General features: G+C 51.0%; 203 protein-coding genes and 1 other annotated feature (2 of these 204 cut by a window edge). Of the genes, 122 read left to right on the top strand and 81 right to left on the bottom strand.

Translation table 11 applies throughout. From position 1 onward, the window contains the following. The 3 genes from AC3ISQ_RS09065 to AC3ISQ_RS09075 all read left to right on the top strand — a co-directional run. Window positions 1–1,430: the 3' portion of an efflux transporter outer membrane subunit gene (locus tag AC3ISQ_RS09065; protein WP_489352479.1), read on the top strand. Its footprint begins 121 nt before the window's first position; only the last 1,430 of its 1,551 coding nucleotides appear in the window; the start codon falls outside the window, past its left edge; it ends in the stop codon at window positions 1,428–1,430. A gap of 137 nt (window positions 1,431–1,567) precedes the next feature. Beyond that, complete coding sequence (locus tag AC3ISQ_RS09070; protein ID WP_489352481.1) at window positions 1,568–2,914, top strand: DUF1254 domain-containing protein; 1,347 nt, start codon at window positions 1,568–1,570, stop codon at window positions 2,912–2,914. Window positions 2,915–2,929: 15 nt separating this feature from the next. Beyond that, on the top strand, window positions 2,930–4,435 hold the full coding sequence (locus tag AC3ISQ_RS09075; RefSeq protein WP_489352483.1) for a DUF1254 domain-containing protein: 1,506 nt from the start codon (window positions 2,930–2,932) through the stop codon (window positions 4,433–4,435). Between the two features lie 78 nt (window positions 4,436–4,513). Here AC3ISQ_RS09075 and fliR read toward each other — a convergent pair whose 3' ends face one another. The 13 genes from fliR to fliF form a co-directional block, all read right to left on the bottom strand. Further along, on the bottom strand, window positions 4,514–5,296 hold the full coding sequence (gene fliR / locus AC3ISQ_RS09080; protein WP_489352484.1) for a flagellar biosynthetic protein FliR: 783 nt from the start codon (window positions 5,294–5,296) through the stop codon (window positions 4,514–4,516). Between the two features lie 2 nt (window positions 5,297–5,298). Next, window positions 5,299–5,568 carry a flagellar biosynthesis protein FliQ gene (gene fliQ / locus AC3ISQ_RS09085; RefSeq protein ID WP_489352486.1) on the bottom strand — a complete coding sequence of 90 codons (270 nt, stop codon included), beginning with the start codon at window positions 5,566–5,568 and terminating at the stop codon, window positions 5,299–5,301. 679 nt (window positions 5,569–6,247) lie between these two features. After that, window positions 6,248–7,009: a flagellar type III secretion system pore protein FliP gene (fliP, locus tag AC3ISQ_RS09090; RefSeq protein ID WP_489352488.1), complete on the bottom strand. Its 762-nt coding sequence runs from the start codon at window positions 7,007–7,009 to the stop codon at window positions 6,248–6,250. Next, complete coding sequence (fliO, locus tag AC3ISQ_RS09095) at window positions 7,006–7,449, bottom strand: flagellar biosynthetic protein FliO (protein WP_489352490.1); 444 nt, start codon at window positions 7,447–7,449, stop codon at window positions 7,006–7,008. The genes fliP and fliO overlap by 4 nt, the downstream gene beginning before the upstream one ends. Beyond that, window positions 7,449–7,862 carry a flagellar motor switch protein FliN gene (fliN, locus tag AC3ISQ_RS09100; RefSeq protein ID WP_489352491.1) on the bottom strand — a complete coding sequence of 138 codons (414 nt, stop codon included), beginning with the start codon at window positions 7,860–7,862 and terminating at the stop codon, window positions 7,449–7,451. Before fliN ends, fliO begins: the two co-directional genes overlap by 1 nt. Next, a complete protein-coding gene (gene fliM, locus AC3ISQ_RS09105) occupies window positions 7,855–8,859 on the bottom strand; it encodes a flagellar motor switch protein FliM (RefSeq protein ID WP_489352493.1) in 1,005 nt (334 codons plus the stop codon). Before fliM ends, fliN begins: the two co-directional genes overlap by 8 nt. A gap of 5 nt (window positions 8,860–8,864) precedes the next feature. Then, window positions 8,865–9,335, bottom strand: a complete 471-nt coding sequence (gene fliL, locus AC3ISQ_RS09110) for a flagellar basal body-associated protein FliL (protein WP_489352495.1) — start codon at window positions 9,333–9,335, stop codon at window positions 8,865–8,867. Between the two features lie 134 nt (window positions 9,336–9,469). Further along, window positions 9,470–10,690, bottom strand: a complete 1,221-nt coding sequence (locus AC3ISQ_RS09115; RefSeq protein WP_489352497.1) for a flagellar hook-length control protein FliK — start codon at window positions 10,688–10,690, stop codon at window positions 9,470–9,472. After that, window positions 10,687–11,133 carry a flagellar export protein FliJ gene (gene fliJ, locus AC3ISQ_RS09120; RefSeq protein WP_489352499.1) on the bottom strand — a complete coding sequence of 149 codons (447 nt, stop codon included), beginning with the start codon at window positions 11,131–11,133 and terminating at the stop codon, window positions 10,687–10,689. The genes AC3ISQ_RS09115 and fliJ overlap by 4 nt, the downstream gene beginning before the upstream one ends. A gap of 23 nt (window positions 11,134–11,156) precedes the next feature. After that, the gene (gene fliI, locus AC3ISQ_RS09125; protein ID WP_489352501.1) at window positions 11,157–12,518 is read right to left on the bottom strand and encodes a flagellar protein export ATPase FliI; all 1,362 of its coding nucleotides are present in this window, start codon (window positions 12,516–12,518) and stop codon (window positions 11,157–11,159) included. Then, entirely contained in the window at window positions 12,518–13,216 is a 699-nt protein-coding gene (fliH, locus tag AC3ISQ_RS09130) for a flagellar assembly protein FliH (RefSeq protein WP_489352503.1), read from the bottom strand. The genes fliI and fliH overlap by 1 nt, the downstream gene beginning before the upstream one ends. Continuing rightward, window positions 13,209–14,201: a flagellar motor switch protein FliG gene (gene fliG / locus AC3ISQ_RS09135; protein WP_489352505.1), complete on the bottom strand. Its 993-nt coding sequence runs from the start codon at window positions 14,199–14,201 to the stop codon at window positions 13,209–13,211. Before fliG ends, fliH begins: the two co-directional genes overlap by 8 nt. Continuing rightward, window positions 14,198–15,898: a flagellar basal-body MS-ring/collar protein FliF gene (fliF, locus tag AC3ISQ_RS09140; RefSeq protein WP_489352506.1), complete on the bottom strand. Its 1,701-nt coding sequence runs from the start codon at window positions 15,896–15,898 to the stop codon at window positions 14,198–14,200. Before fliF ends, fliG begins: the two co-directional genes overlap by 4 nt. A gap of 248 nt (window positions 15,899–16,146) precedes the next feature. On the opposite strand from fliF, the gene fliE reads away from it, so the two are divergent. Continuing rightward, entirely contained in the window at window positions 16,147–16,461 is a 315-nt protein-coding gene (gene fliE, locus AC3ISQ_RS09145; RefSeq protein WP_489352508.1) for a flagellar hook-basal body complex protein FliE, read from the top strand. 221 nt (window positions 16,462–16,682) lie between these two features. On the opposite strand, the gene AC3ISQ_RS09150 is transcribed toward fliE, so the two are convergent. The 6 genes from AC3ISQ_RS09150 to AC3ISQ_RS09175 all read right to left on the bottom strand — a co-directional run bounded on the left by AC3ISQ_RS09150 (window position 16,683) and on the right by AC3ISQ_RS09175 (window position 19,348). Beyond that, the gene (locus tag AC3ISQ_RS09150) at window positions 16,683–16,943 is read right to left on the bottom strand and encodes a helix-turn-helix domain-containing protein (RefSeq protein WP_489352510.1); all 261 of its coding nucleotides are present in this window, start codon (window positions 16,941–16,943) and stop codon (window positions 16,683–16,685) included. A gap of 48 nt (window positions 16,944–16,991) precedes the next feature. Next, entirely contained in the window at window positions 16,992–17,282 is a 291-nt protein-coding gene (locus AC3ISQ_RS09155) for an addiction module antidote protein (RefSeq protein WP_489352512.1), read from the bottom strand. A 9-nt stretch (window positions 17,283–17,291) separates the two neighbouring features. Further along, window positions 17,292–17,582 carry a type II toxin-antitoxin system RelE/ParE family toxin gene (locus AC3ISQ_RS09160; protein ID WP_489352514.1) on the bottom strand — a complete coding sequence of 97 codons (291 nt, stop codon included), beginning with the start codon at window positions 17,580–17,582 and terminating at the stop codon, window positions 17,292–17,294. Between the two features lie 281 nt (window positions 17,583–17,863). Continuing rightward, window positions 17,864–18,793, bottom strand: a complete 930-nt coding sequence (locus AC3ISQ_RS09165; RefSeq protein WP_489352516.1) for an acyltransferase family protein — start codon at window positions 18,791–18,793, stop codon at window positions 17,864–17,866. Window positions 18,794–18,874: 81 nt separating this feature from the next. Then, window positions 18,875–19,135 (bottom strand): XRE family transcriptional regulator, encoded by a 261-nt coding sequence (locus tag AC3ISQ_RS09170; protein ID WP_489352518.1) that lies wholly within the window; start codon window positions 19,133–19,135, stop codon window positions 18,875–18,877. A 36-nt stretch (window positions 19,136–19,171) separates the two neighbouring features. After that, on the bottom strand, window positions 19,172–19,348 hold the full coding sequence (locus AC3ISQ_RS09175; protein WP_489352519.1) for a hypothetical protein: 177 nt from the start codon (window positions 19,346–19,348) through the stop codon (window positions 19,172–19,174). A 393-nt stretch (window positions 19,349–19,741) separates the two neighbouring features. On the opposite strand from AC3ISQ_RS09175, the gene cueP reads away from it, so the two are divergent. Continuing rightward, window positions 19,742–20,281, top strand: coding sequence for a copper-binding periplasmic metallochaperone CueP (cueP, locus tag AC3ISQ_RS09180; protein ID WP_489352521.1), 540 nt, complete (start codon window positions 19,742–19,744; stop codon window positions 20,279–20,281). A gap of 83 nt (window positions 20,282–20,364) precedes the next feature. Here the strand turns inward: cueP and AC3ISQ_RS09185 are convergent, their stop codons facing one another. The 4 genes from AC3ISQ_RS09185 to fliD form a co-directional block, all read right to left on the bottom strand. Next, complete coding sequence (locus tag AC3ISQ_RS09185; protein ID WP_489352523.1) at window positions 20,365–21,246, bottom strand: helix-turn-helix transcriptional regulator; 882 nt, start codon at window positions 21,244–21,246, stop codon at window positions 20,365–20,367. Between the two features lie 239 nt (window positions 21,247–21,485). Next, entirely contained in the window at window positions 21,486–21,854 is a 369-nt protein-coding gene (gene fliT, locus AC3ISQ_RS09190; RefSeq protein ID WP_489352525.1) for a flagella biosynthesis regulatory protein FliT, read from the bottom strand. Then, window positions 21,854–22,264: a flagellar export chaperone FliS gene (gene fliS / locus AC3ISQ_RS09195; RefSeq protein ID WP_489352527.1), complete on the bottom strand. Its 411-nt coding sequence runs from the start codon at window positions 22,262–22,264 to the stop codon at window positions 21,854–21,856. The genes fliT and fliS overlap by 1 nt, the downstream gene beginning before the upstream one ends. Before the next feature lie 66 nt (window positions 22,265–22,330). Next, the gene (fliD, locus tag AC3ISQ_RS09200; protein ID WP_489352529.1) at window positions 22,331–23,746 is read right to left on the bottom strand and encodes a flagellar filament capping protein FliD; all 1,416 of its coding nucleotides are present in this window, start codon (window positions 23,744–23,746) and stop codon (window positions 22,331–22,333) included. A gap of 261 nt (window positions 23,747–24,007) precedes the next feature. Between fliD and AC3ISQ_RS09205 the strand changes: the two genes are divergently transcribed. The 7 genes from AC3ISQ_RS09205 to tcyN all read left to right on the top strand — a co-directional run bounded on the left by AC3ISQ_RS09205 (window position 24,008) and on the right by tcyN (window position 30,135). Further along, on the top strand, window positions 24,008–25,249 hold the full coding sequence (locus AC3ISQ_RS09205; RefSeq protein ID WP_489352531.1) for a FliC/FljB family flagellin: 1,242 nt from the start codon (window positions 24,008–24,010) through the stop codon (window positions 25,247–25,249). Between the two features lie 169 nt (window positions 25,250–25,418). Continuing rightward, a complete protein-coding gene (locus AC3ISQ_RS09210; RefSeq protein WP_489352533.1) occupies window positions 25,419–26,141 on the top strand; it encodes an RNA polymerase sigma factor FliA in 723 nt (240 codons plus the stop codon). A 43-nt stretch (window positions 26,142–26,184) separates the two neighbouring features. Further along, window positions 26,185–26,694: a flagella biosynthesis regulatory protein FliZ gene (fliZ, locus tag AC3ISQ_RS09215; protein ID WP_489352535.1), complete on the top strand. Its 510-nt coding sequence runs from the start codon at window positions 26,185–26,187 to the stop codon at window positions 26,692–26,694. 119 nt (window positions 26,695–26,813) lie between these two features. Next, entirely contained in the window at window positions 26,814–27,800 is a 987-nt protein-coding gene (locus tag AC3ISQ_RS09220; RefSeq protein ID WP_489352537.1) for a D-cysteine desulfhydrase, read from the top strand. A gap of 116 nt (window positions 27,801–27,916) precedes the next feature. Further along, window positions 27,917–28,717, top strand: coding sequence for a cystine ABC transporter substrate-binding protein (tcyJ, locus tag AC3ISQ_RS09225; protein WP_489352538.1), 801 nt, complete (start codon window positions 27,917–27,919; stop codon window positions 28,715–28,717). Further along, complete coding sequence (tcyL, locus tag AC3ISQ_RS09230; RefSeq protein ID WP_489352540.1) at window positions 28,717–29,379, top strand: cystine ABC transporter permease; 663 nt, start codon at window positions 28,717–28,719, stop codon at window positions 29,377–29,379. The genes tcyJ and tcyL overlap by 1 nt, the downstream gene beginning before the upstream one ends. A gap of 3 nt (window positions 29,380–29,382) precedes the next feature. Beyond that, on the top strand, window positions 29,383–30,135 hold the full coding sequence (gene tcyN / locus AC3ISQ_RS09235; RefSeq protein ID WP_489352541.1) for an L-cystine ABC transporter ATP-binding protein TcyN: 753 nt from the start codon (window positions 29,383–29,385) through the stop codon (window positions 30,133–30,135). Here the strand turns inward: tcyN and AC3ISQ_RS09240 are convergent, their stop codons facing one another. The 3 genes from AC3ISQ_RS09240 to putA all read right to left on the bottom strand — a co-directional run bounded on the left by AC3ISQ_RS09240 (window position 30,136) and on the right by putA (window position 34,878). Next, a complete protein-coding gene (locus AC3ISQ_RS09240; RefSeq protein ID WP_489352543.1) occupies window positions 30,136–30,546 on the bottom strand; it encodes a type II toxin-antitoxin system HicB family antitoxin in 411 nt (136 codons plus the stop codon). A gap of 11 nt (window positions 30,547–30,557) precedes the next feature. Beyond that, on the bottom strand, window positions 30,558–30,752 hold the full coding sequence (locus AC3ISQ_RS09245) for a type II toxin-antitoxin system HicA family toxin (RefSeq protein ID WP_489353200.1): 195 nt from the start codon (window positions 30,750–30,752) through the stop codon (window positions 30,558–30,560). A 157-nt stretch (window positions 30,753–30,909) separates the two neighbouring features. Then, window positions 30,910–34,878: a trifunctional transcriptional regulator/proline dehydrogenase/L-glutamate gamma-semialdehyde dehydrogenase gene (putA, locus tag AC3ISQ_RS09250; protein WP_489352545.1), complete on the bottom strand. Its 3,969-nt coding sequence runs from the start codon at window positions 34,876–34,878 to the stop codon at window positions 30,910–30,912. A gap of 465 nt (window positions 34,879–35,343) precedes the next feature. Between putA and putP the strand changes: the two genes are divergently transcribed. The 4 genes from putP (at window position 35,344) to AC3ISQ_RS09270 (ending at window position 39,548) form a co-directional block, all read left to right on the top strand. Further along, window positions 35,344–36,828, top strand: a complete 1,485-nt coding sequence (gene putP / locus AC3ISQ_RS09255; protein ID WP_489352546.1) for a sodium/proline symporter PutP — start codon at window positions 35,344–35,346, stop codon at window positions 36,826–36,828. Window positions 36,829–37,083: 255 nt separating this feature from the next. Further along, the gene (locus AC3ISQ_RS09260) at window positions 37,084–38,286 is read left to right on the top strand and encodes an IS256 family transposase (protein WP_489347145.1); all 1,203 of its coding nucleotides are present in this window, start codon (window positions 37,084–37,086) and stop codon (window positions 38,284–38,286) included. Between the two features lie 279 nt (window positions 38,287–38,565). Further along, window positions 38,566–38,949, top strand: a complete 384-nt coding sequence (locus AC3ISQ_RS09265; protein ID WP_489352548.1) for a hypothetical protein — start codon at window positions 38,566–38,568, stop codon at window positions 38,947–38,949. A gap of 116 nt (window positions 38,950–39,065) precedes the next feature. After that, complete coding sequence (locus AC3ISQ_RS09270; RefSeq protein ID WP_489352550.1) at window positions 39,066–39,548, top strand: NUDIX hydrolase; 483 nt, start codon at window positions 39,066–39,068, stop codon at window positions 39,546–39,548. Between the two features lie 156 nt (window positions 39,549–39,704). Here AC3ISQ_RS09270 and AC3ISQ_RS09275 read toward each other — a convergent pair whose 3' ends face one another. Then, a complete protein-coding gene (locus tag AC3ISQ_RS09275) occupies window positions 39,705–40,724 on the bottom strand; it encodes a LacI family DNA-binding transcriptional regulator (RefSeq protein WP_489352552.1) in 1,020 nt (339 codons plus the stop codon). A gap of 228 nt (window positions 40,725–40,952) precedes the next feature. On the opposite strand from AC3ISQ_RS09275, the gene AC3ISQ_RS09280 reads away from it, so the two are divergent. The 26 genes from AC3ISQ_RS09280 to phoH all read left to right on the top strand — a co-directional run bounded on the left by AC3ISQ_RS09280 (window position 40,953) and on the right by phoH (window position 65,310). Beyond that, window positions 40,953–41,396, top strand: coding sequence for a PTS sugar transporter subunit IIA (locus AC3ISQ_RS09280; RefSeq protein ID WP_489352554.1), 444 nt, complete (start codon window positions 40,953–40,955; stop codon window positions 41,394–41,396). A gap of 82 nt (window positions 41,397–41,478) precedes the next feature. Further along, the gene (locus AC3ISQ_RS09285; RefSeq protein ID WP_489352556.1) at window positions 41,479–41,754 is read left to right on the top strand and encodes a PTS sugar transporter subunit IIB; all 276 of its coding nucleotides are present in this window, start codon (window positions 41,479–41,481) and stop codon (window positions 41,752–41,754) included. 145 nt (window positions 41,755–41,899) lie between these two features. Beyond that, window positions 41,900–43,309, top strand: a complete 1,410-nt coding sequence (locus AC3ISQ_RS09290) for a PTS ascorbate transporter subunit IIC (protein WP_489352558.1) — start codon at window positions 41,900–41,902, stop codon at window positions 43,307–43,309. Continuing rightward, window positions 43,306–44,139 carry a transketolase gene (locus AC3ISQ_RS09295; RefSeq protein WP_489352559.1) on the top strand — a complete coding sequence of 278 codons (834 nt, stop codon included), beginning with the start codon at window positions 43,306–43,308 and terminating at the stop codon, window positions 44,137–44,139. The genes AC3ISQ_RS09290 and AC3ISQ_RS09295 overlap by 4 nt, the downstream gene beginning before the upstream one ends. After that, the gene (locus AC3ISQ_RS09300; protein WP_489352561.1) at window positions 44,132–45,094 is read left to right on the top strand and encodes a transketolase family protein; all 963 of its coding nucleotides are present in this window, start codon (window positions 44,132–44,134) and stop codon (window positions 45,092–45,094) included. The genes AC3ISQ_RS09295 and AC3ISQ_RS09300 overlap by 8 nt, the downstream gene beginning before the upstream one ends. 602 nt (window positions 45,095–45,696) lie before the next feature. Then, window positions 45,697–46,245: a tyrosine-type DNA invertase gene (locus AC3ISQ_RS09305; protein WP_489352563.1), complete on the top strand. Its 549-nt coding sequence runs from the start codon at window positions 45,697–45,699 to the stop codon at window positions 46,243–46,245. Window positions 46,246–46,739: 494 nt separating this feature from the next. Beyond that, window positions 46,740–47,270, top strand: a complete 531-nt coding sequence (locus tag AC3ISQ_RS09310) for a fimbrial protein (protein ID WP_489352565.1) — start codon at window positions 46,740–46,742, stop codon at window positions 47,268–47,270. A gap of 95 nt (window positions 47,271–47,365) precedes the next feature. Continuing rightward, window positions 47,366–48,043, top strand: a complete 678-nt coding sequence (locus AC3ISQ_RS09315) for a fimbrial biogenesis chaperone (protein WP_489352567.1) — start codon at window positions 47,366–47,368, stop codon at window positions 48,041–48,043. A 115-nt stretch (window positions 48,044–48,158) separates the two neighbouring features. Continuing rightward, on the top strand, window positions 48,159–50,747 hold the full coding sequence (locus AC3ISQ_RS09320; RefSeq protein ID WP_489352568.1) for a fimbria/pilus outer membrane usher protein: 2,589 nt from the start codon (window positions 48,159–48,161) through the stop codon (window positions 50,745–50,747). Window positions 50,748–50,758: 11 nt separating this feature from the next. Continuing rightward, window positions 50,759–51,700, top strand: coding sequence for a fimbrial protein (locus AC3ISQ_RS09325; protein ID WP_489352570.1), 942 nt, complete (start codon window positions 50,759–50,761; stop codon window positions 51,698–51,700). Window positions 51,701–51,824: 124 nt separating this feature from the next. Beyond that, entirely contained in the window at window positions 51,825–52,340 is a 516-nt protein-coding gene (locus tag AC3ISQ_RS09330; protein WP_489352572.1) for a fimbrial protein, read from the top strand. Between the two features lie 120 nt (window positions 52,341–52,460). Next, window positions 52,461–52,994 carry a fimbrial protein gene (locus AC3ISQ_RS09335; RefSeq protein ID WP_489352574.1) on the top strand — a complete coding sequence of 178 codons (534 nt, stop codon included), beginning with the start codon at window positions 52,461–52,463 and terminating at the stop codon, window positions 52,992–52,994. Between the two features lie 113 nt (window positions 52,995–53,107). Continuing rightward, entirely contained in the window at window positions 53,108–53,629 is a 522-nt protein-coding gene (locus AC3ISQ_RS09340) for a fimbrial protein (RefSeq protein WP_489352576.1), read from the top strand. Window positions 53,630–53,917: 288 nt separating this feature from the next. Continuing rightward, on the top strand, window positions 53,918–54,394 hold the full coding sequence (locus AC3ISQ_RS09345; protein WP_489352578.1) for a fimbrial protein: 477 nt from the start codon (window positions 53,918–53,920) through the stop codon (window positions 54,392–54,394). 124 nt (window positions 54,395–54,518) lie between these two features. Next, entirely contained in the window at window positions 54,519–55,037 is a 519-nt protein-coding gene (locus tag AC3ISQ_RS09350) for a fimbrial protein (protein ID WP_489352580.1), read from the top strand. A 39-nt stretch (window positions 55,038–55,076) separates the two neighbouring features. Next, complete coding sequence (locus tag AC3ISQ_RS09355) at window positions 55,077–55,589, top strand: fimbrial protein (protein WP_489352582.1); 513 nt, start codon at window positions 55,077–55,079, stop codon at window positions 55,587–55,589. Between the two features lie 33 nt (window positions 55,590–55,622). Further along, window positions 55,623–55,772: a hypothetical protein gene (locus AC3ISQ_RS09360; protein WP_489350588.1), complete on the top strand. Its 150-nt coding sequence runs from the start codon at window positions 55,623–55,625 to the stop codon at window positions 55,770–55,772. 394 nt (window positions 55,773–56,166) lie between these two features. Then, complete coding sequence (locus AC3ISQ_RS09365; RefSeq protein WP_489352584.1) at window positions 56,167–56,862, top strand: LuxR C-terminal-related transcriptional regulator; 696 nt, start codon at window positions 56,167–56,169, stop codon at window positions 56,860–56,862. Window positions 56,863–56,872: 10 nt separating this feature from the next. Continuing rightward, window positions 56,873–57,544 (top strand): LuxR C-terminal-related transcriptional regulator, encoded by a 672-nt coding sequence (locus AC3ISQ_RS09370; RefSeq protein WP_489352585.1) that lies wholly within the window; start codon window positions 56,873–56,875, stop codon window positions 57,542–57,544. Continuing rightward, window positions 57,541–58,257, top strand: coding sequence for a helix-turn-helix transcriptional regulator (locus AC3ISQ_RS09375; protein WP_489352587.1), 717 nt, complete (start codon window positions 57,541–57,543; stop codon window positions 58,255–58,257). Before AC3ISQ_RS09370 ends, AC3ISQ_RS09375 begins: the two co-directional genes overlap by 4 nt. 80 nt (window positions 58,258–58,337) lie before the next feature. Next, window positions 58,338–58,781, top strand: a complete 444-nt coding sequence (locus tag AC3ISQ_RS09380) for a hypothetical protein (protein ID WP_489352589.1) — start codon at window positions 58,338–58,340, stop codon at window positions 58,779–58,781. Then, window positions 58,778–60,046, top strand: a complete 1,269-nt coding sequence (locus tag AC3ISQ_RS09385) for an FKBP-type peptidyl-prolyl cis-trans isomerase N-terminal domain-containing protein (RefSeq protein ID WP_489352591.1) — start codon at window positions 58,778–58,780, stop codon at window positions 60,044–60,046. The genes AC3ISQ_RS09380 and AC3ISQ_RS09385 overlap by 4 nt, the downstream gene beginning before the upstream one ends. A gap of 617 nt (window positions 60,047–60,663) precedes the next feature. Further along, the gene (gene efeU / locus AC3ISQ_RS09390; protein ID WP_489352593.1) at window positions 60,664–61,515 is read left to right on the top strand and encodes an iron uptake transporter permease EfeU; all 852 of its coding nucleotides are present in this window, start codon (window positions 60,664–60,666) and stop codon (window positions 61,513–61,515) included. A gap of 22 nt (window positions 61,516–61,537) precedes the next feature. After that, window positions 61,538–62,662: an iron uptake system protein EfeO gene (gene efeO, locus AC3ISQ_RS09395; RefSeq protein ID WP_489352595.1), complete on the top strand. Its 1,125-nt coding sequence runs from the start codon at window positions 61,538–61,540 to the stop codon at window positions 62,660–62,662. A gap of 10 nt (window positions 62,663–62,672) precedes the next feature. Then, entirely contained in the window at window positions 62,673–63,953 is a 1,281-nt protein-coding gene (gene efeB / locus AC3ISQ_RS09400) for an iron uptake transporter deferrochelatase/peroxidase subunit (protein ID WP_489352596.1), read from the top strand. A 568-nt stretch (window positions 63,954–64,521) separates the two neighbouring features. Beyond that, window positions 64,522–65,310 carry a phosphate starvation-inducible protein PhoH gene (phoH, locus tag AC3ISQ_RS09405; protein WP_489352598.1) on the top strand — a complete coding sequence of 263 codons (789 nt, stop codon included), beginning with the start codon at window positions 64,522–64,524 and terminating at the stop codon, window positions 65,308–65,310. Window positions 65,311–65,438: 128 nt separating this feature from the next. On the opposite strand, the gene chaA is transcribed toward phoH, so the two are convergent. Continuing rightward, complete coding sequence (gene chaA, locus AC3ISQ_RS09410) at window positions 65,439–66,518, bottom strand: sodium-potassium/proton antiporter ChaA (protein ID WP_489352600.1); 1,080 nt, start codon at window positions 66,516–66,518, stop codon at window positions 65,439–65,441. 494 nt (window positions 66,519–67,012) lie between these two features. After that, on the bottom strand, window positions 67,013–67,831 hold the full coding sequence (locus tag AC3ISQ_RS09415; RefSeq protein ID WP_489352602.1) for a siderophore-interacting protein: 819 nt from the start codon (window positions 67,829–67,831) through the stop codon (window positions 67,013–67,015). A 257-nt stretch (window positions 67,832–68,088) separates the two neighbouring features. Between AC3ISQ_RS09415 and AC3ISQ_RS09420 the strand changes: the two genes are divergently transcribed. Further along, complete coding sequence (locus tag AC3ISQ_RS09420) at window positions 68,089–68,772, top strand: gamma-glutamylcyclotransferase (RefSeq protein WP_489352604.1); 684 nt, start codon at window positions 68,089–68,091, stop codon at window positions 68,770–68,772. Between the two features lie 128 nt (window positions 68,773–68,900). After that, window positions 68,901–69,854: an HTH-type transcriptional regulator Cbl gene (gene cbl / locus AC3ISQ_RS09425; RefSeq protein ID WP_489352606.1), complete on the top strand. Its 954-nt coding sequence runs from the start codon at window positions 68,901–68,903 to the stop codon at window positions 69,852–69,854. Between the two features lie 54 nt (window positions 69,855–69,908). On the opposite strand, the gene AC3ISQ_RS09430 is transcribed toward cbl, so the two are convergent. Both AC3ISQ_RS09430 and AC3ISQ_RS09435 read right to left on the bottom strand, forming a co-directional pair. Continuing rightward, window positions 69,909–70,094 carry a hypothetical protein gene (locus AC3ISQ_RS09430; protein ID WP_489352608.1) on the bottom strand — a complete coding sequence of 62 codons (186 nt, stop codon included), beginning with the start codon at window positions 70,092–70,094 and terminating at the stop codon, window positions 69,909–69,911. 81 nt (window positions 70,095–70,175) lie between these two features. Continuing rightward, window positions 70,176–70,760, bottom strand: a complete 585-nt coding sequence (locus tag AC3ISQ_RS09435) for a hypothetical protein (protein ID WP_489352610.1) — start codon at window positions 70,758–70,760, stop codon at window positions 70,176–70,178. A 227-nt stretch (window positions 70,761–70,987) separates the two neighbouring features. On the opposite strand from AC3ISQ_RS09435, the gene AC3ISQ_RS09440 reads away from it, so the two are divergent. The 9 genes from AC3ISQ_RS09440 to AC3ISQ_RS09480 all read left to right on the top strand — a co-directional run bounded on the left by AC3ISQ_RS09440 (window position 70,988) and on the right by AC3ISQ_RS09480 (window position 86,226). Further along, on the top strand, window positions 70,988–72,247 hold the full coding sequence (locus AC3ISQ_RS09440; RefSeq protein WP_489352612.1) for a nitrate- and nitrite sensing domain-containing protein: 1,260 nt from the start codon (window positions 70,988–70,990) through the stop codon (window positions 72,245–72,247). Window positions 72,248–72,520: 273 nt separating this feature from the next. After that, on the top strand, window positions 72,521–73,789 hold the full coding sequence (locus AC3ISQ_RS09445; RefSeq protein ID WP_489352613.1) for a CmpA/NrtA family ABC transporter substrate-binding protein: 1,269 nt from the start codon (window positions 72,521–72,523) through the stop codon (window positions 73,787–73,789). Next, complete coding sequence (ntrB, locus tag AC3ISQ_RS09450) at window positions 73,789–74,685, top strand: nitrate ABC transporter permease (protein WP_489352615.1); 897 nt, start codon at window positions 73,789–73,791, stop codon at window positions 74,683–74,685. Before AC3ISQ_RS09445 ends, ntrB begins: the two co-directional genes overlap by 1 nt. A gap of 9 nt (window positions 74,686–74,694) precedes the next feature. After that, entirely contained in the window at window positions 74,695–75,483 is a 789-nt protein-coding gene (locus AC3ISQ_RS09455) for an ABC transporter ATP-binding protein (RefSeq protein WP_489352617.1), read from the top strand. Then, the gene (gene nirB, locus AC3ISQ_RS09460; protein ID WP_489352619.1) at window positions 75,483–79,601 is read left to right on the top strand and encodes a nitrite reductase large subunit NirB; all 4,119 of its coding nucleotides are present in this window, start codon (window positions 75,483–75,485) and stop codon (window positions 79,599–79,601) included. Before AC3ISQ_RS09455 ends, nirB begins: the two co-directional genes overlap by 1 nt. Continuing rightward, a complete protein-coding gene (locus AC3ISQ_RS09465; protein ID WP_489353201.1) occupies window positions 79,598–82,261 on the top strand; it encodes a nitrate reductase in 2,664 nt (887 codons plus the stop codon). Before nirB ends, AC3ISQ_RS09465 begins: the two co-directional genes overlap by 4 nt. Window positions 82,262–82,294: 33 nt before the next feature. Further along, window positions 82,295–84,475 (top strand): DUF4401 domain-containing protein, encoded by a 2,181-nt coding sequence (locus AC3ISQ_RS09470; protein WP_489352620.1) that lies wholly within the window; start codon window positions 82,295–82,297, stop codon window positions 84,473–84,475. Beyond that, window positions 84,465–84,998 carry a GDYXXLXY domain-containing protein gene (locus AC3ISQ_RS09475; RefSeq protein ID WP_489352622.1) on the top strand — a complete coding sequence of 178 codons (534 nt, stop codon included), beginning with the start codon at window positions 84,465–84,467 and terminating at the stop codon, window positions 84,996–84,998. Before AC3ISQ_RS09470 ends, AC3ISQ_RS09475 begins: the two co-directional genes overlap by 11 nt. A 271-nt stretch (window positions 84,999–85,269) precedes the next feature. Continuing rightward, on the top strand, window positions 85,270–86,226 hold the full coding sequence (locus AC3ISQ_RS09480; RefSeq protein ID WP_489352623.1) for an inverse autotransporter beta domain-containing protein: 957 nt from the start codon (window positions 85,270–85,272) through the stop codon (window positions 86,224–86,226). Between the two features lie 5 nt (window positions 86,227–86,231). Here the strand turns inward: AC3ISQ_RS09480 and narL are convergent, their stop codons facing one another. Next, the gene (gene narL / locus AC3ISQ_RS09485; protein ID WP_489352625.1) at window positions 86,232–86,882 is read right to left on the bottom strand and encodes a two-component system response regulator NarL; all 651 of its coding nucleotides are present in this window, start codon (window positions 86,880–86,882) and stop codon (window positions 86,232–86,234) included. 41 nt (window positions 86,883–86,923) lie between these two features. Next, the gene (gene narX, locus AC3ISQ_RS09490; RefSeq protein WP_489352627.1) at window positions 86,924–88,708 is read right to left on the bottom strand and encodes a nitrate/nitrite two-component system sensor histidine kinase NarX; all 1,785 of its coding nucleotides are present in this window, start codon (window positions 88,706–88,708) and stop codon (window positions 86,924–86,926) included. Window positions 88,709–89,032: 324 nt separating this feature from the next. On the opposite strand from narX, the gene AC3ISQ_RS09495 reads away from it, so the two are divergent. After that, window positions 89,033–90,430, top strand: a complete 1,398-nt coding sequence (locus AC3ISQ_RS09495; protein ID WP_489352628.1) for a NarK family nitrate/nitrite MFS transporter — start codon at window positions 89,033–89,035, stop codon at window positions 90,428–90,430. A gap of 67 nt (window positions 90,431–90,497) precedes the next feature. Here the strand turns inward: AC3ISQ_RS09495 and purB are convergent, their stop codons facing one another. Then, window positions 90,498–91,868 (bottom strand): adenylosuccinate lyase, encoded by a 1,371-nt coding sequence (purB, locus tag AC3ISQ_RS09500; RefSeq protein WP_489352630.1) that lies wholly within the window; start codon window positions 91,866–91,868, stop codon window positions 90,498–90,500. A 21-nt stretch (window positions 91,869–91,889) separates the two neighbouring features. Continuing rightward, entirely contained in the window at window positions 91,890–92,516 is a 627-nt protein-coding gene (gene hflD / locus AC3ISQ_RS09505; RefSeq protein WP_489352631.1) for a high frequency lysogenization protein HflD, read from the bottom strand. Window positions 92,517–92,781: 265 nt separating this feature from the next. Between hflD and kup the strand changes: the two genes are divergently transcribed. Continuing rightward, window positions 92,782–94,650 (top strand): low affinity potassium transporter Kup, encoded by a 1,869-nt coding sequence (gene kup / locus AC3ISQ_RS09510; protein ID WP_489352633.1) that lies wholly within the window; start codon window positions 92,782–92,784, stop codon window positions 94,648–94,650. 60 nt (window positions 94,651–94,710) lie between these two features. Here kup and AC3ISQ_RS09515 read toward each other — a convergent pair whose 3' ends face one another. The 7 genes from AC3ISQ_RS09515 to AC3ISQ_RS09545 all read right to left on the bottom strand — a co-directional run bounded on the left by AC3ISQ_RS09515 (window position 94,711) and on the right by AC3ISQ_RS09545 (window position 115,153). After that, entirely contained in the window at window positions 94,711–95,406 is a 696-nt protein-coding gene (locus AC3ISQ_RS09515; RefSeq protein WP_489352635.1) for a response regulator, read from the bottom strand. Window positions 95,407–95,464: 58 nt separating this feature from the next. Then, a complete protein-coding gene (locus tag AC3ISQ_RS09520) occupies window positions 95,465–97,294 on the bottom strand; it encodes a TolC family protein (RefSeq protein ID WP_489352636.1) in 1,830 nt (609 codons plus the stop codon). A gap of 3 nt (window positions 97,295–97,297) precedes the next feature. Then, window positions 97,298–98,527, bottom strand: coding sequence for an HlyD family type I secretion periplasmic adaptor subunit (locus tag AC3ISQ_RS09525; RefSeq protein WP_489352638.1), 1,230 nt, complete (start codon window positions 98,525–98,527; stop codon window positions 97,298–97,300). 10 nt (window positions 98,528–98,537) lie between these two features. Continuing rightward, window positions 98,538–100,820, bottom strand: a complete 2,283-nt coding sequence (locus AC3ISQ_RS09530) for a type I secretion system permease/ATPase (protein WP_489352640.1) — start codon at window positions 100,818–100,820, stop codon at window positions 98,538–98,540. A gap of 104 nt (window positions 100,821–100,924) precedes the next feature. Next, window positions 100,925–101,806 (bottom strand): hypothetical protein, encoded by an 882-nt coding sequence (locus tag AC3ISQ_RS09535; protein ID WP_489352642.1) that lies wholly within the window; start codon window positions 101,804–101,806, stop codon window positions 100,925–100,927. 101 nt (window positions 101,807–101,907) lie between these two features. Then, entirely contained in the window at window positions 101,908–102,795 is an 888-nt protein-coding gene (locus AC3ISQ_RS09540) for an OmpA family protein (RefSeq protein ID WP_489352644.1), read from the bottom strand. A gap of 115 nt (window positions 102,796–102,910) precedes the next feature. Then, window positions 102,911–115,153 (bottom strand): Ig-like domain-containing protein, encoded by a 12,243-nt coding sequence (locus tag AC3ISQ_RS09545; RefSeq protein ID WP_489352645.1) that lies wholly within the window; start codon window positions 115,151–115,153, stop codon window positions 102,911–102,913. Between the two features lie 331 nt (window positions 115,154–115,484). Here AC3ISQ_RS09545 and AC3ISQ_RS09550 point away from each other — a divergent pair, with 331 nt between their 5' ends. From AC3ISQ_RS09550 to AC3ISQ_RS09560, 3 genes are all read left to right on the top strand, one after another. Further along, a complete protein-coding gene (locus AC3ISQ_RS09550; protein WP_489352647.1) occupies window positions 115,485–118,724 on the top strand; it encodes an ATP-binding protein in 3,240 nt (1,079 codons plus the stop codon). Between the two features lie 230 nt (window positions 118,725–118,954). Further along, window positions 118,955–122,461, top strand: a complete 3,507-nt coding sequence (locus AC3ISQ_RS09555) for an ATP-binding protein (RefSeq protein WP_489352649.1) — start codon at window positions 118,955–118,957, stop codon at window positions 122,459–122,461. A gap of 118 nt (window positions 122,462–122,579) precedes the next feature. After that, window positions 122,580–123,206 carry a LuxR C-terminal-related transcriptional regulator gene (locus tag AC3ISQ_RS09560; RefSeq protein ID WP_489352651.1) on the top strand — a complete coding sequence of 209 codons (627 nt, stop codon included), beginning with the start codon at window positions 122,580–122,582 and terminating at the stop codon, window positions 123,204–123,206. Between the two features lie 114 nt (window positions 123,207–123,320). On the opposite strand, the gene mnmA is transcribed toward AC3ISQ_RS09560, so the two are convergent. Then, window positions 123,321–124,436, bottom strand: coding sequence for a tRNA 2-thiouridine(34) synthase MnmA (gene mnmA, locus AC3ISQ_RS09565; RefSeq protein ID WP_489352653.1), 1,116 nt, complete (start codon window positions 124,434–124,436; stop codon window positions 123,321–123,323). 257 nt (window positions 124,437–124,693) lie between these two features. Here mnmA and AC3ISQ_RS09570 point away from each other — a divergent pair, with 257 nt between their 5' ends. Beyond that, entirely contained in the window at window positions 124,694–125,965 is a 1,272-nt protein-coding gene (locus AC3ISQ_RS09570; protein WP_489352655.1) for a nucleoside deaminase, read from the top strand. Window positions 125,966–126,011: 46 nt separating this feature from the next. Here AC3ISQ_RS09570 and AC3ISQ_RS09575 read toward each other — a convergent pair whose 3' ends face one another. The 3 genes from AC3ISQ_RS09575 to rluE are packed head-to-tail and all read right to left on the bottom strand — an operon-like array spanning window position 126,012 to window position 127,447. Next, a complete protein-coding gene (locus AC3ISQ_RS09575) occupies window positions 126,012–126,458 on the bottom strand; it encodes an NUDIX hydrolase (protein ID WP_489352657.1) in 447 nt (148 codons plus the stop codon). 9 nt (window positions 126,459–126,467) lie between these two features. Further along, window positions 126,468–126,800, bottom strand: a complete 333-nt coding sequence (locus tag AC3ISQ_RS09580) for a lysozyme inhibitor LprI family protein (RefSeq protein ID WP_489352659.1) — start codon at window positions 126,798–126,800, stop codon at window positions 126,468–126,470. A 20-nt stretch (window positions 126,801–126,820) separates the two neighbouring features. Continuing rightward, window positions 126,821–127,447, bottom strand: a complete 627-nt coding sequence (gene rluE / locus AC3ISQ_RS09585) for a 23S rRNA pseudouridine(2457) synthase RluE (RefSeq protein WP_489352660.1) — start codon at window positions 127,445–127,447, stop codon at window positions 126,821–126,823. Window positions 127,448–127,578: 131 nt separating this feature from the next. Here rluE and icd point away from each other — a divergent pair, with 131 nt between their 5' ends. Beyond that, window positions 127,579–128,832 (top strand): NADP-dependent isocitrate dehydrogenase, encoded by a 1,254-nt coding sequence (icd, locus tag AC3ISQ_RS09590; RefSeq protein ID WP_489352662.1) that lies wholly within the window; start codon window positions 127,579–127,581, stop codon window positions 128,830–128,832. An 862-nt stretch (window positions 128,833–129,694) separates the two neighbouring features. Here icd and AC3ISQ_RS09595 read toward each other — a convergent pair. The 3 genes from AC3ISQ_RS09595 to AC3ISQ_RS09605 are packed head-to-tail and all read right to left on the bottom strand — an operon-like array spanning window position 129,695 to window position 132,418. Continuing rightward, the gene (locus AC3ISQ_RS09595; protein WP_489352664.1) at window positions 129,695–131,146 is read right to left on the bottom strand and encodes a glucosyltransferase domain-containing protein; all 1,452 of its coding nucleotides are present in this window, start codon (window positions 131,144–131,146) and stop codon (window positions 129,695–129,697) included. 1 nt (window position 131,147) lies between these two features. Then, the gene (locus tag AC3ISQ_RS09600) at window positions 131,148–132,059 is read right to left on the bottom strand and encodes a glycosyltransferase family 2 protein (RefSeq protein ID WP_489352666.1); all 912 of its coding nucleotides are present in this window, start codon (window positions 132,057–132,059) and stop codon (window positions 131,148–131,150) included. 2 nt (window positions 132,060–132,061) lie between these two features. Next, window positions 132,062–132,418 (bottom strand): GtrA family protein, encoded by a 357-nt coding sequence (locus tag AC3ISQ_RS09605; RefSeq protein ID WP_489352668.1) that lies wholly within the window; start codon window positions 132,416–132,418, stop codon window positions 132,062–132,064. A 326-nt stretch (window positions 132,419–132,744) separates the two neighbouring features. Here AC3ISQ_RS09605 and AC3ISQ_RS09610 point away from each other — a divergent pair, with 326 nt between their 5' ends. After that, window positions 132,745–134,061, top strand: coding sequence for an MFS family transporter (locus tag AC3ISQ_RS09610; protein WP_489352669.1), 1,317 nt, complete (start codon window positions 132,745–132,747; stop codon window positions 134,059–134,061). Between the two features lie 130 nt (window positions 134,062–134,191). Here AC3ISQ_RS09610 and AC3ISQ_RS09615 read toward each other — a convergent pair whose 3' ends face one another. Continuing rightward, window positions 134,192–134,404 (bottom strand): YccJ family protein, encoded by a 213-nt coding sequence (locus AC3ISQ_RS09615; protein ID WP_489353203.1) that lies wholly within the window; start codon window positions 134,402–134,404, stop codon window positions 134,192–134,194. 144 nt (window positions 134,405–134,548) lie between these two features. Here AC3ISQ_RS09615 and AC3ISQ_RS09620 point away from each other — a divergent pair, with 144 nt between their 5' ends. Next, window positions 134,549–134,788, top strand: a complete 240-nt coding sequence (locus AC3ISQ_RS09620) for a DUF2766 family protein (RefSeq protein WP_489352671.1) — start codon at window positions 134,549–134,551, stop codon at window positions 134,786–134,788. A gap of 44 nt (window positions 134,789–134,832) precedes the next feature. Here the strand turns inward: AC3ISQ_RS09620 and AC3ISQ_RS09625 are convergent, their stop codons facing one another. Continuing rightward, window positions 134,833–135,066 (bottom strand): YobH family protein, encoded by a 234-nt coding sequence (locus AC3ISQ_RS09625; RefSeq protein WP_489353205.1) that lies wholly within the window; start codon window positions 135,064–135,066, stop codon window positions 134,833–134,835. Window positions 135,067–135,268: 202 nt separating this feature from the next. Here AC3ISQ_RS09625 and mgrB point away from each other — a divergent pair, with 202 nt between their 5' ends. From mgrB to AC3ISQ_RS09655, 6 genes are all read left to right on the top strand, one after another. Then, entirely contained in the window at window positions 135,269–135,385 is a 117-nt protein-coding gene (mgrB, locus tag AC3ISQ_RS09630) for a PhoP/PhoQ regulatory lipoprotein MgrB (protein WP_489353207.1), read from the top strand. 61 nt (window positions 135,386–135,446) lie between these two features. Beyond that, a complete protein-coding gene (locus tag AC3ISQ_RS09635; protein ID WP_489352673.1) occupies window positions 135,447–135,710 on the top strand; it encodes a YebO family protein in 264 nt (87 codons plus the stop codon). Between the two features lie 165 nt (window positions 135,711–135,875). Further along, the gene (locus tag AC3ISQ_RS09640; RefSeq protein WP_489352675.1) at window positions 135,876–136,190 is read left to right on the top strand and encodes a phage protein NinX family protein; all 315 of its coding nucleotides are present in this window, start codon (window positions 135,876–135,878) and stop codon (window positions 136,188–136,190) included. 66 nt (window positions 136,191–136,256) lie between these two features. Further along, on the top strand, window positions 136,257–136,469 hold the full coding sequence (locus AC3ISQ_RS09645; protein WP_489352677.1) for a DUF4060 family protein: 213 nt from the start codon (window positions 136,257–136,259) through the stop codon (window positions 136,467–136,469). After that, window positions 136,450–136,569 carry a DUF4060 family protein gene (locus tag AC3ISQ_RS09650; protein ID WP_489352678.1) on the top strand — a complete coding sequence of 40 codons (120 nt, stop codon included), beginning with the start codon at window positions 136,450–136,452 and terminating at the stop codon, window positions 136,567–136,569. Before AC3ISQ_RS09645 ends, AC3ISQ_RS09650 begins: the two co-directional genes overlap by 20 nt. A 173-nt stretch (window positions 136,570–136,742) precedes the next feature. After that, window positions 136,743–138,122, top strand: coding sequence for an amino acid permease (locus AC3ISQ_RS09655; RefSeq protein ID WP_489352680.1), 1,380 nt, complete (start codon window positions 136,743–136,745; stop codon window positions 138,120–138,122). Window positions 138,123–138,160: 38 nt separating this feature from the next. Here AC3ISQ_RS09655 and AC3ISQ_RS09660 read toward each other — a convergent pair whose 3' ends face one another. Beyond that, entirely contained in the window at window positions 138,161–138,451 is a 291-nt protein-coding gene (locus AC3ISQ_RS09660; protein ID WP_489352681.1) for a hypothetical protein, read from the bottom strand. 210 nt (window positions 138,452–138,661) lie between these two features. Between AC3ISQ_RS09660 and AC3ISQ_RS09665 the strand changes: the two genes are divergently transcribed. From AC3ISQ_RS09665 to cspE, 3 genes are all read left to right on the top strand, one after another. Then, entirely contained in the window at window positions 138,662–139,660 is a 999-nt protein-coding gene (locus AC3ISQ_RS09665; RefSeq protein WP_489352683.1) for an MBL fold metallo-hydrolase, read from the top strand. 791 nt (window positions 139,661–140,451) lie between these two features. Further along, window positions 140,452–140,568 carry a DUF2627 domain-containing protein gene (locus AC3ISQ_RS09670; RefSeq protein WP_002211058.1) on the top strand — a complete coding sequence of 39 codons (117 nt, stop codon included), beginning with the start codon at window positions 140,452–140,454 and terminating at the stop codon, window positions 140,566–140,568. A gap of 41 nt (window positions 140,569–140,609) precedes the next feature. Next, window positions 140,610–140,819, top strand: coding sequence for a transcription antiterminator/RNA stability regulator CspE (cspE, locus tag AC3ISQ_RS09675; RefSeq protein ID WP_140472021.1), 210 nt, complete (start codon window positions 140,610–140,612; stop codon window positions 140,817–140,819). A 56-nt stretch (window positions 140,820–140,875) separates the two neighbouring features. Here the strand turns inward: cspE and AC3ISQ_RS09680 are convergent, their stop codons facing one another. Further along, a complete protein-coding gene (locus AC3ISQ_RS09680; RefSeq protein WP_489352685.1) occupies window positions 140,876–141,589 on the bottom strand; it encodes a purine nucleoside phosphorylase YfiH/LACC1 family protein in 714 nt (237 codons plus the stop codon). A 105-nt stretch (window positions 141,590–141,694) separates the two neighbouring features. On the opposite strand from AC3ISQ_RS09680, the gene rlmA reads away from it, so the two are divergent. From rlmA to AC3ISQ_RS09755, 15 genes are all read left to right on the top strand, one after another. Then, a complete protein-coding gene (gene rlmA / locus AC3ISQ_RS09685; RefSeq protein WP_489352687.1) occupies window positions 141,695–142,513 on the top strand; it encodes a 23S rRNA (guanine(745)-N(1))-methyltransferase in 819 nt (272 codons plus the stop codon). Between the two features lie 267 nt (window positions 142,514–142,780). Then, window positions 142,781–146,542 (top strand): nitrate reductase subunit alpha, encoded by a 3,762-nt coding sequence (locus AC3ISQ_RS09690; RefSeq protein WP_489352689.1) that lies wholly within the window; start codon window positions 142,781–142,783, stop codon window positions 146,540–146,542. Then, on the top strand, window positions 146,539–148,077 hold the full coding sequence (narH, locus tag AC3ISQ_RS09695) for a nitrate reductase subunit beta (protein WP_489352690.1): 1,539 nt from the start codon (window positions 146,539–146,541) through the stop codon (window positions 148,075–148,077). Before AC3ISQ_RS09690 ends, narH begins: the two co-directional genes overlap by 4 nt. After that, complete coding sequence (gene narJ, locus AC3ISQ_RS09700) at window positions 148,074–148,805, top strand: nitrate reductase molybdenum cofactor assembly chaperone (RefSeq protein WP_489352692.1); 732 nt, start codon at window positions 148,074–148,076, stop codon at window positions 148,803–148,805. Before narH ends, narJ begins: the two co-directional genes overlap by 4 nt. A 2-nt stretch (window positions 148,806–148,807) precedes the next feature. Further along, window positions 148,808–149,485, top strand: a complete 678-nt coding sequence (gene narI, locus AC3ISQ_RS09705; protein ID WP_489352694.1) for a respiratory nitrate reductase subunit gamma — start codon at window positions 148,808–148,810, stop codon at window positions 149,483–149,485. Window positions 149,486–149,551: 66 nt separating this feature from the next. Next, complete coding sequence (locus AC3ISQ_RS09710; RefSeq protein ID WP_489352696.1) at window positions 149,552–149,812, top strand: hypothetical protein; 261 nt, start codon at window positions 149,552–149,554, stop codon at window positions 149,810–149,812. A gap of 162 nt (window positions 149,813–149,974) precedes the next feature. Further along, a complete protein-coding gene (locus AC3ISQ_RS09715; protein ID WP_489352698.1) occupies window positions 149,975–151,072 on the top strand; it encodes an AAA family ATPase in 1,098 nt (365 codons plus the stop codon). A 249-nt stretch (window positions 151,073–151,321) separates the two neighbouring features. Beyond that, window positions 151,322–152,329: a 3-oxoacyl-[acyl-carrier-protein] synthase III C-terminal domain-containing protein gene (locus AC3ISQ_RS09720; protein WP_489352700.1), complete on the top strand. Its 1,008-nt coding sequence runs from the start codon at window positions 151,322–151,324 to the stop codon at window positions 152,327–152,329. Further along, window positions 152,326–153,342: an NAD-dependent epimerase/dehydratase family protein gene (locus AC3ISQ_RS09725; protein ID WP_489352702.1), complete on the top strand. Its 1,017-nt coding sequence runs from the start codon at window positions 152,326–152,328 to the stop codon at window positions 153,340–153,342. Before AC3ISQ_RS09720 ends, AC3ISQ_RS09725 begins: the two co-directional genes overlap by 4 nt. Next, complete coding sequence (locus AC3ISQ_RS09730) at window positions 153,335–154,141, top strand: MBL fold metallo-hydrolase (RefSeq protein ID WP_489352704.1); 807 nt, start codon at window positions 153,335–153,337, stop codon at window positions 154,139–154,141. Before AC3ISQ_RS09725 ends, AC3ISQ_RS09730 begins: the two co-directional genes overlap by 8 nt. Beyond that, window positions 154,138–155,460 carry a F390 synthetase-related protein gene (locus AC3ISQ_RS09735; protein WP_489352706.1) on the top strand — a complete coding sequence of 441 codons (1,323 nt, stop codon included), beginning with the start codon at window positions 154,138–154,140 and terminating at the stop codon, window positions 155,458–155,460. The genes AC3ISQ_RS09730 and AC3ISQ_RS09735 overlap by 4 nt, the downstream gene beginning before the upstream one ends. After that, on the top strand, window positions 155,457–156,074 hold the full coding sequence (locus tag AC3ISQ_RS09740) for a phosphatase PAP2 family protein (RefSeq protein WP_489352708.1): 618 nt from the start codon (window positions 155,457–155,459) through the stop codon (window positions 156,072–156,074). The genes AC3ISQ_RS09735 and AC3ISQ_RS09740 overlap by 4 nt, the downstream gene beginning before the upstream one ends. Then, the gene (locus AC3ISQ_RS09745) at window positions 156,071–157,183 is read left to right on the top strand and encodes a sterol desaturase family protein (protein ID WP_489352710.1); all 1,113 of its coding nucleotides are present in this window, start codon (window positions 156,071–156,073) and stop codon (window positions 157,181–157,183) included. The genes AC3ISQ_RS09740 and AC3ISQ_RS09745 overlap by 4 nt, the downstream gene beginning before the upstream one ends. Continuing rightward, a complete protein-coding gene (locus tag AC3ISQ_RS09750; protein ID WP_489352712.1) occupies window positions 157,176–158,270 on the top strand; it encodes a fatty acid desaturase family protein in 1,095 nt (364 codons plus the stop codon). Before AC3ISQ_RS09745 ends, AC3ISQ_RS09750 begins: the two co-directional genes overlap by 8 nt. Beyond that, a complete protein-coding gene (locus tag AC3ISQ_RS09755) occupies window positions 158,267–159,361 on the top strand; it encodes a fatty acid desaturase family protein (protein WP_489352714.1) in 1,095 nt (364 codons plus the stop codon). Before AC3ISQ_RS09750 ends, AC3ISQ_RS09755 begins: the two co-directional genes overlap by 4 nt. Before the next feature lie 7 nt (window positions 159,362–159,368). Here AC3ISQ_RS09755 and AC3ISQ_RS09760 read toward each other — a convergent pair whose 3' ends face one another. The 3 genes from AC3ISQ_RS09760 to AC3ISQ_RS09770 all read right to left on the bottom strand — a co-directional run bounded on the left by AC3ISQ_RS09760 (window position 159,369) and on the right by AC3ISQ_RS09770 (window position 162,061). After that, on the bottom strand, window positions 159,369–159,512 hold the full coding sequence (locus AC3ISQ_RS09760) for a DUF2474 domain-containing protein (RefSeq protein ID WP_489352716.1): 144 nt from the start codon (window positions 159,510–159,512) through the stop codon (window positions 159,369–159,371). A gap of 138 nt (window positions 159,513–159,650) precedes the next feature. Next, complete coding sequence (gene cydB, locus AC3ISQ_RS09765; protein WP_489352718.1) at window positions 159,651–160,658, bottom strand: cytochrome d ubiquinol oxidase subunit II; 1,008 nt, start codon at window positions 160,656–160,658, stop codon at window positions 159,651–159,653. 2 nt (window positions 160,659–160,660) lie between these two features. Beyond that, entirely contained in the window at window positions 160,661–162,061 is a 1,401-nt protein-coding gene (locus tag AC3ISQ_RS09770) for a cytochrome ubiquinol oxidase subunit I (RefSeq protein ID WP_489352720.1), read from the bottom strand. A gap of 125 nt (window positions 162,062–162,186) precedes the next feature. On the opposite strand from AC3ISQ_RS09770, the gene AC3ISQ_RS09775 reads away from it, so the two are divergent. From AC3ISQ_RS09775 to AC3ISQ_RS09790, 4 genes are all read left to right on the top strand, one after another. After that, window positions 162,187–163,602 (top strand): aminotransferase-like domain-containing protein, encoded by a 1,416-nt coding sequence (locus tag AC3ISQ_RS09775; RefSeq protein ID WP_489352722.1) that lies wholly within the window; start codon window positions 162,187–162,189, stop codon window positions 163,600–163,602. 238 nt (window positions 163,603–163,840) lie between these two features. Next, on the top strand, window positions 163,841–165,184 hold the full coding sequence (locus AC3ISQ_RS09780) for a 2-hydroxycarboxylate transporter family protein (RefSeq protein ID WP_489352724.1): 1,344 nt from the start codon (window positions 163,841–163,843) through the stop codon (window positions 165,182–165,184). Between the two features lie 226 nt (window positions 165,185–165,410). Next, window positions 165,411–165,677, top strand: a complete 267-nt coding sequence (locus tag AC3ISQ_RS09785; protein WP_489352726.1) for a type II toxin-antitoxin system TacA family antitoxin — start codon at window positions 165,411–165,413, stop codon at window positions 165,675–165,677. A gap of 3 nt (window positions 165,678–165,680) precedes the next feature. Next, window positions 165,681–166,196: a GNAT family N-acetyltransferase gene (locus tag AC3ISQ_RS09790; RefSeq protein WP_489352728.1), complete on the top strand. Its 516-nt coding sequence runs from the start codon at window positions 165,681–165,683 to the stop codon at window positions 166,194–166,196. Window positions 166,197–166,753: 557 nt separating this feature from the next. On the opposite strand, the gene AC3ISQ_RS09795 is transcribed toward AC3ISQ_RS09790, so the two are convergent. Next, window positions 166,754–166,963: a hypothetical protein gene (locus AC3ISQ_RS09795; protein WP_489353209.1), complete on the bottom strand. Its 210-nt coding sequence runs from the start codon at window positions 166,961–166,963 to the stop codon at window positions 166,754–166,756. Between the two features lie 168 nt (window positions 166,964–167,131). Between AC3ISQ_RS09795 and AC3ISQ_RS09800 the strand changes: the two genes are divergently transcribed. Both AC3ISQ_RS09800 and AC3ISQ_RS09805 read left to right on the top strand, forming a co-directional pair. Then, on the top strand, window positions 167,132–167,299 hold the full coding sequence (locus AC3ISQ_RS09800) for a hypothetical protein (RefSeq protein WP_489353454.1): 168 nt from the start codon (window positions 167,132–167,134) through the stop codon (window positions 167,297–167,299). Between the two features lie 44 nt (window positions 167,300–167,343). Then, window positions 167,344–167,736, top strand: a complete 393-nt coding sequence (locus tag AC3ISQ_RS09805; protein WP_489353211.1) for an ASCH domain-containing protein — start codon at window positions 167,344–167,346, stop codon at window positions 167,734–167,736. Window positions 167,737–167,791: 55 nt separating this feature from the next. On the opposite strand, the gene AC3ISQ_RS09810 is transcribed toward AC3ISQ_RS09805, so the two are convergent. The 4 genes from AC3ISQ_RS09810 to yebS form a co-directional block, all read right to left on the bottom strand. Continuing rightward, window positions 167,792–168,016 carry a DUF1480 family protein gene (locus AC3ISQ_RS09810; RefSeq protein WP_489352730.1) on the bottom strand — a complete coding sequence of 75 codons (225 nt, stop codon included), beginning with the start codon at window positions 168,014–168,016 and terminating at the stop codon, window positions 167,792–167,794. A gap of 95 nt (window positions 168,017–168,111) precedes the next feature. Beyond that, entirely contained in the window at window positions 168,112–169,491 is a 1,380-nt protein-coding gene (rsmF, locus tag AC3ISQ_RS09815; RefSeq protein ID WP_489352732.1) for a 16S rRNA (cytosine(1407)-C(5))-methyltransferase RsmF, read from the bottom strand. A 223-nt stretch (window positions 169,492–169,714) separates the two neighbouring features. Continuing rightward, complete coding sequence (locus AC3ISQ_RS09820) at window positions 169,715–172,345, bottom strand: PqiB family protein (protein WP_489352734.1); 2,631 nt, start codon at window positions 172,343–172,345, stop codon at window positions 169,715–169,717. Then, on the bottom strand, window positions 172,314–173,561 hold the full coding sequence (yebS, locus tag AC3ISQ_RS09825; protein WP_489353213.1) for a membrane integrity lipid transport subunit YebS: 1,248 nt from the start codon (window positions 173,559–173,561) through the stop codon (window positions 172,314–172,316). Before yebS ends, AC3ISQ_RS09820 begins: the two co-directional genes overlap by 32 nt. Before the next feature lie 250 nt (window positions 173,562–173,811). Between yebS and AC3ISQ_RS09830 the strand changes: the two genes are divergently transcribed. From AC3ISQ_RS09830 to htpX, 4 genes are all read left to right on the top strand, one after another. Continuing rightward, a complete protein-coding gene (locus AC3ISQ_RS09830; RefSeq protein WP_489352736.1) occupies window positions 173,812–174,309 on the top strand; it encodes a GAF domain-containing protein in 498 nt (165 codons plus the stop codon). A gap of 95 nt (window positions 174,310–174,404) precedes the next feature. Next, on the top strand, window positions 174,405–175,124 hold the full coding sequence (gene proQ, locus AC3ISQ_RS09835) for an RNA chaperone ProQ (RefSeq protein WP_489352738.1): 720 nt from the start codon (window positions 174,405–174,407) through the stop codon (window positions 175,122–175,124). A gap of 19 nt (window positions 175,125–175,143) precedes the next feature. Further along, on the top strand, window positions 175,144–177,180 hold the full coding sequence (gene prc / locus AC3ISQ_RS09840) for a carboxy terminal-processing peptidase (protein ID WP_489352740.1): 2,037 nt from the start codon (window positions 175,144–175,146) through the stop codon (window positions 177,178–177,180). Window positions 177,181–177,419: 239 nt separating this feature from the next. Further along, entirely contained in the window at window positions 177,420–178,298 is an 879-nt protein-coding gene (htpX, locus tag AC3ISQ_RS09845) for a protease HtpX (protein WP_489352742.1), read from the top strand. A 64-nt stretch (window positions 178,299–178,362) separates the two neighbouring features. Here the strand turns inward: htpX and AC3ISQ_RS09850 are convergent, their stop codons facing one another. Then, window positions 178,363–179,760: an MFS transporter gene (locus AC3ISQ_RS09850; protein ID WP_489352744.1), complete on the bottom strand. Its 1,398-nt coding sequence runs from the start codon at window positions 179,758–179,760 to the stop codon at window positions 178,363–178,365. A gap of 195 nt (window positions 179,761–179,955) precedes the next feature. On the opposite strand from AC3ISQ_RS09850, the gene kdgR reads away from it, so the two are divergent. Beyond that, window positions 179,956–180,747: a DNA-binding transcriptional regulator KdgR gene (gene kdgR / locus AC3ISQ_RS09855; protein ID WP_489352746.1), complete on the top strand. Its 792-nt coding sequence runs from the start codon at window positions 179,956–179,958 to the stop codon at window positions 180,745–180,747. A 65-nt stretch (window positions 180,748–180,812) separates the two neighbouring features. Here the strand turns inward: kdgR and AC3ISQ_RS09860 are convergent, their stop codons facing one another. From AC3ISQ_RS09860 to hxpB, 3 genes are all read right to left on the bottom strand, one after another. Next, the gene (locus tag AC3ISQ_RS09860) at window positions 180,813–182,204 is read right to left on the bottom strand and encodes an L-cystine transporter (protein WP_489352748.1); all 1,392 of its coding nucleotides are present in this window, start codon (window positions 182,202–182,204) and stop codon (window positions 180,813–180,815) included. 217 nt (window positions 182,205–182,421) lie between these two features. Then, window positions 182,422–182,970: a metal-dependent hydrolase gene (locus AC3ISQ_RS09865; RefSeq protein WP_489352750.1), complete on the bottom strand. Its 549-nt coding sequence runs from the start codon at window positions 182,968–182,970 to the stop codon at window positions 182,422–182,424. A gap of 287 nt (window positions 182,971–183,257) precedes the next feature. Further along, the gene (gene hxpB, locus AC3ISQ_RS09870; protein WP_489352751.1) at window positions 183,258–183,923 is read right to left on the bottom strand and encodes a hexitol phosphatase HxpB; all 666 of its coding nucleotides are present in this window, start codon (window positions 183,921–183,923) and stop codon (window positions 183,258–183,260) included. Between the two features lie 174 nt (window positions 183,924–184,097). Between hxpB and AC3ISQ_RS09875 the strand changes: the two genes are divergently transcribed. Further along, window positions 184,098–184,658, top strand: a complete 561-nt coding sequence (locus AC3ISQ_RS09875) for a YniB family protein (protein ID WP_489352753.1) — start codon at window positions 184,098–184,100, stop codon at window positions 184,656–184,658. A 42-nt stretch (window positions 184,659–184,700) separates the two neighbouring features. Here the strand turns inward: AC3ISQ_RS09875 and AC3ISQ_RS09880 are convergent, their stop codons facing one another. From AC3ISQ_RS09880 to AC3ISQ_RS09900, 5 genes are all read right to left on the bottom strand, one after another. Beyond that, window positions 184,701–185,567 (bottom strand): fructosamine kinase family protein, encoded by an 867-nt coding sequence (locus AC3ISQ_RS09880; protein ID WP_489352755.1) that lies wholly within the window; start codon window positions 185,565–185,567, stop codon window positions 184,701–184,703. Between the two features lie 127 nt (window positions 185,568–185,694). Beyond that, the gene (locus tag AC3ISQ_RS09885) at window positions 185,695–186,555 is read right to left on the bottom strand and encodes a metal ABC transporter permease (RefSeq protein ID WP_489352757.1); all 861 of its coding nucleotides are present in this window, start codon (window positions 186,553–186,555) and stop codon (window positions 185,695–185,697) included. Beyond that, a complete protein-coding gene (gene yfeC, locus AC3ISQ_RS09890) occupies window positions 186,555–187,418 on the bottom strand; it encodes an iron/manganese ABC transporter permease subunit YfeC (RefSeq protein WP_489352759.1) in 864 nt (287 codons plus the stop codon). The genes AC3ISQ_RS09885 and yfeC overlap by 1 nt, the downstream gene beginning before the upstream one ends. Next, window positions 187,418–188,305 carry a manganese/iron ABC transporter ATP-binding protein gene (locus tag AC3ISQ_RS09895; RefSeq protein WP_489352761.1) on the bottom strand — a complete coding sequence of 296 codons (888 nt, stop codon included), beginning with the start codon at window positions 188,303–188,305 and terminating at the stop codon, window positions 187,418–187,420. The genes yfeC and AC3ISQ_RS09895 overlap by 1 nt, the downstream gene beginning before the upstream one ends. Next, complete coding sequence (locus AC3ISQ_RS09900; protein WP_489352763.1) at window positions 188,302–189,234, bottom strand: metal ABC transporter substrate-binding protein; 933 nt, start codon at window positions 189,232–189,234, stop codon at window positions 188,302–188,304. Before AC3ISQ_RS09900 ends, AC3ISQ_RS09895 begins: the two co-directional genes overlap by 4 nt. 342 nt (window positions 189,235–189,576) lie before the next feature. Here AC3ISQ_RS09900 and AC3ISQ_RS09905 point away from each other — a divergent pair, with 342 nt between their 5' ends. From AC3ISQ_RS09905 to AC3ISQ_RS10010, 22 genes are all read left to right on the top strand, one after another. Further along, entirely contained in the window at window positions 189,577–190,239 is a 663-nt protein-coding gene (locus AC3ISQ_RS09905; protein WP_489352765.1) for a transglycosylase SLT domain-containing protein, read from the top strand. Window positions 190,240–190,523: 284 nt separating this feature from the next. Further along, window positions 190,524–192,452 (top strand): threonine--tRNA ligase, encoded by a 1,929-nt coding sequence (gene thrS / locus AC3ISQ_RS09910; RefSeq protein WP_489352767.1) that lies wholly within the window; start codon window positions 190,524–190,526, stop codon window positions 192,450–192,452. Between the two features lie 3 nt (window positions 192,453–192,455). After that, the gene (gene infC / locus AC3ISQ_RS09915) at window positions 192,456–193,007 is read left to right on the top strand and encodes a translation initiation factor IF-3 (protein ID WP_489353215.1); all 552 of its coding nucleotides are present in this window, start codon (window positions 192,456–192,458) and stop codon (window positions 193,005–193,007) included. A 98-nt stretch (window positions 193,008–193,105) separates the two neighbouring features. After that, window positions 193,106–193,303, top strand: coding sequence for a 50S ribosomal protein L35 (gene rpmI, locus AC3ISQ_RS09920; RefSeq protein ID WP_004931418.1), 198 nt, complete (start codon window positions 193,106–193,108; stop codon window positions 193,301–193,303). 44 nt (window positions 193,304–193,347) lie between these two features. Continuing rightward, window positions 193,348–193,704 (top strand): 50S ribosomal protein L20, encoded by a 357-nt coding sequence (gene rplT / locus AC3ISQ_RS09925; protein ID WP_004931417.1) that lies wholly within the window; start codon window positions 193,348–193,350, stop codon window positions 193,702–193,704. A 112-nt stretch (window positions 193,705–193,816) separates the two neighbouring features. Beyond that, window positions 193,817–193,941, top strand: a sequence feature (Phe leader region). Beyond that, window positions 193,822–193,866, top strand: coding sequence for a pheST operon leader peptide PheM (gene pheM / locus AC3ISQ_RS09930; RefSeq protein ID WP_106120997.1), 45 nt, complete (start codon window positions 193,822–193,824; stop codon window positions 193,864–193,866). (Overlaps the previous feature by 45 nt.) Window positions 193,942–194,003: 62 nt before the next feature. After that, entirely contained in the window at window positions 194,004–194,987 is a 984-nt protein-coding gene (gene pheS, locus AC3ISQ_RS09935) for a phenylalanine--tRNA ligase subunit alpha (protein ID WP_489352770.1), read from the top strand. A gap of 14 nt (window positions 194,988–195,001) precedes the next feature. Next, a complete protein-coding gene (gene pheT / locus AC3ISQ_RS09940; RefSeq protein ID WP_489352772.1) occupies window positions 195,002–197,389 on the top strand; it encodes a phenylalanine--tRNA ligase subunit beta in 2,388 nt (795 codons plus the stop codon). Between the two features lie 4 nt (window positions 197,390–197,393). Continuing rightward, window positions 197,394–197,690, top strand: a complete 297-nt coding sequence (gene ihfA / locus AC3ISQ_RS09945) for an integration host factor subunit alpha (protein ID WP_489352774.1) — start codon at window positions 197,394–197,396, stop codon at window positions 197,688–197,690. A gap of 173 nt (window positions 197,691–197,863) precedes the next feature. Then, window positions 197,864–198,871 (top strand): vitamin B12 ABC transporter permease BtuC, encoded by a 1,008-nt coding sequence (btuC, locus tag AC3ISQ_RS09950; protein WP_489352776.1) that lies wholly within the window; start codon window positions 197,864–197,866, stop codon window positions 198,869–198,871. 31 nt (window positions 198,872–198,902) lie between these two features. Continuing rightward, window positions 198,903–199,451 (top strand): glutathione peroxidase, encoded by a 549-nt coding sequence (locus AC3ISQ_RS09955; RefSeq protein WP_489352778.1) that lies wholly within the window; start codon window positions 198,903–198,905, stop codon window positions 199,449–199,451. Between the two features lie 5 nt (window positions 199,452–199,456). Beyond that, on the top strand, window positions 199,457–200,212 hold the full coding sequence (gene btuD / locus AC3ISQ_RS09960; protein ID WP_489352779.1) for a vitamin B12 ABC transporter ATP-binding protein BtuD: 756 nt from the start codon (window positions 199,457–199,459) through the stop codon (window positions 200,210–200,212). Between the two features lie 373 nt (window positions 200,213–200,585). Beyond that, window positions 200,586–201,740, top strand: coding sequence for a UDP-4-amino-4-deoxy-L-arabinose aminotransferase (gene arnB / locus AC3ISQ_RS09965; protein WP_489352781.1), 1,155 nt, complete (start codon window positions 200,586–200,588; stop codon window positions 201,738–201,740). Next, window positions 201,727–202,707, top strand: a complete 981-nt coding sequence (gene arnC / locus AC3ISQ_RS09970) for an undecaprenyl-phosphate 4-deoxy-4-formamido-L-arabinose transferase (protein ID WP_489352783.1) — start codon at window positions 201,727–201,729, stop codon at window positions 202,705–202,707. The genes arnB and arnC overlap by 14 nt, the downstream gene beginning before the upstream one ends. Next, window positions 202,707–204,689, top strand: coding sequence for a bifunctional UDP-4-amino-4-deoxy-L-arabinose formyltransferase/UDP-glucuronic acid oxidase ArnA (gene arnA / locus AC3ISQ_RS09975; protein ID WP_489353217.1), 1,983 nt, complete (start codon window positions 202,707–202,709; stop codon window positions 204,687–204,689). Before arnC ends, arnA begins: the two co-directional genes overlap by 1 nt. Continuing rightward, window positions 204,686–205,591: a 4-deoxy-4-formamido-L-arabinose-phosphoundecaprenol deformylase gene (arnD, locus tag AC3ISQ_RS09980; protein ID WP_489352785.1), complete on the top strand. Its 906-nt coding sequence runs from the start codon at window positions 204,686–204,688 to the stop codon at window positions 205,589–205,591. The genes arnA and arnD overlap by 4 nt, the downstream gene beginning before the upstream one ends. Further along, complete coding sequence (gene arnT, locus AC3ISQ_RS09985; protein WP_489352787.1) at window positions 205,588–207,255, top strand: lipid IV(A) 4-amino-4-deoxy-L-arabinosyltransferase; 1,668 nt, start codon at window positions 205,588–205,590, stop codon at window positions 207,253–207,255. Before arnD ends, arnT begins: the two co-directional genes overlap by 4 nt. Next, window positions 207,252–207,596, top strand: coding sequence for a 4-amino-4-deoxy-L-arabinose-phosphoundecaprenol flippase subunit ArnE (gene arnE, locus AC3ISQ_RS09990; RefSeq protein ID WP_489352789.1), 345 nt, complete (start codon window positions 207,252–207,254; stop codon window positions 207,594–207,596). Before arnT ends, arnE begins: the two co-directional genes overlap by 4 nt. Next, a complete protein-coding gene (gene arnF, locus AC3ISQ_RS09995) occupies window positions 207,593–207,967 on the top strand; it encodes a 4-amino-4-deoxy-L-arabinose-phosphoundecaprenol flippase subunit ArnF (protein ID WP_489352790.1) in 375 nt (124 codons plus the stop codon). The genes arnE and arnF overlap by 4 nt, the downstream gene beginning before the upstream one ends. A gap of 88 nt (window positions 207,968–208,055) precedes the next feature. Beyond that, window positions 208,056–208,514 (top strand): NlpC/P60 family protein, encoded by a 459-nt coding sequence (locus tag AC3ISQ_RS10000; RefSeq protein ID WP_489352792.1) that lies wholly within the window; start codon window positions 208,056–208,058, stop codon window positions 208,512–208,514. A 478-nt stretch (window positions 208,515–208,992) separates the two neighbouring features. Beyond that, complete coding sequence (locus AC3ISQ_RS10005; protein WP_489352794.1) at window positions 208,993–209,730, top strand: EAL domain-containing protein; 738 nt, start codon at window positions 208,993–208,995, stop codon at window positions 209,728–209,730. Window positions 209,731–209,866: 136 nt separating this feature from the next. Then, on the top strand, window positions 209,867–211,309 hold the full coding sequence (locus AC3ISQ_RS10010; protein ID WP_489352796.1) for a protein adenylyltransferase SelO: 1,443 nt from the start codon (window positions 209,867–209,869) through the stop codon (window positions 211,307–211,309). A 52-nt stretch (window positions 211,310–211,361) separates the two neighbouring features. On the opposite strand, the gene AC3ISQ_RS10015 is transcribed toward AC3ISQ_RS10010, so the two are convergent. The 10 genes from AC3ISQ_RS10015 to AC3ISQ_RS10060 form a co-directional block, all read right to left on the bottom strand. Continuing rightward, window positions 211,362–211,757, bottom strand: a complete 396-nt coding sequence (locus tag AC3ISQ_RS10015; protein ID WP_489352797.1) for a Spy/CpxP family protein refolding chaperone — start codon at window positions 211,755–211,757, stop codon at window positions 211,362–211,364. A gap of 114 nt (window positions 211,758–211,871) precedes the next feature. Continuing rightward, window positions 211,872–212,657 (bottom strand): heme ABC transporter ATP-binding protein, encoded by a 786-nt coding sequence (locus AC3ISQ_RS10020; protein WP_489352799.1) that lies wholly within the window; start codon window positions 212,655–212,657, stop codon window positions 211,872–211,874. Next, on the bottom strand, window positions 212,650–213,654 hold the full coding sequence (locus tag AC3ISQ_RS10025) for a FecCD family ABC transporter permease (protein WP_489352801.1): 1,005 nt from the start codon (window positions 213,652–213,654) through the stop codon (window positions 212,650–212,652). The genes AC3ISQ_RS10020 and AC3ISQ_RS10025 overlap by 8 nt, the downstream gene beginning before the upstream one ends. Further along, window positions 213,654–214,484 carry a heme/hemin ABC transporter substrate-binding protein gene (locus AC3ISQ_RS10030; RefSeq protein ID WP_489352803.1) on the bottom strand — a complete coding sequence of 277 codons (831 nt, stop codon included), beginning with the start codon at window positions 214,482–214,484 and terminating at the stop codon, window positions 213,654–213,656. The genes AC3ISQ_RS10025 and AC3ISQ_RS10030 overlap by 1 nt, the downstream gene beginning before the upstream one ends. Further along, the gene (locus AC3ISQ_RS10035; RefSeq protein WP_489352804.1) at window positions 214,481–215,515 is read right to left on the bottom strand and encodes a hemin-degrading factor; all 1,035 of its coding nucleotides are present in this window, start codon (window positions 215,513–215,515) and stop codon (window positions 214,481–214,483) included. The genes AC3ISQ_RS10030 and AC3ISQ_RS10035 overlap by 4 nt, the downstream gene beginning before the upstream one ends. 34 nt (window positions 215,516–215,549) lie before the next feature. After that, complete coding sequence (locus AC3ISQ_RS10040; RefSeq protein WP_489352806.1) at window positions 215,550–217,607, bottom strand: TonB-dependent hemoglobin/transferrin/lactoferrin family receptor; 2,058 nt, start codon at window positions 217,605–217,607, stop codon at window positions 215,550–215,552. A gap of 93 nt (window positions 217,608–217,700) precedes the next feature. Beyond that, the gene (gene hemP / locus AC3ISQ_RS10045) at window positions 217,701–217,886 is read right to left on the bottom strand and encodes a hemin uptake protein HemP (protein WP_489353219.1); all 186 of its coding nucleotides are present in this window, start codon (window positions 217,884–217,886) and stop codon (window positions 217,701–217,703) included. Between the two features lie 115 nt (window positions 217,887–218,001). Further along, window positions 218,002–218,487 (bottom strand): glutathione peroxidase, encoded by a 486-nt coding sequence (locus AC3ISQ_RS10050; protein ID WP_489352807.1) that lies wholly within the window; start codon window positions 218,485–218,487, stop codon window positions 218,002–218,004. A gap of 221 nt (window positions 218,488–218,708) precedes the next feature. Next, window positions 218,709–219,083: a tail fiber domain-containing protein gene (locus tag AC3ISQ_RS10055; RefSeq protein ID WP_489352809.1), complete on the bottom strand. Its 375-nt coding sequence runs from the start codon at window positions 219,081–219,083 to the stop codon at window positions 218,709–218,711. Between the two features lie 266 nt (window positions 219,084–219,349). Next, on the bottom strand, window positions 219,350–220,396 hold the full coding sequence (locus tag AC3ISQ_RS10060; RefSeq protein ID WP_489352811.1) for a 3-deoxy-7-phosphoheptulonate synthase: 1,047 nt from the start codon (window positions 220,394–220,396) through the stop codon (window positions 219,350–219,352). Between the two features lie 357 nt (window positions 220,397–220,753). On the opposite strand from AC3ISQ_RS10060, the gene AC3ISQ_RS10065 reads away from it, so the two are divergent. Next, complete coding sequence (locus AC3ISQ_RS10065; RefSeq protein ID WP_489352813.1) at window positions 220,754–228,475, top strand: Ig-like domain-containing protein; 7,722 nt, start codon at window positions 220,754–220,756, stop codon at window positions 228,473–228,475. Between the two features lie 87 nt (window positions 228,476–228,562). On the opposite strand, the gene ppsR is transcribed toward AC3ISQ_RS10065, so the two are convergent. Continuing rightward, the gene (gene ppsR, locus AC3ISQ_RS10070; RefSeq protein WP_489352815.1) at window positions 228,563–229,384 is read right to left on the bottom strand and encodes a posphoenolpyruvate synthetase regulatory kinase/phosphorylase PpsR; all 822 of its coding nucleotides are present in this window, start codon (window positions 229,382–229,384) and stop codon (window positions 228,563–228,565) included. 471 nt (window positions 229,385–229,855) lie between these two features. On the opposite strand from ppsR, the gene ppsA reads away from it, so the two are divergent. Next, window positions 229,856–230,686, top strand: partial view of a phosphoenolpyruvate synthase gene (gene ppsA / locus AC3ISQ_RS10075; RefSeq protein WP_489352816.1) — the 5' portion only. It continues 1,548 nt past the right edge of the window; the window shows 831 of its 2,379 coding nt (coding positions 1–831); the start codon lies at window positions 229,856–229,858; the stop codon falls past the right edge of the window.

The raw sequence follows: 230,686 nt of genomic DNA on the forward strand, positions 1-230,686 counted from the left end.
CAACACCGGTGGTGGCCGGTGACGCTCTTCGGCTGGCAGATGATATCAAACTGGCGCAAGACGGCTGGCCGCAAGCGCGCTGGTGGACTCGTTATGGCGACCCGCAACTGAATACCTTTGTCGACATGGCGTTGCGCGATTCACCAAGTATGGCAGTGGCGAATGCCAGTGTAGCCTTGGCGAAAAAACAGACCGCTTTACAGGCCGACAGCTACGGTCCGGTATTGGAGGCCTCGGCATCTTTGGATCGGCAACATGTGTCGTCGAGTGGTTTCTTGACGCCATTTGCCGCGGATTATCCTAAGTTGGGGTTGACCGGTCCTTGGTACACCGAAATAACCTTGGGGGTATCGGGAAGTTATGATTTTGATATCTGGGGTAAGAACCGGGCGTCTGTGGCCGCGGCGCTGGGTGCGCAGAATGCTAAGTTGGCTGAGGCGGCGCAGGCGGAACTGATGATCGCCGCCACCGTCACCCAGACTTATTACCAGGTCCAAACCTTATATGCGATGCGGGATTTGTTGCAGACCTCTCAGGGCATAGAGGCAGAAATGGTGCGAGCCCACCGAGCCCGCCATGCACGCGGGATGGAAGCGGAAACAGACGCGGAGCTGGCTCAGGCACACAAGGTTATCCTCGATAAACAATTGGCCGCTACCGAGAGCGAAATTCGGCAGTGGCAAGAAACATTCCGTGCTCTGCTGGGACAAACCTACACTCAACCTATGTTTGTGGCATCCGTGCCATTGCCAAAGGCAGTTGGACAACTGCCGACCAGCCTAGGGTATTCGTTGCTGGCTCGCCGCCCGGATCTACAAGCATTACGTTGGTCAGTGCAGTCCTCGCTTGATCAGATAGAAGTGGCTAAAGCTGCATTTTATCCTAGCTTTAATCTGAGTGTCTTTTTCGGTCTGGACGCTCTGCATCCGGAGGATGTGCTGAAAGCCGCCAGTCGGCAATACAACATCATCCCTGGCCTGACATTACCGATATTTGATAGCGGACAACTCAATGCCAATCTGCAAATGCGCCGAGCTGTAAGCAATCTGACCATTGCCAGCTATAACGCCGCTATTTTTGATGCGGTGCGCGACGTAGGGCGCGCGGGTATTGCGTTGCAAGGATTGAAGCAACAGGTGACTTTACAACAAGGACAATTGAAGGCGTTGCAATTTGCAGCGCACAGCGCTCAAGCCCATTACCAGCGCGGATTGGTCGATAAGGTCTTCGCGATGGAAGCTCGTTTACCTCTGTTGGTTGAGCAGGGGCAATTGCTGATGCTTAGCAGTCAGCAAATTAACGCAGATATTGCACTGACGGTCGCGTTGGGCGGCGGGTATGAACAGCCGCTTGACCAGCCCGGTCTACAGGTAGATGAAGACGCAAGTGCTTCATTGCACTTGGAAACAGCAAAGAAAGTATCCCCTTGACTGTAAAGTAATAACGATAAGGAGTGTCTATGTATTGGAATAAACGTTCGGTTTTTTTTGCATTCTTACTACCTCTGTCCCCTTTGAGTTTGGCCATGCAGGAAACCCCGGTGGTCACGGATTTTGGGACTTTTACGATGAACGGAGAACTGCCGCGGCGCAGTGATATCGCTACCTTACAAAAGCATTTAGATACCCAGCAGGCGACGCAGGCTTACCTGTGGGCGCTGCCGTTGGTTTCTTTTGCACAATGGCAGGCGGAACAATACGGGGCATTGGGCGTTCCTAATGGCGACATGGTGCTGTATGACAGCTATCGCGACAAGCTGGGCATCCTGACACCCAATGGTACGACTCCCTATGTGATAGGGTTCGTTGATTTATCCAAAACGGGGCCGATGGTGATGGACATGCCCGCTGGCGCTACGGCAGGTGGGGTGAATGATGCCTGGCAGCGGGAGATTGCAGTGATGGGGGAAGCCAGCGCAGACAAAGGGAATGGCGGTAAGTACTTGCTGATCCCACCGGGTGGCAAGGTGCCTGACGTTCAGGGCTACCATATCATTCAGTCGACGACCATGAATGTCATGGTGGGCTTCCGTGCACTGGATGCTGATCCTACCAAAGCGGCAGCATTGATGGATGCCTTTAAACTGTATCCTTATAACGCGGGTGTTTCCGCCGCCGGGAAACTCATCCGTTTGAAAGGGGAAAAACCGTGGTACGGCGGCCAGCCTGCCGGTCTTGCTTACTGGCAGCGTCTGCATGCCATCATTCAGACTGAGCCAGTTGAAGAGCGCGACCGCTTGTTTATGGCGATGCTGCGTCAGGTCGGCATTGAAAAGGGTAAGCCTTTCCACCCGACTGCCGAACAGGTGGCTATCTTGACCATGGCGGCGTCAACGGGAGAGCTGTTAGCCAAAACCAATGCCTTTGCCAAGCGATTTGAAAATAGTCGCGTCTGGCCAGACAAAATGTGGGATGACGTACTGGTATTAAACGATCCGTCCCAACGTACTGCAAATTATGACGAACTGAATGAACGAGCTTCCTGGTTCTATGAAGCGGTCACTATTTCTAAAAGCATGATGGTTCGCTCTCCAGGAATTGGTCAGGCGTACCTCGGGGCCTATACTGATGGTAAAGGCGAGTGGCTCGATGGGGGCAAGCCGTATCGCCTGCGCGTCAGTGCCAAGGTGCCAGCCAAGGACTTTTGGTCAGTCACGGCCTATGACGTCAAAAACCGCAGCTTTGTGATTAACTCGCAGCAAAGTGCCGATCGGTCATCACGCATGAACCTGAAAAAGAATGCTGATGGAACTATTGACATCTATTTTGGCCCAGAGAAACCTAAAGGAGCTGACACTAACTGGATAGAAACGGTGCCCGGACGGCAATGGTTTGCCTATTTCCGTCTTTATGGGCCAACAGAAGCTTATTTCAATAAAAGCTGGAAACTCGACGATATCGAGCAAGTGCAATAGCACAAGGAGAAAGACATGAAACACAACAAAAAGCTAGGTATTACCCTGTTAGCGCTCGCTTTGAGCAGCGCGTTACCGACAGTGATGGCAGCACAAAAGCATCAAATGACTACACCTATTCCTGAGGAAATCCAAACCCCGGATAAGGTCTCCTCGCGGATGGGGGAACTCACGTTTTTTGACGGTATTCCGACCAAAGAAACGTCCCGTAAATTGTACGACAACCTGGACTTTATGCGTGGCGTGGAAGTCTTCCTGAATGGCGTCCCTGGCGCGTCGATGGTGGCGATCCGCACCGGGTTACGTGAAGTAGGGGCAGAGAATGGGACGGTGGGGATCTTTGAAACCTTGATGGATTCCTCTTCGTTGTTCTTAACCGCGAATACGGAAACCGTGTATTTCTGGAGCTGGTTGGACTTGAAGAACGGCCCGATGGTGGTAGAAACCCCACCGAATATTTTGGGCGTGGTGGACGATTTCTGGTTCCGTTATGTGACGGATTTGGGTAATGCTGGGCCAGACAAAGGGAAGGGGGGTAAATACCTATTTGTACCACCGGGTTATAAAGGTGAGCTGCCAGAGGGCTATATCGTGGTGCGCTCAGAGACTTATGGCAACCTGCTGTTTGGTCGGGGCTTTATGGAGAATGGTGACCCGAAACCGAGCGTCGACAGCATCAAGAAAAAACTGCGTATTTATCCGCTTGAGCAGCGCAATGCACCAGCGGAAACGAAATTTGTCAATCTATCCGGTCGTAAAATGAATACCGTGCATGCCAATACGATCAAGTTCTACCAAGAGCTGGATCAAATTGTGCAGGAAGAGCCTGCAGGGGTTTACGGGCCAGACATGACCGGCCTGATGGCCGCTATTGGCATGAAAAAAGGCACACCTTTCAACCCAGATGCCCGGATGAAGAAAATCCTGACGGAAGCGGTGGCAGTGGGTAATGCCACTGCTCGTGCGATTGACTTTGATAATCGCGATCCGCAGGCGGTGATTTATCCGGGGCGTCACTGGACCACGCCTTTCATTGGCGGCAGTTACCAGTGGTTGGACAATGGCGCGCGTAACTTTGATGCTCGTACCATGTTCTTCTATGCTGCAACTGTTGATACGCCAGCGATGGCGGTTGAGATGGTCGGTGTCGGTTCACAATATGCCGCCAGCAACTTCGATACACAGGGCAAACCATTTGACGGCTCTGCCACTTATAAGCTGACGGTACCCGCGAAGGTACCGGTGAAGGATTTTTGGTCGGTGGTGCTGTACGATCCGCAAACCCGCTCGATGTTACAAACCGATACGCCATTCCCGAGCTTAAGTAGTGCCAAGGGGTTGAAAGCGAATCCTGACGGTTCCGTCGATATCTATTTCGCGCCGAGCAAACCTGCACAAGCGGAAAACTGGGTACAGACCTTACCTGGGAAAAGCTGGTTTACCATCTTTAGACTGTATGGACCGTTGAAGCCATGGTTCGATAAAACGTGGCAGTTACCGGATATTGAGCGAGTAAAGTGAGAGGTTGTCGTTCGTAAAGGTGAGAACGGTGGGGGCATTTAGTGCCCCCACTTCTATTTAAAATATTAATTGAGATCGTTAACCCCCCATCCCTCCCACCACCGTCGCTAACTGATCGAAAAATATGCCAAACAGATGCTCACAGAACGGGGCTAATAGCGGCATCATCATGCCGAGTGTCATAATGCCAATCGTCATGGTGATCGGGAAACCGATAACAAATACCGAAAGCTGTGGTGTCATACGGTTTAGTAGACCGAGTGCCATGTTCAGCGTCAGTAATAGGCAAATCAGCGGTAATGCCAGCATCAACCCATTGATAAAAATCAACGAACCGGCTTGGGTCAATGCTAGGAAACCATTGCCATTCAGTGGCTGGCTTTGTATCGGTAGGGTATGGAAACTGTCGGCTAAGAGGGAAATTAGCCACAGATGGCCGTCAAAACTGAGGAACAGTAAGATTGCCAGTAGGTTAAGTAAACGCGCTAACACCGGCATATTGGGGCCGCCGGAAGGATCAAAGAAGGTGGCGAATGAAAGCCCCATCTGCATGCCGATCACTTCGCCCGCCAAACGAATCGCGGCAAAAGCAAACTGCATGGTCAGGCCGAGAGCCACGCCGATCAGGATTTGCTGAATCGCCAGCCAAAGCCCGGTCACGGAGAAAATCGGAATATTATTGGTAGGCAAAGTAGGGGCTATCAAAATCACAATCAAACCGCCGAGGCCGATTTTTACTTTTTTGCTGATCTGCTTTTCGCTAAGTACCGGCGCGGTACTGATCAACGCCAGTACCCGCAGCAGTGGCCAAAAGTATTGGCTAAGCCAGACGGTAAGCTGAGCGCTATCGAAACTGAGCATAATCAGCCGATCAAATTAGGCAAGTTACTGAATAACATGCGCATGTAATCCAACAGCAAATTCAGCATCCACGGCCCAGCAATGATAATAGTGGCGAATACCGCCAAGATTTTCGGGATAAACGACAACGTCATCTCGTTAATCTGCGTCGCGGCCTGCAACAAGCTCACCACCAAACCACTGATCAGCGCGGCTAACAACAATGGCGCAGCTAGCGCCAACGCCACTTTCATCGCCTCAGTCCCCAACGCCATAACCGATTCAGGAGTCATAGAAATACCTTCTTAATTAACGTGATTAACACTATGTTTCCGTTTCTGCCCGTTCGGTGTAATTAGAATTGCCGCAAACGTACGCAGTTATATGCAGCAATAATGGACGGCAATTGAAGGGGCTTAAAGGCGAAGCCCCTTCACCCGCGCCTGCGCTTACCATCGCCAGCCCGCTGCGCGGGTGCCCTCACGGCGTTGCAGTTGCCGGACGGGTCGGCTCAATGAACGTCCCTGTTCACATCGCCTCGTCGGGTCATCCATGACCCGACGCCCCTGACAACTGCGCCTTGTTCGGCTGCCTATGATGCGCTCTCAACGTCAACACCTGAATCTTCATTCACCGGGCAACTTCACTATTTAAACCGCTATAAATTGGGTGAAGTGAGCACTGGTGTTAACGCCATTGAAGGCGCCGAACGGAGAAACGGAGCATAGGCAAAACCGCCATGGATGGCGGTTTTAGGCGAAACAGACAGGGACGTCTGTTGCAGCCGGCCGTTATGCGCAGTGCCGAAGTTCGGGCAGTTGCGCCAGCAACCGCCTGATGTGGCAAGGGCCGGGGTGTCGGGGGCTGGCTCTTGAGCCCCCGACTCGGTCGCGGTCATCCGTGTTATATGGAACAACTTAGGTTTAGCGACCGAAACAAAAGCCCACCGTTCATAGCGCATTAGCCATTCACCTAAGAATAAAAACTCTGCGCCAACGATCCCAACAACAACTGCCACCCATCCACCAACACAAACAACATCAACTTAAACGGCAATGAAATCGTCGCTGGCGGCACCATCATCATCCCGAGCGCCATCAGCACGCTGGCGACTACCAAATCGATAATCAGAAACGGAATAAAAATAGTGAAACCAATTTGAAACGCGGTTTTCAGCTCACTGGTCACATAAGCGGGCAACAAAATACGCATCGGCACCGCTTCCGGCCCGGCTAGGGGCGGCTGATTGGCTAACTTGGCGTACAGCGCCAGATCGGTTTCTCGCGTCTGGCGCAGCATAAATTCACGCAGCGGTTGCGCGCCTTTGTCGAAAGCCACTTCCATGCTGATTTTGTCTTGGCTAAAGGGCAGATAGGCGTCTTGATACACCTTGTCGAACACCGGCGACATGATGAAAAAAGTTAGAAATAGCGCCAGCCCTAACATCACCTGATTTGGTGGTGCGGATGGGGTGCCCAAGGCGTTACGCAGCAGGCCAAGCACGATGATGATGCGGGTAAAACTGGTCATCATCAGCAACATCGCCGGCAAGAAACTGAGCGAAGTCAGTAACACCAGCGTTTGCACCGGCAACGACCAGCTTTGGCCGCCGTTAGCCAATGGTTTGCTGATTAGCCCCGGTAATTGAGCCAAAGCCGCCGGGCTAGTGAGTAGCAGGGCGGTGGCAAACAGCGACAGCAGAAGATCCGTTCGCTTTAAATTCACTGGGATCATGCCGGTTTTCCTGGGCGTTTCAACATCTTCTGCACTAAGTGGTTCTGCATTAACTGACGAAAATCCGCCGGTTGGGGATTCTCTGTGGTTTCGGCTTCTGTAGGCGGGGCACTCAAGGTGTGCAACGGAGTCACTTGTTGTGCGGTGACACCTAGCACCAGCCAGGTGTTATCCACTTCAACAATCACCACCCGCTCGCGTTGACCGACCTGACAGCTAGCACGCACGTTGAGCAGTTTGCTATTGCGCATCTGCGCAGCGAAACCCAGTTTGCGAAACAACCAACCCGCCAGCAGGATCAGCAGCAACACGCCACCGAGCGCGGTGCTGACCTGCGTCAGTACCGAACCGGTCGGTAGAACCGGTGCCGGTTGCTGTTGAATTGCCTGAGACTGAATTGCCTGAGTCTGTGCGGTTTGAGTCTGCGCTGCGTCAGTCATCAGCGGCTCAGGCGGCGCATACGTTCGGATGGGGTAATGATGTCGGTAATGCGTACACCGAATTTATCGGCCACCACCACCACTTCCCCTTGGGCAATCAGATAACCGTTGATCATAATGTCCAATGGTTCACCCGCCAACCCATCTAGCGCCACCACCGAACCTTGCGACAGGCGTAGCAGCTCTTTGATGGTCATCTTGGTACGGCCCAGCTCCACGGTCAGTTTGACTGGGATATCCAAAATCATATCAATATCTTGCAGGCCACCGAGCGCATCTTGCGGTTCCAGCGATTTGAATACGCCTTCAGTCGCTGCGCCTTTCTCCGATGTTTGCTGCTGGTTAAACGCATCAGCCCACAGGTCGTCTACGGATTCCTTTCCTTCACCAGACGGTTGCTTAGGATCACTCATTGGGCTGTTCCTCACTCAGGGCATTCAAAATAGGGTTAATCAAGTGTTCAACACGTAGGGCATATTGCCCGTTCAAAGTACCATATTGGCTGGTTAGTACCGGTACGCCATCCACATGAGCGATGATGCGATCCGGTTTATCTATCGGTAATACATCGCCCGGTTGAAGCTTCAGAATCTTCGACAGGCGCATGGGAATATCGACAAAATTGGCGGTAAGCGTAAGCTCGGAATGCTGTACTTGCTTCACCAAGGTTTCACGCCATTGGCTGTCTTCCTGCCGCGAGTTTTCCAGCGGTGGATTGGTCAGCAATTCGCGCAATGGTTCAATCATGGCGAAGGGAATGCAGATATTGAATTCACCGGTTAACGCACCGATTTCCACTTGGAAAGGAGTGGTGACCACAATGTCGTTCGGTGAGGTGGTGATATTGGTGAATTTCACCTGCATCTCGGCGCGCACATATTCCACGTCAATCTTGTAGATGGCGCTCCAAGCGTCGCCGTAGGCGTCCAGCGCTAACCGCAACATGCGTCTGATCACCCGTTGTTCGGTCGGGGTAAATTCACGGCCTTCCACTTTGGTGGGGAAGCGGCCATCGCCACCGAACAGGTTATCCACGGCGATAAATACCAAACTCGGTGCAAACACGAACAGCGCAGTACCGCGTAACGGGTTCAAATGCACCAAGTTCAGGTTGGTTGGCACTGGCAGGTTACGAGCAAACTCGTGATAGGGCTGGATTTTGATCGGTCCGACGGTGATGTCCGGGCTACGACGCAGCAGGTTGAATAACCCCATGCGGAATTGCCGGGCAAAACGTTCGTTGATGATCTCCAGCGCGTGCAGGCGTTCACGTACCACGCGGCGCTGAGTATTGGGATCGTAAGGCTTCACCTCATTCTCATTGCCGACGGCTGCGGTAGGTTCATCCCCCGAGCTGTCACCATTGAGTAAGGCGTCGATCTCTGCCTGTGAAAGAATGCTGTCACCCATAGTGGTTACCGCAATATGAAGGCGGTGAACAGCACATCGCTGACCACTTGCTTCGGTTGACCTTTAACCAGCGGCGGGCTGAGCACATCTTTGATCTGTGCTATCAGTTGCTGCTTCCCTTGCTCGCTACTCAGTTGGCTGGCTTCCTGACGAGAAAGCAGCATCAGCAAACGGCTGCGCACTTCCGGCAAGTAATCATTCAAGCGGCGACGCGTGACTTCATCCGGCAGACGCAACGTTACACCGATATACAACACGCGATCGGGACTGTTATCCGGCGTCACCAGATTGACGGTAAAAGTCTCCAACGGCATAAACACCGGTGCGGCAGGCTGGAATGCAGCCGGTTTATCCTGTTGTTTCAGTAGCCACCAACTGTAGCCCGCGGAACCACAAGCGGCGACAGCAATCAATAACAGTAGGATCACCAATACAGGGCGTTTTTTTGGTACGGTTGGAAGGATGTTCTGAGACATTGATCAATCAAATTCCCATTTTGGCGTATGAAAAAACCATACACAGAAGCGATAGTCCATTATCCCGCCCATTCCGGCTCTCAATGGCGTGAATAGGCGGGGAAAAGCGTGCCAGCTTTGGCGTTTGCCGTTGCTTAGGCGAAAATATCGACGCCATTGACTGATCGCGCCATTGCTTGCAAAGCAGCTGGAGCACTGACAACTTCGCCTCGAGCCTCTCCGCCACCGTGTTGCTCACGATAAGAGGATTGCCCACCGTGGCCGTTCGAAGCCTGTTGTTGCGCTTGTTGTGACATGGATTCACTACCGACGCTGCTTTGGCCGAGGTTAATACCACTTTCCGCCAGTTGATGACGCAGTTGAGGCATCGCCGCTTCTACTGCCGCGCGTACTTGGCTGTGTGCCGAAGCGATATGCAACTGCGCCTGGCTATCATCTAACTTCAGGGTTATCTGCAACGCGCCTAACTCCTGCGGATGCAAACGCAATTCGGCGCTCTGTTGCCCGTTGCGATGGAACATCAGCACTTGTTGGCTCAACGCCTGTTGCCATTCCGGGCTGCCGAGTTGGGCATTTAGCATCGGGGTACTCGGTGCGCTGACCATTGCACTGGTGGGTGTTTGGCTGATGACCGGACTGGAAACGGGAGCTACCGCGGCGGTGTTAATCGTTGTTTGCTGATGTGGTGTGACGTTAGTTTCTGACGCCAGTTTCAATGGCGTGGTGTCAGCCGCCGCTGGCGATACCGTCGCATCGGCTTCAGCGTTCAGTTTTTCTTTGATTGTGGATTGCCCCACGGAGGGTTCAACGGTGTGTTGCTGCGGCTTGCCCGGTGCGTCTTTCCCTTCGGTCAGCGTACTCAACAAACTGCTGGCGGAGGTGAGGGTGGTAGGTTGCTCTGGCTCATCGGTAGTGAGTGCGTTGCCGTTAGCGATGGGTTGTGGCGCTGGCATCACGGTGGGCAGCATGGCAAACAACGCCTGCAGTGTTGCGGCATCGAGCGAGTCCTGCGGTGCCGTTTGAGTTTCGGTATCGTGCAGTTTATCGACCATCGGTTGCAGTTTTTGCTGTAACTCTGGGCTTAGTTGGGTCGTTGCCAGCAGCCCATCGCTCCCTTGAAACGCGGCGAGTAGTTCATTGAGTTGGTTACGGCTCAACGTTGATGTTTGTTTCTCGTCGGCACTGAGTTCGGTGAGCTGCTGTTTCTCACTGTTTTTCCCTGTTGGGGCAAAACGGGCGCCGAGCAGCTGTGCAAAGGCAGAAGAGAGTGGTGAGTCATCCGGCGATGCAGCGGCATCGGTGAGCGAACTGGCATCACCAGTCGGAATCATACCGGGCAAAATATTCAGATTCATGGGTTGATATTCCTTTGTGCGCTGCGCTGGGCGAATTCATCCATCAGCTTTTGATCGCGCTTATTTTCCAGCAACAGCTCAGCGGTTTGCGCTCGGCTGTTGAGGGTTTCGAAAGCGTTGAGTCGTTGTTGCTTGTCTTGCCATTGAACGATGGCTTGATCGACCTTTTGACTCCACTGCAACAACTGCTGACGGTGTTGATTGATTGCCTGTTCCAGCGTGCCGATAAACTGTTGATAGTTCTGCCAATGAGAAGAACCCATGCCACCGCTCAGGGTTTGGTTCAGCTTTTGCCGATACTCATCCTGATAGTTCAACAGCATCGAGAGTTGCTGTTCGGCGGCCTGTTGCGCTTGGCGAACTTGCCCAAGCTGTTTGGTGGCTTGTTCAACGGCATCCTGCGCCAGATTGCGCAGGGTTATCAGGGGTGATTTCGCTTTCATCGCATTGAGCCTCGGTGGTGGCGTTAAACAATCAACTGCTGTAGTTGCAAGCAGGCGTCGTTATAGTCACTGCGTTCAAAAATACCCTGTTGCAGATAGGCCTCCATGTTTGGATAAAGCGTCATGGCTTTATCCAGCAACGGATCGCTACCTGCGGCGTAAGCGCCGACGCTAATCAAATCGCGGTTGCGCTGATAACTTGCCAACATTTGTTTGAAATTCCGTACTCGGCGATAGTGTTCATCGTCGATCAAGGCGGTCATGGCACGGCTGATTGAGGCTTCGATATCGATCGCCGGATAGTGACCGGCTTCCGCCAAACGGCGCGATAGCACCACGTGGCCGTCGAGAATGGCGCGTGCGGAATCGGCGATCGGATCTTGTTGGTCATCCCCTTCGGTCAGCACGGTATAAAACGCGGTGATTGAACCGCCGCCGCTGATGCCGTTACCGGCGCGTTCAACCAGCGCGGGCAGTTTGGCGAAGACCGAAGGTGGATAGCCTTTGGTGGCTGGCGGTTCGCCGATCGCCAAGGCGATTTCACGCTGCGCCATCGCGTAGCGGGTGAGGGAGTCCATAATCAGCAAGACGTGCTGACCGCGATCGCGGAAATCTTCGGCAATGCGGGTGGCGTAAGCGGCACCTTGCATACGCAGCAACGGCGAGACATCGGCGGGTGCGGCGATCACCACCGAACGGGCTCGGCCCTCGGTACCGAGAATGTTCTCGATAAAGTCTTTCACTTCGCGGCCACGTTCACCGATCAGCCCAACCACAATCACATCGGCTTGGGTATAGCGCGCCATCATACCGAGCAGCACACTTTTACCGACACCAGAGCCGGCGAACAGCCCCATACGTTGCCCGCGCCCGACGGTCAATAAACCGTTGATGGTGCGCACGCCGACGTCCAAAACCTGTTCGATTGGGGTGCGTTGTAACGGGTTAAACGGCGCGGTGATCAGTGGTGCGCGGTAGCCGGTTTCTGGGGCGGGTAACTCGTCGAGCGGTTTGGCGCTGCCGTCTAATACGCGGCCTAACAAGGCCGGGCCAAGCGGTAATTGTTTGCTGGCGCTTTGGCCTTCTGGCGACACGCGTGCATAAACGCGTGCGCCGGGGACGATGCCTTCGACTTCTTCGAGCGGCATCAGGAACAACTTCTGCCCGTTGAAACCGACGACTTCACTTTCGACTTCTTGCACTTCACCCAAATCATGACGTTCGATCAGACAGGTCGCACCGATCGGCAGTTGTAAACCGGTCGCTTCTAGCACCAACCCGGTAGCACGAGTTAAGCGTCCGTAACGACGCACGGCTGGCGAACGGGCGATGCGTTGTTCCAGCGTATCGAGTGAGTTGAGCCAACGCCCAAGTCGAACGGTCATTACAGTTCTCCCGGTGCGGCCAAGCGGCACAGCTCATGCCAACGGGTGGCTAAACTGGCGTCAAGATCGCCTTCTTCAGCGCTGACTTTGCAACCACCGGGGTGTAACTGCCCATCGGCCAATAAACGCCAACCGTGCAGGCTGAGTGTGACGCCAAGCTGTTGCTCGACACGCTCGTAATCATCGGGGTGAACACGCAATTGCGGCTTGCCGCTGAACATCGGTTCTTGCTGAATAAGCTGTTGGATCTGGGCGAGCAGGGCGGTGCCGTCACAAACCGGCGGTTGGCCGAGCACCTGCTTCGCCGCCGTCAGCGCTAATTGCATCAGGCGCGAGGCAATCACGCTGTCGAGTGCGTCCAACGTGTGCTGGAACTCGGCGACCATCTGTTGCCAATGGGCGGTCAGCGGCTGTTGTTGTTGTAAACCTTCCTGAATGCCTTGCTGACGGCCTTCTTCCAGCCCAGATTGGAAACCCGCGTCATAACCTTTTTGCTGACCGTCGGCAAACCCCTGCTGCTGACCTTGCTGCTGAGCCTGCAAGTGCAGCATTTCCAGCTTCTGTTCTTCATCGGCTGAATCGTCCAGCGGTGGCAATTCCATGTCCATTAACGGCAAGGGTTCCTCAACGATTTTTGGCGCAGCCAAGTCATTGAGTTCCCAAGGTTGCCAGGGCAGGGCATTCATGTGATTAGACATAGGTGTCCTCGCCGCCGCCAATAATCATTTCGCCACTTTCTGCCAAACGACGAACGATGAGCAGGATGCCTTTTTGTTCGTTTTCCACTTGCGACATACGCACTGGGCCACGGTTGGCCAGATCGTCGCGCAGGATGTCGGCGGCACGTTGCGACATGTTCTTGAGGAACTTCTCGCGCAGTGGCTGCTCGGCCCCTTTCAATGCGATCAACAGCGACTCGCCTTCCACCTCTTGCAACAGGCGCTGGATGCTGCGGTCGTCCACATCCACCAGATTTTCGAACAGGAACATCTCGTCGATAATTTTCTGTGCCAACTCGCCGTCGTATTCGCGCATCGCATCGATAACCGCTTCTTCCTGTTGAGTTTTCATCAGGTTGATAATCTCGGCTGCGGTACGTACCCCGCCCATTTTGCTGCGTTTGAGGTTTTGGCCATCGAGCAGGTTGTTCAGCACTTCGGTCAATTCCGCCAAGGCGGTCGGTTGTACCCCGCCGAAGGTGGCGATACGCAGCATCACGTCGTTGCGCAAGCGTTCGTCGAACAGCGCCAGAATGTCGGCGGCCTGTCCACGTTTCAGATGCACCAAAATGGTGGCGATAATCTGCGGGTGTTCGTCGCGGATCAGATCAGCGGCGGTTTGCGGCTCCATAAAGTTGAGCGTTTCCATGCCGGTGGTGGTCTCGCGCGATTCGAGAATATCTTCCAGCAGGCTCGCCGCGCGTTCTTCACCCAACGCTTTGACCAATACCGAACGCAGGTAATCGCTGGCATTGACGCTCAACGCAGCATACTGTTCGGCATCGTCTTCGAATTCAGTCAGGATTTCGCCCAACTGTTTGTGAGAAACCTGACGCATACTGGCCATGGTGCCGCTCAGTTGCTGTACCTCGCGAGAGGAGAGGTGCTTAAACACTTCTGCCGCGCGATCTTCACCTAGCGTCATCAGCAAAATGGCGCTCTTTTCAGTCCCTGTCAGACTCATATTTCGTTACTCATCCATTGGCGGATTACCAGAGCGATCACGCGAGGATCTTTATCTGCCATATCGCGAATACGCTGGCTCTGGACTTCTGCACTGACGCGTTGTTGTGATTTCTTACGCTGCGCCAGTTCTTCATGACTCGGTTTGTGCACATCAACCGGACGTGCGGCAGATGCGGTCGCTATGTTTTGCGCGGCCTGTTGAGCAATAACACGGCTTTGCCATTGCGGACGTACCAGTTTGCGCCACAGCAGCCAAGCGACCAGCAAGATCAACAGATAACGACCGGCATTCATCAACTGTTCGATAAAGCTTTGCGATTGCCAGAACGGTAATTGCCCACCGGTTTGCTCAACGTCGGTGAAGGTCGAGTTCACCACGTTCAGGCTGTCGCCCCGCGCTTTATCGAAGCCCATCGCTTCACGCACCAGTGATTCCACTTGAGCTAATTGTTCTTTGCTCATCGGCACCGGTTTGCCGCTTTTGTCGGTGGTGAGGGTGTTGATGACTACCGCAACGGATAACCGCTGCACGCCACCCGCTTTCTGTTGGGTATGGCGAATGGTGCGGTCGACTTCGTAGTTGGTGGTTTCGTCACGACGGGAGTTCTGTGATGCCGTGCCTTTATTGCTGGTTGCTGCCGCGTTGTTCTGCGGTGTAGCGGGGGTAGTGGCATTAGAGGCTGCCGCGGGTTTTGGCGTTTCGATCGGCGCGACCGGCGGTTGGCTTGGCTGATTAGAGAGAGCCCCAGGGACGCCGCCGACCTGTTGTCCGCCGAATTGATCGCTTTGGCTCGATTGTTTAGAGCGGATGGCGGCTTTATCCGCTGAAGTGTTGGGTTGATATTCTTCGTCGGTTTGCTCGCGGGTGGAATAATCAATCTGTGCCGTGACTTGAGCGCGCACGTTGGCGCTGCCGACGATCGGTGCCAGTATCGCTTCAATACGGCGTTGGTAGCGGTTTTCTACTTCGTTGGCATACTTCAATTGTGTGGCGTTCAGATCTCGTCCGGTACCGTCGGATTGAGTCAACAAACGTCCGACCTGATCGACGACGGTCACGTTACCCGGTGGTAAACCGGCCACGCTGCTCGATACCATATAAACGATGGCGTTAACTTGGCCGTCGTCCAATGCACGACCGGGTTGCAACGTCAGCGTCACTGAAGCCGAAGGGGACTTTTGTTCACGCACAAACAGCGAAGGTTTTGGCAATGCCAAATGAACACGGGCGTTCATGACCGGGCCAAGGGATTCAATGGTGCGCGACAGTTCACCTTCCAAAGCGCGTTGGTAGTTGATCTGCTCGCTGAATTGACTGATGCCGAATTTTTCCTGATCCAGCAATTCAAAACCGACCGCACCGCCTTTCGGCAACCCTTGTTGTGCCAAGCGCAGACGGGTTTCATGCACTTTATCTGCCGGAATCATCAGCGCGGAGCCATTTTCGGCAAAGCGGTAGGGGATGTTCATTTGCGTCAATTGGGTGACGATGGCGCCGCCATCACGATCGTTAATATTGCTATACAACACGCGGTAATCTGGGCTTTTTGCCCATAACAACAGCGCAACCACGATGGCGATCGCCGCAGAAGCGGCAATCAGCAAAGGAATTTTGGGGTTGGCACGCAGGCGGTTCCACATGGCCTGAAGGCCATTCTCACTGCTTCCGCCAGCGGTGATTGAGGCGCTACTCATAGCCACCCCTTGTCGAACTGGCGGGTCTTGTGCGGTGATTCGTTGCGTAATGACAAAACGGACTCCCTTTCAAAATAACGGCACTCCCATTTCTGGGCAGGCCATTATTTGCCGGTAAAGTTTTTTTGATTGCCCGATAAGCTTGGTTTTTTGCAGCTAATTAACGGCTTTAGCGCGAAAATCCTATGATAGGGTGTGCAGCATCGGAAAAGTGTCCGGTGGCAAACCGCACAATATTGAGGTCAGTAATGGCAATTCAGGGGATTGAAGGTGTTCTGCAACAGCTTCAGGCAACGGCAGTTCAAGCGGGAAATATAACCAATAATACGCCAGCTCAAGGGGCTAGCTTCGCCAGTGAACTAAAAGCCGCTATCAATAAAATTAGCGATACCCAACAAACTGCTCGCGCTCAAGCGCAGGATTTTGCTTTAGGCGCACCGGGTATTAGCCTGAATGATGTGATGGTGGATCTGCAAAAATCATCGGTTTCATTGCAATTAGGCGTGCAAATCCGAAATAAACTGGTGGCCGCGTATCAAGACGTGATGAATATGCCGGTGTAGGTTGATAACCTATTGTATAAATAAAGATAATTGGTTCAGATTGCTTTTTATTGGGGTATGGATGGGGCAAACGATGATAATTTTTGATTCAGAATGGCTCTTTGAGCATCAGGGTTGTCGGCTATCCATTATCCCGTAAACTTGATAAACCATCTGGGCGTTGGCATGCCCCATTTATGCTGCCATTCCCCTCAAGTAATGTATTGATATTATTTTACCCATCAAATCCCAGCTCCGATCTCACGCATTTTATCGATCACTTTCTGCAACTCATCATCGGAAAGCGCTAGTTGGGCGGCTATGAAGAATAGAATATGCGGAGACATTGCGCGAGGCTCTGCGCCGCCCGTATATTTGCGCCACTGGCTGTTACTTGCGACACCCGCAAGTTTTGCCATTTGAGTACCCGTATAACCCAGCTTTTCTTTCAGAGCTAACAGGTCGTCAACGTGCGGGGCCTCATAATTTTCTATTAATCGCATTGTTTACCCATTAAAAAGCCCTTTCACGGGGATTCTTGTCAGATTGCTTTAAGCGGCAGTGGTGTGCAGGCGCAACCCTAAGGCGTTTACTACCTTGAGAATAGTGCCAAAACTAGGATTGCCTTCGCCTGACAGTGCTTTATATAGGCTTTCACGTCCGATGCCCGTATCTTTGGAAAGTTGCGTCATCCCACGGGCACGAGCTATGTTACCTAATGCTTTGGCAATGAAAGTCGCATCATCACCAGCCTCTGCCATGCAGGCTTCTAGGTAAGCAACAATATCGTCATCGGTTTTAAGGTGTTCGGTGCTATCCCATTTACGCAATTTTAGAGTCATGTCGATCCCCTACAGTTGTCGCGCGAGTTCAAGCGCGATTTTGATATCTTTTGATTGGGTGGATTTATCACCACCGGCCAGTAAAATCACAATCTCCATACCTTGCTGCGTGAAATAAACTCGGTAACCGGGTCCATAGTGAATGCGCATTTCTGAAATACCTTCACCTACGGGCTCACAGTCGCCGAAGTTGCCACTTTCTGTCCGGTCAATGCGAGCCTGAATGCGTTTCTGCGCTTGCTTGTCACGCAACTTGGTAAACCAGTTATCGAATTCTTCGGTGGTATAGATGTTTTTCATAGGGTTATTGTATAAAATAGGATACACCCTTGGCAAGGGAAATCCCTTGAAAGCCTCCCACGTGGTAGCAGGGGACTTTGTTTTCACGCGACATGACCAACCAGCCACGCTGACGCAAGAGTTATAATGCCCTATCTACGGTGGTCAACGTTATTGTTCAATAAATGCTACTTGGCCGGAAACCCCAGTTTTGAAGGCTTAAAGGAGTGTAAAGAACTCACCCTGGAATTTAATTCAGGGTGAGTTTCTTGTTCTATTTTGGAAAAAAACCAATGCAAACCCTATGCTTTAACACCTTTCATTTTTATTGCATTTGAGTATCCTAGTACTTTTGCTGCGGCCTTTTTTAAAACTACGGCCAATGAGAATGTCACTAAGAAGAACATGGCACAATCTACAATCCAGACATCGGAGAAGTGGTATCTTAAATTAACACCCTCTATCAAGTAGACTTCATAAGATATTGTACCTATGAACGTTAAATATACCGATTGGAAATTGTATGCTGATATAAGGAATACAGCACCAAGGCCAAATGCGATGCAACTTAATGAGAATTTGTAATCTGCATAGGAAGCCCATTGTGATTTCTGAATAAAGAAACAGGCAGTAATGAGGAATGCACCAGATAATTTCCTTGCTCCTTTGGGTATTTCAATTAAAGAAAGTAAAATACCCAATGGAAAACTAAAGGCATGTAGTGTGGTTTGAAATCTTAAGTTCTCATGCCCAACGAATGGATTGAGATAAATGAATGTGCTGGCTAATGCAAAGAGAACAATGCAGATAACTTTCGGTGATTTAATCATCCTTGCAGCCAAGTAAAATAAAACATACCAAATCGCAATGAAATATATATACCACATGGTGCCATCAATATTCATGTCGAGATTGGTAAATGTGAAAGTTTTAATTAAATCTAAAAAGCTATTATTTTTTGTGCCATTGATTAAAAACGTGACTGTAGTCATTATATAAAATGGGACTAATACAGTCAGGAATCTTTTCTTGAAGAAGTTATGAAGGCCATTCACTTCTAATGATTTCATTAGTCCATAACCCGATAAGATTAGAAAGATAGTGACTCCAAAGGAAGCTGTCCATCTCAGCTCATTCGGGAGCGGTGTTTTATTTACTGTTATAAGATGACCTATCATCACTATGATGATTGCTAATGCTTTAAGCTGTAATGTATTATCTCTACTAATCATGTAGTAATCCCGAAATTAAAGTAGAATGCAGCGGAGAAGCTAAACCACGCAGGATCTGAATAGATTCTATCTTTTCTTTCATCAAACCCCAGCTCCGATCTCACGCATCTTATCGATCACTTTCTGTAACTCATCGTCGGATAGCGCTAGTTGTGCAGCCATGAAGAATAGAATGTGTGGAGACATTGCGCGAGGCTCTGCGCCACCTGTGTATTTTCTCCACTGGCTGTTACCTGCAACACCTGCTAGATCGGCCATTTGATTGCCGGTGTATTCAAGTTGTTCTTTAAGTCGCACCAAATCGTCAGTGGATGGTGGGGTGTAGTCGTTGATTAGTCGCATAGACACCTTACTAAAAAGCCCCTTGTGGGGCTTCTGTTATATGAATCTGATGATGATTGCTGTTACCGTGGCTATAGCACCGATCAAGCCAGCTGCGACAGCGACGGGATGCCGCATTGTTTCCCTGTTAATCTTCGCTGTATCAGCCATTAGCTTGGCGATTTCAGCGTGAATCTTTTCAAACTCTGCTGTGGTCATGTCGTTAATGCTCATTATTCATCCCTTTGGGGTTGTCGGGCTGCGGCTTTCCGCTACCTCATGTGATAAATTATAGCCCCCTTGGTGCTACCCATCAATAGACGGATTGTAAACTTTTGCTTATGAGCATGTGTGGGGCAAAAAATTTGCACAAACGGTCGTTACCAGTCTTGCTAGCTTGCGCTAACACTTTGCTTTAGGGCGCGTTATTGCCTACTGTTACGCGTTCTTTAAAACGACTTTGTTACGTGATGAATATGCCGGTGTAAATGGTTAAATTATTTGATAAATAATGGAATTACCCTCACGCCAAACATGTAAAGAATCGTATATCTTTTTGACCCTCCCCTTACCGGAAGGTTTAGAGTCACGGAAGACCTCACACTCTCTTTTGGAAAGGAATCATTGATGAAACGTAATATGATCTTTGCGTTACTGGCACTGAGTATTAGCGGCACGGCACTCGCGCAATCAGATGCAGATTTTCTCGCAGCACATGGTCTAACGGGCAAAACTACCGAGCAAATGGTGGACGCTATCGACGGTTCCACCCAAGCACGCCCGCTACCTTATAATGCAGGCATTACCAGCACTGAATTGAAATTATCTGACGGAACGCAGCAGTTCAGCTATCCGCTTGGCGATAAGTTTTATCTCTCTTTCTCCCCTTATCTGACACAAACCCATCCTTGTTTTAACCACAGCCTTTCTGGTTGCCGGGGCGAACTTGCGAATACGCCTTTTGATGTGAAGGTGACGGACAAAAACGGCAAGGTGGTGATGCAGAAAAGTATGACCAGTTACGCTAACGGTTTTGTCGGTGTCTGGTTGCCGCGTAATATCGAGGGCACCATTGAAGTCAGTTATCAGGGGAAGACGGCCAGCGCACCGATTGCGACGTATGAAAGTAGCCAGACTTGTTTGACTACGCTGCAATTGAAAAGCTAACGCTGTAAAACTTAACATCGGTAGTCCCCAGCACGATAAACCGCCATCTGTTGTGGCCACACATGTGGCCTGGCGTAATGACGTTATTCATTATTAGCCGGAACTGAATACTCGGTATTGTGTGAAGAGTCGGGGGGTGAAACCCCCGATTCCTTCACCCGCTGATGTCCGCGTATTGCCGTTGGTGCGAAACCGAAGCGTTTACGAAAACGTTCAGCAAAACGGGAGGAGCTCTCATAGCCGGTGTGTTGAGCAATTGCCGATATTGGCCAGTCGGTAGATTGTAATAGCACCAATGCGCTGCTCATGCGAACGTCAATCATCAGATTACGCAAGGCGCTATTCTCTGCTGAAAGTTTACGGCGTAATACCACCTCGCTCATCCCCAAACTTTCGGCCACTTTAGCGGCGCTCCAAATACTGTATGGATCGGTCGCCAGACAACGGCGCACTCGCTGCGTCAGATCTTTAACCTCGTTATGCACCAACTTGATGCCAAATTGGGTCAGCCAAAGTAGGATCTCCAGCATTTTGTGGCGAACGATAACCGGTGGAAAACTGTTATTGAGCGTTAATGCCAAATGAGTGGTTTCGAAACTGTGTAATAAAGCGACAGGTAAGTGGTGTAATGCCGAGATACCATCGAATGCCGTCGGTTGTGGCGCGTCTTTTCCTAACGTTGGGGAGGCCAGTAATTGAGGATCGCACACCAGCAGTTGGCTACTAAAAACTCCTTCACTAGAAAGTCTATTCACAATATCAACGGTTTGCCCACCATTGATGATTAAAAGTTCACCTGCATTGGCCACCACTTCATGTTGTTGCCAACGTATGCTTTTGCTCCCTTGCTGTATCAGATACAGATGAGGTTGTTCAAAATAGACTGAAGGAAATAATAATTCAGTGTGCTGTATGATGTGTGCTGAGAAACCAATCCCAGGACAAAGATTAATTGTGCGTTCCATTGATATTCATTTCGCCGCTATTTTTTGTGAATATCTTTACGCTTTGAAGCCAATTGGGGCAACATTTTTCCATAGGTTGTGGAGCACAACGTTGTTTTTTAACGATCAAGCATCAATTTCCTGCTGAACAGAAAACGTCCGTGTTGGCGTGATTATTCTCCATTAAGAAGGGAGTAAAGCCCGAAAGTTGCATTTTCATTAATGACTCACAAGCTGAATAATTCGAATGCTAACCAGATTTACCTGATCTGCGGCTCGCCTAATAACAGAGCGCGATCGTGGAATTGGCCGTAGGTACTATTAACTGCACTTTGGCGCGTTGACTGGCCAATCAAATCCTTCAGCTCATCCATACGTAATTGAAGAAGACGCTTCAATTCACGCTCATTGTTGAGGATCTGTTGGAGTTTATTGCGTAACAGCTCTTGCAAAGCGATGGAGGTATTCTCGGTTATCGCATAATTGGCGGTTTTTTCTACCGCCGTTACATAGGCTAATTCCAAGCTGACCAGCTCTTCCCATTTCCCTGCCTGTGCTAACGCGAGCATTTGGTTACTCAGGTTATAAATTTGCTGGTAAGTGGATAACAGTTGCTGTTGGCGTTCCATTAAATGGCGTCCTGAGTGGGTTGATAGTGAGGTCCAATCTGGCGCCAAGCATCAGCAATATTGTCGAGTAACTTAATGACTTCTTCGATTGCTGATTCGTCGTTATGCAGATTGGCCTGCATCAATCGTCGTTTCATATAGTCATAGAGTGCGGCGAGATGATCGGCGATTTCACCACCCTGAGTATGATCCAAGCCGTTTTTCAAGCCATTATCAATAATGTTGATGGCCTTAGAGATAGCAAGCCCTTTACCGGCGGTATCGCCTTGGTTCATCAGGATACGTGCACGCGCCAAGGCACTTAAGGCACCGTCAAACAGCATGACGATCAACTGATGCGGGCTTGCACTCATGACGCCACTTTCCAAACTGACTTGGGCGTAAGCTTGAGTGCCACTGCGGTTATACATATTATTCTACCTGGTTAGCGGAGCCTGCAACTTATTTTGGGTAAACAAGATGCAGGCTCCAAAAGGTTATTTGGCGGCAAATTGCTGCGCCAAGTAATTACTGGTGCCATTCAGTTTTGACATCATGGTGTCTAGCTGAACGAACTGTTGTTTGTAACGTTCAATGGTTTCCTGAATGCTTTCTGTTACTCGGGTGATTTGAGTATTCAAACGATCAAGGTTGGTATTAATGCTTTTGGTCGAGTTTTCGATTACACCGCCGGCTTTAATATAGTTTTGGATTTCGTTATGAATGCTGGTCGCCATACCCGTATCTTTGCCATCACCGGCAAAGAACTTCGCCACCTGTTCGGGTTTTTCATCAAACGCTTTTTTCAGTTTGTCGCTGTCGATTTCTAATTTTCCGGTCTTGGTATTGGTGGTAATGCCCAAGTTACCCAAACCTTTCAAATCGGGGTTATCCTGCGAGGTACTCAATGCATTTTTAATCGAGGTTTGAATACCTCGCAGGGTATTATCACCGAGCAGGGCACCGTTTTTCGCTGATTGTTGTTCGCCACTTTTGACTGGCGTGTATTTGGTCAGCGAGTTAAAGGTATCCAGCAGCGAGTTATAAGTATCAACCCACTCTTTGATTTTATCGGTAGCGCCGCTGTTGTCGGTGCTAATCACTAAGTTTTGTGGTTCACCGGTTTTGGTTTTGCTTTTTAGAGAGATGGTGACGCCTTGCAAAGCATCGCTAATCGAGTTGGTGCTGCGTTTGATGGCGGTGCCGTTAACGATGACTTCGGCATCTTTCGCCGCCACCGTTTCCTTCATTTTATTGCTTGGATCGTTCGTCGGCTTACTGGAATCGTAATTCAAGATATCGCCTAACGCGGCATCATTATTAACCTGAATAGAAACCTTATTATTTTCACCGGTGGTGGTGGAACTGATCGCCAATTTATATTCGTTATCGCCCACACGCATGATGCTGGCGTTGACACCCGCTTTAGCCCCGTTGATCGCATCGCGCATTTCGACCAGAGAGGTTTGATCGTCGCTCAGAGGAATATTAACCGTCTTCGGCGGATTGCCTTGGGTAATGTTGATTGAGCGATCGCTAGCGCCCGCAGTGCCCAGCTTGGTGGTTTGGTCGTTAATAGTGCCGTTAGTGAGCAATGTTTGGGATTGAGCCAACTGTTTCACTTCAACCACATAGTTACCAGGAACCGCTTTGGCGTTAGTGGTGATGCCGAAAGCATCGTGCTTGCTGGCAACTGTGCTGTTAAAGAAATCCGGCTTAGCCAGCTCTTTGCTCAGGTTGTCGAATTTTTCCAGTGCGCCTTTCAACGTGCCATAGGCAGTAATTTTTGCGTTATAACTGCTTTGCTGCGTGGTGTAGGGAGTCAGACGTTGCTGCTCCGCTTTGGTCAATTTATCTAGCAGACCATTGAGATCAAGACCTGAGCCGATACCCAGTGAACTAATTGATGCCATCAGTGAATCCCCATTTTATTTGCTTTACGCGTTATCGGCTTGTTGGTGGAAAAGTTTATGGCAAAAAGAAAAAAGTGATTCGGAAGTAGAAGAAGAAAAAACGGCGTTATTTGTGCCATTGCTTTGAGAAGAAAAAAATAAAAAATTTTTCTAAAGGTTGGGAAGGGTGCGCCGATACCTGTGGAGACGGTGATTGAAGCCGTGGGCAAATAAGCCCGAACCCTTTTAATTGTGAATGCAGATTCGTAAGGAAAGCATACTATGGCACAAGTCATTAATACCAACAGCCTGTCACTGATGGCACAAAACAACCTGAACAAATCTCAGGCTTCTTTGGGTACTGCAATTGAGCGTCTGTCTTCTGGTCTGCGTATTAACAGCGCGAAGGACGATGCTGCGGGTCAGGCAATCTCCAACCGTTTCACTGCCAACATCAAAGGTCTGACTCAGGCTTCTCGTAACGCCAACGACGGTATCTCTCTGGCGCAGACCACCGAAGGTGCTCTGAACGAAGTGAACGACAACTTGCAAAACATCCGTCGTCTGACCGTTCAGTCTACAAACGGCTCTAACTCTAGCAGCGACCTGCAATCCATCCAGGACGAAATTACTCAACGTCTGGCTGAGATCAACCGTATCTCTGAACAGACTGATTTCAACGGCGTGAAAGTCCTGAGCGGCGACCAGAAACTGACTATCCAAGTGGGCGCTAACGATGGCGAAACCATCGATATCGATCTGAAAAACATCAATGCCCAAACACTGGGTCTGGATAAATTCAGCGTGGCAAATCCGTTCGATACCACTAAAGTTGGCGCTGATGTCACTACCATTACTACCGGTAAAGATCTGACTATCGATGCTAACGGTAAGCAAGCTAACGGTGCGGCACCGGCTAAATTTATCAAAGATGATGCGACTGGCGATATCTATGCGGTAGGTACCGATGGTAAGAGCTATAAAGCTGACATCAGTAAAACCGATGGTAAAGTCGCCACCATCGCTGCGGCTGAAACTGATACTACAGCAATGACCACCAAAGATGTGACATCGGTTAAACAAGAAATTACTGCTACTGGTGATACCACTGGTTTGAAATCTTACGATGGTGGTAAGTCTTACGTTATTCAAGAAGGTACTGGCGCTGCAGCTAAATACTTTAAAGCTGACGTAAATAGTACTACTGGTGTTGTGACTAAAGGTACCGAACAGTCTACCGCGCCTAAAACTGCTGACCCACTGGCCGTGCTGGACAAAGCGCTGGCTCAAGTTGATGGTCTGCGTTCTTCTCTGGGTGCGGTACAGAACCGTTTCGATTCTGTTATCAACAACCTGAACAGCACGGTTAACAACCTGTCTGCTTCTCAGTCTCGTATCCAAGATGCTGACTACGCGACCGAAGTGTCTAACATGAGCCGTGCAAACATCCTGCAACAAGCGGGTACTTCTGTACTGGCACAGGCTAACCAGTCTACTCAGAACGTTCTGACTCTGCTGCGTTAATCGACCCCCTCGATTTACCCGTCACCCAACCCTGCTTCGGCAGGGTTTTTTTACGCCGCAAAACACATAAGGCAAATAGAGGCCGTTTTGTAGGGCTGTTCTGCCGATTGGCATTGACCCCCCCCAAGGATAATAACGCTGACTCTCTTAGCCGTAGGTTTTAGACATAGTGAGCGATCTGTATACCGCCGAAGGCGTGATGGATAAAAATTCTCTCTGGCAACGCTACGTTCCGTTAGTGCGCCACGAAGCATTACGCCTGCAAGTCAGGCTACCGGCTAGCGTGGAATTGGACGATTTGTTGCAAGCCGGGGGAATAGGGCTGCTGAACGCCGTTGAGCGTTACGACGCCTTACAGGGAACCGCCTTTACCACCTATGCGGTGCAGCGCATACGCGGGGCGATGCTCGACGAATTGCGTAGTCGCGACTGGGTGCCACGCAGCGTGCGGCGTCATGCCCGTGAGGTCGCGCAGGCGATGCAACGGCTGGAACAGCAGTACGGTCGTCCGGCGAGCGAAGTGGAAGTGGCGCAAGCGATGGATATTTCGCTGAATGAGTATCGTCAAATTTTGTTGGATACCAATAACAGCCAGCTTTTTTCTTACGACGAATGGCGCGAAGAGCACGGCGAAAGCGCTGAACCGATGCTGGAAGGGCACGAAGAGGCCAACCCGTTGCATCACCTGCTAGAAGGCAACCTGCGCCAGCGCGTCATCGATGCCATTGAGGCGTTACCTGAACGCGAAAAAATGGTGCTGACGTTGTATTACCAGGAAGAGTTGAACCTGAAAGAGATAGGTGCAGTGTTGGACGTGGGGGAATCACGCGTCAGTCAACTACATAGCCAGGCAATCAAGCGTTTGCGCGCCCGTTTGGCCAACGAATCTTAGACCGAGTCTTAGCGCTTCCTCTTTACTCGAATTGGACCTTTTTATGGCAAGCATAGCGTTGAAAAAACGGCCACTTAGCCGTTATCTAAAAGATTATAAACTTTGTCAAACCCACTGCGGACAGTGTGGCAAGCAGTTGGATCGTATGGCGTTGGTCTTTCGCGGCAAGATCATCAATAAAGAAGCCATCGCCAAAATGGATCAGCCGATCGACGATCAGGTTTGGCACAATGTTCAGACTGAGTTGGCCGCTCTTTGCCGTTTTTGCAGCGAGATTTCGTGCAATAGTCAGCCGAGTTATTTCGACATTATGGCGTTCAAACAGTATCTGTTCGAACAAACCGAAATGAACCACAGCAGCATCCGTGAATATGTGGTGCGCTTGCGCCGCTTGGACGAAATGCTGGCAGCACAAAATTACTCTACTGAAAAATTTGCCAACGATATCAGTCACCAGCGTATTATCGATGATCTGCCTTCTGCGGCACATAATAACTATCGCATCGCGTTGCGTAAGTACGATCAATATCTCGCTTGGCAGCGAAGCTATTAGATTATTGCTCCCCGGCTTATCAGCCGGGGCACGTCTCCCAGCACGAATAAAGAGTGCTTATTCGGTTCACATCTGATAAATCTGTTTGTTAGATTTTTGATACCGATTTGGGAGACGTTGTGAATCTGCAACAACAATTGGCGCAATTCCCGCGTTTGGATTTAGTGGGTAACGCCACACCGCTCGAAAAACTGTCCCGCCTTTCTGATTACCTAGGCCGTGAAATTTACATCAAACGTGACGATGTCACGCCAATGGCAATGGGCGGTAACAAACTGAGAAAGCTGGAGTTTTTAGTCGCCGATGCGTTACATCAAGGCGCTGATACGCTGGTCACCGCCGGTGCCATCCAATCCAACCATGTTCGCCAAACGGCGGCGGTAGCAGCCAAACTTGGCCTGCACTGCGTGGCATTGTTGGAAAATCCGATCGATACTCAAGCTGAAAATTACCTGACTAATGGCAACCGTCTGTTGTTGGATTTATTCAATGTCGAAGTGGTGATGTGCGATGCGTTGTATGATCCACAAGCGCAACTGGCTTCTCTATCAACCCGTTTGGAGGCGCAAGGTTTCCGCCCTTATGTGGTGCCAGTGGGTGGGTCGAATGAGTTGGGTGCATTGGGTTACGTACAATGTGCGTTAGAAATCGCCGAACAAAGCCGTGATGTGGCGTTTAGCTCGATCGTCGTCGCCTCCGGTAGCGCTGGCACGCATGCGGGATTAGCGGTGGGCTTGCAGCAATTATTGCCAGATGCTGAATTGATCGGCGTGACCGTCTCACGCAAAGTGATCGACCAACTACCGAAAGTAGAACAAATCCAAAAAGCCTTGGCCTGCTCGTTAGAGATTGATGCGCTGGCACCCATCACGCTGTGGGATGACTATTTTGCTCCGCAATATGGTATGCCGAATGAAGAAGGTATGGCGGCGGTGAAACTGTTGGCGCAGCAAGAGGGCATCTTGTTAGATCCGGTTTACACCGGTAAAGCGATGGCGGGTTTGATCGACGGCATAACCCAGCAACGTTTCCGCGATGACGGCCCAATCTTGTTTATTCATACTGGCGGGGCTCCGGCGCTGTTTGCCTATCACCCTTCAGTGTGAATCTCTCTCGTTATTCCATTTTGAACTATATTTATTAGGTTATATTCCTTCAAGAACACAACGGTACTGTTAAAGTGCTGAAATCAAAAAAGATAAACATAACTCACGGGGTATATATGGTCTTTTCAAACGTTCGTCGTCAGCTGCTGTTAGGCGTTATGGCGGTGGCTCTCACCACGGGTCTGAATGTAAAAACCTACGCGGCAGATAATCTGCTTGAACAAGTTAAACATCATGGCGAGCTAAAAGTAGGCTTGGAAGGAACCTATCCACCGTTCAGTTTCCAAGATGCCGATGGCAAATTGGCAGGTTTTGAAGTCGATTTCGCTGATGCGCTGGCAAAACGTCTGGGTGTAAAAGCCGATTTGAAACCGACCAAATGGGACGGCATGTTGGCTTCGCTGGATTCTAAACGTATCGACGTGGTGATTAACCAAGTCACTATTTCCGCCGAGCGTCAGAAGAAATACGATTTCTCCAGGCCGTATACCGTTTCTGGTATTCAAGCGCTGGTGAAGAAGGGTAACGAAGCTTCTGTTACCAAGCCTGATGATTTGAAAGGTAAAAAAGTCGGTGTGGGTTTGGGGACGAACTACGAACAATGGTTGCGTGAAAACGTACAGGGCGTGGACGTGCGGACTTACGACGATGACCCAACTAAATATCAGGATCTGCGCGTAGGCCGTATTGACGTGATTCTGGTTGACCGTTTGGCAGCACTGGATCTGGTGAAGAAGACCGGTGATACCTTAGCGGTTGCTGGCCCAGCGTTCTCTCGTCAAGAGTCTGGTGTTGCAGTGCGTAAAAACAACCCAGAGCTGTTGGCTGCGATCAATACCGCGATTGCAGAGATGGAAAAAGACGGCACCTTAAGCAAAATTTCTGAGAAGTGGTTTGGCGCGGACGTAACTAAATAATGCATGAGAGTATTCAACTGGCGCTGGATTCAGCGCCATTTTTATTGAAGGGCGCAATACTGACGCTCCAGTTGAGTCTGGGCGGTATGGCGTTGGGGTTAATGTTAGGCTTCCTGTTGGCGCTGATGCGCCTTTCGCATTTCTGGCCGATAGCTTGGCTGTCGCGGATTTACGTCTCGCTGTTCCGTGGTACCCCGTTGATCGCCCAACTGTTTATGATCTACTACGGTCTACCTCAGTTTGGCATTGAGTTTGATCCGTTCCCCGCAGCACTGATAGGTCTTTCGCTCAATACCGCGGCCTATACCTCGGAAACCCTGCGGGCGGCGATCTCCTCCATCGACAAAGGGCAGTGGGAAGCGGCGGCCAGTATTGGTATGACGCCGTGGCAAACTATGCGTCGGGTGATTTTACCGCAGGCGGCACGTACCGCATTGCCACCGCTCGGTAACAGCTTTATCGGGCTGGTGAAAGATACTTCGCTAGCGGCGACCATTCAGGTGCCAGAGCTGTTCCGTCAGGCGCAGTTGATCACTTCGCGTACTTTGGAAGTGTTCACCATGTATTTGGCGGCTTCGTTGATTTATTGGATCATGGCGACTTTGCTTTCTGCCTTGCAAAACCGTCTGGAATCCCACGTCAACCGGCAGGATAAGGAATAACGCATGAGTACCATCGAAGTCAGACAACTGACCAAACAGTTTAAAGGCCAGACGGTGCTACATGGGATCGACCTTGACGTTAATCCCGGTGAAGTGGTGGCCATTATCGGCCCCAGCGGTTCCGGTAAAACCACCTTGCTGCGTAGTATCAATCTGTTGGAAGTGCCCGACTCTGGCACTATCCGCGTGGGCGATATTCTGATCGACGGCACGCAGCCGATAGGGCGACAGAAAAAACAAGTACGGGCACTGCGCCAGCAGGTCGGTTTTGTCTTCCAGAATTTCAATCTGTTTCCGCATCGTTCGGTGCTGGAAAACATCATTGAAGGGCCAGTGATTGTTAAAGGCGAAGCCAAAGCCAGTGCGGAACAACGTGCTCGTGCCTTGTTGGCAAAAGTAGGGTTGAGCGGCAAAGAACAGGCTTATCCGAAACGGCTTTCTGGTGGGCAGCAACAGCGGGTGGCGATCGCCCGTGCGTTAGCGATGCAGCCAGAAGTGCTGTTATTTGACGAACCGACTTCGGCACTGGATCCCGAACTGGTGGGCGAGGTGCTCAACACCATCCGTTCACTGGCGCAAGAGAAACGTACCATGGTGATCGTGACCCACGAAATGAGCTTCGCTCGTGACGTCGCAGACCGCGCCATCTTTATGGATCATGGGCGTATTGTCGAACAAGGACCCGCCAAAGCGTTGTTCGCGAATCCGCAACATCAGCGTACTCGCCAATTCCTCGATAAATTCCTGAATCAATAATCAGGCTTTCAATAACTCATTACGCGCCGCAGCGGCTAAAAATGCACTGCGGCTGCTGTAACCTGGGTGGCGCTGTACCAGAGAATCAATACGATTGATCAAACGATGCGGCAGAGTGACATTGATTCGCTCAGCTCGACCATCGAATTTATCCATATTGATATCAACCAGTAACCACTGCCCACCGCTGAACTCATCATCTTTTCTGGCTAAATGGTAGGAAACCGCACAGGCTGGCGGAATGGATTGGTTACTTTCAGTCAGCAATTCAAAATGGGCATCCAAGGCGCTTCGAGCATCTTCAAACGCTTCATCAATGGTATCACCAGCAAAATAGCAGCCAGGAATATCGGGGAAGAAACCACTGGCGCTGTCATCGGCATCGGAATGAACATAAGCGGGATAGAACATGACATCTCCTGTTAATGTAACAGACTGAGCAATCCAGCATCTTTCATGATTTGCCGGAGTGTTCCCTGTTTTAAATCCTTTTTGGGATGTGGCACGTTAATCACCCGCGAAATACAAGGGTGCTTAAATTGGTGATGACTACCTCTTACACGAACCAAAACCCAACCATCGTTTTCTAGTAACTTGATCAGTTCTGAACTCTTCACTTGACTACCGCTCTTAATATACACACCATACACACTTAATGGCAACAGGTTTAATACGCTACAGTGCAAATTTCCTTCAGCCAATAAAAAACCCTGAGCATTGTCAGGGTTTGCGTAGTGTTTCGCAGAAAGTATGTAATTGCTTGTAATTCAGCGATTAACCGATGGTCATCAAGCTAGCGTTCCCCCCCGCTGCGGCGGTGTTGACGCTTAGTGAACGTTCAATCAACAAACGCTCCAGCAATATATTGGTTTCGCCGTGAGCGAAGCCTTGTACTGAGACGATCGCGCCGCTGCGCCCCGCAATTTGTTCACATAGCGTGCGCAATTGATCGGCATCGCCGTGGTAGATGGCGGCGTCGAACAAGACTTTATCCTGCTGCCAATCTTTGCTGAAGGCGATGCGCGCTTGCACTGCGGGTGGTAAACGGCGGTACAGTGTGCGTTGCTGCTCGGCTTCAGGCCACAATACTTGGCTACCCACCGCCAGCACCGCCGCTAATTGCACCAATGCGTCGTTCTCGTTATCCGCCAAGCAGAGCACACGTTCACGCGGCAATAGCGCATAAGTATTGCGCTCGCCAGTTGGCCCTGGTAACGGACGCAGCGTGCCACCTTGTCCTAATTCGGCATAACGCTGTGCCACTGCAACCAGATCGCGTTGATTTTCGGCAATCGCCCATTGTTCCAACGCCTGATATGGCGCTAACAAAGTTGGCCGTAACGTGGCTTCCAACGGGCGTTCATCGTCCTGACGGCACAGAGTACGCTGTACTGCATCGTCTGGGCGGTTAGCCAACAGACGGTACAGATACAGCGGACCACCGGCTTTCGGCCCAGTCCCTGACAAACCTTCGCCACCAAACGGTTGCACACCGACTACAGCGCCGACCATATTGCGGTTAACGTACATATTGCCGACGTTCGCGCGTTCGGTAACGCGGGCGATAGTTTCATCGATACGGGTATGGATACCCAGAGTCAGACCGTAACCTGCGGCATTGATTTGATCGACCAATTTGTCCAATTCGGAACGTTGGAAGCGCACCACATGTAGCACCGGGCCAAAGATTTCTTTTTGCAATTCGTCGAAGCTTTCCAGTTCGATCAGGGTTGGTTTAACGAAGGTGCCGCGTGACCACTCTTTCTCATCCTGTGCGTTGCCTTTCGTTGCCTGATAGACCTTGCGCCCTTTGGCACGCATCGCCTGAATATGCCGTTCGATACCATTCTTGGCTTCGGCGTCGATCACCGGGCCGATGTCGGTAGACAGGCGCTCTGGGTTACCCATGCGACATTCTGCCATCGCACCGCGTAGCATTTGCAGCGTGTGCTCAGCAACATCTTCTTGAATGCACAGGATACGCAGGGCGGAACAACGCTGGCCTGCACTGTCGAAGGCCGAGGCGACCACGTCTGTCACTACCTGCTCGGTCAGTGCAGAAGAGTCTACGATCATTGCGTTCAAACCACCCGTTTCGGCGATCAGCGGCGTTGGGCGACCTTGTGGATCTAAACGTCCGGCGATGTTGCGTTGCAAAATACCTGCGACGTCGGTGGAGCCAGTGAACATCACGCCACGCACGCGGGCATCGTTAACTAACAATGAACCGACGCTTTCCCCTTTGCCCGGCAGTAACTGCAATACGCCAGCCGGAATACCGGCTTCGAGCAGGATGCGCACGGCTTGTGCGGCGATCAACGGCGTTTGTTCGGCGGGTTTAGCTAATACGCTGTTACCTGCAGCCAGAGCAGCGGCGACCTGACCGGTGAAGATTGCCAATGGGAAGTTCCACGGGCTGATACAAACCACTGGGCCAAGTGGACGATGGCTGTCGTTAGCGAAGTCATCACGAACCTGACCGGCGTAGTAATGCAGAAAATCGACTGCTTCACGAACTTCGGCAATGGCGTTGTTGAAGGTTTTACCGGCCTCACGCACCAGAATACCGAGCAGGCTTTGCAACTGGTTTTCCATCAGTTCGGCGGCGCGCTCCAGAATGGCGGCACGTTCAGACGGTGGAGTCGCGAACCAGATTGATCCCGCGGCAGCGGCGGCATCGAGCGCGCGGCTGACTTCACCCGCGGTGGCTTCACGCACGTAACCGACGGTATCACCCGGTTCGGCAGGGTTGATAACCGGTTGTGCTACGCCTTGATCTAGTTCTGCGTCGATCATCGGCTCGGCACGCCATTGCTGAGTGGCACTGGTGAGCAGGGCGCTAGACAGCGAAGCCAAACGCTGTTCGTTGGATAAATCCAGACCGCTGGAGTTAACGCGTTTCTCGCCATACAGCTCGCGTGGCAGTGGGATGCGCGGATGTGGCAAGCCGATTTGACCTTCACTCGCGGCCATCGCTTCGACGGCGCTGACCGGATCGGCCACTAACTCATCAAGCGGCAAGGTCGCATCGGCAATACGGTTAACGAATGAAGTGTTGGCACCGTTTTCCAACAGGCGGCGTACCAGATAAGCCAGCAGTGTTTCGTGCGTACCGACTGGCGCATAAATACGGCAAGGGCGGTTCAGTTTGCCATCGGCAACTTTACCCACCACTTGCTCATACAGCGGCTCACCCATACCGTGCAGGCATTGGAATTCATATTGCCCCGGATAATAGTTGTTACCCGCCAGATGGTAGATAGCGCTCAGAGTATGGGCGTTGTGAGTGGCAAACTGTGGGTAAATCAGGTTTGGCACCGCCAGCAATTTGCGGGCGCAGGCGAGGTAAGAAACGTCGGTATACACTTTGCGGGTGTAGACCGGGAAGCCCTCCAGACCATCCATCTGAGCGCGTTTGATTTCGCTATCCCAGTACGCACCTTTCACCAAGCGGATCATCAAGCGACGACGGCTGCGCTGTGCCATATCGATCACCGCATCAATGGCGAACGGGCAACGCTTTTGATAGGCCTGAATTACGAAGCCGATACCGTTCCAACCCGCCAACTGCGGTTCGAAACAAAGTTTTTCCAGCAGATCGAGAGAGATTTCCAGACGATCGGCTTCTTCGGCATCGATATTAATCCCGATGTCATACTGACGTGCTTGCAAGGTCAGCGCTAACAGACGTGGATAGAGTTCATCCATCACACGTTCGTATTGCGCACGGCTGTAGCGTGGGTGCAGGGCGGAGAGCTTGATCGAAATCCCCGGCCCTTCATAAATGCCGCGACCATTGGACGCTTTACCGATGGCGTGGATCGCTTGCTGATAAGAAACTAAATAGCGCTGAGCATCGGCTTCGGTTAGTGCCGCTTCACCCAGCATGTCGTAGGAGTAGCGGAAACCTTTGTCTTCCAGTTTACGGGCGTTCGCCAGCGCTTCGGCAATGGTTTCCCCGGTGACAAATTGTTCGCCCATCAGGCGCATCGCCATGTCCACACCTTTGCGGATCAATGGCTCGCCACCTTTACCGATAATGCGGTTCAACGAGCGGGAGAGATTGGCTTCGTTATGGGTGGAAACCAGTTTGCCGGTGAACAGTAAGCCCCAAGTGGCGGCGTTAACGAATAATGACGGGCTGCGGCCTAGATGAGAGTGCCAATTGCCGTTGCTGATTTTGTCGCGGATTAACGCATCGCGAGTCGGTTTATCAGGAATACGCAGCAAGGCTTCCGCCAAACACATCAGCGCTACGCCTTCCTGAGAGGAAAGGGAGAACTCTTGCAGCAACCCTTGCACGATGCCAGCACGGCCATTGGCGCTTTTTTGGTTACGTAGTTTTTCGGCAATGCCGTAAGCGAGCTTATGGGTGGCTTGTGCAAGATCGGTCGGTAATCGCGCCTGTTCGAGCAACATCGGCACCACTTCGGTCTCTGGGCGGCGATAGGCAGCGGTAATGGCCGCGCGGATCACGGACTGCGGCAAGATTTGCTCAGCAAATTCCAGAAACGGTTGATGGGACTCTTCGACGACTTGCGGCATAATGTCGTCCGCTTCGGGCTGGCTGGCGGTTAGTGTTGGAATTTCAGGCAGTTCCGCGCCATTTTCCAAGCGTTCGAGATAATTGAAAATGGCTTGTTTGATCAGCCAATGTGGGGTGCGATCGATACGCTGCGCCGCACTTTTGATTCGGTTGCGTGTCGCTTCGTCGAGTTTCACGCCCATTGTGGTAGTGCCCATGCCTATCCAACTCCTGTGTGTTTTAACCTGCCCAAAGGTGCGGGCGGATAGTGTGATGCCTGATGATTGCCGACAATATCTAGCATGTTGCAACTTTGTGCAACCTTGTTAAATCGGGCTAGTTCACAAACTGTGAGTTCAAGCATTTTTTAACATGGGACGGTTCGTTTGCTAGCCGGTGTTAATGCGGGGTAATAGCAATATCCTTGTGGTTACCGGGGGTAAGCGTGAGGTGCAACCTGATTTTGACTGTGTTGGTGCAACCCTGAGAGCGCTTTAATGTGACGCAGGGTAAACTTTGTGTAACTTTGTTGTTAAATTTCTTGTTGGTTAAGGAGTGAGTCAACTAGGATGACCTCGATTTAACAATACCAAGTAGAAACTATTTTTGACCGTTAGCCATCGCCACGTTCCGGCGTAAAGACATCGCATACAGTACAAATAATAAAGAAAGTGGAGAATTGAATGACAATGAGCACACCCATGCTGGTGACCTTCCTAGTGTACATTTTTGGGATGGTGTTAATCGGCTTACTCGCCTACCGGGCGACCAATAACTTTGATGATTACATCCTCGGCGGCCGCAGTTTAGGCAGCGTAGTGACTGCGCTGTCTGCCGGTGCATCGGATATGAGTGGCTGGTTGTTGATGGGCCTGCCGGGGGCGATTTTCCTTTCTGGTATCTCAGAAAGCTGGATCGCCATTGGCTTGACCATTGGCGCTTACCTGAACTGGAAGCTGGTGGCGGGGCGGCTACGTGTCCATACCGAAGCCAACAATAACGCCTTGACGCTGCCAGACTATTTCACCAGTCGTTTTGAAGACAACAGCAAACTGCTGCGTGTGATTTCCGCCATCGTGATTCTGGTGTTCTTCACCATCTACTGTGCTTCCGGCATTGTAGCGGGTGCGCGTTTGTTCGAAAGTACCTTCGGCATGAGTTATGAAACCGCGCTGTGGGCCGGTGCTGCCGCGACTATCCTGTATACCTTTATCGGCGGGTTCTTGGCGGTAAGCTGGACGGATACCGTGCAAGCTAGCCTGATGATTTTCGCGCTGCTCCTGACGCCGGTCATCGTCATATTGGCCGTCGGCGGTATCGATACTTCAATGATGGTGATTGAAGCTAAAAACCCGGCCAATATCGATATGCTGAAAGGCCTAAACTTTGTCGCCATCTTGTCGCTGATGGGCTGGGGCTTGGGTTACTTTGGTCAGCCACACATTCTGGCGCGTTTCATGGCAGCGGATTCTCACCGTACCATCCGTAGCGCGCGTCGCATCAGTATGACGTGGATGATCCTGTGCTTAGCCGGCACCATCGCGGTGGGCTTCTTCGGTATTGCCTACTTCGCCAATAACCCGGATCAAGCCGGCAACGTATCGCAAAACGGTGAGCGCGTGTTTATTGAATTGGCGATGTTGCTGTTCAACCCGTGGATTGCAGGCATCTTGCTGTCGGCGATTCTGGCGGCGGTAATGAGTACCTTGAGTTGCCAATTGTTAGTGTGTTCCAGCGCGATTACTGAAGACTTGTATAAAGCCTTCCTGCGTAAAGGTGCCAGCCAGCGTGAGTTAGTGTGGGTAGGGCGCTTGATGGTGTTGGTGGTCGCGCTAATTGCCATTGCACTGGCGGCGAACCCGGAAAACCGCGTACTGGGCTTGGTGAGCTACGCTTGGGCAGGTTTCGGTGCGGCATTTGGCCCAGTGGTGTTGATCTCGGTGATGTGGTCACGCATGACGCGTAACGGTGCATTGGCTGGTATGTTGGTCGGCGCGGTCACAGTTATCGTTTGGAAACAGTACGCCTGGCTGGATCTGTACGAGATCATCCCTGGCTTCTTGTTTGGCAGTATCGCCATTGTGGTAGTGAGCTTGATGGGGCGTAAACCTTCAACCACCATGACCGAGCGTTTCGATCAGGCTGAAGCGGAATATAAAACCGTTTAAGTTGTTATTGTGCGTTTTAAAGACAAAAAACTGATTTGTCATAATGATGTTCAGTTAACTTGAGTCTTTTAGCGGTTTTTGCCAATTCGGTGTCATTGGAATTGCCGCAAACGTACGCAGTGATATGCAGCAATAATGAACGGCAATTGAAGGGGCAAAAAGGCGTTGCCCCTTCTGTTGTGGATCATAGAACATCAAGGGAGTGTTAGAAATTCTGTGTCATTCCAGTAAAATACCGACAAAAAGGAATGACACATGTCCCAACCCTTCGATTTCGATAAAGCCCTGAAAGCACTTCAGGATGGTCAGGCACTGACAGGTAAAGATGGCATCTTAACGCCATTAATCAAACAGTTAACCGAAGCTGCTCTGGCCGCTGAACTCGACTCTCATCTGGCTCAAGATATTGCCGTTAACCGTAAAAATGGTTCGTCTAAAAAGACACTAAAAACACCCACTGGTGCCTTTGAACTCGCCACGCCCCGCGATCGTAACGGTACTTTTGAGCCTCAACTCGTGAAGAAGCACCAGACCACGCTTTCCGATGAGATTGAGCGCAAGATCATCCGCATGTTTGCACTGGGCATGAGTTACAAGGATATCAGCCAGGAAATTGAAGACCTGTATGCTTTCAGTGTTTCCAGCGCCACGATCAGCGCCGTCACCGATAAAGTGATTCCTGAGTTGCAACAATGGCAACAACGCCCGCTGGAGACGGTTTATCCCTTCGTCTGGCTGGATGCGATTCACTATAAGATCCGCGAAGACGGGCGTTATCAAAGCAAAGCCGTGTACACTGTTCTTGCGCTGAATCTGGAAGGCAAAAAAGAGATCCTGGGTCTGTATCTGTCTGAAAACGAAGGGGCTAACTTCTGGCTGTCAGTACTGACCGATCTACAAAACCGTGGCCTGAACGACATTCTGATTGCCTGTGTGGATGGTCTGACGGGGTTCCCGGAAGCGATAAACAGTATTTACCCGGATACCGAAGTCCAGCTCTGTGTTATCCATCAGATCCGCAACTCGATTAAATATGTCGCCTCCAAGCACCATAAGGCGTTTATGGCCGATTTGAAGCCCGTTTATCGTGCCGTATCGAAAGAAGCAGCAGAAACGGCGCTGGATGAACTGGAGGCTAAGTGGGGCCAGCAATACCCGATGGTCATCCAGTCATGGCGGAGAAAATGGGAGAATTTGTCACATTACTTCCGGTATCCGGCGACGATCCGTAAAGTCATTTACACCACGAATGCCATTGAATCAGTGCACCGCCAGTTCAGAAAGCTGACGAAAACTAAAGGCGCATTCCCTAACGAAAACAGTCTGTTGAAGCTGCTTTATCTGGGGTTAATGAATGCGCAGGAAAAATGGACAATGCCGATCCAGAGCTGGAATTTGACATTGTCCCAGTTGGCGATTTATTTTGAAGGTCGCCTCGATAAAGTGATTACGTTGTAATGATCTTTTAACGTGACACAGAATTCTGAACGCTCTCAACATCAATGCCAAATTGCGCTTCGTTCCAGGATTTTTTTGTTTTATTGATGGGGTAAGCGCAGTATTTCTAAGCTATTCGCCTGTGTTATTTTGGCGTCAGGATTATTTCAGGTAAAACTCTTGTAACTGTCTATACCCTCAATGAGTAACAACTCCTCAGCTAAAAATGTTTGATGGTATAACTTACCATTACTGTACCAAGCACATTGCACTTGGCTGGCTATTGCCATAGTAACGATCATGGTTACCAAGTTTTTTCGCAGTCTCACGCGTGCTCCGGGGGGATACATTAAGAGTCTCCTGCGACGACTTTTTGTTTGCTTTCTTTTCTTAATGCCGATTGGTGGTGGGGTTGCTCTACCGACCCTGCTTTCGGCATTTATACATTCAGCTCCAAAACACAAAACCGCTACAGCTTCTGCAGCTATCAATGCCATGCGGCAGTTTGGTGGTGCAGTTGGTGTAGCACTATTGGGCTTACTTGTATCAGGTTTGAATTTTTCAGTTGATGTTGGCACTACCTTAGGATTTTCCATTGCAGCTCTTGTTATGTTGGTAGCTGCCTTCTTTGTTTATACCCGCTTCTATGAAGCCAAAGATGAAAGGATTTCAAATGAGCATTAATACCATTCTTATTGTTGATGGAACATCTACAGCAGCGAGCTAGATCCCAGTACATCCTGGAATTAAAGAATAGGATATTGAACAAATCACCAACATTCTGAATGAGATTTAATCCTATGCTTCGTGAGGGTGTTAAGCATTTCACCGCTTCGGCGATTATCCTAGATGAACATGATCGTATTCTGATGCATTTTCATAAGAAACTGCAGATGTGGCTCTATCCCGGAGGTCATATCGAGGAGAATGAGGAGCCACAGGAGGCACTGTTACGCGAGGTGTTCGAGGAAGTCGGCGTTACGCCGACTATTATATCGTGCCAGATTCAAGGACATAAGTCTTTGGACCTAGATCCTGCCAGCGTAGCTGAACTTCCAGTACCTCTCACCCTACTTTGCGAGAAAATCCCGGAAAAAACGGGTGGATGGCACTGGCACCTGGATATGATCTATCTCTGCATGCTGCCGGCTGATCTTATTAAAGTTGAGGATGAATTTAAGTGGCTGACGGTCTCTGAAATCGAAGCGTTACCGACACCGCGTGAATTCCCGTCACTGATAAGAAGGGCTATTTCGGTGAAGAAATCCTATTCAAATATTTAGCAGGCACCCTATGTCGTTTTTTTACCGCATGTTGCCATCAGTCCAGTAAGTATGGACTTGTTAGCGCCTGCGATACCCTAGGCAAAAATCACTAAAAGACGCAGGCTTAACTGAACGGCACTCCTGATTCATCAGGTTTTTTTATCAGCGCCATGGCTAACAACTCTCCCGCAAACATAGCGATGAAGCCATCGTCGGGTCTTTATCCCATACCTCGCCGTTAATTCTTGCCAACAATGCGCGGCCCGCCTCAATACCAATCTTCCGGTGCGGCACGGCGATGGTGGTGAGCGGCGGTTGGCAAACGCGGCTGACATCACTATCACCAAAGCCAACGATCGCCAGATCGTCCGGCACTTTGATCCGCCGACGTTGACATTCGTACAGCGCACCACAGGCTAATTCATCCGAGACGCAAACTAACGCATCCAACTCTGGCCAAGCGAGTAAAAACTCCGGTAATTGAGCCGCACCGGTAGAGAACGAGGGCGGTGCTGCGGCATTAATCACCCGATTCGGGGACATATGGTGGCGTAGCATCGCTTTATACCAGCCTTGCAGATGCTGCTGGAAGATCCATTGCTCCTGATTGGCGCACAGCAAACCGATATTCTGATAACCACGTTTGATCAGCATCTCCGTCAGCTCAAGCATCGCTGCCACGTTATCAATACCAATGTTGATATCCAGTGGATCGGCGCGCATGGCACCTATCTCAAGTACCGGAATATTGGCGTTTTCCAGCCAGCCACGCACGGTATCACTGTGCTCCACGCTCAACAAAATCGCCGCCGCCAGATTGGAAGCAAGTAGCGTTTCTAATAACCGTTCTTCCTGCTCCAAGCGGTGCTGCGACTCGGCTAATACAATCTGGTATCCCGCCGGTTGTAGTACTTGTTGCAACCCGGCGAACATCTCGCTACAGCCGGACTCCATCAGGCTCGGCACCACCATCGCAATGGTATAAGACGAAGCCGAAGCCAAGGCGCTGGCGGCTAAATTAGGCATGTAACCCAGCTCGGAAACTGCCGCTTCAATCTTTTCGCGTAGCTTATCGGAAACCTGTTCTGGGGTGCGGAGTGCACGCGACACCGTCATTGAACCGACGCCCGCGAGTTGAGCCACATCGGCCAGCGTTACCTTACCGGTACTACGCCGTTTTCGAGTTATGGACATGGTTATTCCTGATTTGAATCCGCTGAAATACAGGGGAAATATCGCCCAAGTATACCCTTGAATTTGCCATGCTTAATGAAAATTAACGCAAGGGTGTTAATTTGATAGCGCTATCACAAAACCGAGTGATAACTATTGGTAGCGCTATCTTTGTGATCTTTATCACAGTTAAAGTCAGCTCGGTTGAATAAAGTTTGCCCATCTTGAACCTGTTAATGGGAGGTGAACGTGCTGAATACTTGGTTAAACCAAGGCACCATTATGATGAAACAGCAGGTCACGGACTGGCCACAAGCGCTGGAGATCTGTGCGCAGCCGCTGTTGGCGCAAGGGATTATTACGCCGCAATACCTGACGGCCATCATGCAACAGCATCAAAAATTGGGCCCGTATTATGTGTTGGCTCCGGGGTTGGCGATGCCACATGCGCGGCCAGAAGAGGGCGCGAAAGGATTGGGGTTATCGCTGCTCAAATTAACCGAAGGAGTGAGTTTCCAATCGCAGGATAATGATCCGGTGGATGTGATCATTATGTTGGCGGCACCGGATAGCCACAGCCATATTGAAATGATCTCAACGTTGGCAAAATTGTTCTCTAGCGATGAAGATATGTCATTATTACATCAAGCTCAAACCGTGGAGGAAATACAAAACATCATTAACCGTTTCTGATTTTTTATCTCACCATCTGACAGATTAACATTGCATTAAATAATGCGATGCACCCGTACTCTACATAAAAAAGGTAATAACAATGAAAATAATGGCAATTTGCGGCTCTGGGTTAGGCAGTAGTTTTATGGTCGAAATGAATATTAAAAAGGTTCTCAAGAAGTTAAATATTGATGCCGAAGTGGAGCACTCGGATTTGTCTTCTGCCACACCCGGCGCCGCCGATTTGTTTGTGATGGCGAAAGACATCGCGGCCAGCGCCAGCGTGCCAGAGAGCCAACTGCTGGTGATCAACAATATTATCGACATCAACGAACTGGAAAGTAAGCTGAGTGCTTATTTCGCCATCAACCATTAAATAGTTATACCCTAAATAATTCGAGTTGCATCGAGGCGGCAACGCAGCGAGTCCCTAAGAGCTTACGTCAGATCGTTCCTGGGGTGAGCGAGGAAAGCCAACAAAGAGGCAGCTTGAAGTATGACGGGTATAAAGTGAGGCGGATATGTTTATTCTAGGAACGCTGAATTTTATTGTTGATATTCTAAAGGTGCCCGCCATTCTGGTTGGCTTAATCGCTTTAATTGGTTTGGTAGCACAAAAGAAGTCTTTCTCGGATGTGGTAAAAGGTTCGATTAAAACCGTATTAGGTTTTATTGTTTTAGGCGGTGGGGCGACAGTATTAGTCAGTTCGCTTAATCCATTGGGCGGTATGTTTGAACACGCTTTTAATATTCAAGGTATCATCCCGAATAATGAAGCGATAGTGTCTATCGCGTTGGAAAAATACGGCGCCACTACAGCACTAATTATGGCTTTCGGTATGGTGGCAAACATCATTGTTGCCCGTTTCACCCGCCTGAAATACATCTTCCTGACCGGGCACCACACCTTCTACATGGCGTGCATGATCAGCGTGATTTTGACCGTCGGTGGGTTCGAAGGTGTCGCGCTAGTGTTCACTGGTTCGTTGACTCTGGGGCTGATCATGGCGTTCTTCCCGGCGATTGCGCAGCGTTATATGCGGCGCATCACCGGTACGGATGATATTGCTTTTGGTCACTTCGGCACCTTGGGTTACGTGCTGTCTGGTTGGATTGGCAGTCAATGTGGTAAAGGCTCTCGTTCCACCGAAGAGATGAACCTGCCGAAAAACTTGAGCTTCCTGCGTGACAGTTCTATTTCCATCTCACTCACGATGATCATCATCTACATGATCCTCGCGGTCTGTGCTGGGCGGGAATATGTCGAAGGGCAGTTGAGTGCGGGGCAAAACTTCCTCGTTTACTCAATTATTCAGGCCATTACCTTTGCCGCAGGGGTGTTCATCATCCTGCAAGGGGTTCGTTTGATTCTGGCGGAGATCGTGCCGGCATTTACCGGTTTTTCTGAAAAACTGGTGCCGAATGCACGCCCAGCGCTGGATTGCCCAGTGGTTTATCCGTATGCGCCTAACGCGGTGTTGATCGGCTTCTTGTTTAGTTTCCTCGGTGGCTTGGTGGGTTTGTTCCTACTGGGGCAGATGAAACTGGTGCTGATCTTGCCTGGTGTGGTGCCGCACTTCTTTACCGGGGCGACCGCAGGTGTATTTGGTAACGCGACCGGCGGGCGACGCGGCGCGATGCTGGGGGCATTTGCCAACGGTTTACTGATTACCTTCTTGCCAGTGTTGCTGCTGCCAGTACTGGGCGCGCTGGGCTTTGCCAACACCACCTTCTCAGATGCCGATTTTGGCGTCGTGGGCATCGTGCTCGGCAATCTAGCTCGCTTTATGTCTCCGATGGCGATTATGGCATTAGTGACAGCGCTGTTCGCTCTGCTGGTGGGCTTCAACTATTTGGGGAAAGGAAAGGGCCGTTTGTTAAAAGAAAAGAATGCCGCGCAAACTGAAGAGAATACGGGGGCTAAACAATGAATCATCTGGCAGACGTTACGCGCTTTGCACGTGATATCCGGGTTGAAACTTTAAAGTCACTCACCCAATTAGGGTTTGGTCATTACGGCGGCAGCATGTCGGTGGTGGAAACGTTAGCCGTATTGTACGGCGATGTGATGCGTATCGATCCCGGCGATCCGGATTGGTCAGAACGCGATTATTTTGTTCTTTCTAAAGGTCATGCTGGCCCAGCACTGTATAGCACCTTAGCGCTGAAAGGTTATTTCCCTGTCGATCAACTGGCGACGTTAAATGAAAACGGCACGCGATTGCCCAGTCATCCGGATCGGCTAAAAACACGCGGTGTGGATGCCACCACCGGCTCGTTAGGGCAAGGCGTTTCTATTGCTGCGGGTATGGCGCTGTCGCACAAGTTAGCACAGCGGCGTAATCGTGTGTTCTGCATTGTCGGCGATGGCGAGTTGAACGAAGGGCAATGTTGGGAAGCCTTCCAGTTTATTGCTCATCACCGGTTAAACAATCTGGTGGTGTTTGTTGATTGGAATAAACAGCAACTGGACGGCGAACTGGATGACATTATCAATCCCTTCAATCTGGAGGAGAAATTCCGAGCCTTTGGTTTCGATGTGGCCACGGTAAAAGGGGATGACATTGCTGGATTATTGGCGGCGGTGAAGCCGCAGCGCAATGGGGAACAACGCCCGCTGTTGGTACTCCTCGACAGTATTAAAGGCCAAGGTGTGCCTTATCTGGAACAACTGAGCAATTCCCACCATTTACGGCTGACCGAACCGGCGAAACAGGCGCTGGAGCAAGCCATTGCACAATTGGAGGCGATAGATGATTAAGGTCACTCAACCCGGCAGTCAGGACAGCATTGAAATGCGCAAGATTTATGCCGGATTTGTCGCGCAACAGATCAATCAAGGGAGTGAGATTATCGCTCTGGAAGCGGACTTAATGAGCTCAATGGCGATGGATAGCGTGCAGCGTGATTACCCGCAGCACGTGATCAACTGCGGCATTATGGAAGCTAACGTGATTGGCGTTTCCGCTGGATTATCCCTCACAGGCCGCAAACCTTTTGTGCATACCTTTACTGCCTTTGCCAGCCGTCGTTGCTTTGATCAACTGTTTATGTCGTTGGATTATCAACGCAATAACGTCAAGGTGATCGCCTCTGATGCCGGCGTGACGGCCTGTCATAACGGTGGAACCCATATGTCGTTTGAAGATATGGGCATTGTGCGTGGCTTGGCGAACTCCGTGGTGTTGGAAGTCACCGATGCGGTGATGTTCCAAGATATCTTGCAACAGTTGATGAAGCTGGAAGGCTTTTACTGGGTGCGAACTATTCGTAAACAAGCCGCGAAAATCTACCAAGAAGGATCAACCTTCACCATCGGCAAAGGCAATGTGTTGCGCGATGGTGACGATATCACGCTGATCGCCAATGGCATTATGGTGGCCGAAGCTTTAAAAGCGGCACAGACGTTGGCAGAACAGGGAGTGAGCGCCGCAGTGATCGATATGTTTACCTTGAAACCTATTGATCGAATGTTGGTAAAAAATTATGCCGAGAAGACCGGGCGTATTGTGACCTGTGAAAACCACAGTATCCACAATGGGTTGGGTTCAGCGGTAGCGGAAGTGCTGGTAGAAAGTTGCCCAGTGCCGATGCGTCGGGTGGGTGTGAAAGAACGCTATGGTCAGGTGGGCACGCAGGATTACTTACAGAAGGAATACGGCTTGACAGCGGAGGCGATTGTCACGGCAGCGAGGGAGCTCTTGCCAGTGCAGTAGGAACGGTTAGCGTGACAATGCCAAATTTCAGTTAAATTCCGGTATTGTCACGCAAAAAAACTGCGCTACATTAAATAATGTTACGACGTCGACTCAGATAGTTCTGTAATTAAATAGGGAATGGCCGGTTTTTTAATTCAGCCAAACCTAAAGATGGCATTGTTGACATTTTATTTATTTTGTTTTGTTATTTTAGGTTGTATTGCAAAAATGTTAATGATTTGGTTATTGATAATGAGACACACTTTAACTGGGATGGTTCTTATTTTGTGCGTGCTTTATGTTAACAAGTGGCGACAGGGCTGCCACGTCCCGTTGGTAACGGGGAAATAATACCTCGTCTATTATTTAACTTTATTGTCGGTTTTCCTCATGATTTGCCTGATATAACGATTGATTAATACTGGCTTATGAATCGTTGGCCTCCATGCTGCTCATTTCCCTATAAAATCCATGGCTGATAGATTGTTTTTATCCGCTATACTCCGTGGCGGGTAATCAATTGTCACATTCAGACTCTCCCGGATTATCCATCCCTTTATTGTAGGCGTAGAAAAGGAACATAACCCTGCACATTGTTGTTATTCAAACTGTGAGGCACTATGAGAAACCGTAAACACTTGACCCCCTCTGAAGTCGAACGCCTGCTGGAAGCGACGCGTTACGGCAAACACCCTGAACGTGATTACTGCTTGATTTGGATGTGTTTTATCCATGGCTGCCGGGTGAGTGAAATCAACCGTTGGCGTTTATCCGACCTCGACCTCGAGGGCGGCAATATTTATGTTCATCGCCTGAAAAATGGCTTCTCAACGATTCACCCAGTCTATCGAAAAGAAATAAAGGCGCTACGCGCTTGGCTAAAGGTTCGCCGTCGTTACAAGGGGGCAGAGAGTGATTGGTTATTCCTGTCAGAGAAGGGCAATCATTTATCCCGTCAGCGTATTTACTGGATATTGCGTCATTACAGTGACAAGGCGGAATTGGAAGTGAATGCCCACCCGCATATGCTCAGACACGGCTGTGGATTTGCCTTGGCAGACAGGGGAATTGACACCCGATTGATACAGGATTTTATGGGGCACCGTAATATTCAGAACACCGTTCTTTATACGGCCAGTAATGCCGGGCGGTTTAAAGAAGTATGGTGATTAGAATGTAACGTTTTATTATCAAGGAGACAGTCTGAACCAAACTGGAGCCTACTCTAAGGATTTCCTGTTTTGGTGTCAACATTTTCACTGTGGATATTTGTTTTTTGAAATTTGTTTATTTTTATCAATGCCTTGTATTGTTAAAACTGTTCTATTCTCGTTAACTTTTCCTACTCCTCGCTTTGTTATCTTCCGCTGCTTTGAGCTCTGCATAATAACCTTGTCAAAAATAATGGTTTTATTGGCCTGTTTTATCGGCCTTCCTCTGTATTTGTTGGTGTTTATTGCTAATTTAACTAAATTTAACAGCATAAAAAACCAAGGAGTCAGTTTGGTTCAGAATGACTCGTCGGGAAGTCATGGCTTGTTTGCCCGATGGCTTATTTAACGGGAGAGGTTCCCGCAAGAACTGAATAAAAATGGACTGACATAAGGCTATGTCAAATATCACTGTTATGCACTCGAGTGCATTCATTATAAAGGAAAGTAGTATGAAAAAGAACCTGATTGCTGTGGCTGTATTGGCTTCCTCTGCGTTTGGTGTGTCTGCGTTTGCGGCTGATGGCCAAGTGAACTTCAACGGTGAAATCATCGATGCGGCTTGTACTGTGGTCAACACCCCAGCTAACCCACTGACTGTGCAACTGGGTAAAGTGGCCAAGAGCTCCTTCACTCAGGCGGGTGATAAGTCATCTGCTACCAAGTTCACCCTGGCACTGCAGAACTGCCCAGACACTGTCAGCAGCGCTCGCGTGAAGTTTGATGGTGTGTCAGTCAGCGGTGACAACAGTGTATTGGCGTTGACCCAAGATGCAGGCGTGGCGACCGGTGTTGGTATCCAATTGTCTGACGATGCTAACACTGTGCTGCCACTGTTTACTGAGTCTAAATCCTACGCACTGCAATCTGGTGCCGGTGTGACTAACAACTTGGACTTCGTAGCACGTTATATCGCCACTTCAGCCAACGTAACAGCAGGCCCGGCGAACTCAACCGCCAGCTTCACTGTTAACTACAACTAAGGTTCTGCCTGCCTAGCGTTTTGGGGCAGGTTTGAAAACAGGGGCCGGCGGCAGCATTGCCGGCCTTTCTTCTCTCTAATTATCGGGAATACGTAATGAAAGTTATTTCTACTGCTCTGTTGGCGACCTTGTTGGTGAGTGCCAGTGCCGCTCAGGCCGGGGTGATTGTGGGCGGTACGCGCCTGATTTATGACGGCGGTAAAAAGGAGTCTTCACTGAGCGTCAGTAACCCGGACAAGGTGCCGTACCTTATCCAGACTTGGGTAGAGACCACCACCGGTGGCGCTGAGAAAGCCCCCTTTATGGTGACGCCGCCGCTGTTCCGTTTGGACGGTGGGCAGGAGAACGTGCTGCGCGTGGTGCGGGCGGGTGGCAATTTGCCGTCGGATAAAGAGTCCCTGTACTGGATGAACATCAAGTCCATCCCGTCGGCGGCGAAAGACGAGAACAAGAACACCCTGCAGATTGCGGTGAAGACGCGTATCAAACTGATTTACCGTCCGCAGGGGTTGAAAGGCGTACCGGAAGAGCAGACCGAGAAGCTGAGCTGGGCACGCAGCGGTAATAATCTGCAAGTCACTAACCCAACGGCATTTTACATGAACTTCCAAGAAGTGAAGGTTGCAGGGAAAGATATCCCAGATGTGACCTATGTGGCGCCGGGCAGCACCGCGAGCTTTGCCCTGCCAGCGGGTGTGAGTGGCGGCAGCCTCAGTTGGAAGCTGATTAGTGATTACGGCGGCGTCGGTGCCGAGCACACCAAAGCCCTGTAATGAGCGCATCTGGATATCGACAGATTACAAAAAACATAAAGCAGTGAGCATCCCACAGGTAGTGGGGTTAGGGACACGGGGTTGTTAGTTGCCCTGCAGGTAACGGAGTAAATGGATGAATCACCACACAAGTCCGGGCAGGGCTAAACCTGTCCCGCGCGTCAGTCGGTTGGCATATCTCATCGCCGCACAATTGGCGCTGTTAAGCGGTCTGTCGTTTGAGGCGCAGGCACGCGACTTTTTCAACCCAGCGTTGCTGGAAATCGACAACCCGCATCAGGGCAGTACTGACCTGACGGTGTTTGAAGATGGCGCTTCACAGGCACCAGGCACTTACCGGGTCGATGTCTACATCAACAACGAACAGCAGGACACCCGCGACGTGGTGTTCAGCCTGCAAAAGGGTGCAGACGGCAAAGAGAGTTTGCAGCCGTGCCTGACGGTAGCGCAGTTGAATGAGATGGGCGTTAAGACCGACCTGTTCCCGGCGCTGGGTGATGCCAAGGCGCAGTGCGCCACCCTCAGTGCCATTCCGCAGGCCAGTGCCGAGTTCCGCTTCAGTGCCCAGCAGTTGCTGCTGAGTATTCCGCAGGCGGCAATGTCCCAACAGGCTCGCGGCTATGTGCCAGAAAGCCAGTGGGATAACGGTATCCCGGCGTTACTGCTCAACTACAACCTGAGTGGCGCCAACACCTCGGCACGCAACAGCAACAGCAGTGACAGCGACAGCCAGTACGCCAACCTGCGCCCGGGCATCAACATCGGGCCATGGCGACTGCGCAACTACACCACCTGGAACCGTGACAGCAACGGTCAGGACAAGTGGGACACCGTTTACACTTACGCGGCACGGGACATTGTGTCGCTGAAAAGCCAGTTGGTATTGGGTGACAGCAGTTCGCCGAGCGACGTGTTCGACAGCGTGCCGTTCCGCGGAGCACAGTTAGCGTCTGACGACGACATGATACCGGACAGCCTGAAAGGCTACGCGCCGGTGGTGCGTGGGATTGCCCGTACCAACGCGCAGGTGATTATTCGCCAGAACGGCTATGTGATTTACCAAAGCTATGTGTCGCCGGGGGCGTTTGAGATTAACGACATGTTCCCGACCGGGGGCAGTGGCGACTTGTACGTAACGATAAAAGAAGCCGACGGCAGCGAACAGCAGTTGGTGGTGCCGTTTGCCTCCTTGCCGGTGTTGCAACGGGAAGGCCGCTTGAAATATGCGGTCACCAGCGGGCAATACCGTTCGTACGACGGCAGTGTCGACAAGACGCCATTCACGCAAGGCACGGCGATTTACGGTCTTCCGCGCGGCTTTACTGCCTACGGTGGCGGCCAGTTTGCCAGCAAGTATCAGTCACTGGCGCTGGGTGTGGGTAAAAACCTGGGTGACTTCGGCGCGATATCCACCGACGTGACGCAGGCCTGGTCAACGATGGATGAGCGGCAAAAAGAGAACGGTCAGTCATGGCGTATCCGTTACAGCAAGAACATCGTGCAGACCGGTACCAACTTTGCCATTGCCGGTTACCGTTACTCGACCGACGGTTATTACAGCCTGCAGGAAGTACTGGACACCTACCGTGACCAGAATTACCAGCCACTGAACGAGCGTCGCCGTAACCGCAGCGAGCTGACCCTGAGTCAGAACCTGTGGAAAGATGCGGGTTCACTGTCGCTGAGCTGGATAAGTGAAGATTACTGGAACAGTGACCGCACCATGCGTTCTATCGGCGCCGGTTATAACAACAGTTGGAATGGCATCAGCTATGGGCTGAACTACAGCTACAACGAGAATGCGACCGCCAGCAGCAGTAACGGCGGCGGCAGTGGCAAGGTCTACAACCGTGACCAGGTGTTTGCGTTTAACCTCAGCGTACCGCTCAACCGGTTCCTGGGTAACACCTACGCGACGTATAACCTGAACACCAGCAAACAAGGCGGCACCACCAACACCGTCGGCCTGAACGGCACGGCGCTGGCAGACAACAACCTGAGCTGGAGTGCACAAGAAGGCTACAGCAGTGGCAGCACCGGAACCGGTAACAGCGGCAACCTGAATGCGGATTACAAAGGCACTTACGCCGAAGTGAACGCCGGTTATGCCTATGACCAGAACAGCCAGCGGGTGAACTACGGCCTGCAGGGCGGGATAGTGGCGCATGAAAACGGTATTACCTTCGGTCAACCGTTGGGTGAAACCATTGCCTTGGTGAAAGCGCCGGGCGCTGCAGGTGTCGGTGTCAGCAACCAGACCGGGGTGAAGACCGACTGGCGCGGCTACGCCATCGTGCCGTACAGCACGCCGTACCGCCGGAACTTGGTGCAACTGAATACTGAAACCTTGCCGGATGATGTGGATTTAGTGCAGACCACGCAAAAAGTGGTACCGACAAGGGGCGCGGTGGTGCGCGCCAACTTCCAGGCTAACGTGGGCCAGCGGGTGCTGATGACCTTGCTGCGCCAAGGCGGCGCGCCAATCCCGTTCGGTGCCACGGTGAGTGACCCGGCCCAAACCACGGCGCAGGGCTTTATTGTCGGCGACAACGGTCAGGTGTATTTAACCGGCTTGGCAGACAGCGGCTTGCTGAAGGTGAAATGGGGCAATGCGGCAGACCAACAGTGTCAGGTGAATTACACCCTGGCGAAACAGACAACAGAGAATGCTGGCGTTCAGGTAATGAATGGGCAGTGTCGGTAGGGGTGATAGATATGAGCAAATTTAGCCTAAGAGGGATAGTAGTAAATCTTCCTTTATTATTAATAGCGCTATTGTTGAGTATGGGGGCGAATGCTGGATGTTATACAAATCAAGAGGGGACATCCCAATTAGTTAATACTATTCAACAACCTGCATTCATAGTGCAAAGAGATGCACCTGTAGGTTCAGTTATAGGTACTGTCGCCGTGCCAATGACGGGGAAAGGGGCGTTATATTGTCAAACAGGTTCTTATTATAGTGAAATGAAATTATTCACCACTCAATCTAGTATTGCAGGTTATTATAATACCAATGTGGCTGGGGTAGGTTTAAAAATAAATGGTTTCACATACCCAGCAAGACAAGTCACAGAAGAGAGAACTCTGGTTTTAAATGATACCACCCAAAGAACACTCACTTTAGTCAAAACTGGAGCAATAACGTCAGGTGTTATAAATTCAGGTGTTTTGGCAATAATCTATGGTGATGGGGACAATCTTGCTGCAGTAACATATATCCTTACGGGGTCAACAGTTACTCAAGCTGCTTGCTCCATTAATACACCTGTCATCCAAGTCCCATTGGATGATGTTTATGGCAGTGATTTAACATCCGTCGGCACTGTGCTTAAACCCAAAACCTTTAATCTGGGATTAAATTGTGATGCTGGGGCACGTATTAACGTTAAAATGACTGGCGCTCAAAATACCGATACCAGCACGGCCGGAGTATTGCAGTTAACCAATGCCGGTTCTGCCGGTGTGGCAACCGGGGTTGGCGTACAGATTTTGTATAATAACGAGCCCTTGGCACTGAATAATAATATCGTGCTGAAAACTTCAGACGGTGGGCAAGAAACTTTCCCGTTTGTGGCACAATATTATCAGACCAAAAACCCGGTCACTACGGGTGCAGCTAATGCCACTATGACATTGAATTTGACTTATCAGTAAATAATTGGGCTGTTTATTATAACAACCAAGTAGTCAATAAAGTTTGCGCAATGGCGCTCAATACACTCAAGGAAATGGGAGGGGATTCCCTGCCTGAGTCATCATTAAACACAAGGAGTTATTTATGAAGAAGTATACACAACAATCTTTATTAGCCGCATTGGTGTTGGCCGCGGGTATTCATCAGGCAGTTGCTGACCCGGTACAGGTCAATATTACTGGCAAAGTGGTTGCTTCCCCTTGCACCGTGGATACTGCTGGCTCTCAGTTAAATGTGGATCTGGGAAATATTCAGGCTACCGATTTGGCTACGGTAGGGGCAACGTCTGCATTAATACCTTTCCAACTTAAGTTGAAGAGTTGCCCGGTAAGCACCACTCAGGCCATCGTGACCTTTGGCGGCGAAGAAGACACTGCCGCTCCGGGGCGTTATAAAAGCTCGGGGTCGGCAAATAACGTGGCGGTGGAATTGGTTCAGGCAAGTATAGGAATGCAAAAAGGGCCGGGAACCCAGATTGGCCAGCCTGTTCAGGCCGACGGAACGGTGACCTATAACCTGCAAACGCGTGCGTATGCAAAAGGGGTGGCCACCCCTGGCACTATCACTGCCGTGGTTCAGGCAACCTTTACCTACCAGTAATGGGTAATCAGGCTTGACCGCAAAGACGGTAAATAGCGACGGTTCTATCGCGTTGAATTAACTCAAGGACGCAGGGGGAGCCTCTGCCCGAGTACATTAATAAATATCAAGGAGTTATTTATGAAAAAACAACAATCTTTATTCGCAGTACTGGTTTTGGCAGCGGGTATTCATCAGGCGATGGCTGATGCACCAACGCAAATTAATATTACCGGCAATGTGATTGCGTCACCGTGCACAGTCGATACCGCCAACTCAAATTTGAACGTTGATTTAGGCATTATTCCGGCAGCTGACATGGCTTCGGCAGGTTCATATGGAGGTATTCAGCAAAACTTTAGCGTAGTGCTAAAAGACTGCCCAAGCAGTACGACTAAAGTTACCGCCACCTTCTCTGGCCAGCAGTATGCTGCTGATAGTAACCTCTTTAAAAACACCGGCACAGCGACCAATCTCGGGGTAAAAATTAAACCGGATGCCGCTGTTTGGACTGACATTACTGTAAACCCGAACCAAAGTACTTGGAGGAAGGATGTGTCTTCCTCTACACACGCGGTTTCCTTCTCATTTAATACTCGTCCTTATACTACAACCGGTGGCGTAACGCCTGGCACCATCATCAGTACCATGCAGATGGCCTTTACCTACCAGTAAAGGGTTGTGACTGTAAAGGTTGTGAAGAAATATTACGCAATCGCGTTGAATTAACTCAAGGACGCAGGGGGAGCCTCTGCCCGAGTACATTAATAAATATCAAGGAGTTATTTATGAAAAAACAACAATCTTTATTCGCAGTACTGGTTTTGGCAGCGGGTATTCATCAGGCGATGGCTGATGCACCAACGCAAATTAATATTACCGGCACTGTGATTGCGTCGCCGTGTACGGTGGATACCGCCAACTCAAATTTGAACGTTAATTTAGGCAATATTCAGGCCACCGATTTGGCTACCTCTGGGGCAACCAGTGGTTATGTTGACTTCTTTCTAACTTTGAAAGATTGTCCAGCGTCCACACGTTATGCTACGGCTTCATTTGCAGGTACGACTGGCACAGGGGGAACTGATTACAGAAATACGGGTACGGCCACTAACCTGAATGTCCAGCTTAAAGAAAGCAAAAGCCAGCAAGATGGCGTTATGCTACCTCCGGGGGCAAGCCTGACGAGAAATATTGCCGCTGATCATACGGCTTCTTTTAAAATTGGTGCACGGGCTATTGCTACGGGAAATAATGTAATGCCGGGGACAATTATCGCTATATCTCAGGTGACTTTCACCTATCAGTAAACCTTGCCATTACTAGCGGGGATTATTATGAAGTACAGCGTAATCCGTACTCCAGGAGTATGGTGGTGCCGGTCATTTGAAATAAATTCTTGCAAAGTAAGTGGTGGGTGAATAAAGGATTCGCACAGGTTGTTTTTAATAAGTAATTTGCGCGATAAATAACATGTGATGTTATTGTTTTTAAATTACTCAAAGGTATAAGTAGGGCTTTTGTACCTAAGTAGGTTGTTAAATATAAGGGAATATGATGAGAAAAAAACTCAACTTTCATTACTGGCCTTAGTTGTATTGGCCACCGGTATTCATCAGGCGATAGCCGATGCACCAACGCAGATCAATATTACCGGCAATGTGATTGCGTCGCCGTGTACGGTGGATACCGCCAACTCAAATTTGAACGTTGATTTAGGCAATATTCAGGCCACCGCCTTGGCTACGGCAGGGGCAACGTCTGCGTTGATACCTTTCCAACTTAAGTTGAAGAGTTGCCCGGCAACCACCACTCAGGCCATCGTGACCTTTGGCGGCGAAGAAGACACTGCCGCTCCGGGGCGTTATAAAAGCTCGGGATCGGCAAACAACGTGGCAGTGGAAATGGTACAACCCGGTACCTCGAATCTGAAAGGACCAGGAACTCAGTGGGCTCTGCCTGTTCAACCAGACAACACGGTGACCTATAACCTGCAAGCGCGTGCGTATGCAAAAGGGGTTGCCACTCCGGGTACCATCAGTACCGTGGTTCAGGCAACCTTTACCTACCAGTAATGGGTAATCAGGTCAGATTTGACCCAAAAGACGGTAAATAGCGACGGTTCTATCGCGGTGAATTAACTCAAGGACGCAGAGATGGTCTCTGCCCGAGTACATCATTAAACACAAGGAGTTATTTATGAAAAAACAAGCACAACAGTCTTTATTCGCAGTACTGGTTTTGGCAGCGGGTATTCATCAGGCAATGGCCGATACACCAACGCAGATCAATATTACCGGCACTGTGATTGCGTCACCGTGCACAGTGGATACCACGGGTTCTAATATAAATGTTGATTTGGGAAATATTCAGGCTACCGACTTGGCTACGGTAGGGGCAATGTCTGCGATGATACCTTTCCAGCTTAAGTTGAAGGATTGCCCGGCAACCACCACTACGGCCATCGCGGCCTTTGGTGGCCAAGAAGACACTGCTGCTCCAGGGCGTTATAAAAGCTCGGGGTCGGCAAATAACGTGGCGGTGGAACTGATTCAGGCCAGCACCGGCTACCTGAAGGGACCGGGAACCGGGATTAGCCAGGCTGTTCAGGCAGACAGAACGGTGACTTATAATTTGCGGGCACGTGCGTATGCAAAAGCGGCTGTAACACCGGGTACTATTTCTGCCGTGTCACAAGTTACTTTCACCTACCAATAATCGAACATCTGTTTGTCACCGGCCTCAGAGGGAGTTGCCATGCAATACCGAACAGTCAGTTTTATGTTGGCATTCACCGGTCTACTCGGCGTTGCTGCCCATGCCACGGACGTCAACCTGAGCGGCACCGTGATTGCCAGTGCCTGTAACGTGGATACTGGCTCGGTGAGTCAGGACGTTAATCTGGGGCGGGTGCAGAAAAAAGACCTGCAAACCGTTGGCAGTGGCGGGGACTGGCAGCCGTTCCAGGTCAAACTGGTCAGCTGCCCGGCCGCTACCCGTGCGGCGACGGCACATTTTAGCGGCACGCCATTCAGTGGTGACCCCACGTTGTACAGCAACACCGGCGATGCGCAAGGGGTGGCGGTGCAGATGACGCAAGCCGCTGATAAAACCCAGGTACAGGGCGACGGCAGCAGCATGACGGTAACTATCGATGCCCAGCGCAACGCCACTTATGCGTTGGCTGGGCGGGTGATACGCCCGGCGACCGATACCGTGGTACCGGGCACCGTGAGCAGCGTGGTGCAGATGAACTTCACTTATCAGTAAGTAACACCTAGCCCAGGGAAGGGCAGAGAAAAAATGGATCAGTTAGCGTTTTGGTTAATGGGCGTAGTGGGGCAACACACCAGTTTGGAGCAATTACTGGCCGGGTTGGTGGTGATGTTCTGGCTGTTCGGCGTATTACCGGTGGGATTGGCCTTGTGGCTGCTGGACTCGTTGTATGAATAGCCGAGCCACGCCACGCCCTGGATTATTACTGTTACATGCCGGTCTTTCGCTGTGGTTATTTATGGCCGTAATTACCGGGCTAACAGGTTTATTATCTTTTTATTGTTAATCCTGTGTTTGATTAATGAGGTCGGCACTTTTGTTTTCAGTGCCGATTTATTTAAAAGCAATCATTTTTATTAATAACAGGAAGAAGATTAACGGAAGGCAATATGCTGCTATTAATTGTTGTATTAGGCGCAGTCAGCGCCTTCTCATTTTATAAACATTACCGGCGTGTGAAATTGAATGCTTTATATTCACGCGCGATGACATCGAATAAACGTCGGGCGACTTTTTAATTCGTACTCCCTACCGGGACGGGTTGTCGGCGTCATTTTTAAAGAGACTCATTATGATGACATTAATGCCTTCCTCTGCGCCAGTACACCGCGCCGCACCTGAGGTGCGCCAACTTGGCTCAGTATTGATTATGGAAAGTTGCCCGATGACCCTGGCGGGAATTTGCCAGCTATTAAACGCGCCGCGTTTTGCTATTACGCAGTGCCTGACCACCGCGGCAGTGAAAGCCGTGCCGCTGATGATGAGCCAGCACCAACCTGATTTGGTGATACTGGAGCTTAATGGCGACGGAGAATCGGTCCTTGATGGCCTGAATACCTTATGCCAGTGCCTCAACCTGTGGCAGCAGACACCGCTGATAGTGTGTACGTCGCTGACCGACAGCCGGCTGTTGCAACAACTGGTGATGATGGGCGTGCGCGGGATTTACCTCAAGCAAGACCCGCTGTCGGAGTTGACCGACACCGTGCTGCAGGTGACGGCAGGGCTGCGCAGCCACAGCACACAGGCCAGTGCGTTGATGGGCCTTGGCGGCGGATGGCCGGATTTGCTGACACCGCGGGAAATCGAGGTGTTGAAATACCTGTCTATTGGCAAAAGTGTCACCACCACCGCCCATCTGCTGTGCCGGGACGTGCGCACTGTCAGTACCCATAAACGCAATGCCATGAACAAGCTTGGCTTTGACAGTGATTATGCGCTCCACCGTTGGTGGGTCGGATTACCTCACGGCGACACGGTGCAATAAGGAGAGCCCCATGAAAATGTCTATCCACGCGGCCCCGGTGGTGGTGTATGCCCCGACACCCCTGACGTGCCTTGGAATGGTGCAGTTTATCCGTGAGTTACCGACGGGTGGCCACTGCGTCTTGCCGACCACCTCGCTGAGCCAGTTGCAACAGCAACTGCATAACGCGAGCGCCCGTGCGGTGGTGGCTGAGCTGAGTGGCACACACGAGGAACGGGTCGAGACAGTCACGCAGTTGCTGACACTGAGCACCTGTTACCCGGCGCTTAACCTGGTGGTGTACACCGCCAGTCGTGATGTGAACCTGCTGACGCCACTGCGCGCAAGGGCACACTGCAGCCTGATTGCTCGGCAAGGGTCACTGGCACAACTGCAGCTGGATATGGCGCAGGCACTGGCGGGTCAGCCGGTGTGCAGTACTGACATCGCGCAGTGTTTTAGCGCGGCAGACAATGCCACCGGCACCCCACTGACCCCCACTGAATTTGACGTGTTGCAGTCTTTGTATGACGGGCTGAGCCTGACGGACATTGCCACCTCGTGCCAGCGCAGCGTGAAAACCATCAGCGCGCATAAACGCAATATCATGCGCAAACTGGGGGCGCACAGTGATGCCGAACTGTTCCAAACGCCGCTGAGCCGGGTGGTGCAGGCGGACCAACGCACCCGCGTATCATCATGAGGCGTCTCAACACTACGCGCTATGCCGAGCACCAAGCAGAACACCGCGCCCGGGTGGCGGTGGTGTCCTCGTGCCAAATGGTGCAACGGGCGTTGCAGGCGTTGTGCCACAGCGGCTCTGCCCACGTTGTCTGGCAGTGTGGTCAGTATGACACCGAGCAGGTCGAGCGTTTGCTGGCCTGCCCGACTGACATGATTATCTTGTCGCTGCATGTGTATCAGAACGATGTGCAGCAGGGTATGCGGTTGATTCAACACCTGCGAGCCACTTATCCGCAACTGCGTTTGATGGTGGTGCTGGATGTGCCCATCCCGTTTTTGGTGTCGTGCCTGCAGCAGTGCGGGGTGGATAACATCGTGACATTGGCCTTGCCGCTGGCGGATTGGACCGTGCAGTTGCAGCGCGCGGGGGCGATGACGCAGAGAGATAACCCGGTGGGGATTCAACGTGAGCCCCTGTCCCCGGCCGAATCCCGTGTAATGGGTTACTTGGTACAAGGGCATTCGATGCAGGAGATTGCGGGGTTAACGATGCGCAGCGTGAAAACCGTGACCGCACAAAAGAGCCGTGCCATGCACAAAATGGGCATAGCGCACTGTGCCCAACTGGTGGCGGTGCAATCGGTGCTGATGGACAGCCTGCGCACGACCTCCGCTTGGTCGCCGACTGTGTCGGTTATGGCACCGGACAGGAGAGAGGCTCGATTTTATTAATTTGCTCTGATTTCATTGATAATTCACTGCTCTGCAAGGGGCAAGGATACACACGCTGTCGTGTTTTACAGGAGTTAACCGTGAAGCGAATTTTCCTTTTATCGTCCCGTCCTGCCGTGCTGGGAGTGTCGTTGCTGCTGTTGGGTTGCCAGAGCGAAACCCCACCAACCGAGAAGCCGCTAGACCGCGCCACCCCCGCCAGCCTATCGACCCCGAAAGCTGAGAGTATTCCGCTGCCACCCCCGGCGCCACCGGCCCATCCGGGGCGTGAAAAAATCGGTCAATGCCAGAGCGAACTGGCTTCGCTCAAGCTGCTCAATAATAAACAGTATGCCCTGCGCAAAGCCCAGTTCAACAGCTTGGTGTCGAGTGCCGGGGTGTACACCGCGGTGCGTGAAGACGTGAACATCCAAACCAAATACACGCTAGATGCGTTGTACAAATACAAAACCAATCTGGTGTGTGCCGACATCGAGCGTGATGTGCTGCAGGCATTGGTGCGGCGTGGAGAGAGTGTGAAATGAAACATCGGTTAGTCTGTGGTGCCTTGTTGGCGCTGACCTGCGGCGGCGTACAGGCCGAGGAGGCCTCTCAGGCACAAACACTGGATTCGCTGGAAAGCATTACCCGGCAAACGGATGAGGCGCCGGCTTTGCTGTATTTAACGCCGTCACAAGTGGCGTCGGCGGCGGAAGAGATGGCCAAACCGGCGCCGCGCCGGGCGAAACCCAGCCGGGCAGGGAGTCAGGCCGACAGCGGCAGCCTGCGTGAACTCAAGGCGCAGCAGGCAGTGATTAACCAACTGCTGGCCAAAGCCAATCAACAGACGGCGGAACTGGCTCAACTGCGCCAGCAGCTATCACAAACTGAGCAAAGCAGTGAACAACTGACGGCCTTGCAAGCCACACTCAAGCAGGTGCAGCAGGACGGTGAAAGCCTGAAACAGCAACTGGCAAGCCAAACCGATGCGCTGAAAGCCACACAAAGTGAGAAAACCGCACTGCAACAAACGCTGACCGCCAACCAAGATGAACGCACGGCGTTGCAGCAAACATTGACGGCTAACCAGACCGAACGCACGGCCTTGCAAACCCAACTGGCGGCATTGAAAACCGAACTGGAAAAAGCTCAACAAGAGAAAAAACCGACCGTCACCGTGCCACAAACTGGCGATGGCGCACGTGATTACGCGATTGGTACTGAGCTGGGGGCAGAAATACTGGCGTTGCTGGATGAGCGTAGCCGTGATGGCATCACCGTCGACAAAACCCTAGCACTGGCGGGAGTGGAAGACAGTTTTAGCGGCAAATACCGCCTGACGGCAGACAAAGTGACGCAGGCACTGAAAGCCCTGACCACCGCGCAGCAAACCCAAGAGCAGGCGCTGAAAACCCAGACCGAACTCAAGGGCAGCAAATACCTGGAATCCTTCAAGAAACAGCCGCGGGCGAAAAAGGCCGCGCTCGGTTATTACTACCGGGTGGATTATCAGGGCAAAGGGGCGATAGCGGATAATGATACCGTCGCCATCGTGGTGAAAGAGAGCCTGACGGACGGCACGGTGATTAAGGATATGGAACTGGCCGACACTTCAATATCGCAACCGCTGAATGCCTATCCCCCGTTGTTCAAAACCGCGCTGAGTCAGATACAAAACCACGGCAGCGTGACCTTGGTGGTACCACCAGCGCTGGCGTATGGCGACAAGGGGCTGCCGCCGTCGATCCCGCCGGGCTCGACCATGGTGTATACCGTGCGGGTGCTGGATGTGATCCCGGCAGTGAAATAATTCTCTCCCCAGCCACTGGCTGTAATGCTAGTCAGTTAGCCTATTTTTGCTGATGCCGTGTAAGTTTCGGTCGCTAGACATTCGTTATTCCCTATGACGCGGACAACCGCGACCGAGTTGGGGGGCCAAGAGCTGCCCCCCCAACACCCCGAGCCCTTGCCATATCAGGCGAAATCCCTGCGCTATGGCACTGCGCATCACGGCTGGCTGTGCAACAGACGTCCCTGTCTGTTTCGCCTAAATCCGCCTTCCCTGGCGGATTTGCCTATGCTCCGTTTCTCCGCTCAGCGCCTTCAATGGCGTTAACACCAGTGCTCTACTCACTAATACCGAATTGGCAAAAACCGCTAAAAAACTCAAGATTAACTGAACGGCATTAAGCCCCGTGGCTGGGGATCATCCCACCCCAAGATCTTTCCCTAGGTGTTCAGTTTCCTACCATTAAACTTTTCCACTGAAATATTTGATTAGAAAAAATCACTGTTCCCCCTACTTGCAATTCTTTTTATTGTAATGATAATCACTATCGTTCTGGTTTACTTTTCTTTACATTCGGTTAGGCGTTGATTTTGTCACGTAGCGACTGAGCGATGGCGGTCTTTTCAGGGGTATCACCTATGTTTGTTCCCTTCCTTATCATGTTTCGTGAGGGGCTGGAGGCGGCGTTAATCGTCAGCCTGATTGCCAGTTATCTAAAAAGAACGCAGCGCGGTCAATGGCTGGGCGCAGTGTGGGCGGGCATTATCATCGCCGTCGTGTTGTGCTTGGCGCTGGGCATCTTCATTAACGAAACCACTGGCGAATTCCCGCAAAAACAACAGGAACTGTTTGAGGGGATGGTGGCGGTGGTGGCGGTATTGATTTTGACCTACATGGTGTTCTGGATGCGTAAGGTGGCTAGATCCGTCAAAACGCATTTGGAAGGGGCGATTGATAAGGCGCTCAACACAGATCAAGGTCAGGGCCAAGGCTGGGCGTTGGTGGCGATGGTGTTCTTTGCCGTCGCGCGCGAAGGGTTAGAGTCGGTGTTCTTCCTGTTGGCGGCTTTCCAGCAAGATGTTGGCATCGCTGCGCCGATCGGGGCACTCCTCGGTTTAGCCTGCGCCATCGTGCTCGGCATGATGATCTACTGGGGCGGTGTGAAACTGCATCTGGCGAAGTTCTTCAAGTGGACCAGCCTGTTTATTCTGTTCGTGGCGGCAGGGCTGGCGGCGGGTGCCATTCGCGCCTTCCATGAGGCCGGCTTGTGGAACCATTTCCAAGACATTGCCTTTGATTTTAGCAATCACCTTTCTACCCACTCGCTGTTTGGCACCTTGCTAGAAGGCATGTTCGGCTATCAAGAAGCGCCAACGGTCAGTGAAGTGGCGGTTTATTTCCTGTACCTGATCCCAGCGTTAATTTTCTTCTTCCTGCCACAGCGGATGGACGCGGTGGCCGTTTCGACAACACATAAAACACCTCGTTAATCATTTATAAAGGGAACCTTGTATGTCTCCATTATTTCGCCGTAAGGCATTGTTGTTGGCGGTGCCTGCGCTGGCACTGAGCTTCAACGCATTGGCGGCTGATGTGCCGCAAGTCAAAGTGACGGTTAACGATAAGCAGTGTGAACCGATGCAATTGACCGTCCCAGCCGGTAAAACCCAATTTGTGGTGCGCAATAGCAGCCAGAAAAACCTGGAATGGGAAATCCTGAAAGGGGTGATGGTGGTCGAAGAGCGTGAAAATATCGCGCCGGGTTTCACGCAAAAAATGACCGCTAATCTAGAGCCGGGCGAATACGACATGACCTGCGGTTTGCTCAGTAACCCGAAAGGCAAATTGACAGTAACAGCCGCCGCTGGCGCGGTGACCGACGGCAAGCCTAACGCGTTGGATCTGGTTGGGCCGATTGCCGAATACAAGGTTTACGTGACTAAAGAAGTCGATGGATTGGTCAAGCAAACCAAATTGTTCACCGATGCGGTGAAAGCGGGCAACGTAGAAGCCGCGCGCAAACTGTATGCCCCGACGCGTCAGCATTACGAGCGCATCGAGCCTATCGCAGAATTGTTCTCTGATTTGGATGGCAGCATTGACGCCCGTGAAGATGATTACGAGCAAAAATCCGCCGATCCGAATTTCACCGGTTTCCACCGTTTGGAGAAAGCGTTGTTCGCCGACAACAGCACCAAGGGTATGGATAAGTATGCTGAGGGTCTTTATACCGACACCGTTGAACTGCAAAAACGTATCGGTGAGCTGACCTTCCCGCCGAGCAAGGTGGTGGGCGGTGCCGCGGCGCTGATCGAAGAAGTGGCAGCCAGCAAAATTAGCGGTGAAGAAGATCGCTACAGCCGTACTGATTTGTGGGATTTCCAGGCTAACGTCGATGGCTCGCAGAAAATCGTCAACCTGTTGCGTCCGTTGTTGGTGAAAGCCAATAAACCGCTGTTGGACAAGATTGACGCTAACTTTAAAACCGTCGACAGCGTACTGGCGAAGTACAAAACGGCAGACGGTTATGAGTCTTACGAGAAGCTGACCACCGCTGACCGCAACGCAATGAAAGGACCGATCACCACGCTGGCAGAAGATTTATCGCAACTGCGCGGTGTGTTAGGGCTGGATTGAGGCACCGACGATGAGTGATAAGTATCAACCTGATTTACCATCGCGTCGTCGTTTGCTGTTGGGGATGGGCATGATGAGTGGTGCGCTCGCGCTGGGCAGCTGCCCGGTGCGGGCGGCAGATAACACAGAAGATAGCACGGCAGAGCCACTAGCAACGCCGCAGGATGAACGCTGGCAGAAACAACCGTTTTACGGCACCCATCAGGCGGGGATTTTGACCCCACAACAATCCGCAATGATGTTGGTAGCGTTTGACGTGTTGGCGACCAATAAGCCGGATCTGGAACGCCTATTCAAGCTGCTGACCGAGCGCATTGCCTTTTTGACTCAAGGTGGCAAAGCGCCAGAGGTTGACACCAAATTACCGCCGATGGACTCCGGTATTATGGGCGCAGAGATCTACCCGGATAACCTGACCATTACCGTCTCGGTCGGTACTTCGTTGTTTGACGAGCGCTTTGGTTTGCAGGGGCAAAAACCATTACGTCTGCAAAAAATGACGCGTTTCCCGAATGACTCGTTGGATGCTTCTCTGTGCCACGGCGATCTGCTATTGCAAATCTGCGCCAACACCAATGAAACGGTGATCCATGCGCTGCGCGATATCATCAAGCATTCACCGGATTTACTTAGCGTGCGTTGGCGGCGAGAAGGGTTTATTTCTGCCCATTCGGCGCGGAGCCGGGGTAAAGAAACACCGATCAATTTATTAGGTTTTAAAGACGGCACCGCGAATCCTAAAACCGACGATAAGCCGCTGATGGATCAAGTGGTGTGGGTGGATGGTGAGCAGGGCGAACCAGCTTGGGCGGTGGGTGGCAGCTATCAGGCAACACGGATTATTCGCTTCCACGTCGAGTTTTGGGATCGCACACCGTTGCAAGAGCAGCAGACCATTTTCGGGCGTGAAAAGCACAGTGGTGCGCCGCTTGGCATGAAACATGAGCACGACGAGCCGGATTACAACCAAGATCCTGATGGTAAAACCATTCCGTTAGATGCGCATATTCGTTTGGCTAATCCACGGACACCGGCAACCCAAAGTAGTTTGATGTTACGCCGTGGCTATAGTTATTCCCTTGGCGTTTCTAATTCCGGCCAATTGGAAATGGGATTGCTGTTTGTGTGTTATCAGTCCGATTTGGAAAAAGGTTTCTTGGCGGTACAGAAACGCTTAAACGGTGAATCGTTAGAAGAATACATCAAGCCAATTGGCGGTGGTTATTTCTTCGCCTTACCGGGGGTGAAACAGCCTGGCGATTATTTGGCCAGCGGTCTGTTGCAAGCCTGATAACATCAGTAAATGTGATGAAGCTCACTCAGCGCAGTTTCATACTGCGCTTTCTCTTTGTCTGAAATTTAAGCAGGAAACAAAAATGCCACACAACAAAAGTAATTATAATTGATTGATTATTAAATAATTTCATTAATTAATGAATTGATCAAAACATCACGGGATTAAAAATTTTTACATTTTATTAACGCATGTGCTTTGAATGTCATTATACTGTCATCATCTGGCGGTAGTTTTCACAGGGTGCGCAGTCCGAGACTGTAAATAACACTGCGGGGATCGCTAATGGTAAAGTCCTTATTTGGGCTAGAAAGAACAAATACCAAACCACTCCTGATTTCTCGTTGTAACGAGGGTTCTCTCTCCGACTCTCTAAATATCCCCGACTTCATTCCCTTATTCAGTAAACCATCCGGTGAACTACGCCGCAGCAATGCTGGTGCGCATTCACTTTGTCCCTTGGCTATGATTGGCTCCGAGGAGGCCAAAACCTAATACGTGTGTGAACATAATCGCGCGGTAATACACCGCTGCGGTAGTTGAAACAAACTGTAAGGTGCCAACTATGGGTAGACAAAAAGCAGTGATCAAAGCACGTCGTGAAGCGAAACGCGTTATTCGTCGTGACGCTCGTAGTCATCGCCAGATTGAGGAAGAGAGTGTGACTTCACTGGTACAAATGGGAGGTGTTGAGTCTATCGGCATGGCGCGAGACAAGCGCGATAGCTCACCCATCGAGGCTAGAACCGAAGCTCAGGGTCATTACTTATTAGCCATAGAAAATAAGCAGTTGGTATTCGCCACCGGTGAGGCCGGCTGCGGTAAAACATTCATCAGCGCCGCAAAGGCGGCAGAAGCCCTGATACATAAAGAAGTGGATCGAATTATCGTCACGCGTCCGGTATTGCAGGCCGATGAAGATCTCGGTTTCTTGCCGGGGGATATTGCCGAGAAGTTCGCTCCGTATTTCCGCCCGGTGTATGACATCTTGGTGCGCCGGTTGGGATCGTCATTCATGCAATACTGCCTGCGCCCGGAAATCGGCAAGGTAGAGATCGCGCCTTTCGCCTATATGCGTGGGCGTACCTTCGAGAACGCGGTGGTGATTTTGGACGAAGCCCAAAACGTGACCGCTAGCCAAATGAAAATGTTCCTGACTCGTTTGGGGGAAAACGTGACGGTGATCGTCAACGGCGACGTGACCCAGTGCGATTTGCCACGCGGAGTGAAATCCGGCCTTAGCGATGCGTTGGAGCGCTTCGAAGAGGATGAGATGATCGGCATCATCCAATTTGATAAACAAGACTGCGTGCGTTCGGCTTTGTGCCAACGGACGCTTAACGCTTACAGTTAACCCACACCCGTATTATGACAAAGGCCGCGCAATGCAAATTGCGCGGCCTTTACTATTTAGAGAATCAAGAAATACTTCACAGAATCAAGAAATGCCCTAACGCTGCAACTTGAAAGATGGCAGGTATTTTAGGCGAAAATCGTCATCATATACGCGGCGAATAGAGCCAAATGCGCGGTGCCATTTAGCACGTTGGTTCTACCGGTCGAGAACGAAATCTGGCACAGAATCAGCACTGTCGACATCACCACGATATGCGGCATTTCCAAACCGAAGATCAGCGTTTGACCAGTCAGCGTGGCAATAATGGTGACCGCAGGCACGGTCAGCGAGATGGTCGCCAATACCGAGCCAAAGAACAGGTTCATCGCCCGCTGCACCTGATTATTCAATACCGCACGCAGCGCGCCTAAACCTTCAGGTGATAGAATCAGCAATGCTACCAAGAAGCCAGTAAACTGCGTTGGTGCATTCAATTTGGTCAGTAACCCTTCTAACGGCGTAGCGTTAAACTTAGTCACTGCAATAACCGCAACCAGATGAATCAACAACCAAACCGCATGCCAGACGCTGCTGTGAGACGACGGCTTGCCATGATGCGATTCACCGTCTTCATCTTCATGCTCATAAACAAACAGGCTCTGGTGTGTTTTGGTTTGAATGGTTAAAAACACGCCATACATGGCCGCAGAGATACCGGCGGCTAGCAATGCTTGGGCGGTACTAAAATTGCCACCAGGCAGCGCGCTAGGTAATACCAATACGATGATCGCCAGTGGGAATATCGCCATCAGGTACTGTTTAATACCGATCAGGTTAACGTGCTGAGTGGCAAACTTGCGTCCACCAAGCAGCAGCGCGACGCCGACCAAGCCACCGGAAACGATCATAATGATCGAGTAGAGTGTATCGCGCATCAGCGTGGGTGCTGCGTCGCCGGTGGCCATTAACGCAGAAATCAGACTGACTTCTAGGACAACCACCGAAAGGCTGAGGATCAACGAGCCATAGGGTTCACCCAACCGGTGGGCTAATACGTCAGCATGGCGCACCACGCTGAAAGCGCTGCTGAGAATACCGATCAACGCTAATAGATTGATACCGACGATCAGCGGAAAATTGCTGGTGTTGCCTAAAAAGTTAAGTACCACCAGAGCGGCGATCGGAAACAGTAGAGAGTATTCGGTATGGCGGGATTGCGACTTCATTGTTGATGTTTCTCCCTTATCACCTGCACTCCACGGTTTTAGATGTTCGAGCCGTGTGAATGCAAAAAGTAGTCAGATAATAGTAGGCTAATCCCGACGAATGGCGCCGGGGAATAATACACTTCATCCTTCAAGCTGCCTCTGTGTTGGCTGCGTTCACTCACCCGAATCACTTACTGGCGTAAGCTCATCGGGATTATGAGCTTCGTTCCTCAGCTCCCCCTTCGGGCCAGCGCAAGCGCTGTTCAAATCGGTCTGACGACCAATTTGTCTTTCACTTGCCGCCTTGATGCAACTTGAATGATTTTGCGTATACAACTTGCGCTGATTTGCAAAAGACTTGTTTGCTTTATGTGACCATGTTAACAAAAAAACCGCTAGGGATGCGGTTTTTTTTAGCTACTTTTACTGGATTGGTGTCATTTTTATTAAGAATGCTCTCAAACTACCCATTTCATCATGATCAGTATGGTTGTAAAGGTAAAGTTCGATGTTTAAGAATCAATATTATCCATGATTTCATGCCGTTTTTCATGATAACCCTCTTCATTTAAGCCCTCTCGCCAATAAGGGACAGCATAAAGCTGATTCCTGTCACATTGCCTTGCTTGACGCAGATAACGGCGCAATCCCATGACTAAACGATCTTCTCCCGCCAGCCAGAAATGTGTGTTGCTATCGGGTAACGGCTGCGCGCAGAACTGGGTGATTAAATCCGCGGTTTTCTCTGTGCCACCAATAATCCAACTGAGTTCAAAACCCGCCGGTTTTTGCAAATCGATAACGTCGGCTGGGCTATCCACACGAATAAAAGCATGGCCTTCGCTACCGGCTGGTAAGTTTTCCAATAATGCGGCGATAGCGGGGAGCGAAGAGGGATCACCGGCTAAACAGTAGTAATCGGCCAGTGGCAGTATCGGTTTAGGGCCACCGGGATTGCTGATGCCGATCTTGTCGCCGGGTTTGGCATTACGGGCGAAATTAACCGCTGGGCCACTGTGGTCGTGAATCGCGAATTCAATATCAATTTCTTGCTGCTGCGGGCGAACCGCGCGGATTGAGTAGGTACGAACCAGCGGACGCACTGCATCAGCCGCCCACACTGGGCCATTGGCAGTTAACTGCGGCAGAGAGGGCTGAGTTTGCCCTGCAAGCGGCAAAAAGACTTTGATATGCGCTGCCGCTGCATTAGCAGGGTAATGCACCAGGTCTTCGGCCTGGAAAGTAATTCGACGTAGATGCGGGGTGATATCACGAATTGCGGCGACTTCAATCAAATAAGGGCCACGAGGGCGTGGGGCTTCAGTTGTCACGAAATTCTCCTTTATCATTCTGTGGTGAGTATAACATGCCATTTGATAATAAGAATTGTTTGTGTTTGGTGTGGTAATGGACGAAAATCATCATGATGATATAAAAATGGCTGTACACGCTTGATTGGTCGATAAGAAAAGAATAAAACAGAGCTATTATTACAGTAATAAAAAGTAGTGCTAACTAAATAAATAAGCCTTAAAGGCATCGTAGTGGCAAAGGGAATGGGACATTCCATTCCCGGAGGTGGTAAAGCATGTTAACGCGAGATTTTCTAAAGCAGGCTGATTGCAAAACGGCATTCGGTGCGATTGAGGAATCGTTGTTACTGACAGCAGAACAGCGTTTAGCCTCATTACAATGCACGTTGTCTCGTCGGCCAGATAATAGCCCTGTTTGGATATTTGGTTACGGTTCATTGATGTGGAATCCGGTATTTGAGGCAGAAGAAGTGTGCCCGGCGATATTATCGGGCTGGCACCGTGCTTTTTGCCTGCGCTTGACCGCCGGGCGTGGCACCACACATCAACCGGGGCGGATGTTGGCCTTGAAAGAAGGTGGGCAAACCACTGGGTTAGCGTTTCGTTTACCAGAAGATAAACTGCATGAAGAGCTAGAGTTATTGTGGAAGCGTGAAATGGTCACCGGTTGCTATTTACCGACCTGGTGCGAACTGACGCTCGATAATAACCAAACCGTTACCGCGCTGGTATTTGTGATGAACTCACAGCATCCATTGTTTGAAGCAGACACGAATCATCAGGTCATTGCCCCGTTGATCGCCAGCGCCAGTGGGCCATTAGGCAGCAATGCCCAGTATCTATTTGCACTCGATAATGAACTAAAAAACTACGGCATGATTGATGACTCAATTGGTGAGTTGGTCAATAGCGTGCGGCAATGGTTACAGCAATTTGGTGGTGCTCAAACAACCGTATAATATTTGTGCCTTTAATAACGGATAGCCTTAGTATTAAAAAGCATAACTCAAGGCTAATTCGTATTTGTTCAATTAAATCCCACCCGTTATCAATAGAGCTAATGATATTGATAACCTGAGGGAGATGGATGAACTTTCAACAACTAAAAATTATACGAGAGTCGGCACGCTGCAACTACAACCTGACCGACGTTGCGAACGCGTTATTTACCTCACAATCTGGGGTGAGCCGTCATATTCGTGAGTTGGAAGAAGAGTTAGGGATCGAAATATTCATTCGACGTGGCAAACGCCTTTTAGGTATGACCGAGCCGGGTAAAGAATTGTTGGTGGTAGCGGAGCGTATTTTAAACGATGCCAATAATATCCGCCGTTTAGCCGATGTTTTCAGCAATAACGATGCCGGGCAACTGCATATCGCAACCACGCATACTCAGGCACGTTATAGCTTACCGGGTGTGATTAAAGAGTTTCGCGCGTTATATCCGCGAGTTCGCGTAGTACTCAATCAAGGCAGCCCAGAAGAGATCGTGGCGATGCTGGCGGCGGGTGAGGCCGATATCGGTATTGCCAGTGAACGATTAAGTAATGACGAAACGCTGGCCGCCTTTCCTTATTATCGTTGGCACCACAGCATCTTGGTGCCAGAAGGACACGAACTGACGCGTCAACCGCAAATCACCTTAGAAATGCTCAGTAACTTACCGTTGATTACTTATCGGCAAGGCATCACTGGTCGTGCCCGGTTGGATGCGGCTTTTATTAATGCCGGGCTAACGCCCGATATTGCCCTTAGTGCGCAGGATTCTGATGTGATTAAAACCTATGTTGAGTTGGGGCTGGGCGTTGGGATCTTAGCAGATATGTCGTATGAGCCAGAACGCGATCGTGGTTTGGTGAGTTTGAACGCTGAGCATCTATTTGAAGGCAATACCGTTTGGTTAGGGGTGAAACGCAGCCAACTACAACGTAACTATGCTTGGCGCTTTATCCAGCTTTGCAATCCAACGCTAACGCTCACCGAGATTAAAGAAAAAGTGTTTTCAGACTCACTCACGGTAGAGATTGATTATCAGATCTAACCGTGGGAATTCCCCCAACCAAACGCGTAATAGTGTCCGGTTGGGAGAGTCGACTTAAGCATTTTTCTGTTGCAGGCGTTTATACATATGGCGCTTGCTCTTTTTTACCGGTCCACAGACAAGAAACTCGATAGGAATGTCTTTCATCGGGTTAGCTTTTCTGTCGGTTAGCCAGGCGCTGAGAGCTACATCAGCAAGTCTTTTATCTTCGATTAGTCTTTTTATATCATCGGTAGTCATATTTTTTCCTCTGCTATAAAAAATTTACGTGTGTCATTTATATATACTCTGGTATGTGAGTCACTAAACATTACACAAATATTATCGTTTGTGAATGTATTTTTTTATTGAGGCAAAGTCGGTGATGCAATCCATGGTGCCAGCAATAACTTCGAATGATGCGTGACGAATATAAAATTCAATTAACTTATCATTGACCGCTTGACTAATTTTTACTGTCATATTTTCATTTGGGGAAACTCCAAAAATAACTAAATTTACACCGTAACGATAAATAACATTCAGGCAACATTCAAACATATTCTCGTTAAGTGGATGCTCCTTGTTTTTACGGACAAAACTCTCTAGTGCAATCAGTTCAATAGTATGACTTGCCTCGTGGTAACCGCACAAACAGAATCCTGCCCGTGCCAAAGGAAACTCGCGCCAGCGGAATACAAAGGGCAACGATTTGTATGTCGCGTTACTTTTTTCTATAAAACGAAATATGGCTTTCCAATTTAACATGTGTCCATTTTTGCGGCTGTTCTGCCAATAACGATCCATTTTCGTCAAGGTTGTGATAAATAAACCTGCTGACGAAAGAACTTTATTCATATCATACAAGGTTTGTTGTATTGCTTGTCGGTGATTAATATTTTCTATGAATCTATATCCATCTTCCATCCATTACCCTCCCTAGATATTATTTCCTGCACGTTAATCAAGGGCGGAATAGCAAACAAATGGCATTGAACGAATCTGCGTAATCTATTCATCGTTATTTACCATCAATCATTTATTGCAGTTAAGCCTGCGAAATAGGCCGCAAAAATGGCGTAGGTGGATAACATTGAAACTCACGGCATGACTTTTGCTTGATCTGACGAAACCCCTTGAGTGGATAACCCGCCATGAGCCGAGCCATCACTTTCCCCCCTGACGCCAGTGATTTTTTACTGGCCTCGAAGCGCTGTGAAATCACCGTATTGCAACAATTACTGCACATGGGGCAGTTAGTGGGACGGGTAAGTCAATTGATTCATGTGCTGCAACGTGAACGCGGTAGCGCCAACATTTATCTATGCTCGCACGGCGTTCACTTTGGTGGGCAATTGGCGGAAAGGGAGCGGGACGTGATCCAAGCTGAACAGGCAATGCAACGCTTGTTGGTACAGTTGGATACCGACAGCGCACCGCTAGCCAGTGCCAGTCGTCTGTTTAGCCGCATAGCTGCCGCTTTGCACTATTTAACGACATTACCGGCGTTACGTGAGCAGGTAAGGCAACAACGGATTAGCCAACCGGAGGCGATGAGCCGTTTTAACGACATCGTAAAAAGCCTGTTGGCATTGGTATTTGAAACGGCGGATGCCAGCGTGGAGCCTGAAATCACACGGGCGCTGATCGCCATGTTCAATTTTATGCAGGGCAAGGAACTGGCAGGGCAGGAGCGGGCTATCGGCGCTGCTGGTTTCGCCTCGCAACACTTTAACCTTGAGACGCATCAGCAACTATTGACCTTGATTGAAGGGCAAGAGCGCCATTTCGGCACCTTCAGCCAGTTTGCCGATCCCGCTTCTTTAGCGCAGTGGCAGCAGATGCAACAACACGACGATCGCGAATTTGAACGCTTGCGGCGCATTGCCTGTACGCAACAGCAACCCATGGGTAACGATGATATTTGTCTGCGTTGGTTTGAAATCACCACCGCCCGTATCGACTTGATGAAACAGATTGAGGATCAATTGGAAACCGCGTTGATGGTGAGTTGTCGCCGTCGTCTGGTGGCGGCTCAACAATCATTGACCCGCGCCGATGCACTCTCGGCGGTGAATTGCGCCGCTTTCGTTGCCGCTCCACTAGGCAGCGCATCGGCGATGTTGGTCAGTGATGTTAGCCCGCGTTTAAGTCGTTCAATGATGGAGTTAATCCAGCAGCAATCCCAGCGCCTACAAACGCTGTCGGAAGAATTAGCCGCCGCACAGGCAACTTTGCAGGAGCGTAAGCAGATCGAACGAGCCAAAGGGCTACTGATGCAGCATCGTGGTTTAACGGAGGATCAGGCGCACAAACAGCTGCGCAAAATGGCGATGAACCAGAACCAGCGGCTGATTGATATTGCCAATGCCATGCTGTCGGTGGCTGATATTTTTCCGGCCAAACAAGGGTAATTATTAAGAGGTAGATGCACATCCTCAGTGCAACCCCTGCGTTGCGATTGTGCAAAAAATCCACATTTCACCAAAACTAGCGCAGAGAAAGGCTTAAAAACCGCAAGTGATAGAGTTGGCACACAAGCTGCATTACTCACTGGTGCCCCAACCAACGGCGGTTGGGTCAACAATAAAGATTTGGATAAAGGCGTCCTGTTAGCGTGTTCACCCCCATGGTGGAATGCGCTGATCGGACGCCTTTTTTACTTTTACTGACGGAAGGATTGGCTGATGACGCACACCAAACACGCTGGGTTTCCGCTTTCGCGCCGCCGTTTCTTACTGAGCAGCGCAGCACTGGGCGGCAGCATGATGTTACCTGGCTTGATGAATACGGCTTGGGCGGCAGGTTCAGATGCGCCGGAGAAAAAGGAGATCCGCGTCGGCTTTATTCCGCTGACCGATTGCGCCTCGGTGGTGATGGCGGCGGTGAAAAAATTTGATGAAAAGTACGGCATCAAAATCATCCCTAGCAAAGAGGCCAGTTGGGCGGCGGTGCGCGATAAATTGCTGTCTGGCGAACTGGATGCGGCTCATGTGCTGTACGGCATGGTGTATGGCCTGCAACTCGGTGTCGCCGGGCCACAGAACGACATGGCCGTACTGATGACGCTGAATAACAACGGGCAGGCGATCACGCTTTCCAACCAGTTTAAACAGGCTGGCGTTACCGATGCGACAGCGCTGAAAAAACATATCGATGCCAGCGCCAAAGGAACTTACACCTTTGCGCAAACCTTCCCCAGCGGCACTCACGCCATGTGGTTGTATTACTGGCTGGCGAACGCCGGTATTGATCCATTTGACGACGTGCGCAACGTGGTGGTACCGCCACCGCAAATGGTGATGAACATGAAAATCGGCAATATGAGCGGTTTCTGCGTCGGTGAGCCGTGGAACCAGCGAGCGATTGCCGAAAACGTCGGTTTTACCGCCGTAACGACGCAAGAGATTTGGCCTGATCACCCTGAGAAAGTACTGGGGACCACCGATGCTTGGGTGAGCGCTAATCCAAACAGTGCCCGCGCTTTAACCGCTGCGGTACTGGATGCCGCTCGTTGGATCGACGCTTCCGACGCCAACCGGCAGGAAACCGCGCAGGTGATTGCCGGGCGCGCCTACATCAATACCAAAGCCGAAATTATTACCGGGAGAATGCTGGGGCAGTATCAAAACGGGCTAGGTAAATCTTGGCAAGACGCCCATGCGATGCGTTTCTTCCACGAGGGCGAAGTGAGCTTCCCGTATTTGTCCGACGGTATGTGGTTCCTCACGCAGCACAAGCGCTGGGGGCTACTGAAAACCGATCCTGACTATTTGGCAGTCGCGCAAAAAATCAACCGTATTGAGACCTATAAAGCCGCGGCCACCGCGGTGGGCGGTATCAACTTACCGAACAGCGCCATGCGTAGCAGCACGCTGATCGATGGTAAGCGTTGGGACGGTAGCAACCCGGCGGAATACGCCAACAGTTTCGCCATCAAGCGTGGAGGTCAGTGATGAAAAATTTGGCTGAACAACTCGATCTACAAGTGGTGGTGAGTGAACCGGTCAGTGCGCAAATAGTCTCCCTGAAGGAAACACCCCCAGCGCCGCCAGTGACTAAATCACGCCGAAAATTGCCTTGGCAGCAGGCGTTTCGCCGTGTGGTGCCTGCGTTATTGGGTTTGGTGCTGGCGATTGTCGCTTGGCAGATTGCGGCGCAGAGCAGCGACGGATTTCCTACGCCGTTGTCCACATGGCAGGCGGCGTTGACGCTGTTCTCCGATCCCTTCTATTCCGCCGGGCCAAACGATCAGGGCATTGGTTGGAACGTGTTGGCTTCATTACAACGTGTCGCGCTGGGCTTTGGGCTAGCGGCGTTGGTCGGCATCCCGGCCGGATTCTTGCTAGGGCGCTTTGCCTTCCTCGCACAGATGCTCAACCCGATTATTTCTCTGCTGCGCCCGGTCAGCCCGCTGGCTTGGTTACCCATTGGTTTGCTGCTGTTTCAGCGTGCCGAACCGGCTTCTACTTGGACGATTTTTATCTGCTCGATCTGGCCGATGATCCTCAACACCGCCGAAGGGGTGACGCGCATTTCGCAGGATTACCTCAACGTGGCTCGGGTATTGAAACTCTCGGAATGGACGGTGATGCGCAAAATCCTGTTCCCGGCGGTGTTGCCCTATGTATTGACCGGCGTGCGGTTGTCCATCGGCATTGCGTGGCTGGTGATCGTGGCGGCAGAAATGCTCACTGGCGGTGTCGGCATCGGTTTTTGGATTTGGAATGAGTGGAACAACCTCAACGTCGAAAACATCATCATCGCCATCTTGCTGATCGGTGTAGTCGGGCTGCTGCTAGAGCAGGGGCTGATGTGGTTGGCGAAACGTTTTAGTTATCAACAGCAATAGGGGCAAGCGATGAAACCGATTATCCAAGTGCAAAACGTCAGTCAGCGCTTTAACACCCCACAAGGTGAATTTATCGCGCTAGATGAAGTGAGCTTCGACATTCAAGCGGGGGAAACCGTCAGCCTGATTGGGCACTCCGGCTGTGGTAAATCCACCTTATTGAACCTGATCGCTGGCCTGACGTTACCGAGTGACGGTGTTTTGCTGTGTGACAACCAACAGATTACCGAACCAGGCCCCGAGCGGGCGGTGGTGTTCCAGAACCATTCGTTATTGCCGTGGCTAACCACCTTTGAAAACGTGGCGTTAGCGGTGCGGCAGGTGTTTCGCCAGCAAATGAACAAAGCCGAAATGCGTGAATGGATCGAGCACAATTTGGCGTTGGTGCATATGAGCCACGCGTTGGATAAACACCCGCATGAAATCTCCGGCGGTATGAAACAGCGGGTGGGCATTGCGCGCGCGTTGGCGATGAAACCGAAGGTGCTGCTGATGGATGAACCCTTTGGCGCATTGGATGCGTTAACGCGCGCTCATCTACAAGACGCGGTGATGGAGATCCAACAACGGTTGCACACCACTATCGTGTTGATCACCCACGACGTGGACGAGGCGGTATTGCTTTCTGATCGCGTGATGATGATGACCAACGGCCCGGCGGCGACGGTCGGGGAAATTCTGACGGTGGAGTTACCGCGCCCTCGTTCGCGGGTGGCGTTGACGGATTCCCCGGCTTATCACCATTACCGTCAGCAGGTGTTGCAATTTCTGTATGAAAAACATGCCAAGGCCGCCTGATGGAAAAACAACGCTTAGTGGTGGTGGGCAACGGTATGGCGGGCATGCGGCTGGTGGAAACCCTGTGCCAGTTAGCGCCGCAGCGCTACGCCATTACAGTCATCGGTGAAGAGCCACGCGGTAACTACAACCGCATTCTGCTGTCGCCGGTGTTGGCGGGGGAAAAGGCTTTTGTCGACACCGTGCTGCACGACGTGGGTTGGTATGTCGACAATGGCGTGACACTACTCGCCGGTGAAGCGGCCCTGGCTGTCGATCGGCAGCAAAAAAAGGTGATGACCTCCCAATGCTGCGTGGCTTACGACCTTTTGGTGATCGCCACCGGCTCTCGTCCGTTAATGCCTACATTGCCGGGAATGGGACTGCGCGGTATTTACGGTTTTCGCACTCTGGATGATGTGCAGGGAATGTTGAGTTATTGCCGTCCCGCCGCTCGCGCGTTAGTGGTCGGTGGCGGGGTGTTGGGGATTGAGGCTGCTGCTGCTTTGACGGCTCGCGGGATGCCGGTGACGGTGATTCACCGGGGTCATCACCTGATGGAGCGGCAGTTGGATGCGCTGGCAAGTGAGCTGTTACAACGTAACCTACAAACCAGAGGTATCGATATTCGCCTGAACTGTCAGGTGAGTGCATTTCACGGCCAGCACCAACTTGAAGCCGCCACGCTAAGCGATGGCTCGACGTTAACCTGCTGTCTGGCGGTGATCGCCGCCGGTGTTCAACCTTCCGCCCAACTGGCTCAAGATGCTGGGCTGAATTGCGATCGCGGCATCTTGATTAATGACTATTTGCAAACCAGTGACCCCGCCATTTTCGCCATTGGTGAATGTGCGCAATGGCAAGACATCACATTGGGCTTGGTCGCCCCTTGCTGGCAACAAGCGGAATTACTGGCGCAACAACTGACCGGAGCCGCTTCCGTCGCCTATCAACCGGCATTGCTACATACCCGGCTAAAAGTCAGCGGTATTGAAATGTTTAGCGCTGGGATGATCGAGCCGGACGCACAAAGCGAAATTTATCGTGCCGAAGATCCGCTGCGACAGCACTACCGCCGTCTGTTGGTACGTAACGGCATTCTCAGTGGGGTGCTGCTGTATGGCGATGCACACGACAGTCATTTCTACCTGCCACTTTTAGGGCAACCCATCGACCAGCCCACAACGCTGTTGTTTGGCAGCAACCTAGCTGCAACACCTGCGAAATTTAGCGAGAGGAATCCCAAGATGCATAAACCTGTATTAGTGGTTGTCGGTCACGGCATGGTGGGGCATCACCTGTTGGAACAACTGGTCGCGCGGGAATTGCACCAGCAGTATCAGATTATCGTGTTTGGTGAGGAATCGGTGCCAGCCTATGATCGCGTGCATCTGTCGGAGTTTTTCTCGGGGCGCGATGCCGAATCACTATCGATGGTGGAGCCGAATTTCTTCGAAACCAGCGGTATTGAGCTGCGTTTGGGGCAACAGGTTTGCGCTATTGATCGGCAGCGTAAATGCGTGATTGACGCCAACGGGCGCGAAACCGTCTATGACCAACTGGTGCTGGCGACTGGCTCTTATCCGTTTGTCCCACCGATCCCAGGTAACGATCGTCCGGGCTGTTTGGTTTATCGCACCTTGGACGATCTGGTGGCGATTGCCGAATGCGCTAAAAATGCCAAAGTGGGCGTGGTGGTCGGTGGCGGCTTGCTGGGACTAGAGGCGGCGAACGCGCTGAAACAGTTGGGGCTACAAACGCATGTGGTTGAATTTGCCCCACGCTTGATGGGCGTGCAGTTGGATGAGGGCGGCGCGGCGATGCTGCGGCGGAAAATCGAAGCCCTTGGCGTTCGCGTTCATACCGGTAAAGAAACCAAGGCGATTATTGCTGGGGAGTTACATTGTCACGCCATGAGTTTTGCCGACGGTGAACAATTAGAAGCAGATTTGATTCTGTTTTCTGCTGGTATTCGCCCGCGTGATCAATTAGCGCGAGCGGCGGAACTGGAGGTCGGGGCACGCGGAGGCATTGTGATCGACGATCAGTGCCGAACCAGCGATGCCGATATTTACGCCATCGGCGAATGCGCGTTGTGGAACGGACAGATTTTTGGTTTGGTGGCACCGGGCTACCAGATGGCGCGTACCTTAGCCGATCTATTAGCGGGTAAAGATAACGCTTTTCGCGGCGCAGACATGAGCACCAAGCTGAAATTGTTGGGCGTCGAAGTGGCATCGATTGGCGATGCGCATGGGCGCACCAGCGATAGCCAGAGCTATAGCTGGGTGGATGGCCCGGCCGAAGTGTATAAAAAACTGGTGGTTTCCGGCGATGGTAAGCGGTTGTTGGGTGCCGTTCTGGTGGGTGATAGCAGCGAATACAGCACCTTATTACAGATGATGCTTAACGACATGCCGCTGCCCAGTGCACCAGAAAGCCTGATTTTACCCGCCAGCGCGGGCGCAGCGCCAAAGGCATTGGGCGTTTCGGCACTGCCAGCGACAGCGCAGATCTGTTCTTGCCATAACGTCAGCAAAGGCGACATCAGTTGCGCGGTGGACCAGGGCTGCGGCGATTTGGCGGCGGTGAAGAGTTGTACTAAGGCCGGAACTGGCTGCGGCGGTTGTGCGGCGCTGGTGAAACAGGTGCTGGAACACCAGTTGCAACAGCGCGGCGTCGAAGTGAAGAAAGACATTTGCGAGCATTTTGCTTATTCACGGCAGGAGTTGTATCACCTGGTGCGGGTTGGCAATATCCGCAGTTTCGATCAACTGTTGGAAAAACACGGACATGGCTATGGCTGCGAGGTTTGTAAGCCGTTGGTGGGTTCGATTTTGGCCTCCTGCTGGAATGAATACCTGCTGAAACCGCAGCACTTGCCCTTGCAGGATACCAACGATCGTTTCTTTGCCAATATCCAAAAAGACGGCACTTATTCGGTAGTGCCGCGCGTTCCTGCTGGGGAAATCACGCCGCAAGGGTTGATTGCTATCGGCCAGATCGCCCAGCGTTATCAACTGTATACCAAAATTACTGGTGGGCAGCGGGTGGATCTGTTCGGTGCGCGGCTAGAACAGTTACCCGAGATTTGGCAGCAACTGGTGGATGCCGGATTCGAAACCGGTCACGCCTATGGCAAATCGCTGCGCACGGTGAAATCTTGCGTCGGTTCGAGCTGGTGCCGCTACGGGGTACAGGATTCCACCTCGTTGGCGATTGAATTAGAAAATCGCTACAAAGGGCTGCGCTCGCCGCACAAAATCAAAATGGCGGTGTCTGGCTGCACTCGAGAGTGTGCCGAAGCGCAGAGCAAAGACGTTGGCGTTATCGCTACCGATAAAGGTTGGAACCTGTATTTGTGCGGTAATGGTGGGATGAAACCGCGCCATGCGGATTTGTTCGCCAGTGATCTGGATACCGCCAGCTTAATTCAAACCATCGATCGTTTCTTGATGTTCTACATCCGCACCGCCGATCGCCTGCAACGCACCAGCACTTGGATGGATAATCTGCAGGGCGGGCTGGAATATCTGCGCGAAGTGGTGTTGGAAGACAGTTTGGGCATTGCCGCTGAATTAGAAAGCGAAATGCAAACGGTGATCGCCAGCTACCAGTGTGAATGGCAAACCACGCTGGCCGATCCTGAGCGGCTGAAACTGTTCCGTTCCTTTGTGAACAGTGAGCAACCGGACGAGGCGATCGTCTGGCAGGCGGAGCGTGGGCAACGACGGCCGGCGAATCGACAAGAACGTGGGCAAGTGATTCAGGTTCAGCCTGCGCGGCTGCAATGGCAAGAGGTCTGCGCGCTAGAGGATATACCGAGCAATGCCGGTATTGCCGCACGGGTGGGCGAGCAGCAAGTTGCGCTGTTCCATCTGCCGGGCAACGGTGTTTATGCTTTGAGTCATCAGGAGCCGAACAGCGATGCCAACGTTCTCGCGCGTGGGTTATTGGGAGATGTGGCCGGTGAGCCGGTGGTGATTTCACCGCTGTACAAACAGCGTTTCCGTTTGCGCGATGGAGTGAGTCTCGACGACGATAATGTGCAGATCGCCGCTTGGCCGGTGAAGGTGGAGGCGGGGCGCGTGTGGGTGCATCCGCAACCGATCGCCCAACCTTTGGAGGCGGCATCGTGAGCGCGTCACAGGGTTCTTCACATCGCACCACCTGTCCCTACTGCGGCGTGGGTTGTGGCGTTGCCGTCGGTGAAGGGAACGCGATCAGCGGTGATGAACATCACCCTGCCAATCAAGGGCGTCTGTGCGTCAAAGGTAGCGCATTGGCGGAAACGCTCGGGCTTGAAGGGCGCTTGCTACACCCGCAGGTGGATGGCGCAACGGTGAGTTGGTCGCAGGCACTGGATCAGGTAGCGCAGCGCTTTAGCCAAATTATCGAACAGCACGGTGCGCAAGCGGTGGCGTTCTATGCCTCTGGGCAACTCCTGACCGAGGATTATTACGTCGCTAACAAACTGATGAAAGGATTTATCGGCGCGGCGAATATCGATACCAACTCACGGCTGTGCATGGCGTCGGCGGTGGTCGGTTATAAACGTGCTTTCGGCGCTGACGCGGTGCCTTGCTGCTATGAAGATCTCGATCATGCTGATGTGGTGATCCTTACCGGGTCTAATACTGCATGGGCGCATCCGGTGTTGTATCAGCGCTTGGTCAAGGCGCGTCAGCAGCGCCCAGCGATGAAAGTGGTAGTGATCGACCCGCGAGAAACTGCCACCTGTGACGCTGCCGATTTGCATCTACCGCTGCGCCCTGGCACGGATGCGGCGTTATTCAACGGCGCATTGCACTGGCTGGCGCAGCGCGGAGAATTAGATCTGACAAGCCTCCCACAATACGCTCAGGGCGTGGAGGAAACCTTAGCGGCTGCGGCGCAGTGGTCTGCGCAGCGGGTAGCGGATTTTTGCCAATTGCCATTGGAAAGCGTGTTGGCGTTTTTCACATTACTGACGCAAAGCCAAAACTGGTTAACGCTGTATTCGATGGGCATCAATCAATCCTCGAGCGGTGTGGATAAATGTAATGCCATCATCAATTTGCATCTGGCATCGGGGCGGATTGGCAAAGTGGGCTGCGGGCCGTTTTCGTTGACCGGTCAACCGAATGCGATGGGCGGACGTGAAGTGGGTGGCCTCGCCAACCAGTTGGCAGCGCATATGGGTTTTAGTGCCGAAGACACCGACCTAGTGCAGCGGTTTTGGCAATCGCCGCGCATCGCTCGCCAACCGGGGTTGAATGCGGTCGATTTGTTTCAAGCGATTGGCCGTGGGCAAATCAAAGCGGTGTGGATTATGGGCACCAATCCGGTGGTGTCACTGCCGGATGCGGATGCGGTACGACAGGCTCTGCGGCAGTGTCCGCTGGTGGTGGTTTCTGAAGTGATGGCCGCCACCGACACCGCAGAGTTGGCGCATATTCGTTTACCGGCACTGGCTTGGGGTGAGAAAGAGGGTAGCGTCACCAATTCGGAGCGCTGTATCTCGCGCCAACGGGCATTTCTACCCGCGCCGGGTGAGGCCAAAGCTGATTGGTGGATACTCAGTCAAGTGGCGCAACGCATGGGGTTTGCTGCGGCGTTCAGCTATCAACATCCGGCTGAGATTTTCAGCGAACACGCAGCGCTGTCTGGTTTTGAAAATCTGGACGTTGAAAATAAGAGCACGCGGGCGTTTGATATTAGCGGCTTGGCGAAAATGGGGCGGGAAGAGTGGTTGCAGATGCGCCCCATTCAGTGGCCGGTAAACGATCAACATCCGCAAGGTTGCCAGCGACTGTTTAGCGATCGGCACTTTTTCCATCCAGACGGTAAAGCACGTTTAGTGCCGATTACGCCGCGTTTGCCGCAAAACGCCGTCTCGGCGCAGTATCCGCTAGTGCTGAACACTGGGCGTATTCGCGATCAATGGCACACCATGACGCGTACTGGCAAAGCGGCGCGATTGATGCGCCATATCAGCGAACCCTTTTGTGAACTGAATCAGCAGGATGCCGATGAGTTGGGCATTTACGATAACGCCTTGGTGCGCTTGAGTTCGCCGCAAGGCTGGTTGTTGGCACGGGCGCAACTGAGCGTTGGGCAACGGCGTGGCAGCGTATTCGTGCCGATGCATTGGAACGAGCAATTCACCAGTCAAGGGCGGGTTGATAGTTTGATCCCTTCGGTAGTCGATGCACAATCTGGGCAGCCAGAAAGCAAACATGCGGCGGTTAACGTCAGCTATTGGCCGACGACATGGCAGGCGGAGATCTTTTTGCGTGGTGAGGCGGTCGCACCGAAGGGCATTTATTGGAGCCGTGTCACGCAACCAGGGCTCACACACCTCATCATGGCGGGTAAGCAACCCGTGACCGATTGGCTCAGTTGGCTACAACATCATTTCCCCCTCACCGATATCACGTTGCAAACCGCGCATTTAGCGCAGCAGGGCTTTCATGTGGTGGGTTGGCGAGAAGGGGAAGTTCAACTGGCGTTCTATGTGCGGCAACGGGATCTTATTCTGGATCGTCCGGCGATCCTCGCCGCCTTTGTGCAAGCGCCCGAGCACCCACGCCAGCGGTTGGCTTTGCTGGCTGGACAGGCTGCTACGGGGCAAAAAGCCAGTGGTGCGCTAATTTGTAGCTGTTTCGGTGTCGATGAGAATCGGATTATCGCGGCGATTCAGCAAGGTTGCGACAGTCCTCGTGCTTTAGGGAATAAATTGCAGTGTGGTACTCACTGCGGTTCCTGTGTGCCAGAATTAAAAAAACTAATCCAACAACAAAAAATCCATACGTTATAATGAGATGAATTACTCACCGGCAAGGAAGTCAGTATGGATAACCCCAAAATTCTCCCTTCTGGAGCGGCAGAGCACGTCTGCCTCTCTCTGAGTACGTTGAGCGAACCTCAACGCTTATCTCCTGCGGCTTATCAGCACATCCTTACTTTTTGCGGTATACGACCTACGCTGGCGGATTGGCGGTATTTTCTGGTGGCGACGCTGACCTTATTGGGGTTACTGGCGCTGGTGGTGGGTACGGTGTTTTTCATCGCTTGGAACTGGAATGCCCTGTCACCGTTGGTGAAGTTTACCTTGGTTGAAGGATTGATCCTGGCTTTAGCTATCGTGGTTTGGTGGCGTTGGTATGACCGCATAGCTCGTTGGGCGTTGTTGGCCGTCGGGTTAAGTTTTGGCGGGTTATTCGCCTTGTATGGTCAGGTTTATCAAACTGGTGCTGACAGTTGGGAACTGTTCCGCGCTTGGGCGTTGGTGCTGCTACCCTTGGCATTGATCGGGCGACAAAACGCGTTATGGCTATGCTTTTGGCTGATTGCCCATCTGGCTTTCCAACTCTATTACGTTAACCAAGCGTGGTTCGCTTTTGATGATGGTTTCGGCAACCACTTTCCTTGGCATGCCGATACCATTTTATACGGCTATTTTGCCATTCAGGCTGTGGTGTTGATCGTGCGTGAAACCTTGGCAGAGCGTGCCAGTAAAACCGCCCCTGAAAGCTGGTTAGCTAAACGTTGGCCGTCACGCGTAATTGCGGCTTATCTGCTATTGATGTTGACGCTATGGGTGTGCGAAGCCGTGCTGGAATGGCGTGGCGTCGATACCAATAACATGATGATTTTGACGTGGTTGGCGGTATTGCTGGTGGGCTATTATTACTATCGCTATCGTCGTCAGGATCTTTGCATGCTGACATTAGGCATTGCTAGCCTGATGGTGGTTGGTTGTGTGCATATCGTGCAATGGTTGGGGGATTTTGATGTTGGTAGCCTGTTTGCGATGGGCGGCTTGATGGCGATGTTGCTGGTGGGGGGCGGTGCGTTGCTGCTGCATTGGCGACGCCAGCTTTATCCACGGCAAGAGGTTGAAGTCTCTCAATCTGAAGTCGCTAGTTTATTGAAAAAACTGATTCAACATCAATTAATTAACGATGAGCAAATCGCTGAGCTGGAACAACGGGATCATTCCGATCATTTACCTTGGTATTTAAGCGCCGCTTTGGTGGCCGGTGGTTGGGTGGCGGCGCTGATTATTTTGCTGTTGCTAACACTTTTACTCTACGTTGCCGGGTTGCTGGATGATTTAACCGGCGGGGCGTTAATATTCTATTCGTTGATCCTCGCTGCAATTGCGCTGATGTTGTTGCGTGCAGCGAGTCTAGGCCGTCGCTCAACCGGTTTGGCATGGGCAATTGCGGCGACCTGCGGGTTCTATGTCGGCATCTATGCGCTAATGGATTTTCGTTCGGGTGATGATTTCGTCTATAGCTTGCTGTTCTTCCTGCCAGTGTTGGCGCTAATGGCGGTGGTAATGCCGGATCGTGTGTATCGCTTTATGGCGCTTAGCACGGTTGTTCTCCTGTTGGTTTTACCTTTGGCTTACCTTGCTAGCAAACATTTAACACGCGGTATCGCTATCGGCAGCATCACGCTATTAGTGGCTGGGTTATTGGGATTATGGTTATGGACGCTATCTCAACAAAATCGGCTAAGCGAACGTTTTACGCTAGCCAACGCCTTACGCTATAGCATTCCCACCGGGTTGGCTGGGCTGTGTTTGGTGAGTGTCGGTGCCTATTTCCTCGATGATATTTTCTGGCAAGGGCCGCATAGCGCTGACGTCTCTTTGATGCTCGGGGGCGGTATTGCTGCAGGCTTAATTATTGCGGCAGTGATTCAAACTTGCCGTGTCCATTCCCTCAACAATTGGGTGTATTTGCCTGCGGCCATTTTTTGTGGCGCAGTGGCGTTATTTTCACCCGGTATCGGCTTTGGCTTGGCGTTATTACTGATGGCTCGCCATCAGGGTAGCCGGCTGTTGTTGGCGTTGGCAGGGGGGTTTTTGCTGGTTTATCTCAACGCGTGGTATTACTTCCTCGGCGTGAGTTTGTTGTATAAGTCGCTACTGTTGTTCGCCAGCGGTGTGGTGTTACTAGGATTGGCAGTAACTGTACAGAAGCTATTGCCCGTGGGATATGGAGGGAACCATGCTAATTGAAAACAAACTTAAGTGGTTGGCGGGTGGCATTATTCTATTCGTGTTGATCGCGGTTAACGTATCGATTTTTCAAAAACAGCAACTGTTGAAAAATGGTGCGGTCGTGATTTTAGAGTTGGCGCCGGTTGATCCCCGTTCGTTGATGCAAGGGGATTATATGGCGCTCGATTATGCGTTAACGCGCACGCTTCAGCAGCAGTGGGCTCAGCAGAGTTTAGCTTGCCAGAATGAAAAGCGCGTTTGCCCTGCGTTACCCAGCACCGGGTTGATTGTTGTCGACCTGGATGCTAAACATCAGGCGTTGGGAGCCTCGCTCTGGCAAGACCAAGGGCTAAAACCATCACAAGTGATGATGAAATATCATTTTTCCGCCGGATCATTGCAGATTGGGACATCCAGTTACTTTTTCCAAGAAGGTCAGGGAGAACGTTTTGCCAACGCTCGCTATGGTGAGTTCCGTGTGGCTAAGGATGGAACGGCGTTGCTGACTCATTTGCTGGATGAACAGGGGCAGCGGATTTGACGTATACCGTCATACTTGAAGCTGCATCTTTGTTGGCTGCCAACTGAAACAGTTCGCAGAATTTATCGTTTTGTCGCTAGGTTGTGGTTGCTCAGATACAGCCGAAATGCATTCAGCTCTTTGTTTTCTATAAACATACTGTGGTGTTTTAGCCGTTTACCTAATCTGATTATGCTCGACGGTTATGTTGATGATGGCGTGATGACTTATAGTGCGCGAAATTTCATCAGTCGTTCTCAGGGATGAGGACGATATATAAAGAGCATGGGCAATGTCTTCTAAACCCCTCCATATTTTCCCTTGGTTATTGTGGTCTTCCTGCGCCGTTGCAGAACCTTTTGCATTACCAGAATTGGCGAGCCCGACCACTGACGAAGTGGCATTGGCAACGCAGCGTGAAACTCAATGGGCGCAAATGGCGAAACGGTTAGGCGAAAATAAGTTAACGCAACTCTCCAGCCAGCAACTGCGCACCCGTACGGAAGACTATGCCGTAGGGCAAGCGGTGGAACGGTTACAACAGCAAGCCCATGAACTCCTGTCGTTATTGGGAATCGCTCAACTCTCTTTGGCTGCTACCAGTAAAGGAGATTTTGCCGGTAGTCAGGGGCAATTGCTGAGTCCGTGGTGGGATAACCCAGGATTGCTAACCTACAGCCAAGGGAATTTTTTGCTGAAAACGGGGAGTTCTCTGATCAATCTGGGGCTGGGGCAGCGCTGGAGCCGAGGCGATTGGTTATTGGGTTACAACGCGGTGTGGGATAACGATATTGAAGCCCACTACCGCCGTGCCAGCATGGGCAGTGAGATGTGGGGCGATTATTTGCGTTTATCCGCTAATTACTACGTGCCGTTATCGACAACGGCGCAATCGACGACGGGGAATCGTCCCGCACGCGGCTACGATTTAACCACTCAATGTTATTTACCATTCTATCGGCAATTGAGCGCGTCGCTGCGCTATGAACACTATTCTCGTTATCAACCACAACCGAGTCGTATGCAGCTTAGCCTGAGCTACACCCCGATACCGTTATTGGCGTTAAAGACGCATCGAAGCGGAACGGGGAGCGACGCCCAGCGAAAATTCGAGTTAACGATCAGCTACCGTTTGGGCGTTCCGCTGATGAAGCAGATTTCACCGGCTTACGTGGCTGCCGCGAAATCGTTGCGTGGTAGCCGTTATGATGTGATTGAACGCAATGCGCGACCGGTTTTATACAAGTAGTGGCGTTAACCGTTTTTCCCCTGTAACACCCAAACTGCGGCTTCTACACGCGATTTCAGTTTCATCTTTTTCAGCAGGTGTTTGACGTGAACTTTCACCGTGCTTTCGGTGATGGTTAACTTACGTGCAATCAGTTTGTTCGGCAGCCCTTGAGCGATCAATTTGAGAATATCGCGCTCGCGCGGTGTGAGCTGCTGAATATCACGCTCAGCGCTGGGGCGGCTTTCACGCAGGCTAGCGGCCAAAATAGGCGTCAGGGTTTCACTGAGTACCATCTGCCCGGCGGCAGCTTGATGCAGCGCTTTGAGCAGATCTTCCGGCTCCATATCTTTCAGTAGATAGCCGTCGGCACCGCGTTTCAGCGCGTTGACCACGTCGTCTTCGTGATTCGACACGCTAAACACCACGATACGGCCAGAGAGCGCCGTCATACGCAGTTGATCGAGCGTTTCTAAGCCATTCATCCCCGGCATGTTCATGTCCAGCAGGATCAGATCGGGGTCATATTGTTCCGCCAGCGTCACCCCTTGTGCGCCGTTGCTCGCTTCGGCAATCACTTTTAAACAGGAGTCCATGCTGATCAATTGCTTAACGCCGTTACGCAACATGGGGTGATCGTCAATCAGCAAGATGGTGGAGGCTTCTTCAGTTGTCATAACTGTTCCTGTTAGTCGATGGCATGTTAATCAATGTTATATTAATCAATGATATAGTTGTCAGGGCGAAATACCACCCGGACTTCGGTTCCACCGCCATCGCGGGGGAGAAATTCGCAATCACCGTGCAGGCTGTTGGCGCGATCGCGCATGATAATCAGGCCATAGTGATCGGGGCGTTGGTTTTGTTCGGGCAACCCGCACCCGTCATCGCACACGCTAAGGGTGACTTCACCCTGTTGATTGGCCACGCGGATTGTGACCTGACTGGCCTTTGCATGTTGGTGGATATTGCTTAGCGCTTCGCGAGCAATCTGCAACAGATGAATGGCCTGATAAGCCGGTACGGTGCGCGGCCCTAATTGGTAATCCAGCTTGATGTTAATGCCGAGCCGTTGATTAAATTCTCGGACTGTCGATTGCAGTGCCGCCAGTAACCCTGGTTCGGTGAGTTGTAAGCGGAAGGTGGTGAGCAATTCACGCAATTGACGATAAGCGGTGTTCAGCTCTTCACGCATCTGTTGCACCAACACCAAACTCTCTGGCGGTAGGGCTTCACTTTGCATTTGCAGACAACTGGTCTGCATTTTCAAGCAGGAGAGCGATTGGGCGATCGAGTCATGCAGTTCGCGGGCGATGGCGGCACGTTCTTCCATCAACATCAGTTGTTGCTGATGATCGACCTGTCGCTCGATCGCCAGCACGCTGGTCAGTTGTTCAACCAAGGTATTCACTAACTGATGCTGTTCTTCGTTTAGCGGCTGTTGGGGGGCGTGTTGAGCCATCACTACGCCGTAGTTACCGAGCTTGTCGCTCAGGCTCCAACTTAACGATGGATGATCATTCTGCGCCGGTTGACTGTCATTCAAGCAGGCGCTACAGACCGGATTGCTACAATATTCGGGGCGTAGCGGTTGGTTGCCACTGAGTTGAAGAAATTGCTCCTGACTATTGTTTTCGTACAAACGGACTTGAATGTCACGCAGTGGCGTCAGGGTTTGTAGCTGATTGATAATCGGCGTCAGGCGGCTGCATATTGGCTCGCTGGTATGCAACTGGCGGGTGGTTTGATAGAGGAAACTCAACACTTGGTTTTTTTGCTGCAGGTCGGCGGTTTTCTCCGCCACCCGTTGCTCTAGCCCGGTGTAGATTGCCAATAATTCATCAGACATGGTATTCAATGCGCCACCTAAGGAGGCCATTTCATCCTGACGTCCGCGCAGGGCGAAGCGTTGGCTAAAATCGCCGTGTCCGACCGCTAGCGCCATGGCCACCAGTTGTCGCCACGGATGTAGCAAGCGGCGGCGCAGGTAGCAAATGGTGCCGACCAGCAGCAACAATGTTAGAGCGATAAACGCGCCTTGAACCAGCGTCACCAAAAACAATCGGCGTTCGGTTTGATGATCGATATCAGAGACCAGTTTATCCAGCAGGCTAACGAAGTGTGCAACTTGGGGCTCGGCATCGGCGGGGCGCTGTGCTTGGTGTAGTTGCGGTTTTAGTGTTTGCTGCCAATAGGCCCGTAGCACGTTAAATTGTGCGGTGAGGCCCTCTTGCTCCACGGATTGCTGTAAGTCGCGGCTATTCTCGTCCTGATCCAGTTCCTTCATCAGCAGTTCGCTGCGGGCGTTGAACGGTACCTGAGCCAGCAAACGGTAACTTTGCATGCGTAACGAACCGGCTTTGTTGATGGCATGGGCATTACCCTGAATGCTTTGTGACATCCAAGCAGAAATCCCCATCCCCCCGATACCTAATACCCCCAGCAGTAACATTAGCAGGGCGACCTGATTAACGATGGAAAGTGGAGCCAACAGGCGTTTCATAGGGCATGGATCTCTAAGGAGTTGAAACTCGGGGCTAACATCGGGCTTTGATGTTATTTTTCATCATCCCTAGCAATAACCCCATACCCACAAGGAAGTACTCATAAGTTTCCATCTGGACTATAAGGTTAATAGCAGTCTAGGTGCATGGCTTGTAACTTCATGATCAATAATCACTTTACTGACGTTATGTGACTACTCACTAAGGACAGAGTCAGTTTTCACCCCTTGGGACTACCTGCTGCGGCGTTGATTTGCATCAACTTTGAACCTTGAGCGGAGCAATAGGGTGAGCGCAATTATCACTGTGTTTCTGAGGTTTTTATGTCGCAACTTGCAACGCCGTCATCAAAGAAAACGGGTGCGGTTATTCAGGATTGGCAACCAGAGAATGCCGCTTTCTGGCAGCAAACGGGTCAGCACATTGCCAAACGTAACCTGTGGATTTCCATTCCTAGTCTGTTATTAGCCTTTTGCGTTTGGATGTTGTTCAGCGCCGTGGCTGTCAATCTGAACAAAGTGGGGTTTAATTTCACCACTGATCAACTGTTCTTACTTACCGCGCTGCCTTCAGTATCAGGGGCGATTTTGCGCGTGCCTTATTCGTTTGTGATCCCGATGTTTGGTGGCCGTCGTTGGACCGCCATCAGTACTTGTCTCCTGTTGGTTCCTTGCCTGTGGTTAGGGTTTGCGGTGCAAGACCCGACCACCTCCTTCAACGTGTTTATCGTTATCTCGTTGTTGTGCGGATTTGGTGGCGCTAACTTTGCCTCCAGCATGGCGAATATCAGCTTCTTCTTCCCGAAAGCCAAACAGGGCGGGGCGTTGGGGCTAAATGGGGGATTAGGGAATTTGGGCGTGAGCGTGATGCAGTTAGTTGCACCGCTGGCGGTCTCTTTTGCCATGTTCGGTATTTTTGGTGGTACGGCGCAAACGCAGGCGGAGGGGGGCCAACTGTGGTTGGAAAACGCCGCTTGGATTTGGGTGCCGTTTTTAGTGATTTTCTCTCTGGCGGCTTGGTTTGGTATGAACGACCTTTCTACCGCTAAGGCGTCTCTTAGCCAGCAATTGCCGGTATTGAAACGCGGCCACCTGTGGATTTTGAGCCTGTTGTACCTCGCGACCTTTGGTTCATTTATCGGTTTTTCTGCCGGTTTTGCCATGCTGGCAAAAACGCAGTTCCCAGACGTCGTGATCTTGCACTATGCCTTCTTCGGTCCACTCCTCGGCGCGTTGGCTCGCCCCGTTGGTGGTATGCTTTCCGACCGCTTTGGTGGCATACGTGTCACTTTAATCAACTTTGTGCTGATGGCGACCTTCGCCGCGCTGTTGTTCCTGACCTTACCGGGTGGTGCGCACCCTGGTTCATTTATGGCGTTTTATAGCGTGTTCATGGTGTTGTTCCTGACCGCAGGCTTAGGCAGTGGTTCGACTTTCCAGATGATCGCCGTGATTTTTCGCAAGATTACCGTTGATCGCGTCAAGTTAGAGGGGGGTAGCGATGAGATGGCGCAGCGTGAAGCCGTTACAGATTCTGCGGCAGCCTTGGGCTTTATCTCTGCGATTGGTGCTGTCGGTGGGTTCTTTATCCCTAAAGCTTTTGGCACCTCCTTGGCGCTGACTGGCTCACCGGCCGGAGCCATGAAGGTCTTCTTGGTGTTTTACCTGTTATGTGTGGTGATCACTTGGGTGGTGTACGGGCGGAAAAAGCTCAGTCAATAGGTTACGAATAGCTAGGGGGTTTGTTGGGGGCAATTTTTGCCCCCATTTCGGTCGTAAGCTGAAAGAATTACTTCAACTCATCAACCATCGTTGTCGCACGGCCAATATAGTTTGCTGGCGTCATCGCTTTCAGGCGTGTTTTCTCTTCTTCTGGCAAGGCCAAACCATCGATAAAGGCCTGCATTCCGGCGGCGTCAACACGCTTGCCGCGGGTCAATTCCTTCAGCTTCTCGTAAGGTTTTTCAATGCCATAACGACGCATCACGGTCTGAATCGGTTCTGCCAACACTTCCCAGTTGTGATCCAACTCATCCAGTAGGTGAGCCTGATTCACTTCCAGTTTGCTGATGCCTTTCATGGTGGATTGATAGGCGATCAACGCATAGCCCAAACCCACGCCCAAGTTACGCAGCACGGTGGAGTCGGTTAGGTCGCGCTGCCAGCGGGATACTGGCAGTTTGCTCGCCAAGTGCCCCAATACGGCGTTCGCCAAGCCCAGATTGCCTTCGGAGTTTTCGAAGTCGATCGGGTTAACTTTGTGCGGCATGGTGGAAGAACCAATCTCACCGGCGATGGTTTTTTGCTTGAAGTGGTTCAGGGCGATGTAACCCCAAATATCGCGGTCGAAGTCGATCAGGATGGTATTGAAACGTGCCACGCAGTCGAACAGTTCCGCAATGTAGTCGTGCGGCTCGATCTGAGTGGTGTACGGGTTCCAGTTGATCCCCAGCGAAGTCACGAATTGTTCGCTGAACTGGTGCCAGTCAACTTCTGGATAGGCGACGATGTGAGCGTTGTAGTTACCTACGGCGCCGTTGATCTTACCGAGGATTTCGACTTGCTCTAACTGACGGAACTGACGCTCCATCCGGTAAGCGACGTTAGCCAGCTCTTTACCGACGGTTGACGGCGTAGCGGGTTGGCCGTGGGTACGAGACAGCAAAGGAATATCGCGGTGTTCCTGTGCCAACGCTTTAATGGCATCGATAATTTTACGCCAGTACGGCAGCACCACATCTTGACGCGCAGTTTGCAGCATCAGTGCGTGCGACAGGTTGTTGATGTCTTCAGAAGTACAAGCGAAGTGGATGAACTCAGACACCGCATGCAGGGCAGGAACCGCCGCCACTTTTTCCTTCAGGAAATACTCCACTGCTTTCACGTCGTGGTTAGTGGTGCGTTCGATAGTCTTGATGCGCTGGGCGTCTTGCTCGCTAAACTCTGCGACGATCTGGTCGAGGTAAGCGTTTGCGTTGGCGTCAAAAGCGGGAACTTCCTTGATTTCTGCGCAGGCGGCCAATTTTTGCAGCCAGCGTACTTCAACCTGTACGCGGAATTTCAGCAAGCCGTACTCGCTGAAAATGGTGCGCAGTGCGCTGACTTTATCACCGTAGCGTCCATCAACGGGGGAAACGGCGGTCAGTGAGGATAATTCCATCGGTAGCAACTCCTGGGAAGATTAACAATGAGCAACGATTTTTTGCGCCTGCTTGAGCAGACGATTTCGGGAAAACATTAATTGCAGGCGGCTACCGCCAACCTGCTGCCACAACACGGCGGCGCGAATACCTGCCAGTAAAGTGGCACGAACTTTGGCTTGTACTTGGGGATTTTGCAAGATACTCGGTGAACCGGTGACTTGAATGCGCGGCCCTAAAGGCGCGACCACATCGACATAAATGCCTGCCAAGGCACTGATGATGGTGTCAGACTCCAATTCGAAATGCGCCAACTGGCGTTCTAATTGACCAAGACGTTCACCTAGCTGATTCATCGCTGGTTTATTGGCGTTCAGTTTGCGTTCTAGCACCATCAGGCTGATGGTGTAGCGGGTTAACTCGGCACCCGGCCCTTTGTTGTTGGCATTGAGTACGCCAAGCAGGGTTTCCAAACCGATTTTTAGGTTGCGTTCTTCACCGCCAAATACGGCCAGTGTGGATGGGGGATCGGTTTGTAGCAGGCTATTTAATAAGGTATGAAACGCTTCGCGATCGCATTGGCCATCGTGTGCCAATTGCTGCACTAACCGAGCCGACTGGCTGATCCCGGCCATTGCCAGAGTGATGTCGTAATAATTCTTCGCCACTATGGCTCCTGTATATGGATATGGTTTATGGCCGTCACAACGATGACAACGAATGTTACAGATCATGCCATAAAATCGGGGGCAAACCCAGTCTCTAATGTGTATGTTAGCCGGCTCTCATGTTACGTAGAATTATCTGTACAGATTTCCATCAACGATAAGCAATAGATAGAAACCCACTATCTTTCTGTTGGCACAGCGAAAATTATCTGGCGACGACTATACTGCCAACGAGGCTTTCTCTTTTATTTAATGAAGCAATGATATGCATATAAAAAACAAACAGTCTTTACCGGCGGTCACCGTGGCCGCCATTGGTGTGGTGTATGGGGATATCGGCACCAGTCCGTTATATACCTTGCGTGAGTGTTTGACCGGGGCGGAAGGGATAATCACGACACAGGCGTCAATTTTCGGGTTTTTATCCCTGATCTTTTGGTTGCTGGTGTTAGTCGTCTCCATCAAATATGTTTGCTTCGTGATGCGCGCCGATAACGATGGGGAAGGCGGCGTTTTGACTCTGATGTCATTAGCCATTCGTCACCTGAACCCGCGTTGGGTTCCGCTGATGGTGTTCTTTGGTTTGGTTGGCGGCAGTTTCTTCTACGGTGATGGTGTCATCACGCCAGCGATCTCGGTACTGTCGGCGATTGAAGGTTTGGAGATTGCCGCACCGCAATTGGATCGCTTTATTATTCCGTTGGCGATCATTGTGTTGACCGGGCTGTTTGTCATTCAAAAACATGGTACTGGCAGCGTGGGTAAGCTTTTCGCGCCCGTGATGGTGATTTGGTTCCTGACGCTAGCGTTGCTGGGGATCGGCGGGATTTTGCGTCATCCCGGCGTATTGCAGGCGATGAACCCCTATTGGGCGATGAATTTCTTTATGGAATATAAAGGAGTTTCGTTCTTTGCCTTGGGGATGGTGGTGCTGTCGGTCACCGGTGCCGAAGCCTTGTATGCGGATATGGGGCACTTTGGTAAAAAACCGATCCGCATTGCTTGGTTCTCGCTGGTGGGGCCAGCGTTGGTGCTGAACTACTTTGGTCAGGGCGCTTTATTACTGACCAATCCTGATGCGATTAAAAATCCATTCTTCCTGTTGGCTCCCGATTGGGCGCTGATCCCACTGTTGATTATTGCCACTCTGGCGACGGTAATCGCGTCGCAAGCGGTGATTTCCGGGGTGTTCTCCTTAACGCGTCAAGCGGTGCGGTTGGGGTATTTACCGCCGATGCGCATCGTTTATACCTCAGATGTGGAATCGGGGCAGATCTACATTCCGGTGGTTAACTGGTTGCTGTATATCGCGGTGCTGATTGTGATCATCAGCTTCAAACACTCCAGTAATTTGGCTTCGGCCTACGGTATTGTTGTGACCGGCACCATGATGTTGACCTCGATTCTGCTGTGTATCGTGGCGGTGAAAAACTGGGGCTGGAAACCTTACTGGGGGGCATTGATGTTGTTGGTACTGATGTCAATTGATATCCCGCTGTTTGGTGCAAACTTGATCAAACTGTTCTCCGGCGGCTGGTTACCGGTGGCGTTGGGGTTGACCATTTTGATGATTATGCTGACGTGGAAAACCGAACGTTCGCGTTTGTTACGTCGCCTGCGTGAAAGCCCGGAAGCGCTGGATGCACTGATCGACTCGCTGGAAAAATCGCCACCGCTGCGTGTACCGGGTACGGCGGTATTTATGTCCCGCGCACAATATGCATTACCGCTGGTATTACTGCATAACCTTAAACATAACAAAGTGTTGCATGAGCGAGTGGTGCTGCTGACTATTACTACCGCTGATGCCCCTTATGTACACAACGTGCAACGAGTGACCATTGAGCAACTCTCACCGAGTTTTTGGCGAGTGGTGGCGAGTTACGGTTGGCGCGAAACCCCTAACGTGAAGGATATTCTCTATCGCTGCGGGCTGGAAGGGCTGAACTGTGTGATGACCGAGACCTCGTTCTTTATGTCGCGAGATACGTTGGTCCTCGGCAAACGGCCGTGGTATTTGCTGGTGCGCGGTAAACTGTTCCAGATTTTACAGCGTAACTCGCTGCGAGCACCGGATCAGTTCCAGATCCCACCGAACCGGGTGGTGGAGTTGGGGGCTCAGGTCGAGTTTTAAATGAAGTATGGCCGCAAACCTAAACTTAGGTTTGCGGCCATTATCGGGCATAAAAAGGGGTTAGCCTTCAATCGTGCCTTGGAATTTAAATAGCTCGACGTCCGTTTTCATTCCCAGTTTACGCAGTGCCGATTGTTTTTGACCGCTAATGGTTTTACGGCTGCGGTTATATTTAATCGCAATTTCTGAAATGCTCATTCCGTCGAGATAACAGCGAATAACCTCAACCTCTCTAGGGGAGAGGTTGCGTGTTAATACCTCAACGTCATCGCCTTCGGCACGTGGAACCATAAATGGCAGCATGCTTTTTTCCGAAACGCTGAATTTATCCAATTCAAATTGCATATCAGAAGTGAGGAAGCGATTACCCTGCGCGACATGGCGAATGGCTTTAATCAATTCTTCCTGTTCTTTGCTTTTGCCGATAAAACCTTTCACACCGGCTTTCATCACCAATTGCACTACCGCAGGGCTTTCCACCGCGGAATACATCAAGATTTTGACTTTGGGGTAGTGTAAACGCAGATGTTTCACTAGCTGCAACCCATCCATATTATTGCCGCCCAATAAATAATCGAGCACCAACAAATCAACTTCCCCGGCGTTTAAATAAGGAATGATTTCATCGCGGTTTTTACAGACGGCAGTCAGAACCATATCGGGTTCTCTTTCCAGGCTATAAAACACGGCCTTACGAATTAAAGGGTGATCATCAACCACGCCTACGCGAACTTCAGCGGATTTATTAGAAGTCATCGTTATTTTCCCTTCGTTTTACGCTACCCTGCAACGGGTCAGGGTAGCTAAATTAGTGTTAGAGCGGTCGATTGTTCAACCAGTTTACTAATGTTCCTGAACTCGCATAGCTACGCATGATGGCGGCATAACCGTCGAAGCGACTGCCGACTTCGCTGACTCTGTTATTATAATAGTCAGTTTCCGCACTAAGCACATCGAGTAATGTACGTTGACCAAGGTGATACCACTGGTCAAAAAAGGCCAAGCGAATGCGATCGGTTTCTGCCGTCAAATTATGATATAGGTCGGCACGTTCAAGCAGGGCATTGGCATCCTGATTGGCGGCTCTAACGCGCTGCTCTAAATCGCGCTGCTGTTCATCGACCAAATGCCGATTGGCCTCTGCACGGGCTAACGCTGCACGCTCAGCGGCAGTGTTAGAGCCACCACGAAACACGCCCCAACTCACTTGTAATCCTGTCTGGAAAGCTTGTCGACGGCCTAACTCATCCTGCCCAGTATTTTTACTCACCACCCAGTTGAGTTTGGGTAAGCCGGAAGAGCGTACCGCTGCCGCTTCTGACAAGGCGGCTTGTGTATCAGCTTGCGCTTTCAGGATAGTCGGGTGCTGCTCAAGCTTGCTCAACTGGCTGTCGATGTCAGGCAAATGCATATTCCACTGGTTGGCCGGTGGCAACGGAATGGCGGTTTCACCTAACAAGCGGTACAGCACAATTTCGGTATCACGCTCTTTCGCCACGGCGGCATCAAGCTGTGCCTGCGCGGAGAGCAGTCTTCCTTTAGCCTGTGTTAATTCGCTTCTGCGCCCTTGATCGACCTCGACAATGCCCTGAAGCATGTTGGTCAGTTCTTTCATGCGCGTGACATAATCCTGGCTGATGGCGATGATCAGGCGTTGTTTGCCCAATTCCGTCAGCGCACTGCTGACGTCCCACGCCGTGGTTTCTGTTTCTGCGTTGACCATCAATGTAGCGGCTCGAGCCTGATCCTGACGGGCTTTGATCGTATTGCTGGTTTGACCAAAATCGTACAGGGTAGTGGCCATATTTGCGCCAAAGGATATCTCGTCATTTTGGGTCGCACCACGGCTACCACCACCAAAGTAAAGACTTTTACTGTTTGATGTCACATCAATCTGTGGCCAGCGCTGACCTTTGGCTTCATCGACATTGCCCTCAGCGGCTTCGACCTGCGCTCGGCTGCTGTTGATTTGCGGGCTGATGCGGATGGCTTGCATCACGGCCTGTGAAAACAGCGCTTTGATTTCATTTTCGGAGGGTGCGCCTTTGACATCATTGCGCACCTGCGCGACAGGCGCTGCAATCACCGGAGCCGGAGCTATGGGTGTTGAAACCATAGGTGTTGAAACGACAGACGTCGAATCGACTCGAGGTGTTGAAACGGCTGGCACTGAAACCACAGGTGCAGGAGCCACCGGTTTAGCCGACGAACTGAACACCGGTTTGACGATTTCAGGTTCAGAACGTGTGATATTGCTGCCGGCGGCTGGAGTTACCTGAGATGTTACCGGTGGTGCCGTCTGAGGTATGACCGATGATGTTACTGGTGGAGTACTCACCAGCGGAGCCGAGAATACCGGGCGCGCGGCAGGAACAGGAACACTTTGCGCCACTTCGGGACGCGTATTAACCGTATTGCTGCTGGTTGGTGTACTCAGCAAAGGGCTCGACGGAGCCGGCGACGGCTTGACTACCGGCGTTGGCGCGAGACTTTCCGGCGCGCTGTTTGCCACCTGAGTAAACATCAATAATTCATCGTCTTCTGTCGCGAGCACCGGAGTATTGCTCACGCCATATAACGTGAGAGAGATAGCGAGGGTCAGCAACCGAACTTTCGTTGGGCGCTTTTTCATTGTATTCAACATAGATTAGCGCTCACGAAAGGCTTCACGGGCTTTAAGCACCGGTTTCAGCAGATAATCAAGAATGGTTTTTTCGCCGGTTTTAATTTCAACGCTCGCCACCATACCCGGAATAATCGGCAGTTCTTTGCTGCCGGATTTCAGGCTACTTTTGTCGGTCAACACCATCACGCGGTAATAAATCGCATCCGGGCGACCCGCGGCGGCTTTTTGGTCATCTTTTAAGGTATCCGGGCTGATATTCTCAACCTGACCGGTCAACCCGCCGTAAATGGCATAGTCATAGGCGGTAATTTTTACCGTTGCAGGTAAACCGGGGTGTAAGAACGCCACGTCAGAAGGGCGAATTTGCGCTTCAACCAGCAACTGGTCTTCCAATGGAATGATTTCCATAATGTGTTCACCCGGCTGGATGACCCCGCCAATGGTACTGACGCGCACATTTTTCACCGTACCGCGTAGTGGCGCAGTGATGGTGGTGCGATCGACGATGTCGGCACGCCCAATCATGCTTTCCGTTGTCTGTGCCAACTCAAGCTCTAACTTAGTGAGCTCGGTATTCGCTTCGGACTGAAAACGGTTTTTGCGATCGGCAATCTGCGAGAGCAGGTCGTTGGCTTGCCGGCGCATACGTAATATTTCAACTTCAGACATCAAGCCTCGCGCCGCTAAGGGTTCTGCAAGGGCGATTTCACGCATCGAAAGGTCATAGCTTTTTTGCAGTGCGGCGATACTGGCGTCCTGTGATTTTTTGCGCGATTGATAGGCGCTGGTTTCCAGCTCGACTTCGCGCGGTACGCTTAACACTTCTTTATCAAATACCAGCGGTGTATCGAAGGCTTCTGCACGTAAACGGGCAATGGTGGCCTTTAGGCCGATGACCTTACGACGTACTTCCTGATAGCTGGACTCGGCGCGGGTAGGGTCCATTTGTAGCAACGGTTGACCGCGCTCGACGATATCGCCTTCATGAACCTTCATACTGGCGAGAATACCGCCCTCAAGGCTCTGAATCACCTGTTCGCGTCCTTTGGAGATGACCTTGGCTTCTCCGCGAGTAATCTCTTCCACGCGGGCGAAGTGGGCCCAGACGAGGCCCCCGATCAAGACGACCAAAACCATGTACAGCACTAATTTGGACCCTGGTGTGGTTTGCGCGAGCAAAGACTCATGAATATCACTCATGAAAGCGCTATCATTGCGCGAGATACTATTTTTTTTCTTTTTAAACAACATATTAATTCTCTCAGGCGGAAACCGGCGTAGTGTTAGAGGCCGTAGCGGCATTGGCGGCATCCGCTGGGGCGACTTTGTTCACTCGAGCTGCCGCAGGGGTAGCCGGTTTTTGTTGCAACTGGGCAAGCACCTTCTCTTTCGGCCCGTCTAACATCACCTTGCCGCCTTCCACCACAATGATCCTGTCAACCAGCGCCAACATCGAAGGGCGGTGGGTCACGACAATCAGGGTTTGTTGCTGAATGGCAAGTTTCAGTTGGGCAATAAAGTGTTGCTCAGTTTGCGAGTCCATCGCGCTGGTGGGTTCATCCATCAACAACAACGTCGGATTGGCAATTAAAGTACGAGCCAGTGCCACCAGTTGGCGTTGCCCGCCAGAAAGGCTTTCACCGCTCTCACCAACAGGGAGATTGATGCCCGCAGGGTGATTAGCTGCCACCTGGTCGAGACCGGTTAGCTTGAGAACACGCAGCAGTTCACGCGAAGTGGCTTCTTGACAGCCGATCATGACGTTTTCACGCAAAGTGCCGTGGAACAGACGCGCGGACTGCCCGACAAATCCAACAGCTCGGTGCCAGTCCGCCGGGTCAATCTGATTCACGTCCAAAGAGTCTGCGAACATTTGCCCTTTCACCGGTTGATACAGGCGGGCAATTAGGCGCAGCAAGGTAGATTTACCACTGCCGATACGGCCGATAATGGCCACTCGTTCACCGGCTTGAATGGTCAAATTAATCCCTTTCAGCACTTCCGGCGTTGGTTGCATTGGCGGAGCGGGGTAGGAGAAGCTCACACCCTGTAGTTTGATATTGCCGCTGAGCTCAGGCCGTGCGAGATAGTTTTGCGTTACGTCACGGTCGACGGGCATTTCCATCAGTTTATTCAATGAGCTCAGCGCGGCTTTGGCTTGCTGGAAACGGATCGCCAGCCCGACAACTTGGCTCAGCGGTGCCGTACAGCGACCAGAAAGCATCACCGTACCAATCAGTGCACCCATGGTGAGGGTGCCAGCATCAATCAGATACACGCCGACGACGATCAGCGCGACAGTTTGGAACTGTTGCAGGAAAGCCGCCACCCCGGTCGCGATCGAGGAATAATGACGAGATTTCATACCGGAGGTGGATTGCATGGCGCTAAAGTTCTGCCACCGACGCTGCATCCAGGCTTCACCACCCGTGGATTTCAGCGTTTCCATTCCTTCAATGGATTCAATCAGCACGCCTTGTTTCAGCGAGGACTCTTTCAGGTTTTCTTTCATCACGCGTGACAGCGGCCACTGAATGACCACACTGACGATAATGATCAACGGAATCATCAACATCGGGATCCAAGCCAGCGGCCCGCCAATCGCGAAAATCACGCCGATAAACAGCAGTGCGAAGGGTAAATCGGTGACTACCGCTAAGGTGGCGGAGGCGATAAAATCACGCACCGACTCAAATTCACGAATTTGGTTAGCGAAACTACCTGATGAGGCGGGTTTGTGTTCCATTCGAACAGACAGCGCCTGGCGGAACAGAATACTGCCCAGAACCAAGTCGGCTTTCTTGCTAGCGACATCAATCAAATGCGCACGTATGTAACGGGTAGAGGCTTCGAAAATCATCGCAATCGTGACACCAATGGCCAATGACCACAGCGTGACGAAGGCTTGGTTAGGGATCACGCGGTCGTAAACGTTCATGGTGAAAAACACGCTAGCCAGTGCGAGCACGTTAATCAGAACGGCGGCGATGGCAGCACTGCGGTAGTAGCGACGATAGCGCCACAGGGTGCTGAACAGCCAATGTCCTTTCGGTACCGGCAGCGGGTCATCATCGCTGGTTTCCACTTTCGCCAAGGGTTTAACCAAAATGGCGTAGCCGGAGTAATAGCTCATCAGTTCTGCATGAGGCACTTCCACCGGCAGTTCGCTGACTTCTGGCAAAATGATTTGATAAGCCAAGTCCTTTTTGCCTTCGGCGTTGATCACCTGACGGCGAGACAAAACAACGCAACCGGCTGAATTATCACGAATCAGGATGATCGGCATGACCTGCTCGGGCAGCTCCTGCAACCCTCGCTCGACCAGCCCCCCGGTCAAGCCGGCGTTTTCCAGCGCGTTCAGCGCCAGTGAAGGGGTGAGAAGTCCTGCACGTGGCAGGCCGGACAGCAATCCTTGATCGGATTTTTCCAGACCGTAGTATTGGCAAACCCAAGAGACACTCCTGAGCAGACTGTCGTCAAGGCGGGTAAAGGCCTTGGCTTCTGTTGCTTCCTCCCGCGCTTTCTGGTCGATGTCATGTTGCATATGCTTTTCTCTGTATTGGGGAACAGGAAAATTCTGACATCACTACCGATAAATCTTGGGCAAGAACTGTCTCAAATACCGATTCGCAGTAGAAAAAAGCCGCTCTAGTTGGCGTAAACCTTAATTTGTTGTTGGGATGAAGCGCAGTTCCCAGTGCATAAAGTTTCCCCTGTGGCGGCGGGAGGCTCATCAGCAATAGTGACCAATTGCGAAGGTACTGCGTTCTTGATCAATTGATCGCGTAGAACTTCAGCGCGTTGCTGGCGCAGACGCGGTGACAGTGCACGACCTTTTGCATCATGGGCTTGGCTGACCACGTTAACACGATTGATTTTGCTGAGATCCTGACGCAGTGTTAGCGCCAGTTCCGCCACCGCTTTGCGCCCTGTGGCAGTGAGTTGATGTGCCTCTGAGTCATCAGGGCCGAACAATACCACCACGTCGATCGCATACTCGCGAGTTTGCTGTTCACGGGTCGGGTCCCAAGCACAAGGTTCCATATTGGCGGCTCGATTGAGCATATGCACTTGGCGATGCAGCCCTTGCAGGTTTTTTTCTGCGATGGCGCGTTTTACCGGTTGTGGACGAAACTCACCAGTTTCACTAACGCGTAGGAAATAGGTTTTACCGCCGCGTAGTTGTGCCGCGTACAGGTCACTGGTTTTCCCAGGGTAACGCGTGCCAGCTCTGAAATAGGCACCCAAAGTGTGTGGCCCAGGTTTGAGGCAGAAAACGGTGTAGCCGCCGGGTAATAACGAGGTATGGAGTTGCTTATCAATATAGATATTGGCGGCTTCCTTACGTGCGGAATCGCTGTACTCGCGATAATAAATAACCTGCGAAAGCTCATTAACCACCGGTACGCTACCGCTAAATTGCTCTGCAAATAGTGGGTAGGATTGGCCGGCTGCGGTGGCAGAAAGGGTGCAAAGTAATAAGGCGAGGGCGGTCAATGGGGTGCGTTGTCGTGAAAGAGGAAAATCCATCAGAGGTTCCTGCACTGAGAAAATAGCGGGACGGAAAGCTCCGTCCCGTGAAGTTCACATGCCGTAAGGCTTAAATCGTTCTTTGACGTGTGAATACGTGATTACTGGTCTGCCGCGCTGCTGCCATCGACACGAACCGTTACGCGACGGTTTGGCGCGTAGCAAGCAATCTGCTCAGCCTTACTACCGTAACAGTCATACACTACCGGCTCGCTCATACCCGCACTGGTGGCGGTAATGCTACGTGCTGGGATACCTGCCTGAACCATCAACTGGCGAATGGTTTCTGCACGACGCTGGCCGAGTCTCAGGTTGGTTTGTGCTGAACCAATCTGGTCGGTATGGCCGGTAACCAAAATGTTGCGGATGGTCGCGTTTTCACTGCGAATCTTCTGCACCAGCTCAGTGATAGAACGATGTCCTTCGGCGGTGATGTTGTTGCGATCGGATTTACCAAAGCGGAACAATACGTCACCAGAAAGGGTGTAGTCCTTATATGGCGTTTGCGTGTAATTACAGGTTTCTACCGCTGAGGCGCGTGATAGCGTATGGATCTGTGCTTTCATGCTACGCAGGGCTTTCTCGGCATCCGCACGAGTTAGTGCTTGTGGTTTACCATCCTGCTCATTGCCTACCTTCAGGAAGTACGTTTTGCCCCCCTCCAGATTATCGCTCCAAGGTTGATCGCGCTTACCTTGATACAAAGGCGCATCCTTCACAAACGCCCCAAGGCTGTGTTTGCCCGGCGCGACGCAGAAGGTGGTGAAACCATCCGGTAACAGGGCGGACTGAAACTCGCCATCAATGTAGACGTTCGCGCTGCCCGGAGTTTCGTCCGCCTCGCGGTAGAACACCACTTGCGCCTGGCTCTGACCTACGCTGGCTACCGGTTGATAGCCTTGGCCGAACACTTCTGCGGCGTGCGCGCCAAACAAAGTACATGCGCCACTGAACAATAAAGCCAGGGCGGAAGTTTTAAAGATTGTCATGACTTCTCCACGGTCTACAAGAGACCGGTTACAAAAAGGGTATAAGTAAAAAATCGGTTAAGCCCTGTAGCCTGACGCCGCCCACAATAGGCGACGGCGTCGGGTTTACGGGGGATTAATTAAGATTGGTCGTTACACCCTCCTGAACCAACAGCTCAACGTTCATATTGCTGTTTTGGTACACATCGTAACGGACACCTGCAACTTCCACGGCTTGCGCTGCTTTCGCCCAATCCGCCGGGTCGGTACCCTGAAGCTGAGCTTCGAGGTTAACCACGTCACCTTCCTCACCTTGGATCATCATCTGCTTCGCGCCATCGGCGATAAAGGCATCTGTTTCACCGTGGATCAGGACATCGTCCAACGTGATGTTGAGGATGTCTTGGTGACCGTTGTTCATGTCTACCGTAGACACTACCTCGTTGTTATTGACCACAGTGTTCAGATCAATCGGTTGTTCCATATGTTCGAGGATCAACGTGTGGTGATCATTGTCGCTGTTTGCTTCATCTGGATGGGTGACCTCTTCTTCACCCAGAGATGAAATATGCTGGCTTTCGTCCTCACTGTTTTCTTCCATCATGGAGAAAGTAGCCAGCGGTCTACCCGTAATGTAGTTGGTTGAGTGTCCTGTCATATCGCCCCAGGTGACATCATCGAGATATAGGCCACCTACGTCTGCTGTCGTCAGAGATACATTACCAATCACTTCTCCGGCTGGAGCTCGATACAGAACAACCCCATTCCCGTTTGCACCTTCGGAGTAACTCATTCTTGCCAGTACAGCACCCGCAGTATTGTAGTAGGTCACGATCAGCGGTTGCCCCCCTCTCCAGCCAGTCTCCGCCGTACCCCACGCGGAAACACCAAACTCAATGGAGGTAACGCCGCCTTCGATACGGAAGGTATGAGTTTGATTCGGTTCGAAAAACCATCTCTGTGAGAGCGATGTCCCTATTGTGAATCCGTTAAGAATTCTCATCCCGGAAGGTAATGGAGTGTTTGATAAATAGGTTCCAGAAACCAGGCCTTCGAAATTCTCGCCTCCTGAAACCGTCGGTGCTACCACTGTCAGCGTACGCGTGGTTGCTCCACTGGTATTACCCGCTGCATCCGTTGCCGTGATGCTAAAGGTGTGATTCCCCAGTGCCAGCCCAGCAGGAGGCGTCCATGTCCAGTTGCCGCCAGTGGCGGTAACTGAATAGACGGTGCCGTTATCTACCGTAATGCGCACAATGCTGCCCGCCTCGGCAGTACCAACCAACGTTGGGGTGTTGTCATCGGTGCTACCGCCATTGGCAACACTCTCCGGTGTACCCACGTTATCGTCCACGCGGGTAACGACCGGTGCATTCGGAGCCTGCGTATCGATGATGATTGAGCGCGTACCCGAATAACCTGAGGTATTGCCAGCCGCATCGGTGGCAGTCACGCGGAAGCTATAGGTAGTACCGTTGGTCAATGCTGAAGGAGTGAAATTCCAGCTGCCACCGGTTGCCACCGCACTGCCTAACAGTGTCGTACCGTTATAGATACGTACGATACTGCCTGCCTCTGCCGTACCTCTGAGCGTTGGCGTATTGTCGTTGGTCACCGAGCCGTTAGGCACGTCACCGAAGGCACCGCCAGTCACGTTATCGTCCACGAGGGTAATAACCGGCGCGTTCGGCGCCTGCGTATCGACGATGATTGAGCGCGTTCCCGAATAACCCGAGGTGTTACCGGCCGCATCGGTGGCATTTACCCGGAAGCTATAGGTAGTACCGTTGGTCAATGCTGGAGGCGTGAAACTCCAGTTGCCACCGGTTGCCACCGCACTACCCAACAGTGTCGTACCGTTATAGATACGTACGATACTGCCGGCTTCTGCCGTACCTCTGAGCGTTGGCGTGTTGTCGTTGGTCACCGAGCCGTTAGGCAAGTCATCGACGATACCGCCAGCCACGTTATCTTCTACGCGGGAAATGACCGGCGCGTTCGGCGCCTGCGTATCGACGATGATTGAGCGCGTACCCGAATCACCGGAGGTGTTGCCGGCCTCATCGGTGGCGGTCACCCGGAAGTTATAGGTTGTGCCGCTAGTCAATGGCGTTGTTGTGAAATTCCAAGTGCCATCGGTTGCCACCACACTGCCTATCGGTGTCGGATTGTTACCGTTATAGATATGTACGATGCTGCCCACCTCTGCCGTACCGCGGAGCGTTGGCGTGGCGTCGTTGGTCACCGAGCCGTTAGGCACATCACCGACGATACCGCCCGCCACGTCATCTTCTACGCGGGTGATGGCTGGTGCTGCAGGTGGCGTAGTATCGATAGTAATCTGCCGGCTCGCGGAGAAGTCCGAGACGTTACCAACCTCATCGGTGGCGGTCACCCGGAGGTTATAGGTGGTACCGTTGGTTAATGCATCTGGTGTGTAACTCCAGCTACCGTCGGTGGCCACCACACTGCCCAACTCTCTCGTACCGTCATAGATACGCACGATACTGCCTACTTCAGCTGTACCATTGAGCGTTGGCGTGGTGTCGTTGGTGTGTGAGCCGTTAGGCAAGTCACCCACAATCCCGCCTGCAACATCATCCATCACGCTGGTGATCACCGGCGCGTCTGGCGCAGTGAGATCAATCACAATCAGGTACGGGTCAGACTCCTCAGAGGCATTGCCGACCGGATCGGTGACGATGATGGTGAAGCTGTGGTCGCCTTCGTTCAGCGGGGTGTCTGGCGTGAACTGCCAGCCGCCATTGTCGTCGACTTTGGCCGAACCAATCACTTCACCGTTGTCGATGATGGTGACGATGTCGCCCGGTTGCAGGCCGCTGCCGACCAGGGTTGGGTTGGTGTCATCGGTACGACCGCCGTTGCCGACAGAGCCTTGCTCCAGCCCGACGTCGTCCAGCACGTCGCCGATCCCGTCACCGCCATTGCCGGTGCCCGGTTTTTCCGGTGCGGTGGTGTCGATGTTCAGGTCGAACGCTGCGGTTGGGGCACTGACCACACCGGCCGCATTGGTGGCGACGGCGGTGAAGCTGTGCGGCCCTTCGGCCAGCGGGGTGGTTGGGGTGAAGCTCCAGTTACCGCGGGCGTCAGCACGCACGCTGCCCAGTGAGGTGGTGCCGTCAAACAGCTCAACGATGCTGTTTGGTGTGGCTTTACCGACCAGCGTTGGCGTGGTGTCATCGGTCGCCGAGCCTGCGCTCAGGTTGTCCGTGATATCGCCCGCGTCGTCGATAGCGTAATCGATGCTGATGATCACATTGCGGGTATCCACGTCGAAGTCAATCGGTGCGCTCGGATCGGAAGCGTTACCGGCTGGATCTTCGATGATGATAACCACGCTGTGTGGACCGTCTTCCAGCGGCGTGTCTGGCGTGAAGCTCCAGCTACCGTCATCGCCGACGATGGTCGAGCCGATAACTTCATCGTTGTCTTTAATGATCACGATATCGCCGGCTTCGCCCGTGCCTTCAAAGGTCGGGGTGCTGTCATCGGTGACGCCGTCTTGCGGGATCTCCCCGACGATCAGCCCAACGTTGTCGTTGGCGGTGGTATCGTCCGCCGCATCCGGTGCGGTGGTGTCGATATCCAGACGGAAGTTACCGGTACGGATCGGGTTACCCGCCGCATCGGTGATCGACGCGGTGAAGTTGTGGATCCCTTCGCTGAGGTCAGTCGTTGGTGTCCAGCTCCACTGGCCGTTGGCGTCCGCAGTGACGCTGCCAACCACTTGACCGTCCAGCGTGATGGTGACCAGCTGGTTAGCTTGCGCAGTACCGCGCAGTTCAGGGCGGGCGTCGTTAGTGACGTCGCCGCTGTCGCGCATCCCGACGTGAGATTCGACATCATCCCACGCGCCAATGATGGACGGTGCGGTGCCGCTGCCGCCAGCGATCAGCTCAAAGCCGAATGCGTTGGACGGGTCGCTGATGTTACCGGCGACATCGCGCGCGGTGACGGTCAGGTTGTGCGGGCCGTTCAACAGCGGTGGGACTGGGGTGTAGCTCCAGTTGCCTTGCGCATCGGTACGGGTGGTGCCGATCAACTGGCCATTGTCATAAATGCTGACCAGGCTGTTGGCTTCGGCAGTACCGCTGATTTGTGGCTGCGCGTCATCGGTGGTGTCGCCTGGGTTCAGGTTACCGGTGGCGGTGCCTTGGTCGTCGTACACGCTGGTGATCACCGGCGCGTCTGGCGCAGTGAGATCGACCACAATCAGGTACGGGTCAGACTCCTCAGAGGCATTGCCAACCGGATCGGTGACGATGATGGTGAAGCTGTGGTCGCCTTCGTTCAGCGGGGTGTCTGGCGTGAATTGCCAGCCGCCGTTGCCGTCAACGCGTGCGGAACCAATCACTTCACCGTTATCGATGATGGTGACGATGTCGCCCGGTTGCAGGCCGCTGCCGACCAGGGTTGGGTTGGTGTCATCGGTACGACCGCCGTTGCCGACAGAGCCTTGCTCCAGACCGACGTCGTCCAGCACGTCGCCGATACCGTCACCGCCATTGCCGGTACCCGGTTTTTCCGGTGCCGTGGTGTCGATGTTCAGATCGAACGCCGCGGTTGGGTCACTGACCACACCGGCCGCATTGGTGGCGACAGCGGTGAAGCTGTGCGGGCCTTCAGCCAGCGGGGTGGTTGGGGTGAAGCTCCAGTTACCGCGGGCGTCAGCACGCACGCTGCCCAGTGAGGTGGTGCCGTCAAACAGCTCAACGATGCTGTTTGGTGTGGCTTTACCCACTAAGGTTGGCGTGGTGTCATCGGTCGCTGAGCCTGCGCTCAGGTTATCCGTGATATCGCCCGCGTCGTCGATAGCGTAATCGATGCTGATGATCACATTGCGGGTATCCACGTCGAAGTCAATCGGTGCGCTCGGATCGGAGGCGTTACCGGCTGGATCTTCGATGATGATGACCACGCTGTGTGGACCGTCTTCCAGCGGCGTGTCTGGCGTGAAGCTCCAGCTACCGTCATCGCCGACGATGGTCGAGCCGATAACTTCATCGTTGTCTTTAATGATAACGATATCGCCGGCTTCGCCCGTGCCTTCAAAGGTCGGGGTGCTGTCATCGGTGACGCCGTCTTGCGGGATCTCCCCGACGATCAGCCCAACGTTGTCGTTGGCGGTGGTATCGTCCGCCGCATTCGGTGCGGTGGTGTCGATATCCAGACGGAAGTTACCGGTACGGATCGGGTTACCCGCCGCATCAGTGACCGAGGCGGTGAAGTTGTGGATCCCTTCGCTGAGGTCAGTCGTTGGTGTCCAGCTCCACTGGCCGTTGGCGTCCGCAGTCACGCTGCCAACCACTTGACCGTCCAGCGTGATGGTGACCAGCTGGTTAGCTTGCGCAGTACCGCGCAGTTCAGGGCGGGCGTCGTTAGTGACGTCGCCGCTGTCGCGCATCCCGACGTGAGATTCGACATCATCCCACGCGCCAATGATGGACGGTGCGGTGCCGCTGCCGCCAGCGATCAGCTCAAAGCCGAATGCGTTGGACGGGTCGCTGATGTTACCGGCGACATCGCGCGCGGTGACGGTCAGGTTATGCGGGCCGTTCAACAGTGGTGGGACTGGGGTATAACTCCAGTTGCCCTGTGCATCGGTACGGGTGGTGCCGATCAACTGGCCATTGTCATAAATGCTGACCAGGCTGTTGGCTTCGGCGGTGCCGCTGATGAGCGGCTGCGCGTCATCGGTGGTGTCACCTGGGTTCAGGTTACCGGTGGCGGTGCCTTGGTCGTCGTACACGCTGGTGATCACCGGCGCGTCTGGCGCAGTGAGATCGACCACAATCAGGTACGGGTCAGACTCCTCAGAGGCATTGCCAACCGGATCGGTGACGATGATGGTGAAGCTGTGGTCGCCTTCGTTCAGCGGGGTGTCTGGCGTGAATTGCCAGCCGCCGTTGCCGTCAACGCGTGCGGAACCAATCACTTCACCGTTATCGATGATGGTGACGATGTCGCCCGGTTGCAGGCCGCTGCCGACCAGGGTTGGGTTGGTGTCATCGGTACGACCGCCGTTGCCGACAGAGCCTTGCTCCAGACCGACGTCGTCCAGCACGTCGCCGATACCGTCACCGCCATTGCCGGTACCCGGTTTTTCCGGTGCCGTGGTGTCGATGTTCAGATCGAACGCCGCGGTTGGGTCACTGACCACACCGGCCGCATTGGTGGCGACAGCGGTGAAGCTGTGCGGCCCTTCGGCCAGCGGGGTGGTTGGGGTGAAGCTCCAGTTACCGCGGGCGTCAGCACGCACGCTGCCCAGTGAGGTGGTGCCGTCAAACAGCTCAACGATGCTGTTTGGTGTGGCTTTACCCACTAAGGTTGGCGTGGTGTCATCGGTCGCTGAGCCTGCGCTCAGGTTATCCGTGATATCGCCCGCGTCGTCGATAGCGTAATCGATGCTGATGATCACATTGCGGGTATCCACGTCGAAGTCAATCGGTGCGCTCGGATCGGAGGCGTTACCGGCTGGATCTTCGATGATGATGACCACGCTGTGTGGACCGTCTTCCAGCGGCGTGTCTGGCGTGAAGCTCCAGCTACCGTCATCGCCGACGATGGTCGAGCCGATAACTTCATCGTTGTCTTTAATGATAACGATATCGCCGGCTTCGCCCGTGCCTTCAAAGGTCGGGGTGCTGTCATCGGTGACGCCGTCTTGCGGGATCTCCCCGACGATCAGCCCAACGTTGTCGTTGGCGGTGGTATCGTCCGCCGCATTCGGTGCGGTGGTGTCGATATCCAGACGGAAGTTACCGGTACGGATCGGGTTACCCGCCGCATCGGTGATCGAGGCGGTGAAGTTGTGGATCCCTTCGCTGAGATTAGCGGTTGGTGTCCAGCTCCACTGGCCGTTGGCGTCCGCAGTGACGCTGCCGACCACTTGACCGTCCAGCGTGATGGTGACCAGTTGGTTAGCTTGCGCAGTACCGCGCAGTTCAGGGCGGGCGTCGTTGGTGACGTCGCCGCTGTCGCGCATCCCGACGTGAGATTCGACATCATCCCACGCGCCAATGATGGACGGTGCGGTGCCGCTGCCGCCAGCGATCAGCTCAAAGCCGAATGCGTTGGACGGGTCGCTGATGTTACCGGCGACATCGCGCGCGGTGACGGTCAGGTTGTGCGGGCCGTTCAACAGTGGTGGGACTGGGGTATAACTCCAGTTGCCCTGCGCATCGGTACGGGTGGTGCCGATCAACTGGCCATTGTCATAAATGCTGACCAGGCTGTTGGCTTCGGCAGTACCGCTGATTTGTGGCTGCGCGTCATCGGTGGTGTCGCCTGGGTTCAGGTTACCGGTGGCGGTGCCTTGGTCGTCGTACACGCTGGTGATCACCGGCGCGTCTGGCGCAGTGATATCAACAATAATCAGGTACGGGTCCGACTCCTCAGAGGCATTGCCGACCGGATCGGTGACGATGATGGTGAAGCTGTGGTCGCCTTCGTTCAGCGGGGTGTCTGGCGTGAACTGCCAGCCGCCGTTGCCGTCAACGCGTGCCGAACCAATCACTTCACCGTTGTCGATGATGGTGACGATGTCGCCCGGTTGCAGACCGCTGCCGACCAACGTTGGGGTGGTGTCATCGGTGCTGCCGCCGTTGCCCACAGAGCCGGTCACCAGACCGACGTCGTCCAGCACGTCGCCGATCCCGTCACCGCCCGTGCCGCCTTCGCCCGGTTTGGTCGGTGCGGTAATGTCGATGTTCAGGTCGAACGCTGCGGTTGGGGCACTGACCACACCGGCCGCATTGGTGGCGACAGCGGTGAAGCTGTGCGGGCCTTCAGCCAGCGGGGTGGTTGGGGTGAAGCTCCAGTTACCGCGGGCGTCAGCACGTACGCTACCCAGTGAGGTGGTGCCGTCAAACAGCTCAACAATGCTGTTTGGTGTGGCTTTACCGACCAGCGTTGGCGTGGTGTCATCGGTCGCTGAGCCTGCGCTCAGGTTGTCCGTGATATCGCCCGCGTCGTCGATAGCGTAATCGATGCTGATGATCACATTGCGGGTGTCCACGTCGAAGTCAATCGGTGCGCTCGGATCGGAAGCGTTACCGGCTGGATCTTCGATGATGATAACCACGCTGTGTGGACCGTCTTCGAGTGGGGTGTCTGGCGTGAAGCTCCAGCTACCGTCATCGCCGACGATGGTCGAGCCGATAACTTCATCGTTGTCTTTGATGATAACGATATCGCCGGCTTCGCCCGTGCCTTCAAAGGTCGGGGTGCTGTCGTCGGTGACGCCGTCTTGCGGGATCTCCCCGACGATCAGCCCAACGTTGTCGTTGGCGGTGGTATCGTCCGCCGCATTCGGTGCGGTGGTGTCGATATCCAGACGGAAGTTACCGGTACGGATCGGGTTACCCGCCGCATCGGTGATCGAGGCGGTGAAGTTGTGGATCCCTTCGCTGAGGTCAGTCGTTGGTGTCCAGCTCCACTGGCCGTTGGCGTCCGCAGTGACGCTGCCAACCACTTGACCGTCCAGCGTGATGGTGACCAGCTGGTTAGCTTGCGCAGTACCGCGCAGTTCAGGGCGGGCGTCGTTGGTGACGTCGCCGCTGTCGCGCATCCCGACGTGAGATTCGACATCATCCCACGCGCCAATGATGGACGGTGCGGTGCCGCTGCCGCCAGCGATCAGCTCAAAGCCGAATTCGTTGGACGGTTCGCTGATGTTACCGGCGACATCGCGCGCGGTGACGGTCAGGTTGTGCGGGCCGTTCAACAGCGGTGGGACTGGGGTGTAGCTCCAGTTGCCTTGCGCATCGGTACGGGTGGTGCCGATCAACTGACCATTGTCATAAATGCTGACCAGGCTGTTGGCTTCGGCAGTACCGCTGATGAGCGGCTGCGCGTCATCGGTGGTGTCACCTGGGTTCAGGTTACCGGTGGCGGTGCCTTGGTCGTCGTACACGCTGGTGATCACCGGCGCGTCTGGCGCAGTGAGATCGACCACAATCAGGTACGGGTCAGACTCCTCAGAGGCATTGCCAACCGGATCGGTGACGATGATGGTGAAGCTGTGGTCGCCTTCGTTCAGCGGGGTGTCTGGCGTGAATTGCCAGCCGCCGTTGCCGTCAACGCGTGCGGAACCAATCACTTCACCGTTATCGATGATGGTGACGATGTCGCCCGGTTGCAGGCCGCTGCCGACCAGGGTTGGGTTGGTGTCATCGGTACGACCGCCGTTGCCGACAGAGCCTTGCTCCAGACCGACGTCGTCCAGCACGTCGCCGATACCGTCACCGCCATTGCCGGTACCCGGTTTTTCCGGTGCCGTGGTGTCGATGTTCAGGTCGAACGCTGCGGTTGGGTCACTGACCACACCGGCCGCATTGGTGGCGACAGCGGTGAAGCTGTGCGGGCCTTCAGCCAGCGGGGTGGTTGGCGTGAAGCTCCAGTTACCGCGGGCGTCAGCACGTACGCTACCCAGTGAGGTGGTGCCGTCAAACAGCTCAACAATGCTGTTTGGTGTGGCTTTACCGACCAGCGTTGGCGTGGTGTCATCGGTCGCTGAGCCTGCGCTCAGGTTGTCCGTGATATCGCCCGCGTCGTCGATAGCGTAATCGATGCTGATGATCACATTGCGGGTGTCCACGTCGAAGTCAATCGGTGCACTCGGATCGGAGGCGTTACCGGCTGGATCTTCGATGATGATGACCACGCTGTGTTGACCGTCTTCCAGCGGTGTGTCTGGGGTGAATTCCCAGCTGCCGTCGTCACGCACGATGGTGGAACCGATAACTTCATCGTTGTCTTTGATAATAACGATATCGCCGGCTTCGCCCGTGCCTTCAAAGGTCGGGGTGCTGTCGTCGGTGATGCCGTCTTGCGGGATAAGCCCAGTGATTGGCCCGACGTTGTCGTTGGCGGTGGTGTCGTCAGCCGCATCCGGTGCGGTGGTGTCGATGTCCAGACGGAAGTTACCGGTACGGACCGGGTTACCTGCGGCATCGGTGACGGAGGCGCTGAAGTTGTGCACCCCTTCGCTGAGGTTAGCGGTTGGTGTCCAGCTCCACTGGCCGTTGGCGTCCGCAGTGACACTGCCGACCACTTGACCGTCTTGAGTGATGGTCACCAGTTGGTTAGCTTGTGCAGTACCGCGCAGTTCAGGGCGGGCGTCGTTGGTGACGTCGCCGCTGTCGCGCATGCCGACATGGGCTTCGACATCATCCCACGCGCCAATGATGGCTGGTGCGGTGGCGCTGCCGCCGGCGATCAGCTCAAAGCCGAACTCGTTGGACGGTTCGCTGATGTTACCGGCGATGTCGCGCGCGGTGGCGGTCAGGTTGTGTGGGCCGTTCAGCAGTGGAGGCACTGGCGTGTAGGTCCACTGACCTTGTGCATTGGTCTGGGTGCTACCAATCAGAATGCCATTGTCATAGATGTTGACGAGGCTGTTGGCTTCGGCGGTACCGCTGATTTGCGGCTGCGCATCATCGGTGGTGTCGCCGGCGTTGATAGGCCCGGTCACGGCACCTTGATCGTCAACCACGGAGGTGATCACCGGCGCGTCTGGCGCAGTGATGTCTACGATCACCAGATATGGGTCGGACTCTTCGGACTCATTGCCAGCTGGATCGGTGACGATGATGGTGAAGTTGTGATCGCCTTCTGCCAGTGGGGTGTCTGGCGTGAATTGCCAGCCGCCATTTTCATCGACTTTAGCGGAACCAATTACCTCACCATTATCAATAATGGTCACGATGCTACCCGGTTGTTGGAAGCTACCTTCCAGCGTTGGTTGGGTATCATCGGTGTTGCCACCGCGCGCAATTGGACCTTGAATTGCACCGACGTCATCTATGATCAGATCGATACCACCGTTATCACCTTCGCCCGGTTTACCCGGAGTAATAGTGTCAACGATAACGGTCCAAGGATCGGATGGCAGCGATTCATTACCTGCTGGATCGCGCAGGCGGATAGTGACGGTGTGAGGACCGTCTTCGAAAACAGGGTTTGGCGTAAATGACCATTTACCATCAGGGTCAACAATGACAGAACCGATGATTTTGTCATTGTCATAGACAATAATCAGGTCGCCCGGTGTTTGACTGCCACCGCTGTAAGTTGGTGTGTTGTCGTTGGTATAGCCATTGTTTGCTACTGGCCCGACACGAGGCTCTACGTCATCGTAGACCAACTCGATACCGCCTTTGTCACCATCACCCGGGCGAGTAGGCGCCTCGGTATCAATGGTCAGCTCGAACGGGTCGCTTGGCGTAGCACGGTTACCGGCTTTATCCACGGCAATCAGCGTAAACTCGTGCGTACCATCTGTTACCACGCCTTCTGCCGGGGTAAAGGACCAGTTCCCTTGTGGGTTAGTAATTGCAGTACCGATTAATACGCCATCCATCCACACTTCAACTGTTGAACCGGCTTCTGCGGTACCCGTGAAAGTAGGGGTGTTGTCATCGGTAACATCACCGCTTTTCAGTTCGCCAGTGTATGGACCGACGTCATCAGTGACCGTGAGCAGCTTCGCTGTATCTGGCGGAGTCAAGTCAACGATAACGGTAAAGTCTTCACCAGGTTCGCTGGTGTTGCCATCTTTGTCACGCTCAATGGGCGTAATAACGTGCTCGCCTTCTTCCAGCGGAATTTCAGGCGTGAATTCCCACTTACCGTCGTCGCCGACGATAGTGGAACCAATAATGTCATCACCGTCTTTGATGATGATGATGTTGCCCGGCGTACCGGTACCAATTAGTGTTGGAGTATCGTCATCGGTGACGCCGCCGTTTTCAATCGGGCCGATGATATCGCCTTTGTCATCACGTGCTTCGCCGATAGCCGGGGCAGGTATGACGTCATTACCTACTGCGCCGCCGTCGTTGCCGCCACCGTTATCATCGGAGCGATTCCTACCGATCAGGTAGCCCAGACCAGTGGCTGCAGCGAGTGCTGCCAGTGCGCCTAAGGCTAACAGGGCAGGGGAAAGTGCGGTACCGGCAGCGATGAGGTCGCCCATACCGAAGATGCCAGAACCCAGCGCGACGGCTGAGCTTTCACCATCAAGCAGGAAAGCGGCTTGATCGTTGTCATCGCCACTGGTGGCAATATATTCGTGCCACTGGCCGTCTTCGCCTTTACCCACCAGTTCACCTGGGTGGTCGTAAAAGCCTTCAATAATTAACTGGGGCTGATCGTCGCCTTCAAGGAAAATTTGCAGATCCTTGCCTACGCGTTTCAGCGTAATGTTTTCAGGCGCAAAACCGTTTTCTCCTTCAGCCAGAATGTATTTACCATTTTCAATGGCTTTGATTTTAGTGGCTTTACCCTTGGTCAAAACTTCTGTGCGTACGATCGTGTTTTTATCAACGACGGCCGCATTTACTGGAATTGCACTCATTAAATTAACCTTCATACGAGTTTTATTCTTCATGTCCGCCGTACTTGGCGACGTAGTTACAGCCTGAAAGAGGGAGATCCCACTCCAGCGTGCCGAAAGTGTCTCAGCCAACAGGAAAAATCCCATCAGAGACATTTCTCAAAAAGGGTACGGAAGGGGGAATTAAGAAGAGCAGGTGAGAACGGTATTTTTAACCGCTATCTGGGTAAGACGGGAGGGGCGAAATTTTTTATTTCAAGCCGGTGTTTACCCAACAAGACGCTGATATTTCTGCTAATCTCGAAAGATTAACATTTCATGGTTGAAGGGTATCAATTTGTCCGGGTTTGCAGTGTTTCGTCCTCTGATGGGGCTCATCCTGTTGTGCATGTCGCTTAGCCTACATGCCGAAGCCATTTCATTAAAATTGGTGACCCGAACCGTGCCGTCTGCACCGGAATTACAGGCCACGCCAGAAATGTTGAACTGGTTCCAACGCCATCCACAACTGCGTGTGGGCACTTGGTTGCCGGTGCATCCACCTTATACGGTGAATAACGAACCCCTTAATTTTGAAGGGCTTTCAGCGGACTATTTGGCGCTGTTGCAACGCGTATTACCCACCAGTTTTATTGTTCTAAGATATCCCGACGAGCAACAGGCTATCGCTGCACTGTATTCCGGTGAGATAGACGTGCTACCGGGGTATCGAGAGAACACGACGCCTGATGCTCGCTTGTTGTTATCTCTGCCTTATCAGCCGGATCGTGCGGTGTTGGTATACCAACCCAGCATCTCGCTCAATCTCAACAACGGATTGGCAGGGATGTCTCTGTATTACGTTGGTGACAGTGCTCTACGTGCCCAATTGCAGGTCGCTTATCCTGCGGCAACGTTGGTTGCCGCTCAGGATTATTACGCCGGGATGGCGGCTGTTGCCCATGGTGAAAATGCAGTGATGTGGAGCAACGATGTTACCGCGCGGGATATTAATCGTCGTAATTATAATAACCAGCTTACTTTGATGGTGAGTGAGGTGAATCGTAACCAGAGCGTGACTTTTGCGACGCTGAAGCAAAATACGCCACTGATCGCTGCGATAGACGCCATTTTGACGCGTCTGTCGGTGCACAAGCAGACCCAGATCGCCTCGGCGTGGCATCTGGATTATGACGTGGGTATGAACGACGCCGCATTAGCTCTCGATGCCCAGCAACGCCAGTGGATTGACACTCATCCAACGCTAAAAGTGTTGGTCGTGAATTCGCATATCCCTTTGACCTATGTTGATCAGCAAGGGAAAGAAAGTGGGTTTACTGTGGCATTGTTGGAGAGAATCGCTCGTCGTACTGGTTTGAAATTGAGTTGGAGCCAGTTTGAAAATTTGACGCAGATGTACCGTCAGCTAAAACAGGAACCGAATGCATTGATTGCGGTGGCGGATGCCTCCATACCCTCATCGTCAAGTATTGCTTTCAGTCGTCCCTATTTGGTTTCCGGCTGGGTACTGGTGACGCGGAGTAACTATCCACAAGTCAGTTCATTGGCGGATATGTCTGGGAAGAAAGTGGCGATTTATACTGGGAGTTATTACCTGCCAGAGTTACGTGAACGCTATCCACAGGTTGAATTTGAGGAGCATGATTTCTCGCTGGAGACCGCGTTCTCTCTGTGGAGCCACCATCTTGCTGGCGCTATTGTGCCGCAAAGTGGGGCGGACTATTTTAAAAAAACCTACCTTGCCAGTCAGTTTAAGATTGCGGCGTTTTTGCCCTTACCACCGTTACGAATTGCTATGGCAACCAGTGCGGATAATCAGATATTGCTCTCAATCATCAATAAAGCCCTGCTGGATATTCCGCCACAAACCATCGATACACAGCTGAGTGGTTGGCAAATGCGCCACGCGTTGGAACGTTTTGATCTCTGGGGACGCTACAGTAATGCGTTGATCAGTGCAGCCATTATTACGGTGGTGGTCGTGGGCGGCATCTTTTGGCGAAATCGTTTCCTGAAACGTAACGTAGCGGAGTTGGAGCGCTTACAAATTGCATTGCAGGAGGCAAAACAATTAGCGGAAAAAGCCAGCGAGTCAAAAAGTACCTTCCTGTCGCAAATGAGCCATGAAATTCGTACGCCGATGAATGCCCTGACGGGGTTATTGGAGCTGGAATATCTTGGCAAATCGTCCCCCGCGCAGCGGGAAAATAATATCGCTGTCGCTTATGAATCATCGAAATCACTGATGATGTTGGTCGGTGATATTTTGGATATGGCAAAGATAGAGTCCGGTACGATGACCGTCCGTCGGGTGGCGGTTTCATTGCCCGAAACCTTGAACAGTATTACGACACTATTCCGTTCAGTTGCAGAAGATAAACAGGTTGAACTCACCACTTCGCTGGAGGTCAATCAGGCAACGATCCAGTTTGATCCGATTATGCTCAGGCAAATCATGTCCAACCTGTTAAGTAACGCGATTAAGTTCTCCTCAGCAGGTGGACAAGTTGAAGTGGCCTTGTACCAAGGACAGCAAGAGCACCAAGGACAGCAAGAGCAGGGGGATTCCACGGGCTTGGTGGAGTATGCGCTGGAAGTGTGTGACTCCGGTCCAGGTTTAACGGATGAACAGCAACGTGCAATCTTTGAGCCGTTTGTTCAAGTAGAGAGTGGTTCAGAGCATAAGGGGACGGGGTTGGGGCTCAGTATCTGTCGACAATTGGCGGAATTACTGGGGGGAACGCTGACGGTTGAAAGTGAGCCCGATGAAGGGGCCACTTTTATTTTCCGTTTTAGTGCGCCAGCCGCGACGGTGGTTGAGAGTCCGCAGGTTGTTGATGTATCTGAGACGATGATTGAACGTAAAAGAATTCTGGTTGTGGACGATCACGCGCCGAATCGATTGTTGCTGAGCCAGCAATTAGAATCGGCGGGGCATTATTGTGTGGCGGTGGAAAGTGGCTCGCAGGCACTTAGTGTGTGGCATGCAGCGGTTCCGGCTTTCGATATGGTGATTACCGACTGCAATATGCCCGGAATGAGTGGTTTTGAACTGACTAAACGGTTTAGGGAGCAGGAGCGTGCATTGGGTGTGTCGGCTATGCCGATATTTGGCCTCACTGCGATGGCGGAAGAAGCGATCGCCCGTAAAGCGAAACAGTCCGGCATGAACGACTGTCTGTTTAAACCGGTGGATCTCAACCGGTTGCTGGCACGTATTGCCGATAGTGAGGAGCCAAGTGTCATCCTCCCCGAACGGCGTGTGATCCTCAGTCTTGAGAAATTGGCGAACTTCCAACCCGGTGCATTTCACGATCTGCTGCTCACTGTGATAGAGCAGAACCAGCAGGATATTTCGGCATTGCAACAGGCTATCGAGCTTAAGGATTTCACTGCGATCCGTAACGCGGCACATAACATCTTAAACAGTGCTCGAATGATTGATGCCGATGAACTGGCGCAAGCCAGTCGGCAGTTGGAAATTGCCAGCGAAGAGCAGGATATGACGACGGTATTACACCTTGCCGAACGATGCGTACAAGATGTTGCCGATTTGGACTCGAAATTGAAATTACATCTATCGACAGAATAAGACTCAAAACTGTTATTGGTGTCTTAAGCAGGATAAGACCTTTCTCAAATACCCGCCATTTTCCTCCGATTGAAGGGAAATGGCTTGATGCAGAATTTTCCACACGTTAAGAATGTCCCCCTTTTTCATTCTCGGCGGATATTTTTTCAGTGAGGCATTTCTGTTTTTGTTTTATTACCAGCTTGATGTTGATTCTCTTCTCACGGGAAGGGTTTGCATTACCCTCACCGATGAAAATTTTGCCACGCACCCAGATCGCGATCCCTGAGACAACATTCAGCGAAGAGAGTGTAAACTGGCTGAATAATAATGAAAAAATCAAAGTTGCCATTTGGGGGGAGTCGCATCCACCCATTTTTATGGGTTATGATCGTGAGGTTTATGAAGGTATTGGTGCCGATTACGCCAATATATTGGCGCATGCAATAAATAAAGAGGTTGAGGTTTATCACTTCCCTACGTTACTCGAAGCGAAAGAGAAACTTCGTAATAACGAAATTGATATTTTGGCCTTCTATACGCCTTCAATTAATCAAGATCACGACTTTTTAGTCAGCAAACCTTTTTTACTCGATCATGCAGTGGTATTGCATAAAAATAATATCATTGGTGATCAGCTTAAATCATTAAAATATAATGAGCTGGCTTTTATTGGTGATAAGAATTTGCAACGACAATTGCAAGAAAATTATCCTGGTGCTCAATTAAAACCCTTTCATTATTACAGTGAGGCCATGGCGTCGTTGGCCTATGGTGCGACGGATGCATTTTGGTTGAATGCCTCAACGGCGGCGTTTTTGATTAGCCAAGGGGTTGAGACTCAAGCAAAAGTGGAGTTAAGCGATCTGGCTGCGAACGCCAATGTCTCTTTTGCTGTTAGTCATAATAATCCTGTCTTGTTCGATATTATTGAAACGGTCATGACCTCGTTACCGCTCACCAGCCGTGTCCGAATTATCAATAATTGGGGGCTGGATAGCAGTTATGTGATGAAACATAATCCGTTGGTGCTGACACGTGAAGAACTGACCTGGATCAGTCAACATAATGAAATACCTATCTACTTTCCCCGTTATTTACCTCCGCTCAGCTTTCAGGATGATGACGGCACGATTAATGGCTATGGACTGACGTTGCTGCGCATGATCTCCGAGCGCACGGGAATAAAATTCAATCCAAAAGTCATGACTGACCAGATGAGAAAAAAAGGAGGCCACGGAATGGTCGCGGCGTTGATCCGCAACGAGGGCCAAGCTGACTCTCTCCTCAGTTCGCGTAGCTTTACTTTGTCGCCTTGGGTATTAGTCACCAGTAATCATATCGATGATGCGACCTCATTAGATAAACTGGCCGGGAAAAAAGTCGCTATTCCTCGTGACAGTGGCATAGCGCCATTGCTCAGAGCACGCTATCCCTTCATTCAGTTTATCGAAACCAGTAATGTTCCGCAGGCATTTTCACAAGTCACCAGCCGCTATGCGGATGCGGCGATCAGCACTCAACTCGTTGCAGATTACCTAATCAGTAAACAGTTTTATCGCCAGTTAGTGATCATCGATTCCGTTAACTTAGCGCCGGCTCAATTTGCGATAGGGGTCAGTTCAGACCAAAAAATATTGCTCAGTATTCTGAATAAAGCGTTAGTTGATATGTCGCCGCAATCGTTACAGCGCGATCTCTCGCTATGGCAAAACTATAAGGCTCCGTCCAAAGTGACGGTTTGGGATCGTTACAGTCGCTATTTGATCAATATCGCTATTCTCTCATTGATCGTGCTGCTGTGGATTGCCTTGCGTAACCGCTTTTTGAAAAAAATGTTGCTCAATCGCACCCGTTATGAACAACAGTTGGAAGATCAGTTACGCTTTATCCGCACCCTCATTGACGATTCACCGGTCGCGTTGTATGTCCGTGACAAACAGGCACGGATGCTGCAATGCAACAATACTTATCTGCAGTTTCTAGAGGTTAAACAGGAGGATGTCGCTGGTAAAACGTTGGCAGAATCCAGAATTCTTTCGCCAGAAACTATTGCTGTGTTTAAACAACTCTATGATCAAACTATTAATAGTGGCGAGCCGAGTGTTTCGCGGCAGGAGATTATTACTGAGCAAGGGAAGCGTGCGTTGGTCTACCACTGGACGCTGCCCTACCATGATCACCGAGGCGTGATTAATGGCTTGATCGGCGGTTTTTTTGATATTACCGAGCGTGAGAATTTGATGACGGAGCTGCAAAAGGCTAAGCAAGCAGCGGATAACGCCAGCCGTTCGAAGAGTATATTTTTAGCGCAAATGAGTCATGAAATTCGTACGCCATTGAATGCGCTGATCGGGTTGTTGGAGTTGGAGCATCGCAAAAAATCATTACCGGAAAAGCGTGATGAAAATATTGCTGTAGCTTGGCAAGCATCGCAATCGTTGCTATCGCTGGTCGGCAATATTTTGGATATGGCGAAAATCGAGTCGGGCACCCATTCCGTGAAAAAAGCGCCGGTATCACTGACGGATTCGGTGGCGTCGTTGATTACTCTGTTTACTCATGCGGCGAGTGAAAAAAATATCGTGCTGACCTGCTCTTGTTCAGTGAAAAGGCCCGATGTGTTGTTTGATCAAACCATGTTCAATCAAATAGTCTCTAATTTGCTCAGTAACGCGATTAAATTCACCGATCAGGGAGAGGTGAGGGTGACGCTGGTAGAAACTGAAAATCAGTATGTACTTACCGTACGCGATACAGGGCTTGGCATGACCGAAGCTCAGATGCTGGGGATTTTCGAACCTTTTGTACAGGTCGATGAAGCGCAGCGCAATACCCAAGGCACCGGTTTGGGCTTAAGTATCTGCAGGCAGCTGGCGGTCATGTTAGGGGGGGAGTTACATGTTGAGAGTCAGTTGGGCCAAGGCTCCGCCTTCATCTTCCATTTTAGTGCGGAGCCTTGCCAGCCGAAGGGCCAATGGGCGTTCGAAAATGAATTACCGCAGTTGAAAACGGCAAAATCGATTTTGATTGCTGACGACCATGCGCCAAACCGTCTGTTGTTGAGCCAGCAGCTTGCCAGTATCGGCCATCAGGTGGTGGCCGTTGCCGATGGCTGTCAGGCTTTAATTCGCTGGGAAATGGCGGAAAAGCCGTTTGATGTGGTGATCACCGATTGCAATATGCCGGGTATGAGTGGTTTTGAGCTGGTTTCGCAGTTGCGACAAAAAGAGCAGCAGCGCGGTTTGAAGCGCCGCCCGATGTTTGGCTTAACTGCAATGGCGGAGAATGAGGTACGTGCCCGAGGGATCGCAGCGGGTATGACCGAATGTCTGTTCAAACCGATTCAATTGGATGTTTTGTTGTCACGGCTTGAACAGAGCGAGACACCTGTGTCGGTGGTGCAAGACGTTACAGAGACAACGGAAGTGAGAAAATTGCAAAAGCTCACTTATAACAATCCGCAAGCGTTTGGCGAAATGGTCGAGTCTTTACTGGAAAGTAATCAACAAGATATTTGCGCACTTCAGACAGCGATTGACGCTAACGATAACAAACAGATTAGGGAACACGCGCATCGTCTATTAGGCAGCGCACGGTTAGTTGACGCCTATCGCTTAGCTGATATTTGTCGAAAAATCGAATTGGCAGTAGCGGATGGTGATAGTAGTAAAATGTCAGCATTTTTTGAAACCTGTCGTGCGGAAGTTGACAGACTAGAGGAAATTTTCACTGCGCAATATCACACGGTAGCATGAAATCATCACATAAAAGGAATTTAAAGAAATGTCTCGAAGGGAAATAGATTGACCTTACTTCATACTCCCTGTCAGCGAGATAAATGACCTCTGGTAAATGTAAAAAAGCGAGTCAAAAATGGATAAAAAGCTGGTACTAATAGATAGCCATCCTCTGGTGCATTGTGGGTTGGAATTACTCTGCAATGAGCATGGATATCAACTGATTAAGGGGCATGGCGAGCAGGAGGATCGCTATTCGATTATCCTGCGTAATGAACCCGAGTTCATTATTATTGATATCTATCAACCTTCAGTGCAAGGGGCTGAATTTCTTCAAGTCGCTGATACATTGGGTATCAAGCATAAAATCATTGTTTTTACTGAACACGATAATGCACATTATCAAAAAGAGTGCCTGTCATCCGGAATTCACGCCTATATCCCTAAATATCTCGAATCCAGTGAAATTATTCGTGCGATGGAAATGCTAAGACGAGGGGAGAAATACTATCCTGCCCTGGGCAGAGCACGACGAAGCAAACAAATTACCGACTTTGATAGCTTCATTAAAAGCAGCCTAACGCGTCGTGAACAGTTGGTACTAAAAAAACTTTCCGCGGGTTATTCCAATAAAGAAATTTCAGATGAACTGCATTTAAGCACTAAAACCATCAGTACCTATAAAAATAATCTGTTAGAAAAACTCGGTGCTGACAGCCTGATTCATGCGGTTGATATTGCCAGATTGCATGCATTGCCTTAGCTCGATAGATTTGAGAGCGATTTCCCCGCGACACATCTACATGATCGAAATAGGATTGCCACTCGTTATGGTAGCAATCCTCTATGTTCTCTTGTTATTACGTATTAACCACGGTTATTCCGCATTAACCAACGGGATGCGTTGCTCAATAATCCCGCCGCCGAGACAAATCTCACCTTGATAAAACACCGCTGATTGACCAGGCGTCACCGCTGCGACCGGTTCGTCAAAACGGACCTCGATACGCTCTGCGTCGATTGGCGTGACCGTACAGGCCAAATCCTCCTGACGATAACGCGTTTTTACGGTACAGCGCATCGGTGCGACCAACGGCTCACGGTCAACCCAATGTAATTGTTGAGCAATTAGCCCGACAGACATCAGGCGTGGGTGGTCGTGACCTTGTGCGACGATCAGGATGTTGTTGACGACGTCTTTATCCACCACGTACCAAGGATCGTCATTGCTGTCTTTCATACCGCCAATACCTAAACCTTTACGCTGACCGAGGGTGTGATACATCAACCCTTGGTGCTCGCCGACAGTCTGACCATCAACGGTGATGATCGCACCCGGCTGTGCTGGTAAATAACGGCCGAGGAAATCGCGGAATTTACGCTCACCAATAAAACAGATGCCAGTGGAATCTTTTTTCTTCGCGGTCACCAGTTCTAACTGTTCGGCAATGCGACGCACTTCTGGTTTTTCCAATTCGCCCACGGGGAACAGACTTTGCGCGACCTGCTCGTGGCCTAAGGTATACAAGAAATAGCTCTGATCTTTATTGCCATCTACCCCGCGCAGCAGACGGCTTTTTCCGTCCACATCCTGACGACGCACGTAGTGGCCGGTAGCGATATAATCGGCACCCAGATCTTCGGCGGCGAATTCGAGGAAGGCTTTGAATTTGATTTCTTTATTACACAGAATATCCGGGTTTGGTGTGCGACCGGCTTTGTATTCTGCTAAAAACAGCTCGAAGACGTTATCCCAATATTCTGCGGCGAAGTTGACCGTGTGCAGCTCGATACCGAGTTTGTCGCATACCGCTTGCGCATCGGCTAAGTCGGTCGCTGCGGAGCAATACTCTTCGTCATCGTCTTCTTCCCAGTTCTTCATAAACAGCCCAGCGACCTGATAGCCCTGTTGCTGTAACAGATAGGCAGTAACGGAAGAGTCGACGCCGCCGGACATACCGACGATCACTTTTTTCTGGCTGTTGTCTGACATGGGGATCTCGAGATTTGATAGATAAATTTTGGCGTAACAATATAGCACAAAGCCCGTGCAGGCACACCTGGGATGTGATGTGGCGCACGGATTGATCGGTTTTGAAAATAGTGAGGTATTATTTCATCAAATTAATAGCATGAGTAATCTTGGTATTTATTAGGAAACCATTAATCATAAAATGCGTTTTTTTTAATTCAAACAAACCTTTATCATTGTTAGGGTCATTCGGCTATTAACAATAAAAAGGAATAACAATGAGCAATTGTAAATGTCATACTCATCAAACCATGCTGACCGCTAATTATACTTCAATAGAGAACGCGGTGTCCGCTGTGGCGGAAAAAGCATTAGAAGCCTATTGCCAAGGCACATTTAGCGTCGGTGGCATGATGTTGGATGCGAGCGGTAATTTACTCAATGCTATGCATAATAACGTTGTGATGGATAATAAAACCAATGATCCTACCGCACATGGTGAGCGTCAGTTAATTGATTGGTATTATGATCAAGTGGCACAAGGGGTAGAGATGCCGCCACCTAATGAAATTACTATTGTCACTTCATTGGATCCTTGCTGCATGTGTTCAGGTTCTATTTTAACCAGCGGCTTTAATGTTATTTCTGCGGCATTTGATGAGTTCTCTGGAATTAATTATGATACCAACGCAGATTTTCCTTCATTAGATCCTGCATTGCAACCGATAGCTCAGGCGACTTTTAGTTATCCTGAAGTTGACGGTAATACCTGTTTTTTCCGGCCAGCAACGTCGGCACCCGTACCGTCATTTTTTACTCAGCGCTCAATCCAACAGAACACTCAAGCACTGTGCCTGTCGATTTTTAACGCTACGCTGACGCAAGTGCAAGATAAAGTGAATAGTGATCTACCACCGGATGAGTTAATCGACCCACAACAATTATCCGCTGATGATCCCATTATTGTAAAACTGAAAAGTATTTATCCGCAGGCATTGGACTATGTCGCTCCGGCAAGAGGAGCCCCTGACGTAGGATTGGCACCTTATTTAATTGACGCAGCCAATATCGATTATGTTCAGGGTGGGGATGGCAATGCCGTGGCATTGTTAGATTATTTCGGTAATTTATTGCTTTGTTTACCCGGTAATCAAGCGGCATCGGTGATCCAAACAGCATTTATGTTAACTACTCGCAGCTATGCGCAATTACGTTATGAACTGCGAGAAGATCCTGAGGTCGGGGAAACTGTCTTAACCTATTTAGGACATCCAAAATACGGCACTTTTGTGTTTGCCCGCGGATCTGACACCTCATCAAATAGCCTGATTGATTTGGGCGCTTACGGTTCGACAATGGAGGAAACATTACCCGAAGAGAACCCAAATTCATTGCAATATGTGGTAGCGACGATTGATCCGACGACACTGGCAGAATATTGCCAGGGGCTTCCGCCGTTATATAGCGAATCGATTGGCGTGAATCCGACTCAAGTATTGGATCAAGAATTGATCGATGCTGTAACTGCCGGATTGCCGGGCAATAACTAACTGGAGATTATTTTGGCGCACTTCAGCTGCGCCAAAATAACCGAGCTCAGATGTCAGTGGGATAAAACGCCACTAACGACAACGGGTAACGTTCCGCTTGCTGGTAACAACGAATACTTTCTGCGACCAACGGTGAGCGTAAGTTTGGCGCGTTTAGGATTTCATCTGCACTTAACCACAGACAGCAGTCAATATCACTGTCATGAGGCTCGGTCGGCAATTCGCTTTCTAATTCAATCACAAAGCAAAAACGTAAAAACGGTGTGCTGTCTGGAGCCTGCCATTGATGCATTCTGAGGAAGGATTGCGGAGTCGCACGAATCCCGGTCTCTTCCCACAATTCACGTTCAGCAGCTTGCAGCAGCGTTTCGTTTGCCTCCAAATGCCCGGCGGGTTGATTCCATAGTGCTTTGCCGTTGATTGTTTCTTCTACGATCAGAAATTTGCCAGCAGTATGGACGACACAAGCGACGGTAACGTGCGGTTTAAACATACTAATCCCTTACAGCGGTTTTTTGATGTTCTGATAAATAACATCCAGTTCAGAGATACGTTGGTTATAACTTTTCACTAGGCAGGTGGTGTTACTGCCGCACTGTTTGCGCTGTTTTAACCAATTTTGTTGCCTATCTTGCATGTCACCACGTACGCCCATGGCGAATAAACCACGCAGGAACTGGTATTTGGTGGTCATTTCCACATCTTTATCACTCAACGATCGGCTGGCACAAATGGCTTTTTCATCTGCGGCGCTGGCCTTTTGACAGTTGAAACTGGCGGCTTGTACTTGGCTGACTGTCAGCACTGTTAACATCAGTGTAATGAGTACTTTCATCTTATTGGCCTCCTGGCCGGTTACAATGAATCAACGATTTTCCATTCACCGGGCTGCAAATTTCCCAATGAGAGCTCGCCCATACTGTAGCGAATTAAGCGTAAGGTCGGGAAGCCAATATGCGCTGTCATGCGGCGAACTTGACGATTACGGCCTTCATACAAGGTGATTTTTAGCCAACAGGTTGGGATTGATTTACGTTCGCGAATCGGCGGATTCCGTGACCATAACCATGTCGGCTCATCAACCAACTCGACGTCAGCCGGCAGGGTTGGCCCATCTTTTAGCGTCACGCCCGTGCGCAGAGCGGAGAGATCGACTTCCTGTGGCTCACCCTCCACCTGAACGTAATACACTTTGCCCGTCCGTTTTCCTGGCTGAGTCAGTTGTGCCTGTAATTTGCCGTCGTTGGTCAGTACCAATAATCCTTCGCTGTCGCGATCCAGACGCCCAGCGGCGTAAACATCGTTGAACGGAATGAACTCTTTCAGCGTGGTACGACCGGCCTCATCGGTGAATTGTGGTAACACATCGAATGGTTTGTTGAATAACACGATTCGGCACGGCCCCGTTGGGCGCGAAGCTTTGGTGGTACTTGGCTTGCTGAATCGTTTAACTCGGTGATTTTTAACAGGGAATTTATTCATAGTAGTTGAGATTATGAAAGATAGGCGCATTATAACCGAATCCGTTTTGGATTGGCGCGGATTGAATATTCAAGTAGTATTGACACGCATCTTACAAAGCATTAACAAAAATTGCGCTGAAGGAGAGGTTGATGGAAAGCAAAGTAGTTGTTCCGGCAAAAGGTCAAAAGATTACAGTTGATGCCAAGGGTAAACTGAATGTTCCGCATAACCCGATCATCCCGTTCATTGAAGGTGATGGTATTGGCGTTGACGTAACGCCTGCCATGATTCATGTGGTTGATGCTGCAGTAGAAAAAGCCTACCGCGGCGAGCGTAAAATCTCTTGGATGGAAATCTACACTGGCGAAAAATCCACTGAAGTCTACGGGAAAGACGTGTGGTTGCCGGAAGAAACTCTGGATCTGATCCGCGATTATCGTGTGGCTATCAAAGGTCCTCTGACTACCCCTGTTGGCGGCGGTATTCGTTCTCTGAACGTGGCGCTGCGTCAGCAACTCGATCTGTACGTGTGTCTGCGCCCAGTGCGTTACTATCAGGGCACACCAAGCCCGGTTAAACAGCCAGAACTGACCGATATGGTGATCTTCCGCGAAAACGCCGAAGACATCTACGCGGGTATTGAATGGAAAGCGGGTTCTGCTGAAGCAGACAAAGTGATCAAATTCCTGCGCGACGAAATGGGCGTGAAGAAAATCCGCTTCCCAGAGCAATGTGGTATTGGTGTGAAGCCATGCTCGGAAGAAGGCACCAAACGTCTGGTTCGTGCAGCGATTGAGTACGCTATCGACAACGACCGTGATTCTGTGACGCTGGTTCACAAAGGCAACATCATGAAGTTCACCGAAGGTGCCTTCAAAGATTGGGGCTACGAACTGGCGCGTGAAGAGTTCAAAGGTGAACTGATCGATGGCGGCCCGTGGCTGAAGATCAAGAACCCGAAAACGGGCAAAGAGATCGTGGTTAAAGACGTGATCGCCGATGCGTTCCTGCAACAGATCCTGCTGCGTCCGGCTGAATACGATGTCATTGCTTGTATGAACCTGAACGGTGACTACATCTCCGATGCCTTGGCTGCACAAGTGGGCGGTATCGGTATCGCTCCGGGCGCTAACATTGGTTCCGATTGCGCACTGTTCGAAGCGACTCACGGTACTGCACCTAAGTACGCCGGTCAGGATAAAGTGAACCCAGGTTCTATCATCCTGTCCGCGGAGATGATGCTTCGTCACATGGGCTGGTTCGAAGCGGCTGACCTAATCGTTAAAGGTATGGAAGGCGCCATCGCTGCCAAGACCGTGACCTATGATTTCGAACGCCTGATGGAAGGCGCTAAGCTGCTGAAATGTTCAGAGTTTGGCGACGCTATCGTTAAACATATGTAATAGTGTTTAGGCGTTAAATAAAAACGGGAACCTGATGGTTCCCGTTTTTTATTATTCAGATTGCAAGTTTTATCAAAATTATCTGGCTATAGTGCCCGGACACATAAGAGCAAGACACCGTTGATTGAGTTTTCAGCTACATCGTACTACGAAAGGTCTCGTTAGATGCGCCAAGTACTATGATAAATACTTCCTGATCAATCATGATATTCACCACGGCACGGCATTGGGTAGGGGCACATCGTCATATTACAGGTTTATGACAGTGTGGTTGTACATCTGCTCTGCACATAGTGTTGATTTAGGTCAATGTGCTGCTCGTTATAATTGTATAACTTACATTTTTACTGGTTATTTTATCACCGTTTTGTAACATTACACACAGCTAGTGAGCAGCATAATGTCAGAGACCTCTTTATATCTGACGAACAGTTCAGAGACGTTGTCTTCAAGGAAAGGGATACGCTTAGTTCAACATTTACGGGAAATACGTTTTTCCAATAATGGTCAGTTCGTCATAGCAGCAATCTTGTTCAGTACAGGAATCATTGGAACAATCGCTTTTGTTCTTTACTGCCTGCTACAAGAGGGTTTGCTTATCTATTAGATTTCTAAGTTGAATCCGAAATTGATCACATCACTTTAAAGCCTCGGCACCCGCTGTAATGCTTTTCAGTTAAGATTTTTTAAGGAAGTCGCAACGAGTAACATTACGACTTCTTTAGTAGCATAAAAAATCCGTAACCACATTGCTGAATTACGGATTTTTACACAGTTATTGGATCGTTCAAGTGATCCTTAACTGATCGGTATTAGAAGCAAATGGTTCCCGTTTTTTATCGAGTAATAAGCTAAATATTAGTTATTTTATACTACCAAGGCGAACGATAGCTTCGTCATTATCAATATATAATGAGTAGTCTTTGTTCGATACTACTGGGTTAATACCTTTACTTACAATATCAGCAAGCTTGTTGATATTGTTTTGCTCATCGACATAACCGTGTAACGTTTGTGGAAAACCTTTATCAATAAGTTGGAATGAAGCGATAAATTGGGTTGCAGGACTGAGATAGTCATTTATTAATGGCTTATTCTCAATCAATAACTTGGTTCGTTCATTAATATTAACTTGGCCAATGGTACCGATAGTCTTTAAATTACCATAATTCAGCAGGTCTCTGGCGATCATGTTAAAAACTAAATTCTCATAATCACGCTGGGATTTTAGTGCGCTGCTTAGTTGGGCGCTGAAGGCAAAAGTAGTAATAACAGGGATTAAGGCGATGTATTTCATCTTCGGCGAAGACTCAATCACCATAATAGCAATGATGACTAATAGTACTGAAAATGAGACCAATGACCTAGGGAATACAGGGGCATCTTGTAGTAGTACCGTTGGTCCCATGAGCGACAACACGAAAATGAAAATTGAGACCGTACTCAATAGTATAATAGGGAAGATGGTTTTTTTGTTCTTATAAGCTTTCGGTATCGATAACGTGATGGCTAAAATAAGCGGAACTAAAAAATAAATATACACTGGCCCGTGAAAATAGGACAAGGTTAGGTCATATAAACCTTTTAATGTATCTGAGAGCTTTTGCAAACCTTCCGCATTGGGTTGGATTAATGCTGATCTTGAGTTTCCCTTACTAGAAAAGAACAACATGTAGACCAAATAGAACATAATTAACTCAAGTGCTTTTCGCACGATAAGTTTTGTAGATTGTTGTATTGGTGATGTGTTCTTAAAACTAATGATGATGATATCAATGGCTAGTAAACCAATGAATATATTGGTGCAGGGCTGATACAAGGTTAAAGCAAGAACACCAGTGACTAATTTTACCACAGCACTGATAAACTGATTCTTATGGTGATAGGTATAAGCAAAAACAGAAAGGAAAAATGCCAGTGCCATGCCCAGAGAGTCATATCGGTAGGCGATGTTTTGCAACATGAAAGGATTAAAAATCAATAGAGAAGCAACAAATAGCGGATAACGAGCTTCCATCCTGTCAAAATGTTTTTTGAGCAAGAGTGCTGAGGCACCGATCAATAAACAGGAGGCGAGCATGGTATAAGGGAATAAGTCAAGATTATAATTCCCACTTGCAGAGAGTATTTTCATCAAAATATCTGCAATAGGTCTTCCTAACCCACGCCAGCCATATTGGCCGGTTATGGCTCTATCTAAATCGTCCCGATAAAATATCCCGGCTTGAATAAGTGGGTATATAAAGAGTAAAGCTAATGCAGAGTAAATAATCAGCGTTTTTTTGTCATTCTTACAAATCATGTTAAATTCCATCTTATTTCTTCACTATATAACGTGGTCTATGCTTAGTCTCAATGTAAATCCTACCGATATACTCACCGAGAACACCTATGCCGATGAGCTGAATGCCACCAAGGAATAGAATGGAGACAATGATTGATGGATAGCCAGCCACAGGATTTCCCCAAATAATTTTATCCAAAATCATCCATACGCCATAAAGGAAAGAAATAGTCGCGACGAAAAAGCCAATATATGCCCAAACGCGAAGGGGGAAGGTTGAAAAACTGGTGATTCCCTCGATTGCTAAATTCCAAAGCTTCCAACCATTGAATTTAGTTGTTCCAGCAATACGCTCTGCTCTGGAGTATTCAACTACATCAACTTTACCACCGACCCAGCTTAATATGCCTTTCATGAATAAGTTTCGCTCAGGCAGTAGTTTGATATTTTCTACGACATCTCTAGACATCAGTCTAAAGTCACCCACGTTTTCTTCTATAGCCGGATAGCTTATTTTATTATGAAATTTGTAAAACCATTCCGCAGTTTTGCGCTTTAATCGCCCATCGCTGGAACGATCTGAGCGTTTTGCCAACACCATATCGGCACCCGCGAGCCATTTTTCAATAAGCTGTGGAATGACATCAATAGGGTCTTGTAAATCGACATCAATAGGAATAATAGCATTACCAGTGGCGTGCTCTAACCCTGCAAATAAGGCTGACTCTTTGCCAAAATTACGCGTGAAGTTGACCACATTTACCAATGGATCGGAAACGGAGAGGGCATTAATCATACTCTCAGTCGAGTCATTACTTCCGTCATTAATGAAGATAATTTCTACTTCGTATTTCTTGAGAGGCTCGAAATCGCGGACAGCTTTGTAGAAAAGCAAAATAGTATTTTCTTCATTATATACCGGAACAACCAGCGATATCCTCACAATCACCCCTTGAAAACAATAAACTTAGAGTAAATAAAGCCACATATGAGGCTGATAAAGGAAAATAGCACTAATGTCACTAATGGATTAATACTCATTTTATCTGCAATCCAACCCACGAATGCGGCCATAAACCCCATAAACAAGACATACATGACGTATTTTGGTGTTGTTGCCGCAGATTTAAACGTCCAGCGTGCATTAGCGAAAAAGGAAAAGGTGACGGCAGCACAGAAACCGACGAGATTAGCCGTGCTTTGTGTTGAATTCAGAGTGCTAATCATACAATAAAAAATAACCCAATGAATTGCCGTGTTGATGACACCGACAGAGGTATATTTAGCGAAAATTTTAAGCACTCAGCCCCACCTTTTTCACACATAACTTATTGGTCATCTTTTATAACCCAATACCTATCGATTCGCTAGATCATAACCTAAGACCGTTCTGATGTGTAGCTTACCAAGATTTGGTTATATTAGCGTTGAAGTGTTACTGATTGTGTTTATACCGTTTCAGAATCTTGACGGTTAAAAATCACTCTGCAAGACTCAACAAGCACTACTTTGGATGTGACAGTGGAAGTCTAAGTGCTCCCATTTCTATGGGGTAGTTTTATCAATCTGAAACCTGCAAACAAATACAACAGGGCGATATGCCCAATAAAATAAGAGAGTGGATAATTATGGCAGATACCACAATAGATAATGGAGTGAGTAACATCGCGGATGAATCGTTGGTAAAACAGGACAAACGCCAGCGTATTTTCGCCATTGTAGGTGCATCCTCAGGGAATCTGGTGGAATGGTTCGACTTTTATGTCTACTCATTCTGCTCTATCTACTTTGCGGCATCGTTTTTCCCGCAGGGGAATACCACCACACAATTACTGCAAACAACAGGGATCTTCGCCATCGGTTTCTTTATGCGGCCGATTGGCGGTTGGATGTTTGGGCGTATTGCCGATAGATTAGGGCGTCGTAAATCGATGCTGTTATCGGTGTATATGATGTGCGCCGGATCACTGATGATTGCCTGTTTACCGACATTCGCCAGTATCGGCAATTGGGCACCGGCGCTACTGTTATTAGCGCGAATGTTCCAAGGGTTATCCGTTGGCGGAGAGTACGGCACAACCGCGACCTATATGAGCGAAGTCGCGGTTAAAGGGAAAAAGGGATTCTATTCTTCATTCCAATACGTCACCTTAATTGGCGGCCAGTTATTGGCGCTGTTGGTGCTGGTTGTCTTGCAGCATTTTCTCTCGGTAGCAGAGTTAAAAGCTTGGGGCTGGCGTATTCCTTTTGGTATTGGTGCGGCATTGGCTATCGTCGCGCTGTATCTGCGTCGTTCCATGCATGAAAGTTCTAGCAGTGAAACACGAGGACACAAAGATGCGGGCAGCCTGCGAGGCTTGTGGAAGCATCGAGGGGCATTCCTGATGGTGGTGGGGTTCACGGCAGGCGGTTCGCTGTGTTTTTATACCTTCACCACCTACATGCAAAAATACTTGGTCAACACCGCGGGGCTGGATGCCAAACAGGTTAGCTTTATTATGACGGCGGCGCTGTTCGTATTTATGCTGCTGCAACCCGTAGTGGGTGCGTTGTCGGATAGGATTGGCCGTCGTACGTCGATGCTGATTTTCTCGTCTCTGGCTGCCATCTGCACCATTCCTATTTTATCTTTACTGCAAAACAACCAAGATCCGTATGTGGCCTTTGCCTTGTTGATGCTGGCGCTGGTGATTGTCAGTTTCTATACCTCGATTGGCGGCATTTTGAAGGCGGAGATGTTCCCGCCAGAAGTGCGAGCGTTAGGTGTCGGGTTGTCTTATGCGTTGGGTAACGCGATGTTTGGTGGTACGGCAGAGTTCGTGGCGTTGTCGTTCAAATCCTGGGGTATGGAGAATACCTTCTTCTGGTATGTTTCTGGCATGTGTATCTTTGCGTTCCTAGTGTCGCTGAAATTACGTCGTAAAGAGGATGAACAGCTTCAATGATGCTGGTGATGGGGCAGTGATGCCCCATGACTATTTATTGAGATCAGGCAGAAATAACCCTGTAGAAGGGTTTCAAGTACTTTTAAGCGATCGGTACGAGGGCATGGAACTCCGGCTTTCTGTTCTTAAACTAGACATTTTTCCGTTCGATGGTTTGCTTGCCCCAGTACAGTTGCTTAGCATCAGTTTTAGAGAACGCTAGGGTTAACACTTCATCGTTACATTCATCCCAAATTTTTTGTGCGAGTGTTTCATCGCCTTTAGCCAATTCAAAGATCGCTTCGGCGATTTCAACCGAAGTTTCACGCACGGTTGCAAACGATTTTACGTTGTGGTTTGCCATCATCGTTCTCCTGTATCAGTTTGGATTGGTGTTTGGTCTTGCTTCCAGTATAGGCCAGATGAATGAGTCTTCTTGACGGGGAATGCGCAAATTCAACCTCGCGTGCTATCCTGTGCGCCGTCTGAATCAAGGGGGAAAATAACCGTGTCCAATATACTGAGTAACGATCAGGAACTGGTTTCCGATCTGGTCGCCTGCCAACTGGTGATCAAACAAATTCTGGATGTTATTGATGTGATCGCGCCGACTGAAGTGCGAGATAAAATGGCGAATCAACTGAAAACTATCGATTTCACCACCCATCCAGCCGGTGCTGATCCGGTCACCAAACGGGCCATTGAAAAAGCGATTGCGCTGATCGAGATGAAGTTTAACCGCGATTAGTGAAGAGGTAAGCCACCGTAGCGGCGGTGGCTTCTATCAGAGGATTAGTCTACGACTTTGTCGATTTTTTTGAACAGTGGACAATCAGTCACACCAATCAACCCATTATCACCATTCACATATTGCGCATTCGTGACGTTGCGTGCCGTCAAGTATTGGCACTGTAAGCCTAATCCGCCGACATTCTTATTACTCCCGACCAAAACCCCGTAACCCGAGAACAAAAACGCACCGTAAAGTATCGCCAGCACCACTACCAGTTTGATCAACTTACCCATCATGACTCCTTACTATTCACATTGTTACAATCTAGCCACGAGCCGCGTACAGATGCAACGGTAACAATCTGAAAGTGTGCCCATAACAATAACCTAAACAGTAGTTAAATTTCGTTTAAGTTGGCTGTGCTAACATTTACGACAGATTATTCAGCAAATAATAAGGCTGCTAATTTTGTCGCGAAAAAAATTTATCGTACTTATAGCGATACTGGTCGTCTTTCTGTGCCTGAATCTGTTGGCGCTAGATAGCTATTGTGACGATGGGGGTAGATTCGTGCTTGGGGTCTGTGAAGTGACCCGTGTTATTCCTTGGTGACAAAAAGTGGTCAGCCGCCGTAATATAGTAGTTCGGCTTAATGTAGTAGATAGGGTAGTTCATGTTTGATTTTGGTTTTGGCACATCCGGCTTGGTTTCGTTGCTTGTGGCCATGTTGGTATTGGTTGTCGGGTTGTGGGCATGGTTTCTGGTCAACCGTGCCAGCGTGCGAGCCAATGAACAGATCCGCTTGCTGCAAGAGATTGCTGAGCAGCAGCGTCAACAGACGGCATTATTGAAAAGTCTGGCGCAACAAAATGCGGGCTCAGTGGATGATGAAGTCAACCCATCGCTGGACTTCAAAAACTTTATCCCAGAGCGTTAAGCCTCCTACTTGGTGAGAAGGTTCAGGACACGTCGGTTATCTCAGTTTCAGTTTTAACCGGATTGCCTTCTCACCATTCCCCTCAAGAACCTCATCGCTTGTCATAAATCTGTCTTATCAGCGTTGTAATGTAGCGCCGAACTGAGTGATAGATGGATAAAACTGATGATTAAATGGTACGAAGAAAGCGACGCCGAAGTTAACCGCAGCATTGCGCTGATCACCGGAGAGAATCCAGATAAATGGTATCCTTATGGCGGTGTGAAAGGTAAGAATTACTGCAATAATCCCTCCGATGCTTGGCCCATTATCTGTGCTAACAAAATCAGCCTGAATGTCGATAACCAAAGTGAACAACCCCAATGGCAGGCGCAAATGATCACCTCAAACGGCGTATGGTTGGCGGATAGCGGTAGCCCGCTGCGCGCGGCAATGATTTGCTTTTTGATGAGCCAACAGCCTGCGGAAGTGCTGCGTTAGAACTATTCTATTTCATGCGTGTTTCCCTATTTTTGGCAATGGAATTGTCGTTGGTGGAGCGAGTTTATGAAGCGCATTATTAAAGGTGATACCCATTTGTCCCATCTGGTGGTTGCCCATGCGGCGATCGACCATCATGCCAAAAGTTTTGGTCAGCGGCGTCAAGGCTGGCCTTCTACCTACCTCATCGAATACAAAAATGACCGCGTGGCGGTAGAAGTCATCACCCGTCGTCACTCTTACGTGGCGACCTTGATGATTGGCGCGCGTCAAAAATGACCGCGTGGCGGTAGAAGTCATCACCCGTCGTCACTCTTACGTGGCGACCTTGATGATTGGCGCGCGTAATCTGACCAAGTTATGCGGAATGCCCAATTGAACGCGCTGCACTTCTGAGCTTTTCTGTCGAAAAATAGCACCTCGGCGCGATTTCGCGAGGTGCTAATCCTTGATGCCCGAGGGGTTAAGTGTTAAAAAGCCGCCCGCAGAGTCATTTATTGAGGGGTGAAATCTTGCGCACCAGCGACGAGGTATTCATTCAATGAGGATAAGATGGGCGGTCAGCAACAGGATACCCCGCTAAAACGCGGCTTACAAAACAGACACATACAACTTATTGCCTTGGGTGGCGCCATCGGGACAGGTTTATTCCTCGGGATCGCGCAGACCATCAAAATGGCTGGGCCATCAGTCCTGTTGGGCTACGCCATCGGCGGTTTTATTGCTTTTTTGATCATGCGTCAATTAGGCGAAATGGTGGTCGAAGAGCCGGTCGCCGGCTCGTTCAGCCATTTTGCCTATAAATATTGGGGTGATTTTGCTGGCTTCCTATCCGGTTGGAATTACTGGGCGATGTTCATCTTGGTGGGCATGGCCGAATTGACAGCCGTTGGGATCTACATCCAATACTGGTGGCCGGAGATCCCGACCTGGGCTTCGGCGGCGGTGTTCTTCGTCCTGATTAACTTGATCAATTTAGTGAACGTGCGCTTGTATGGGGAAACCGAATTCTGGTTCGCCATCATCAAAGTCGCGGCGATCGTCGGTATGATTGGTTTCGGCGCTTACCTGCTGGCTAGCGGCAGCGGTGGTCCAGAAGCCAGCATTACTAACTTGTGGCAGCAGGGCGGCTTTATGCCAAACGGCTTCGAAGGGTTAGTGATGGCGATGGCGGTGATCATGTTCTCGTTCGGTGGGTTAGAAATGGTGGGGATTACCGCCGCCGAAGCCGCCGATCCACGTCGCAGCATTCCAAAAGCCACTAATCAGGTGGTGTACCGTATTTTGATTTTTTATATCGGTTCTCTGACGGTGCTGCTGTCGCTTTACCCGTGGGGCAAAGTGGTCGAAGGCGGCAGTCCGTTTGTCATGATTTTCCATGCGCTGAATAGCAATCTGGTGGCTACGATCCTCAACGTGGTGGTGCTAACGGCGGCGCTGTCGGTCTATAACAGCGGCGTGTATTGCAACAGCCGGATGTTATTCGGTTTGGCAACGCAGGGTAATGCGCCGAAGGTGTTGACCAAAGTGAATAAACGCGGTGTGCCGGTGCTGTCGATCGCACTTTCAGCATTGGCGACCTCTATGGGCGTATTGATCAACTATGTGATGCCGGGGAAAGCCTTCGAGCTATTGATGGCGCTGGTGGTCTCCACCTTGGTGATTAACTGGGTGATGATTTGTTTGGCGCATCTGAAGTTCCGTGCGGCTAAAAATCGGCAGGGTGTGATCCCGAGTTTCAAGGCATTGTGGTATCCGTATGGTAACTACCTGTGCCTGGTATTCCTCAGTTTGATTCTGGTGATTATGTATTTCACGCCGGGGATTCGTATTTCGGTGCTGTTGATGCCAGTGTGGATTTTGTTGTTGTGGGTGGGCTTTAGGTTGACGCGGCGTAAAGGCGAAACCGCCAAGGCGCAGCGAGTAAGATAAGATTTGACGGAGGCGTGTGATGCGCCTCCGTTTTGCTTTTAGGTGCGGGGCATAAAGGCATTATTGGGGTAGCTGCGGCCTAATCCGAGTAATTTACGACAGACACGGAATAGAGTACTGAACACATCAATCAATACGACGCTGGTCACTAACAGTGTCAGTATCAAAAAGCTGACCATCGCACCGGTCAGTAACACCAATGGCGTCGGTACACGGACGCGGCGCAGCTTCATCATCATACTCATGCGCCAATATTGCATCTGTGCCTTCAACGCACTACGAATACGGCCAACACGGACGCGCGATTTGCGTGATGTCGAACGGCTCATAACTTCTCCTTTCCTGAATGTTCCTGGTAAGTAAAACACACACTTCTTAAGAGATGCTTAACGGGCTCTTATTGGCCTTGGCAACCTCGTCGGCAATCAGACAGCAGAATGCCAGGAAAGGTCAGTCAATAACGCACTGTTCGGTCTATTTTGTGATAGTTATCCTGTTATATTTAATCAATGTTGTGATGTTGTTAGAGTGAGTTTGGGATGAAGATAACCAATCGTTATTACGATGCCAGTAAAGCGCACCACACCCCGCATGGATTTCGTAATCTGGAATCTTCTTCGCGGCATGAAGGGGATTTGAAGCGTTGGCAGGAAGAACGTAAGCAACAAGGATTACCGAAACCACCGCAGCAGGGGTATCAGCATTTTATCCAACGTTGGTGGCAGCCAGCCGATCTGAGCGGGACTCAGGATTCGGTATGGTGGCTGGGGCACGCTGCGATGCTGTTACGTCTTAGTGGACGCTATGTGTTAATCGATCCTGCCTTGTCATCACGCGCCTCACCGCTGAGCTTCTATGGCCCAGAACGTAAAACCCCGCCACCATTGACGGTACAACAGCTACCCGCTGTCGATGTGGTGCTGATTTCCCACAACCATTATGATCATCTCGATCGGCGAACGGTTCGTCAACTCGCTAACCGCTTCCCGCAGGCGACTTTTATTGTGCCGCTCGGTTTGAAGCGCTGGTTCCGGCGTTATGCTCGCTTGCGGGTAGAAGAGTTGGATTGGTGGGACAGCATCACGTTGGGGGACATGACCTTCCATGCCACGCCTGCTCGTCATTGGAGTATGCGTACCTTGTGGGATCGTAATCGTTCGCTGTGGTGTGGCTGGGTGATTCATCATCCGGCGATGCGTTTTTACTTCTCCGGTGACAGTGGCTACTCCGAACGTTTGGTGGATATTGATGCCCGGCTTGGGCCGTTCGATGTTGCGGCGTTGCCGATCGGCGCCTATGCACCACGTTGGTTTATGCAGGAGCAACATATGGACCCGCAACAGTCGGTAAAACTATACCAACAATTCAATGCACCTAAGGTTATTCCGATTCATTGGGGCGTTTTTGAATTGGCGGATGAATCTTTAGATGAACCGCCACAACAGTTACAGCAAGCACTAATAGTTGCGGGAATTAATCAGCATCAATTTAACCCAATTAAAATTGGTGAGCGGGTCGATATAAAAATTAACCCTTAATGAGTAAGGTAAAGGGTGGGGCTTGCTCTGAGGTTTGTAACCTACAGAGTAGGTGGTTTTTTTACGAGCTAATACAAAAAATCGACTATCAATCAGTGGGTTGGTGGAGTGTGATGTGCTGATAAGAAAAATAAGGCTGAGCCAGGGCTCGGCAGGCCGCAGAGAGTCAATATTTATTTATTCATCGATTAACGGTGACTATTTCAGCTATTTCATTCAATTTTTATTGCGACTATAGATAATAATTATATTTGTAATTCACTGTATTGGTAATATAACCGATTATTATTATACATTGATGATGTGTTAATTGCTTTTTTGCATGATTATGCACAATGCGATAGCAAATTGCACCAGTAAATGGCGTTGGTGAATCGATCGGTAAAAGAGTGATAAGAGCGCAGGAGCGCTCTCTTTCTGCCGCTAATGAGGGCAACAATGGTCGGATCAGACAACCCGTTCATCGATATTCAGAACATGCATATCTCATTCCATAAAGATTCAAAAAAATTTAACGTTCTAAGCGGTTCAATGGGCTTATATGCCATTTGGGATAGAGTCAATGGAGATGAAAGTTTTGTTAAAACGCAGGCAAAATGCGGAGTAGAACCGGGTTTCTTTACAAAGCAGAAAATAGACAAGGCTTCAACAAGTTTTGTTCTATTTAAGCTATTATTGCGGTCGACCGTTTCAAATATGTGCGACAGGTCGATCAGTGATTAAAAATGGCTTGCCATCGAATACAGAGTATGTGATAACGCATCTGGGTAAAACGAGGTACAGTTCTGTATATGTGTGGCATTTTCAGTAAAGAAGTTCTGAGTAAAGACGTTAGCGTTGAATACCGCTTCTCTGCCGATCCTTATCTTAGTGCCTCAAGCAGTAACGACTCTAGTTTGTCTATGTAACGCCTCCGGGCGGTTTAAACAATCCAAAGGAAATACTCAAGATGGCAAAGATCAAAGGTCAAGTTAAGTGGTTCAACGAGTCTAAAGGTTTCGGTTTCATCACTCCAGCTGACGGCAGCAAAGACGTGTTCGTACACTTCTCTGCAATTCAGGGTAACGGCTTCAAAACCCTGGCTGAAGGCCAGAACGTTGAGTTCGAAATCCAAGACGGCCAGAAAGGCCCATCAGCCGTAAACGTTATGGCTATCTAATCAGCGTCAGCTGTACAAAAAGCCCGCCTTCGCGCGGGCTTTTTCGTGTCTGCCATTCAGCCAGTAATGATAATAGCGGAGTACTGATTACGTCCTTTGATGCCAGGGTGATGGCTATCTCGTGCGCGGCGATGACTGTTACGACGAAAACTGGTGTACTTGAAGTTGAACGGTTGCTGCGGCTCGCTGTTGGGAGTGCAAATGGTGCAACTTCCTGCGTGATCGACCGCCGAAAACCCCAACGCTTTGAGCTTATGTTCTGCGATGGCGGCCAGATCCAAATGGCGATAGCGTGGGCTGATCAGTTCAGCGGGCATCGCTAATGTTTGTTGGAAACGTTCAACCAGTTCTGGGTTAACTTCATAACAACAGGCTCCAGCCGCTGGGCCAATCGACGCCGTCCAGTTGGTGGTGTCATCTTCACGACGGATACGCTCAACCATCTGTTCCAGAATGCCGTCTAATAACCCGCGCCAACCGGCATGCACGGCACCAATCGCTGAGCCGTCGTTACGGCTGAAAATCACGGGTAGGCAATCGGCAGTTAATACGCTGAGTAAAATTCCAGATTGATCGGTATAGAAGCCGTCGGCCTCACCACAGAGTTGGGCGGGGTGATTAACGTCGACAATCCGCGTACCGTGCACCTGTTTTTTCTCTGGCAAAGTATCGCGATACGGTTGCAGATGAACCGGCAACAGGGCACTTTTGCTACCAAAGCCGTGCTGGATGGTTGGGATTGCTTTGAGTAGTGGAGAATAATCGGTCATTGCTGGTCTCTTTGGCCTACAAAAACAGGCTCTAGTGTAGCAGCCTTGCATCACACTAGGGGCTTCTTTAGACTACCCGCGCCGTCATTCTCTGGAATTTAATTCATGTCTTACCAATGCCCGTTGTGTCAGTTGCCTCTTCATTTCTTTTCCGCGCAATGGCGTTGCGAAAACAATCACCAGTTTGATTGTGCCAAAGAAGGTTACGTCAACTTGATGCCGGTGCAGCATAAGCGTTCCAAACAACCAGGCGACAGTGCGGAGATGATGCAAGCACGGCGGGCGTTTCTCGATGCCGGTTATTATCGGCCGTTGCAACAACGCGTCGCGGCCTTACTCAATGAGATGCTGCCAGAAGACGCTCAGGCACTGTTGGATATTGGTTGCGGCGAAGGTTATTACACCGCAGAAGTCGCCACACAACTGGCTCAGGCACGTCAAATGACAGTCTATGGTTTAGATGTGGCGAAAGTGGCTATTCGTTATGCCGCTAAACGCTATCCTACGGTGTCGTTCTGCGTGGCCTCCAGTCACCGTTTGCCATTTGCCGATACGTCGTTAGATGCGATCTTACGCATTTACGCACCTTGCAAAGCTGAAGAATTGGCACGAGTCGTTAAGCCGGGTGGTGTGGTTGTGACGGTGTCACCGGGGCCGCGTCATCTGTATCAACTGAAAGAGCAGGTTTATCAGCAGGTTCAGTTACATGATGATGTCGAAGAGCATCTGGACGGATTTGACTGTGAATTGGTCGAACAATTAGCCTATCCAATGACCTTATCGGGCGAACAGGCGGCTAATTTGCTGCAAATGACGCCATTTGCTTGGCGCGCTTCAGAAGAAGTGCAGCAACGCTTGGCGAGCAGCGAGGCATTTTCCTGCGAAACAGATTTCACGATTCGTCTACATCGTCGTCAGGGGTAAATTAGCAATCTACCCCCAAATATCTACTGACCGTATAGAGGGTGTCAGACTCTCGCTGTCACTTGTTTTTATCTTTTAATTTCAATAAATTGAACTAATTGCCACCAATAATCCTTTGGTGGTAATCACGCTTGTCCCGCTGATTTCACTCCCCGATTCCCTTGATCGCAATCAATTTGCCGAACCAAACCTCTACGTAGGCTTGCGACAGATTGAGCAATGTCCCTTCGTTATTCCATAACAACAAAGCCTTCAGGAGAACTCCGGATGAGCAAGTTTTTAGACCGGTTCCGCTATTTCAAACAGCTGGCCGAGCCGTTCTCTGGTGAGCACGGTCAAACGCTGAATACCAATCGTGATTGGGAGGACGGCTACCGTAGCCGCTGGCAGCACGACAAAGTGGTGCGCTCTACCCACGGTGTGAACTGCACCGGTTCATGTAGCTGGAAGATCTACGTCAAAAATGGGCTGGTGACTTGGGAAACCCAACAAACCGACTATCCGCGAACTCGTCCGGATCTGCCGAACCATGAACCCCGTGGCTGCCCACGCGGTGCCAGCTATTCTTGGTATCTTTACAGCGCCAACCGTTTGAAATATCCGCTGATGCGTAAACGCCTGCTTAAACTGTGGCGTGAGGCCAAAGCGCAGCACAGCGATCCGGTCGATGCTTGGGGCTCGATTGTTTCTGATGTCGAAAAAGCGAAAAGTTATAAAGTCGCGCGCGGACGTGGTGGTTTTGTTCGTTCCAGTTGGCAAGAAGTCAACGAGCTGATCGCCGCTGCTAACGTTTACACCGCCAAAACTTTCGGGCCAGACCGCATTATCGGCTTCTCACCGATCCCGGCAATGTCGATGGTGTCTTACGCCGCGGGTGCGCGTTATCTGTCTTTGATTGGTGGCACCTGCCTGAGTTTCTACGACTGGTATTGCGATTTGCCGCCAGCTTCGCCGATGACTTGGGGCGAACAAACCGATGTGCCGGAATCGGCTGATTGGTACAACTCATCTTACATTATCGCTTGGGGCTCTAACGTCCCGCAAACCCGTACCCCAGACGCCCATTTCTTTACCGAAGTTCGCTATAAAGGCACCAAAACTGTTGCCGTTACCCCGGACTATGCCGAAGTCGCCAAACTGTGTGACCAATGGTTGAATCCGAAACAGGGCACCGACAGCGCGATGGCGTTGGCGATGGGGCATGTGATGCTGAAAGAATTCCACCTCGATCGTGAGGTGAGTTACTTCCGTGATTACGTGCGTCGTTACACTGACATGCCAATGTTGGTGTTATTGGAGCCGCGTGAAGGTGGCCATTATGCCGCCGGGCGTATGCTGCGTGCAGCCGATCTGGTTGACGGATTGGGGCAAGAAAATAACCCAGAATGGAAAACTGTCGCTATCGATCAACGTAGTGGCGAACTGGTCGCGCCGTTAGGTTCCATCGGTTACCGCTGGGGCGAGCAGGGTAAATGGAATCTGGAAGCGCGTGAAGGTAAATCACAGCAGGAAGTTGAGCTACAACTCAGCCTGTTGGGTGCGCATGATGAAGTCGCTGACGTTGGTTTCCCTTATTTCGGTGGAACCGAAAGTGAGCACTTCAACAGCGTAGAACTGGACGAAATCCTGTTACACAAACTGCCAGTAAAACGCCTGACGTTAGCCGACGGCAGTGAAGCCCTCGTCACCAGCGTGTACGATCTGACGATGGCGAACTACGGGCTCGATCGTGGTTTGAACGATGCCAACTGTGCGGCTAACTACGACGAAATCAAAGCTTACTCACCGGCGTGGGCAGAAAAAATCACCGGTGTTTCGCGTCAGAATATTATTCGCATTGCCCGCGAGTTTGCCGAGAACGCCGAGAAAACGCATGGTCGTTCGATGATCATCGTCGGTGCCGGGATGAACCACTGGTATCACATGGACATGAACTACCGCGGCCTGATCAACATGTTGATCTTCTGTGGTTGTGTAGGGCAAAGCGGCGGTGGCTGGGCGCACTATGTGGGGCAGGAAAAACTGCGGCCGCAAACCGGCTGGTTACCGCTGGCGTTTGGTCTCGACTGGCAACGTCCACCGCGTCAGATGAACAGCACCTCGTTCTTCTACAATCACTCCAGCCAGTGGCGTTATGAAACGCTGGCAACTTCAGAGCTGCTGTCGCCATTGGCGGATAAATCGCGCTTTAGCGGCAGTCTGATCGATCTCAACGTGCGTGCCGAACGCATGGGCTGGTTGCCGTCTGCACCTCAATTGAGTACCAACCCACTGCATATTGCTGCGCAGGCCAAAGCCGCAGGGCAATCACCAGTTGATTTCACCGTCGATAGTCTCAAGCAAGGCAGTCTAAGTTTTGCCGCCGAACAACCGGATAATCCGCAGAACTTCCCTCGTAACCTGTTCGTTTGGCGTTCCAACTTGTTGGGCTCTTCCGGTAAAGGCCATGAGTACATGCTCAAGTATTTACTGGGCACCGAGAATGGTATTCAAGGTAAGGATCTTGGTCAGCAAGGCGGAGCGAAACCTGAGGAAGTGGATTGGCAGGATCAGGGCGGTGAAGGCAAGTTGGACTTGGTGGTTACGCTCGACTTCCGTATGTCCAGCACCTGCCTGTACTCAGATATCGTGTTGCCGACCGCTACGTGGTACGAAAAAGACGATATGAATACCTCGGACATGCATCCGTTTATTCATCCGTTGTCAGCGGCGGTCGATCCCGCTTGGGATTCCAAAAGCGATTGGGAGATCTACAAAGGCATCGCTAAAACCTTCTCCGAGGTCTGTGTCGGCCATTTAGGGCAAGAAACCGATGTGGTGACGCTGCCAATCCAACATGATTCTGCCGCCGAACTGGCGCAGCCGTTGGGCGTGAAAGATTGGAAGAAGGGCGAGTGCGACTTGATCCCCGGAAAAACCGCGCCGCACATCATGGTGGTCGAGCGTGATTACCCGGCGACTTACGAACGCTTTACCTCGTTGGGACCGCTGCTGGATAAGTTAGGTAATGGCGGTAAAGGCATCAGTTGGAATACGCAGACTGAAGTCGATTTCCTGAAAAAACTTAACTACGTCAAGGCCGATGGCCCAGCGGTTGGCCGCCCGAAAATTGAAAGTGCGATTGATGCAGCAGAAGTGATCCTGTCACTTGCGCCAGAAACCAACGGTCAAGTGGCGGTGAAAGCGTGGCAGGCGCTAGAGAAAATAACCGGTCGTGAACACGCGCATCTGGCACTGAACAAAGAAGACGAAAAAATCCGCTTCCGCGATATTCAGGCGCAGCCGCGCAAAATTATCTCTAGCCCAACTTGGTCGGGTTTGGAAGATGAACACGTTTCCTACAACGCTTGCTACACCAACGTCCATGAGCTGATCCCGTGGCGTACCCTGAGCGGTCGTCAGCAGTTGTATCAAGATCATGAGTGGATGCGCGCCTTCGGTGAAAGTTTGCTGGTGTATCGTCCGCCGATCGATACGCGTGCAGCACAACCGTTGTTGAACAAAAAACCGAACGGTAACAAAGAGAAACCGCTGAATTTCCTGACGCCACACCAGAAATGGGGCATTCACTCAACCTACAGCGACAACTTGCTGATGCTGACCTTATCGCGCGGCGGGCCGATTGTTTGGCTGAGTGAAGACGATGCCAAAGATCTGGGCATTGAGGACAACGACTGGATCGAAGCGTTTAACGCCAACGGTGCGCTGACGGCGCGTGCGGTGGTCAGCCAACGTATTCCCGCTGGGATGACCATGATGTACCACGCGCAGGAACGCATCGTGAACATTCCAGGTTCTGAAATCACCAGCCAGCGCGGCGGTATTCACAATTCTGTCACCCGCGTTTGCCCGAAACCGACGCATATGATCGGCGGTTACGCGCAACTGTCTTACGGCTTCAACTACTACGGCACTGTCGGTTCTAACCGTGATGAGTTCGTGGTGGTGCGCAAAATGAACCGTATCGACTGGTTGGATGGTGAAGGTAACGACGACGTACAGGGTAGCCAGCAGGAGAAAGCCAAATGAAAATTCGTTCACAAGTCGGCATGGTGCTGAATCTGGATAAATGCATCGGTTGCCATACCTGTTCGGTCACCTGTAAGAACGTCTGGACCAGCCGTGAAGGGATGGAATACGCCTGGTTCAATAATGTCGAGAGCAAACCGGGCGTCGGTTATCCGCATGCCTGGGAAGATCAGGAAAAATGGCAGGGCGGCTGGATACGTAAAATCAACGGCAAGCTGGAACCTCGCATGGGGAGCCGTGTGGGTCTGCTAGCGAAGATCTTCGCCAACCCAGATGTACCGGCGCTGGATGACTATTACGAACCGTTCGATTACGACTACCAGCATTTGCACACCGCGCCACAGGGTAAGCATCAGCCGATCGCGCGTCCGCGTTCGCTGATCACCGGTCAGCGCATGAAGAAGATCGAAAACGGTCCGAACTGGGAAGAAATTCTTGGCGGTGAGTTTGAAAAACGCTCACAGGACAAGAACTTCGACAATATGCAAAAGGCGATGTACGGCCAGTTCGAAAACACTTTCATGATGTATCTGCCACGCCTGTGCGAACACTGTTTGAATCCGGCGTGTGTGGCGACCTGCCCAAGCGGAGCCATCTACAAACGTGGCGAAGACGGCATTGTGCTGATCGATCAGGATAAATGTCGTGGCTGGCGGATGTGCTTGACCGGTTGCCCGTACAAGAAAATCTATTTCAACTGGAAAAGCGGCAAATCTGAGAAGTGTATTTTCTGTTATCCGCGTATTGAAGCCGGGCAACCAACGGTGTGCTCGGAAACCTGCGTTGGGCGTATCCGCTATCTCGGCGTGTTGTTGTACGACGCTGACCGTATCGAACAGGCGGCGGCGACAGAAAACGAAAAAGATCTGTATCAAAGCCAATTGGATGTATTCCTCGATCCAAACGACCCAGCAGTGATTGCGCAGGCGCTCGCCGACGGTATACCGCAAAGCGTGATCGACGCCGCCCAGCAATCGCCGGTCTACAAAATGGCGATGGATTGGAAGTTGGCGCTGCCGCTGCACCCGGAATATCGCACCTTGCCGATGGTGTGGTATGTGCCGCCATTGTCACCGATTCAATCCGCGGCCGATGCGGGTGAACTGGCGCACAGCGGCGTACTGCCGGACGTAGAGAGCCTACGAATTCCGGTGCAATATCTGGCGAATTTGCTGACTGCGGGTGATACCGCCCCGGTGTTGCTGGCGCTGAAACGCATGTTAGCGATGCGTCACTACAAACGTGCAGAAACTGTCGACGGCGTGGTGGATACCAGTGCGCTGGAACAGGTCGGTTTGAGCGAGGCGCAGGCGCAGGAAATGTATCGCTATCTGGCGATCGCCAATTACGAAGACCGTTTCGTGATCCCATCCAGCCACCGCGAGCTGGCGCGAGAAGCCTTCCCGGAAAGCAAAGGTTGTGGTTTTAGCTTCGGCGATGGCTGTCATGGCAGCGACAGCAAATTTAACCTGTTCAACAGCCGTCGTATCGACGCTATCGATGTCAGCAAGAAAACGTCGGAGGATGCCCAATGATGAGCTTACGTATCATTGCTCGCCTGTTGGATTATCCGGATCAGGCCTTGTTTGACCATCAGGATGAATTGATTGAAGCGTTAGAGCCAGCCAGTGAATTGGATCTGCATCATAGCGCGCAACTGATTCAGTTTATTGGTGACTTCTGTGCTAAGCCGTTGCTGGATCGTCAAGCAGATTATTGTGAGTTGTTCGACCGGGGTCGTGCTACCTCGCTGTTACTGTTTGAACATGTGCATGGCGAATCACGCGATCGCGGTCAGGCGATGGTCGATCTGATGGAGCAATATCGCGCCGCCGGGTTGGAAATTGATAGCCGTGAATTGCCGGACTTTTTGCCGCTATATCTGGAGTATTTGGCTAGCCGCAGCCAAGAAGAAGCCCGTGGTGGATTGCAGGATATTGCGCCGATTCTGGCATTACTCGGTGCGCGCTTGCAGCAACGCCAAAGCCCCTATGCGGTGTTGTTTGATCTGTTGTTAGCGCTGTCGGGTACCGATGTACAAGCGCAGTCTCTGGAGTCGCAAGTGGCTAAAGAAGCGCGCGACGACACTCCACAGGCGTTGGATGCGGTGTGGGAAGAGGAACAAGTCCGATTTATTGCCAAGGGTGGTTTGGGCGAACAAGGCTGTGCTTCGGCGCAGCAAGACGCACACCAACGTCGCTTTGCCGGTGCGGTGGCTCCGCAGTATTTGGATCTGTCAGCAGCGGCCAGCAAAGGAAGATAATCATGCAATTTTTGAATCAATTTTTCTTCGATATTTATCCTTATCTCGCAGGGGCCATCTTCCTGATTGGTAGCTGGTTGCGTTACGACTACGGTCAATACACTTGGCGTGCTGGCTCTAGTCAGATGTTGGATAAAAAAGGCATGCGTTTGGCTTCTAATCTGTTCCACATCGGTATTTTGGGTATCTTCGCCGGGCATTTTCTCGGCATGTTAACGCCGCACTGGATGTACGAATCGTTCTTGCCGATGGATGTGAAACAGAAGCTGGCGATGATCGCTGGTGGTGCCTGCGGTGTGATGATGTTGATTGGCGGGGGGATGTTGCTAAAACGTCGCCTGACCAACCCACGTGTGCGAGCGACCAGCAGCTTTGGCGACATCCTGATCCTGACGTTGCTGGTGGTGCAGGTGTGTCTGGGTTTATTGACCATTCCATTCTCCGCCCAACATATGGACGGTAGTGAAATGCTGAAACTGGTGAATTGGGCACAGGCAGTGGTCACTTTCCATGCTGGAGCATCGCAATATCTGGACGGTGTGGCATTGGTGTTCAAAATCCATATTATATTGGGTATGACACTGTTCATCCTGTTCCCGTTCTGCCGTTTAGTACATATCTGGAGCGTGCCGGTGGAATATCTCACCCGTCGTTACCAGTTGGTGCGTAATCGTCGCTGAGAACAGAGGTTGTCTATTGAGGTAGATATTCCATGAGGGTAATTGTTGTCCAAAGGAGGGCACCGTATGAAAATTTTTGTCACGGATAGCACGGGGACATTGACCGAAGTTGCCGGTGAAACGGTAGTGATCGAGTTGGATAATGGTAAAACCATTGAGTTGACTAACGATCTGCGTTCGTCACAAGAACCTGTGGGTATTGAAATTTGGGGGGGACGATGCCCTCAACCTGAATGGACAAAAAAAGACCGCCATCAGAGTGTGTCACTCAATGTTTCGCCCATTGCGAGTAACAGCTTATTTATTTGGCCTGGTACACTTAAGTAACTGAAGTACACAGTCGACAGTCACCGAATAGCGGAGGTTATTCGGCAAATCTCCACATTTTTACTCCACACCACGGCTGGAGCATCATCTCCAGTTTCGTGGTGTACAAAAGCATGGCAGTATGACGTCAGTGGTTCCTCTGGCGTTTTAAGGTTTACGTTTGTGATCAAATCCCTCTATATCGATAACTACCGTTCTGTCAGGCAACTCTCTATCGATCTTGAGCAATTGAATGTGGTCTTTGGCCCTAACGGTTGCGGAAAATCCAATATTTATCAGGCCATTCATTTGATTCATGGTGCGGCGGCAGGGCAGTTGTCGCACTGGCTTTCCGATGAGGGCGGTATACAAAAAGTGATGTGGGCCGGTGAGCAGGCGCGTGGTCATGCGCGTACTCCCCAGCGCATGACATTGGCGGTCGAAACCGACAGTTTTGAGTATCAATTACAGGTCGGCTTTCCTGATAAATTACCGTTTCCCACCCAGTTTTCTCTCGATCCGATCGTGAAAGAAGAGCAAATTTGGCTGAGTGGTTTTCGCCGTCGACCTTCGTCTTCGGTGATGCATCGCCGTAATCAGGCGGTATTTCTTAACGATGTGAATGGCGAGAAAGTGACCCACGCCGCTTCGCTCTATGAAAATGAATCTCTGTTTGGTCAACTCGGTGAGCCGCATCTTTACCCGGAAGTCTCCAGCGCCCGAGAAACGTTGCGCAATTGGCGCTTTTACCATGAGTTTGATATCTCGAAAGGCGCGGGATTGCGTTTGCCGCAAGTGGGGTATCGCTCCCCAGTGTTGGCTGGCAATGGGCTGAATTTAGCGGCAGCTTTCCAAACGATCGTCGAAATTGGCGACAGTGAGTTGCTGTTTACCGTACTGGAGGCGGCATTCCCGGAATGTACTTTCTCTTGTGAAAGTGGTGATGGGCGTTTTCAGCTGTTGATGAGCCGGCAAGGACTCCTTCGTCCATTGGAGTCGGCAGAATTTTCCGATGGAACACTGCGTTTTCTGTGCTTAGCGGTGGCATTGCTAAGCCCGCGTCCTCCTCAATTTATCGCCCTTAACGAGCCGGAAAATAGTTTGCATCCACAAATGTTGCCCGCTCTGGCACGTTTGATTGCCGAAGCGAGCCGTTACAGCCAAATTTGGCTCACCAGCCATTCGCCAGAGCTGGCGACGCTGATTGAACAACACACCGCGTTTACGCTGTATCAATTGGCCATTAAAAATGGCGAAACCTGTGTTGATCGGCTTTCTTGAAAATCCCTTTCTAGATCAAAAATAACTTTCGTGAGTTCCAGTGGATTTATTATTAGTGTTGATTTAGGCTGTGGTACCTATTATCAAACAGCTAGTTAAGTTAATGGAATCAATCAGTAAGAATTGCTGTTAGGCTTTTCGTTATATTGATTTGAAACAAGGGATTGGTCGAGATAAGCGAAGTTTTATGATTAGCAACGCTTGAAGTTCGGCTAACCGATTGATGGACAAGTAGACTGGGCGATAATAATGACTATGGATAGCCTTCCTCACACCGTACTGCCACTTAAAATTATTGCTACCGGCGCAGCTCTACCCGCTCAGTGCGTCGAGTCCTCGTTGCTGGATCAGCGGTTGAATAAGCCCGCTGGCTATGTAGAAAAACGCTCGGGGATTACTCATCGTTTCCATGCCAGTAATGATGCCAGCCAAGCTGAACTGGCGGTAGCGGCCTTGGATGACGCATTGGCTCGCCATGCAATCCCACGAAATTCCATCGATCTGCTGATTTCTGCCTCGGCGATCGCCGTTCAGGCGCTCCCGTTCAGTGCGGCTCATATTCTTAAACTGGCGGGGCTAAGGCAGAGTATTGCCGGTTTTGATATCAACACCAGTTGCGTCAGTTTTATCACCGCGCTGCAAGTGGCGGCAGGGTTGCTCAATAGTGGTGTTTACCTGCGTATTGCCATTGTCTCGGCCGATATCGCTTCGCGGGGTATCGACTGGGAAGATGAAGAGTCGTCGCTGATTTTTGGTGATGGTGCCGCCTGCGCGATTGTTGAGCGTGGCGATGGGCGCAGTGGTATTTTGTCCTATCTGATGGAAACCCATCCAGAAGGTAGTGAACTGTGTGAAATCCGTGCGGGTGGCACGCGCTGCAACCCGCGTTCAGGGATGAGTAACAGCGATTTTCTGTTCCATATGAAGGGCAAGCAGTTATTCCGACAAGCTTCTGCACTGATCGAAAGTTTCCTCAGTCGTCTGCTGGCTGCTGGCGGGCTCTCTCTGGCACAAATCGCCACTGTGGTGCCACATCAGGCCAGCCATCTCTCTTTGGAACATATGCGCAAGCGGCTACACGTGACGCCAGAGGCGTTGGTCGATATTTACCGTTATCGCGGTAATCAGGTGGCGGCGTCGATCCCTTCGGCGCTGCATGAAGCCGCGATAACCGGTCGGCTCAATGCCGATAAACCGGTGATGCTGATCGGCACTGCCGCTGGGCTAACGTTAGGTGGCATGGTGTTGCTGCCATGAAAGTACTGGTAACTGGGGCCACCAGTGGCTTAGGACGCAATGCGGTTGAGTGGTTACTGGCGGCAGGGTATCAAGTGCATGCCACTGGGCGAGATGTTGTCGTCGGCCGGGTGTTGGCAGCCCAAGGTGCCACTTTTACCGCGCTGGATCTCACCCGTGCCGGAGAGGTGCAGTGCGAACAACTGATGGCTGGTTGTGACGTAGTTTGGCATTGTGCTGCTAAATCTTCCCCTTGGGGTAGCCGCCAGGAATTTTATCAAGCCAATACCTTTGTGACGGAAAGATTGGGCAAAGCCGCCGGACGTTGTGGGGTGAAGCGTTTTATTCATATCTCGACGCCTGCGGTTTATTTCGATTTCAAACATCACCACAAAATCACGGAAAGTGAATTCGCCCAGCGGTTTGCCAATTATTATGCTGCGAGCAAATTTGCTGCCGAGCAGAGTCTTGCCGGATTGTTGCGTTGTTATCCGCAAACGACTTACCTGATCCTACGTCCTCGAGGTTTGTTTGGCCCACATGATCGGGTAATTGTGCCGAGGATTTTGGCACAATTACAGCGGGATAAAGGTGTGTTGCGTCTGCCGGGTGGGGGGAATGCCTATTTGGATCTGACGTTTGTGCTCAACGTGGTACATGCGATGGATTTAGCCAGCCGCAAGTCGGGTTTGGTTTCCGGCAGTATTTATAATATCACCAACCAACAGCCCCAACGGCTGGTTGATATGTTACACCAACTGCTGACTGAGCAACTTGGCTGGCAATATCGGGTGCAAGCGGTGCCTTATCCCATATTATTCGCTGTGGCGGGGGGCATGGAGCTGTTAGCGCATTTCACCAATAAAGAACCGATGTTGACGCGCTACAGCGTCGCAGCAGCCTATTTTGACATGACACTGGATAACACCCTCGCGATTGAGGAGTTGGGTTATCAGCCGCGTTACTCTCTAGAACAAGGGATTGAATTGACCTCGGTGTGGCTTAAACAGCAGGGGATGGCGGCAGATGGCTAACATCACCACGTTTGAAATTGGTTATTGCACTCACCTGGGTTGTATGGCGCTGCGGGGTTCGGCGATGCGTACCTGTAAGTTTCCTTCCAGAGCTTATCTGCTAGAAGTGGCGGGACGCCGTTGGCTATGGGATACCGGCTATGCCAGCCATTTTCAACACTACACCGCCAAGGGGATTTTCCGGCTCTATCGCCAAGTGACGCCGGTTTATTTCAGTCCGCAGCAGGCCTTGCTCGAACAGCTACGCAGCTTGGGGTTCAACGTTAGTGATATTGAGGCGGTGATTATTTCGCATTTTCACGCTGACCATATTGCGGGGTTGCGCGATTTCAGCCGCCTTAAGATGATCTGCTCAGGCGAGGGTTGGCAACAAACTCGCGATCTACGGGGTATGGCGGCCTTAAAACGGGCGTTTGTTCCTGGATTGATACCGGAAGATTTTGAATCTGGGTTGCAGTTTGTCGAATCCTTCCCACAACAAAGTTTGCCTGCCGAATTGGCACCTTTTCAATGGGGCTATGCTTTGCCGGGTAGTGCCGGGCAAATTGTCATCGTGCCACTGCCGGGGCATGCCGCCGGGCATCTTGGTGCCTTTGTACAGACTGATTCCGGTTGGACGCTATTGGCCAGTGATGCTGCTTGGTCGCCACTGAACTATCAGCAATTGCGGGGGCCTTCGCGCTTGGCGAACCTGATTATGGATAATCCGCGCAGTTATTATCACACTCTCGAAGCGCTCAACCAGTTGTATGTTGGCGGTGGGGCAGAGATCCGTTTGTGTCATGAGGGGGATTTATGATCCCACTGATGACGCTATGGCATTACCTGCGTGCGCGGCGGTTGCGTTTCACCCAACGATCGGCGCTGGAAGTTTATCAGGCACGGCAACTGAAACGTTTTGCTCGCCGGGTGCTGGCGAAAAGCCCTTATTTTCAGGCATTCCATGCATTACCGATTGCCGACTGGCCGCAGATGGATAAAGCGCTCATGATGGCTAATTTCGATCAGATGAATACCGCCAGGTTACGGCTGGATGACTTGCTGGCTTGTGCGCGCCGCGGTGAAACCGATCGTGACTTTACTCCTAAGGTCGGTAAGTACAGCGTTGGCCTGTCAACCGGGACTTCCGGGCGGCGTGGGGTGTTTGTGGTTAGCCCTCAGGAGCAGCAGATCTGGGCGGGGGGAATGTTAGCGAAAATGTTGCCGCAAGGGGTTTTGGCCGGTGAAAAGGTCGCGTTATTTTTGCGAGCGGATAATAACCTGTACCACAGCGTCAATAACCGCTGGCTAAGCCTGACGTTTTACGATCTGTTTGCCCCCTTTGCCGAACATTTACCACAACTTGAACGGCAACAACCCTCTATTGTGGTGGCTCCTGCGCAGGTGCTCTGTGCTTTGGCAACGGCAATCGAACGGGGGGAGTTACAGTTATCAGTCAAAAAAGTGATTTCTGTTGCCGAAGTGCTGGAACCGCAAGACAGCCAATTATTGAGGCGAGTATTTGCAGAGGTGGGGGAAGTTTATCAGGCCACCGAAGGCTTTCTGGCGGCGACCTGTAGCCATGGCACCTTGCATTTGAACGAAGAGTTTATTCATGTCGAACCTCAGTGGATCGACGAGCAGCGATTTACCCCGTTGATCACTGATTTTACCCGCCGTACTCAACCGATCGTGCGTTATCGCTTGGACGATATTCTAGTCAAGCGAGAACAGCCTTGCCCTTGTGGGCAGGCCACTATGGCGCTGGAGCGTATTGAGGGGCGCTGTGATGATCAATTGCAGCTACCGGGGAAACTAGGGGGTACACAGCGTGTCTTTGCCGATCTGTGCCGCCGGGTGATTGCCAACGCATTGCCTGCGGTGGCGGATTATCGGCTGATCCAACAAGGGGATAAGCGGTTACTGTTGCTGGTCGATACTAGCCCAGAAGCGTTGACATGTTGCCAGCAGCAACTGATCGCGTTGTTCGAACTGCATGGTATCGCCACGGAACGGTTGGAATGGCAGTTAACCGCGCAGGCTATCATGCCGCAGTTTGATGCCAAGCGCAGGCGTATTGTTTGTTTACCTGAACTTGTTGATTTATCAGAAATTGTTGATTTATCGGAGGCACCATGAACTCGGTGCTGTACCGCTTATGGCAGATGCTACTGGGCTGGGGATTTGTCGGCCTGATTTATAACAGCAGTGATCGCTGGCAAGGTGTGGGTTATCAACTGGCTCCAAGTTGGATCGATCGGGCGATCCCCTTCAGTCCCCATGCTATCTGGTTGTATCTGTCGTTCTTTCTGATAATTCCATTGTGTTATTTGCTGTGTCCGTTAAACCGACTCAAATGGCTTAGAAGCAGCATGCAGTTGAGTGCGCTGGTGGCGGGAGCCATTTATCTGCTGTGGCCGACGACCATGAATTACCCGGTCTTTCAGGGCAACTCGTTGAGTTCGACCTTGCTAGCGGCGTTGATCAGCGTTGATTCAAAACAAAACTGCCTGCCATCATTGCATATTGCCTTAACGACGTTAGCGATCTGGGCCGCCATGGATAGCCGGAAGCGACTGCGCAGTGCGTTGCTGGTGATCTGGGGGTTGGCGATTGCCTTTTCTATCTTGCAATTGCGTCGTCATTTGTTTGTGGATTTACTCAGTGGGGCGTTGTTGGCTGGAGTCGTGGGCTATGTCTGCCAGCGCGTTCAATGGATAGCTAGCGGTGCTCGTCAGGGAGAAAGACCATGACTGATCTTGTGATACCGATTGTATTTATGCTGGTAGTGGTGCTCGGCGAGGCGCTGTGGCTGCATTGGCATAACAAAGGCAGTGTCGATTGGCATGATGTTATCTTCAATCTCAACTCCGGGCATATCATGCTGTGGCTGTTCCGAGGGTTGGAGATCTTCTGTTATGGCTATGTGGCAGCGCATTACAGTTTGGGCTGGGTGGATCATTGGCCGGTGATACTGATGTGGCTGTTTACGCTGCTGGCGTGGGATTTCGGTTTTTACTGGTTACACCGTCTGCATCACCGTTTCCGTCTACTGTGGGCGGTACATGTGGTGCATCATCAGGGCGAGCATTTCAATCTGTCGCTGGGAGTGCGCAACTCATGGTATTCGTCGCTGACCTCGATCCCGTTCTTTATGTTGTTGGCACTGGCTGGGGTGCCGCTATCGGTATTCATCACCGTTTCTATCCTGCACTACAGCATTCAACTGTTTAACCACAACTCACTGACGCCTAAGCTCGGTTTTCTCGAGTACATTCTAGTGACTCCTGCACATCACCGCGTGCATCACGTCAATGAATTGGCTTATTCGAATCGGAATTTTGGCGGTAGTTTTATCTTCTGGGATAAGTTGTTCGGCACCTTTGGCGCATCATTGCCAACCACGCCTTTCGCTTATGGTGTGCGTGGGGAACCATCGTCGGCGAACCCATTCTGGGCCAGTAACTTGCCGTTTTTACGTTATTTCAAACTACCTTGCCAACCTTCGATGAATAGCGCCCGTTTCCGCTGCTCTGCCTGGTGCATGGTGAGCGGGGCATTGCTGCTGTTCGCGTTGGTTTTGGGCTATGTTTACCGGTTTGGTTACGGTTACAACGGCCTGACTGGCGAGCAAGTGGCGCAGTTTATGTTGTTGGCGACGGGTGCCATGGCATTGGGGGGTATTGCGGAAGGTCGCAATTGGGGCATCGGTGTTTGGCTGTTGGTAGCGTTGGCATTTCTTTTATTGGTGGCATTGGGTAGCTATCACTTGTATTGGTGGCTTATCGTCTGCGCTATTACCGTTCATGGCTGTGCTGTTGCTGCGGGCTGGGGACGCCAGAAAGAGGTGACTCATGGCTAAATTATTGCCACTTCTTTCTTACCCCGCAGATGGGGAGCAAGCATTTCATCTGGAATTAAAACGCCGGGCTCATGGTTATTTGACGAGTCGCGCCGATCACCGCTTCGCCGATGCCGCTTGCTGGGGCAAGGCCGTTATTCTGTTGCTATTGTGCGTGGGGTTTTATCTGCTCAGTTTGGTGCAGCAACAGGCTTTGGCTTTTATGCTGTGCTATTTCGCCTTTGTCATGATGGGCATGTTGTTGAATGTGAACGTCAATCACGATGCTTCACATAACGCTTTCTCCCGTAAGCCTTGGGTGAACCGTTTGGCGGGGCGGCTGGTGACCATTCCGTTAGGGGTGGATCCCGATTACTGGCGCACACGGCATGTGAGCTATCACCATGTGTATGCCAACGTTGAACATTATGATCTGGACACCGAAGAGAACGGTTTCTTCCGCCAAACCCCTTTTCAGCGCTGGCGAGCGTATATGCGTTATCAGCATCTTTATTGGCCGCTGATCGCCGCTTTATCACTGCCGTATATTGCGCTGGTATTCGATTGGTCCGATCGTATGGGCAAAACTCCGTTAGCAGCTGAAGGCGTGTTGGCTGGGCGCAAAGGATGGGCAGTGTTTGTTGCCAGCAAGCTTTGCCATTTGCTGGTGGTTCTGGTGATCCCATTGGTGGTATGTCAGCAACACGGGATTGGCTGGCAAATAGTGCTGATGGCTTATTTGCTGAGCCAGATGCTGGCCTCGTTGCTGGTGGTGTTTTTACTGTTGGGTACCCACTGGGCACAGGCCGAGTTTTATGCCGTGCCGGAGGGGGGCGTGATGCCGCAAGGGTGGTATCGGCATAACTTTGCTACCGCCTGCGATTGGGAAACCTCACCAAAGTGGTTGCACCATCTGACCGGTGGGTTGAATTATCATCTCACCCATCATCTATTCCCTGGCTGGCATCACCGTCACTACCCGGCGTTGGCCGCCATACTGGCGGAGGTTGCTTCGCAGCACGGGATGGATTATCGCTGTATTGGCTACCGTGAGCTGCTGGCGCAGCAGCAACGATTTTTACGTGCCATGGGGCAGCCCGCGCCATGAAGATGCCAGATACTACGCCACTGCGGCCATTGGCATTCCAACGGGAAAATAGTGAAATCCATCAAGCATTGATGCGCGCCAGTGTGGCTTATCTGAAAGCACGCGGCGATCACCGTTTTGCTGACGGAAGGATGTACGCCAAAGTGCTGGCGCTGGTTCTGCTCTGTGCCGCCTGTTATGGTTTTAGCCTACAACAGCTCAATGCTTGGGCTTATTTCGGTTGCTACCTTGGCTTTATCTTTTCCGCCATGATGTTGACGGTGAACGTGGTACACGACGCCTCGCATAATGCTTTTTTCAAACGCGCTCGCCTGAATCACTGGCTCAATTTTTGGGTCAGTATCCCGTTAGGGTTAGATGCTGACTGTTGGCGCGTGCGGCATGTCATCTTCCATCATGCGTATAACAATATTGAAGGTTACGACCCGGATATTGATCCCAACGGTGTATTACGGCAAACGCCTTTCCAGCACCGCAAGGGGTTTATGCGCTGGCAGCAATATTATTGGCCACTGGTGGCGGCGTTGACTTTCCCTTATTACATCTGGTTGTTTGACTGGTTAGATCGCGCCGGTAAAACGCGCATGACGCCCAAGATGATGTGGCAGGGGGGAAAAGGCTGGGGTGTTTTCTTGCTGAGTAAACTGGCGCATTTCACGCTGGCACTGGCGATCCCGCTATGGCTGATGCCACCTGTAATCAGCACCACCACCATTTTGCTGGTTTATCTGCTAAGCCAGATGTTGTCGTCGCTGGTATTCGTGATGCTGATTGTTGGTACGCATTGGGCGAAAGCCCATTTCTATCAGGCTCCTCAACAGGGGAAGATGACGCACGGTTGGTATCAACATGTTGTCTCGACCACTTTTGACTGGCAAGCATCTCCGCGCTGGCTGGGATACTGGCTCGGTGGCGCTAACCTGCATTTGACTCATCATCTGTTCCCCCATTGGAGCCATCGGCACTATCCGGCGTTGGCGAAGATTATCGCTGAGGTGGCTGAACAGTATGCGTTGGATTACCAGTGTCTGGATCTAAAAACGCTGTTGACGATGCAACAGCGTTTTTTGGGCTCCATGGGAAAACCGTAGAGAAAGGTTATTCAGGTTTCATCCCTGCGGCGCCCATTAACAGGCGAAACACGGAAGCTACGACAAATAACCCCAGCACGCTAGCACTCCAAATCACCACTAGCCAACCAACGCGTTTCCACCATGGGGCGGATGCTGTTTTTTCGTTCATGTCTAATCTCCTATACCCAATAGCATTCAAGTTGCAGGTAGGCGACAACTGAGCAAGTCCCCAGGAGCTTGGCCCACCAAGTGACTGGGGTGAGTGAAGGCAGTCAACACCCCTGCGGCTTGAAGGATGAAGGGTATATTAGTGATAACCGTCTTGTGGTGACACTTTCCCTCGGAACACGTAGTAACTCCAGAAGGTGTACACCAAAATAATCGGGATGATAAACAGGGCACCGACCAGCATGAAGCCTAGACTTTGTAGCGGTGCAGCGGCTTGCCACAGACTAATGGCGGGTGGAATGAGCAACGGCCAGATGCTGATCCCCAAACCGCTCAGGCCGAGAAACACCAGCAACAGCGTGAGCAAGAACGGTGAGTAATGTGCCAAGTTGTGTACCCCGCGCCAAATTCCCCAAGCGCTGCTCAACACCAGTAACGGCACCGGTAATAGCCAGAACAGATTCGGCGTGCTGAACCAGCGCTCAGCGATGGTTGGGTGGGCGAGCGGCGTCCAGAGACTCACTACGGCCAGAGTCAGTAATAGAGTGCACAGTAACGGCGTGGTCAGGTGATACATTTTTTCCTGCAATTCGCCCGCGGTTTTCATCACCAACCAAGTGCAACCAAGCAGGGCGTAAGTCACCACCAAACCCAAACCACAGAACAGGGAAAACGGTGTTAACCAGTCGAGGGGGCCACCAACATAAGCGCGGCCTGCTACCGGGAAACCGTTAATAATCGCACCGACCACCACACCTTGGCAGAAAGTGGCGAGTAGCGAACCGCCGATAAAGGCTTTATCCCAAATATGACGTTTTTCAGCTGTGGCCTTGAAGCGAAACTCAAAGGCGACACCCCGGAAAATCAGACCAAAAAGCATCAACGTAAGCGGGATCGCCAAGGCGTCCAAAATCACTGCATAAGCCAATGGGAAGGCGCCAAACAATGCGGCTCCTCCCAGCACCAGCCAGGTTTCGTTACCGTCCCATACCGGGGCGACGGTGTTCATCATCACATCGCGGTCACTGTCGTTTTTGACCCAAGGAAACAGGATGCCGATACCCAAATCAAAACCATCCATCACCACGTACATCATGGTGCTGAATACGACTATCACAAACCAAATCAGCGGAAGGTCGATTCCCATATTCAGCTCCTATCGTCCAAAGTTTCTGTGACTGCCGAAAGTGGCCGCGCCGGAGTCCCGTTAGCGTGACTTTCTTCCCCTTCATGTTGCTGTGGTCCTTTACGGATCAGGCGCATCATGTAGGAATAGCCAACGCCAAAGACCGAGCAGTAAACAACAATAAACGCCAACAGGCTGATGCTCATGTGCATATCGCCGTGGGCAGACACCGCGTCTTTGGTGCGTTGTAAACCATAAACTACCCACGGTTGACGCCCGATTTCCGTGGTGAACCAACCCGCTAATAGCGCGATGAGTCCAGATGGTCCCATCCATAGGGTGAAGTACAGGAACGGCCGCGATTGATATAACCCGCCGCGCCAGCGTAGCCATAGGCTCCAAACACCAGCCAGAATCATCAACATGCCTAGCGCGACCATCACGCGGAATGACCAAAACACCACGGTGGAATTTGGACGATCTTCCGGCGGGAAGGATTTCAAGGCTGGGACCTGTTCCGTCAGGCTATGGGTCAGGATCAGGCTCCCCAAATAAGGAATTTCTAACTTGAAGCGTGTCTCTTCACGTTCCATATCTGGCCAGCCGAATAAGATAAGCGGTGTGGCCTCGCCTGATGAGTTATCCCAATGGCCTTCAATAGCAGCGATTTTTGCTGGTTGGTATTTTAAGGTGTTCAAACCATGCGCATCGCCAATCATTGCCTGAATCGGGGCGACGATCAGCGCCATCCACATCGCCATGGATAGCATTTTGCGCATTGCGGGGGTATCGCGCCCGCGTAGCAAGTGCCAAGCGGCAGAGGCGCTAACGAAGAACGCGGAGGACAGGAAGGCCGCGGTCGTCATATGTAGTAAGCGATACGGGAACGACGGGTTAAAGATCACTTTCAACCAATCGACCGGCACCACCTGACCGTTGATAATTTCGTGTCCTTGCGGCGTTTGCATCCAACTGTTGGATGCCAAGATCCAGAAGGTGGAAATCAGCGTGCCTAAGGCCACCATGCAGGTGGCGAAGAAGTGCAGACCGGGGCCGACACGATTCCAACCAAACAGCATCACGCCGAGGAAACCCGCTTCGAGGAAGAAGGCGGTTAGGACTTCATAGGTCAGCAGTGGCCCGGTGATACTCCCGGCAAACTCGGAAAAGAAGCTCCAGTTGGTGCCAAACTGATAGGCCATCACCAAGCCGGAAACTACGCCCATACCGAAGTTAACGGCAAAGATCTTTGACCAGAAGTGGTATAGAAAGCGGTAGGTTGAGTTGTGGGTTTTTAACCACAATCCTTCTAGCACTGCCAGATAACTGGCGAGCCCAATGGTAATCGCAGGAAAAATAATGTGAAAGGATACGGTGAAAGCGAACTGTATTCTGGCGAGTTCAAGTGCATCAAGGCCCAGCATGGTGCCTCCTAAAATTGTACATAGCGTTAAATCTCAGGGGGGAAACTTGGTGCTAAGTTAAACATAGAGTACAGTGACTATAATAGTGACAGTTATTTTACTTTTTCCTATAACAGTTGGTGTTAATGACGCGATACGAACAACTTGCACAACAAATTCGTGAACAGATCCAAAATCGGGTATGGCGTGCCGGAGACAAACTCCCTTCGCTGCGTGAAACCGGTAAACATGCGGGTTTGAGCCTGATGACGGTGGTGCAGTCTTATCAACTGCTGGAAAGCCAGGGCTGGATCGTCGCCCGGCCACAATCGGGTTATTATGTGGCGGCGCGCCCACAGCCGTTACCGCAACCGATCAGTGGTGAAAAACTGTTGCTGAGTGAACAGGTAGACATCAACGCCTTTATTTTTGACGTGTTACAGGCCTGCCAAGACCCGGCAATTGTGCCGTTCGGCTCCGCATTTCCAGACGCCACGTTATTCGCCCAACCCAAATTGGCACGGGCTTTAAGTAGTGTAGCGCGTAAATTCACCCCCCATAGTTCACTGGCTAACCTGCCACCGGGCAACGAGGCTCTACGTCGTCATATCGCACAGCGCTATGCTCTGAGCGGTATGCAGGTGGCGCCAGATGAGATTGTGATTACTGCCGGAGCGATGGAGTCGCTGAGTCTGAGTTTGCAGGCAGTGACACAACCGGGCGATTACGTGGCAATCGAATCGCCAGCGTTTTACGGTGCTTTACAGGCATTGGAGCGATTGCGGTTGAAGGCGGTGGCGATAGCGACGCATCCGCAAGACGGTATCGATCTAGATGCGTTACAACAAGCGGTGGAGAAGTATCCGATCAAAGCCTGTTGGCTGATGACCAATTTCCAGAATCCGCAGGGCGCGAGTATGCCGGATGCTAATAAGCGCCGGTTGGTTGATTTGCTACGCGAGCGGCAAATTTCTTTCATCGAAGATGATGTTTACGGTGAGTTGTATTTCAGCGCAGAACGTCCGTTACCGGCAAAAGCGCTGGATCACGATGGGCAGATCCTGCATTGCTCGTCATTCTCAAAGTGTTTGGCGCCGGGGTTCCGTGTCGGTTGGGTGGCGGCGGGGCGTTATGCGCAACAAATTCAGCGTTTACAATTGATGAGCACCGTTTCTACCAGCGTACCGACGCAATTGGCGATTGCCGATTATCTGCTACACGGCGGTTACGATACTCATTTGCGCCGTTTGCGTCGGTTGTTGGCGCAAAGGCAAAGCGCCATGCGTCAGGCCATCGCTCAATACTTCCCACCGACGGTGAAAGTCAGTCAGCCGGATGGCGGCTATTTCTTGTGGTTGGAGTTAGAAGCCGGTTTGTCGTCGATGGCACTGTATCGACGGGCGCTGGAGCAGGGCGTCAGCATCGCGCCGGGACGAATGTTTACCACTGGCGATCATTTCAACCATTGCTTCCGTTTGAATGCGTCGTTTGAATGGGGAGATAAGTTGGAGCAGGCGATTAAGGTTTTGGCGAAGCTCATTCGAGGATTAAACAATGCCTAACATAATAAGCACTCCTTGCGTAATTACTTTAATTACAAAATACTGACGATAATTAATTAACTCTAACATTAGCCTAGGCTCACAATATTCAATTGTTAATGAGCCTTTTTGTTTTTTATTTCTATTATTTCACCTATTGTCATCCTGTCTACTATTTTAACCATAAATAATAACACTTAAATAAAACAACTCCCTACATCTATATCTATCACGCTTGCCAGCAAGGTGAACTATAACTATGAAGCAAATCAATGCAGAAATGACCTGTGACGAAAATACCCCACAGCCAGACACCTCTGGGCTGATTAACCAAATTCGTCAAATGAATATTGGTGCGGTACCGGTCGCGCTGTTTATTACTATCTGCGCGATTGTCGCAATTTCGGCCTATGCCAATTTCTTACCGAAAAATATGATCGGTGGACTGGCGGTGATCATGACTTTAGGTTTTGCATTAGCGCACTTGGGTAAAAGTATCCCGGTGCTGCGCGATATTGGTGGCCCGGCGATTTTGTGCCTAATGGTGCCGTCGGTGTTGGTGTACTTCAATTTCTTCCAGCCGAATGTGATGGGTACGGTGAAATTGCTGATGAAAGACGCCAACCTATTGTACTTCGTGATCGCCAGTTTGGTGGTGGGTAGTATTTTGGGAATGAATCGGGTGATCCTGATTCAGGGCATGATCCGTATGTTTGTGCCGCTGGTGGTGGGAACCATCACCGCCGTTGCCACTGGTTTGTTGGTGGGTAAACTGTTTGGGTTTACTTTCTACCACACCTTTTTCTTCATCATCGTGCCGATTATCGGTGGCGGTATCGGTGAGGGTATTTTGCCGTTGTCCTTGGCGTACTCGGCTATTTTGGGTTCCACACCGGATGTCTATGTGGCGCAATTAGCACCCGCTGCGGTGATGGGGAATATCTTCGCCATTGTGACCGCTGGAGTATTGGCGCGTATTGGTATGCAGCGTAAGGCGTTAAGTGGCGACGGTATGTTGATCCGTTCGGCGCAGGAAAACGCGGTGTTCGCCATTAAGGATCAAGGCGGCCAGGTTGATTTCCAACTGATGGGCGGCGGTTTGTTGGTGATTTGTGCGTTCTTTATCGTCGGCGGGCTGTTTGAACATATCGTGCATATCCCCGGCCCGGTGCTGATGATTCTGTTTGCCGTGCTGTGCAAATATTGCCGAGTCATCCCGACCAGCATGGAAACCGGGGCGCACAGCTTCTACAAATTTGTTTCTGCTGCTTTGGTTTGGCCATTGATGATTGGTCTTGGCATGCTGTATGTGCCGTTGGAAAGCGTGGTGGCGGTATTCTCGGTAGGGTATGTGATCGTCTGCGGTTCGGTGGTGTTGTCAATGGGGTTGGTTAGTTTCCTGATTGCGCCGTATTTGAAAATGTTCCCGGTAGAAGCGGCCATTGTCACCTGTTGTCACAGCGGATTGGGTGGGACGGGTGATGTGGCGATCCTGTCAGCGTCCAACCGCATGGGATTGATGCCGTTTGCTCAAATCGCAACGCGTATTGGCGGCGCTTCAACGGTGATTGGTGCCACTTTGCTGCTTGGGTGGTTGATGTAAATAAAATAGGAAGGATTGTAGTAAAAAACCGATAGCAATGAGGGTAAAATGGACAATTGCTGGGGTCAGGACAACGGGGAACTGTTTTGCCGGGTGATAAGTTTTATGCTGGATGGAGTGGGAGAGGTAGTGAATGCATTGCTTAATTTTTCGTCTATTCAGGTCGAAAAAGATGCGTTATACTTTCTGTACGGCAATTTGCCGGAAATATTATTGGGAGGCAATAATGGCCACAACGGCGAGACTGGAAGCCCGTGTTTCTACCGAACTTCATGCGTTGATTAAGCATGCGGCGGAGCTTCAGGGCCGGACGGTGACTGACTTTGTGATTACTGCCACTCAGGATGCGGCCAAACGTGCTGTTGAAGAAAGCGCATTGTTAAGGCTGGTGGTAGAAGATCAGGAACAGTTTGCTGCGTCTTTGCTGGAGGACTCTGCTACACCACCAACTCTGTTGCGGGCAATGGCTCAGCGCAAGGCGTCAGGGAAATAGTGGATGGAGAGGTTTACCTACGAACTTCTGGCGAAGAAACACGATAAAGCGGATTTTGACTGCGGCGTTCCCGCGCTGAATACCTACCTGCATCGGCATGCCGGGCAGGATAGCCGGGAACGCTTTACCCGCTGCTATGTTGCCGCTACCGATAATAATACTGTTGCCGGGTTCTACACGTTGTCGTCCAGCGCGATTGATATCAGTTTATTACCCGAATCAGTTACCCGTAAGTTACCCCGCTATCCTTCCGTTCCCGCTGCACTGCTGGGCCGTCTGGCAGTCGATGTGCAATATGCGAGGAAAGGCCTTGGCGGTTCACTGCTGGTCGATGCCATTCTCAATGCTGCCCGTTCTACCACGGGAGTCTGGGCCATGATCGTGGATGCCAAGGATGAACAGGCCAGAGCATTCTATTTAAAGTATGGTTTTATCAGTTTTACGCATAATACTGACGCCTTATACCTGCCGCTGACGAACCGGCTGCTGAAAGATTTGGCCTCGTTTAATATCGGATAGTCAGACTATTTTTGGTGCGGTGGGGAAGGTCTGATTTTAATCATTAGTAATGACACCGAAAGGATCTGTTTTTAGACGCACTATTTTTCAGTCTTTGCGGAGACGCGGCATTAAAAAACCGCACATGGGCGGGTAAAATGCCAGAATATTTGCGTACTTCTGCAATGTTGATTCGCATTGCCGAATCTTGGGAACAATCAGCCATTTCAGTAGATATTAGGGATAAAAAAGAAGATTTGAGACGATAAATAATCGTATTTGTAAGTTCACGCTTAAATGTGAACTTTGGTGGGGTGGGTAAAGATACACTATTCAACTTTTATGTATCGTTGCCATTAAGGATCAGGGCAGCCAGGTTGATTTCCAATTGATGGGCGGCGCTTCAACGGTGATTGGTGCCACCTTGTTATTGGGTTGGTTAGTGTAAAAGAACAAATACATGCTAAAAACCGATTATTCCTATTAATTTCGGCACATTAGCGTGAGAGAATGTGATTAGAAGTTTGGGCTTGCATACCTTAGACTTCTAATGAATCGCCAGCCATCCGGTTGGCGATTCATTTCCTTCCCTTCAGCATGTTGATCGCCGCACCGATGAATATTCGACGTTCGATATCATCACAGTCTGCCAACTGTTGTGTCAGCTCAGCCACCAGCGTTTCTACCGATAAAACCTCGTCACGATGCCGTAATTGCATGACGCAATCGCCAATTAACCGTGCGACCTCGTCCCAAACGGGTTTTATCTCCTGCTCCGAGAACATCATCATTAACCTCGGCTGAGTGATTTTTGGTCAATGTAGCAGTTGAGATTATTCTTCGCTACTTCCTTAGATAGCATCAGAAATAAAACCGGAAGTATAAAATTAAAGCGGTCAGTTTTTCTTCTCGTTTTTTTGCTCAATACTTAGGGTGACAATTAATCGGAGGGTAAAATGATGAAACTGGTCGAGCAACTTACTGAATACTATCGTTTAAGCCGTACCGGCGAAGTGCAAAACCGTTTATGTCGTCTTTGGTTGCCTCAAGGTCAGGCGCGTATCGATTATTTACGTGAATTATTTGAACCAGAGGCAAAACCTCATACCCAAAAAACACATTGAAAGGTATCCTGTGCGCTGCATAGCTAAAGCAATAAGGTTAAATGATGGCGAAGAAAATTCCTGCTCAATACGAAGACATTGAACGTTGGGCATTCGGCGATACAGAACAGCAAGCCGATGAATTAGTGAAGTTAGTGTTGAATGGTACTAAAACAGCCACCTGTTCCAATCTGGATGACGGAGGTATTCCGCGGCCAGGGGACGTGTTTGTGGTGGTAGATGGCAAAAATGAGCCGGTCTGCGCCATTGAACTGACCTCTGTAGAGATGAGCACCTTCGAACAGGTGAACGAAGCGCACGCATTAGCTGAAGGGGAAGGCGATAAAACCTTGGCCTATTGGCGCAAAGAGCATCAACGTTTCTTTGAAGAGTACGAGCTGTTTTCACCGGATATGACGCTGGTACTGATGGATTTTAAAGTGAAAGAAGTCTTCTAATAAAAAAACGCGCGGTGTCTGGTGAGGCCACCGCGTGTTTTCCGTTTTATTAAGTTCATTCCAGCCGCATCACCCAAGCATCGGCCTGACGATCGTAATGTTGTTTATACAGTAACGAATCTTTGCCATTCAGCGTAGCGGGAATGCTGGTGTGCTCATCCCAACCGTCCAACTGCATACATAAGTCAGGATCAGATTTACAGGGGATGGTGACTTCCCCTGACGACAGATGTGCGTCATCGACCTCGAAACTGCCTATTTTCACCACGGTTTTGCTCATTGGAACTCCTTGTTCAATATCTGGTAGGAGGTTAGACCAGTTTGCGGTCATCCTAATCAGCATAGTCAAGGGAGCAAAAAACGCCACATCAAATATTATTGATGGAAATCCAGTGTGCCGTCCCGAACCAATTCACGCGGTAAATTATTTTTAATCCGGCTGCCAATACGTTTTGCGATACCCAGCGGTTGATGCTGATAAGTCAAAATACATTCATCAGTTTGCGGTAATTGCGCCGGGTACATATCCCGGCCGTGATACCACTCTTGTGCTAAATCGGCATCCAGTTCGAAACAGCGTTTATCGTCATCGCCGTGTGCTAAGGCGATCACCGCTTCATGCTGCCAACGGAAACCCTTAGGGAAACGCTCTGCCAATTTTAAGCCAATACGCGAAAAGCGCACTTTGCCGATCAAATTTTCCAACTCAGCAGGGAACAGCCATAACTCTTTGTCTCTTTCCCACAGAGTGCTGTCTTCATCCCAGCTCAGTCCTACGGCGGCCGCGGCTTGTATGACGACTGCGGCTTCTTTACGTGACAGCGGAGAGAACGGGAACTTGCCGACTTTATAGGTAGGTTTTTCCAATGGTGCGACGGAGTGATGTTTACGCAATCGCGCGACGAAGAAACCTTCGCTGTCATAGATCTGCGGGAAAACGTGTAGGAAACCTTCTGTGGTCAGTGCTTTCTCAGCTCCAGGGAATAAATCCCCCAGTGGTTCGACACTCACAGCATCACCATAAGTCGCCAGTAAGCCATTTACGATCTGCTGATTTTCTTCGGCATTGAGTGTACAGGTGGAATACACCATCACGCCGCCCGGAGCTAGCGCATGAAAAGCACTTTCAATCAGTTCACGCTGGGTGGCCGCGATGCTAGTAACGCTTTCTGGTGACCAATTACTCATGGCATCAGGATCTTTGCGTACCACGCCTTCACCAGAGCAGGGAGCATCTAATAAAATAGCGTCAAAGCCCTCTGGTAAAGCTGAACCGAAAACGCGTCCGTCGAAGTGGGTCAGTGCGACATTTTTCACCCCACAGCGGCTGATATTGGCGTGCAGTACTTTTACCCGGCTGGCGGAGTATTCATTGGCGACGATCCCGCCGTGATTATCCATTAACGCGGCGATTTGCGTGGTTTTGGAACCCGGTGCGGCCGCGACGTCCAACACCCGATGTGGCTCAGTGTCGCCAGCAAATAGCGCACTGACCGGCAGCATCGAACTGGCCTCCTGAATGTAGAACAAACCGCTCATATGCTCGGCAGCACTGCCCAAACGCAACTCTTCATCCCCGCGCTCGATCCAAAATCCTTCTGCGCACCAAGGGATCGGCTCTAATTGCCAGTCATAGTCTTTCACGAGCGCCAGAAAATCGGCCACGCTGATTTTTAGCGTGTTAACACGCAGACTACGGCGTAACGGGCGTTGACAGGCGGCAATGAAGTCATCCATCGATAGCTCGGTGGGCATAATAGCTCTGGTTGCATCAAGGAACGCGGGAGGAAGAAAAGCGGCAGTGGATTTGGCCAAGGGGAAGTCTCTGACATAAAAAAAGCGAAGATGTCAGATTATCAGAAATAACTGTCAGAAAAAACTGGGATTGTGCGTCAATTTCTTATTACCTGCGCTGTCAGTGGCGCAAAAAAATCGCCTCTATGAGTGATAGAGGCGAAGGAGTGAGTGTGAAAATGGCTTAGTTTCTTGGGATTGCAGTACCCCAGTCACGCCAGTCTTTTGGCTCTTCCGGATTCAGTAGGAAGTGTTTGCGCGGTGTTGCTTGTGGCGCCAGCGGAATCGTTGGCGGTGTGGCAAAGGCAATGCCGCCGCGAATGAACTGTTGGAAGGTTCCGCTCTTGATAACGCCACCGGTTAAACCGAACTGCAGGTTATAGCCAGAAGCTAACCAGAACACGCTGTTGTTGCGCACCAATTGTTGGTACTTTTTGCTGATCCTCAATGAGACATGCACGCGATCGGACATGCTACCCAAATAGAAACCGGTCACAGTGCCGACCTCAATGCCACGGAACAGCACTGGCGTACCGACTTGCAATGAACCTGTTTCGGTGGCGTCTAGCACCACATTCAGGCCATCCAGATAACGTGAATCGGTGATGCTGGCTTCTTGCAGTTCGAAGTTGCGTTGCTCGCGTCCACGCCCCGGTTCGGCGTTGATATAAGGCTGCAATAACGTTTCGAGGTTGCTGACCCCAGCGGCGGAAATTTCTGGGGCAACCACTGAGAAGCGCGAACCAAAGCGGGTGAAGGTAGAGACATACTCTGGGTACAGCACCGCTTTAGCCAGCACTTCGTTACGCTCGGTAGACAGCTTGAGTGATTCCACCTGACCAATATCAATACCCAGATAACGAATTGGCATTCCTGGTGACAGTTTGCTGGCGTCGTAGGTTTTCAAGATGATCTGGCTACCCACCGCACGAGCGGCGGTTTCGGATTGATAAAGCACCCGTTTGGCACCTTTACTCAGCGTCACGCCCTGCAAGTTATCAAAGCTGATCGCGCCTTTTATCGCACGGTTCAGCGGCGAAGCCTGTACGGTGATCCCACTGCCATTAAACTGTACTTTTGCGCCACCTTCGGCCCAGAAAATAGTCTCGTTGCTTAGCAGTTTGCGGTATTCCGGAATGATGTAGACATCGACATCAAAACCATTGGATTTTGGTCGAATTTCGACAATCTCACCCACTTGGAATTTACGATACAGCACCACCGAACCGGTTTGCACATCCGACAGCGTCGCGGCGGTTAGCGTTAAGGTAGGCGTTGGGATATTACCCAGAATGCCGGCTTCGGCTTTTTCTAAATTGCTATACAGCGGATATTGTTTTCCCGGTTCGCCTTGGCTGCCCGGCAGAATACGCACGCCGCCGTCTAACCACTCTTGCGCGCTGGCTCCCAGCACTTCCATGCCGTTCAGGCCGAGTTTGACGTCGACGCGGCTGTTAACCACAAACTTACTGTCTTTGTGCACCAGACCGCGGTATTGCGCATCAATGGCGGCGGTAAACACCACACCGCTGTCGGTTAGGGCTCGGCTCATGATTTGGCCGACTTTAATACCGTGGATAATCAGCGGTTGACCGGCATCGATGCCATAACTCTGTGGCGCGTTCAATGTCACGGTCAGTACACCCGGTTGCTGGAGCAGGGTTTCGTTACTATTCAGTACATTAAATCGTTGCTGGGGCTCACCTTCGCCCGGTATCAACTCTAGCGTGTTGCCGGTCAGCAATTGGCTGAGTTTGGCATCGCTCAGGCTGATTTTGGGTGTACGCATCACAATGCGGGTGCCGCTGCGCATCATATCGACCACTGAAGGATCGACAGTCAGTTCGCCAGTCACTTTACTGTCTTGCTGCAAGGTCAGTTTGGTTAACGTGCCGACCTGTAATCCTTGGTACATCAGCGGAGTGCGATCCTCGGTTAAGTTACTGCCACTCGGCAGTTCAAGCTCGATATTCACCCCGCGCTGGCTGTGCGCGAGATCCGGGTACAAATCATACTTTTGATCGGGTTTGGCCGGTTGGCTCTTGTCGGGGGAGTCAAAGGCAATTGCCCCGTTGACCAACGCGCTAAGACTTTCCATCTGTACCGTGGCGCCCGCTAGACTAAAATCGCCTTTGATGCCGGAGACGTTCCAGAAGCGGCTGTCGGTTTTCACCAAATGGGTGAAGCGACGGTCGATCAACACGTCAATATTTACGCCTTTGTTATTGTCAGCGATGCGGTAGTCATACACTTTGCCGACTGGGATCTTGCGGTAATAGACCTGCGAACCGGTGGTTAGCGAACCGAGATCGTCTGAATACAGGTGAATCATCAGTTCGCCGGTATTCAAATGATACTTAGGTTGTGTATCCAGCGCGGTAAAGCGAGTTCTGGGTTTACCGGTACCGGGCATCATGCCGATATAGTTACCGCCCACCAGTGCGTCCAGCCCAGAGACGCCAGCCAGAGAGGCTTTCGGGGTAACCAACCAGAATTGAGTGCCATCACGCAGTGAATCTTCCATTTCGTCTTTGATGTCGACTTCAACTGTGATACTACGTAAATCTTTATTCAGGGTAATCGATTTCACCGTACCGACCTCAACCCCCTGATAACGCACAGGAGTTCGACCAGCGACGATGCCTGCTGCCGATTGGAAATCGATAGTGACGGTGGTGCCGCGCTCTTGATAGTTTTTATAGAGCAACCACCCGGCAATCAGCAGGGCAATAAACGGCAATAACCAGAATGGCGAAATTCGACGCTTGTTTCTTACCTGCGCCTCAGTCGGTGTATTCGGCGTTTCCTGTTGCATGTGCATCCCAAATCAAGCGGCTATCCAGCCATTCAACGGCAAGGATAGTTAAAATAACCGCAGCCCCAAAATAAAAAGCCGCAGGTCCCATAGTAAAAGAGAGTAGCTGATCGCGATTCACCAGCGACATCATTAACGCAATAACAAAAAGATCGAGCATCGACCAACGGCCAATCCAAGTCACTAATCGCAACAGTTTAATCCGTGTCCTCAGGCTGTGCGACGTTTTAAAATGAATGCTGAGTAACAAGGTGAGCATTACGATCACCTTGGTAAAAGGCACCAGTACGCTGGCAATAAACACGATCGCGGCGATCGGTACGTTACCCGAGGTTGCTAGTGATACTACACCGGAGAAGATGGTGTCTTCCATCCGTACGCCGTTGGCGTAAATAATTGAAATAGGTAAGACGTTAGCTGGAACCAGTAAAATCATGGCAGCGATCAGCGCAGCCCAGGTTTTTTGCAGGCTGTAGGGCTGGCGATGGCACATGGGAATATGGCAGCGCGGGCAGCGGCCACGTTGATCTGGATAGCCGGTAAAATGGCACGATAAGCAAATATGTAATGCGGTAGGCGAGCCTTCCGGTTGCTGTTGTGGGTAAAAGCGTTCCCACAGCTGTTCTAGGTTGATGTGGATCAGCACCAGAATACTGAGTAACGTCAGTGCCAGATAAGCGATCAGCGCATTACCGAGGCTAATATCCGCGTAGTCACTGACTTTGATCGCGGCGACCGCCATGCCGATCAGGTAAATATCCAGCATTACCCACTCTTTTAATCGCTCCAGCATCAACAGGACCGGACGCAAGTTCATTCCCAGCGCGTGTCCAAGGCGGAGATAGAGTATGGATAGGGTTAGCGTCAGTGGGGCGCCAATGGTGCAAAATGCCACCATGCTCGCGGTAATGGGATCGCCCTGGCTGCTCATTTGCCAAATGCCTTCCAGCAGGCTGGCATTGATATTGGTACCGAGTAGACGAATGCGGATCAAAGGCTCGGTGAAGGCAAAGGGCATCAGCATCAGCATTGTGATGGCGATCGCGGTTAGGCGAGTCATCGACCAGTCACGTCCTTGCACCACCTTGGCATTGCAGCGTGGGCAAAAGGCGGTTTGCTTTGCCGACAGCGGCGGCAGAGTAAACAGCAAATCGCATTCGCAGCAACGTTGATGGCGTGCTGTGGATAGAGGAGTGGTGATCGCGTGTATCTTCATCATCAAAATGCGGCTCTAAAGCTCATTGGTTTACGGTGCGTTGCAAGGAAAACCAATCTGCTTTGATGCAAACAGACGGGTAACGGGCAATTCTGCGAAGAAACATACCCTGACTGATGGTGTTTTGTGAAGCCACAGTTAATTAACCTTGTCGTCATAGGCATTTAATGCTTATTTTATTACCCGTCATATTCATATTTAGGACATGTCCGGTTAAGTTTAGGACTTTCAGGTCGCAAATGGTTAACAGATGATAAAAGAAGAGTTCTATAGCGATTTAAAACGTGATTTATGTGCGTTGTTGTCGGGTGAAACTAACTTCATCGCCGCGTTGTCCAATGCCAGTGCATTAATCAATGAACGTTTGGATGAGGTTAACTGGGTCGGTTTTTACCTGATGGAAGGTCAACAACTGGTTCTGGGGCCGTTCCAAGGCAAAATTGCCTGTGTGCGTATTCCGGTAGGAAAAGGTGTGTGTGGCACTGCGGTGTCTGAAAATCAGATACAGCGTGTCGGTGACGTGCATGCATTCCCAGGGCATATCGCTTGCGACGCCGCCAGTAACGCCGAAATTGTGTTGCTGTTAGACGTTGGCGGCCAAATTATCGGTGTTTTGGATATTGATAGCACGGTTTACCAACGTTTTGACGAACAAGACGAATTAGGGCTCAAAGCCGTAGTGACGGGGCTTTGCGAGCAACTGGAACAGTGTAATTTTGCGAAATACATCACTGTGGCGACAAGTTGATCTACGGTTAACGTGGCATTTAGCGATGACGTCATTATAATGGCGCCTGTTCATGCCTGCGGCTTGTTGGCAACCCGTTGTAATCAGGAAATTTCATGGAAAATCAACCTAAGTTGAACTCTAGTAAAGAAGTCATTGCTTTTTTAGCCGAGCGTTTCCCGCTCTGCTTTAGCGCCGAAGGCGAAGCTCGCCCATTGAAAATCGGCATTTTTCAGGATCTGGTAGAACGTGTGCAAGAGGAAGAAAGCCTCAGTAAAACGCAACTGCGTTCTGCTTTGCGTCTGTACACTTCAAGCTGGCGTTACCTGTACGGTGTCAAAGTTGGCGCTCAACGCGTCGATCTGGACGGCAATCCGTGCGGTGAGTTGGAACAGCAGCATGTTGACCATGCTCGCCAACAGCTTGAAGAAGCCAAAGCACGCGTTCAGGCACAACGTGCCGAACAGAATGCCAAAAAACGTGAAGCCGCCGGTGAAACTGCCAACGCTGAACCACGCCGTCCACGTCCTGCTGGCAAAAAGCCTGCGGTACGTCGAGAAGGTGGTGCAGCACCAGAGAACCGCAAGCCGCGCCCACAGCGTTCGCAAGAACCACGTCCACAGCAAGCTCGTGAACCTCGTGCAGCAAAAGAGGATAGCCAGCCACGTCAGTCAGTTACGGACATCTCTAAACTGCAAATTGGGCAAGAAATCAAAGTCAGAGCAGGTAAGAGCGCGATGGATGCAACCGTACTCGAAATCGCTAAAGATGGCGTACGTGTGCAGCTCTCTTCCGGTCTGGCGATGATTGTGCGCGCAGAACACTTGCAGTTCTGATACGGAGGCCAACTAAGGCATGAACAAATTCGTCAGATTAACAGCAGTCGCTGCCTTGTTGTGGGCGGGAGTCAGTTACGGTGCGGAAACCGCCAACATTCGCATCGATCAATTACCCCAGCTTCAACAGGAACCACAGCATGCTACGGTGAGTGAGCGCGTAACCTCGCGCTTCACTCGCTCCCACTATCGCCAGTTTGCGCTCGACGCAGAATTCTCAGGCAAGATCTTCGATCGTTACTTGAATATGTTGGACTACAACCATAACGTGTTGTTGGCTTCCGACATCTCGCAGTTCGCCGACAAGCGTAACCAAATTGGCGAAGAGCTGAAAACCGGCAAGCTGGATACCCCATACGCGCTGTTCAATCTGGCACAAAAACGCCGTTTTGAGCGTTACACCTATGCATTATCGGTGCTGGCAAAGCCAATGGACTTTACCGGCAACGACACTATCGATCTTGACCGTAGCAAAGCACCATGGCCGAAAAATAAGGCTGAGTTGGATCACTTATGGGATCTGAAAGTCAAATACGACGAACTGAGCCTGAAGCTGACCGGCAAGAACGATAAAGAAATCCGTGAAACGCTGACCAAGCGTTATCAGTTTGCGATTAAACGTCTGACGCAAAGCAACAGCGAAGATGTATTCCAACTGATCATGAATGCTTTCGCGCATGAAATCGATCCGCATACTAATTATCTATCACCACGTAATACCGAGCAGTTCAATACCGAAATGAGTCTGTCATTAGAAGGCATCGGTGCGGTATTGCAGATGGATGATGATTACACCCTGATTAACTCGATGGTACCGGGTGGCCCAGCAGCGAAGAGCAAAGCGATCACCGTCGGTGACCGAATTGTCGGCGTAGGTCAGGCGGGTAAACCGATGGTCGATGTGATCGGCTGGCGTTTGGACGATGTGGTTTCCCTGATTAAAGGACCGAAAGGCAGCAAAGTGCGCCTAGAGATCCTGCCAGCAGGCAAGGGCACCAAAACGCGTACCGTGACCTTGACCCGCGAGCGTATCCGTCTGGAAGACCGCGCGGTGAAAATGACTATCAAAACCGTAGGCAAAGAAAAAGTCGCGGTGATGGACATCCCAGGTTTCTACGTAGGGCTGACCGACGATGTCAAAGTACAGTTGCAGAAGATGGCTAAGCAAAACGTTAAGAGTTTGGTGATCGATTTGCGTACCAACGGCGGCGGTGCATTGACCGAAGCGGTTTCCCTCTCTGGTCTGTTCATTCCAAGCGGCCCGGTGGTACAGGTGCGTGATAACAACGGTAAAGTGCGTGAAGATGCCGATACCGATGGCGTAGTTTATTACAAAGGTCCACTGGTGGTGCTGGTCGATCGCTTCAGTGCTTCGGCGTCTGAAATCTTCGCCGCTGCAATGCAGGATTATGGTCGTGCGTTGGTTGTCGGTGAGCCAACCTTCGGTAAAGGCACTGTGCAGCAATACCGTTCGCTGAACCGTATTTACGACCAAATGCTGCGTCCAGAGTGGCCTGCGCTGGGTTCAGTGCAATACACCATTCAGAAGTTCTACCGTGTGAACGGTGGCAGTACTCAGCGTAAAGGCGTCACGCCGGATATCCTGATGCCAACCGGTATTGATCCGGCGGAAACCGGCGAAAGCTTTGAAGATAACGCCATGCCTTGGGATAGCATCAATGCGGCGACCTACAGCAAGAGTGGCGATATGAAACCGTTCGAGCCGGAACTACTGAAAGATCATGAGCAACGTATCGCTAAAGATCCGGAGTTCCAGTACATCGAGCAGGATATCGCCCGTTACAAGGCGTTGAAGGACAAGCGCAACATCGTGTCACTCAATCTGGCTCAACGTGAGAAAGAGAACCACGATGATGATGCGACCCGCTTGAAGCGCATCAATGAGCGTCTGCAACGCGAAGGTAAAAAACCGCTGAAAGCACTGGAAGATTTGCCGAAGGATTATCAAGATCCTGATCCATACTTGGATGAAACCGTGCATATCGCGCTGGATTTGGCTAACTTGGAAAAAGCACAGCCAGCCGCTGCTAAGTAATAACAGTGAGTGCTATCGACTAAACGCTCCTTCGGGGGCGTTTTTTTTGGCTAAAAACTCCACCCATTTACGCAACAATCGTTTACAATTTGCAAAGCCGAGTGAAAATGTCGTTTTTGTAAAGTTACGTATTTTTAGTGGGTTAATGGCGAGTCACTCTTGAAACTGTGACGAATGCCCATACGATCAGAGTATCTGAAAGTAGCGTCTTGTTAACATTATGAGGAAGTAAACATTTTATGATGCGTATAGCTTTGTTCCTGCTCACCAACCTAGCGGTCATGTTGGTTTTCGGGCTGGTGCTCAGCCTGACAGGTATCCAATCCAGTAGCGTCTCTGGCCTGATGATCATGGCGGGTCTATTCGGCTTTGGCGGTGCGTTTGTTTCACTGCTGATGTCTAAATGGATGGCGTTACGCTCCGTTGGTGGAGAAGTGATTGAGCAACCGCGTAATGAAACCGAGCGTTGGTTGTTGGACACCGTGCGTCAGCAGTCGCAGCAGGCGGGGATCGCTATGCCACAGGTGGCTATCTATCACGCTCCCGATATCAACGCTTTTGCTACAGGCGCGCGTCGTAACGCTTCTCTGGTCGCCGTCAGCACCGGTTTACTGCAAAGCATGAGCCGTGACGAAGCTGAAGCGGTTATCGCGCACGAAATCAGTCACGTCGCTAACGGCGACATGGTGACCATGACGCTGATTCAGGGCATCGTGAACACCTTCGTGATCTTTATCTCGCGCATACTTGCACAGCTTGCCGCTGGCTTTATGGGCAACCGCGATGGTGAAGGTGAAAGCAATGGCAACCCGATGATTTATTTCGCCGTGTCGATGGTGCTGGAGTTAGTGTTCGGTATTCTGGCGAGCATTATCACCATGTGGTTCTCACGTCACCGTGAGTTCTACGCCGATGCCGGTTCAGCCAAACTGGTCGGTCGCGAGAAGATGATTGCAGCATTACAGCGCTTGAAAACCAGCTACGAACCGCAAGAAGCGGGCAGCATGATGGCATTCTGCATTAACGGCAAATCCAAGTCGTTCAGCGAACTGTTCATGTCGCACCCGCCGCTGGATAAGCGCATTGAAGCGCTGCGCTCCGGCCAATATCTGAAATAGTCCTTCCTGCTAATGCCGCCCGTTTAACACTGAGCGGCATTTCGTTTTATTGAATTAGACAACGTTATTCAGGCTTGCTTTGTGCCTCGACGGTACCCGCTCGCGGCTGAGTGATCCGCAGGCAACTGACTACCGCGGCCACGCTGGCAAATATCCCGGCGAGAATCAGTGAGGCATGGGTGCCGTTGGTCGGGAACAGGTTGAACAACAATGCGACTAATGCTGCGCCACTGGTTTGTCCTAACAAGCGTGCGGTGCCTAACATACCGCTGGCACCACCGCTGCGATGGCGCGGTGCAGAAGAGATAATAGTGTGGTTGTTGGGTGATTGGAACAAGCCAAAACCTGCGCCGCACAGCAACATACGCCAAATGATATCAAAGTCTGTCGGATTCGATGGCAGCATCGCCAGTAAGAACAAACCAACGGCAAACACCGCCAATCCAATCCCACCGAGTAATCCGGCATTGAATCGCTCCACCAAGCGCCCTGCAATCGGTGCCATCACAATAATGGCGGCTGGCCACGGCGTCAGCAACAGGCCGGTTGCCACTTCATCACGCCCTAGCGCTCCTTGCAGGAAGAACGGCAACGCGACCATCGCCAACATTTGAGCTGCGAAGGAGCAGATTGAGGTTCCCATTGACAGCGCAAAGATCGGAATACGCAGTAAATCTATCGGTAACAGCGGAGATTCTTGCTGCAACTGGCGACGGACGAAGAACCAACCAATCACCAGCAATGCGGTAATCTCGCTAAAGATCAGCGTGAGGCTTTGCCCTTGGGCGAAACCACTGATCGCGGTGATCAATAGGCCGAAGGTCAACGCGTTCATTACCGCACTGGTGAGATCGAAACGTTGGTTGCTGTTTTTGCTCTGGTTATTAGCCGGTAAATATTTTATTCCCAACCATAACGCGACGAGACCGATAGGCAGGTTGATGGCGAATAACCACTGCCATGACGCGACAGATAGGATCGCCGCGGCAATCGTCGGGCCCGCGGCGGAAGAAAAGGCGACAATCAACGAGTTGATGCCGATCCCACGCCCCAAGCGGCTTTGCGGATAGATAATACGGATGAGTGCGACGTTGACGCTCATAATTGCCGCTGCGCCAAAACCTTGCAGCACACGGGCAAGGGTTAAGGTCAGCAGCGAGTCGGAAAGGGCGCAAAACAGTGAAGTGATGCTGAATACTAGCAAACCGGCTTGATAAATACGGCGATAACCGATCAGGTCGCCCAATGAGGCCAGCGATAAGAGCGAAATGGTGATGGCGAGTTGATAGGCGTTCACCACCCAAATCGAGCTGGCTGGGCTGGCGTTGAGATCGCGTGCGATGGTCGGCAATGCTACGTTGGCGATGGCACTGTCCAGCACCGCAACGGTAATACCAAGTGCAATGGCAAGTATCGCCCCGTAACGCTGTGGGACGGGAAGGCCATCAGAATATGATTGCATGATAATCTCAGGAATATTAATACATGTGAATATTACCATGCTAATGATATTAGCCGGCGATTGCACCTCAGTTTTCAGCATTATTGTAAACGCTGATAAGCCGTTGTGCGCGGTTTATTCCCTTGATTGCATCATCATTGGCGTTCCACTTATACTGAAACTCGTGTTCAAATTTATTAAAACAGAAGAATTGTCATGGCGAGTACCGATCTTGATAAGCAACCAGATTCTGTTTCATCGGTGATGAAAGTGTTTGGGATCCTGCAAGCGTTGGGAGATGAGCGCGAAATTGGCATCACCGAGCTTTCCCAACGGGTGATGATGTCGAAAAGCACCGTTTATCGTTTTTTGCAGACCATGAAATCGCTGGGCTACGTGGCGCAGGAAGGGGAAACGGAGAAATATTCACTTACCTTGAAGTTGTTTGAATTGGGATCTAAGTCGTTGCAAAACGTCGATTTAATCCGCAGCGCTGACGTCCAGATGCGTGAACTGTCGAAACTAACGCGTGAAACTATCCATTTGGGTGCACTGGACGAAGACAGTATCGTCTATATCCATAAAATTGATGCCCTATATAACCTGCAAATGTATTCGCGCATTGGCCGCCGTAATCCGTTATACAGCACCGCGATTGGCAAAGTGTTATTAGCGTGGCGTGAAATGAGCGAGATCACGGCGATTCTGTCGCAGGTCGAATTTGTTCGCAGCACGCCGACGACGCTCGTCAGCACCGCTGAATTGTTACCGGAACTGGATAAAGTGCGTCAGCAAGGCTTTGGCGAAGATATTGAAGAACAGGAACAGGGGCTGCGTTGTATCGCTGTGCCGGTGTTTGACCGTTTTGGTGTGGTGATCGCCGGGTTGAGTATTTCCTTCCCAACGCTGCGTTTCTCAGAAGCCGCAAAAACAGACTACGTAAAACAATTACATACTGCGGCACGGATTATTTCCCAGCAGCAGGGATATCATCAGTATCCATTTTGAATAGCGTAAATAAAAAACGGGCGCGGCAGTTTGAACTGTCGCGCCCGTTTTATATTGAAAGCGAATTAGCGGTGAGCCAGCTCGACTTCGTCTTCATTATCCATGATGGATTTGTCGGTCTGTTTCATCAATTGGCTGGTCACAGTACCTGCGGTCATTGAACCGCTGACGTTCAGCGCGGTACGACCCATATCGATCAACGGTTCAACTGAAATCAATAGAGCAACCAGCGTCACTGGCAGCCCCATGGCTGGTAGCACAATCAGTGCAGCGAAGGTCGCGCCGCCGCCCACACCAGCAACACCGGCAGAGCTTACGGTCACGATGCCGACCAAAGTCGCGATCCACAGTGGGTCCAGTGGGTTGATACCGACGGTTGGAGCCACCATTACCGCCAACATGGCAGGGTACAGACCCGCACAACCGTTCTGGCCAATGGTGGCACCGAACGAAGCCGAGAAGCTAGCGATAGATTCCGGGATGCCCAAGCGACGGGTTTGGGTTTCTACGTTCATCGGAATACTGGCGGCGCTAGAGCGGCTGGTGAAGGCGAAGCTCAACACCGGCCAGGCTTTACGGAAGAATTTAACGGGATTCACGCCAGTGAGCGACAAGATCAAAGCATGGACACCGAACATAATCGCCAGACCGAGGTAAGAAGCCACCACGAAACCGCCGAGTTTAATGATGTCGTGCAGGTTAGAACCGGCAACCACTTTGGTCATCAGCGCCAATACGCCATATGGGGTGAGCTTCATCACCAGACGTACCAGCTTCATCACCCAAGATTGTAGGGCATCGATGGCGCTCAGGACGCGTTGACCTTTCTCTTGGTCGTCTTTCAACAGTTGTAGCGAAGCTACACCCAAGAAAGCAGCGAAAATAACCACGCTGATGATCGACGTCGGGTTAGCACCGGTCAAATCAGCAAACGGGTTTTTCGGGATAAAGGACAGGATCAGTTGTGGTACGCTCAGATCGGCCACTTTACCGGCATAGTTGCTCTGGATTGCCGCTAAACGCGCGGTTTCTTGTGTACCTTGTACCAGACCTTCTGCGGTCAGACCGAACAGGTTGGTGACCAAGACACCGACCAGCGCCGCAATCAGCGTGGTGAACAGCAATGTGCCGATGCTTAGGAAGCTGATTTTACCTAAAGAAGAAGCGTTATGCAGTTTGGCTACCGCGCTCAAAATAGAGACGAAAACCAATGGCATGACGATCATTTGCAGCAGTTGCACATAACCGTTACCGACAATGTTGAACCAGCTAATGGATTCTTTCAGTATTGGGCTGCCTGAACCGTAAACGGCGTGCAGTGCTAGGCCAAAAACTACGCCCATGACCAAACCGACTAATACTTTCTTTGCCAGACTCCATTGTTTGTGGCGGGTTTGCGCCAGCAACAGTAAGAGCGCGACAAAAACCAAGAGGTTAATGACGAGTGGTAGATTCATCCCGATGTCTCCGATATTTTTTATTATAAAAACTCTGCACACATATTGTTTGTGGCAATGGCGGTCATATTAGCAGTTTGCAGAGTGGGCTATTTATATCCAAAAAGAATTCTATATAACTTATTGTGCAAAAATGGTGATTTAATCACCGACTTGGTTATTAAATGGCCTAGCTTGTGTGATCTGTGTCGAATATTTTTGCGTTGTTACTCTGTGATCACAGTCGAATGTTTTTTATTTGCTCAAAATATGACTGCACCGGGAAGGTAAAACCGCCTTGCCAATAAACCGCAAAAGCCACCAAACCGAGGCATAGAACGCGCTCTAATTGATTCCCTTTTTGTGAGTTTAATAGCGGCAGGCAGAAACGCCAGCGACAAGGCCATAATAAAGGGACTCCCGCCGGAGTGAGCATATCAGCCAATAAGTGACTGAAATAACCGATGATCATGGCGTGTAATACGTCGGGCGGAATGGGCCAACTGCGCGGAACATCCAGTTGGAATAACACCATGCCACCCGCGATGGCCAGTAGGCTATGGGTGAAACCACGATGACCAAAAGCGCGTGCGATGGGGATAGCAGCCCAACGCAGGCGTTGCCCCAATACGGATTTAGGATGGTCAATATCGGGTAATAATGAGGTTAATAAAGCCGCAGGGATGATGTGCCACCAGTCGCCGTTGGCGAGTTCCGGTGTAACTTCGGCTTTCTTGGCGAAGATCGCGCAAGCGACAGAAAAAATAAGGTGTCCTTCCGCGGTCATGGTGTTGCGATTCCGACTGATAAACTGTTAATTTATCCAGTATAGGGTAAACTTACGATGTGTGAAAGATGTTACCCTGTAACTAATTGTTTATTTTACCCGGCTTTACAATGGGTTGAGTGTTTTTAGTACAAGATAATAAGCAAAACGCCGAGTGACGATAAATGCTGCGTGGCAGTGACAGCATTTATCGATGACTCGGCGTTTTTTAGATCATAAAAGGGATAAAAACCAAACTCAATAAAAATGAAATGATGTTTTGATATTAGTTAGGTTTTATCTAAAAACTATGCCAGATGGTGGGCGGTGAGCTGTTCAAGCGAGTCCAACTTGATATCGGCCAGCGCCCAGCGAGCATCTTGGCGGTATTCTGCTGCTGGAATGACGATAGAACGCATTCGAGCGGCCTTGGTGGCGATCATGCCGTTAAAAGAGTCCTCTAACGTGATGCAGCGTAGTGGGTCACTTCCTAAACGTTCGGCGGCAATCAGGTAGACTTCTGGGTGAGGTTTGCTATGCGGAAGATATTCGGCAGAAACCAGTTGGTCGAAATAGTCCGTCAGCCCAAACATTTCCAGCACACGCTGCTGCATACGTAGCGGTGAGGCAGAAGCCAAACCGATATTTAAATTCAGACTGCGGCACAGTTCAAGTGCCTGTTGCACGCCTGGCAGCAGTGGGCGCTGTTCATCCACCAATTGAATCGCGCGTTCAATAATACGATCTGCAACTTCTTCTTGCGTCACATCTTGCCACGGCATCGCCTGATACCACATTCTCACGACCTGATCGATACGCAAGCCGAGGGTATCTGGCAGGTTGTGGCGATCGGACAAATCCAATCCCAGAGAGCCGAAAATATCCAGTTCTGCCTGTAACCACAGGGGTTCAGAATCGATCAGCAGACCATCCATATCAAAAATAGCGCTTTCAATCGGTTGCAAATAAGCCATTAACGGTTAACTCCTTTCGGCTCCGGTGAATGTACCCAATACTTTATCACCATTGTTTGAAAAAGTGCTCGATGGCTTTTGAGGCTGAATGTAGACCGAAAAACGGTGGGCGGAAATTGCTAACAGCAGGTAAACTTAGCGACATATTGTGGATGTCACAAACAAGGGGAAGACATGACATATCAACAGGCTGGGCGCATCGCCATCATTAAGCGTATTTTGGGATGGGTGCTGTTCATCCCGGCGTTGCTCTCTACGCTGATCTCATTACTAGGATTCCTGTACCAACACAGTGAGAAAACTAAAGGAATCAATGCAGTAATGATGGATTTTGTGCATGTCATGGTAGATATGACGCGCTTTAACACGCCATTTCTTAATCTATTCTGGTACAACTCGCCGGTACCGGACGTAGATAAAAGCCTATTCAGTGGCAGCAACCTGATGTTTATCATTATCTATATTCTGATCTTCGTGGGTTTGGCGTTACAGGCTTCTGGGGCGCGTATGTCACGGCAAGTGAAGTTTATCCGCGAAGGGTTGGAAGACCAGATGATTTTGGAGCAAGCCAAAGGCGGTGATGGGCATACTCGAATGCAATTAGAAGAGCGAATCACATTGCCGCATCACACTATTTTCCTACAATACTTCCCGCTGTATATCTTGCCGGTGGTTATTGCGGTGGTGGCTTACTTTGTACTGAAATTGTTGGGACAATTGGCTGGTATGGCTTGAGCCAATAAACAAAGAAGGGCGCCTGCGCGCCCAGGTCATGATTTACTTCACGGAATACCGCAGTGTATCGATGGCTTTTTGCGCCGCGGCGAGGTGCTGACCACCAAACAAGTTAAAGCGGTTGAGCAGGTAATAAAGTTGGTACAGAGGCTGGCGCTCAATAAACCCTATAGGTAATGGCCAAACGCTCTGATAACCATCGTAAATTTGCGGCGGTAACTCGGGGTACAACGGCAACATGGCTAAATCACATTCCCGATCGCCCCAATAACAGGCTGGATCAAATAAAAATGGTCCATCTACTGTGTTGGCGCAGTTAATTGGCCAAAGATTGCCGTGTAATAACGAGGGTTGGGTTTGGTGATGGTGTAAACGCAAATAAACGATATCGACAATTTCTTCAATATTGCCAAAGCTCATGCCTTTTTCTTTGGCTAATTGTAGTTGCCAACCGATGCGCTTTTCAGCAAAAAACTCAGGCCAGCGACGCTGCCAAGCATTGGGTTGGGGGATAGTCGCCAGATCGTTATCGAAATCGAGGCCAAACTGCGGTTGTTCACTCCATTGATGTAGATGAGCCAGTTGTTGCCCAAGACGGTGGGCGCTGTGAGCATCCAATGGTTTTAATTCTTGGAACTCCAACAGTAGGAAACTGTAGTCACGATCGCTACCAATGCCGTAAACCTCAGGTACGCGCACGGTTTTACTACGTGCGAGTAGCCCGAGTTGTTCGGCTTCACAGGTAAAAATCGGCAATTCCTCACGAGGGGCGCATTTCACAAATACCTGATGATCGCCATAACCCACGCGCCACGCTGAGTGGATTTCCCCACCGGGTAGTTCAGTCCTTTCGTTGATTTCTGCGCTGCCAAGATGTTCACTTAACAAACGACTAACGGCTTGCCACATGATCACTTCTCCCTATGCATTGCACATCTGGTCAAAGTATATACGCTATTGATTAATTTAAATACTAACGAATAGCGGCAGAATTTGATTGGGGAAATATCACCGCCGGGTTTCCAGCGGTGATAGCTCAGGATTTGTTGCTTAATAGGTTGTTATCGTGACGCTGTAACGGTTTGAAGTGGCTGTAAAACAAGGCAAAGACAAACAGAATGGCCTGTACGATGACGATGCAAGGGCCGGTCGCGCCATCGATATGGAAGCTAATCAGCGTACCTACCACGCAAGAGAAGACCGAAACGAGGGTGGCTATCAGTAGCATGCGATCAAAACTGCGGCAAAGCATGAAGGCGATAATGCCGGGGGCGATCAACATGGCGATCACCAGAATCACGCCCACCGCCTGCAATGAGGCGACGATAGTCATTGCCAGTAAACACAGTAATCCGTAGTGCAGCAGTTTTACCGGCAAACCGATCACCCGCGCGTGGTTGGGATCAAAACAATACAGCATAAAATCTTTACGCTTAAACAATACAATCAGCAGAGTAATACCGGCGATTAGCAGCGTCTGCTTTAATTCCGCATCGGTGATCCCCAGCATATTACCGAACAGGATATGGCTGAGATGCTGGTCGGTATCAATACGAGCAAATAGCACCAATCCAAAGGCAAACATGCCGGAAAACACAATGCCCATCACGGTATCTTCTTTCACCCGACTGTTTTCTTTCAAATAACCAGTCGCGACTGCGCAAAAAATGCCTGAAAGGAAAGCGCCAATAGCCAGCGGGATACCGGTGACAAACGCCAGTACGATGCCGGGCAATACCGCGTGGGAGATAGCATCACCCATCAGCGACCAACCTTTCAACACCAAATAACAAGATAGCACCGCGCAGACAACACCAGTGATGATGGCGGCCATAATCGCCCGCTGCATAAACGGATAGGCGAAAGGTTCGCTAATTAATTGATAAAGTGTTTCCATTATCGGCCTCCCGTTGGTTCGCCACGTGCGATACGTCGTTTAGCCGCCAACAAGCCGTGCTTGGGAGCGAACACAAACGCCAATAGGAATACCAGCGTTTGCAGCGTCACAATCACACCGCCGGTCGCGCCGTCGAGGAAGAAACTTAGGTAAGCGCCGATACCACTGGTGAGTGCGCCGATGACGATAGCGATGATCAGTAGACGACCAAAGCGGTCGGTTAGCAGATAAGCCGTCGCTCCCGGTGTAATTACCATCGCAATCACGAGAATGGCGCCGACGGTTTGCAGTGCCGCCACGGTGCAGGCGCTAAGCAGGGTAAAAAAGAGAATCTTTAATTTCAGTGGCGATAGACCAATGGATAGCGCGTGGCTTTCGTCGAAAAACACCGCTAATAGATCTTTCCATACCAGACACAATATCAGCAGAGAAACGCCGATAATGATTTCCACCTGCAACACGTCTTCATCGGCGATACCGAGGATATTACCGAAAATGATCGACTGCACATTTACCGAGGTCGGGTTGAGCGAAATAATTAGCAAACCGACGGCAAAAAAGGTGGAGAAAATAAAACCGATAATGGCATCTTCGCGCAGCCGAGTCACATGGCGTACCAGCGTCATCGCCAGCGCTGCTAACATCCCAGTGAAAAACGCACCCGCAGCGTAAGGTAGCCCGAGCGCATAGGCACCTGCCACGCCGGGCACTACCGAATGCGATAACGCATCCCCCATTAGCGACCAACCTTTCAGCATCAAATAGGCGGAAAGAAACGCACAGGCCGCGCCGACGATGGCACTCACCCAAATTGCCTTGACCATATAGTTGTAATTAAACGGTTGTAGCAACAGTTCCAACATCAAGATTTCTCCTTCGGCTGGCTCTGTGCTGGCGGATCACTCTTGGTGTGACCATAGAATACCGCGGGGCGTTCGTCGTCGGTCAATACGGTGACGGTGCGCGGATCGTTATCGTCGTGTAAGTCTGATCCCGACAAGTTGATATGTCGCAAGACGCCGCCAAAAGCCTTTTCCAGATTATGCTGAGTAAAGGTGGTTTCGGTTGGCCCTGCGGCGAGCACGGTGCGGTTAATCAGGATTACGCGATCGCAAAACTCCGGCACACTACCTAAGTTGTGGGTGGAAACTAATATCAGATGGCCTTCATCACGCAGCGCCCGGAGCAAATCGATAATGGCGTTTTCGGTTTTTACATCGACACCGGTAAAAGGTTCATCCAGTAATAACACAGTGCCTTGTTGCGCCAGCGCTCGCGCCAAGAACACGCGTTTTTTCTGTCCACCAGAAAGCTCACCAATCTGGCGATGGCGCAATTCGCTTAAACCGACGCGCTCCAAGGCTTTGTCGACTCGCAGACGATCTTCTTTCGATGGGATGCGCAAAAAATTCATTTTGCCGTAGCGTCCCATCATCACGACGTCTTCGACTAATACCGGGAAATTCCAATCAACATCTTCGGTTTGCGGCACATAGGCGATCAGGTTTTTCTTCAGTGCCTGATTCACCGGTTTTCCGCTTAACAGAACTTGACCGTGAGTAGGGCGAACCAAGCCCATAATGCTTTTGAATAACGTGGACTTACCGCTGCCGTTGATGCCGACCAATGCACAGATTGAACCCCCATCGAGAGTAAAACTGGCATCGTAAATCGCGGTATGACCGTTATTGTAGGTGACAGTGACGTCATCCACGCTCAATTCAGGGCGGATAAAAGCCTCTGTACTCATTGATCGAATCCTTTAGCGATGGTTTGCACGGTAACATTCAGCAGATCGATATAGGTTGGCACCGGGCCATCTTGTGTAGACAGTGAGTCGACATACAGTACACCACCGTATTTTGCGCCGGTTTCTTTCGCGACCTGTTTAGCAGGCTTATCGGAAATGGTGCTTTCACTGAATACCACCGGGATTTTGTTGGCTCGAACGGTATCGATCACGCGGCGAACTTGCTGCGGTGAACCTTGTTCATCGGCATTAATCGGCCACAAATAAACCTCTTTCAGTTGGTAGTCTTTCGCTAAATAGCTGAACGCCCCTTCACTGGTGACTAACCAACGCTGGGCTGCAGGTATTTTGGCTAACCGCTCGCGTAATGGGGCATCAAGCGCAGTGATTTTTTCTGCGTAGGCTTTAGCGTTGCGGTTATAAATTTCTGTGTGGGCGGGGTCATGTTCTACCAAGGCTTTGCGAATATTTTCGATGTATACCAAGGCATTGCTGGAGGACATCCAAGCGTGGGGATTCGGGTTGCCGTTATAAGGACCTTCGTGGATTGGCAGTGGAGTAATGCCTTCGGTCACAACGGCAGCGGGCACCTGTTTGATATTTTCAAAGAAACGTTGGAACCAACGTTCCAGATTCATACCATTCCACAAAATTAAATCGGCATGTTGCGCTTTGACGATATCGCGCGGCGTGGGCTGATAATCGTGGATCTCTGCTCCCGGCTTGGTGATCGACTCCACGATTGCCGCATCACCCGCTACGTTCTGCGCAATATCTTGAATGATGGTAAAGGTGGTCACCACACGCAGCTTTTTTCCCTCTTCAGCCAAGGCGTTATGTCCAACGGCTAGCAAACAGAGTAGAGCAATGGGGCGTATCAAGGAGAATAGGGACTGGGAAGGGGGAAACACTTGAAGTTTCATTAACATGGCGACATCTCCTGATTCAAATGAAAATGATTATCAATATCAATTGAAGCAAAGTCAAGTGTCACCAAAGCCGGTGGCATGTTGTTTCTCTGTTAACAAATTAATACCACTCTGTGAGTTATAGCATTTATGCCCAGAACTGTAACGATTTTATGCAATAGCTGCGTTATTCCAGCCTTTTCCTACAGCGGAGATGAGGTGGATCATATAAAACAACGGGTCGCGGATTGACGGATAAATCATCACTTGATATATGGATAGCCAGTAATAAGTAAAAAGTGATGCAGGTGTCCTGACAAGTTGACTATGCTACGCAACTCATAAAGAAGGATGAGGGATTCTGTGAAAACAAAAATTGGTTGCCTGATGGCGATTATGGTTCTGGCAGGGTGTGCTGATGAACCAAAGACGACGAGCAATATTAACAATGGGGCATCAAGTGGCGGTTGGTTACAACCCCCGAAACCATTACCTGTCAACCGTACTGGGACACCCGTTGCTTATAACGATTATATTCGACAGGCAGCTAACAACTATGGTGTAGATGAAAAGCTGATTAAGGCGATTATTCAGGTGGAATCTGGCTTTAATCCGAATGTCGTGAGCACCTCAAACGCGGTGGGGTTAATGCAACTCAAAGCCTCTACCGCCGGGCGTGATGCCTATCGAATGAAGGGAAGAAGTGGGCAACCTAGCTCGCGTGAGTTGAAAGATCCGGCGGTTAATATTGATCTGGGGACGGCCTATATCAATATTCTTCAAAGCCAGCAGCTAGCCGGGATCACTAACCCCAAAACCTTGCAATACGCCACTATCGTTTCCTATGTAAATGGTGCGGGCGCGATGCTGCGGACTTTCTCATCGGATAAACGTGTGGCGGTGAATCGTATTAACCAACTGAGCCCGGATGAGTTTTATCAGCATATCCAAAAGAAACATCCGGCACCGCAAGCACCACGTTACTTATGGAAAGTCACTACCGCTTATCAAAAGATGGCGGATTAAATCAATTTCAGCCGGTCGCGTTTACGGCCGGTTTTTCGTATAGGGTGACAGTTACTCGCTATTTTTTAACAGAAATGGCTTTTATTCCTTATATACGCTGTGCTTTATTTATCCCCCTTTCAATCGGTGTTATTATCCGGCACTTGCCTTAAGAGGCAAAATAGTTGCGTTTCAATCTGGCAATTGTGGGCGAGATCTGACACGTAGCTGACTCAACTTAAACTCAATTTTCGTACTGCATGTGATCTGTCGTGTGGGTCACCACTGTAGATAAGGAATTATTAATGCCTGTTATTACTCTTCCTGACGGAAGTCAGCGTCATTATGACCGTGCCGTTTCCCCAATGGATGTTGCTCTCGATATCGGCCCTGGCCTTGCCAAAGCCTGTATTGCTGGCCGTGTGAACGGTGAACTGGTTGATGCCAGCGATCTGATAGAAATCGATGCACAATTGGCAATCATCACTGCCAAAGATGAAGATGGTGTGGAAATCCTGCGCCACTCCTGTGCTCACCTGTTGGGTCATGCCATCAAACAACTGTGGCCAGACACCAAAATGGCGATCGGTCCGGTGATCGACAACGGTTTTTATTATGACGTTGACCTCGACCACACCTTGACGCAGGAAGACTTGGATCTGCTGGAAAAGCGGATGCACGAGTTGGCCGACAAGGATTACGACGTCATTAAGAAAAAGGTGAGCTGGCAAGAAGCTCGTGACACCTTTGCTGCCCGTGGTGAAAACTACAAAATGGCGATTTTGGATGAGAACATCGGCCGTGACGACCAGCCCGGCCTGTATCATCATGAAGAATACGTCGACATGTGCCGTGGACCGCACGTACCGAACATGCGTTTCTGTCATCATTTCAAATTACAGAAAACTTCCGGCGCTTATTGGCGTGGCGACAGCAAAAACAAAATGCTCCAGCGTGTCTATGGTACCGCTTGGGCAGATAAGAAGCAGCTGAACGCTTACCTGCAACGTCTGGAAGAAGCCGCCAAACGTGACCACCGTAAGATCGGCAAACAGCTTGATCTGTACCATATGCAAGAAGAAGCACCAGGTATGGTGTTCTGGCATAACGACGGTTGGACTATTTTCCGTGAACTGGAAGCCTTTGTGCGTGTGAAGCTCAAAGAGTACCAATATCAGGAAGTGAAAGGGCCATTTATGATGGACCGTGTGCTGTGGGAAAAAACCGGGCACTGGGAAAACTATAAAGATGCTATGTTCACTACCTCGTCGGAAAACCGCGAGTATTGCATCAAGCCGATGAACTGCCCGGGTCATGTGCAGATCTTCAACCAAGGTTTGAAATCTTACCGTGACTTGCCGCTGCGTATGGGCGAGTTCGGCAGTTGTCACCGCAATGAACCATCGGGTTCACTGCATGGCCTGATGCGTGTACGTGGTTTTACTCAGGATGACGCCCATATCTTCTGTACTGAAGAGCAAGTGCGTGCTGAAGTAAACGACTGCATCAAAATGGTCTACGATATGTACGGCACCTTTGGTTTTGAAAAGATTGCGGTGAAACTTTCCACCCGTCCTGAAAAGCGCATTGGTACTGATGATATGTGGACTCGTGCTGAAGACGATCTGGCCGCTGCGCTGACTGAAAACGGGATTCCGTTTGAATATCAGCCGGGTGAGGGCGCCTTCTACGGACCAAAAATTGAATTTACCCTGCATGATTGTTTGGATCGCGCATGGCAATGTGGTACCGTGCAGCTCGATTTCTTCTTACCGGGTCGTTTAGGCGCATCGTATGTTGGCGAAAACAACGATCGCGTGGTACCGGTAATGATTCACCGCGCTATTTTAGGCTCCATGGAACGTTTCATCGGTATTCTTACCGAAGAATACGCCGGGTTCTACCCGACTTGGATCGCCCCAGTGCAGGTGGTGGTGATGAATATCACCGATAGCCAATCTGATTACGTTGAGCAATTGACCAAAAAGCTGCAAGAAGCGGGTATTCGCGTCAAAGCAGACTTGAGAAATGAGAAGATTGGCTTTAAAATTCGCGAACATACTTTACGTCGAGTCCCATACATGTTGGTGTGCGGTGATAAAGAGGTCGAAGCAGGCAAAGTCGCCGTTCGTACCCGCCGTGGCAAAGACTTGGGGAGTCTGGACGTACAAGAAGTCGTAGACAAGCTGCGCGAAGAAATTCGTAGCCGCAGTCTTCATCAACTGGAGGAATAAAGTATTAAAGGCGGAAAACGAGTTCAACCGGCGCGTCCTAATCGCATCAACGCAGAGATTCGCGCTCAAGAGGTTCGCTTGACAGGTCTAGATGGCGAACCTATTGGTATTGTCAGTCTGAATGAAGCTCTTGAGAAAGCTGTGGAAGCTGGGGTCGATTTAGTCGAAATTAGTCCTAACGCCGAACCGCCAGTTTGCCGAATCATGGATTACGGCAAATTCCTCTACGAGAAGAGCAAATCGACTAAAGAACAGAAGAAGAAGCAAAAAGTTATTCAGGTCAAGGAAATCAAATTCCGTCCTGGTACCGATGATGGCGACTATCAGGTCAAACTACGCAACCTGATTCGCTTTCTGGAAGATGGCGATAAAGCCAAAATCACCCTGCGGTTCCGTGGGCGTGAGATGGCGCACCAGCAGATCGGTATGGAAGTGCTTAACCGCGTCCGTAAAGATCTGTGTGAAGATTCTGATTTGGCCGTTGTCGAATCCTTCCCTACGAAGATCGAAGGTCGTCAGATGATCATGGTGCTCGCACCTAAGAAGAAACAGTAAGGCTTCCAAGTAATCGAACCCGCGCAGCGCTTGCGTTGTGTGGGTTTTATTCGCCTCACTGATTCGTTGTTTAACAATGCGAAGTGGATTTAATTAAAATGCCAAAAATTAAAACTGTACGTGGTGCAGCCAAGCGCTTCAAAAAAACCGGCAGCGGTGGTTTTAAGCGTAAACATGCTAACCTGCGTCATATTCTGACCAAAAAAGCAACCAAGCGTAAACGTCACCTGCGTCCGAAAGGCATGGTGTCTAAAAACGATCTGGTCCTGGTTACTGCGTGCCTGCCGTACGCATAAGCCGTATTTTTTTGAATCTAGAATAAGACTTTAGGAGAGAGCATATGGCTCGCGTAAAACGTGGTGTAATCGCACGCGCACGTCACAAGAAAATCATGAAACAAGCGAAAGGCTACTACGGTGCCCGTTCGCGCGTTTATCGTGTTGCCTTCCAGGCAGTAATCAAAGCTGGTCAGTATGCTTACCGTGACCGTCGTCAACGTAAGCGTCAGTTCCGTCAACTGTGGATTGCGCGTATCAACGCAGCAGCTCGTCAGAACGGTTTGTCTTACAGCAAGTTCATCAACGGCTTGAAAAAAGCTTCTATTGAAATTGACCGTAAGATCTTGGCTGACATCGCAGTATTCGACAAAGTGGCCTTCGGCGCGCTGGTTGAAAAAGCGAAAGCAGCACTGGCATAAGCCAGTTGAAGAGGGAGCTTGCTCCCTCTTTATCTTTGTTTCTGTTATATAAATATTGACTTTGATTAACTGAATCGTTATCACTGGCTAATAATCACTCAACAAGGTAATGCAAGCATGAATGCTGCTATTTTCCGTTTCTTTTTTTACTTTAGCGCCTGATTTCAGGAGGCTTTGCGCGTAAGAAAAGAAACGAAAAGTAGCGCCTAAGCCTCCCTCTGTGGAGGCTTTTTTGTTTTTTTAAGCTCAAAATCATCAGTCATTACTTAGGCCATATCGGTCAGAAGAAGAGGAAAGCAATGCCACATCTCGCAGAACTGGTTGCCAATGCCAAGGCCGCCATCGAAGATGCCCAGGATGTTGCCGCGTTAGATTTGGTACGCGTCGAATATTTAGGCAAAAAAGGTCATTTCACCTTGCAGATGCAATCGCTGCGTGACGTGCCGGCGGAAGATCGCCCGGCAGCCGGTGCGGTGATCAACCAGGCAAAACAACAAGTACAAGAAGCCCTAAACGGGCGTAAAGATGCCTTGGAGTCTGCGGCGCTCAATGCTCGTTTGGCGGCAGAAACCATCGACGTTTCCTTGCCAGGTCGTCGCTTGGAAAACGGTGGCTTGCATCCGGTCACTCGTACCATCGATCGTATCGAAACCTTCTTCGGTGAGCTCGGTTTTTCCGTGGCGACCGGCCCGGAAATCGAAGATGACTACCATAACTTCGACGCACTGAATATCCCTGGGCATCACCCAGCCCGTGCTGATCACGATACTTTCTGGTTCGACGCTAAGCGTCTGCTACGTACTCAAACTTCTGGTGTGCAGATCCGCACCATGAAGAACCAGCAACCGCCAATCCGTATTATTGCGCCAGGTCGTGTCTATCGTAACGATTACGATCAGACGCACACTCCAATGTTCCATCAGATGGAAGGGTTGATTGTCGATAAAGACATTAGCTTCACCAACCTGAAAGGCACGTTGCATGATTTTCTGAACAACTTCTTTGAAGAAGATTTGCAGGTTCGTTTCCGTCCTTCCTACTTCCCGTTCACCGAACCTTCTGCGGAAGTTGACGTAATGGGTAAGAACGGTAAGTGGTTGGAAGTGCTGGGTTGCGGCATGGTGCACCCGAACGTACTGCGCAATGTGGGTATCGATCCGGAAGTTTACTCAGGCTTTGCATTCGGCATGGGTATGGAGCGCTTGACGATGTTACGTTACGGCGTCACTGATCTGCGTGCGTTCTTCGAAAACGATCTGCGTTTCCTCAAACAGTTTAAGTAAGGCGGGAATATCTCATGAAATTCAGTGAACTCTGGTTGCGCGAGTGGGTAAACCCGGCCATCAGTAGCGAAGCATTATCCGAGCAAATCACCATGGCTGGCCTGGAAGTCGACGGCGTAGATGCTGTGGCGGGTGCTTTCAACGGCGTGGTGGTTGGGCATGTGGTCGAGTGCGGTCAGCACCCGAACGCAGACAAACTGCGTGTAACAAAAGTAAACGTGGGCGGCGATCGCCTGCTGGATATCGTGTGTGGTGCACCAAACTGCCGCACTGGTCTGAAAGTTGCAGTGGCGACCGTGGGTGCGGTACTACCGGGCGATTTCAAAATCAAAGCCGCCAAACTGCGTGGCGAACCGTCAGAAGGGATGCTGTGCTCGTTCTCCGAGCTGGGTATTTCTGACGATCATGATGGCATCATCGAACTGCCAGAAGACGCGCCAATCGGCACCGATATTCGCGAATTCCTTAAGCTAAATGATAACACCATCGAAATCAGCGTAACGCCGAACCGTGCCGACTGCTTGGGCATTATCGGTGTGGCGCGTGACGTCGCGGTATTGAACCAATTGCCGCTCACTGAGCCGGATATGAGCCCGGTTGCTGCGACTATCACGGACACGCTGCCAATTCGTGTCGATGCGCCGCAGGCGTGCCCACGTTATCTGGGGCGCGTAGTGAAGGGCATCAACGTTAAAGCACCATCGCCATTGTGGATGAAAGAAAAACTGCGTCGTTGCGGTATTCGTTCTATCGACGCCGTGGTTGACGTGACCAACTATGTCCTGCTGGAACTCGGTCAGCCGATGCATGCGTTCGATCTGAACCGCATTGAAGGTGGCATCGTGGTTCGTATGGCGAGCGAAGGTGAAACCCTGACGCTGCTGGACGGTAACGAAGCAAAACTGAGTGCTGATACCTTAGTGATTGCCGATCACCAAAAAGCGTTGGCGATGGGCGGTATCTTCGGTGGCGAACACTCTGGTGTGAACGAAGAAACGCAAGACGTGCTGCTGGAATGTGCTTTCTTCAGCCCACTGTCAATCACTGGCCGTGCTCGCCGTCAAGGTTTACACACCGATGCTTCTCACCGTTATGAGCGCGGTGTCGATCCGGCATTGCAATATAAAGCCATGGAACGTGCGACCCGCTTGCTGACTGACATCTGTGGCGGCCAAGCTGGCCCGGTTATCGACGTCACTAACGAAAACGAATTGCCAAAACGCGCCACCATCACTTTGCGTCGCGAGAAGTTGGATCGTCTGATCGGTCACGTCGTGCCCAGTGAGCAAGTGACCGACATTCTGCGTCGTTTGGGTTGCCAAGTGACTGAACAGGGCGATAACTGGTTGGCAGTCGCGCCGAGCTGGCGTTTCGATATGGAAATCGAAGAAGACTTAGTGGAAGAAGTCGCACGCGTTTACGGCTACAACAATATTCCTGATGTGCCAGTTCGTGCCAATCTGGAGATGACTCAACATCGCGAAGCCGATTTGTCACTGAAGCGTGTGAAAACCTTGTTGGTCGATCACGGCTTCCAAGAAGCCATCACCTATAGCTTTGTTGATCCTAAGGTTCAAGCGCTGTTGCACCCGGGTGAAGAGGCGCTGATCTTGCCTAGCCCAATCTCGGTTGAGATGTCCGCAATGCGTCTGTCGCTGTGGACTGGCTTGCTGTCGGCGGTGGTTTATAACCAAAATCGCCAGCAAGGGCGCGTGCGTTTATTCGAAAGCGGCCTGCGCTTTGTGCCTGATAGTGCGGCAGATCTGGGTATCCGTCAGGATGTCATGCTAGCCGGTGTTATTTCGGGTCATACCTTTGATGAACACTGGGATCTGGCAAGAAAGCCAGTCGACTTCTATGATTTAAAAGGGGATCTGGAGTCTGTTCTGGAGTTGACCGGTAAATTATCCGAAATTCAGTTCAAAACAGAAGCCAATCCGGCGTTACATCCAGGGCAAAGCGCGGCAATTTATTTGCAAGGTAAACGCGTTGGTTTCATCGGTGTGGTTCACCCAGAACTTGAGCGTAAACTGGATCTTAACGGTCGCACTGTGGTGTTTGAACTGGAGTGGAACGCGCTTGCAAGCCGCGCTGTACCTCAGGCGCGCGAGGTTTCACGCTTCCCTGCAAACCGTCGAGATATCGCTGTTGTGGTGGCTGAAAACGTGCCCGCAGAAGATATTTTGGCAGAGTGTAAGAAAGTTGGCGTAAATCAGGTAGTTGGCGTAAACTTGTTTGACGTGTACCGTGGCAAGGGCGTAGCTGATGGTTATAAGAGTCTAGCTATCAGTCTGGTATTGCAGGATACCGCTCGTACACTGGAAGAAGAGGAGATCGCCGCTACCGTTGCAAAATGTGTAGAGGCGCTAAAACAGCGATTCCAAGCATCCTTGAGGGATTGAACCTATGGCGCTTACTAAAGCTGAAATGTCAGAACACCTGTTTGAGAAGCTTGGGCTTAGCAAACGGGACGCTAAAGATCTGGTAGAGCTGTTCTTTGAAGAGGTCCGTAGGGCCTTAGAGAACGGTGAGCAGGTAAAACTGTCAGGTTTTGGCAACTTTGATCTACGTGACAAGAACCAACGGCCGGGTCGTAATCCGAAAACCGGCGAAGACATTCCGATTTCGGCGCGTCGGGTGGTGACTTTCCGTCCAGGTCAGAAATTGAAAAGTCGGGTTGAGAACGCCACCCCGAAAGAGTAGGTTGCGTGAAACAAAAAAGGCTACTTCGGTAGCCTTTTTCTTTATCAGTGCCAAATGACCATTTTCCCCGCATCTGCGACACAAAAGCTTTCCCTTCGAGCGCTAACCTCCTAATATCTAACACCAGACGCCAACTATTCCGCCATCAATGGCTGCAGGAAATTATCGCGCTTATGTCGACCAGCCAGACTTTCTCCTTACTGCTGCAAAATCAGCGTCATCGTGACAAACGTCATCTGACTTTATTGACGCTGGGCGTCGCTGTTGCCTTTGTGTTTAGTCTGAGCGCAGGTGATATCTGGATCTGGCCTTCGCAATGGTTGAGTGATTCTGCGCAACTGTTTGTTTGGCAACTGCGCTTGCCGCGCGCGTTGGCAGTGATGTTGGTAGGGGCCAGCTTGGCGGTAGCGGGCGCGGTGATGCAGGCGTTATTTGAAAACCCGCTGGCGGAGCCGGGACTACTTGGCGTTGCTAATGGCGCTGGCGTAGCGCTGGTGCTGACGGTGTTACTCGGGCATGGTTTGTTACCCGTCGCGTTGATGAGTTTGAGCGCCATACTCGGCGCATTATTGATGACTTTTTTGTTGCTGACATTTGCCCGCCGTCGGCGATTGACCAATGCACGCCTGCTGTTGGTGGGGGTAGCGTTAGGGATTGTTTGCTCCGCTATTATGACGTGGGCGGTGTATTTCAGTACCAGTTTGGACCTACGCCAGTTGATGTATTGGATGATGGGCGGTTTCGGCGGCGTCGATTGGCGACAAAAGTGGTTGATTCTGGCGTTATCGCCCGTGTTGTTGTGGCTATGCCTACAAGGCAAAGCATTAAACTTTATGACGTTGGGGGAAGTACAGGCGCGTCAGCTCGGGCTTTCTCTACATGTTTGGCGCAATTTACTGGTGATGGCAATTGGTTGGTTAGTGGGCGTCAGTGTGGCGCTGGCTGGGGTGATTGGCTTTGTTGGCTTGGTGATCCCGCATATGCTGCGTTTAAGTGGCTTAACTAATCAACGTTATCTATTGCCGGGTTGTGCGCTAGCGGGGGCAGGTGTATTGCTGGTGGCTGATGTGATCGCTCGTGTCGCCTTGCTAGCGGCCGAATTACCGATCGGCGTCGTCACCGCAACACTGGGCGCACCGCTGTTTATCTGGTTACTGACGAGAGTAAAGAACCTAAGATAGTTTCACCTGACGAATCATAAGGATAAATATAATGACTTCAGTAATTTATAACATCCCAGTGCAAACCATCGAAAACAAACCCACCACATTGGAGAACTACCAAGGCAAGGTGTTATTGGTGGTCAACGTGGCGTCGGAATGCGGGTTGACTAAACAGTATGAAGGTTTGGAAAACCTGTATGAAACCTATAAGTCTCAAGGCTTGGAAGTGTTAGGTTTCCCATGCAATCAGTTCTTGGGGCAAGAACCGGGCAGCAATGAAGAGATTCAATCATTCTGCCGCGGTACCTTTGGTGTGCAATTCCCACTGTTCAGCAAAATCGAAGTCAACGGGGCTAATCGCCATCCTCTGTATCAGGCTCTGATTAGCGCTAAACCACAGGCGACAGCGCCAAAAGACAGCGAATTTATGGCTCGCCGAATCAGTAAGGATCAAGGGCCAAAACAGGCCGGTGATATTCTGTGGAACTTTGAAAAATTCTTAGTCGGACGTGATGGCTCGATCATTCAACGTTTCTCACCGGACATGACGCCGGAAGACCCTATCATAGTTAATGCCATCAAACAGGCGCTGAAATAATTTCTATGTTGCAACTTGATCAGGTAGGTGTAGCGGGGCGATTGAGCCCGCTTTCGGCTCAAGTTGATGCCGGGTTACAAGTGCATCTTATCGGCCCAAACGGCGCGGGTAAAAGTACCTTGTTAGCGCGATTGGCGGGGATTTTACCGGGGGTGGGCGAGGTTAAACTCTCAGGTCAACTGCTGGCGAGCTATTCAGGTGCTGAATTGGCTGCGCGTCGAGCCTATCTGAGTCAGCAGCAACCGCCAGTGGCATTGATGCCGGTATTCCAATATCTATCGCTGCATCAACCGATGGGAGTGAATGAACGAGAGTTGGAAAACACCATTGTGTACCTATGCCAGCGGTTAAAACTAATGGATAAACTGCCACGTATGTTAACGGAACTTTCCGGTGGCGAGTGGCAGCGAGTCAGGCTGACGGCGGTGTTGTTGCAGGTGTGGCCAACGGTCAATCCACATAGCCAGTTGTTGTTACTGGATGAACCGACCAATAGCTTGGATGTGGCGCAAAAAGTGGCGTTGGATCGGTTATTACGTGAGTTTTGTCAGAGTGGGCGCAGTGCCTTGGTTTGTGCTCACGATCTCAACCATACCTTGCAGCAGGCCGATCGGGTTTGGTTGTTGCATTGTGGCCGATTAGTCGCGCAAGGTGCGACCCAAAAAGTGATGGAGCCACAGTTGCTTTCACAAATTTATGATGTTGATTTTCATTTGCAGGCGGTGGGTGAGCAACGCTGGATTATGACTAAGACAGCATAAAAAATAGACTATCTGCTAACTCATAATAAAAATAGCCACTTAATTATTCAGTGGCTATTTTTATTATTATTTCTAATACATGGTATTACTTTTTTATGAAACTGTGATGAATAATTGAAAATAAGTTCAAAATAATGAGTAACTAATTATTTTAATATCAAATTTCCAGAAATTCACTATGACTTAACCTACTGATTTAATGAATATATTACCAAGGTGGATTGTATTTTATTGTCATCTTAAGGTTTGGTTAAGTTTAGGGTCGTACATTGGTTGCATCATTTGTCGGATACAATTCAACAAGCGTTTAATATCCGTTAAATAAAAGAGATTTACAGTAGGTTAAAGAAATTCAATGCATTTGGGGTTAACAATGGATCAATTCTTGCCTTTTTCTCGTCCGGCGATTGGCGACGAGGAAGTTGCTGCAGTAGAGAAAGTGTTACGTTCCGGTTGGATCACTACCGGGCCACAAAACCAACAATTAGAAAGTGATTTCTGTAATACCTTCGGTTGTAAACATGCTATCGCGCTGTGCTCGGCCACGGCAGGGATGCATCTTACCCTGATGGCTATAGGCATTGGTGAGGGCGATGAAGTGATCACACCTTCACAAACTTGGGTTTCTACCCTCAACATGATTGAACTGCTTGGCGCGACGCCAGTGATGATCGATGTTGACCGCGATACTTTGATGGTCAACGCCGCCGCCGTTGAAGCGGCAATCACCCCACGAACCAAAGCCATCATCCCGGTGCATTATGCGGGTGCACCCTTGCCGTTAGATGAACTGCGAGCTGTTGCGCAGCGTCACCAAATTCCGTTGATCGAAGATGCCGCCCATGCGGTGGGTACGCGTTACAAAGGCGAATGGGTTGGCTCGCGTGGCACGGCAATCTTTTCTTTCCATGCGATTAAAAATCTTACCTGTGCTGAAGGCGGATTAGTGGCTACCGACGATGATGCGTTGGCCGATCGTCTGCGTTGTTTGAAATTCCATGGTTTGGCCGTTGATGCTTTCGATCGTCAACAACTGGGGCGTAAGCCGCAGGCGGAAGTGGTAGAGCCGGGCTACAAGTACAACCTGTCAGATATTCATGCGGCGATCGCTGTCGTGCAACTGTCGCGTTTACCGCAGTTGAATGTGCGCCGCCAAGCGCTGGCTGCACGCTATGCCGCGGCACTAGAAGGCTCCGCATTCTTACCTCTCAGCGTGCCGGATTACCCGCACGATCATTCATGGCATCTGTTTATGATTCGCGTGGATGAAGAACGCTGTGGCCTGAGCCGCGACCAACTGATGGAGCGGTTGAAAGAAGTCGGTATTGGCACGGGTTTGCACTTCCGTGCGGCGCATACGCAAAAGTTCTACCGCGAACGTTACCCACAACTGTCATTACCGAATAGCGAGTGGAATACCGCTCGGTTATGCAGCTTGCCGTTATTCCCTGATATGACCGATCAAGATGTCGATCGCGTCGTTGCTGCTTTATTTTCTCTAGTGGAGTCGTCCCGTGTCGCAGGTTGAACCTATCAAAAAAGTTTCGGTGGTGATCCCGGTCTATAACGAGCAGGAGAGTCTACCCGCGTTGATCGAACGGACTACCGCAGCTTGCCAACAGTTATCTCAACCTTATGAAATTATTCTGGTTGATGACGGCAGTAGTGATGAGTCAGGTGACATGCTGACTGCCGCCGCAGAGCAACCGGGCAGTTGTATCGTCGCTGTTTTGCTGAACCGTAACTATGGACAACATTCGGCAATCATGGCGGGTTTTAACCAAGTGAGTGGCGATCTGGTGATCACACTGGATGCTGATTTGCAAAACCCACCGGAAGAGATCCCTCGTTTAGTGAGTGTTGCCGAACAGGGGTATGACGTGGTCGGCACGGTTCGTGCCAATCGTCAGGACTCTTGGTTCCGCAAAAGTGCTTCGCGCATGATTAACATGATGATTCAACGCGCCACCGGCAAATCGATGGGCGACTACGGCTGTATGTTGCGTGCCTATCGCCGTCACATTGTTGAGGCGATGTTACATTGTCACGAACGTAGCACCTTTATCCCTATCTTGGCGAATACCTTCGCCCGTCGTACCACCGAGATTGAAGTCAAGCACGCTGAACGTGAGTTTGGTGATTCTAAATACAGCCTGATGAAGCTGATTAATCTGATGTACGACCTGATCACTTGCCTGACTACCACACCGCTGCGTTTACTCAGCGTAGTGGGCAGCGTTGTCGCGTTATCGGGATTTGTATTGGCGGTATTGCTGATCGCCATGCGTTTGATTTTCGGTTCTGAATGGGGCGCGGATGGGGTATTCACCCTGTTTGCGGTGCTGTTCACCTTTATCGGCGCGCAGTTTGTTGGCATGGGCTTATTAGGCGAGTACATCGGACGCATCTATAACGATGTGCGTGCTCGTCCGAGGTATTTTGTTCAAAAAGTGGTCGGCAAACAGCCGGGCAATGATTCACAGGAAGAAGAATGATGAAAGCTATTGTATTTGCTTACCATGATATTGGTTGTGCCGGTCTGAAAGCCCTGACTGCCGCAGGTTATGATATTCAAGCGGTATTTACCCATAACGACGATCCGGGTGAGAACAACTTTTTCTGCTCAGTAGCTCGTACTGGTGCAGAGTTGGATTTACCGGTTTTCGCGCCGGATGATGTTAACCATCCTTTGTGGGTGGAACGTATTCGCAAACTGCAGCCGGATGTGATTTTCTCCTTCTATTATCGCAATTTGTTGAGCGAAGAGATTTTGTCTCTGGCTCCGCTAGGTGGTTTTAACCTGCATGGTTCGTTGTTGCCACATTACCGTGGTCGTGCCCCGGTCAACTGGGCGCTGGTGAATGGTGAAACAGAAACCGGTGTGACGCTGCATAAAATGGTGCAACGTGCGGATGCAGGTGACATCGTCGGCCAGCGTAAAGTGGCGATTGCCGACAGTGATACCGCGCTAACGCTGCATAAAAAAGTGTTGGAAGAAGCGCAGGCATTGCTGAAAGATCAGTTACCTAAGCTGAAAAATGGTAGCGCAACCTTCACACCACAAAATGAAGCACAAGCCAGCTATTTTGGCCGCCGTACCGCAGCTGATGGCGAAATTCATTGGCATAAGCCAGCGAAAACCATCAACAATTTGGTCCGCGCAGTGACCGAACCTTATCCTGGGGCATTCAGCTACTTGGGACAGCGCAAACTGACCATTTGGCGTTCGCGGGTGTTGAATACTCAACATGACAAACAACCAGGCACCGTACTGAGTACCGAACCGTTGGTCATCGCCTGTGGCGAAGGTGCATTGGAAGTGGTTGCTGGTCAGAGCGAGTCTGGGCTGTTTGTGCAGGGTAATCGTTTAGCGCAAGAGATGGGCATCGTCACTGATGTGCGCCTGGCCGCGAAACCGAACTTGGTGTTGCAACGTAAAACCCGCGTGTTGATCTTGGGCGTGAATGGTTTCATCGGCAACCATTTGACCGAGCGTTTGTTGCGAGAAGGTCGCTATGAAATCTATGGGTTGGATATCGGCTCTGACGCGATCAGCCGTTTTATTGGCAACCCGAACTTCCACTTTGTTGAAGGGGATATCAGCATCCACTCCGAGTGGATCGAATATCACATCAAAAAATGTGACGTGGTCTTGCCGTTGGTGGCGATAGCGACGCCGATCGAATATACCCGTAATCCGCTGCGCGTATTCGAGTTGGATTTCGAAGAAAACCTGAAAATCGTCCGTGACTGCGTGAAATACAACAAACGCATCATCTTCCCGTCCACCTCCGAGGTGTACGGCATGTGCGATGACAAACAGTTCGACGAAGATAGTTCGCGTCTCATCGTTGGGCCCATCAACAAGCAACGTTGGATTTACTCGGTTTCCAAGCAGTTACTGGACCGGGTGATTTGGGCTTACGGGGCGAAAGAAAGTCTGAAATTTACCCTGTTCCGTCCGTTCAACTGGATGGGGCCACGTTTGGATAACCTAGACGCCGCACGTATTGGTTCTTCCCGCGCCATCACGCAATTGATCCTTAACTTGGTGGAAGGTTCACCAATCCAATTGGTCGACGGCGGGGCGCAAAAACGCTGCTTCACCGACATTAACGACGGCATCGAAGCGTTGTTCCGCATTATCGAAAACCGCGATGGTCTGTGTGATGGGCAAATCGTCAACATCGGTAACCCGACCAACGAAGCGAGTATTCGTGAACTGGCGGAAATGTTGCTGGCGAGCTTCAACCAGCATCCGCTGCGCGATCGTTTCCCACCGTTTGCCGGTTTCAAAGACATTGAAAGCAGCAGCTATTACGGCAAAGGCTATCAAGACGTGGAACACCGCACCCCGAGCATCAAAAATGCCCGTCGTTTGCTGGAGTGGCAGCCGACTATCGCCATGCAGCAGACGGTCGCCGAAACGTTGGATTACTTCCTGCGTACCACCGCTCAGGCGGGACAGGATGCATGAAAAAAGTCGGTCTACGTGTAGACGTTGATACCTTCAGTGGCACCCGTGAGGGGGTGCCGCGCTTACTGGAATTGTTCGATCAGTATCAAATTCAGGCTAGCTTCTTCTTCAGTGTCGGCCCGGACAACATGGGGCGCCACTTGTGGCGCCTGCTGCGCCCACAATTTTTGTGGAAAATGTTGCGCTCGAATGCTGCCGCTTTATACGGTTGGGATATTTTGTTGGCGGGCACCGCTTGGCCGGGACGTCAGATCGCCCGTTCGTTAGGTTCGTTGATGAAGCAAACCGCATCCGCTGGGCATGAGGTCGGATTGCACGCTTGGGACCATCAAGGCTGGCAGGCGAAAGTCGGGCGCTGGAGCGAAGCGGAGTTAACGAGGCAAATTCAGCTCGGCGTTGATGCATTAGTCGCCAGTACCGGGCAAATAGTGAAATGCTCTGCTGTCGCGGGCTGGCGTGCCGATCAACGGGTGTTGGAGGTCAAGCAACGCTTCGGTTTTCATTACAACAGCGATTGCCGTGGTAGCCATCCGTTTCGTCCGTTGTTGAATGATGGGCGGCTCGGCTCAGTGCAAATCCCGGTGACGTTGCCGACTTTTGACGAAGTGATCGGCAGTGAAACCAACATGGCTGATTTCAACGACTACATCCTGAATGCGATAGAAAACGATCAGGGTGTGCCGGTGTACACCATCCACAGTGAAGTGGAAGGGATGTCACAGTCCGCGATGTTCGAACAATTACTGCAACGGGCGCAGCAACAGGGCATCGAGTTTTGCCCATTGAGCGCCTTGCTGCCAAAAGATCTCTCCTCGATACCGCTAGGGCGTATTGAGCGCGCGTCGTTTCCGGGCCGTGAAGGCTGGTTGGGCTGCCAAACTGATGTGAAGGATGCTGGATGAAGGCACTAAAAGGAACATGGGCAATTCTGTTGACGGTTTTTTTTGCTCTCGTTTATCTCATTCCACTCAACGGTCGCCTGTTATGGCAGCCAGATGAAACCCGATACGCTGAAATCAGCCGTGAAATGTTACAACGCGGCGATTGGTTGGTGCCAAATCTATTAGGTTTGCGTTATTTCGAAAAACCCGTAGCCGGATATTGGATCAACAATATTAGCCAATGGCTGTTTGGTGATTCCAATTTTGCCGTGCGTTTTGGTTCGGCATTTAGCACTGGCATGACGGCGCTATTGGTGTTCGGACTCGCTTGGCTGATGTGGCGAAATGCCCGTCGCGCCAGTTTAGCGGTGCTGATTTTCCTGTCGATGGTGTTGGTATTCAGTATCGGTACCTACAGCGTACTCGATCCGATGATTGCTTTGTGGCTGACGGCGGCGATGGTCAGTTATTACCTGACACTGCACGCGACCAGTGTTAAAGGCAAAATCGGCGGTTATGTTCTGCTCGGTCTGAGCTGTGGTATGGGCTTCATGACCAAGGGTTTCCTTGCGCTAGCCGTGCCGGTCATAGCGGTCATTCCGATCGTTATCCAACAACGTAAAGTCAAAGAGTTACTGATCTACGGGCCAATCGCCATCGTGGTCGCTACGCTGATTAGCTTGCCGTGGGCATTGGCAATCGCCCAGCGCGAGCCGGATTTTTGGAATTATTTCTTCTGGGTGGAACATATTCAGCGTTTTGCTGAAAAAGATGCCCAGCATAAAGCGCCATTCTGGTATTACATACCTATCTTGATGGCTGCGGTATTACCGTGGTTGGCGCTGCTGCCAGGTTCGTTACTAAAAGGTTGGCGTGAACGGGTTCAACGTCCTGAACTGTTCTTCCTGCTCAGTTGGGTAGCGATGCCGCTGATTTTCTTCAGCATCGCCAAAGGTAAATTGCCGACGTATATTTTACCCTGCATGGCACCGCTGGCATTGCTGATGGCGGCCTATGCAGAAGACTGCATCAATACTCTGCGTAACAAAGTCTTTAAAGTGAACGCGGTGCTGAATGGTTTGTTTGGTCTGATTGTCATCATCGCTCTGTTAATCTTGTGGTCTGGGCTGTTGCCGAAGGTGCATCTATTTACTCGGCAGGAATGGCCAAAAATTCTGATTGGCATGGTCGCGTTTGGTGGTTGGCTGTTGTTTGCTGTTGTTTCGGCTCGCCATCAGGGGCAACGATGGATGTGGGCGGCCGCTTGTCCGCTATTATTGGCCTTGCTAGTCGGTTATATGATCCCGCAGCAAGTGATCGACTCCAAACAGCCGCAGAATTTTATTCGTGCCAATATGCCTGCGTTGAGTGATAGCCGTTATGTGTTGAGCGATAGCGTGGGTGTGGCAGCCGGGTTAGCTTGGGAACTAAAGCGTAGTGATGTGCTGATGTATAGCCAAAAAGGTGAAGTCGCTTATGGGCTGAATTACGCCGATTCACGCGATCATTTTGTTAGTGATGCCGATTTCCCTCAGTGGTTGGTTCAGGCGCGTAAGCAGGGCAATGTGTCAGTGGTATTGCAATTGTCACGCGGAGAAAGTGTGGAGAGTCAGAGTTTGCCAGCTGCGGATCATATACAACGGATGAACCGCTTAGCATTGTTCTGGTATAAGCAACAACCATGATCGGCTATCTGCTGGTGGCGGTGGTCAGCTTGCTAACTTGTGCTGGGCAACTGTGTCAGAAACAGGCGGCGGAAAGCTGGCGTTTACCTACCGAAGTACGTTTGCGGCATACGGTACGTTGGTTGGCGCTGGCAGTCATCATGCTGGGCTTGGGGATGGCGGTGTGGTTGAACGTGTTACAGCGTCTACCGCTTAGCCTCGCTTACCCAATGCTAAGTTTCAACTTTGTGTTGGTTACCTTAGCCGCCAATTGGCTATATAAAGAAACCACCACGCCGCGCCATTGGTGCGGTGTGGCGGCGATCATGCTAGGGATCTTGCTGATGAGTCTGAACCCATGAAAGGCTATCTATGGGGCATGGTCAGCGTGCTGTTGGCAACGTTGGCGCAACTGTTGTTGAAATGGGGCATGGTGCAAATCCCTCTGGATTGGCTCGAAGTGCTCAACACGTTACCTTGGTTATCTTTGCTGGCGGTTGCCGGTGGATTGCTGGGCTATGCGCTATCGATGCTGTGTTGGTTCTTCACCTTGCGTTATTTACCGTTAAATCGCGCTTATCCACTGATAAGCATCAGTTATATCCTAGTGTATCTGGCGGCAGTGTTTTTGCCGTGGTTCAACGAATCAGCCACCTTGTTAAAGACCTTGGGGACGCTGTGTATTCTGCTTGGTATTTGGCTGATTAACAGCAAAAACCGCATTAAACCGTAGCCAGTTCAATAATATCCTGCACAAAACTTGCATTTATATTCACGAGAAGGATAAATTAGCGCCAATCCAGTGAAGGGAAATGATGCGAATGCGTATTGGATTCTTATTAGCCATTTTGATCCTTGCCGGGTGTAGCAGCCATGCTCCACCACCGAGTGGTCGCCTGTCGGACTCCATCGTGGTTGTGGCACAGCTCAACGACCAATTACAGCAATGGTACGGCACGCCTTATCGCTACGGCGGAATGGATCGTGGTGGGGTAGACTGCTCCGGCTTTGTCTATCGTACCTTCCGCGATCGCTTCGATATGCAATTACCGCGCTCTACTTCTCAACAAACCGAAATCGGCACCAAAGTTTCACGCGACGAACTGATGCCGGGCGATTTGGTATTCTTCAAAACCGGAGCGGGTGAAAGCGGCCTGCACGTGGGTATCTACGACACCAACGATCAATTTATCCATGCTTCCACTAGCAAAGGTGTGATGCGCTCTTCGCTCAATAACGTCTACTGGCGCAAAGTTTACTGGCAGGCGCGTCGGATCTAAATATCTAGGTCAGTAGGCTGTTAACGCATACTGACCTGTTCTGGTTCCCCGTATAAAAACACCACAGCCTAAAAATCAAACTAAGCACTTTTTCCATCATTCAATGATGAGAATAACGAACGAAATTGATTCGTAATCAAACTTCATCATTAAAATTGGCGTGAATATTCATATTCTAAAGAAACGTTTCAGTTAATTATCGGTCGATAAATAATAAATTGATAGATAAGTCAAATTATTAGCGTGATGAAGTGTCTTAAGTAAAATATTCTTTGAAATGTGATATTGGTCAGATGATTCATCTCAAATTCCAGTTGTTTTTCTTAGGTTTACTGCGAATATATATAGTTTTGAACTATCAATTAAATGATAACTTATTGGTAATTGCATCGATATTTCCGATTAATCTTAGAGAGATTGATCGATAAAAATTATTACTATACGATAAGTTGTTCGCTATTCCGCCTCTGGCATGAAAATGAAAATTCAATTTGAAGCTGACTTTATTAGTAGCTACGTTTTCCAACCCGTCTACTCAATGGAGGGTAGGCTGTTGGCGGTCGAAATGTTCAGCCGTTTTAACAGCCCTAACGGTGATTTGGCCATGCCAGCCGGTATTGGGTTTAATTTATTATCCGCAGAGCAAAAAATAGAGTTATTTAATGAGCAAATAATCCTCGTTGAGCATTATGCTGCTTGGTTTGTTGAGTACGATGTTTTATTGACCATTAATATTGAAGAAACGGTGGTTGATTGGCTGTTGAACGATGATTTTTTGCGTCAACGTCTACAAAAGTTGTTGTTCATTGTTTTAGCTATTGGTGAAAGTTTTCCAAATCTCTCCGCTGGGAAAAACAATGAAAAGCTAAACCGATTAAGCCGCGAGTTTACACTGTGTTTGAACAATCTTGGTTCAGGTAACGCCACGTTGACAGCCTTGTATGACGGTTTGTTTGATTACGTGAAAATCGACAAGCGCTTTTACTGGCAACTATTTACCGAACCGGGTTATGACCGGGTATTCGAATCACTATTAAAAAATATTAATTTACTGTGTAAAGGTGTGATCGTCGGTGGCGTAGAGAAAAAAGAGTATTTTAATAAACTCAATCATGCAGATATTTGGGGGGTTCAAGGTTTTTTATGGCCTGGAGTGAGTGGCGATGGGTTGTTTAATTTACAGGCAACACCCAATGAGTTTAAAAACAATAATTAAAAAACTATTAATATTGAATGTGTAATATGTAACCAACTTAATAATGACTATTTGTTCACTAGAAACCCTTCACCCTATTTTTAGTTGGTGTTAATTGCGTGCGTCAGGCTCTACACTAAACAAAAAGGAGAGCCAGATGCCGCAGTTCGACAACACTTACCATCATCAGTTAGCCGGTTTTTATACTGAGCTGATGCCAACACCATTAAAGGGCGCTCGTCTGCTGTATCACAGTCAGCCGTTGGCGTTGGAACTGGGGTTGGATGAAAGCTGGTTCCAAACAGAAAAATCGCCAATCTGGGCGGGAGAAGAACTATTGCCCGGTATGCAGCCGTTGGCGCAGGTTTATAGCGGCCATCAATTTGGCGTCTGGGCGGGGCAGTTGGGTGATGGGCGCGGTATTTTGTTAGGTGAACAAGTGCTTGCTGATGGCAGCCATCGCGATTGGCATTTGAAAGGGGCTGGACTCACACCGTACTCGCGTATGGGCGATGGTCGTGCGGTGCTGCGCTCAGTGATCCGCGAATTTTTAGCCTCTGAAGCCTTACATCATTTAGGTATTCCTACCACACGTGCGTTGACCATCGTCACCAGTGAGCATCCGGTATTCCGCGAACAACCGGAACGGGGAGCGATGCTGATGCGGGTGGCGGAAAGCCACGTGCGTTTCGGTCACTTTGAGCATTTTTACTATCGTAAACAGCCAGAGCAGGTCAAACAGTTGGCGGATTATGTAATTGCTCGCCATTGGCCGCAATTATTAGGGCAAACCGACCACTATCAATTGTGGTTCACCGACGTTGTCGAGCGTACCGCGCGCCTGTTAGCGCATTGGCAAACCGTGGGGTTCGCGCACGGCGTGATGAACACTGACAATATGTCGATACTGGGCATCACCATTGATTATGGTCCGTATGGTTTCCTCGATGACTATAAACCCGATTACATCTGCAATCATTCCGACCATCAAGGGCGCTACGCCTTCGATAATCAACCGGCAGTGGCTTTCTGGAACCTGCACCGTCTAGCGCAGACGCTGTCAGATTTGATGAGTACGGAACAGTTACAAGAGGCATTAGCGGCTTATGAACCGGCGTTGATGCAGGCTTACGGTGAGCAGATGCGCGCCAAGTTAGGGTTATTTAACCCCACGGCGCAGGATAACGATCTGTTGACCGGGTTATTGAGCATGATGGCGCAAGAAGGGCGCGACTACACTCGCACCTTCCGTCTGTTGAGTGACGTTAGTGTGCAGCAAGAGCGCTCGCCACTACGTGATGAATTTATCGATCGTTTGGCCTTCGATAACTGGTATCAGCAATATCGTCAGCGCCTGTTGCAAGAGTCAGTAAGCGATGCGGAACGTCAGCAAGCGATGAAAGCGGCCAACCCAAAACTGATTTTACGTAATTATCTGGCACAACAAGCGATTGAAGATGCGGAGAAAGGGGATATTGGTAAGTTGACGCGTTTACATCAGGCGTTGTTACAACCGTTCGCTGATGATCCGCAGTACGACGATTTGGCGGCGTTACCGCCTGATTGGGGCAAGCATTTGGAAATTTCGTGTTCGAGCTGAATGTGTAAATTCAGGCGAAGGGGGAATCTTCGCCTGAAATCAAGTTAGCAGATTATTGCGCCTGTTGGCCCTGAATCTCCATGAACTTCTTCTTCTGCTCCGGCGTCAGGCTATTGCTGACCGCAGCATAGTATTTCACGCGGCAAATACTGGCTTGTTTCTTCACCACACCCAGCGCATCAAGTTGCTTGCTCAATACTGGCTCATCGACTTTACCGGTTTTGATCATGTCGCGGATCAGCGTCGGGTCCAGCTTGCTGGCATCAATGTTACGCATACAAATCTGTGCGTCGGCATGTAGCTTGATGATGTTGTCCTGTTGAGCTTTGGTTAATTGCAGCTCTTGCGCTAAACCAGCGGGAGCTGTGGTCTCTGGTAAGGTGTTAGCCATAACGTTGGCAGAGCAAATCAGAGCGGCAGTAGCGATAACCAGAGTTTTCAATTTCATGGGTATTCCTCATTGGACTTAATGTTCTGTTGACCGTTTCAGCATGGCAGCGCGGCCGATAAATCGAAACGAAAAATTAGTCCAAATTTGGATTACCCTGGCTTCAGTCCTGTGCTATTGGCGCAGATAAACTTGGGGTAGTGCCAATTCTGGGTGATATAAAACGCCCAGATCGGCCTGATACCAGCGGGTTAACACCTCAGCTTGCAACACTTCTTGCGGTGAGCCGTCAGCCACCAGATGCCCTTGATGCAGCAACAAAATACGGTCGGCATACAGCGCTGCCAGATTGAGATCGTGCAATACGCAGCAGACCGCCAACGGCTGTTGACGCGTCAATGAACGCAGTAAACGTAACGTATGTTGCTGGTGGTAGAGATCGAGCGCTGACGTGGGTTCATCGAGAAATAACCAGCGTGGAGAAGGTTCCGGTTGCCATAACTGAGCCAACACCCGCGCCAACTGCACTCGCTGTTGTTCACCGCCGGAGAGTTGACGGTAATCACGCTGAGCTAACGTTGTGCAATCGGTTTGCGCCATCACCTGCTGAATGGCTGGTTGTCCATCACGGTGACCGTGTGGCGAACGCCCCATGCTGATCACTTCTTCCACCGTAAAAGGGAAGGCCAGATCGCTATGTTGGCGCATCACGGCGCGGATTTTGGCCAATTGTTGTGGCGGCCACTGATCCAGTGATTGGTCGAGCAGACGACATTCCCCTGCATCGGGTGGTAAATAACCAGTCAGCAGGCGCAGGAGCGTTGATTTACCCGCACCGTTTGGGCCGATAATCGCTACCATCTCACCGCAATCAATATTGAGCGACACGTCATTGATCAACCGCCGTGAGCCGAGATGATAACCTAGGTTTCGTGCCGTTAAGGTTGCTGGATTAGCCACCCATGCGCTCCCGCTGGCGCATCACCAGCCATAAAAAGTAAGGGCCGCCGAGCAGACTGGTCATCAATCCGACCGGCATTTCTGCGGGGGCGACCAAGGTGCGTGCCAAAGTATCGCTCACCAACAACAAGCAGGCACCGCCCAGCGCCGAGCAGGGCAACAACCAACGGTGATCGCCGCCCAAACGCATCCGTACCAAGTGAGGTACCACGAGGCCGATAAAACCGATGACACCGCTCATCGCGACGGCCGCGCCAATCAGCAGAGCGCTGAGTAACAGCAATTGCAGCTTGGTACGCTGTATGTTGACGCCAAGATAGTGCGCCTCTTCATCACCGAGTTGCAGTAGATTGAGACGACGCGCTTGTAACAGCGTCAACGCCACAGTGGGTAGGATGAGCGAAGCGCTGACCAACAGCGTCGGCCACTGCGATTGACTCAGGCTGCCCATCATCCACAACGAAAACTGACGCAGTTGTTGATCGCTACTTAAATACGACAACACGCCGATCGCCGCCATACACAGGGCATTAATGGCGATGCCTGCCAACAGTAAGCGCGACAAACTACCATGTCCGCTACGACTGATGCCGTAAATCAACACAGAAACTAACAGGCTACCGATAAACGCCGCCAGCATATGTCCGTACAACGCGATCACTGGCGGCAGGGCGATAGGCATCACAATCAATAACGCGACGGATAACGCGCCGCCACTGCTGATCCCCAACAAACTGGGATCGGCCAGCGGATTGCGGAACAACCCTTGCATCACCGCACCCGACACCGCCAGCGCACAGCCAATCACCACCGCCAGTAACACGCGGGGCAGGCGGATATTGAGCCAGATATGCCAACTGGCATCGCTAAACGGTTCCACCCACAGGGTACGAAATGAAAGTGTTAATGCCCCCATATTGGCCGCAACTAGCGCTGATAATGTGAGGAAAATCAGCAAACTACCGATCGCTAAACGGGGTGAGGTACGGCAACGCATCACTTTTGTTCCGCCGCTTTGCGCAGTTTTTGCAGTGCTACTGGCGTGTCCAGACCAAAGCCCAGCAACGCCATATCATCGACGATCAGCACTTTGCGATTTTTACCCGCCGGTGTCAGCGCGACGCCCGGCAACGTCCACAATTGCTTCAAACCGCCCAGCGACTGTATGCCTGCCGTGGTGACCAACAACATATCTGGTGCACTGGCGATCACGCCTTCTTGTGACAGCGGACGGTAACGCTCAAATCCCTGCATGGCATTTTGTAGCCCGGCGGCACGGATGATGGCATCAGCGGCGGTTTTCTGCCCGGCGGCCATCGGCGTGATCCCGCCGTGACTCATCACAAACAGCACTTTGACTGGCAGCGGGCTGTTAGGCACTGTTGCCAGTTGCTGTCGGTAACGATCGGCCAATTGCTTGCCGTTACTGGCACGGTTGACGGCAGCAGCGATCACGCTGATTTTCCCCGGCACGGCTTGCACCTGGGTATCTCCCGGCACACGTACCACTTTCACGCCGCTGTCTTCTATCTGCTTCAACACCAGCGAAGGTTCTGCCAGTTCACTGGTGAGTACCAGCGTCGGTTTCAGCGCTAAAATACCTTCGGCATTGAGTTGGCGCATATAGCCGACATCCGGCAGTTTTTGCACTTCTTTCGGTAGCAGGCTGGTGCTATCGCGTGCGACCACTTCATTGCCCACGCCCAGTGCGAAGGCAATTTCGGTGACGTCACCGCCTATCGAAACAATACGTTCAGCCGCCGCAGCGGTGAACGGGAGCGCTAACGCGATGCACAACGCCAGGCGGCGGGTTAATGAAGGTTTCATGCGGCAATATCCTTAGGTGCAAGGGCGGCAATCTGCTCACGCCATTGGGTCTGTTCGGGATGTCCTTCGGTACGCTGACCATAAAGCTGGGCGATTTGCGTGCCGTCGGCAGCGAACAGTTCCAAGCTGGTGACGATGCCGTCCTTGGTCGGTTTACGGGTGATCCAGCTCTCCACAATATCCCCTTCGATCAGATGCAGGGTGAAAGTGCGGTTGAACACGTTGATCCAGCCGTCTTGCGGCATCAGGCGTTCGACCTGCCCGGTGAAAATTTGCACGCAACCACGGTTACCAACAAATATCATTATCTCGTTCTGCAATTCGTGAGCGGCATTGAGGATCTGCGACAGCGCACTGTTATCCACCAGATAGGCCAGATCGTCACCAACGGCGCGGAACGCTTGCTGACGAGTCAACTCGTTGCGTTTTAGCAGTTGGAAGAATTGATGAACGTCGGTCATCGCACGCCATTCTGCATCGATTTTGCTGCCATCAGGCGTCGTAGTGCCGGTTATGATCGCCGCCGATTGTAGCGCTAATGCGGGATTTTCCGCGCTGACGTGACGCTCAACCAGTGCCATCCACTTGTCGAGATGTGTTTCGTCGGTGGTGTACACTTTGTGCACCGCATCACCTTGATGATCAAAGAACTGAATACTGTGGCGTACACCGCGTTTATTGGTCTCGCTCAGCGCGAAGACGCTATCCCACTGGTGTAAAAATAAGCGTAGATCCAGCTCACGCGGATTAAGCACCAACCCGGCGTGGCCGCTCAGATGCTGGTTCTGATAGCGCCCAACTTGCTCATGCACCGCATGAGTGTTGCGGGTGATAGATTTAGTCACGCCAACTTGCTCCAACTCGCCGAGCAAAGTACGGGCATCGGCCTTCAGGCGGTGGGCGTCGTTGCCCACGCGCGCATGAGTCAGCTCTGCTTCGCTAACGCAGAGAATTCCGGCTAGATCACGTGCATATTTTCCTGGGTTATCGGTTTTGGCTTGCTCATAACGCTGATATAAATCGGTGTTCATCAATTTCTCTCCTATTATTTTAGTATTCAAAGGATTACCACTGATAACTCAGCAGCAGCTTGGCGTTGCGACCATCTTGCGGAATGCCTTGCGGTGAGGTGTATTCTTTGTCGAAGGCGTTAGCGAGCACCACGGTGGTGGTCATGCCGATAAACTCTTCACGGCCTTTATAGCTTAGATAGAAATCATTCACGCCGTAGCCAGCTTGTGGAGATAGATTGCTTGGCACGTTGGTCGCACGTTGGGCGAAAGTCGCCACCCAGCCGGTAGAGAAGCCGGTTTCGGCGATTGGGATGTCCAAGGCGCTGGTGACGGTATCTGGGTTAATGCTGCTGAGCCATTCGCCGGTATCTTGGTTCTTACCACGCGTGCGGTTGTAGGCTAGATCCCAACCGAAGAGGGTGGTTTTGTAGCTCAACATGGCATCCCAACCCCAAATCTTGGCGCTGCCGATGTTGATTGAGGTGGTGGTGCATTTAATGCAATAAGGCCCACGCGGACCACGCCCCAGTTCCATGGTGACATCGGTGGTGATGTAATCTTCGGCTTTGGTATCGAAATAGCTGGCCTTGAATTGCAGGCTGTCTTCCGCCATTAACAGATCGTCAAATCGCAAACCGAAACCATATTCTTGTGTGGCGTTGGTTTCTGGACGTAGGTTCGGATTCGGCACCCAATAGTTAGTGATGGTGGTCGGGCCCATTGGGATTGAGAAGTGTTTGGAGTCGTTATAAATCTCGCCCATAGTTGGCGCACGGAATGCTTGCGAGTAAGAACCAAACAACATCAACCAATCAGTTGGCGTGACGCTCACCGCCCCACGTGATGACCATTGGTCGGCATTGACATCATCGTAACCGTTGCTTTTGCCACGGTAGTTGTCATAGCGCGTACCGGCCAAAATAGAGATGGGCAAATCGCGCAGGGTGATTTCGTCCTGCAACCAGCCTGAAGCAAAGTTGATACTGGCTTGTGGGAAGCTTTCTGTCGCGCCGCCTGGGGTTTGGTTCTGCTTGTAGGCTTCACTGCCGTAGGTCAGCAGGTGCGAAGCAAAGCTGTCGGCAAACAGACGGGTGCGGTTTTCCAATTTCGCCCCTTTCGTGGTCTGCTCCCGCGCTTCGTCTTGGCTGCCATCGGTGTGGGCGTTGATATCAACTTCGGAGTAATACAGTTTGACGTCGGCATCCAACCAATCCTGACCAACCGGCTTAAGTTTGTAACCCAATTGGGCATCGCGCTGAATGGTAGAGCGGTCGGTCATCGGGTTGCTGGTGGAGGTCAGCGGGTCTTGCGGGTTCTTCGGCTCTTGTGCGCGATTGTTGTAGTAGCGCAGGCTGCCGTTTAATGACTGGCTTTCATCGATGTTCCAGGTGCCTTTCGCCAGCATGTTATTGATGCTTTCGTCATTTGGTGCATCAAAGCCGTTACCTTGGCGAAGATCGCCCACGTCGCGAGTACCGAAGGAAATCAAACCATCCAGATTATCGGTCTTGCCGTAAGCGCTGGCACCCATGCCGAGGCTGTGATCGCCGCTGCCAGCGTTACCGAATACGCGGAACCCGGTATCTTTACCCGGTAATAGTAGATCCGCCGCATCGACGGTTTCATAAGATATTACGCCACCCAGTGCGCCGCTGCCGTACAACAGAGCGGAAGAGCCGCGAACGACTTCAATGCGTTTTACCAACGCCGGATCGAGGAAAATACCGTTGAGATGACCAGTGTCAGTACCTTGACGGATACCGTCAACTAAGGTCAAAACACCGCGACGATCGTAACCGCGCATCATGATGTCTTGCCCATTGGTCCGACCGGTGCCGGAGAGGGTAATGCCGGGCACGTTGCGCAGCATATCGGCAGCGGTGGTTGCGGTCTGGCTTTCTGCGGTGTTGTTTTCGATCACCGTAACCATCATCGGCGCTTCAAAACTCCTGCGCTGATTGCCAGTCGCAACCACGGTCAGGGTGTCGTCTTTATCTTTTTTAGTTTCTTTGCTGGTGTCGGTCTGGGCCAAAGCCGCCGCTGGCAGGGCACAGGCAACAGCCAGGCTCAATGCGGATAAACGCAGCCGGGTGGCAATAAGTAAAGGCATTAGGCAACTCTCCATATGTATCAAACATATCAATAGATTTGCTGGCTGCCTGGATCAAATAATCGGGGTGGCTGGCGCTGAGGTATTTTGCTGTTATTTGGTTAAGATCAATTTACCCGCTTTGGTTTGACGTAACTGATAGCGTTGCCCCTGATGGGTGATGATCGCCACGCCTTCCGCACCGAGCAATTGACTACTGTCATAGTTTGGTAGGGTGGCGGCAGGCAGGGCTACAGTGACCGGGCTTTTCGGCTGAGAGCTATTGTTGTGGTTTTCCATCATGGCTTTCAACTCAAATGGTAATTTTTATCAAAGTGATAATCATTATCATGTGAAAGAAAAGTTACATCAAGGAAAATTTTCTTACGAATGGGTGCTTTTACTTTACGAAGAACTACTTCAACAGCACTTCAATTCGATCAAACAACCGCTCGGGTTTGGTGATCGGCGCGAAGCGTGTCACGCGTTGACCCTCGGCGGTGAGCAAGAATTTGGTGAAATTCCACTTGATGCGTTGGCTACCCAATAAACCCGGAGCCAGACGTTTTAATTCGTTAAACAGTGGGTGAGCACCAGGGCCATTGACCTCGATTTTGCTAAATAGCGGAAAACTGACACCGTAGTTGAGCGTGCAGAAATTGGCGATTTCTAGCGAGTTACCCGGTTCTTGTGAACCGAACTGGTTACAAGGAAAACCTAGCACTACCAGGCCACGATCACGGTAATATTGCCATAAGTTTTCTAACCCCTTGTACTGTGGGGTAAAGCCGCATTTGCTGGCAGTATTCACCACTAAATAGGCACGCGCCGGAAAATCACCCAGCGTTTTAGGCTCGCCCTGCAAGGTGGTGCAAGGGATGGACAGTAGTGATTGGCTCATGTGGATGTTTACCTAAGGGAACCCTATAGCAGTATATACCCAAAAAACGTCAAGGTGCAGGTTTCAATATAATAGGGTGAGCCTCAGGGATGAGACTCATTACTCCCTAGGTAATAACGTGTCAGCATTTTCAAATTCCAGCCAAATAATGACTGAATCAATAGTGTGGAATATAAAAGTGGTACTGACTTAACTCATGGTAATTAATGTATTAATCACTTTTATTTAGAGTCAATTTTTTCTTTAAGAGTATCGATTTGTTCTTGTTGTTGACGCATGGCTTCTATCAGAATGGCGACCATTTTCTGATAGTCGACTTGCTTATAACCGTCTTTTTCATGTACTAACTGCGGAAATTCCTTTTCTACTTCTTGAGCCATGAGGCCAATATCCTGCTGCTTATCCTTTTTCCAAGTATAAGTATAACCATGTAATTTCAATACTTTTTGCAGTGAGTCTTGGAGCGGTACCGCATTTTCTTTAAGCGTTTCGTCACTGAATGGACAGCATGAATTACTTGCTAATGCAGAACCTGTTCCTGCCATCATTAGACCAATAAAAAATACTGAGGCCATAGTTCTTTTCTTTAACGACATTATATTCTCCTATTGCGATGATTATAATAAGTATCAAATAATAAAACTCCTGCTTTCACTTCGAAAGAATAAATAACACACGATTTAAAAAATGGTCAACTAAAAATATTGACCGAGTTTAATTTAGCTTGAATTAATAATTGCAAGTCATATCAAGTGGTTTTATTTATTTAAAACGCAACAAAAATGACCGCATTTAGGAGGATGGAGTGAATGTATTGAAATTCCCAGTTGCTCATAAAAGCGAGTAACTGGGATAAATTAAATTAAAAACGGCTATCCACCGCATCCGCCAGCATCGCCAGCAGTTGTTCGCTATCGGCCCAGCTCAGGCAAGGATCGGTAATCGATTGACCGTAGGTCAGTGGCTGACCGGCGACAATCTTCTGCGTGCCTTCCATCAGGAAACTTTCTGCCATGATACCGGCAATGGCGGTGGAGCCGGCGCGGATCTGCTGGCAAACATCTTCAGCGACTTCGAGCTGACGACGATGTAGTTTCTGGCAGTTACCGTGGCTAAAATCGATCACCAACTGCTCAGGTAAATCAAATTCACGCAGGCTATCGCAAGCGGTGGCGATATCGGTCGCGTGGTAGTTTGGTGTTTTACCGCCGCGCATAATGATATGGCCGTATGGGTTACCGCTGGTTTGATAAATGGTCATCTGACCGGTTTTATCCGGTGACAGGAACATATGCCCAGCACGCGCTGCGCGAATCGCATCGATAGCGATGCGGGTATTACCGTCGGTACCGTTTTTGAAACCGACCGGGCAGGACAGCGCCGAGGCCATTTCACGGTGGATCTGGCTTTCGGTGGTGCGGGCACCAATCGCGCCCCAGCTAATCAAATCAGCAATATATTGCCCGACAACCATATCGAGGAATTCGGTCGCGGTTGGCAAACCGAGCTGATTGACTTCTAGCAGCAGTTTGCGTGCCAGTTCAATACCCCGGTTAACCTGATAAGTACCGTCGAGATCAGGATCGGAGATCAGACCTTTCCAACCCACCACGGTACGCGGTTTTTCGAAGTAGGTACGCATCACGATTTCCAAACGATCTTGGTAACGTTCACGTAACGCATTCAAACGACCCGCGTAATCCAGTGCGGCGTCTAAATCGTGGATTGAGCAGGGGCCAATCACCACTAATAGGCGCTTATCTTCGCCGGTTAGGATTTTTTCGATACGCTTACGTGACGCTGTCACGTTGTCGGCGATTGTCGCTGAAATTGGCAGCCTATCCGCCAACGTTTGCGGCGTAATCAGGCTGTCGATGCGCGCGGTCCGCAGTTCATCTGTTTTGTGCATGGGATTTCTCTAAAATTTGCTCTTCGCTGCGGCAGGAATACCGGGAAGTGATGGCGATCACAATAACGTAAACCTCGATGAATTCAACCGTATTTTGTATCAATTCCCGATCATTCGAGCCTATTCCCTAAGAAAATTCCCGATTAATAGCAAAATCAAGACAAGACTCATCTTTGGTTTAAGACTTTTCCCTTTAGAGTCCTCCACACTTCTTGGCAAGGACGTGCGGGGGCTGGTCACCCTACGGGGGTTCAGGTTGCGCTCAGCTTTGCCGTTTACCACTCAACGCGCCATGCGGAGAGTGTCATTTGCAGGGACATTTGTCCCTGATGTAGACGACAACACCGAGAGAATGCAATGAGAAAAAAGACTGACCTTCGGGATACTCCTCAGGGCTGGATGCGCCGTTTTGTATTGGCGCAGGTCGCCATACAAATTGGTGTGGCACTGACGCCGTTCTGGGCGATTACCGTGCAAGCCGCTATCAATAACGCACAAGATGACCGCCTACTAAGCGGCTCGGCACAACATGCCAGCGGTCTGGCGCAGGCCCAACAATCCGGTAACCTCAATGGTTACCTCAGCCAGCAGGCTGCCGGTGCCACCAGTGCCCAGGTGCAGGAATGGCTGCAAAACTTCGGTACTGCCCGGGTTGAACTGGGTACCGATGACCGCTTTAAACCCCACACTGGCGCCGTCGACTTGTTGCTCCCGCTGTACAAAAGCGAGCAGCGTCTCTTCTTTACTCAAAACGGTCTTCGTAATCAGGACGGGCAGTTCACCGGTAACTTCGGGTTGGGGCAGCGTCACTTTATTAACGACTGGATGCTGGGCTATAACGCCTTCTATGACCAAAATTTCAGCCGTGACCACAAACGCGTGGGCACCGGTCTTGAGGCCTGGCGTGATTACCTGAAATTGTCCGGTAATGGCTATTACCGCCTGTCTGGCTGGAAAAACTCGGTAGACGTGGAAGATTACGACGCGCGTCCTGCCAACGGTTTTGACTTGCGTGCCGAAGCTTGGCTACCTGCTTATCCGTCCATCGGCGGCAAGCTGATGTATGAGAAATATTATGGCGATGAAGTGGCGCTGTTTGGTAAAGACAGACGCCAGAAAAACCCTGATGCCATCACAGCAGGACTGAGTTATACCCCGGTGCCGCTGGTCTCGTTGACCGCCGATCATAAAAAAGGTGGCAGCCAAGATGAAACGGCATTCGGTCTGCAATTGACCTACCAATTGGGGCAATCCTTGGCCTCCCAACTCGATCCTGCAGGGGTAAACCTGAAACGCACTCTGGCGGGCAGCGGCATGGATCTGGTGGAGCGTAATAACAACATCGTCCTCGAATACCGTAAACAACAGTTGATTGATCTGCGATTGCCGAAAGAAATCAGCGGTGCCAGCGGCATGACGGTACCGATCGGCTATCAACTGACCTCCAAATATGGTTTGTCGAAGATCGACTGGAACGATGCAGCGCTGGTTGCGGCAGGCGGCAAGGTGGAAAGTCTGGGCGGTGGCAAGTATCAACTGGTGTTGCCAAAATATCAGGCGGGGGCGAGTAACAGCTACCCGCTGAGCGGTGTGGCGGTGGATACCCGTAATAACACCTCTAACCCATCCTCTACGCTGATCAGCGTGAGTCGCCCGGCAGTCAGCGCGGCAAAAAGTACCATTACTGCCACGCCAGAAACCATTCTCGCTAACGGTTCGGCGACTTCTGCAGTCACTATCACTCTGTTGGATGATGAAGGCTTACCGGTCACCGGTTTGGCCGCTGAATTGACGGTGACACTGAAAGAAGCGTTGGACAAAGCATCAACGTCGAAAATAACTAAGGCTACCCCGGCACCGGCACAACCGGCCACGCTCAGCAATGTGACTGAGGAAGGGAACGGGGTGTATACCCTGACGCTGACCGCAGGCACCCGCCCGGCAATGGCGACGCTGAACACCGCGCTGGAGCCGCTGGTGTTAAAAGCAGTCGAAATCAAACAAATCAGCGATGTCGACTCGGCAGTGGTTGTGGACGGTAACCTGAAACTGGTGTTGGATAACGTGGCTGCCAACGGCACCGCCACCAACCGCGTGCAAGCACGGGTGACCGATGCGACTGGCAATCCGGTGGCCGGGGTGACCGTCACCTTTACGCTGAGCGGCGCGGCACAAGTGGCGGCTGGCAGCAGCTTGACGGCCATCAGTGATGCGCAAGGCTATGTCAGTCTGTCGTTCACCGACACCGTGGCGGAAAAAGTCACTGTCTCTGCCCGTACGGCGAACGGTGGCAGTGCCAATGTAGACACGCAGTTTATCGCTGATGTCACTACGGCTTCCTTGTCACAAAATGACCTGAGCGCCGATAAAACCACCGCACTGGCCAACGGCACAGATCGTGTGACCTATCGCGCAGCGGTGAAAGATGCCAAAGGTAATCCGGTTGCAGGGATCCCGGTGCAATGGCGCAGTGATGCAGGACGCTTGAGCGCCGACAGCAGCGTGACCGGTGCCGATGGCGTTGCCACAGTGATGTTGACCAGCACGGTCGCTGGTCTGATACAGGTACAGGGCGCGGTTGGCAGTGCGGCGGCGGTGAACGCGCCAGTCGTTAACTTTGATGCAGACATCGACACCGGACGTATCGGTGCGAACGACCTGACGGTGGATAAACCCGTTGCAGTAGCGAACGGTACAGAGCTAGTGACTTACAGCGCCATCGTCAAAGATGGTAAGGGCAACCCGTTAGTGGGGCAAACCGTGCAGTGGCAGACCTCGCAGGGTGATCTGAGTGCGGACAGTAGCGTCACGGAGCTGGACGGCAAAGCCACTATCGTATTGACCTCCACACTGGCCGGTCAGGCGCAGGTGATGGCGGAGTTGAGCGGCAAGCAGGCGGTGAACGCCCCGCTAGTGAGCTTTATTGCCGACGCGACCAGTGCCTTGATGAGCAGCAATGACCTGACGGTGGATAAAACTAGCGCGGTGGCGAATGGCACCGACAAGATTATCTATACCGCGGTGGTGAAAGATGCCTATGGCAATGTGGTGCCGAATAAGGTGGTGAGTTGGACCACCGACGGTGGCCACCTGAGTGCGACCAGCAGTGTCACTGACGCTAATGGTGTGGCTACGGTGAAGTTAACCAATATCTTGGTAGGTCAGGTTCAAGTGCAGGGCGCGCTGGCACTGGGCGGCGGGGCGGCGGTTAACGCGCCACGGGTCAGCTTTACGGCGGATACCGGCAGCGGCGGGATCAGCAGCAACGATCTGAGCGCGGACAAATCCAGCGCGATAGCCAATGGCAACGACGTAGTGACCTATACCGCCATAGTGAAAGATGCCAACGGTAACCTGCTGGAAGGGGTAACGGTCGAATGGATAAGCACATTGGGTAGTCTGGCCGGTGGCAGTAGTGTGACCAATGCTGACGGTAAGGCCACTATCACGCTAACGTCTACGCAGACGGGGCAGGCACAGGTGACGGCAGCATTAAGTGGTCACGCGGCGGTGAATGCACCATTGGTTAACTTTAACGCCGATAGCACGAGTGCCCAGATTGACGGCAGCGATCTGACGGTCGATAAAAATGCCATCATCGCGAATAACCGTGACATGGCGATTTTCACTGCAGTGGTGAAGGATGCGAACAGTAATCTTGTATCGGGCGTCACAGTAAATTGGGTGACTGACCGAGGCCATCTGAGTGGCGCGACCAGCACCACCAACGCCAACGGTGAAGCGACCGTCCGTCTGAGTGGCACACAAAGTGGCGTGGCACAGGTAACGGCGGCGGTGAATGCTAAGCCAGCGGTCAATGCACCCTCAGTGGCGCTGAATGCGGATGATAGCTCGGCGCAGATTGGCAGCGGAGACTTGACGGCGGATAAACCCACCGCCGTGGCGAACGGCAGTGAACTGATCACCTATACCGCGGTGGTGAAGGATATTAACGGGAATGTGGTTTCAGGCATAACAGTGAACTGGGAGACCAACTTCGGCACGCTGAACGGGAGTACCAGTACCACCAACGATAACGGCGAAGCGACCATCACGTTGAATTCCATCGTTGTGGGGAATGCAGTGGTGACGGCGCAACCGGGCAGTGGCAACATCGTCTCTGCCAACTCGGTGACCTTTACCGCAGATGACAGCACGGCGCAGATTGGCAATGGTGACTTGACGGCGGATAAACCCTTTGCGGTAGCGAACGGCAGTGAACTGATCACCTATACCGCGATAGTGAAAGATGCGAAGGGTAACCGGGTACCAAACTTGACAGTGAACTGGGACAGCAATCTGGGTGACCTGAGTAACACAACCAGCAACACCAACAGCAACGGTGAAGCGACCATCACACTGAGTTCGATGGCGGCAGGTAACGCAGTGGTGACGGCGACGGCTGGCAACAGCAGTCCGGCAAACGCCAATGCGGTGACCTTTACCGCCGATGACAACTCGGCGCAGATTGGCAGCGGCGACCTGACGGCAGATAAACCCTCTGCGGTAGCTGACGGCGTTGCTGTTATCACCTACACCGCCGTGGTGAAGGACGCTAATGGTAATGTGGTGCCTGATTTGCTGGTTAATTGGGGAACCGATGTCGGTGATCTGAGCAACGTCAGCAGCACGACGAACGACAGAGGTGAAGCCACGGTCAAATTGAGCTCAATCGTTGCCAGCGACGCGGTCGTGACCGCTCGGCCAGGCACGGGCATGACCGTCTCCGCCAGTGCGGTGATCTTTACCGCTGATGCTAGCTCGGCGCGGATTGGTAACAATGATGTCAGCGTGGATAAAACCACCGCAGTGGCCGACGGTACAGAGCCAGTGACCTACAGCGCCGTGGTGAAAGATGCCAAGGGTAACCTGGTAGCGGGCCAGACAGTGAACTGGATCACCAACGGTGGTGACTTAAGTGCCAACAGTAGCCAAACGGATGAGAACGGTGTCGCTACCATCATTCTGACTAATACCCGTATTGGCGTGGTTCAGGTTAACGCGGCAGTGGGTAGTGGCGCGGCGGTTAACGCCCCGACGGTTACCTTTGAAGCTAACGCCAGCACCGGTAACATCGATTCGAATGATCTTACTGCGGATAAGTTGACCGCGGTGGCAAACGGTGCGGAAGTTGTGACCTACACGGCGGTAGTAAAAGATGCGCTTGATAACCCGGTCTCCGGTCAGGTGGTGAATTGGCAGAGCTCGCTGGGTCACTTGAGTGCCGCCAGCAGTGTAACCGGTGCTGATGGTGCTGCGATCATCACATTAACCTCGACACAAATTGGTGATGCGCAAGTGACCGCGGCCTTGACCGGGAAACCAACAGTGAATGCGCCAGTAGTTAACTTTACTGCCGATACCGCCAGCGCACAGATTGGCAGCGGTGACCTGAAGGTAGATAAAAACATTATTGTTGCGAATAGCAGCGACACGGCGACTTTCACCGCGATCGTGAAAGATGCGAACAGTAACTTGGTATCGGGCATCACGGTGAATTGGGGAACTGATCTAGGTAACCTGAATGACCAGACCAGCATCACCAACGCCAGCGGTGAAGCCACCATTCGTTTGACCGGCACACTGACGGGGGTGGCGCAGGTAACGGCGGCGGTGAACGGCAAGCCAGCGGTCAATGCCCCTCCAGTTACGCTGAACGCGGATGACAGTTCGGCGCAGATTGGCAATGGCGATCTGACGGTAGATAAAAACAACGCGGTGGCTAACGGCACCGACGTTGTGACCTATACCGCTATGGTGAAAGATGCCAATGGTAACGTGATTTCTGGTATGACGGTTACCTGGGATACGGATTTGGGCAACCTGAACGGTACCTCTAGCACCACAAACACTGACGGTAAAGCGACCATCACCTTGAGCTCGATGGTCGCGGGTACTGCCATCGTGACCGCGAAACCGGGCAACGGTAGCACGGTGTCTGCCAGCACAGTCACTTTTACCGCCGACAGCAGCTCGGCACAGATTGGTAGTGGTGACCTGACGGCAGATAAAGACACTGCGGTGGCTGACGGTGTGGCACTGATCACCTATACCGCCATCGTGAAAGATGCGCAGGGTAATGTGGTACCGAGTCTGACTGTCAACTGGGGAACCGACTTAGGTAACCTGAGTGGCACAACCAGCAATACCAATAGCAATGGTGAAGCGACTATTACGCTGAGCTCGACAGAGGCGGGTAACGCAGTGGTCACGGCGACCGTTGGCAGCAACTCAGCAACGGCCAGCGCGGTGATCTTTACCGCAGACGCCAGCTCGGCGCAGATTGGTAGTGGCGACCTGACAGCCGATACACATACCGCAGTGGCTAATGGTGTGGCGCTGATCACCTATACTGCCATTGTGAAGGATGCCAAAGGTAACCCGGTACCGAGTCTGACGGTGACCTGGGTCGCTGATTTTGGCAACCTGAGCGGACCGACCAGCATGACCAATGCTAACGGTGAAGCCCGCATTACGCTGAGATCGATGGTGGCAGGACCGGCGATTATCACTGCGCAACCGGGCAGTGGCTCGGTGGTCTCCGCCGACTCCGTCACCTTTACCGCTGATGCCAGTTCGGCGCAGATTGGCGCGGGTGATCTGACGGCAGATAAAGACACCACGGTGGCAGACGGTGTGGCACTGATCACCTATACCGCCATCGTGAAAGATGTGAACGGCAACGTGGTACCGAGCCTGACCGTTAACTGGGGAACCAGTCTGGGGAATCTGAGCGAGACGACCAGCATCACGAATACGGACGGTAAAGCGACCATCACGCTGAACTCGACAGAGGCAGGCAACGCAGTGGTGACGGCGACTGTCGGCAGCAACACGGCTACGGCCAGCGTGGTGATCTTTACTGCCGATGCTAGCTCGGCGCAAATTGGTGCGGGTGACCTGACGGCGGATAAACCCACCGCGGTGGCTAATGGTACGGCAGCGATCACCTATACCGCGATTGTGACGGATGCCCACGGTAACCGTGTCTCTGAACTTCCGGTGAACTGGGAGAGCGACCTGGGTAACCTGAGCGGAGCGAGCAGCATAACGGATGCTAATGGTGAAGCGACCATCACCTTGACCTCTACGACGGCGGGCCCGGCCTTGGTCTCGGCGCGTCCGGGCAACCGCAGCACGGTAGTTGCTGATGCAGTGACCTTTACGGCGGACGAGAGTACGGCGCAGATTGGTGCGGGTAATCTGCAGGTGGATAAAACCACGGTAGTGGCGGACAACACCGATAAGGCAACCTATACCGCGCTGGTGAAAGATGCGAAAGGCAATGTGGTGCCGAACTATGTGGTGGCCTGGACAACCAGCAAGGGCAACCTGAGCGGCGCCAACAGCACGACAGACGAAAATGGCGTGGCAACCATCACGCTGAGCGATACCTTAGTGGGCGTGGCCACGGTGACTGCGACGGTAAATGACGTGGGTACATCGGCAGAAGTGGTGAACTTTATTCCAGACTTGGCGACCGCTCATGTTAATGAACTGGTCTCTGACCGGACGAGAATCACCGGGACGGGCACGGAAAATGCACTTCTTACCGCGACTGTCACCGATGCGAATGGCAACCTGATCCCTGACTTTACGGTGAACTGGAGTACCACACTGTCAACCATGAGTGTTGCTGAATCACAAACGGGAGTGGATGGAAAGGCTCGTGCTGAGTTGAATGGTATTACTCATACCGGCACCGCTAATATCACCGCAACCGTGACGGCTCAAGCGGGAAGCGGAAGTAAAAATCAAGATATTCCAGTTCGTGCGCTGCTTTCTGTTAACGGTAAGCTTTATTGGACGATGCGCGTCGATTATCCAAGCAATGTTGAGACGACGGCGGCAAATTATTGTGCAGCGCATGGTGGTGGCCGGTTACTGCGAAGAGCCGATGTGGCTGATTTTGGTGCAGGACGGGGAGATATTGCCACAATGAGTGTACCTGGTGAGTTTGCTAACGTGGGTTATGGCTTGGCAGGAGAATGGAGTCGATATCAGGCAGATATAAACTCTATTAATGGAATTACTGGGATTCAGCCAGGTACTGGAGCCAGCTACATCTGTGTGAAATAACGGAAATCATACCGCCCTGAAGTGATATGAAAATGCTAATGCCAGTCAGTTAACCCTGACTGGCATTTTTTCGTTTTATGCTTGCGATCAGAACATACGGCGGCTCATACCGAGAATGTCGAGGATCTTGGTAGAGATTTCCTCTACAGAATAATTGGTGCTGTTCAGATAACGAATCTGGTTTTTTCGGAACAAGGCTTCGACTTCGGCAATCTCCATACGGCATTGGCGCAACGAAGCGTAACGGCTGTTCTCCCGGCGTTCTTCGCGGATAGCGGCCAATCGCTCTGGGTTGATGGTCAGCCCGAACAGCTTGTGCTGAAACGGTTTCAGCGCCGCCGGTAAATGCAGGTTGTCCATATCGTCGGCAGTAAACGGATAGTTGGCGGCACGAATCCCAAATTGCATGGCTAAATACAGGCTGGTAGGGGTTTTGCCGCAGCGTGATACACCGAGCAAAATCACCTGTGCTTGATCAAGATTACGCAGCGAAATGCCATCATCGTGCGCCAATGTGTAGTCAATGGCGGCGATACGGGCGTCGTATTTACCCATATTGTTGGCAGTCAAACCGTGAGTGCGATTGGGGATTGGCGTCGGTTCAACGTTTAATTCGCCCTGTAATGGGCCAACCAATGCCTGCACGATGTCCTGACAAAAGCCTTCGCTTTGCATGATCACATCGCGGACTTCCGGCGAAATGATCGAATAGAACACCAATGGGCGTACACCCGTGTTTTGGTAGATCTCATTAATTTGTTGGCAAACTGCCCGCGCTCGCGCTTCGGTTTCCACAAAGGGGAGCGTAAAGGTGGTGGCTTTCACCGGAAACTGTGACAACACGGCATGACCGAGCACTTCGGCGGTGATCGCCGTACCATCCGAAATATAAAAGACGCTTCTTTCCACTGTAGGCTCCTTGGCTAATTCGCCGATCATAATGAGCTATAAACGGTTAAATGGTATAGCGCGGGGCGAAAATTTTGTGATGACGCAAAGATCGAAGCCCATGACGAATAAGATTATTCAAATGAAATACGGTTTTAATTTTTATGAAGTAAGCCGTTCAAATAGCACCGATGTTTTATCATGCAGTTTGCCGTCATTTTGCTCATTAACCTGATAATTACTGTTGTTTCTTAATTTAAAGTTTAAAAATTACGTAATTTGTTGAATTTAAAACTTTTAGCGCTGTTGGGCGCGGTTGCAGTAAAAAATCCCCCTTTAGGTAATCCTCTTAAAAGGTAATTTCTTCACTAGCTTGATCGATTCACCTTTCCTATTTCTATGGTTGTCTGTGCTAGGCTGGTTTCGCTCCGTTAAACGGTGCTTCGAATTAAATCCGTCTATACCCTACTGATAGCAATAAGGATTGTCTCGATGTCCAACAATGGCCCAGACTTGCGTAATGTGCTTTGGTACAACCAGCTTGGCATGCACGACGTTGACCGTGTCGGTGGCAAAAATGCCTCCCTCGGTGAAATGATTACCAATCTTTCCGATTTGGGCGTTGCCGTGCCAAATGGGTTTGCCACCACCGCGCAAGCGTTTAATGATTTTCTTGAGCAAAGCGGTGTCAACCAGCGCATCTATCAGTTACTGGATCACACTGACGTTGATGACATTGCTCAACTGGCGAAAGCTGGTGCACAAATCCGTCAATGGGTCATCGACACGCCATTCCATGCGGAATTCGAGCGTGAAATCACATTGGCGTACCAACAATTAGCCGATGGCGAGCCAGAAGCTTCATTCGCCGTGCGTTCTTCCGCCACGGCCGAAGATATGCCGGACGCGTCGTTCGCCGGGCAGCAAGAAACCTTCCTTAACGTGCAGGGTATCGACGCTGTGATGGTGGCGATTAAGCACGTGTTCGCCTCCTTGTTTAACGACCGCGCGATTTCTTACCGCGTGCATCAGGGTTACGATCACCGCGGTGTGGCGTTGTCTGCCGGTGTACAGCGCATGGTGCGCTCGGATCTGGCTTCTTCTGGCGTGATGTTCACCATCGATACCGAATCTGGCTTTGACCAAGTGGTGTTTATCACTGCTGCGTATGGCTTGGGTGAAATGGTGGTGCAGGGCGCGGTGAACCCGGATGAATTTTACGTGCACAAGCCGACCTTGCTGAAAGGTAAACCGGCGATTGTGCGCCGTAACCTAGGCTCGAAAAAAATCCGCATGGTATACGCACCTTCGCAGGATCACGGT

The organism is Serratia sp. KH_031 (genome assembly GCF_057839655.1).

What these genes read in the sequence shown, in the direction of transcription:
- AC3ISQ_RS09070 (WP_489352481.1), top strand. Translation starts at nt 1,568, where the DNA reads ATGAACGGAGAACTGCCGCGGCGCAGTGATATCGCTACCTTACAAAAG.
- AC3ISQ_RS09075 (WP_489352483.1), top strand. Translation starts at nt 2,930, where the DNA reads ATGAAACACAACAAAAAGCTAGGTATTACCCTGTTAGCGCTCGCTTTG.
- fliR (WP_489352484.1), bottom strand. Translation starts at nt 5,296, where the DNA reads ATGCTCAGTTTCGATAGCGCTCAGCTTACCGTCTGGCTTAGCCAATAC.
- fliQ (WP_489352486.1), bottom strand. Translation starts at nt 5,568, where the DNA reads ATGACTCCTGAATCGGTTATGGCGTTGGGGACTGAGGCGATGAAAGTG.
- fliP (WP_489352488.1), bottom strand. Translation starts at nt 7,009, where the DNA reads ATGATCCCAGTGAATTTAAAGCGAACGGATCTTCTGCTGTCGCTGTTT.
- fliO (WP_489352490.1), bottom strand. Translation starts at nt 7,449, where the DNA reads ATGACTGACGCAGCGCAGACTCAAACCGCACAGACTCAGGCAATTCAG.
- fliN (WP_489352491.1), bottom strand. Translation starts at nt 7,862, where the DNA reads ATGAGTGATCCTAAGCAACCGTCTGGTGAAGGAAAGGAATCCGTAGAC.
- fliM (WP_489352493.1), bottom strand. Translation starts at nt 8,859, where the DNA reads ATGGGTGACAGCATTCTTTCACAGGCAGAGATCGACGCCTTACTCAAT.
- fliL (WP_489352495.1), bottom strand. Translation starts at nt 9,335, where the DNA reads ATGTCTCAGAACATCCTTCCAACCGTACCAAAAAAACGCCCTGTATTG.
- AC3ISQ_RS09115 (WP_489352497.1), bottom strand. Translation starts at nt 10,690, where the DNA reads ATGAATCTGAATATTTTGCCCGGTATGATTCCGACTGGTGATGCCAGT.
- fliJ (WP_489352499.1), bottom strand. Translation starts at nt 11,133, where the DNA reads ATGAAAGCGAAATCACCCCTGATAACCCTGCGCAATCTGGCGCAGGAT.
- fliI (WP_489352501.1), bottom strand. Translation starts at nt 12,518, where the DNA reads ATGACCGTTCGACTTGGGCGTTGGCTCAACTCACTCGATACGCTGGAA.
- fliH (WP_489352503.1), bottom strand. Translation starts at nt 13,216, where the DNA reads ATGTCTAATCACATGAATGCCCTGCCCTGGCAACCTTGGGAACTCAAT.
- fliG (WP_489352505.1), bottom strand. Translation starts at nt 14,201, where the DNA reads ATGAGTCTGACAGGGACTGAAAAGAGCGCCATTTTGCTGATGACGCTA.
- fliF (WP_489352506.1), bottom strand. Translation starts at nt 15,898, where the DNA reads ATGAGTAGCGCCTCAATCACCGCTGGCGGAAGCAGTGAGAATGGCCTT.
- fliE (WP_489352508.1), top strand. Translation starts at nt 16,147, where the DNA reads ATGGCAATTCAGGGGATTGAAGGTGTTCTGCAACAGCTTCAGGCAACG.
- AC3ISQ_RS09150 (WP_489352510.1), bottom strand. Translation starts at nt 16,943, where the DNA reads ATGCGATTAATAGAAAATTATGAGGCCCCGCACGTTGACGACCTGTTA.
- AC3ISQ_RS09155 (WP_489352512.1), bottom strand. Translation starts at nt 17,282, where the DNA reads ATGACTCTAAAATTGCGTAAATGGGATAGCACCGAACACCTTAAAACC.
- AC3ISQ_RS09160 (WP_489352514.1), bottom strand. Translation starts at nt 17,582, where the DNA reads ATGAAAAACATCTATACCACCGAAGAATTCGATAACTGGTTTACCAAG.
- AC3ISQ_RS09165 (WP_489352516.1), bottom strand. Translation starts at nt 18,793, where the DNA reads ATGATTAGTAGAGATAATACATTACAGCTTAAAGCATTAGCAATCATC.
- AC3ISQ_RS09170 (WP_489352518.1), bottom strand. Translation starts at nt 19,135, where the DNA reads ATGCGACTAATCAACGACTACACCCCACCATCCACTGACGATTTGGTG.
- AC3ISQ_RS09175 (WP_489352519.1), bottom strand. Translation starts at nt 19,348, where the DNA reads ATGAGCATTAACGACATGACCACAGCAGAGTTTGAAAAGATTCACGCT.
- cueP (WP_489352521.1), top strand. Translation starts at nt 19,742, where the DNA reads ATGAAACGTAATATGATCTTTGCGTTACTGGCACTGAGTATTAGCGGC.
- AC3ISQ_RS09185 (WP_489352523.1), bottom strand. Translation starts at nt 21,246, where the DNA reads ATGGAACGCACAATTAATCTTTGTCCTGGGATTGGTTTCTCAGCACAC.
- fliT (WP_489352525.1), bottom strand. Translation starts at nt 21,854, where the DNA reads ATGGAACGCCAACAGCAACTGTTATCCACTTACCAGCAAATTTATAAC.
- fliS (WP_489352527.1), bottom strand. Translation starts at nt 22,264, where the DNA reads ATGTATAACCGCAGTGGCACTCAAGCTTACGCCCAAGTCAGTTTGGAA.
- fliD (WP_489352529.1), bottom strand. Translation starts at nt 23,746, where the DNA reads ATGGCATCAATTAGTTCACTGGGTATCGGCTCAGGTCTTGATCTCAAT.
- AC3ISQ_RS09205 (WP_489352531.1), top strand. Translation starts at nt 24,008, where the DNA reads ATGGCACAAGTCATTAATACCAACAGCCTGTCACTGATGGCACAAAAC.
- fliZ (WP_489352535.1), top strand. Translation starts at nt 26,185, where the DNA reads ATGGCAAGCATAGCGTTGAAAAAACGGCCACTTAGCCGTTATCTAAAA.
- tcyJ (WP_489352538.1), top strand. Translation starts at nt 27,917, where the DNA reads ATGGTCTTTTCAAACGTTCGTCGTCAGCTGCTGTTAGGCGTTATGGCG.
- tcyL (WP_489352540.1), top strand. Translation starts at nt 28,717, where the DNA reads ATGCATGAGAGTATTCAACTGGCGCTGGATTCAGCGCCATTTTTATTG.
- tcyN (WP_489352541.1), top strand. Translation starts at nt 29,383, where the DNA reads ATGAGTACCATCGAAGTCAGACAACTGACCAAACAGTTTAAAGGCCAG.
- AC3ISQ_RS09240 (WP_489352543.1), bottom strand. Translation starts at nt 30,546, where the DNA reads ATGTTCTATCCCGCTTATGTTCATTCCGATGCCGATGACAGCGCCAGT.
- putA (WP_489352545.1), bottom strand. Translation starts at nt 34,878, where the DNA reads ATGGGCACTACCACAATGGGCGTGAAACTCGACGAAGCGACACGCAAC.
- putP (WP_489352546.1), top strand. Translation starts at nt 35,344, where the DNA reads ATGACAATGAGCACACCCATGCTGGTGACCTTCCTAGTGTACATTTTT.
- AC3ISQ_RS09260 (WP_489347145.1), top strand. Translation starts at nt 37,084, where the DNA reads ATGTCCCAACCCTTCGATTTCGATAAAGCCCTGAAAGCACTTCAGGAT.
- AC3ISQ_RS09265 (WP_489352548.1), top strand. Translation starts at nt 38,566, where the DNA reads ATGGTTACCAAGTTTTTTCGCAGTCTCACGCGTGCTCCGGGGGGATAC.
- AC3ISQ_RS09270 (WP_489352550.1), top strand. Translation starts at nt 39,066, where the DNA reads ATGCTTCGTGAGGGTGTTAAGCATTTCACCGCTTCGGCGATTATCCTA.
- AC3ISQ_RS09275 (WP_489352552.1), bottom strand. Translation starts at nt 40,724, where the DNA reads ATGTCCATAACTCGAAAACGGCGTAGTACCGGTAAGGTAACGCTGGCC.
- AC3ISQ_RS09285 (WP_489352556.1), top strand. Translation starts at nt 41,479, where the DNA reads ATGAAAATAATGGCAATTTGCGGCTCTGGGTTAGGCAGTAGTTTTATG.
- AC3ISQ_RS09290 (WP_489352558.1), top strand. Translation starts at nt 41,900, where the DNA reads ATGTTTATTCTAGGAACGCTGAATTTTATTGTTGATATTCTAAAGGTG.
- AC3ISQ_RS09295 (WP_489352559.1), top strand. Translation starts at nt 43,306, where the DNA reads ATGAATCATCTGGCAGACGTTACGCGCTTTGCACGTGATATCCGGGTT.
- AC3ISQ_RS09300 (WP_489352561.1), top strand. Translation starts at nt 44,132, where the DNA reads ATGATTAAGGTCACTCAACCCGGCAGTCAGGACAGCATTGAAATGCGC.
- AC3ISQ_RS09305 (WP_489352563.1), top strand. Translation starts at nt 45,697, where the DNA reads ATGAGAAACCGTAAACACTTGACCCCCTCTGAAGTCGAACGCCTGCTG.
- AC3ISQ_RS09310 (WP_489352565.1), top strand. Translation starts at nt 46,740, where the DNA reads ATGAAAAAGAACCTGATTGCTGTGGCTGTATTGGCTTCCTCTGCGTTT.
- AC3ISQ_RS09315 (WP_489352567.1), top strand. Translation starts at nt 47,366, where the DNA reads ATGAAAGTTATTTCTACTGCTCTGTTGGCGACCTTGTTGGTGAGTGCC.
- AC3ISQ_RS09320 (WP_489352568.1), top strand. Translation starts at nt 48,159, where the DNA reads ATGAATCACCACACAAGTCCGGGCAGGGCTAAACCTGTCCCGCGCGTC.
- AC3ISQ_RS09325 (WP_489352570.1), top strand. Translation starts at nt 50,759, where the DNA reads ATGAGCAAATTTAGCCTAAGAGGGATAGTAGTAAATCTTCCTTTATTA.
- AC3ISQ_RS09330 (WP_489352572.1), top strand. Translation starts at nt 51,825, where the DNA reads ATGAAGAAGTATACACAACAATCTTTATTAGCCGCATTGGTGTTGGCC.
- AC3ISQ_RS09335 (WP_489352574.1), top strand. Translation starts at nt 52,461, where the DNA reads ATGAAAAAACAACAATCTTTATTCGCAGTACTGGTTTTGGCAGCGGGT.
- AC3ISQ_RS09340 (WP_489352576.1), top strand. Translation starts at nt 53,108, where the DNA reads ATGAAAAAACAACAATCTTTATTCGCAGTACTGGTTTTGGCAGCGGGT.
- AC3ISQ_RS09350 (WP_489352580.1), top strand. Translation starts at nt 54,519, where the DNA reads ATGAAAAAACAAGCACAACAGTCTTTATTCGCAGTACTGGTTTTGGCA.
- AC3ISQ_RS09355 (WP_489352582.1), top strand. Translation starts at nt 55,077, where the DNA reads ATGCAATACCGAACAGTCAGTTTTATGTTGGCATTCACCGGTCTACTC.
- AC3ISQ_RS09360 (WP_489350588.1), top strand. Translation starts at nt 55,623, where the DNA reads ATGGATCAGTTAGCGTTTTGGTTAATGGGCGTAGTGGGGCAACACACC.
- AC3ISQ_RS09365 (WP_489352584.1), top strand. Translation starts at nt 56,167, where the DNA reads ATGATGACATTAATGCCTTCCTCTGCGCCAGTACACCGCGCCGCACCT.
- AC3ISQ_RS09370 (WP_489352585.1), top strand. Translation starts at nt 56,873, where the DNA reads ATGAAAATGTCTATCCACGCGGCCCCGGTGGTGGTGTATGCCCCGACA.
- AC3ISQ_RS09375 (WP_489352587.1), top strand. Translation starts at nt 57,541, where the DNA reads ATGAGGCGTCTCAACACTACGCGCTATGCCGAGCACCAAGCAGAACAC.
- AC3ISQ_RS09385 (WP_489352591.1), top strand. Translation starts at nt 58,778, where the DNA reads ATGAAACATCGGTTAGTCTGTGGTGCCTTGTTGGCGCTGACCTGCGGC.
- efeU (WP_489352593.1), top strand. Translation starts at nt 60,664, where the DNA reads ATGTTTGTTCCCTTCCTTATCATGTTTCGTGAGGGGCTGGAGGCGGCG.
- efeO (WP_489352595.1), top strand. Translation starts at nt 61,538, where the DNA reads ATGTCTCCATTATTTCGCCGTAAGGCATTGTTGTTGGCGGTGCCTGCG.
- efeB (WP_489352596.1), top strand. Translation starts at nt 62,673, where the DNA reads ATGAGTGATAAGTATCAACCTGATTTACCATCGCGTCGTCGTTTGCTG.
- phoH (WP_489352598.1), top strand. Translation starts at nt 64,522, where the DNA reads ATGGGTAGACAAAAAGCAGTGATCAAAGCACGTCGTGAAGCGAAACGC.
- chaA (WP_489352600.1), bottom strand. Translation starts at nt 66,518, where the DNA reads ATGAAGTCGCAATCCCGCCATACCGAATACTCTCTACTGTTTCCGATC.
- AC3ISQ_RS09420 (WP_489352604.1), top strand. Translation starts at nt 68,089, where the DNA reads ATGTTAACGCGAGATTTTCTAAAGCAGGCTGATTGCAAAACGGCATTC.
- cbl (WP_489352606.1), top strand. Translation starts at nt 68,901, where the DNA reads ATGAACTTTCAACAACTAAAAATTATACGAGAGTCGGCACGCTGCAAC.
- AC3ISQ_RS09430 (WP_489352608.1), bottom strand. Translation starts at nt 70,094, where the DNA reads ATGACTACCGATGATATAAAAAGACTAATCGAAGATAAAAGACTTGCT.
- AC3ISQ_RS09435 (WP_489352610.1), bottom strand. Translation starts at nt 70,760, where the DNA reads ATGGAAGATGGATATAGATTCATAGAAAATATTAATCACCGACAAGCA.
- AC3ISQ_RS09440 (WP_489352612.1), top strand. Translation starts at nt 70,988, where the DNA reads ATGAGCCGAGCCATCACTTTCCCCCCTGACGCCAGTGATTTTTTACTG.
- AC3ISQ_RS09445 (WP_489352613.1), top strand. Translation starts at nt 72,521, where the DNA reads ATGACGCACACCAAACACGCTGGGTTTCCGCTTTCGCGCCGCCGTTTC.
- ntrB (WP_489352615.1), top strand. Translation starts at nt 73,789, where the DNA reads ATGAAAAATTTGGCTGAACAACTCGATCTACAAGTGGTGGTGAGTGAA.
- AC3ISQ_RS09455 (WP_489352617.1), top strand. Translation starts at nt 74,695, where the DNA reads ATGAAACCGATTATCCAAGTGCAAAACGTCAGTCAGCGCTTTAACACC.
- nirB (WP_489352619.1), top strand. Translation starts at nt 75,483, where the DNA reads ATGGAAAAACAACGCTTAGTGGTGGTGGGCAACGGTATGGCGGGCATG.
- AC3ISQ_RS09470 (WP_489352620.1), top strand. Translation starts at nt 82,295, where the DNA reads ATGGATAACCCCAAAATTCTCCCTTCTGGAGCGGCAGAGCACGTCTGC.
- AC3ISQ_RS09475 (WP_489352622.1), top strand. Translation starts at nt 84,465, where the DNA reads ATGCTAATTGAAAACAAACTTAAGTGGTTGGCGGGTGGCATTATTCTA.
- AC3ISQ_RS09480 (WP_489352623.1), top strand. Translation starts at nt 85,270, where the DNA reads ATGTCTTCTAAACCCCTCCATATTTTCCCTTGGTTATTGTGGTCTTCC.
- narL (WP_489352625.1), bottom strand. Translation starts at nt 86,882, where the DNA reads ATGACAACTGAAGAAGCCTCCACCATCTTGCTGATTGACGATCACCCC.
- narX (WP_489352627.1), bottom strand. Translation starts at nt 88,708, where the DNA reads ATGAAACGCCTGTTGGCTCCACTTTCCATCGTTAATCAGGTCGCCCTG.
- AC3ISQ_RS09495 (WP_489352628.1), top strand. Translation starts at nt 89,033, where the DNA reads ATGTCGCAACTTGCAACGCCGTCATCAAAGAAAACGGGTGCGGTTATT.
- purB (WP_489352630.1), bottom strand. Translation starts at nt 91,868, where the DNA reads ATGGAATTATCCTCACTGACCGCCGTTTCCCCCGTTGATGGACGCTAC.
- kup (WP_489352633.1), top strand. Translation starts at nt 92,782, where the DNA reads ATGCATATAAAAAACAAACAGTCTTTACCGGCGGTCACCGTGGCCGCC.
- AC3ISQ_RS09515 (WP_489352635.1), bottom strand. Translation starts at nt 95,406, where the DNA reads ATGACTTCTAATAAATCCGCTGAAGTTCGCGTAGGCGTGGTTGATGAT.
- AC3ISQ_RS09520 (WP_489352636.1), bottom strand. Translation starts at nt 97,294, where the DNA reads ATGTTGAATACAATGAAAAAGCGCCCAACGAAAGTTCGGTTGCTGACC.
- AC3ISQ_RS09525 (WP_489352638.1), bottom strand. Translation starts at nt 98,527, where the DNA reads ATGTTGTTTAAAAAGAAAAAAAATAGTATCTCGCGCAATGATAGCGCT.
- AC3ISQ_RS09530 (WP_489352640.1), bottom strand. Translation starts at nt 100,820, where the DNA reads ATGCAACATGACATCGACCAGAAAGCGCGGGAGGAAGCAACAGAAGCC.
- AC3ISQ_RS09535 (WP_489352642.1), bottom strand. Translation starts at nt 101,806, where the DNA reads ATGGATTTTCCTCTTTCACGACAACGCACCCCATTGACCGCCCTCGCC.
- AC3ISQ_RS09540 (WP_489352644.1), bottom strand. Translation starts at nt 102,795, where the DNA reads ATGACAATCTTTAAAACTTCCGCCCTGGCTTTATTGTTCAGTGGCGCA.
- AC3ISQ_RS09545 (WP_489352645.1), bottom strand. Translation starts at nt 115,153, where the DNA reads ATGAGTGCAATTCCAGTAAATGCGGCCGTCGTTGATAAAAACACGATC.
- AC3ISQ_RS09555 (WP_489352649.1), top strand. Translation starts at nt 118,955, where the DNA reads ATGAAAATTTTGCCACGCACCCAGATCGCGATCCCTGAGACAACATTC.
- AC3ISQ_RS09560 (WP_489352651.1), top strand. Translation starts at nt 122,580, where the DNA reads ATGGATAAAAAGCTGGTACTAATAGATAGCCATCCTCTGGTGCATTGT.
- mnmA (WP_489352653.1), bottom strand. Translation starts at nt 124,436, where the DNA reads ATGTCAGACAACAGCCAGAAAAAAGTGATCGTCGGTATGTCCGGCGGC.
- AC3ISQ_RS09570 (WP_489352655.1), top strand. Translation starts at nt 124,694, where the DNA reads ATGAGCAATTGTAAATGTCATACTCATCAAACCATGCTGACCGCTAAT.
- AC3ISQ_RS09575 (WP_489352657.1), bottom strand. Translation starts at nt 126,458, where the DNA reads ATGTTTAAACCGCACGTTACCGTCGCTTGTGTCGTCCATACTGCTGGC.
- AC3ISQ_RS09580 (WP_489352659.1), bottom strand. Translation starts at nt 126,800, where the DNA reads ATGAAAGTACTCATTACACTGATGTTAACAGTGCTGACAGTCAGCCAA.
- rluE (WP_489352660.1), bottom strand. Translation starts at nt 127,447, where the DNA reads ATGAATAAATTCCCTGTTAAAAATCACCGAGTTAAACGATTCAGCAAG.
- icd (WP_489352662.1), top strand. Translation starts at nt 127,579, where the DNA reads ATGGAAAGCAAAGTAGTTGTTCCGGCAAAAGGTCAAAAGATTACAGTT.
- AC3ISQ_RS09595 (WP_489352664.1), bottom strand. Translation starts at nt 131,146, where the DNA reads ATGGAATTTAACATGATTTGTAAGAATGACAAAAAAACGCTGATTATT.
- AC3ISQ_RS09610 (WP_489352669.1), top strand. Translation starts at nt 132,745, where the DNA reads ATGGCAGATACCACAATAGATAATGGAGTGAGTAACATCGCGGATGAA.
- AC3ISQ_RS09615 (WP_489353203.1), bottom strand. Translation starts at nt 134,404, where the DNA reads ATGGCAAACCACAACGTAAAATCGTTTGCAACCGTGCGTGAAACTTCG.
- AC3ISQ_RS09625 (WP_489353205.1), bottom strand. Translation starts at nt 135,066, where the DNA reads ATGGGTAAGTTGATCAAACTGGTAGTGGTGCTGGCGATACTTTACGGT.
- AC3ISQ_RS09635 (WP_489352673.1), top strand. Translation starts at nt 135,447, where the DNA reads ATGTTTGATTTTGGTTTTGGCACATCCGGCTTGGTTTCGTTGCTTGTG.
- AC3ISQ_RS09640 (WP_489352675.1), top strand. Translation starts at nt 135,876, where the DNA reads ATGATTAAATGGTACGAAGAAAGCGACGCCGAAGTTAACCGCAGCATT.
- AC3ISQ_RS09645 (WP_489352677.1), top strand. Translation starts at nt 136,257, where the DNA reads ATGAAGCGCATTATTAAAGGTGATACCCATTTGTCCCATCTGGTGGTT.
- AC3ISQ_RS09655 (WP_489352680.1), top strand. Translation starts at nt 136,743, where the DNA reads ATGGGCGGTCAGCAACAGGATACCCCGCTAAAACGCGGCTTACAAAAC.
- AC3ISQ_RS09660 (WP_489352681.1), bottom strand. Translation starts at nt 138,451, where the DNA reads ATGAGCCGTTCGACATCACGCAAATCGCGCGTCCGTGTTGGCCGTATT.
- AC3ISQ_RS09665 (WP_489352683.1), top strand. Translation starts at nt 138,662, where the DNA reads ATGAAGATAACCAATCGTTATTACGATGCCAGTAAAGCGCACCACACC.
- AC3ISQ_RS09670 (WP_002211058.1), top strand. Translation starts at nt 140,452, where the DNA reads ATGTGTGGCATTTTCAGTAAAGAAGTTCTGAGTAAAGACGTTAGCGTT.
- cspE (WP_140472021.1), top strand. Translation starts at nt 140,610, where the DNA reads ATGGCAAAGATCAAAGGTCAAGTTAAGTGGTTCAACGAGTCTAAAGGT.
- AC3ISQ_RS09680 (WP_489352685.1), bottom strand. Translation starts at nt 141,589, where the DNA reads ATGACCGATTATTCTCCACTACTCAAAGCAATCCCAACCATCCAGCAC.
- rlmA (WP_489352687.1), top strand. Translation starts at nt 141,695, where the DNA reads ATGTCTTACCAATGCCCGTTGTGTCAGTTGCCTCTTCATTTCTTTTCC.
- AC3ISQ_RS09690 (WP_489352689.1), top strand. Translation starts at nt 142,781, where the DNA reads ATGAGCAAGTTTTTAGACCGGTTCCGCTATTTCAAACAGCTGGCCGAG.
- narH (WP_489352690.1), top strand. Translation starts at nt 146,539, where the DNA reads ATGAAAATTCGTTCACAAGTCGGCATGGTGCTGAATCTGGATAAATGC.
- narJ (WP_489352692.1), top strand. Translation starts at nt 148,074, where the DNA reads ATGATGAGCTTACGTATCATTGCTCGCCTGTTGGATTATCCGGATCAG.
- narI (WP_489352694.1), top strand. Translation starts at nt 148,808, where the DNA reads ATGCAATTTTTGAATCAATTTTTCTTCGATATTTATCCTTATCTCGCA.
- AC3ISQ_RS09710 (WP_489352696.1), top strand. Translation starts at nt 149,552, where the DNA reads ATGAAAATTTTTGTCACGGATAGCACGGGGACATTGACCGAAGTTGCC.
- AC3ISQ_RS09720 (WP_489352700.1), top strand. Translation starts at nt 151,322, where the DNA reads ATGACTATGGATAGCCTTCCTCACACCGTACTGCCACTTAAAATTATT.
- AC3ISQ_RS09725 (WP_489352702.1), top strand. Translation starts at nt 152,326, where the DNA reads ATGAAAGTACTGGTAACTGGGGCCACCAGTGGCTTAGGACGCAATGCG.
- AC3ISQ_RS09730 (WP_489352704.1), top strand. Translation starts at nt 153,335, where the DNA reads ATGGCTAACATCACCACGTTTGAAATTGGTTATTGCACTCACCTGGGT.
- AC3ISQ_RS09735 (WP_489352706.1), top strand. Translation starts at nt 154,138, where the DNA reads ATGATCCCACTGATGACGCTATGGCATTACCTGCGTGCGCGGCGGTTG.
- AC3ISQ_RS09740 (WP_489352708.1), top strand. Translation starts at nt 155,457, where the DNA reads ATGAACTCGGTGCTGTACCGCTTATGGCAGATGCTACTGGGCTGGGGA.
- AC3ISQ_RS09745 (WP_489352710.1), top strand. Translation starts at nt 156,071, where the DNA reads ATGACTGATCTTGTGATACCGATTGTATTTATGCTGGTAGTGGTGCTC.
- AC3ISQ_RS09750 (WP_489352712.1), top strand. Translation starts at nt 157,176, where the DNA reads ATGGCTAAATTATTGCCACTTCTTTCTTACCCCGCAGATGGGGAGCAA.
- AC3ISQ_RS09755 (WP_489352714.1), top strand. Translation starts at nt 158,267, where the DNA reads ATGAAGATGCCAGATACTACGCCACTGCGGCCATTGGCATTCCAACGG.
- AC3ISQ_RS09760 (WP_489352716.1), bottom strand. Translation starts at nt 159,512, where the DNA reads ATGAACGAAAAAACAGCATCCGCCCCATGGTGGAAACGCGTTGGTTGG.
- cydB (WP_489352718.1), bottom strand. Translation starts at nt 160,658, where the DNA reads ATGGGAATCGACCTTCCGCTGATTTGGTTTGTGATAGTCGTATTCAGC.
- AC3ISQ_RS09770 (WP_489352720.1), bottom strand. Translation starts at nt 162,061, where the DNA reads ATGCTGGGCCTTGATGCACTTGAACTCGCCAGAATACAGTTCGCTTTC.
- AC3ISQ_RS09775 (WP_489352722.1), top strand. Translation starts at nt 162,187, where the DNA reads ATGACGCGATACGAACAACTTGCACAACAAATTCGTGAACAGATCCAA.
- AC3ISQ_RS09780 (WP_489352724.1), top strand. Translation starts at nt 163,841, where the DNA reads ATGAAGCAAATCAATGCAGAAATGACCTGTGACGAAAATACCCCACAG.
- AC3ISQ_RS09785 (WP_489352726.1), top strand. Translation starts at nt 165,411, where the DNA reads ATGGCCACAACGGCGAGACTGGAAGCCCGTGTTTCTACCGAACTTCAT.
- AC3ISQ_RS09790 (WP_489352728.1), top strand. Translation starts at nt 165,681, where the DNA reads ATGGAGAGGTTTACCTACGAACTTCTGGCGAAGAAACACGATAAAGCG.
- AC3ISQ_RS09795 (WP_489353209.1), bottom strand. Translation starts at nt 166,963, where the DNA reads ATGATGTTCTCGGAGCAGGAGATAAAACCCGTTTGGGACGAGGTCGCA.
- AC3ISQ_RS09800 (WP_489353454.1), top strand. Translation starts at nt 167,132, where the DNA reads ATGATGAAACTGGTCGAGCAACTTACTGAATACTATCGTTTAAGCCGT.
- AC3ISQ_RS09805 (WP_489353211.1), top strand. Translation starts at nt 167,344, where the DNA reads ATGGCGAAGAAAATTCCTGCTCAATACGAAGACATTGAACGTTGGGCA.
- AC3ISQ_RS09810 (WP_489352730.1), bottom strand. Translation starts at nt 168,016, where the DNA reads ATGAGCAAAACCGTGGTGAAAATAGGCAGTTTCGAGGTCGATGACGCA.
- rsmF (WP_489352732.1), bottom strand. Translation starts at nt 169,491, where the DNA reads ATGCCCACCGAGCTATCGATGGATGACTTCATTGCCGCCTGTCAACGC.
- AC3ISQ_RS09820 (WP_489352734.1), bottom strand. Translation starts at nt 172,345, where the DNA reads ATGCAACAGGAAACGCCGAATACACCGACTGAGGCGCAGGTAAGAAAC.
- yebS (WP_489353213.1), bottom strand. Translation starts at nt 173,561, where the DNA reads ATGAAGATACACGCGATCACCACTCCTCTATCCACAGCACGCCATCAA.
- AC3ISQ_RS09830 (WP_489352736.1), top strand. Translation starts at nt 173,812, where the DNA reads ATGATAAAAGAAGAGTTCTATAGCGATTTAAAACGTGATTTATGTGCG.
- proQ (WP_489352738.1), top strand. Translation starts at nt 174,405, where the DNA reads ATGGAAAATCAACCTAAGTTGAACTCTAGTAAAGAAGTCATTGCTTTT.
- prc (WP_489352740.1), top strand. Translation starts at nt 175,144, where the DNA reads ATGAACAAATTCGTCAGATTAACAGCAGTCGCTGCCTTGTTGTGGGCG.
- htpX (WP_489352742.1), top strand. Translation starts at nt 177,420, where the DNA reads ATGATGCGTATAGCTTTGTTCCTGCTCACCAACCTAGCGGTCATGTTG.
- AC3ISQ_RS09850 (WP_489352744.1), bottom strand. Translation starts at nt 179,760, where the DNA reads ATGCAATCATATTCTGATGGCCTTCCCGTCCCACAGCGTTACGGGGCG.
- kdgR (WP_489352746.1), top strand. Translation starts at nt 179,956, where the DNA reads ATGGCGAGTACCGATCTTGATAAGCAACCAGATTCTGTTTCATCGGTG.
- AC3ISQ_RS09860 (WP_489352748.1), bottom strand. Translation starts at nt 182,204, where the DNA reads ATGAATCTACCACTCGTCATTAACCTCTTGGTTTTTGTCGCGCTCTTA.
- AC3ISQ_RS09865 (WP_489352750.1), bottom strand. Translation starts at nt 182,970, where the DNA reads ATGACCGCGGAAGGACACCTTATTTTTTCTGTCGCTTGCGCGATCTTC.
- hxpB (WP_489352751.1), bottom strand. Translation starts at nt 183,923, where the DNA reads ATGGCTTATTTGCAACCGATTGAAAGCGCTATTTTTGATATGGATGGT.
- AC3ISQ_RS09875 (WP_489352753.1), top strand. Translation starts at nt 184,098, where the DNA reads ATGACATATCAACAGGCTGGGCGCATCGCCATCATTAAGCGTATTTTG.
- AC3ISQ_RS09880 (WP_489352755.1), bottom strand. Translation starts at nt 185,567, where the DNA reads ATGTGGCAAGCCGTTAGTCGTTTGTTAAGTGAACATCTTGGCAGCGCA.
- AC3ISQ_RS09885 (WP_489352757.1), bottom strand. Translation starts at nt 186,555, where the DNA reads ATGGAAACACTTTATCAATTAATTAGCGAACCTTTCGCCTATCCGTTT.
- yfeC (WP_489352759.1), bottom strand. Translation starts at nt 187,418, where the DNA reads ATGTTGGAACTGTTGCTACAACCGTTTAATTACAACTATATGGTCAAG.
- AC3ISQ_RS09895 (WP_489352761.1), bottom strand. Translation starts at nt 188,305, where the DNA reads ATGAGTACAGAGGCTTTTATCCGCCCTGAATTGAGCGTGGATGACGTC.
- AC3ISQ_RS09900 (WP_489352763.1), bottom strand. Translation starts at nt 189,234, where the DNA reads ATGTTAATGAAACTTCAAGTGTTTCCCCCTTCCCAGTCCCTATTCTCC.
- thrS (WP_489352767.1), top strand. Translation starts at nt 190,524, where the DNA reads ATGCCTGTTATTACTCTTCCTGACGGAAGTCAGCGTCATTATGACCGT.
- rpmI (WP_004931418.1), top strand. Translation starts at nt 193,106, where the DNA reads ATGCCAAAAATTAAAACTGTACGTGGTGCAGCCAAGCGCTTCAAAAAA.
- rplT (WP_004931417.1), top strand. Translation starts at nt 193,348, where the DNA reads ATGGCTCGCGTAAAACGTGGTGTAATCGCACGCGCACGTCACAAGAAA.
- pheS (WP_489352770.1), top strand. Translation starts at nt 194,004, where the DNA reads ATGCCACATCTCGCAGAACTGGTTGCCAATGCCAAGGCCGCCATCGAA.
- pheT (WP_489352772.1), top strand. Translation starts at nt 195,002, where the DNA reads ATGAAATTCAGTGAACTCTGGTTGCGCGAGTGGGTAAACCCGGCCATC.
- ihfA (WP_489352774.1), top strand. Translation starts at nt 197,394, where the DNA reads ATGGCGCTTACTAAAGCTGAAATGTCAGAACACCTGTTTGAGAAGCTT.
- btuC (WP_489352776.1), top strand. Translation starts at nt 197,864, where the DNA reads ATGTCGACCAGCCAGACTTTCTCCTTACTGCTGCAAAATCAGCGTCAT.
- AC3ISQ_RS09955 (WP_489352778.1), top strand. Translation starts at nt 198,903, where the DNA reads ATGACTTCAGTAATTTATAACATCCCAGTGCAAACCATCGAAAACAAA.
- btuD (WP_489352779.1), top strand. Translation starts at nt 199,457, where the DNA reads ATGTTGCAACTTGATCAGGTAGGTGTAGCGGGGCGATTGAGCCCGCTT.
- arnB (WP_489352781.1), top strand. Translation starts at nt 200,586, where the DNA reads ATGGATCAATTCTTGCCTTTTTCTCGTCCGGCGATTGGCGACGAGGAA.
- arnA (WP_489353217.1), top strand. Translation starts at nt 202,707, where the DNA reads ATGAAAGCTATTGTATTTGCTTACCATGATATTGGTTGTGCCGGTCTG.
- arnD (WP_489352785.1), top strand. Translation starts at nt 204,686, where the DNA reads ATGAAAAAAGTCGGTCTACGTGTAGACGTTGATACCTTCAGTGGCACC.
- arnT (WP_489352787.1), top strand. Translation starts at nt 205,588, where the DNA reads ATGAAGGCACTAAAAGGAACATGGGCAATTCTGTTGACGGTTTTTTTT.
- arnE (WP_489352789.1), top strand. Translation starts at nt 207,252, where the DNA reads ATGATCGGCTATCTGCTGGTGGCGGTGGTCAGCTTGCTAACTTGTGCT.
- arnF (WP_489352790.1), top strand. Translation starts at nt 207,593, where the DNA reads ATGAAAGGCTATCTATGGGGCATGGTCAGCGTGCTGTTGGCAACGTTG.
- AC3ISQ_RS10000 (WP_489352792.1), top strand. Translation starts at nt 208,056, where the DNA reads ATGCGTATTGGATTCTTATTAGCCATTTTGATCCTTGCCGGGTGTAGC.
- AC3ISQ_RS10005 (WP_489352794.1), top strand. Translation starts at nt 208,993, where the DNA reads ATGAAAATTCAATTTGAAGCTGACTTTATTAGTAGCTACGTTTTCCAA.
- AC3ISQ_RS10010 (WP_489352796.1), top strand. Translation starts at nt 209,867, where the DNA reads ATGCCGCAGTTCGACAACACTTACCATCATCAGTTAGCCGGTTTTTAT.
- AC3ISQ_RS10015 (WP_489352797.1), bottom strand. Translation starts at nt 211,757, where the DNA reads ATGAAATTGAAAACTCTGGTTATCGCTACTGCCGCTCTGATTTGCTCT.
- AC3ISQ_RS10025 (WP_489352801.1), bottom strand. Translation starts at nt 213,654, where the DNA reads ATGCGTTGCCGTACCTCACCCCGTTTAGCGATCGGTAGTTTGCTGATT.
- AC3ISQ_RS10030 (WP_489352803.1), bottom strand. Translation starts at nt 214,484, where the DNA reads ATGAAACCTTCATTAACCCGCCGCCTGGCGTTGTGCATCGCGTTAGCG.
- AC3ISQ_RS10035 (WP_489352804.1), bottom strand. Translation starts at nt 215,515, where the DNA reads ATGAACACCGATTTATATCAGCGTTATGAGCAAGCCAAAACCGATAAC.
- AC3ISQ_RS10040 (WP_489352806.1), bottom strand. Translation starts at nt 217,607, where the DNA reads ATGCCTTTACTTATTGCCACCCGGCTGCGTTTATCCGCATTGAGCCTG.
- hemP (WP_489353219.1), bottom strand. Translation starts at nt 217,886, where the DNA reads ATGGAAAACCACAACAATAGCTCTCAGCCGAAAAGCCCGGTCACTGTA.
- AC3ISQ_RS10050 (WP_489352807.1), bottom strand. Translation starts at nt 218,487, where the DNA reads ATGAGCCAATCACTACTGTCCATCCCTTGCACCACCTTGCAGGGCGAG.
- AC3ISQ_RS10055 (WP_489352809.1), bottom strand. Translation starts at nt 219,083, where the DNA reads ATGTCGTTAAAGAAAAGAACTATGGCCTCAGTATTTTTTATTGGTCTA.
- AC3ISQ_RS10060 (WP_489352811.1), bottom strand. Translation starts at nt 220,396, where the DNA reads ATGCACAAAACAGATGAACTGCGGACCGCGCGCATCGACAGCCTGATT.
- AC3ISQ_RS10065 (WP_489352813.1), top strand. Translation starts at nt 220,754, where the DNA reads ATGAGAAAAAAGACTGACCTTCGGGATACTCCTCAGGGCTGGATGCGC.